The 203,437-nt window shown below is 68.5% G+C and carries 187 protein-coding genes and 3 pseudogenes (1 of these 190 running past the window's edge); 133 read left to right on the top strand and 57 right to left on the bottom strand.

Going from position 1 to position 203,437, the window contains the following annotated elements; genetic code table 11:
• The 8 genes from BJ991_RS18225 to BJ991_RS18945 all read left to right on the top strand — a co-directional run.
• Window positions 1-361 (top strand): hypothetical protein (locus BJ991_RS18225; protein ID WP_218852979.1); only part of this gene is annotated, 361 nt, incomplete at its 5' end.
• Between the two features lie 58 nt (window positions 362-419).
• Window positions 420-905: a hypothetical protein gene (locus BJ991_RS18145; protein ID WP_179492318.1), complete on the top strand. Its 486-nt coding sequence runs from the start codon at window positions 420-422 to the stop codon at window positions 903-905.
• A 1,046-nt stretch (window positions 906-1,951) separates the two neighbouring features.
• Window positions 1,952-2,386: a hypothetical protein gene (locus BJ991_RS18140; protein WP_179492316.1), complete on the top strand. Its 435-nt coding sequence runs from the start codon at window positions 1,952-1,954 to the stop codon at window positions 2,384-2,386.
• Between the two features lie 57 nt (window positions 2,387-2,443).
• The gene (locus BJ991_RS18135) at window positions 2,444-2,647 is read left to right on the top strand and encodes a hypothetical protein (protein WP_179492315.1); all 204 of its coding nucleotides are present in this window, start codon (window positions 2,444-2,446) and stop codon (window positions 2,645-2,647) included.
• A 30-nt stretch (window positions 2,648-2,677) separates the two neighbouring features.
• Window positions 2,678-3,880 carry an IS21 family transposase gene (istA, locus tag BJ991_RS18130; RefSeq protein ID WP_179486479.1) on the top strand — a complete coding sequence of 401 codons (1,203 nt, stop codon included), beginning with the start codon at window positions 2,678-2,680 and terminating at the stop codon, window positions 3,878-3,880.
• A complete protein-coding gene (gene istB / locus BJ991_RS18125; RefSeq protein WP_179486478.1) occupies window positions 3,880-4,668 on the top strand; it encodes an IS21-like element helper ATPase IstB in 789 nt (262 codons plus the stop codon). Before istA ends, istB begins: the two co-directional genes overlap by 1 nt.
• Window positions 4,669-4,883: 215 nt before the next feature.
• Window positions 4,884-5,141 (top strand): HYD1 signature containing ADP-ribosyltransferase family protein, encoded by a 258-nt coding sequence (locus BJ991_RS18950; protein WP_425487541.1) that lies wholly within the window; start codon window positions 4,884-4,886, stop codon window positions 5,139-5,141.
• A complete protein-coding gene (locus BJ991_RS18945; protein ID WP_425487540.1) occupies window positions 5,041-5,385 on the top strand; it encodes a DUF6881 domain-containing protein in 345 nt (114 codons plus the stop codon). The genes BJ991_RS18950 and BJ991_RS18945 overlap by 101 nt, the downstream gene beginning before the upstream one ends.
• A gap of 328 nt (window positions 5,386-5,713) precedes the next feature.
• On the opposite strand, the gene BJ991_RS18115 is transcribed toward BJ991_RS18945, so the two are convergent.
• The gene (locus BJ991_RS18115; protein WP_343048829.1) at window positions 5,714-6,457 is read right to left on the bottom strand and encodes an alpha/beta hydrolase; all 744 of its coding nucleotides are present in this window, start codon (window positions 6,455-6,457) and stop codon (window positions 5,714-5,716) included.
• A 139-nt stretch (window positions 6,458-6,596) separates the two neighbouring features.
• On the opposite strand from BJ991_RS18115, the gene BJ991_RS18110 reads away from it, so the two are divergent.
• The 12 genes from BJ991_RS18110 (at window position 6,597) to BJ991_RS18055 (ending at window position 22,449) form a co-directional block, all read left to right on the top strand.
• Window positions 6,597-7,595, top strand: a complete 999-nt coding sequence (locus BJ991_RS18110; protein ID WP_179492312.1) for a LacI family DNA-binding transcriptional regulator — start codon at window positions 6,597-6,599, stop codon at window positions 7,593-7,595.
• A gap of 82 nt (window positions 7,596-7,677) precedes the next feature.
• On the top strand, window positions 7,678-9,003 hold the full coding sequence (locus BJ991_RS18105) for an ABC transporter substrate-binding protein (RefSeq protein WP_179492311.1): 1,326 nt from the start codon (window positions 7,678-7,680) through the stop codon (window positions 9,001-9,003).
• Entirely contained in the window at window positions 9,003-9,908 is a 906-nt protein-coding gene (locus BJ991_RS18100; RefSeq protein WP_179492310.1) for a carbohydrate ABC transporter permease, read from the top strand. Before BJ991_RS18105 ends, BJ991_RS18100 begins: the two co-directional genes overlap by 1 nt.
• Entirely contained in the window at window positions 9,905-10,831 is a 927-nt protein-coding gene (locus BJ991_RS18095) for a carbohydrate ABC transporter permease (protein WP_246301135.1), read from the top strand. The genes BJ991_RS18100 and BJ991_RS18095 overlap by 4 nt, the downstream gene beginning before the upstream one ends.
• 6 nt (window positions 10,832-10,837) lie before the next feature.
• Complete coding sequence (locus tag BJ991_RS18090; protein WP_179492308.1) at window positions 10,838-12,820, top strand: ADP-ribosylglycohydrolase family protein; 1,983 nt, start codon at window positions 10,838-10,840, stop codon at window positions 12,818-12,820.
• Window positions 12,821-12,870: 50 nt separating this feature from the next.
• On the top strand, window positions 12,871-15,030 hold the full coding sequence (locus BJ991_RS18085) for an arylsulfatase (protein WP_179492305.1): 2,160 nt from the start codon (window positions 12,871-12,873) through the stop codon (window positions 15,028-15,030).
• 48 nt (window positions 15,031-15,078) lie between these two features.
• Window positions 15,079-16,758, top strand: coding sequence for a glycosyl hydrolase family 28-related protein (locus BJ991_RS18080; protein WP_179492303.1), 1,680 nt, complete (start codon window positions 15,079-15,081; stop codon window positions 16,756-16,758).
• 20 nt (window positions 16,759-16,778) lie between these two features.
• On the top strand, window positions 16,779-19,340 hold the full coding sequence (locus tag BJ991_RS18075) for an alpha-L-rhamnosidase (RefSeq protein WP_179492301.1): 2,562 nt from the start codon (window positions 16,779-16,781) through the stop codon (window positions 19,338-19,340).
• Window positions 19,337-20,707: an SGNH/GDSL hydrolase family protein gene (locus BJ991_RS18070; protein ID WP_179492299.1), complete on the top strand. Its 1,371-nt coding sequence runs from the start codon at window positions 19,337-19,339 to the stop codon at window positions 20,705-20,707. The genes BJ991_RS18075 and BJ991_RS18070 overlap by 4 nt, the downstream gene beginning before the upstream one ends.
• Before the next feature lie 220 nt (window positions 20,708-20,927).
• The gene (locus BJ991_RS18065; protein WP_343048827.1) at window positions 20,928-21,221 is read left to right on the top strand and encodes a YidH family protein; all 294 of its coding nucleotides are present in this window, start codon (window positions 20,928-20,930) and stop codon (window positions 21,219-21,221) included.
• Window positions 21,218-21,550, top strand: a complete 333-nt coding sequence (locus BJ991_RS18060; protein WP_179492295.1) for a DUF202 domain-containing protein — start codon at window positions 21,218-21,220, stop codon at window positions 21,548-21,550. Before BJ991_RS18065 ends, BJ991_RS18060 begins: the two co-directional genes overlap by 4 nt.
• A gap of 8 nt (window positions 21,551-21,558) precedes the next feature.
• Window positions 21,559-22,449 carry a formylglycine-generating enzyme family protein gene (locus tag BJ991_RS18055; protein WP_218853397.1) on the top strand — a complete coding sequence of 297 codons (891 nt, stop codon included), beginning with the start codon at window positions 21,559-21,561 and terminating at the stop codon, window positions 22,447-22,449.
• A 330-nt stretch (window positions 22,450-22,779) separates the two neighbouring features.
• Here the strand turns inward: BJ991_RS18055 and BJ991_RS18050 are convergent, their stop codons facing one another.
• Together BJ991_RS18050 and BJ991_RS18045 are read right to left on the bottom strand one after the other, a co-directional pair.
• The gene (locus BJ991_RS18050) at window positions 22,780-24,042 is read right to left on the bottom strand and encodes an integrase core domain-containing protein (RefSeq protein ID WP_179492291.1); all 1,263 of its coding nucleotides are present in this window, start codon (window positions 24,040-24,042) and stop codon (window positions 22,780-22,782) included.
• A 483-nt stretch (window positions 24,043-24,525) separates the two neighbouring features.
• The gene (locus tag BJ991_RS18045; RefSeq protein ID WP_179492979.1) at window positions 24,526-25,491 is read right to left on the bottom strand and encodes a LacI family DNA-binding transcriptional regulator; all 966 of its coding nucleotides are present in this window, start codon (window positions 25,489-25,491) and stop codon (window positions 24,526-24,528) included.
• A 119-nt stretch (window positions 25,492-25,610) separates the two neighbouring features.
• On the opposite strand from BJ991_RS18045, the gene galT (BJ991_RS18040) reads away from it, so the two are divergent.
• From galT (BJ991_RS18040) to BJ991_RS17985, 13 genes and pseudogenes are all read left to right on the top strand, one after another.
• Window positions 25,611-26,789 (top strand): galactose-1-phosphate uridylyltransferase, encoded by a 1,179-nt coding sequence (galT, locus tag BJ991_RS18040; protein ID WP_179492977.1) that lies wholly within the window; start codon window positions 25,611-25,613, stop codon window positions 26,787-26,789.
• Window positions 26,786-27,937, top strand: a pseudogene (galK, locus tag BJ991_RS18535) (galactokinase); the annotation flags it as partial. The gene galT (BJ991_RS18040) and the pseudogene galK (BJ991_RS18535), both read left to right, overlap by 4 nt.
• Window positions 27,938-27,961: 24 nt before the next feature.
• Window positions 27,962-28,711, top strand: coding sequence for a ThuA domain-containing protein (locus BJ991_RS18530; protein WP_343048851.1), 750 nt, complete (start codon window positions 27,962-27,964; stop codon window positions 28,709-28,711).
• 306 nt (window positions 28,712-29,017) lie between these two features.
• The gene (locus BJ991_RS18030; RefSeq protein ID WP_179492975.1) at window positions 29,018-30,145 is read left to right on the top strand and encodes a Gfo/Idh/MocA family protein; all 1,128 of its coding nucleotides are present in this window, start codon (window positions 29,018-29,020) and stop codon (window positions 30,143-30,145) included.
• 4 nt (window positions 30,146-30,149) lie between these two features.
• On the top strand, window positions 30,150-31,367 hold the full coding sequence (locus BJ991_RS18025) for a dihydrodipicolinate synthase family protein (RefSeq protein ID WP_179492287.1): 1,218 nt from the start codon (window positions 30,150-30,152) through the stop codon (window positions 31,365-31,367).
• A complete protein-coding gene (locus tag BJ991_RS18020; RefSeq protein ID WP_179492285.1) occupies window positions 31,364-32,233 on the top strand; it encodes a sugar phosphate isomerase/epimerase family protein in 870 nt (289 codons plus the stop codon). The genes BJ991_RS18025 and BJ991_RS18020 overlap by 4 nt, the downstream gene beginning before the upstream one ends.
• Window positions 32,234-32,243: 10 nt before the next feature.
• Window positions 32,244-33,278, top strand: a complete 1,035-nt coding sequence (locus BJ991_RS18015; protein WP_179486431.1) for a substrate-binding domain-containing protein — start codon at window positions 32,244-32,246, stop codon at window positions 33,276-33,278.
• A complete protein-coding gene (locus BJ991_RS18010; protein ID WP_179492283.1) occupies window positions 33,275-34,366 on the top strand; it encodes a glycerate kinase in 1,092 nt (363 codons plus the stop codon). Before BJ991_RS18015 ends, BJ991_RS18010 begins: the two co-directional genes overlap by 4 nt.
• A gap of 209 nt (window positions 34,367-34,575) precedes the next feature.
• Window positions 34,576-35,517 carry a substrate-binding domain-containing protein gene (locus BJ991_RS18005; RefSeq protein ID WP_179492281.1) on the top strand — a complete coding sequence of 314 codons (942 nt, stop codon included), beginning with the start codon at window positions 34,576-34,578 and terminating at the stop codon, window positions 35,515-35,517.
• A gap of 78 nt (window positions 35,518-35,595) precedes the next feature.
• On the top strand, window positions 35,596-37,002 hold the full coding sequence (gene uxaC / locus BJ991_RS18000; protein WP_179492279.1) for a glucuronate isomerase: 1,407 nt from the start codon (window positions 35,596-35,598) through the stop codon (window positions 37,000-37,002).
• A gap of 65 nt (window positions 37,003-37,067) precedes the next feature.
• Entirely contained in the window at window positions 37,068-38,390 is a 1,323-nt protein-coding gene (locus tag BJ991_RS17995; protein ID WP_179492277.1) for a mannitol dehydrogenase family protein, read from the top strand.
• A 37-nt stretch (window positions 38,391-38,427) separates the two neighbouring features.
• The gene (gene manD, locus BJ991_RS17990; RefSeq protein WP_179492275.1) at window positions 38,428-39,666 is read left to right on the top strand and encodes a D-mannonate dehydratase ManD; all 1,239 of its coding nucleotides are present in this window, start codon (window positions 38,428-38,430) and stop codon (window positions 39,664-39,666) included.
• 50 nt (window positions 39,667-39,716) lie between these two features.
• Window positions 39,717-40,205, top strand: coding sequence for a gluconokinase (locus tag BJ991_RS17985; protein WP_246301462.1), 489 nt, complete (start codon window positions 39,717-39,719; stop codon window positions 40,203-40,205).
• Window positions 40,206-40,240: 35 nt separating this feature from the next.
• Here the strand turns inward: BJ991_RS17985 and BJ991_RS17980 are convergent, their stop codons facing one another.
• The 3 genes from BJ991_RS17980 to BJ991_RS17970 form a co-directional block, all read right to left on the bottom strand.
• The gene (locus tag BJ991_RS17980) at window positions 40,241-41,281 is read right to left on the bottom strand and encodes an SGNH/GDSL hydrolase family protein (protein ID WP_179492273.1); all 1,041 of its coding nucleotides are present in this window, start codon (window positions 41,279-41,281) and stop codon (window positions 40,241-40,243) included.
• A gap of 14 nt (window positions 41,282-41,295) precedes the next feature.
• Window positions 41,296-42,759: a GH1 family beta-glucosidase gene (locus BJ991_RS17975; protein ID WP_343048826.1), complete on the bottom strand. Its 1,464-nt coding sequence runs from the start codon at window positions 42,757-42,759 to the stop codon at window positions 41,296-41,298.
• 267 nt (window positions 42,760-43,026) lie between these two features.
• Complete coding sequence (locus BJ991_RS17970; RefSeq protein ID WP_179492271.1) at window positions 43,027-44,085, bottom strand: substrate-binding domain-containing protein; 1,059 nt, start codon at window positions 44,083-44,085, stop codon at window positions 43,027-43,029.
• Window positions 44,086-44,354: 269 nt separating this feature from the next.
• On the opposite strand from BJ991_RS17970, the gene BJ991_RS17965 reads away from it, so the two are divergent.
• From BJ991_RS17965 to BJ991_RS17925, 9 genes are all read left to right on the top strand, one after another.
• Window positions 44,355-45,641 (top strand): ABC transporter substrate-binding protein, encoded by a 1,287-nt coding sequence (locus tag BJ991_RS17965; protein ID WP_343048825.1) that lies wholly within the window; start codon window positions 44,355-44,357, stop codon window positions 45,639-45,641.
• A 27-nt stretch (window positions 45,642-45,668) separates the two neighbouring features.
• Window positions 45,669-46,634, top strand: coding sequence for a carbohydrate ABC transporter permease (locus BJ991_RS17960; RefSeq protein WP_179492267.1), 966 nt, complete (start codon window positions 45,669-45,671; stop codon window positions 46,632-46,634).
• Window positions 46,631-47,455 (top strand): carbohydrate ABC transporter permease, encoded by an 825-nt coding sequence (locus BJ991_RS17955; protein ID WP_179492266.1) that lies wholly within the window; start codon window positions 46,631-46,633, stop codon window positions 47,453-47,455. Before BJ991_RS17960 ends, BJ991_RS17955 begins: the two co-directional genes overlap by 4 nt.
• Window positions 47,456-47,484: 29 nt before the next feature.
• Window positions 47,485-48,471 carry a hydroxyacid dehydrogenase gene (locus tag BJ991_RS17950; protein WP_343048824.1) on the top strand — a complete coding sequence of 329 codons (987 nt, stop codon included), beginning with the start codon at window positions 47,485-47,487 and terminating at the stop codon, window positions 48,469-48,471.
• Between the two features lie 324 nt (window positions 48,472-48,795).
• Window positions 48,796-53,184 carry a CBM96 family carbohydrate-binding protein gene (locus tag BJ991_RS17945; RefSeq protein WP_179492265.1) on the top strand — a complete coding sequence of 1,463 codons (4,389 nt, stop codon included), beginning with the start codon at window positions 48,796-48,798 and terminating at the stop codon, window positions 53,182-53,184.
• Window positions 53,185-53,497: 313 nt separating this feature from the next.
• Window positions 53,498-54,750, top strand: a protein-coding gene (locus BJ991_RS17940) for an IS3 family transposase (protein ID WP_179492264.1) whose coding sequence is annotated in 2 segments (ribosomal slippage) — window positions 53,498-53,786 and window positions 53,786-54,750 — 1,254 coding nt in all. Because the reading frame shifts where the segments join, the coding sequence is not laid out codon by codon here.
• A 23-nt stretch (window positions 54,751-54,773) separates the two neighbouring features.
• Window positions 54,774-56,411, top strand: a complete 1,638-nt coding sequence (locus tag BJ991_RS17935; protein ID WP_179492263.1) for an RHS repeat-associated core domain-containing protein — start codon at window positions 54,774-54,776, stop codon at window positions 56,409-56,411.
• Window positions 56,374-56,763: a DUF6984 family protein gene (locus tag BJ991_RS18940; protein ID WP_425487539.1), complete on the top strand. Its 390-nt coding sequence runs from the start codon at window positions 56,374-56,376 to the stop codon at window positions 56,761-56,763. The genes BJ991_RS17935 and BJ991_RS18940 overlap by 38 nt, the downstream gene beginning before the upstream one ends.
• A gap of 484 nt (window positions 56,764-57,247) precedes the next feature.
• Entirely contained in the window at window positions 57,248-57,505 is a 258-nt protein-coding gene (locus BJ991_RS17925) for a DsrE family protein (protein WP_179492261.1), read from the top strand.
• Between the two features lie 48 nt (window positions 57,506-57,553).
• On the opposite strand, the gene BJ991_RS17920 is transcribed toward BJ991_RS17925, so the two are convergent.
• Complete coding sequence (locus tag BJ991_RS17920; protein ID WP_218852978.1) at window positions 57,554-57,925, bottom strand: rhodanese-like domain-containing protein; 372 nt, start codon at window positions 57,923-57,925, stop codon at window positions 57,554-57,556.
• A gap of 183 nt (window positions 57,926-58,108) precedes the next feature.
• Here BJ991_RS17920 and BJ991_RS17915 point away from each other — a divergent pair, with 183 nt between their 5' ends.
• Window positions 58,109-58,669 carry a DUF4395 domain-containing protein gene (locus BJ991_RS17915; protein WP_179492260.1) on the top strand — a complete coding sequence of 187 codons (561 nt, stop codon included), beginning with the start codon at window positions 58,109-58,111 and terminating at the stop codon, window positions 58,667-58,669.
• A gap of 40 nt (window positions 58,670-58,709) precedes the next feature.
• On the opposite strand, the gene lgt is transcribed toward BJ991_RS17915, so the two are convergent.
• Genes lgt through BJ991_RS17900 form a run of 3 tightly spaced genes read right to left on the bottom strand, consistent with a single transcriptional unit; the run spans window position 58,710 to window position 61,935 of the window.
• Window positions 58,710-59,651 carry a prolipoprotein diacylglyceryl transferase gene (gene lgt, locus BJ991_RS17910; protein WP_179492259.1) on the bottom strand — a complete coding sequence of 314 codons (942 nt, stop codon included), beginning with the start codon at window positions 59,649-59,651 and terminating at the stop codon, window positions 58,710-58,712.
• 47 nt (window positions 59,652-59,698) lie between these two features.
• Complete coding sequence (locus tag BJ991_RS17905; RefSeq protein WP_179492965.1) at window positions 59,699-60,490, bottom strand: sulfite exporter TauE/SafE family protein; 792 nt, start codon at window positions 60,488-60,490, stop codon at window positions 59,699-59,701.
• A gap of 20 nt (window positions 60,491-60,510) precedes the next feature.
• A complete protein-coding gene (locus BJ991_RS17900) occupies window positions 60,511-61,935 on the bottom strand; it encodes an MBL fold metallo-hydrolase (RefSeq protein WP_179492258.1) in 1,425 nt (474 codons plus the stop codon).
• A gap of 435 nt (window positions 61,936-62,370) precedes the next feature.
• Here BJ991_RS17900 and BJ991_RS17895 point away from each other — a divergent pair, with 435 nt between their 5' ends.
• Genes BJ991_RS17895 through BJ991_RS17880 form a run of 4 tightly spaced genes read left to right on the top strand, consistent with a single transcriptional unit; the run spans window position 62,371 to window position 63,712 of the window.
• Window positions 62,371-62,727 carry a hypothetical protein gene (locus BJ991_RS17895; protein ID WP_179492257.1) on the top strand — a complete coding sequence of 119 codons (357 nt, stop codon included), beginning with the start codon at window positions 62,371-62,373 and terminating at the stop codon, window positions 62,725-62,727.
• Between the two features lie 28 nt (window positions 62,728-62,755).
• Complete coding sequence (locus BJ991_RS17890) at window positions 62,756-63,124, top strand: thioredoxin family protein (protein ID WP_179492256.1); 369 nt, start codon at window positions 62,756-62,758, stop codon at window positions 63,122-63,124.
• A complete protein-coding gene (locus tag BJ991_RS17885; RefSeq protein ID WP_179492255.1) occupies window positions 63,121-63,399 on the top strand; it encodes a YgaP-like transmembrane domain in 279 nt (92 codons plus the stop codon). Before BJ991_RS17890 ends, BJ991_RS17885 begins: the two co-directional genes overlap by 4 nt.
• A gap of 37 nt (window positions 63,400-63,436) precedes the next feature.
• Window positions 63,437-63,712: a metal-sensitive transcriptional regulator gene (locus tag BJ991_RS17880; protein WP_179492254.1), complete on the top strand. Its 276-nt coding sequence runs from the start codon at window positions 63,437-63,439 to the stop codon at window positions 63,710-63,712.
• Window positions 63,713-64,011: 299 nt separating this feature from the next.
• Here the strand turns inward: BJ991_RS17880 and BJ991_RS17875 are convergent.
• Both BJ991_RS17875 and BJ991_RS17870 read right to left on the bottom strand, forming a co-directional pair.
• Window positions 64,012-65,160 (bottom strand): annotated as a pseudogene (locus BJ991_RS17875) (DDE-type integrase/transposase/recombinase); the annotation flags it as partial.
• A 457-nt stretch (window positions 65,161-65,617) separates the two neighbouring features.
• On the bottom strand, window positions 65,618-66,250 hold the full coding sequence (locus BJ991_RS17870) for a tyrosine-type recombinase/integrase (RefSeq protein ID WP_179492252.1): 633 nt from the start codon (window positions 66,248-66,250) through the stop codon (window positions 65,618-65,620).
• A 661-nt stretch (window positions 66,251-66,911) separates the two neighbouring features.
• Between BJ991_RS17870 and BJ991_RS17865 the strand changes: the two genes are divergently transcribed.
• The 17 genes from BJ991_RS17865 (at window position 66,912) to BJ991_RS17785 (ending at window position 83,021) form a co-directional block, all read left to right on the top strand.
• Window positions 66,912-68,084: an LLM class flavin-dependent oxidoreductase gene (locus BJ991_RS17865; RefSeq protein ID WP_179492249.1), complete on the top strand. Its 1,173-nt coding sequence runs from the start codon at window positions 66,912-66,914 to the stop codon at window positions 68,082-68,084.
• Window positions 68,081-68,848: an ATP-binding cassette domain-containing protein gene (locus BJ991_RS17860; RefSeq protein ID WP_218852977.1), complete on the top strand. Its 768-nt coding sequence runs from the start codon at window positions 68,081-68,083 to the stop codon at window positions 68,846-68,848. The genes BJ991_RS17865 and BJ991_RS17860 overlap by 4 nt, the downstream gene beginning before the upstream one ends.
• Entirely contained in the window at window positions 68,845-69,561 is a 717-nt protein-coding gene (locus tag BJ991_RS17855; protein WP_179492247.1) for an ABC transporter ATP-binding protein, read from the top strand. The genes BJ991_RS17860 and BJ991_RS17855 overlap by 4 nt, the downstream gene beginning before the upstream one ends.
• 1 nt (window position 69,562) lies before the next feature.
• Entirely contained in the window at window positions 69,563-70,447 is an 885-nt protein-coding gene (locus BJ991_RS17850; protein WP_179492245.1) for a branched-chain amino acid ABC transporter permease, read from the top strand.
• Window positions 70,444-71,502 carry a branched-chain amino acid ABC transporter permease gene (locus tag BJ991_RS17845; protein WP_179492243.1) on the top strand — a complete coding sequence of 353 codons (1,059 nt, stop codon included), beginning with the start codon at window positions 70,444-70,446 and terminating at the stop codon, window positions 71,500-71,502. Before BJ991_RS17850 ends, BJ991_RS17845 begins: the two co-directional genes overlap by 4 nt.
• Window positions 71,499-72,812 (top strand): ABC transporter substrate-binding protein, encoded by a 1,314-nt coding sequence (locus tag BJ991_RS17840; RefSeq protein ID WP_179492241.1) that lies wholly within the window; start codon window positions 71,499-71,501, stop codon window positions 72,810-72,812. The genes BJ991_RS17845 and BJ991_RS17840 overlap by 4 nt, the downstream gene beginning before the upstream one ends.
• 74 nt (window positions 72,813-72,886) lie before the next feature.
• Window positions 72,887-73,756, top strand: coding sequence for a polysaccharide deacetylase family protein (locus BJ991_RS17835; RefSeq protein ID WP_179492239.1), 870 nt, complete (start codon window positions 72,887-72,889; stop codon window positions 73,754-73,756).
• The gene (locus BJ991_RS17830) at window positions 73,753-74,688 is read left to right on the top strand and encodes an alpha/beta fold hydrolase (protein WP_179492236.1); all 936 of its coding nucleotides are present in this window, start codon (window positions 73,753-73,755) and stop codon (window positions 74,686-74,688) included. The genes BJ991_RS17835 and BJ991_RS17830 overlap by 4 nt, the downstream gene beginning before the upstream one ends.
• On the top strand, window positions 74,669-75,571 hold the full coding sequence (locus tag BJ991_RS17825; RefSeq protein WP_179492235.1) for an alpha/beta fold hydrolase: 903 nt from the start codon (window positions 74,669-74,671) through the stop codon (window positions 75,569-75,571). Before BJ991_RS17830 ends, BJ991_RS17825 begins: the two co-directional genes overlap by 20 nt.
• Window positions 75,568-76,362 (top strand): SDR family NAD(P)-dependent oxidoreductase, encoded by a 795-nt coding sequence (locus tag BJ991_RS17820; RefSeq protein WP_179492233.1) that lies wholly within the window; start codon window positions 75,568-75,570, stop codon window positions 76,360-76,362. Before BJ991_RS17825 ends, BJ991_RS17820 begins: the two co-directional genes overlap by 4 nt.
• Window positions 76,363-76,369: 7 nt before the next feature.
• A complete protein-coding gene (locus BJ991_RS17815) occupies window positions 76,370-77,146 on the top strand; it encodes an IclR family transcriptional regulator domain-containing protein (RefSeq protein WP_179492231.1) in 777 nt (258 codons plus the stop codon).
• A gap of 23 nt (window positions 77,147-77,169) precedes the next feature.
• The gene (locus BJ991_RS17810; RefSeq protein WP_425487553.1) at window positions 77,170-77,955 is read left to right on the top strand and encodes an IclR family transcriptional regulator; all 786 of its coding nucleotides are present in this window, start codon (window positions 77,170-77,172) and stop codon (window positions 77,953-77,955) included.
• Between the two features lie 14 nt (window positions 77,956-77,969).
• Window positions 77,970-79,313, top strand: coding sequence for a 4-aminobutyrate--2-oxoglutarate transaminase (gabT, locus tag BJ991_RS17805; protein ID WP_179492227.1), 1,344 nt, complete (start codon window positions 77,970-77,972; stop codon window positions 79,311-79,313).
• Window positions 79,310-80,803: an aldehyde dehydrogenase family protein gene (locus BJ991_RS17800; RefSeq protein WP_179492225.1), complete on the top strand. Its 1,494-nt coding sequence runs from the start codon at window positions 79,310-79,312 to the stop codon at window positions 80,801-80,803. The genes gabT and BJ991_RS17800 overlap by 4 nt, the downstream gene beginning before the upstream one ends.
• Window positions 80,804-80,847: 44 nt before the next feature.
• Window positions 80,848-81,552 (top strand): class II aldolase/adducin family protein, encoded by a 705-nt coding sequence (locus BJ991_RS17795; protein WP_179492223.1) that lies wholly within the window; start codon window positions 80,848-80,850, stop codon window positions 81,550-81,552.
• A 112-nt stretch (window positions 81,553-81,664) separates the two neighbouring features.
• On the top strand, window positions 81,665-82,351 hold the full coding sequence (locus tag BJ991_RS17790; RefSeq protein WP_179492221.1) for a helix-turn-helix domain-containing protein: 687 nt from the start codon (window positions 81,665-81,667) through the stop codon (window positions 82,349-82,351).
• A gap of 121 nt (window positions 82,352-82,472) precedes the next feature.
• Window positions 82,473-83,021 (top strand): flavin reductase family protein, encoded by a 549-nt coding sequence (locus BJ991_RS17785; RefSeq protein ID WP_179492219.1) that lies wholly within the window; start codon window positions 82,473-82,475, stop codon window positions 83,019-83,021.
• Between the two features lie 160 nt (window positions 83,022-83,181).
• Here the strand turns inward: BJ991_RS17785 and BJ991_RS17780 are convergent.
• The 3 genes and pseudogenes from BJ991_RS17780 to BJ991_RS17770 all read right to left on the bottom strand — a co-directional run.
• A pseudogene (locus BJ991_RS17780) lies at window positions 83,182-83,839 on the bottom strand (IS256 family transposase); the annotation flags it as partial.
• 322 nt (window positions 83,840-84,161) lie between these two features.
• Entirely contained in the window at window positions 84,162-84,845 is a 684-nt protein-coding gene (locus BJ991_RS17775; RefSeq protein WP_179492217.1) for a phosphatase PAP2 family protein, read from the bottom strand.
• A 466-nt stretch (window positions 84,846-85,311) separates the two neighbouring features.
• On the bottom strand, window positions 85,312-86,022 hold the full coding sequence (locus tag BJ991_RS17770; RefSeq protein WP_343048822.1) for a lysophospholipid acyltransferase family protein: 711 nt from the start codon (window positions 86,020-86,022) through the stop codon (window positions 85,312-85,314).
• 294 nt (window positions 86,023-86,316) lie between these two features.
• Between BJ991_RS17770 and BJ991_RS17765 the strand changes: the two genes are divergently transcribed.
• Both BJ991_RS17765 and BJ991_RS17760 read left to right on the top strand, forming a co-directional pair.
• Complete coding sequence (locus BJ991_RS17765; RefSeq protein ID WP_179492215.1) at window positions 86,317-86,616, top strand: hypothetical protein; 300 nt, start codon at window positions 86,317-86,319, stop codon at window positions 86,614-86,616.
• A 12-nt stretch (window positions 86,617-86,628) separates the two neighbouring features.
• Window positions 86,629-87,009, top strand: coding sequence for a hypothetical protein (locus BJ991_RS17760; protein ID WP_179492213.1), 381 nt, complete (start codon window positions 86,629-86,631; stop codon window positions 87,007-87,009).
• 88 nt (window positions 87,010-87,097) lie between these two features.
• On the opposite strand, the gene BJ991_RS17755 is transcribed toward BJ991_RS17760, so the two are convergent.
• Entirely contained in the window at window positions 87,098-89,260 is a 2,163-nt protein-coding gene (locus tag BJ991_RS17755) for an alpha/beta hydrolase-fold protein (protein ID WP_179492211.1), read from the bottom strand.
• 351 nt (window positions 89,261-89,611) lie between these two features.
• Here BJ991_RS17755 and BJ991_RS17750 point away from each other — a divergent pair, with 351 nt between their 5' ends.
• From BJ991_RS17750 to BJ991_RS17735, 4 genes are all read left to right on the top strand, one after another.
• Complete coding sequence (locus BJ991_RS17750; protein WP_218852976.1) at window positions 89,612-89,788, top strand: hypothetical protein; 177 nt, start codon at window positions 89,612-89,614, stop codon at window positions 89,786-89,788.
• Window positions 89,789-89,795: 7 nt separating this feature from the next.
• Window positions 89,796-90,065 (top strand): hypothetical protein, encoded by a 270-nt coding sequence (locus tag BJ991_RS17745; RefSeq protein WP_179492209.1) that lies wholly within the window; start codon window positions 89,796-89,798, stop codon window positions 90,063-90,065.
• A 239-nt stretch (window positions 90,066-90,304) separates the two neighbouring features.
• A complete protein-coding gene (locus BJ991_RS17740; protein ID WP_179492207.1) occupies window positions 90,305-91,246 on the top strand; it encodes a TolB-like translocation protein in 942 nt (313 codons plus the stop codon).
• Between the two features lie 87 nt (window positions 91,247-91,333).
• Entirely contained in the window at window positions 91,334-94,204 is a 2,871-nt protein-coding gene (locus BJ991_RS17735) for an AAA family ATPase (protein WP_179492205.1), read from the top strand.
• A 120-nt stretch (window positions 94,205-94,324) separates the two neighbouring features.
• On the opposite strand, the gene BJ991_RS17730 is transcribed toward BJ991_RS17735, so the two are convergent.
• Window positions 94,325-94,792 (bottom strand): pyridoxamine 5'-phosphate oxidase family protein, encoded by a 468-nt coding sequence (locus BJ991_RS17730; RefSeq protein ID WP_179492203.1) that lies wholly within the window; start codon window positions 94,790-94,792, stop codon window positions 94,325-94,327.
• 381 nt (window positions 94,793-95,173) lie between these two features.
• Here BJ991_RS17730 and BJ991_RS17725 point away from each other — a divergent pair, with 381 nt between their 5' ends.
• Window positions 95,174-95,485 carry an HU family DNA-binding protein gene (locus tag BJ991_RS17725; protein ID WP_179492201.1) on the top strand — a complete coding sequence of 104 codons (312 nt, stop codon included), beginning with the start codon at window positions 95,174-95,176 and terminating at the stop codon, window positions 95,483-95,485.
• Window positions 95,486-95,558: 73 nt separating this feature from the next.
• Here the strand turns inward: BJ991_RS17725 and BJ991_RS17720 are convergent, their stop codons facing one another.
• On the bottom strand, window positions 95,559-97,238 hold the full coding sequence (locus BJ991_RS17720) for a substrate-binding domain-containing protein (RefSeq protein WP_246301451.1): 1,680 nt from the start codon (window positions 97,236-97,238) through the stop codon (window positions 95,559-95,561).
• Window positions 97,239-97,543: 305 nt separating this feature from the next.
• Between BJ991_RS17720 and BJ991_RS17715 the strand changes: the two genes are divergently transcribed.
• From BJ991_RS17715 to BJ991_RS17675, 9 genes are all read left to right on the top strand, one after another.
• Complete coding sequence (locus BJ991_RS17715) at window positions 97,544-98,620, top strand: ABC transporter substrate-binding protein (RefSeq protein WP_179492197.1); 1,077 nt, start codon at window positions 97,544-97,546, stop codon at window positions 98,618-98,620.
• 148 nt (window positions 98,621-98,768) lie between these two features.
• Window positions 98,769-100,226 carry an aldehyde dehydrogenase gene (locus tag BJ991_RS17710; RefSeq protein ID WP_179492195.1) on the top strand — a complete coding sequence of 486 codons (1,458 nt, stop codon included), beginning with the start codon at window positions 98,769-98,771 and terminating at the stop codon, window positions 100,224-100,226.
• Window positions 100,223-100,720, top strand: a complete 498-nt coding sequence (locus tag BJ991_RS17705; protein WP_179492193.1) for a VOC family protein — start codon at window positions 100,223-100,225, stop codon at window positions 100,718-100,720. Before BJ991_RS17710 ends, BJ991_RS17705 begins: the two co-directional genes overlap by 4 nt.
• Window positions 100,721-100,745: 25 nt before the next feature.
• Window positions 100,746-101,834 carry an LLM class flavin-dependent oxidoreductase gene (locus tag BJ991_RS17700; RefSeq protein WP_179492191.1) on the top strand — a complete coding sequence of 363 codons (1,089 nt, stop codon included), beginning with the start codon at window positions 100,746-100,748 and terminating at the stop codon, window positions 101,832-101,834.
• A 15-nt stretch (window positions 101,835-101,849) separates the two neighbouring features.
• Complete coding sequence (locus tag BJ991_RS17695) at window positions 101,850-102,986, top strand: LLM class flavin-dependent oxidoreductase (RefSeq protein ID WP_179492189.1); 1,137 nt, start codon at window positions 101,850-101,852, stop codon at window positions 102,984-102,986.
• A 13-nt stretch (window positions 102,987-102,999) separates the two neighbouring features.
• Complete coding sequence (locus BJ991_RS17690; protein WP_179492187.1) at window positions 103,000-104,205, top strand: serine hydrolase; 1,206 nt, start codon at window positions 103,000-103,002, stop codon at window positions 104,203-104,205.
• 55 nt (window positions 104,206-104,260) lie between these two features.
• The gene (locus BJ991_RS17685; RefSeq protein ID WP_179492185.1) at window positions 104,261-105,913 is read left to right on the top strand and encodes a thiamine pyrophosphate-binding protein; all 1,653 of its coding nucleotides are present in this window, start codon (window positions 104,261-104,263) and stop codon (window positions 105,911-105,913) included.
• A gap of 166 nt (window positions 105,914-106,079) precedes the next feature.
• On the top strand, window positions 106,080-107,744 hold the full coding sequence (locus BJ991_RS17680; protein WP_179492183.1) for an ABC transporter permease subunit: 1,665 nt from the start codon (window positions 106,080-106,082) through the stop codon (window positions 107,742-107,744).
• A 37-nt stretch (window positions 107,745-107,781) separates the two neighbouring features.
• A complete protein-coding gene (locus tag BJ991_RS17675; protein ID WP_218852975.1) occupies window positions 107,782-108,873 on the top strand; it encodes an ABC transporter ATP-binding protein in 1,092 nt (363 codons plus the stop codon).
• Window positions 108,874-109,014: 141 nt separating this feature from the next.
• Here BJ991_RS17675 and BJ991_RS17670 read toward each other — a convergent pair whose 3' ends face one another.
• Both BJ991_RS17670 and BJ991_RS17665 read right to left on the bottom strand, forming a co-directional pair.
• Window positions 109,015-110,214 carry a flavin reductase gene (locus tag BJ991_RS17670; RefSeq protein ID WP_179492178.1) on the bottom strand — a complete coding sequence of 400 codons (1,200 nt, stop codon included), beginning with the start codon at window positions 110,212-110,214 and terminating at the stop codon, window positions 109,015-109,017.
• A gap of 129 nt (window positions 110,215-110,343) precedes the next feature.
• Window positions 110,344-110,760, bottom strand: coding sequence for a hypothetical protein (locus BJ991_RS17665; RefSeq protein ID WP_179492176.1), 417 nt, complete (start codon window positions 110,758-110,760; stop codon window positions 110,344-110,346).
• A 57-nt stretch (window positions 110,761-110,817) separates the two neighbouring features.
• Between BJ991_RS17665 and BJ991_RS17660 the strand changes: the two genes are divergently transcribed.
• Window positions 110,818-112,203 (top strand): MBL fold metallo-hydrolase RNA specificity domain-containing protein, encoded by a 1,386-nt coding sequence (locus tag BJ991_RS17660; RefSeq protein ID WP_179492175.1) that lies wholly within the window; start codon window positions 110,818-110,820, stop codon window positions 112,201-112,203.
• A 2-nt stretch (window positions 112,204-112,205) separates the two neighbouring features.
• Here the strand turns inward: BJ991_RS17660 and BJ991_RS17655 are convergent, their stop codons facing one another.
• Window positions 112,206-112,916 (bottom strand): hypothetical protein, encoded by a 711-nt coding sequence (locus BJ991_RS17655; RefSeq protein WP_179492173.1) that lies wholly within the window; start codon window positions 112,914-112,916, stop codon window positions 112,206-112,208.
• Between the two features lie 22 nt (window positions 112,917-112,938).
• Window positions 112,939-113,490, bottom strand: coding sequence for a flavodoxin domain-containing protein (locus BJ991_RS17650; RefSeq protein WP_179492171.1), 552 nt, complete (start codon window positions 113,488-113,490; stop codon window positions 112,939-112,941).
• Window positions 113,491-113,641: 151 nt separating this feature from the next.
• On the opposite strand from BJ991_RS17650, the gene BJ991_RS17645 reads away from it, so the two are divergent.
• The 3 genes from BJ991_RS17645 to BJ991_RS17635 all read left to right on the top strand — a co-directional run bounded on the left by BJ991_RS17645 (window position 113,642) and on the right by BJ991_RS17635 (window position 116,833).
• A complete protein-coding gene (locus BJ991_RS17645) occupies window positions 113,642-114,766 on the top strand; it encodes a M24 family metallopeptidase (protein WP_179492169.1) in 1,125 nt (374 codons plus the stop codon).
• A gap of 2 nt (window positions 114,767-114,768) precedes the next feature.
• On the top strand, window positions 114,769-115,680 hold the full coding sequence (locus BJ991_RS17640; RefSeq protein ID WP_343048821.1) for an SMP-30/gluconolactonase/LRE family protein: 912 nt from the start codon (window positions 114,769-114,771) through the stop codon (window positions 115,678-115,680).
• An 85-nt stretch (window positions 115,681-115,765) separates the two neighbouring features.
• On the top strand, window positions 115,766-116,833 hold the full coding sequence (locus tag BJ991_RS17635; RefSeq protein ID WP_179492167.1) for a trypsin-like serine peptidase: 1,068 nt from the start codon (window positions 115,766-115,768) through the stop codon (window positions 116,831-116,833).
• A gap of 36 nt (window positions 116,834-116,869) precedes the next feature.
• On the opposite strand, the gene BJ991_RS17630 is transcribed toward BJ991_RS17635, so the two are convergent.
• Window positions 116,870-117,259: a RidA family protein gene (locus BJ991_RS17630; protein ID WP_179492165.1), complete on the bottom strand. Its 390-nt coding sequence runs from the start codon at window positions 117,257-117,259 to the stop codon at window positions 116,870-116,872.
• A gap of 142 nt (window positions 117,260-117,401) precedes the next feature.
• Here BJ991_RS17630 and BJ991_RS17625 point away from each other — a divergent pair, with 142 nt between their 5' ends.
• The 5 genes from BJ991_RS17625 (at window position 117,402) to BJ991_RS17605 (ending at window position 122,200) form a co-directional block, all read left to right on the top strand.
• Window positions 117,402-118,709, top strand: a complete 1,308-nt coding sequence (locus BJ991_RS17625) for a peptidase associated/transthyretin-like domain-containing protein (RefSeq protein WP_179492163.1) — start codon at window positions 117,402-117,404, stop codon at window positions 118,707-118,709.
• Window positions 118,710-118,800: 91 nt separating this feature from the next.
• Window positions 118,801-119,724: a S1C family serine protease gene (locus BJ991_RS17620; RefSeq protein WP_343048820.1), complete on the top strand. Its 924-nt coding sequence runs from the start codon at window positions 118,801-118,803 to the stop codon at window positions 119,722-119,724.
• 195 nt (window positions 119,725-119,919) lie between these two features.
• Window positions 119,920-121,062, top strand: coding sequence for a globin domain-containing protein (locus tag BJ991_RS17615; protein WP_343048819.1), 1,143 nt, complete (start codon window positions 119,920-119,922; stop codon window positions 121,060-121,062).
• Window positions 121,063-121,073: 11 nt separating this feature from the next.
• Complete coding sequence (locus tag BJ991_RS17610) at window positions 121,074-121,757, top strand: DivIVA domain-containing protein (protein ID WP_179492159.1); 684 nt, start codon at window positions 121,074-121,076, stop codon at window positions 121,755-121,757.
• Window positions 121,758-121,813: 56 nt separating this feature from the next.
• A complete protein-coding gene (locus BJ991_RS17605) occupies window positions 121,814-122,200 on the top strand; it encodes a group I truncated hemoglobin (protein WP_179492157.1) in 387 nt (128 codons plus the stop codon).
• A gap of 46 nt (window positions 122,201-122,246) precedes the next feature.
• Here the strand turns inward: BJ991_RS17605 and kynU are convergent, their stop codons facing one another.
• Window positions 122,247-123,521, bottom strand: a complete 1,275-nt coding sequence (gene kynU, locus BJ991_RS17600) for a kynureninase (protein WP_179492155.1) — start codon at window positions 123,519-123,521, stop codon at window positions 122,247-122,249.
• 198 nt (window positions 123,522-123,719) lie between these two features.
• On the opposite strand from kynU, the gene BJ991_RS17595 reads away from it, so the two are divergent.
• A complete protein-coding gene (locus BJ991_RS17595) occupies window positions 123,720-124,232 on the top strand; it encodes a hypothetical protein (protein ID WP_218852973.1) in 513 nt (170 codons plus the stop codon).
• Here the strand turns inward: BJ991_RS17595 and BJ991_RS17590 are convergent.
• Together BJ991_RS17590 and BJ991_RS17585 are read right to left on the bottom strand one after the other, a co-directional pair.
• Window positions 124,202-124,633: a hypothetical protein gene (locus BJ991_RS17590; RefSeq protein WP_179492151.1), complete on the bottom strand. Its 432-nt coding sequence runs from the start codon at window positions 124,631-124,633 to the stop codon at window positions 124,202-124,204. The genes BJ991_RS17595 and BJ991_RS17590 overlap by 31 nt on opposite strands.
• A 79-nt stretch (window positions 124,634-124,712) precedes the next feature.
• The gene (locus tag BJ991_RS17585) at window positions 124,713-125,735 is read right to left on the bottom strand and encodes a zinc-binding alcohol dehydrogenase family protein (RefSeq protein ID WP_246301129.1); all 1,023 of its coding nucleotides are present in this window, start codon (window positions 125,733-125,735) and stop codon (window positions 124,713-124,715) included.
• Window positions 125,736-125,859: 124 nt separating this feature from the next.
• On the opposite strand from BJ991_RS17585, the gene BJ991_RS17580 reads away from it, so the two are divergent.
• The 8 genes from BJ991_RS17580 (at window position 125,860) to BJ991_RS17545 (ending at window position 129,745) form a co-directional block, all read left to right on the top strand.
• Window positions 125,860-126,207 carry a DUF7882 family protein gene (locus BJ991_RS17580; RefSeq protein WP_179492149.1) on the top strand — a complete coding sequence of 116 codons (348 nt, stop codon included), beginning with the start codon at window positions 125,860-125,862 and terminating at the stop codon, window positions 126,205-126,207.
• Between the two features lie 124 nt (window positions 126,208-126,331).
• On the top strand, window positions 126,332-126,607 hold the full coding sequence (locus BJ991_RS18520) for a hypothetical protein (protein WP_246301128.1): 276 nt from the start codon (window positions 126,332-126,334) through the stop codon (window positions 126,605-126,607).
• A gap of 112 nt (window positions 126,608-126,719) precedes the next feature.
• Window positions 126,720-127,055: a DUF7882 family protein gene (locus tag BJ991_RS17570; protein WP_179492147.1), complete on the top strand. Its 336-nt coding sequence runs from the start codon at window positions 126,720-126,722 to the stop codon at window positions 127,053-127,055.
• Window positions 127,042-127,287, top strand: a complete 246-nt coding sequence (locus BJ991_RS17565) for a hypothetical protein (protein WP_179492145.1) — start codon at window positions 127,042-127,044, stop codon at window positions 127,285-127,287. The genes BJ991_RS17570 and BJ991_RS17565 overlap by 14 nt, the downstream gene beginning before the upstream one ends.
• Window positions 127,288-127,487: 200 nt before the next feature.
• Window positions 127,488-127,817 (top strand): PadR family transcriptional regulator, encoded by a 330-nt coding sequence (locus tag BJ991_RS17560; protein WP_179492143.1) that lies wholly within the window; start codon window positions 127,488-127,490, stop codon window positions 127,815-127,817.
• A 1-nt stretch (window position 127,818) separates the two neighbouring features.
• On the top strand, window positions 127,819-128,187 hold the full coding sequence (locus BJ991_RS17555) for a DUF1048 domain-containing protein (protein WP_179492141.1): 369 nt from the start codon (window positions 127,819-127,821) through the stop codon (window positions 128,185-128,187).
• Complete coding sequence (locus BJ991_RS17550; protein ID WP_425487538.1) at window positions 128,184-128,981, top strand: ABC transporter ATP-binding protein; 798 nt, start codon at window positions 128,184-128,186, stop codon at window positions 128,979-128,981. Before BJ991_RS17555 ends, BJ991_RS17550 begins: the two co-directional genes overlap by 4 nt.
• Complete coding sequence (locus BJ991_RS17545; RefSeq protein ID WP_179492139.1) at window positions 128,978-129,745, top strand: ABC transporter permease; 768 nt, start codon at window positions 128,978-128,980, stop codon at window positions 129,743-129,745. The genes BJ991_RS17550 and BJ991_RS17545 overlap by 4 nt, the downstream gene beginning before the upstream one ends.
• Here the strand turns inward: BJ991_RS17545 and BJ991_RS17540 are convergent.
• From BJ991_RS17540 to BJ991_RS17530, 3 genes are all read right to left on the bottom strand, one after another.
• Window positions 129,738-130,568, bottom strand: coding sequence for a zinc-ribbon domain-containing protein (locus BJ991_RS17540; RefSeq protein WP_179492137.1), 831 nt, complete (start codon window positions 130,566-130,568; stop codon window positions 129,738-129,740). The genes BJ991_RS17545 and BJ991_RS17540 overlap by 8 nt on opposite strands.
• Before the next feature lie 52 nt (window positions 130,569-130,620).
• A complete protein-coding gene (locus tag BJ991_RS17535) occupies window positions 130,621-132,027 on the bottom strand; it encodes an aspartate aminotransferase family protein (protein ID WP_179492135.1) in 1,407 nt (468 codons plus the stop codon).
• A 79-nt stretch (window positions 132,028-132,106) separates the two neighbouring features.
• On the bottom strand, window positions 132,107-132,640 hold the full coding sequence (locus tag BJ991_RS17530) for a MarR family winged helix-turn-helix transcriptional regulator (RefSeq protein WP_179492133.1): 534 nt from the start codon (window positions 132,638-132,640) through the stop codon (window positions 132,107-132,109).
• Between the two features lie 185 nt (window positions 132,641-132,825).
• Between BJ991_RS17530 and BJ991_RS17525 the strand changes: the two genes are divergently transcribed.
• Both BJ991_RS17525 and BJ991_RS17520 read left to right on the top strand, forming a co-directional pair.
• Window positions 132,826-133,014, top strand: a complete 189-nt coding sequence (locus BJ991_RS17525; RefSeq protein ID WP_179492131.1) for a hypothetical protein — start codon at window positions 132,826-132,828, stop codon at window positions 133,012-133,014.
• Window positions 133,015-133,086: 72 nt separating this feature from the next.
• Complete coding sequence (locus BJ991_RS17520; RefSeq protein ID WP_179492129.1) at window positions 133,087-133,434, top strand: DUF7882 family protein; 348 nt, start codon at window positions 133,087-133,089, stop codon at window positions 133,432-133,434.
• Between the two features lie 39 nt (window positions 133,435-133,473).
• Here BJ991_RS17520 and BJ991_RS17515 read toward each other — a convergent pair whose 3' ends face one another.
• The 6 genes from BJ991_RS17515 to BJ991_RS17490 all read right to left on the bottom strand — a co-directional run bounded on the left by BJ991_RS17515 (window position 133,474) and on the right by BJ991_RS17490 (window position 137,668).
• Window positions 133,474-134,232 (bottom strand): SDR family oxidoreductase, encoded by a 759-nt coding sequence (locus tag BJ991_RS17515; protein WP_179492127.1) that lies wholly within the window; start codon window positions 134,230-134,232, stop codon window positions 133,474-133,476.
• A gap of 82 nt (window positions 134,233-134,314) precedes the next feature.
• Window positions 134,315-134,653, bottom strand: a complete 339-nt coding sequence (locus BJ991_RS17510; RefSeq protein ID WP_179492125.1) for a sigma-70 family RNA polymerase sigma factor family protein — start codon at window positions 134,651-134,653, stop codon at window positions 134,315-134,317.
• Window positions 134,654-134,730: 77 nt separating this feature from the next.
• Entirely contained in the window at window positions 134,731-135,618 is an 888-nt protein-coding gene (locus BJ991_RS17505) for an RNA polymerase sigma-70 factor (protein ID WP_179492123.1), read from the bottom strand.
• A gap of 110 nt (window positions 135,619-135,728) precedes the next feature.
• Window positions 135,729-136,184: a MarR family transcriptional regulator gene (locus tag BJ991_RS17500; protein WP_218852972.1), complete on the bottom strand. Its 456-nt coding sequence runs from the start codon at window positions 136,182-136,184 to the stop codon at window positions 135,729-135,731.
• 47 nt (window positions 136,185-136,231) lie between these two features.
• The gene (locus tag BJ991_RS17495) at window positions 136,232-136,870 is read right to left on the bottom strand and encodes a sigma-70 family RNA polymerase sigma factor (RefSeq protein WP_179492121.1); all 639 of its coding nucleotides are present in this window, start codon (window positions 136,868-136,870) and stop codon (window positions 136,232-136,234) included.
• 21 nt (window positions 136,871-136,891) lie between these two features.
• Window positions 136,892-137,668, bottom strand: coding sequence for an SDR family oxidoreductase (locus BJ991_RS17490; protein ID WP_179492119.1), 777 nt, complete (start codon window positions 137,666-137,668; stop codon window positions 136,892-136,894).
• A gap of 236 nt (window positions 137,669-137,904) precedes the next feature.
• Between BJ991_RS17490 and BJ991_RS17485 the strand changes: the two genes are divergently transcribed.
• Complete coding sequence (locus BJ991_RS17485; RefSeq protein ID WP_179492117.1) at window positions 137,905-139,077, top strand: low temperature requirement protein A; 1,173 nt, start codon at window positions 137,905-137,907, stop codon at window positions 139,075-139,077.
• A gap of 104 nt (window positions 139,078-139,181) precedes the next feature.
• Here BJ991_RS17485 and BJ991_RS17480 read toward each other — a convergent pair whose 3' ends face one another.
• The 7 genes from BJ991_RS17480 to BJ991_RS17450 form a co-directional block, all read right to left on the bottom strand.
• On the bottom strand, window positions 139,182-139,817 hold the full coding sequence (locus tag BJ991_RS17480) for an NADPH-dependent F420 reductase (RefSeq protein WP_179492115.1): 636 nt from the start codon (window positions 139,815-139,817) through the stop codon (window positions 139,182-139,184).
• 61 nt (window positions 139,818-139,878) lie between these two features.
• A complete protein-coding gene (locus BJ991_RS17475) occupies window positions 139,879-140,916 on the bottom strand; it encodes a LacI family DNA-binding transcriptional regulator (RefSeq protein WP_179492113.1) in 1,038 nt (345 codons plus the stop codon).
• A complete protein-coding gene (locus BJ991_RS17470) occupies window positions 140,909-142,429 on the bottom strand; it encodes a sugar ABC transporter ATP-binding protein (protein ID WP_179492111.1) in 1,521 nt (506 codons plus the stop codon). Before BJ991_RS17470 ends, BJ991_RS17475 begins: the two co-directional genes overlap by 8 nt.
• Window positions 142,430-142,479: 50 nt before the next feature.
• The gene (locus tag BJ991_RS17465; RefSeq protein ID WP_179492109.1) at window positions 142,480-143,502 is read right to left on the bottom strand and encodes an ABC transporter permease subunit; all 1,023 of its coding nucleotides are present in this window, start codon (window positions 143,500-143,502) and stop codon (window positions 142,480-142,482) included.
• A complete protein-coding gene (locus BJ991_RS17460) occupies window positions 143,499-144,551 on the bottom strand; it encodes an ABC transporter permease (protein WP_179492107.1) in 1,053 nt (350 codons plus the stop codon). The genes BJ991_RS17465 and BJ991_RS17460 overlap by 4 nt, the downstream gene beginning before the upstream one ends.
• Window positions 144,548-146,083 carry a sugar ABC transporter ATP-binding protein gene (locus BJ991_RS17455; protein WP_179492105.1) on the bottom strand — a complete coding sequence of 512 codons (1,536 nt, stop codon included), beginning with the start codon at window positions 146,081-146,083 and terminating at the stop codon, window positions 144,548-144,550. Before BJ991_RS17455 ends, BJ991_RS17460 begins: the two co-directional genes overlap by 4 nt.
• Window positions 146,084-146,173: 90 nt before the next feature.
• Window positions 146,174-147,163, bottom strand: coding sequence for an ABC transporter substrate-binding protein (locus tag BJ991_RS17450; protein WP_343048818.1), 990 nt, complete (start codon window positions 147,161-147,163; stop codon window positions 146,174-146,176).
• A gap of 284 nt (window positions 147,164-147,447) precedes the next feature.
• Between BJ991_RS17450 and BJ991_RS17445 the strand changes: the two genes are divergently transcribed.
• Genes BJ991_RS17445 through araA form a run of 3 tightly spaced genes read left to right on the top strand, consistent with a single transcriptional unit; the run spans window position 147,448 to window position 151,347 of the window.
• Window positions 147,448-148,182, top strand: coding sequence for an L-ribulose-5-phosphate 4-epimerase (locus BJ991_RS17445; protein ID WP_179492101.1), 735 nt, complete (start codon window positions 147,448-147,450; stop codon window positions 148,180-148,182).
• Complete coding sequence (locus tag BJ991_RS17440; RefSeq protein WP_179492099.1) at window positions 148,179-149,819, top strand: xylulokinase; 1,641 nt, start codon at window positions 148,179-148,181, stop codon at window positions 149,817-149,819. The genes BJ991_RS17445 and BJ991_RS17440 overlap by 4 nt, the downstream gene beginning before the upstream one ends.
• 25 nt (window positions 149,820-149,844) lie before the next feature.
• Window positions 149,845-151,347, top strand: coding sequence for an L-arabinose isomerase (araA, locus tag BJ991_RS17435; RefSeq protein WP_179492097.1), 1,503 nt, complete (start codon window positions 149,845-149,847; stop codon window positions 151,345-151,347).
• A gap of 15 nt (window positions 151,348-151,362) precedes the next feature.
• Here the strand turns inward: araA and galK (BJ991_RS17430) are convergent, their stop codons facing one another.
• Both galK (BJ991_RS17430) and galT (BJ991_RS17425) read right to left on the bottom strand, forming a co-directional pair.
• On the bottom strand, window positions 151,363-152,544 hold the full coding sequence (galK, locus tag BJ991_RS17430; RefSeq protein ID WP_179492095.1) for a galactokinase: 1,182 nt from the start codon (window positions 152,542-152,544) through the stop codon (window positions 151,363-151,365).
• Complete coding sequence (gene galT, locus BJ991_RS17425) at window positions 152,541-153,722, bottom strand: galactose-1-phosphate uridylyltransferase (protein ID WP_179492093.1); 1,182 nt, start codon at window positions 153,720-153,722, stop codon at window positions 152,541-152,543. The genes galK (BJ991_RS17430) and galT (BJ991_RS17425) overlap by 4 nt, the downstream gene beginning before the upstream one ends.
• A gap of 136 nt (window positions 153,723-153,858) precedes the next feature.
• Between galT (BJ991_RS17425) and BJ991_RS17420 the strand changes: the two genes are divergently transcribed.
• The 3 genes from BJ991_RS17420 to BJ991_RS17410 all read left to right on the top strand — a co-directional run bounded on the left by BJ991_RS17420 (window position 153,859) and on the right by BJ991_RS17410 (window position 155,508).
• Window positions 153,859-154,026, top strand: a complete 168-nt coding sequence (locus BJ991_RS17420) for a hypothetical protein (protein ID WP_179492091.1) — start codon at window positions 153,859-153,861, stop codon at window positions 154,024-154,026.
• A gap of 85 nt (window positions 154,027-154,111) precedes the next feature.
• Window positions 154,112-154,552 carry a transglycosylase SLT domain-containing protein gene (locus tag BJ991_RS17415; RefSeq protein WP_179492089.1) on the top strand — a complete coding sequence of 147 codons (441 nt, stop codon included), beginning with the start codon at window positions 154,112-154,114 and terminating at the stop codon, window positions 154,550-154,552.
• Entirely contained in the window at window positions 154,549-155,508 is a 960-nt protein-coding gene (locus BJ991_RS17410; protein WP_179492088.1) for a cation efflux transmembrane domain-containing protein, read from the top strand. The genes BJ991_RS17415 and BJ991_RS17410 overlap by 4 nt, the downstream gene beginning before the upstream one ends.
• 39 nt (window positions 155,509-155,547) lie before the next feature.
• Here BJ991_RS17410 and BJ991_RS17405 read toward each other — a convergent pair whose 3' ends face one another.
• Both BJ991_RS17405 and BJ991_RS17400 read right to left on the bottom strand, forming a co-directional pair.
• Window positions 155,548-156,702 carry a zinc-binding dehydrogenase gene (locus BJ991_RS17405; RefSeq protein WP_179492087.1) on the bottom strand — a complete coding sequence of 385 codons (1,155 nt, stop codon included), beginning with the start codon at window positions 156,700-156,702 and terminating at the stop codon, window positions 155,548-155,550.
• A gap of 109 nt (window positions 156,703-156,811) precedes the next feature.
• On the bottom strand, window positions 156,812-157,507 hold the full coding sequence (locus tag BJ991_RS17400; RefSeq protein ID WP_179492086.1) for an SDR family oxidoreductase: 696 nt from the start codon (window positions 157,505-157,507) through the stop codon (window positions 156,812-156,814).
• Between the two features lie 85 nt (window positions 157,508-157,592).
• Between BJ991_RS17400 and BJ991_RS17395 the strand changes: the two genes are divergently transcribed.
• The 10 genes from BJ991_RS17395 (at window position 157,593) to BJ991_RS17350 (ending at window position 168,167) form a co-directional block, all read left to right on the top strand.
• Window positions 157,593-158,450 carry a sulfurtransferase gene (locus BJ991_RS17395; protein WP_179492085.1) on the top strand — a complete coding sequence of 286 codons (858 nt, stop codon included), beginning with the start codon at window positions 157,593-157,595 and terminating at the stop codon, window positions 158,448-158,450.
• Window positions 158,447-159,862 (top strand): NtaA/DmoA family FMN-dependent monooxygenase, encoded by a 1,416-nt coding sequence (locus tag BJ991_RS17390; protein WP_179492084.1) that lies wholly within the window; start codon window positions 158,447-158,449, stop codon window positions 159,860-159,862. Before BJ991_RS17395 ends, BJ991_RS17390 begins: the two co-directional genes overlap by 4 nt.
• Before the next feature lie 400 nt (window positions 159,863-160,262).
• Window positions 160,263-161,894 (top strand): TIGR04028 family ABC transporter substrate-binding protein, encoded by a 1,632-nt coding sequence (locus BJ991_RS17385; RefSeq protein ID WP_179492078.1) that lies wholly within the window; start codon window positions 160,263-160,265, stop codon window positions 161,892-161,894.
• 18 nt (window positions 161,895-161,912) lie between these two features.
• The gene (locus tag BJ991_RS17380) at window positions 161,913-162,905 is read left to right on the top strand and encodes an ABC transporter permease (protein WP_179492061.1); all 993 of its coding nucleotides are present in this window, start codon (window positions 161,913-161,915) and stop codon (window positions 162,903-162,905) included.
• On the top strand, window positions 162,902-163,855 hold the full coding sequence (locus tag BJ991_RS17375; RefSeq protein WP_179492059.1) for an ABC transporter permease: 954 nt from the start codon (window positions 162,902-162,904) through the stop codon (window positions 163,853-163,855). Before BJ991_RS17380 ends, BJ991_RS17375 begins: the two co-directional genes overlap by 4 nt.
• A complete protein-coding gene (locus BJ991_RS17370; protein ID WP_179492057.1) occupies window positions 163,852-165,480 on the top strand; it encodes a dipeptide ABC transporter ATP-binding protein in 1,629 nt (542 codons plus the stop codon). Before BJ991_RS17375 ends, BJ991_RS17370 begins: the two co-directional genes overlap by 4 nt.
• Window positions 165,477-166,529, top strand: a complete 1,053-nt coding sequence (locus BJ991_RS17365; RefSeq protein ID WP_179492055.1) for a putative FMN-dependent luciferase-like monooxygenase — start codon at window positions 165,477-165,479, stop codon at window positions 166,527-166,529. Before BJ991_RS17370 ends, BJ991_RS17365 begins: the two co-directional genes overlap by 4 nt.
• Complete coding sequence (locus BJ991_RS17360) at window positions 166,526-167,125, top strand: CMD domain protein (protein ID WP_179492053.1); 600 nt, start codon at window positions 166,526-166,528, stop codon at window positions 167,123-167,125. The genes BJ991_RS17365 and BJ991_RS17360 overlap by 4 nt, the downstream gene beginning before the upstream one ends.
• Window positions 167,122-167,748, top strand: a complete 627-nt coding sequence (locus BJ991_RS17355; protein WP_179492051.1) for an alkylhydroperoxidase domain protein — start codon at window positions 167,122-167,124, stop codon at window positions 167,746-167,748. The genes BJ991_RS17360 and BJ991_RS17355 overlap by 4 nt, the downstream gene beginning before the upstream one ends.
• Before the next feature lie 101 nt (window positions 167,749-167,849).
• Complete coding sequence (locus tag BJ991_RS17350) at window positions 167,850-168,167, top strand: DUF7882 family protein (RefSeq protein WP_179492049.1); 318 nt, start codon at window positions 167,850-167,852, stop codon at window positions 168,165-168,167.
• Between the two features lie 48 nt (window positions 168,168-168,215).
• On the opposite strand, the gene BJ991_RS17345 is transcribed toward BJ991_RS17350, so the two are convergent.
• Both BJ991_RS17345 and BJ991_RS17340 read right to left on the bottom strand, forming a co-directional pair.
• A complete protein-coding gene (locus BJ991_RS17345) occupies window positions 168,216-168,617 on the bottom strand; it encodes a DUF7882 family protein (RefSeq protein ID WP_246301127.1) in 402 nt (133 codons plus the stop codon).
• 111 nt (window positions 168,618-168,728) lie between these two features.
• Window positions 168,729-169,934 carry an ROK family protein gene (locus tag BJ991_RS17340; protein WP_179492047.1) on the bottom strand — a complete coding sequence of 402 codons (1,206 nt, stop codon included), beginning with the start codon at window positions 169,932-169,934 and terminating at the stop codon, window positions 168,729-168,731.
• A gap of 143 nt (window positions 169,935-170,077) precedes the next feature.
• Between BJ991_RS17340 and BJ991_RS17335 the strand changes: the two genes are divergently transcribed.
• From BJ991_RS17335 to BJ991_RS17320, 4 genes are read left to right on the top strand one after another with little or no spacing between them, the layout of a single operon-like run.
• Window positions 170,078-171,409, top strand: coding sequence for an extracellular solute-binding protein (locus BJ991_RS17335; protein WP_179492045.1), 1,332 nt, complete (start codon window positions 170,078-170,080; stop codon window positions 171,407-171,409).
• A gap of 19 nt (window positions 171,410-171,428) precedes the next feature.
• Window positions 171,429-172,415 (top strand): carbohydrate ABC transporter permease, encoded by a 987-nt coding sequence (locus tag BJ991_RS17330; protein WP_179492043.1) that lies wholly within the window; start codon window positions 171,429-171,431, stop codon window positions 172,413-172,415.
• A gap of 1 nt (window position 172,416) precedes the next feature.
• Entirely contained in the window at window positions 172,417-173,283 is an 867-nt protein-coding gene (locus tag BJ991_RS17325) for a carbohydrate ABC transporter permease (protein ID WP_179492041.1), read from the top strand.
• Entirely contained in the window at window positions 173,280-175,646 is a 2,367-nt protein-coding gene (locus BJ991_RS17320; protein WP_179492039.1) for a beta-xylosidase/alpha-l-arabinosidase, read from the top strand. Before BJ991_RS17325 ends, BJ991_RS17320 begins: the two co-directional genes overlap by 4 nt.
• A 135-nt stretch (window positions 175,647-175,781) precedes the next feature.
• Here the strand turns inward: BJ991_RS17320 and BJ991_RS17315 are convergent, their stop codons facing one another.
• The 4 genes from BJ991_RS17315 to BJ991_RS17300 form a co-directional block, all read right to left on the bottom strand.
• Complete coding sequence (locus BJ991_RS17315; RefSeq protein ID WP_179492037.1) at window positions 175,782-179,678, bottom strand: endo-1,4-beta-xylanase; 3,897 nt, start codon at window positions 179,676-179,678, stop codon at window positions 175,782-175,784.
• 198 nt (window positions 179,679-179,876) lie between these two features.
• Window positions 179,877-180,887, bottom strand: coding sequence for a LacI family DNA-binding transcriptional regulator (locus BJ991_RS17310; RefSeq protein WP_179492035.1), 1,011 nt, complete (start codon window positions 180,885-180,887; stop codon window positions 179,877-179,879).
• 136 nt (window positions 180,888-181,023) lie between these two features.
• Window positions 181,024-182,373 carry a mannitol dehydrogenase family protein gene (locus tag BJ991_RS17305; protein ID WP_179492033.1) on the bottom strand — a complete coding sequence of 450 codons (1,350 nt, stop codon included), beginning with the start codon at window positions 182,371-182,373 and terminating at the stop codon, window positions 181,024-181,026.
• Window positions 182,370-183,371 carry an acetylxylan esterase gene (locus tag BJ991_RS17300; RefSeq protein WP_179492031.1) on the bottom strand — a complete coding sequence of 334 codons (1,002 nt, stop codon included), beginning with the start codon at window positions 183,369-183,371 and terminating at the stop codon, window positions 182,370-182,372. The genes BJ991_RS17305 and BJ991_RS17300 overlap by 4 nt, the downstream gene beginning before the upstream one ends.
• A 187-nt stretch (window positions 183,372-183,558) precedes the next feature.
• Here BJ991_RS17300 and BJ991_RS17295 point away from each other — a divergent pair, with 187 nt between their 5' ends.
• From BJ991_RS17295 to BJ991_RS17280, 4 genes are all read left to right on the top strand, one after another.
• On the top strand, window positions 183,559-184,578 hold the full coding sequence (locus BJ991_RS17295) for an ABC transporter permease (RefSeq protein WP_179492029.1): 1,020 nt from the start codon (window positions 183,559-183,561) through the stop codon (window positions 184,576-184,578).
• Window positions 184,578-185,522 carry a carbohydrate ABC transporter permease gene (locus BJ991_RS17290; protein ID WP_179492027.1) on the top strand — a complete coding sequence of 315 codons (945 nt, stop codon included), beginning with the start codon at window positions 184,578-184,580 and terminating at the stop codon, window positions 185,520-185,522. Before BJ991_RS17295 ends, BJ991_RS17290 begins: the two co-directional genes overlap by 1 nt.
• 52 nt (window positions 185,523-185,574) lie before the next feature.
• Complete coding sequence (locus BJ991_RS17285; protein WP_179492025.1) at window positions 185,575-187,290, top strand: ABC transporter substrate-binding protein; 1,716 nt, start codon at window positions 185,575-185,577, stop codon at window positions 187,288-187,290.
• Between the two features lie 91 nt (window positions 187,291-187,381).
• Window positions 187,382-188,125, top strand: a complete 744-nt coding sequence (locus tag BJ991_RS17280) for a DUF624 domain-containing protein (protein ID WP_179492023.1) — start codon at window positions 187,382-187,384, stop codon at window positions 188,123-188,125.
• Between the two features lie 3 nt (window positions 188,126-188,128).
• Here BJ991_RS17280 and BJ991_RS17275 read toward each other — a convergent pair whose 3' ends face one another.
• The 3 genes from BJ991_RS17275 to uxaC (BJ991_RS17265) are packed head-to-tail and all read right to left on the bottom strand — an operon-like array spanning window position 188,129 to window position 192,829.
• Window positions 188,129-190,102 (bottom strand): alpha-glucuronidase, encoded by a 1,974-nt coding sequence (locus BJ991_RS17275; protein ID WP_218852971.1) that lies wholly within the window; start codon window positions 190,100-190,102, stop codon window positions 188,129-188,131.
• A complete protein-coding gene (gene manD, locus BJ991_RS17270) occupies window positions 190,092-191,324 on the bottom strand; it encodes a D-mannonate dehydratase ManD (protein WP_179492021.1) in 1,233 nt (410 codons plus the stop codon). Before manD (BJ991_RS17270) ends, BJ991_RS17275 begins: the two co-directional genes overlap by 11 nt.
• Window positions 191,321-192,829 carry a glucuronate isomerase gene (uxaC, locus tag BJ991_RS17265; RefSeq protein WP_179492020.1) on the bottom strand — a complete coding sequence of 503 codons (1,509 nt, stop codon included), beginning with the start codon at window positions 192,827-192,829 and terminating at the stop codon, window positions 191,321-191,323. Before uxaC (BJ991_RS17265) ends, manD (BJ991_RS17270) begins: the two co-directional genes overlap by 4 nt.
• Before the next feature lie 109 nt (window positions 192,830-192,938).
• On the opposite strand from uxaC (BJ991_RS17265), the gene BJ991_RS17260 reads away from it, so the two are divergent.
• The 7 genes from BJ991_RS17260 (at window position 192,939) to BJ991_RS17230 (ending at window position 201,049) form a co-directional block, all read left to right on the top strand.
• Window positions 192,939-193,952 (top strand): LacI family DNA-binding transcriptional regulator, encoded by a 1,014-nt coding sequence (locus tag BJ991_RS17260; RefSeq protein ID WP_179492018.1) that lies wholly within the window; start codon window positions 192,939-192,941, stop codon window positions 193,950-193,952.
• Between the two features lie 2 nt (window positions 193,953-193,954).
• On the top strand, window positions 193,955-195,505 hold the full coding sequence (locus tag BJ991_RS18865) for a family 43 glycosylhydrolase (RefSeq protein WP_179492016.1): 1,551 nt from the start codon (window positions 193,955-193,957) through the stop codon (window positions 195,503-195,505).
• A gap of 114 nt (window positions 195,506-195,619) precedes the next feature.
• On the top strand, window positions 195,620-196,810 hold the full coding sequence (gene xylA, locus BJ991_RS17250) for a xylose isomerase (RefSeq protein ID WP_179492014.1): 1,191 nt from the start codon (window positions 195,620-195,622) through the stop codon (window positions 196,808-196,810).
• A 94-nt stretch (window positions 196,811-196,904) separates the two neighbouring features.
• Complete coding sequence (locus BJ991_RS17245; RefSeq protein WP_179492012.1) at window positions 196,905-198,218, top strand: xylulokinase; 1,314 nt, start codon at window positions 196,905-196,907, stop codon at window positions 198,216-198,218.
• Window positions 198,219-198,375: 157 nt separating this feature from the next.
• The gene (locus BJ991_RS17240; RefSeq protein WP_179492010.1) at window positions 198,376-199,230 is read left to right on the top strand and encodes a transposase; all 855 of its coding nucleotides are present in this window, start codon (window positions 198,376-198,378) and stop codon (window positions 199,228-199,230) included.
• Between the two features lie 75 nt (window positions 199,231-199,305).
• Window positions 199,306-200,502 carry a cation:proton antiporter domain-containing protein gene (locus BJ991_RS17235; RefSeq protein ID WP_179492007.1) on the top strand — a complete coding sequence of 399 codons (1,197 nt, stop codon included), beginning with the start codon at window positions 199,306-199,308 and terminating at the stop codon, window positions 200,500-200,502.
• Window positions 200,503-200,560: 58 nt separating this feature from the next.
• Complete coding sequence (locus BJ991_RS17230) at window positions 200,561-201,049, top strand: glutaminase (RefSeq protein ID WP_343048817.1); 489 nt, start codon at window positions 200,561-200,563, stop codon at window positions 201,047-201,049.
• Window positions 201,050-201,065: 16 nt separating this feature from the next.
• Here BJ991_RS17230 and BJ991_RS17225 read toward each other — a convergent pair whose 3' ends face one another.
• Window positions 201,066-201,908, bottom strand: a complete 843-nt coding sequence (locus BJ991_RS17225; RefSeq protein WP_179492005.1) for a TspO/MBR family protein — start codon at window positions 201,906-201,908, stop codon at window positions 201,066-201,068.
• Between the two features lie 50 nt (window positions 201,909-201,958).
• Complete coding sequence (locus BJ991_RS17220; RefSeq protein ID WP_179492003.1) at window positions 201,959-202,723, bottom strand: glutamine amidotransferase-related protein; 765 nt, start codon at window positions 202,721-202,723, stop codon at window positions 201,959-201,961.
• 121 nt (window positions 202,724-202,844) lie between these two features.
• Here BJ991_RS17220 and BJ991_RS17215 point away from each other — a divergent pair, with 121 nt between their 5' ends.
• Window positions 202,845-203,437, top strand: the 5' portion of a protein-coding gene (locus BJ991_RS17215) for an RNA polymerase sigma factor (RefSeq protein ID WP_246301124.1). The gene runs 25 nt beyond the window's last position; only the first 593 of its 618 coding nucleotides appear in the window; its start codon is at window positions 202,845-202,847; the stop codon falls past the right edge of the window.

Below are 203,437 nucleotides of genomic sequence, written 5' to 3'. Positions count from 1 at the left end.
ATCCGGCTCCGCCTGCATCTACATTGCCGAAAACAACATGGACTGGCTCAATGGCGTGTCCGTCGGTGTACGTAATGCGATGTCCGCCGCGGCGACAGCGGCAGACACCGTGAGCGCGCCCCATGTCATCTTTGTGGATCCGCAAACGACGTTCACAGGTCACAACCTGTGTACCGGATCAGGCGTGTCCGGCATCAACGGCCTGGAGTTCGCTGTGTCACCGAGCGAAGATCCACTCGTGCCAGGCCTGGGGTACGTTGTGAACGGTGCTTACGCATCGCAAACGTCCGTGCATCCCAACGGCATAGGCACCCAGCTCTACTCAGATGCTCTCGAGGCAGCACTTGCAACGACTCCATAAGAGTGGCCTCACCGCGGCGATCGTCGTCGCGGCGGTGTTCGCGTTGTCCGGGTGCGGGATGGAACACATCGTCTCGGACGCCAGGGACGCGTCTATCCGCAACACGGCGACGGCAATCTCGGACGCGGTCGACTGCTTCACGAAACTGCAGATCACCACGGGTGAGGATCTTGACTCGCTGGCGAAGCAGAACGGCCTCTGCGGGGACTGGCGCGCTCTGGGGGCCACTGACGAGCAGCTGTCGGCCTGGAAGTGGGACGTATGGAACAACACGTGGCTGATTCGGATCGATGAGTCAGCCGGGCCCCCGGTCATCACAGCGATGACCGTGGGTAGTGGTCAGGCCCAGGTTGGGATCCAACAAGAAGCACATCTGCTGGTTGTCTGCTGGCAGGTCACGTTGGATCCCTCCGTCGGAGAGCCTCCCGTGACCGGCTTCGAATGCCCAGAGCAGTGGTCGGCGAACATGAGCGCACCTGAGGTGATGACGATGGACGAACTCAAGGACGCCGCCAGCAATCTCGGCGTGACGCTGACGGGGTGAGCCTCGAGGCCAGGCTGAAAGGAACCGAAATCTGTCCGAGGGTATTGGGATAGGAGTCCTCCTTGCCTCAAATCGGGAGCGGTAAAGCCGTCCGACTGGGCGGGAGAAGCCCGCGGAGAAATGGGCGGTCGCGGTCTGCGTCTCTCGGCCTCGGGTGCTCATACACAATGCCACCGTTGGAGAGCGCTCGCCGAGAGGACGAAAATGATCCAACCAGAAACACAACCAGCCCCCCGTCGGGCGAACTTTGAAGACCGGCGGACACTCCGGGACCTGCGCCAGTTGATCGGGTCAATTGGTTTGACAGGCATGCTGGCCTTGGCCGGGTGCGCATCATCCGGCGCCGGCGTCGGCTCCGCACCTCCGATGCATGAGCACAGCACGGCGGCGGAACCTGTACCGGTACCGGAGTCGACGCCCAATGCCGTAACGGACGCCGAGACGTGCACGGCGATGGGCGATGTTTTGTCGATCAGATTCAATGCCGATGTCGCGGTCCGCGAGGGGCGGATGAGTGCCCAGGAGCAGGGTGGCTGGTACCGCCTCGCAACAATTGTGCTCGATCGGGTACCTACTCGCGGCGAGGGGGCAGTGAGCGCGACTGTGGCCGCCCTCCAGGCGGTCGTCCCGCCGGTGCCACTGGCGGCCATGGGCCGAGGGGAGATCGGATCGGACGGGTGGGACCAGCAGTGGTCCGCAGTCTTCCAGTCATGCGCGGACGCGGGATCCGAGATCGCGACGGTGGCTTTCACTGGCGGATAAGGCACAGGGGAACTGGTCTCGCAGGTACGGACGCAACTGCTGGGTCGTTGCAGTGCAGGCAGGGTCAATGAACTTCCACGCGTCCAGGAGCGCGCCCGACCACAGATCCTCGCGACCGGCGAGCGTGCCATCGAAGTCCCAAAAGACGACCCGTTGATTGCCTGACACTCGGCTAATGCTAGTGATTGCCTGGTCGACGTTGAGGGCTATGCGGCAACAGTCGTCTCGACCACTTTCGGCTGCTCAACCTTGAGCGATGGATTGTTGAGCGGGACCCTGGGTCAATGGACTTCGAGCCCTGGGGGGAGGCTACAGTGAGCGGGTCAGCTGTGGAGGTTCTCTCTATCGGAGCAGTCCTCGGTGACTCCGACGCCACGAATGTGGCGTGGAAGCGCGCAATCGCCGCACTCGGAAAGGAGGTCGTCGCCCTCCGCGCCGGCGCCGCGAGCCCGCTGCGGGTCAACGTCGTCTTCCACGTCGAAGGGAGGATGGTGCCCAACGAATTCCACGGTGTGCGCGCTGGTCGATACCGGACGAAAGACAATCACCTGATGGTGCAAGCCGCAGTGCCATCAGGACCGATCCCGGGGGATCGATCAGTGCTCGTGAGCCTTCTTGGCGCAGCGGTCGATCACGCAGAGAGCTTCGCGAGGGATCGTGGTATCGCCGACCGCCTGGATGGTTTGCGCTTGATTCTCGACGGCCTTTCCAGGGCATGATCGACGTTCAGGCTCGCTGCTGGGGAGCGCAGGGCTGGTACGACCCATGACCTCGGTGTGGCGATCATCCAGCGCAGTGAGTACTCGATGACTGGCTACACGATGAGTTACCAGAAGTTCCTCGAGAAACTGATGATGCATATCAGTACGGAGCAAGGGAATCTAGTCCTGGAGTTGAGTCAAGCCGAGTCTGATCGGCTTGCTGTGGCGCTTGCCGCCGGTGTCGGCGACGCTCAAGAACCCGGCCAAAACGACGCTTGAAAACTAGGCCACCCAGACCAGATTGGGTGGGTGATCTCCTTGGAAGATTGGGCGTTGATCAGGCGGCTGGTCGCGGACGGGGTTCCGCAGCGCCAAGTCGCGAGGGACCTCGGGATCGCGAGGGACACGGTCGCGGCCGCGGTGCGGTCGGACCGGCCGCCGAAGTATCAGCGAAGGCCGCAGGCGACGTCGTTCTCACCCTTCGAGGCGCGGGTGAGGGCGTTGCTCGCGGAGCATCCGTCGATGCCGGCGACGGTGATCGCAGAACGGGTCGAATGGGCCGGCTCGATCACCTGGTTCCGGGAGAACGTCCGCCGGTTGCGGCCGGAGCACCGCCCGGTTGACCCGGCCGACCGGCTGTCGTGGGCCGCCGGTGACGCGGCGCAGTGCGATCTCTGGTTCCCGCCGCGGAAGATCCCGCTCGAGGACGGTGGCAGTGTGCTGCTGCCGGTGCTGGTGATCGTCGCAGCGCACTCCCGGTTCATCACCGCCAGGATGATCCCGACCCGAAAGACCGAGGACCTGCTGCTCGGCTCGTGGGAGCTGATCCAACAGCTGGGGCGGGTGCCACGCCGGCTGATCTGGGACAACGAACCCGGTATCGGGCAGAAGGGTCGGCTCGCGCAAGGTGTCGCCGCGTTCGCCGGCACCCTCGCCACCAAGGTCGTGCAGCTGCGGCCCTACGACCCCGAATCGAAGGGCATCGTGGAGCGGCGCAACGGCTGGATGGAGAGCTCGTTCATGCCCGGCCGCACCTTCACCTCACCGGCCGACTTCAACACGCAACTGACCGATTGGCTCGAACGCGCGAACGCCCGGGTGGTGCGGACGATCAAGGCCAGGCCGATCGACCTGATCGACCACGACCGGTCTCGGATGCTGCCGCTGCCTCCGGTCCCGCTGCAGCTGGGCTGGCGGGAACGAGTGCGTCTGGGACGGGATTACTACGTGCGTCTGGACACCAGCGACTACTCCGTCGACCCACAAGCGATCGGCCGGATGGTCGACGTCACCGCCGACCTCGACCGGGTCCGAGTGCGGCTGGACGGACGGATCCTCGCCGACCACCGCCGAATCTGGGCCCGCGGCGCCGTCGTCACCGACCCGACCCACCGAGAGACGGCGAAGCTGCTGCGACAACAGTTCCAGCAACCACGACAACCCGTCGTCGACGATCTCACCCGAGATCTCGCCGACTACGACCGCGCGTTCGGAATCAGCGGGGTCGCGTGATGGCCGCGAAGAGCACCGAGTCGGTCAAGCAGATCACCTACCTCGCCGGCGCGCTGAAAGCACCCCGCATCACTGAAGCCGCCGCCCGGATGGCCGACCAGGCCCGCGACGCGGGCTGGTCGTTCGAGGACTACCTCGCCGCCGTCCTAGAGAGGGAGGTGTCAGCGCGGAATGCGTCCGGCGCAGAACTGCGGATCAAGGCGGCCGGGTTCCCGGCACGAAAGACGCTCGAGGACTTCGACTGGGACGCCCAACCCACCGCCCGCCAGCAGGTCGCAGCTCTCGCCTCCGGCGGGTTCCTCCTGGAAGCGCAGAACGTGGTCCTGCTCGGCCCACCGGGAACCGGGAAGACGCACCTCGCGACCGCGCTCGGGATCGTCGCCGCCCGGCACGGTCACCGAGTGCTGTTCGCCACCGCGACCGACTGGGTCACCCGCCTCACCGACGCCCACCGGCAAGGCAGCCTGCCCCGCGAGCTCACCCGCCTGCGCCGCTACGGGCTGATCATCGTCGACGAGGTCGGATACCTCCCGTTCGAACAGGACGCCGCCAACCTGTTCTTCCAGCTCGTCTCGAGCCGCTACGAACACGCCTCGCTGATCCTGACCTCGAACCTGCCGTTTTCCGGCTGGGGCGGGGTGTTCGGCGACCAGGCCGTCGCCGCCGCGATGATCGACCGGATCGTCCACCACGCCGACGTGCTCACCCTCAAAGGCGCCAGCTACCGGCTCCGCGGACGAGGGATCGACAGCCTCCCGAGCATCAAGACGCAGGATCCGGCAGACTGAGCAAACGACAACCAGGTGGCCTAGTTTTCGCCCGTCGTTTTGGCCGGTTCTTGAACCGTCGTCGACAGCCGGTTATGAGAGCGTCTCGCAATCGGAATACTTCATCCGGACGGGCCTCGCTGAGGCAACGATCAAGGCGATTGTCCAGGAACTTCGAACGCCAGGATCCGACCAACGGACGGCGGTAGGCCTTCCTCTTGAGCCCGGCATCGAGGATGTGGAGAACCCGCGGCGCGCAAGGTCAGAGGGACCATGACGCAGCATTGTACGCACATCAACATCTCACTAACTACGTTGAGATCGAGGTCTCTGAACTCGACGTCGTCAAAGGACGAGATGGTGTGTTTGTGATTCCGGGCCGGTCTCCGCTGGATGTCACTGGCCGCATCCGAGGTTGGGAGCGAACTGGTGTATGTGTACCTGCGGGTTCGGTGGCACCACGAATTCCCGGACGAGCCAATCTTGCTCCTTAGCGAGATCGTCGGCAGCGACGAAGTGCGCAAGGTCGAGATCTACGCCGACGGCCGATACGACTTCGCCAACGGGTCTTGCTCGACGGGGACGACGCTACTGTCCGAACTGCCGATGACCTCGGTCGACGAGTCAATGGATCGCGGTGATCCTGAACCACCCCTACGCACAGGAGCGCGAGAAGCCCGGGCGACTTGCGGGCATCGTCGATCTTCTCGAGTGCCCGGCGGCGCGGGAAGGGCGTGAGTAAAACTGTGGCAAATCGAGCATCGTCGAGGACATCGACGAAAGGTCGCGATCCGCGGAAACTCAACCCAAACGGCATTCGGGACACCAAGGAAATGCCACTGAACAAGGGTTCAAATCCCACCGTCACCGCCATTCGATGCCTCGCGATCCCTTGAAAACACTGGGATCGCGAGGCATCGGCATATGTCCATGGGTAGGAAGTGGGAAAAATGCTTCTCACGGCATGCGAATCCTGGCGGGTTTCGGACATGCCCGGCGGTCTCGCGCAACGACACCTATCCGCGTCTAGATTGAGGCGGCCACCCCCTCGCTCCGTCCTCATCCGTCATGCGACATCGAATTCGCCGATGTGATGCTTGAGGAATGTCGTTGCCTGGCCGAACCAAGCCTGCCACGGCACGTCGACGAACGTTCTGGAGCCGGCCGCAGTGCATGTCTTGCCCAGCGACAATCCATGGGGGCCTGTGCCGTAGACGTGGAGTTCGAATGGCACGCCAGCGTCGTCGAGTGCATTCGCGAATGCAAGCGTGTGCGAGATCGGCACCACATGGTCGGACCGGGTGGCCGCCAGGAACGTCGGAGGTGTGTCCGCCGTCACGGCGTCGTTCGTGGACGGAATCACCGTCCGCATCCGCTCTCCGAAGGCTGAAAGTATGACGGGGTAGAGCAGAATCTGCGCGGCCGGCTTGTCGTTAGAGATCGTGCCGAGCGCGGAGGCCAAGTGACCACCTGCCGAGAACCCGCAGGTGATGATCCTTGACGCATCGATGGCCAGCGATTCGGCGTTCTCCTGGAGGTACCTCATTGCGGCCTCTGCGTCGGTCAGCGCCTGCCCGAACGTCGACTCGACGTCGGCGCGATAGCGGAGCAGGAACGCGTTGTACCCCTCCGAGAGGAAGGCGAGCGCGATGGGCTCGGCCTCGCGATCGGATGTGGTCTGGTAGCCGCCACCGGGCAAGATCAGCACGGCTGGGCGCGCAGTGGAGTTCCGGACGACGCTGGATACGTCCTGGATGTACGCGGTGAGCCGCGCTTCGGCTGGGCCCACCCCGACGGTTGTTACTCGCATCGTTTGATGCCTCTCTCGAGTGCCGATGTGCACCCATGCTGTTGACACCTTTTCCTGACCTGGCTTAGTGTAACCGGTGACACAAAATCTGTAACCGGTAACAGACTGGGTCCGCGCGGATCAGCAGGAGGTGAGAGCGATGGTGACCATGTACGACGTTGCCGCGCGGGCGGGCCTGTCCATCGGCACCGTGTCTCGATTCGTCAATGCGCGCGGCTACGTCGGTCCCGTCAGTTCGGAGAAGATCCGGCGTGCGATCGACGAGCTCGGATTCGTCCCGAACACAGCGGCGCGCAGCCTCACGACCAAGCGGTCGGGACTGATCGGATTCGTCACGTCCGACCTCGCCAACCCCTTCACGGCGGAGCTTGTGCAGGGTCTGCAGGAGGAGGCGATCCTCGAAGGCTACTGCGTTGTGACCGCATCGACAGGCCGAGACGAGCAACGCACACTTCAGACGCTCGCGGCTTTGCGTGGCCACCAGCTCGACGGGCTCATCATGTCGCCGCAGGAGTCCCCCGCCGTCGATGAGTACCTGCGCCACGCCGCCCACGAAGGGCTTCCTGTCGTTCGGGTCGGCGCGGCTCGTGAGCCGATGGAAGCGGATCTCGTCGCATCGGACACGTATTCCGGCGGTAGGTCGGCGATGTCACATCTGCACGATCTGGGGCATCGGCGCATTGCGTACGTCGGTGCACACCGCCAGGCGGAATCTCGTCGCCAGGCATATCTCGACGCGGTGGAGAGCATCGGCCTGCCCGTCGAGTCTGCGTTGGTGTGCGAAGGCGAGCCCAACCGGGAAGGCGGCGTCCTCGCGGGTGCGCGACTTCTCGAGATGGCGGATCCGCCGACGGCGGTGTTCGCCGCCAACGACCTCATCGCGCTCGGGGTGCTGCATGCGGCATATCGGCGTCAGCTTCGTGTTCCCGACGACCTCTCGGTCGTCGGATTCGACGATTCGGAGGTCGCACGTCATTCGGTGCCGCCGCTGACGACCGTCGCGCAGCCGAAGCAGGAACTCGGGCGATATGCGGCAAGACTCCTGCTCGACCGGGTGACCGGCCGCCGGGATTCGGAAGCGGTCGAACGTCTGCTCTCGTGCGAGCTCGTCGTCCGCGACTCCACGGCGCCGATCTGACTTCACGGCACACGGCGTACCCCTGGTGCGTCTATCCACCCATTGAACGAACCCTATGAACTCGACGGAGAGGACCTCAATCATGTCTCTGAGCACGCGTTCGGCAACGAAGCGCACTTTTCTGCGGGGCGTCGGTGTGACCGTCGCTCTCGCCACGATCTGCGGGCTGGCAGCGTGCAGTCCCGGCAGTGAACCGGAGGAGGCACACGCCGGCGATGGCGCGGCGAACCTGCAGATCTGGTTCAACGGAGCGGCCGAGCAGGCGACTCTGATTCAGGAATCGATCGACCGGTTCTCGGAGGCGAACCCGCAGATCACGGTCGAATTGCTGAACATCGCAGGCGCGGACTACTACACCAAGCTCAAGACGGCGGCGGTGGGCAACCAGCTGCCTGACGTCTTCTTCGCCCGCACTCAGGAAATCCCCGCCAACGCCGCGAACAAGTGGCAGCAGTCGTTGGAGGACTATGTCTCCGACGCCGATGTGGAGGACTTCTGGCCTGCTGAGGTCGCACAGATGTCTTACGAGGGGGAGCTCTACGCGCTCCCTTACGACTTCTCCAACTTCGCCGTCTACGTCAACAAGACGATGTTCGCGGATGCCGGCATAGAGCTTCCGACCGAGGACTGGACGTGGGAAGAGTTCTTCGACATCGCGGCAGAATTCCCGCAGACCGATGGCTCGCGGCAGACCCGGTGGGGTGCGTTCGTGCCCTTCACGCCGTGGCTGATGATGGGCATTCTCAAGGCGAACGGCGGCGAGACCTTCACCGAAGACGGATCGCGCTCCGTCATCAATTCGCCTGAGAACGTCGAGACCTTCCGATTCCTGCTTGAGCAGGCCGAGAAGGGGGTTACGCCGCAGCCGGGAGCGCTGCCGCAGGGCATGCACCCGTTCAACTCGGGCCTCGTCGCGATGCATGTCGGTGGATCTTGGGAGGCATCGATCCATCGCAACGCGATCGGAGACGAATTCGAGTGGGATGTCATCAAGCTCCCGAAGGGGAGCAGCGGTGAACGTGCGGTTGCCACGGCGGGTGGTGCATGGGCGCTGTCGAAGGACTCGGAGAGTCCGGAACAGGCATTCGAGCTGATGCGCCACCTCACCAGTGAGGATGAGCTGAACTTCCTGATGTCTGAACAGGTCAGCGGCATTCCCGGCCGTCAGTCGTCCACAGAGCGCTGGAGGGAAGTCGCCGGCAACGCGGGTCTGCCTCCGCAGAACATCAGCGTCTTCCCCGACCAGATGCTCGAGGACGCCGTGAAGTGGTCGTACCCGGTGTACTGGGATGCGTTCAACACGGCGTGGACCAACCGTGTGCAGTCCATGACGAGCGGAGAGGACCCCGCTGTGGCTCTCGCGGCGCTGGAGGAGGACGTCAACGCGGCGGCCGAAAAGATCAAGTGATGGCGTCGCGACTCACGCTTGCACGCCGTGAGGCGGCCACGGGTTGGCTATGGGTTCAGTCGTGGATGGTCGGGTTCCTCGCGTTCACGGCGATCCCGATCCTGGCGGCCTTTGCGCTCAGCTTCACCGAGTGGAACGGAACCGGGGCACCTCAATGGGTGGGCTTCGCCAACTATGCGGAGATGTTCACGGACGATCCGCTGTTCTGGCAGTCCTTGAAGGTGACCGGCCTGTTCACGGTGATCTACGTTCCCGTCAGCCTGCTGATCGGCTTCAGCTTGGCGCTGCTGATGAATCAGAAGCTGCGCGGCGTGACGGTGTTCCGCACGATCTACTACCTCCCGTCGGTGCTCTCGGGCGTCGCCGTCGCCGTGCTCTGGGGCTTCGTGTTCCACCGGGAGTACGGCGTGCTGAACTGGTTCCTCGGCCTCTTCGGGGTCCCACCGATCGGCTGGCTCCAGGATCAGTTCTGGGTGATCCCGTCGCTGGTCATGATCACTCTGTGGGGCGTGGGCGGCTCGATCATCATCTACTTGGGCGGGTTGCAGGGAATTCCGACCGAGTTGTATGAGGTCGCGAAACTCGACGGGGCCTCGTGGTGGGACACCCTCCGGTCGGTGACGATCCCGATGATGTCTCCGGTGATCCTGTTCCAGCTCGTCATGGGCACCATCAACTCGTTCCAGGTGTTCGTGCAGGCCTACGTGCTGACGAAGGGCGGGCCGAACTACGGCAGCTACTTCTTCGCCCTGCACATCTACAACTCCGCGTTCCGCGACCTTCGTCTCGGGTACGCGTCGGCGCTCTCGGTGTTCCTCTTCCTGATCGTCGTCGTCATCACCGTGGTCGTGTTCATGACCTCCAAGACCTGGGTCTTCTACGCCGGAGCGAAGGACAGCCGATGACTCACACCGTGATCGTGCGCGAAGAGCAGACCGCGTCCGCACGCGAAGACCGCACCGCGACCGTGCCCGAGAAGCGCTCTCGACCGCCGCGTCGACGGCTCATGCGGACGACCAACGCGGGCATCAGCTATGCGATCCTCATTCTCGGGTCGGTGGCGTTCCTCATCCCGTTCTTCTGGATGCTGTCGACCAGCCTCAAGACCGCGGGACAGGTCTTCTCCTATCCCATCGAATGGCTGCCCGACCCCTGGATGTGGGGCAATTACGTCGACCTGTTCGAGGCAGCGCCGTTCGGCAGGTACCTGCTGAACACCGTCGTCCTGACCTTCTTCGGGGTGCTCGGGACGGTGGTGGGAAGTTCGATCGCCGGCTACGCCTTCGCGCGGTTCCGGTTCCGCGGGCGAGACACGCTGTTCTTCATCATGCTCTCGACCATGATGGTGCCCGGCTGGGCGACGCTCATCCCGCAGTTCATCCTGTTCCGCGAACTCGGGTGGCTCGACACCTATCTGCCGCTGATCGTTCCCGGCTTCTTCGCCACTCCGTTCGCCACGTTCCTGATGCGCCAGTTCTTCCTGAGCATCTCGCCGGAGATCGACGACGCGGCGAAGATCGATGGGGCAGGGACGTTCCGCATCTTCTTCACCATCGTCCTGCCGCAGGCGAAGCCGGCCCTGATCATCATCAGCCTGTTCTCGTTCATGGGGAACTGGAACGAGTTCTTCGGGCCGCTGATCTATCTGACGTCGCAGGACATGTTCCCGATCAGCCTCGGGATCGTGAACTTCGTGGGCGAGCAGTCCCAGAACTATCCCCTGATGATGGCCGCGGCGACGATCGCAATGGCGCCGTGCCTCATCCTGTTCTTCCTCGCGCAGCGTTGGTTCATCCAAGGCGTCGTCATCACCGGTGTGAAAGGGTAATTCGTTTTGCTGGAAATCAATGTCAACGGCGAGCGCTATCGAGACAAGGTCGATGGATGCTGGCTGGGCAAGAACGCCGGCGGCACGCTCGGCGCGCCGCTCGAGGAGGCATTCGGCAAGCCGGAGCCGCTCGACGTGTGGTGGTACACGCAGGTCGAGGAGGGCGGCATCCCGAATGACGACCTCGAGATGCAGCTGATCTGGCTCAAGGCGATCGAGGAGGTCGGCCCGGGCCTGACATCACGACACCTCGTCCGCTATTGGCTCGATCACATCGGGTACAACCCCGACGAGTACGGGCTCAGCAAGATGAACATGAAGCTCGGCCTGGAGCCGCCGTTGAGCGGGAGCTACAGCAACTGGTTCAAGGACTGTATGGGTTGCCCGATCAGATCGGAGATCTGGGCCTGCCTTGCTCCCGGGGCGCCGCGGATCGCCGCGCGTTACGCGTACATGGATGCGATCTGCGACCACGCCGGTGGAGAGTCGGTCTACGGCGAGCTCTTCAACGTCGCGCTGGAGTCGGCGACGTTCGTCATCGAGGATGTGCAGGAACTCATCGACATCGGGATGTCGTACATCCCGGAATCCAGCCTCACCGCCCGCGCCATCAACGCGGCTCGCTCCGCACACGCAGAGGGGCTGGACTGGAAGCAGGCTCGCGAGCGGGTCATGCAGGCGACGCCGCACTACAACGCGCAGTACTCGCCGCTGAACATGGGATTCCAGATCATCGGCCTGCTCTACGGCGAGGACTTCGGCGACGCGCTGTGCAAGACGGTGAACTGCGGGTACGACACCGACTCGTCGGGAGCGTCGACCGGAAGCTATCTCGGTCTCATCTCAGGTCGGTCCGGACTCCCAGCGAAGTGGCTCGAGCCGCTCGGGGAGACGATCTCCACGACGGAATCGCTCCGCGGAATCATGAACGTCTCCGACGTGCGGAACCCGATCCCGACGAACATGACGGAATTGACCGACCGTGTGCAGCGGGCCGCCCGGATGGTCCTCCGCGCGCACGGCGTGATGGGGGAGGACGGGATCGTCCGGGTCTCGAAGGAGGACCTCTACGCCGACGACGCGATCATCGCGCTGCGTGACTCGAGTCCGACGGAGGTGTTCTTCCCCGGCCTCGACGTCGATGTCGCCGTCGAGTACATCGATCTACCGGCGATCGCCTCGGGAGAGACCAAGTCGCTGATCACTCGTCTCGAGAACATCCGACCGCAGGCGATCACGGTGACCTGCGTCATCGACGGTCCGAGCGGGTGGGGCCTTCCCGAAGCCCAGCGCGTCGAACTGCCCGCGCACGGAAGCGCAGATATCTCGTGGCACGTGACCGGGCCTGCGCCGGCCGATCTTCACAACAGCAACATCCTTTACCTCACCGTGACGCCCCATGAGCGGCCACCTCAGCCGTCGATACCCATCGTGCTGGTGGGCGCCGGATCGTACCGAGTGAGCGGGCCATTCCCCCTGTCGGACGGGGAGTCGGCGGCCGAGGAGCTCGCACTGCCGCATGAGCCCGAGACACGGGTGGGCGACGTCCTCACGGAAGGCGGGCGCGCTGGCGACTGGCGAACCATCGCCGCGCATGAGAACGCTCTGCCTCTCGCCGATGTCTTCGACGAGCCCGGCATTCTCTACCTTCAGGGGTTCATTGAGGCGCCCGCGGAGCAGGAGATCTGGCTCTCGGCGAACGTCAACTGCCCGGTGAAGTTCTGGGTGAACGGCGTCGCGGCGCAGTCGTTCGCCGATTACCAGGAGGTGCGTCCAAGCTATCGAGGCAGGGAGGAGACCGCTGCCGCGGTGATGCTGAACGCGGGATGGAACGAGGTGCTCGTCAAGCTCGTGCGCGGTACGGAAGCACCGCCGATCGAGTGCCACATCCTCGCGGCAAGCAATGACCGCCGGATCAACGGTGAGGCGAACTGGGCCACACTCGCCGGGCAGCCGCATCTGGGACGGACGCGCTTCCCGTGGCAGTGAGAGACCAGGGCGCCGACCCATCCCACGCGGCACGGCGGCCGAATGTCGTCATGATCGTCCTCGACGACGTCGGCTTCGGCGACTTCGGATGCTTCGGGTCCGAGATCGAGACGCCCGCGCTCGACCGGCTCGCGGATCGGGGATTGCGGTACAACCACTTCCACGTCACTGCTGTCTGCACGGCCAGCCGGGCCTCGGTGCTGACGGGGCGGAATCATCACGCCGTCGGCATGGGATTCCTGGACCTTCCGATGGATCACGCCGGCTACAGCAGCAGGATCCCGGACTCGGCGGCGGCGCTTCCCCGACTGCTGAGAGACGGCGGTTACAACACGCTGGCGGTGGGCAAGTGGCATCTCGCCCCGAACCATGAGCAGGGGCCTGCCGGCCCGTTCGACCGGTGGCCGCTGGCCATGGGCTTCCAGCGGTTCTACGGCTTCCTGGGCGCCGCGACGAACCAGTGGGCCCCGGAGCTCGTGAGGGACAACAGCTACGTCGAGCCTCCGAGCACGCCGGATGAGGGGTATCACCTGACCGAGGACCTCGCCGACGAGGCGATCCGCATGGTCCAGGGTCAGCAGGCCGCCGCACCGGACAATCCGTTCTTCCTGTACTTCGCGCCCGGCGCGGTGCATTCCCCGCACCAGGCGCCGGCGGAATGGACCGAGCGCTACCGTCACAGATTCGATGACGGGTGGGATGCGATGCGCGACCGGATCTTCGCGCGTCAGCTCGAGCTGGGAGTCGTGCCCGCCGGAACAGAGCTCACCGAGCGGCCGCCGTGGGTGAAGAGCTGGCAGGACTACTCCGACGAGGACCGGAGGCTGTTCGCCCGGATGATGGAGGTCTACGCAGGCTTCCTGACGCACACGGACGCCCAGATCGGGCGGGTGCTCGATGCGCTCGCGGAGCTCGGCGTCTTGGACGACACCATCGTCATGGTGCTCTCGGACAACGGCGCCAGCGCGGACGGGGGCCCTCACGGCACGCTCACCACCGAGCAGTCCTTCATCACGAACGACACCGCACCGATGGTGGAACGGATCGACGAGATCGGAGGACCCCGGACGTTCAACCACTACGCGTGGGGCTGGGCATGGGCAGGGAGCACGCCGTTCCGCTATTGGAAGCACTACACGTGGTTGGGCGGAGTCCGTGTACCCCTGATCGTCCACTGGCCGGCAGGGGTCGAGCCCCAGCAGCGGGGGCAGGTCCGAGATCAGTTCTGCCACGCGATCGATCTGATGCCGACTGTTCTCGATGTCGCAGGCGTGCACGCGCCCGGCTCCGTGGACGGCGTCGATCAGCAGCCGATCGACGGCGCGAGTCTGAGACGCACCCTCAACGACGGCGAGAGCGCGGCGCCGAGACAGACCCAGTATTTCGAGATGATGGGCTCGCGGGCGATCTACCATGCGGGGTGGAAGGCGACCACCGATCACGTCGCCGACTTCCCGGCGCAGCGAGAGCTGTTCGGGGGCAGCCGGTCGTTCGAGGCCGACCGGTGGTCGCTGTACGACCTCCGTTCGGACTTCTCGGAGTCGCGCGACCTGGCCGAGAAGGAGCCGGAGCGGCTGTTATCTCTCATCGAGACCTGGTGGTACGAGGCCGGCAAGAACCAGGTCCTCCCGCTGATGGACGACCTGAAGGGGCGGGCCGCGGGGGTGAAGCCGCCGCCGTACGCGGATCGCACTCGCTGGGTCTACCGGCCGGGGGCGGGGCCCATTCGCACGCCTGCCTCGGCGGGAGGGTTCGTCCTCACGGCCCACGTGCTGGTGGCCGATGGGGATCGCGGCGTCGTCGTCGCCCAGGGCGATTGGAACGGCGGCTTCGTCTGCGTCATCGACGAGCGGGCGGTGTCCGCGATCCTGACAGTCACTGCGAAGCAGCACAGACTGGCGAGCGACCTGCCGCTCGCTCCCGGGCCGCACACCATCCAGCTGGCCTACAAGGCGGACACGTCGCAGCGCGGCAGCACGTTCTCTCTCACGATCGATGGGGAGCTCGCGGCCCGCACCGCACTCGACACCCCGTTGCGGCCGATGACGCTGTTGGGTCGCTGGTTGCTGATCGGCCGCGATCGCGGGCTGCCGGTCGGCGACGGCTACAGCCCGCCGTTCCCGTTCACGGGGCGCATCGACCGAGTCGAGCTGGAACTGCCGGAGCGGCCGACTCCGGCGGCGGCCCTGACCGCTGTCGAGCCGGACTGATCTACAGGTGTCTTCAACGATGAAGGAGGAATCGACGTGAAACCGAAGATGAGCACGAGACGCGGTGTACTCGCCGGGATCGCTGCCGGCGCACTCGCCGGCGCGGGGGCGATTGCGGCGCCGTCGGCGGCGCACGCCAACGGCCGAGGGCAAGGCGCCGACCCGAAGTGCACGCCGGGCGCCTGCTCGGGCGTGCACGTGACGCCGGACATGTTCGGTGCCGTGCCGGACGGCGCCACAGACTGCACCGATGCGTTCAACCAGGCACTCGCATCGGGCTACACGCTCTACGTGCCCGCCGGCGACTACCTCATCGCCGGTGCGCTCGACGAGGTGAAGGATCGGCACCTGATCATCCTCGGCGACGGTCCAGGCGCATCGCGGATCATCTTCAGTGCGGCATCCGCAGCCGGGCTCAGGGTGACCCAGCACACCACTCCGGTCACCATCGACACCGCGCTGTACTACCGCACCCAGCTCAGTGATGTCGGGTTCTACACGACCCGGCAGGAGAACGGCATCGCGGTCGACATCGCCTACAGCCAGAAGGTCGTGGAGTTCGCGCGCAACGAGATGCTGGTGAGCGTCGACAACGTCCACATCGCCGGTGTCAACCCGCGGACGACCGGCTGGTCGGGCGGCATCCGGATCATGGATGTCAACCATCCGCGGATCGAGAACTGCCACATCGTCGGGCGCCAGGACAGCTCGCAACCGGCGCGAGCCTATGCGCAGTTCTTCATCATGGACTTCGGCGTGTACGTCGGTGTGACCGGTGACATCGAGCTCAACTACCTCCGCGTGGTCGGCACGCGCATCAAGAACGTGATCCGCGGGATCCAGTGCGTGGGTGCGGGCGAGGGGATCGTCGTCATCGACTGCGCGATCCCCGTCGCCGATTACGGCATCCATCTGAACAAGGAGGTGGCGTCGGGGGCGACGGATCCACAGGTGATGATCTCCAGCACCCACATCAACGCCGCCAGCCGCTGCATCTACATCAAACGGATGCACGAGATCCAGATCACGGGCAACCTGCTGTACTCGTTCCCACATGTCGACACCGGGAGCTGGGCGGCATTCGAGGCCGACACGGTGATCCAGGCGACCGTGACGGGCAACATCATCGAGGGCTTCCCCGGCAACCGCGAGGACAGGATCGTCGGCATCCTGGGGACCGACCTGCGCCAATCGACGGTCTCGGGCAATCGATACATCAAGATGGATGTCCCCGTCGAGCTCACCACGGACCGATCGGTCGACAACGTGATCGTCGACGAGTTCCGCTCGCCGCCGGCGGCGGTGGGACCGATGGTGGTGTACTCCGGAACAGCTAGTGAGTCTGCGAACTACTCCGGCCCGAAGCTCGCGATGAACGCACAGCAGGTCGTCGTCACGGGCGAGCCGACGGACGTCGTCTCGGTCAGCCAGACGCTCGCCGCCGGCATCGTATACCAGCTTTCGGCTGTGCTCCACGGTGTAAAGGGAGCCGAAGCAGGTACGGTGGCCGCCTCGCTCGTCAAGACGAGCGGCACGGCGGAGATCGAGTTCCGCTCTGTCGCCACGGTCGTCAACACCGTGGGTCCGCTGGCCGAATCGACGGTGTCGATCATCACGCACGTCACGGCGACGAAGCCCGGTCCGGCCGGGCTGACGCTGCAGGCGAGCAGCGCGGGGTCGGACCTCTCCGTCGACTCCGGGTCTGCGTCGCTCGCACTGGCGATGTGATGGGAGGGGAGACGACGCTGATGACCCCGCGAGTCTGCGAGGTGAGGCTGGAGCGACGGAACGATCAGCCGCTGGCGGACGTGCCGCGGCCGCGTCTGAGCTGGATCGTCGAATCGGAAGCGCCCTGGCTCCAGGCGTTCGCCGAGGCCCGGCTCGACGGAGGCGAGGCGGTCCGGATGGACACCGGCGAGTCGCTCTTCGTCGACTGGCCGTTCGCGCCGCTGAAGCCCCACGAGCGACGTGAGCTGCAGCTTCGGGTCACCTCGGAGGACGGGGCGACGACCGGATGGTCCGATCCGGTCACGATTCATACGTCCTTCCTCGCGGACGGGGAATGGTGCGCATCGCAGATCGCCCTCACCGCACCGCCGGTCGAGGCATGTCCGGGAAGGGCGCGGCTCGAGTTCCTGCTTCTCGGCGCCGTCCGGTCGGCCGTGCTCTACGCGACGGCGTGCGGCGTTTACCAGGTGAGCATCAACGGTCGTGACGTCGACGACGCCGTTCTCAAACCCGGATGGAGAGACAATCGCGAGCGGATCGTGCACGAGGCGACCGACGTCACGGCGCTGCTGCACGAGGGAGCGAACGCGATCGGCATCCGTTTCGCCGGCGGTTGGTGGACGGAGGAATACGGGTTCCATGGAAACGGCAGGCGTGTCTACGGGGACCAGCCCTCGGTCGCGGCTCAGCTGCACGTGGAGTTGTACGACGGTACCGCTCAGGTGATCGCGACCGACGGGAAGTGGCGCGCGGCCGCGGTCGGCGAAGTCACGGCCAGCTCGATCTACCAGGGCGAGACGATCGACGCGCGGCGGTCGCTGCCGGGCTGGGACGAGGTGGGGTTCGACGACTCGACGTGGCCTGCCGCGGCAGTCTCGGAGACTTCCTTGGTGCCGCAGGCGGACCCTGCCGAGCCGGTGCGCCGGACGGAGGAACTCTCGGTCGTCGACGTGATCACAAGTCCTGCGGGCAGGACGATCCTCGACTTCGGGCAGAACCTCGTCGGCTGGCTGCGTGTGCGGGTCCGCGAGGCTGAGGGCCATGCGATTACCCTTCGCCATGCAGAGGTGCTCGAAGACGGTGAGCTGGGGGTGCGCCCTCTGCGCTTCGCCAAGGCGACTGACACCTTGATCTGCTCAGGCGGGCACGACACTTTCGAACCGCAGTTCACGTTCCACGGTTTCCGATACGTCGAGGTAAGCGGGTGGTCGGGCGAGGTCGATGCCTCGGCGATCACCGCTGTCGTGATCGGCAGCGACATGCGGCGCACGGGGTGGTTCGATTCTTCGCACGACCTCCTGAACCGGTTCCATGAGAACGTCGTCTGGGGGATGCGGGGGAACTTCCTCTCGCTCCCCACCGACTGTCCGCAGCGCGACGAGCGTCTCGGCTGGACCGGCGATATCCAGGTCTTCGCGCCGACGGCGACGTCCCTGTTCGATTGCACTGCGTTCCTCGTCTCGTGGCTGCGAGATGTCGCGCTGGAACAGCGACGCTCCGGAGGCATCTGCCCGTTCGTGGTGCCGAATGTGCTGCCAGGCGACCCGCAGCCTGCAGCGGCATGGGGCGATGCGACGACCGTTGTGCCGATGGCGCTGTATGAGCGACTCGGTGATCGCGCCGCGCTCGTCGAGCACTATCCGTCGATGAGGGCCTGGGTCGACGTGCTGATCGAACGCGCGGGGCAGCGGATGCTGTGGGAGGGCGACTTCCAGTACGGCGACTGGCTCGATCCGACGGCGCCGCCGGACCGCCCGGGTGCTGCACGCACGGATCGGGACCTCGTCGCGAGCGCGTACCTCGTGCGATCGGCGAAACTCCTCGCGCGGGCAGCCGATGTGCTCGGATACAACGATGACGCGACACACTACGGCGAGTACTCGGATCGCGCGCGGCGCGCTTGGGAGCAGGAGTACGTCACGCCGGGCGGCCGGATCATGTCCGACGCGCAGACCGCTTACGCTCTCGCCATCGTCTACGAGCTCGTCGATGCGGCCACGGCGAAGGCCCTCGGTGAGCGGCTGGCAGCGGTCGTGCACCGAGATGGCGGCGTCATCGGCACCGGCTTCGTCGGTACGCCGATCATCACGGAGGCGCTGAGTTCGACGGGGCATGCTGACGTCGCGGGGCGGCTGCTGTTGCAGACGGAGGCGCCGAGTTGGCTGTATGCGGTCACAATGGGGGCGACCACCATCTGGGAACGGTGGGATTCCATGCTCCCGGACGGGAGCATCAATCCCGGTTCCATGACGTCTTTCAATCACTACGCGTTCGGTGCTGTCGCGGATTGGATGCATCGCGTCGTCGCAGGTCTTTCGGCTGTCGGTCCCGGTTTCTCGCGAATCCGGATCGCTCCGACGCCGATCGAGGGGCTCACCCATGCGTCGGTGCGGCACGAGACGCCCTATGGGTCCGCGGAATCGGGGTGGGACATCACCGCGGGCGGCGCGCTGCGCGTGCACGCGGTCATCCCGCCGAACACGAGAGCGGAGGTGGCCCTGCCCGGAATGGACGCATTCGTGGTAGGGTCTGGACGGCACGAGTGGCTCATCCCCCACCGCGAGTGCGGAGACGCCGAATGACGTCGACGATCGTCCACCCGCACGACCCGGCACTCACGTGGTCGGGAGCGTTGGGCGTCGAGCACACCGACGAGTGGTCTCAGGCCTGGAGGCTGCCGGTCGACTCGCTCGACCTGTTCCCGGACGCGCTGCTGGTTCCGGCTGCGATGAGCGCAGGCGTCCGCATCGAATTCGATAGCGACAGCCGGTTGATCGCCGGCCGGGTTGCGGACCGCGACCTTTCACCGGATCTGGCGGGGATCGATCTGGTGGTGGACGGCGTTTTCATCGAGACGACCCGTGTCGCCGAAGACGGTCGCTTCGCCTTCGGCGAGTTGCCGTACGGCGAGAAATCGATAGAGCTGTGGCTTCCCCAGTTCGACGTGTTCCGCCTCGCGCACCTGGAACTGTCGCCGGGTGCGACCATCGGAGTCACGCCGGCCGGCGACCTGCCGCAGTTGCTGACGTATGGCAGTTCGATCACCCAGTGCCGGCAGGCCACCTCTCCCACACGCACCTGGCCCGCGGCCGTCGCCCAGAGGCTCGGATACGAGCTCACCTGCCTCGGGTTCGCGGGGCAGTGCCACCTCGATCCGATGGTCGCCCGCGTCATTCGCGATCGCTCCGCCGACTTCATCGTCCTGTGCATCGGCATCAACATCTACGGCGACGGATCATTCACCCGCCGCTCGTTCGCCCCCGCGATCCAGGGCTTCCTCGCGACGGTTCGGGATGGTCATCCGACGACACCGATCCTCGTGATGTCTCCGATCCACTCTCCCAGCCGCGAGACCGTCGCTGGGGCGGCGGGCATGACTCTCGCGGAGATGCGCGGCGAGGTTGGGCGTGCGGTGTCGCTCGCGCAGCGGTTCGGCGCAGAGAACCTCCACTACGTCGACGGGCTGACGGTTTTCGGCGCGGAGGATGCCGACCTGCTCCCAGACGGGATTCACCCGAGCGCTCAGGGATACCAGGTGATGGCCGAACGGATCTCGGCCGAGGTCAGTCGTATCCGCAGCCTTGTGACCGAGGCGGACGCCGCCCCAGCGGCCGCCGAAGGTGCGGCGATCCACTTCCCCTTCCGCCACGTCACGGACGGTGAGAGTCTCGAGCTGGTCGTCGAACCGACCGTGGGGATTCTGGTCTCGAGCGTCAGACTCGCAGCCGACGGCTCAGGCGACATCGTCGTCCTCCTGCGCGAGCCCGCCGGCACACCGATCGCAGGCGCCCTGCATGTCCGATTCCCTGTTGCGTCCGTGCACGAGGCGACCTTCCACGAGGAGCCGACCCGCAATGTGGCCATCGTCGGCGGTGCCGTGCCGGTGACACTTCGACCGTTTGAGGTCAGCATGTTGCGACTGACTCCCGATCAGCAGCACCGCACCTGAAGCTGCCATTCAGAGTTGATGTCATTGACAATGGGAGCCTCCCATCCGCCGATCGTGATGGCCAGACGCACACACAGAGTCCGACGGTCTCACCCTCGGTCGGCACGGGCCAACTCGATCATGCGAGGGGGCGCGAGAGTGATTGGGGGTCAACTTGTCTGATCGGCGTTTTCCCGAGTGGGTGTTCGGTCGAGGAGCTGAGCCGGATCCGCGATTCAGTTTGGCCAATGAGCGGACGTTTCTGGCGTGGATCCGCTCGTCGGTGGCGTTAGTGGCGGGTGGCGTGGCGTTGGTGGCGTTGCGGGTGCCGATCGATGCCGGGTTCCGGGTGGCGTCGGCGATCGTGTTCATCAGTCTCGGGATGCTCGCGGCGATCCAGGCGTGGATCGGGTGGGCGCGCACGGAGCGGGCGTTGCGGGAGAATCGTGCCCTTCCCGGCCCGGCACTGGGGGTAGTCATCACGGTCGGCGTGCTGGCAGGGACCGCGCTGATCGTAGTCGGGTCGGTCGTATGAATGCCCCGTTCGATCCGGGGTTGCAGTCGGAGCGGACTTTACTGGCGTGGCGGCGCACCGCGCTGGCACTGACGGTGGCCAGCGCGCTGGCGCTGCGGTTCACGGTCGACGTGCTCGGGGCGCTCGCGCCCGTGTTCGCGTTGGGCGGGCTCGCGCTGGCTGGGGGAGCGTATGCCGGCGCCGCGCTTCGGTACCGTCGCGCGCATGCCTCTCTTGTTTTCGGGGGGCGGCTGGGCGGCGGTGGCGTGTTCGCGCTCTTGGCCGTAGCCGTTCTCGCACTCAGTATCGGGGGAATCGTGTTTGTCGTGAGCGCCGAGGTCGGCCAGTGACGGACGGCATGATCGAGCTTCCCGGAGGCGCGTTCCTCATGGGGTCGGATCGGTTCTACCCAGAGGAGGGCCCCGTTGTTCAGGTGCAGGTCGATGCGTTCACGATGGATCGGTACGCGGTCACGAATCGCGAGTTCGCGCGATTCGTGGCTGACACCGGATATGTCACTGTGGCTGAACGGGAGCTAGATCCGGCCGACTTCCCGGACGGAGACATAACGGATGTGCAACCGGGGTCGCTGGTATTCACCCCGACGTCGGGCCCGGTCGATCTGCGGAACTGGCGGCAGTGGTGGCACTGGGTACCCGGCGCATCGTGGCGGCACCCGCACGGACCGGACAGCAGCATCGACGAGTTAGGGGATCACCCGGTGGTGCAGATCGCGTTCGAGGACGCGTGCGCGTTTGCGGCGTGGGTGGGCAAGCGGCTGCCCACCGAAGCCGAGTGGGAGTACGCTGCCCGCGGGGGACTGGAGGGGGCGACCTTCGCATGGGGCGAGGAGGCGAACCAGCGGGCGGAGCCCTTTGCGAACACCTGGCAAGGGCGGTTCCCCTACCTGAACACCGGGGCACGCGGCTGGGTCGGCACAGCCCCGGTGGGGTCGTTCCCGCCGAACGGGTATGGGCTGCATGAGATGACCGGGAACACGTGGGAATGGACGGCCGACCCGTGGACCGAGCGTCACCAAGTCCCGGCCGCGGCGTGCACGTGCGGGTGCAGCCCGCAAACCCGAACGGAAGCAACCGGCGGCCATGGAGCGTCGGCAAGGCGACGGGTGCTCAAAGGGGGTTCGCACTTGTGCGCTCCGGAGTACTGTTTCCGCTACCGCCCCGCCGCCCGTTCGGCTCAGACCGAGGACTCCGCCACCACCCACATCGGCTTCCGCTGCGCACACTGACTGCCGGGTCGCGTGGGAAAGCCGTGAGTAAAACCGTCGTAAAACGAACGTCGCGAAGGACAGCAGCGAAATCTCGATATCCGCGGAAACTCAACCCAAACCGCATCCGCAACATCGACGAAATGCCACTGAACAAGGGTTCAAATCCCACCGTCACCGCCAGCGTCGAAGCCCCGCGAACCTTGGAAACATTGGGATCGCGGGGCTTTCGCGTGGGCGCCCGGAGGCGGCTTGACAAGATTCTGACAAGATGCTGTCGCCGCGAGGGCCTGTGATGTCTCAGGACATGGGTGACAGTTCTGTGTCAGGACATGGGTGACATTTCGTGTGTCAGGACATCGGTGGCAGTTCTCTCGGCTTGGGTCCGCGGGGCCTCCCGTTGCCGACGTAGCGGATGCCGGGTGGTGGCCAGAGGTGCTCGACGATCAGGGTGCCTTGCTGGTCGAAGACCATGATCCCGGCGGCCTCGTAGAGGACGAACACGTTCTGCCCGCGCAGCGGGTAGCTGATGTTGAAGATGACACCGCGGACCTTGATCGACCCGTTCGGATGCACGGTCGCGACCCGGATCCCGTCGAGGACGCGGCCGTTCGGTGATGGCGCCGGCGGAAGCGGCTCGTTCGGCTTCCGCTTCACGGGGCCAGGCCGGGGCGGGGTGGCTTTCGGAGTCGCGTCCCACGCCATCTGCGGGGTGATCCGGCCGGGAAGGGCTTGATGACCGCGCTCGGTGTTGTAGATGTGGTCGAACCGGTCGATCTGCGCCTGCAGCTCGCGGAGGTTGCGGGCGATGGGCTGCTTGTCGAGGTAGCGGAACAGCGTCTGGTGGAACCGCTCGTTCTTGCCTTGCGTGGTCGGCTTGTAGGGCTTCCCGGTGATCGGCTCGACACCGAGGAGCGTGACGTATTCGACAAGCTGGCCGATGATCCCGCGCCGGGACGGATTCAGCGCGATGCCGTTGTCTGACAGCAGGCGTTGCGGGACGCCGTGACGCTTGATCGCCCTCTTCACGACCCGGATCGCATCCCTCGAGGTCTCACCGACGGCGGCGTGCGAAGCCACCGCGTAGCGGGAGTGGTCGTCGATGAGCTGGAAAATCACGCACTTGCGGCCACCTGCGAGGACGTACTCGGTCGCGTCCAGCTGCCAGCACGCGTTCGGTGCCGGGTAGACAAACCTGCGGTACGCGGCCCGAGGCTTCTTCCTCGGTTCGTGTTTCGCCGCGCCGGCGTCGCGGAAGATCCGCGCGAGCGACGCGATGGACGGCACGGGTGTCATGCCCAGTCCGACCATCTTGTCGTGCACGCTGATCGGACCGTGATCCAACCCCGACTCCTCCAGCGCGCGACGCACCCTGAGCGCCTGGACCTTGACGTCGTCGGCGATCGTTGTGGGGCTGGACTTCGGGCGACGCGAGCGCGGCTCGAGCGCAGCAGCCTGCCCCTCGATGATCGCGCGCTGTCGGATCGCGTAGAACGTCTTCCTCGAGATCTCGTGCTCGGCGCAGAACGTGGTCACCGCGCCGCGCGGCGCGTCCGGCGGCCACTGCGCGATCGCGAGACGGACACGGGGATCGACAGGCTCGACACGGCTCATCTCTCACAGATAGGCCCGAGAAGTGTCACCACCAACATCGCCGGAACTGTCACCGATGTCTTGATACCCGAACGTCACCGAAGTCCTGAGACACGGCAGATCGCCGCGTTGGACCCGTTCGCGGGTTACACGCCGGGACCGACGACAAGCTCGAGGCGCTCGTCGCCGTCTGGCGCGCGGGCTGACCAAGATCGTTACCATCCCCTGCCGCGGCGAGTACAGTCGAAACTCGGCCCGAACGCCTTGCTCGTCACCGACACCACACGCGCCGACAGCGACAAGTACCGGCGCGCGCTGACCTTGTTCGCGTGAGGACGGGACGTTGAGATCGTTCGTGCTCGCACGATGCCCACACGTGTTCGCGTGGGCATCGTGCCTACCGGATGACGGCTGGTTCTCGCCCCAGCCGGAGAGGCTCGTGCAGAGCGACGCGACCCCTGACGTCCGTATGAATCCGGGGGAATTCGTGCCTGGTTGCTTTGCCTATCGCGCGCGGCCTGTGCTCGAGCGAAGAATCAGCGCGGTGGGGACGGATTCGAGTTGGCGGTCGGCGCCGTCTTCAATGTCCGCGATGAGCGCGGCCACGGCGGATTCGCCGAGTCGATCGAAGTCCTGGCGGACGGTCGTGAGCGGCGGCAGGTAGTCGGCCGCGTCCGCGACGTCATCGAAGCCCACCACGCTCACGTCGCCCGGCACCCGGCGGCCGGCTTCGGCCAGCGCCCGCAGTGCGCCGAGGGCCATCTGGTCGTTGGCCGCGAACACGGCGGTCGCGGCGGGGTCGAGGCGGCCCGCGGCGGTGTGTCCCGACGCGGCGCTCCAGTCGCCGCGCAGGACGGGCGGCCGGGCGATGCCCGCGGCCTCGAGGGTAGAGCGCCAGCCGCGCTCGCGCTCTGCCGCGGCAAAGGACTCGGCAGGTCCTCCGATGTGATGGACGACCTGGTGACCCAGTTCGAGGAGGTGCTCGGTCGCGGCACGTGCCCCGCCGGCGTGAGCGGTCTCGACGATCGTGAAGCGGTCGTCGGGCGGTGAGTCGACGACCACGAGCCGGAGGTCGTCGGGCGTGCTCGCGGCGCGCGCGAGGTCGGTGGCCTCGTTGAGCACGACGACGCCGTCGACGCCCTGATCGCGAAGACGGTCGAAGGCGGATGCGATGTCGCCGCGGGTGCCGAGCGTGACGACCACGAGCGCGTAGGAGCGGGTGGCCGCGGCATCCGCCACCGCTTGCAGCATGAGCGAGTTGCCGACCGTCGCGAGCGTCGACGCGATGAGGCCGATCGTCTGCGTGCGGCCGGTGCGCAGGGCGCGCGCCGCGCGGTGCGGGCGGTAGCCGAGTCGCCCCATCGCCTCGTGGACCTTCGCGCGGGTGGCGGGGTCGACGCGCGGGCTGTCGTTGACGACGCGCGAGACGGTCTGGCCGGACACGCCCGCAAGGGCGGCGACGTCGGCCATCGACACCCGGCGGGCGGGTGCGATGTCTGGATCTCTCACGTGCGCTCCTGTCGCCTTCGGCCGCCCATGCCGGCATGTTGACGTTACCATGGGCGGCCCTATACCGTGTTGACGTGAACATGCGTGATTCGGGTGCCTCGGGCGCCTCTGCGTCCGCGGCCCTCGGCGCGGGCGTCGTGCGCCGCACGACGCACCTGGCCGACGGCCGAGAGCTGATCTACTACGACGACCCCGGCACGACCCTGGGACCCGGGCGGGCGCTCGACGCGCGTGTGCTCGCGCCGCGGCCCGAGACGGCGACGATGCGCCTGGACGTCTTGACGGGGGACTGGATTACGGTCGCCGCGGCACGGCAGAACCGGGTCATGCTGCCGAGCGCCGACGCCGACCCGCTGGCGCCGCAGACGCCGTCGAACCTGTCCGAGATCCCATCGCGATACGACGTGGCGGTGTTCGAGAACCGGTCGCCGGCGTTCGGCCCCGCGCTGACGGAGGCGATCGGCGCGGCGCCGGCGGCCGTCGACGCGCCGACCGGGCTCGACGATCTCGGGGCGCTGGGTCTGAGCCGCAGCCGCACGTCGGTGGGGCGGTGCGAGGTGGTGTGCTTCAGTCCCGAGCACGAGGGGTCGTTCGGCACGCAGACGGTGACCCGGGCGCGCACGGTGATCGAGGCGTGGGCGGATCGGACGGAGGCGCTGTCGGCGCTGACGGGGGTGCAGCAGGTGTTCCCGTTCGAGAACCGGGGCGAGGCGATCGGGGTGACGCTGCCGCATCCGCACGGGCAGATCTACGCGTACCCGTACGTCACGCCGCGCACGACCCGGCTGCTGGACTCGATCGCGCGCACCGGTCCGGATCTGTTCGAGCAGATCCTCGCGTTCGAGCAGGCGTCGGAGCGGGTCGTGCTGCGCGGCGAGCACTGGACCGCGTTCGTGCCGTTCGCCGCCCGCTGGCCGCTCGAGGTGCACCTGATGCCGCATCGGCATGCGCCCGACTTCGCGGCTCTCACGCCCGAGGAGCGCGACGAGCTCGCATCCCTCTACCTGCGGCTTCTGCGCGGCGTCGACGCGCTCTACGACACCCCGACGCCGTACATCGCGGCGTGGCACCAGGCACCCGTGCACGTCGGGCGCGACACCGCGCGGCTCCGCCTCGAGCTCACGAGCCCGCGCCGCGCGGCCGACAAACTGAAGTTCCTCGCCGGATCCGAGGCCGCGATGGGCGCGTGGACCGCCGAGATCGAGCCAGAGCAGTCCGCCGCGCGACTCCGTGACGCGATCGCGGGGGTGACCCTGTGAAGGCGGATGCGGCGTCCCGGGCCCTGTTCGTCGGGATCACCGGACGCGAGCCCGACGGGGTGTGGTCGGCGCCCGGGCGCGTGAACCTGATCGGCGAGCACACCGACTACAACGACGGGTTCGTGCTGCCTTTCGCGATCGACCGCCGCACCTACGCGGCCGCAGGGCTGCGGACCGACGGGCGGATCCACGTCGCCTCGACCTTCGCGCCCGGGGTGGTCGAGGTGGGCCTGGAGGAGCTCGACACGCTGTTCCCCGCCGGCCGCGATGCCGTGCCCGAGTGGGCGCGGTACCAGCTCGGGGTCGCGTGGGCGCTGCGACGGGTCACCGGGGTGGGCGTCGGCATCGACCTCGCGATCGCGTCCGACGTGCCCGTCGGCGCGGGCCTGTCGTCGTCGGCGGCGATCGAGGGCGCGGTCGCCGTCGCGCTGGACGGCCTGTGGGGTCTCGGCCTCGATGGCGTGGCGCTCGCGCAGGCGGGCCGTACCGCCGAGAACGAGGCGGTCGGCGCACCCACCGGGATCATGGACCAGCTCGCCGCGATGCTCGGCCGCGCCGACGCCGCCACGTTCATCGACTGCCGGTCGCTCGAGACCGAGATCGTAGACCTCGGATTCGAGGGCGCCGGACTCGCGCTGCTCGTGATCGACACAGGCGTGAAACACTCGCACTCCACCGGCGGCTACCGCGAGCGCCGCGACGCGTGCGAGCGTGGTGCCGCCCTCCTCGGAGTGTCCGCCCTGCGCGACGTCACCGTCGGCGACCTCCCGCGGGCGGCGGAGCTCATGGACGAGGTGACCTTTCGCCGCGTCCGTCACGTGGTCACCGAGGACCAGCGGGTGCTCGACACGGTCGAGACCCTGCGCACGGAGGGCCCGCGCGCGATCGGGCCGCTGCTGCTCGCCAGCCACGCGTCGATGCGCGATGACTTCGAGATCTCGGTCCCCGAGCTCGACACCGCGGTCGAGGCGTCCGTCGCCGCCGGAGCGCTCGGCGCCCGCATGACCGGCGGCGGCTTTGGCGGCGCCGCGATCGCACTCGTCCCGAAGACGAGGATCGAGACCGTGAAGGATGCCGTGAACGCGGGGTTCGCCGCATCCGGATTCCCCCAGCCCCACCTGTTCACCGTCACCCCCTCCGACGGAGCCTGGCAGGCGGTTAGCGTCTATTGCATGGGGGGTGCCCGAGATCCGGCGAGTGAGCGGCCGATGTCGCGCTCCTCGGCTGATGTCGGGCCGGTTGGTTCCAGTCGGCGGCGCGCGCTCGTTCTCAGCGGAGGGGACAGCGGGCGGTACAGCGACCCATGGCACCCGTTCGCGAAAACGTCACAGGCCCTCTCGGACCTGCTCCGAGCGGATGGATACGCAGTCGAGGTGCGCGAAGATGTCGACGAGGCGGTCCGGGACCTGCAAGGAGTGCAGCTGATCGTGGCGAATCTGGGTGACTCGTGGCGAAACGGCTCAAGCGCGGCCCACCGAGACATCGACCCGGAGGCGCTCAGAAGCGCGCTCGAGCGCGGGGTGGGCCTGCTCGCGATGCACAGCAGCGTCGGTTCGCTTCGTGAATACCCTGAGTGGGCGGCCGCCATCGGTGCGGTCTGGCTTCCCGGCATCTCAACCCATCCGCCGATCGGCGAGACGGTTGTGAGCGTCCTCGACGACGGATCGACGTTCACGGTCGTCGACGAGCGTTACACGCGCCTGCAATTCATTGGCGAATCCGATGTGCATGCAACCCACACCTTCGAGGGCTTGCCGACACCGACTGCGTGGACCCGTCAGCACCGCAACTCGAGAGTGGCCGTCGATGTACTGGGACACGATTCTCGGTCATATCTTTCGCAGGGCCATCAGCAACTCATTCGCGGCCTCGTCCGGTGGGCAGTCGGTGACTCCGATCGCCCGGTCGCCGATCGGTTCTGAGCGGTCCTCGTTCGGGGGAGGCGGCGTCGCGATCGACGGGGCGGGGATCGGGGGAGCGACAGCGATCTGTCGCGCATGTTCCGCTCGTCGCATGGCTGGCGCTGGCGCGGCGCCCGTCGAAGCCTCTGAACCGCTTTGCGGAAAGCGCTATCCTGCTCATACACTCGACCTGGGAAAGCGCTTGCCGCCTTCCTATGCCTATCCGGTAGCGACGAGAGAACGGACTCCTCCGTGTCAGAGACAACCGCCATCCCCGTGCCTGAAGTTCTTTCGCCGACGGCTGCGGCGCGCGAGGTCGGCATCATCATGAATGGGGTCTCCGGCCGCATGGGGTACCGCCAGCACCTGGTCCGCTCGATTCTCGCGATCCGCGACCAGGGCGGTATCGAGCTGCCGGGCGGCACGCGGGTGACCGTCAAGCCGCTGCTCGTCGGCCGCCGCGAGGCCAAGCTCGCTGAGCTCGCCGCCCGGCACGGCATCGACGACTACACGACCGACCTTGACGCGGCACTGGCCGACCCGCGGTGGGATATCTACGCCGACTTCCTCGTCACGAAGGCGCGCGCGGCGGCTCTGCGCAAGGCGATCGCTGCGGGCAAGGCGATCTACACAGAGAAGCCGACGGCCGAATCGGTCGAAGAGGCCCTTGAGCTGGCTCGGCTCGCACAGGACAGAGGCGTGAAGGCGGGCGTCGTACACGACAAGCTCTACCTGCCCGGCCTGCAGAAGCTGAAGCGACTGATCGATTCGGGCTTCTTCGGCCGCATCCTGTCGGTGCGGGGGGAGTTCGGGTACTGGGTGTTCGAGGGAGACTGGCAGAAAGCGCAGCGGCCGAGCTGGAACTACCGCACCGAGGACGGCGGCGGGATCATCGTCGACATGTTCCCGCACTGGAACTATGTGCTGGAGAACCTGTTCGGCGAGGTGAAGTCGGTCTACACCCACGCGGCGGTGCACATCCGGGACCGCTGGGACGAGAACGGCGGGCGCTACACCGCGACCGCGGAGGATGCCGCGTACGCGGTGTTCGAGCTCGATGGCGGCGTCGTGGCGCAGATCAACTCGTCTTGGACGACCCGTGTGAACCGTGACGAGCTCGTCGAGTTCCATGTGGACGGCACTCATGGCTCGGCGGTGGTCGGGCTGTTCGGCGCGAAGATCCAGCACCGCAACGCGACCCCGAAGCCGGTGTGGAACCCCGACCTTGCCGACGAGCACGATTACCACGGCGACTGGGCCGCGGTGCCTACGAACGACTTGTTCCTGAACGGATTCCGTCAGCAGTGGGAGGAATTCCTCGCCTCGTACGTGCAGGGTACCGATTACGCCTTCGACCTCCTCTCGGGCGCGCGCGGTGTTCTGCTGGCCGAAGCCGGCCTGCAGTCCAGCCGCGAGGGCCGCAAGGTCGACCTGCCGACGCTGACGCTGGGCTGACCGGATGCCGACGCTCACTCTGCTCTCGTCGAAAGGCGCCACCTCGAGCGTGGCGCTCAACGACGATCCCGGCTACGCCAAGCCGGAAGGTCCGCTCCGAGGTCGCGTGGCGTACGCCGCCGCACACGTCGTACCCAGGGCATGGGCCGACAACACCCCGGGGCAGCCCGCCGAGATCGACTGGGATGCCACGCTCGCGTTCCGTCGCCACGTGTACTCGTGGGGTCTCGGTGTCGCCGACGCGATGGATACCGCGCAGCGGAATATGGGCCTTGACGCGACCGCGACGCGCGATCTCATCGCACGGTCTTCGCAGGTCGCGCAGGAAGAGGGGGGTTCGGTCGTCGTCGGCGTCAACACCGACCACGTCGACGCCGAGAGGATCTCGCTTCCGGAGATCATCGACGCGTACAAGGAGCAGCTGCACTTCACGGAGGATCAAGGCGCCGGCCCTGTTCTAATGGCCTCGCGGCACTTGGCCCGTGCCGCCTCGTCTCGTGCCGACTACCTGCGTGTATACGCCGCCGTCCTGCAATCGGCGTCGGCGCCCGTGATTCTGCACTGGCTTGGCACGGCGTTCGACCCGGTGCTCGAGGGCTACTTCGGGTCCAGCGACTGGCGTGAGGCATCCGATGTGCTGTTGCGGATCATCGCGGAGAACCCGGGCAAGGTCGCCGGTGTCAAGATGAGCCTTCTTGATGCGGCAGCCGAGGTGTCGCTGCGCGAGCGGCTCCCAGATGGGGTCCGTATGCTTACCGGCGATGACTACAACTACGTCGGCCTGATCGGCGGTGCCGACGTGCCGGACGCCGCGCAGCCGTCGCGAGATCCCGCGTCTCCGCGGCAACATTCTGATGCCCTGCTGGGTGCTTTCGCCGCGATCACCACGGTCGCCTCCGCGGCGATCCAGGCCCTCGACGCCGGCGACCCCGCACAATACCTGGAGGTCCTCGGGCCTACCGAGGAGCTCAGTCGTCAGGTGTTCGCCGCGCCGACGTTCTACTACAAGACCGGTATTGCGTTCTTGTCCTGGCTGAACGGGCACCAGCCGGCATTCCAGATGGTCGGTGGTCTGCACTCCGCACGCAGCCTGCCCCATCTGTCGCGCATCGTCGAGCTCGCGAACGCCTCGCATGCGCTCGAGCAGCCCGAGCTCGCCGCCACTCGGTGGCATGGCTTGCTCCGCCACAACGAAATCGAAGTTCCGGGAGTGCGCGCATGACCGCCCCGCATCCGCGTCTGTCCATCAACCAGGCCACCATCAAACACGCCGACCTCGCGACAGCACTCCAGGTCACCGCGGACGCTGGGGTGGGAGCGATCGGGCTGTGGCGTGAGCCGGTACAAAAGGTCGGTCTCGCGACCGCGGCGAGGATGCTCACCGATTCGGGTCTGCGCTTCACAACCCACTGCCGCGGGGGGTTCTTCACCATGCCCGAAGGCCCGGATCGTCGGGCGTCCATCGACGACAATCGGGTGGCGATCGAAGAGACTGCAGCCCTGGCAGCCGCCGGTGCGGCCGGCTCGACCGCCGTGCTCGTGCTCGTCGCCGGTGGGCTGCCGGCCGGGTCCCGCGACCTCACCGGCGCGCGCGAGCGTGTGCGCGACGCGATCGGCGAACTGGCCTCGGATGCCGCCGCCGCCGGCGTCACGCTCGCGATCGAGCCATTGCATCCGATGTACGCGTCCGACCGCTGCGTCGTCTCCACGCTCGGACAAGCGCTTGATATCGCGGAGGACTTCGACCCCACCACGGTCGGCGTGACCGTCGACGCGTTCCACATCTGGTGGGACCCGGACGTCCTCGCTCACGTCGAGCGGGCAGGGCGCGAAGGGCGGCTCGCCACGTACCAGGTGTGTGACTGGAAGACCCCGCTCGCCGCGGACGTGCTGCTCAGCCGGCACTACCCGGGCGACGGCGTCATCGACCTGCGCGCTCTGACTCATGCGGTCATCGCGACCGGCTATGACCGCGACATCGAAGTGGAGATCTTCAACGAGGACATCTGGGCTACCGAGCCGGAGGACGCGGTGGCCCGCACCGCGGACACGTTCGGCCGAACGGTCGCCTCATACCTCGCCACCTAGACTCACGAACGTGACAGTCCACGCACGCCACGCTGGCGGCTCGGTTACGCTCCAAGACGTTGCGCTCGAGGCCGGCGTGTCAATGGCGACTGCCTCGCGCGTGCTGAACGGGTCGACACGAAGGGTCGCGGAGTCGTATCGAGGCCTGGTTGAAGCGGCCGCCGAGCGCCTCGGCTACACTGCCAACCTCTCGGCGCAAGCGACCGCTCGGGGCACGTCCGCGATCATCGCGCTACTGGTGGCGGACATCGCGGACCCGTACTTCGGCGAGATCGCATCAGGAGTCGCTCGCGCCGCGAACGCTGCCGGCCTCATCGTCACCGTCGCGATCACAGAGCGTGACGACGCACGCGAAGTCCGGCTCGTCCGGGCGCTGCGCGGTCAGAGGCCGCGGGGGCTCATCCTTGCCGCGTCGCGCTCTTCTCACGAATTCGAGCCTGAACTCGCCAACGAGCTCAGGCTGATCGCCGAAGCGGGAGGTCACGTGGTCGCGTTGGGGGCAGGCTCCGACACCGTCCGGAACGTCTCTGTCGACAACCGAGGCGGCGGTGAGGCTCTCGGCCTCGCGCTCGCTGAGCGTGGCTACCGGCGAGCCCTCGTGCTGGCGGCCGCGGACGGCGTCCTCACTAGCGATGAACGACTCGCCGGGATAACAGCGGGGTTCACAGCTGGCGGCGGCACCGCACCGCGCGTCTACCGCGGTGTGTTCACTCGAGACTCCGGTAATGACCTCATGGCACGGGCCCTCGCCGACGGCGTCGACGCGGGGACCGTCGTATTCGCGGTCAGTGACATCGTCGCGATCGGGGCGCTGTCGGCGTTGCGTGCGGCTGGTCGTGAGCCAGGGACGGACATCGCCCTGGCCGGATTCGACGACATTCCGGCATGCCTCGACGTGACACCTGCACTGACAACAGTGCACGTGCCCCTTGCCCAGGTCGGGCATGAGGCATTCCAGGCTTCGACCGATGACGAATGGCTGCTGGACGCCGGTTCGCTGAGGCTTGAAGTACTGGTTCGCGACAGCACGCCTCGACGCTCGTGACACGGGTCGTCTTCGCGCCCGACAGCTTCAAGGGCTCCGTCACGGCAGCGTCTGCCGCTACCGCGCTGGCCGCCGGCTGGATTTCGGTCAGGGGCGATGTGACCGCTGTGCTGCGCCCTATGGCGGACGGCGGTGAGGGAACACTAGCGGCCTTCGAAGCTGCGGTCGCCGGCGCGCGGCGGATGCCGGTCACAGTCCCCGGTCCGCGCGGCGACCCGGTGGATACCGCGTGGGTTCTGCTGCCGGACCGCACCGGAGTCGTCGAACTGGCCTCGACGAGCGGCATCGAACTCCTCGGCGACGAGAGACTCCCGTGGGACGCTGACACACTCGGATTCGGGCAGGCGATCGCCGCCGCGCTCGACCACGGAGTGTCAAGGATCGTCCTCGGCATCGGCTCAAGCGCCTCAACCGATTGTGGAATCGGGGTGCTGACCGCACTCGGTGCTCGCATCCTTGACGCCACTGGCGAACCGGTCGCGCGTGGTGCGCGCGGACTGCTCGCGGTGTCCGACGTGGACCTCTCCGGCCTACGGTCGGTGCCGCCGGACGGTGTCGTCGTGCTCTGCGACGTCGTCAACCCGCTGACCGGGCCGAACGGCGCCGCTCACGTGTTCGGACCGCAGAAAGGCTTCGACGCCCAAGACCTCCCCGGAACGGATGCCGCGCTCGCCCGCTTCGCAGACGCGGTACGCCGCGACCCGACCACACCCGGATCGGGGGCCGCGGGCGGTACGGGGTTCGCGATGCACGCCTGGGGCGCTCAACTGACCCCCGGCGCAGCCGAAGTAGCTGAACTGATCGGGCTGCACGACGCAATCATCGGCGCGGACCTCGTCGTCACCGGCGAAGGCGCATTCGACGGCCAATCCGCCGGCGGCAAGGTGCCGTCCTTCGTCACACGCCTCGCCGCAGAGTGCACAGTCTCCGCCGCGCTCGTCGCAGGACAGATTTCCCCCGAAGCAGACCTGTCAGCCTACGCGGCGGCGCTGTCCCTGACCGCGATCGCAGGCGACGCCAACACTTCGCTCGCGAATCCAGAGCGATGGCTTCGTGCGGCCGGCGCCACGCTCGCGCGCGCGTTCTAGTCTTCTGTGGTGCGGCACGCCGGCCCAACCGCCGATGACCTGATCCAGAGGACCCACCCTGAACTCCACATCGGCGGGGAGCTGGCGGGAGGTGGTGTAGCTTACGACTGCTGCCCGACGCCGGGGCCGCCGACCGGAGACAGGAACGAATGCCGACGAGTTCGCCGCCCAACCCCGAACGGACGCATTCCACGCCAACGATCTATCACGTGGCAGAAGCCGCAGGGGTCTCACCGTCCACGGTGTCCCGCGCCCTTCGAGTCCCGGGCCGCCTCAACGCGACAACCGAGGCACGGATCCGCAAAGTAGCCGAGGAACTCGGCTATCAGCTCAACCCCATGGCACAGGCTCTCCAGACGGGGCGCTCGTCGACGATCGCCCTCATCGTCTCCGATCTCGGCAACCCGGTGTACTTCGATATCGTGCGAGGTGCTCAGCGCGAAGCGCGACTGCACGGCTACACGGTGATCTTCGCGGAGTCCGAGGAGTCAGGCGCTCACGAGGCGGAGGCGGCCGCGAGGCTGATCCCGTCCGTCGACGCGCTCGTCCTAGTTGCATCGCGGTTGACGAATCGACAGATCGCCGAGTTGGCCAAGCGCAAGCGTGTCGTGCTCATCAACCGGCGGGTACCGGACGTTGCCGCAGCCGTACCCGACCTTCAAAGGGGGGTCGAAGAGGCTCTCTCCGCACTGAAGGCCCTTGGCCACCAATCACTTGTCTACCTCTCGGGGCCATCACGATCCTGGATGAGCCGAGAACGCCGCCGAGTCATCACCACCGCTTCGCAGCAGCTTGGCCTCGTCGTTGAAGTCCTGGGACCGTTCCCCCCGACCCTCGCGGGAGGCCATCAAGCGGCCCGAGCCATCCCCGGAGAAGCCACGGCCGTCATCGCCTTCAACGATCTGATGGCGATCGGCGTCATACGGCGTCTGCAGGCGCTCGGTGTGGCCGTCCCTGAGCAGCTGAGCATCGTCGGCTTCGACGACATCTTCGGGGCCGACCTGATCGCCCCGGCGCTCGCGACAGTGCGCACGCCCCTCGACATGCTTGGCGCCCGCGCCATCCGGATGGCACTCGACGCCGCTGCCGCCGAGGAGCGGCCCGCATCGGCAACATTCATTCAGCGCGACTCGATCGGACCGGCCGCCTGACAGCGGGCGCCCCCAAGAGGCACGAAAGCATCATGGCAATCGATTGACAAACCGGCTGTCCAACCGTAACGTTCAGACGTGGCGATCGATATTGATCCGGACCGACTGTTTCCGGTGGAGCCAGCCGTTCGCTCGCGTGCGAGAGCTCTTTACGACTCCGTTGCCGACGCGCCGATCGTCTCCCCTCATGGCCATGTCGACCCGGCGATCCTGCTCGACAACCGTCCCTTCGCGAACGCGGCCGAGCTGTTCATCACGAACGATCACTACGTCACGCGGTTGCTGCACGCCGCCGGGATCGGACTTCAGGACCTTGGTGTCGCCGTCCGCGAGGGGGATGTGGCGGCGGCGGATCCCCGGGAGGTCTGGCGGCACTTCTGCGATCACTGGAGTGACTTCAGCGGCACGGCCTCAGGCGGTTGGCTGCGCACTACGTTCTCAGAGATTCTGCGCGTGGACGCTGAGCCGTCCGCCGCGGTGGCTGACCAGCTCTTCGAGGCGATCGCTGATCGACTCTGGCGGCCTGAGTACCGGCCGCGCGCCCTGTTCGAAAGGTTCCGCATCGAGGTCCTGGCAACGACCGATGACCCGCTCGACGACCTCGCCGTGCACCGTGAGATCGCTGGGACTGCGGCGCTATCCGGAAGGGTCATTCCCACGTTTCGACCGGACGCATACCTCGACCCGACTGTGCCAGGCTGGCGCGAACGCGTCGAGCGCCTGACGGCGGGCGTCGCCGGTGACGGGTACCGCGCATATCTGGACGCCCTCGCCTCGCGCCGAGAGCACTTCCTCCGGCACGGCGCCGTCTCCGCGGACCATGGCACCCTGTCGGCCGAGGTGACGCATCTCACCGAGCGTGAGGCTGCTGCGCTGTACGACGATGCGCGCGCTGGCCGCATCGATGCCCGAGAGGCGGCACGATTCGCGGCTCATATGCTCCTCGAGAGCGCGCGCATGAGCGTCGAAGACGGGCTCGTGATGACGTTGCATGCCGGCGCTCTCCGCAATCACCACACCGACACATTCCGGCGATTCGGCCCGGACACCGGCCATGACATTCCGGTTCCCGTCGACTTCGTCCGTGGGCTTCGGCCCCTCCTCGAGCGCTATGGGACGGCGCCAGGATTCCATTTGGTCCTCTTCGGCATGGATGAAGCCACCGCATCCCGGGAGCTGGCCCCGCTTGCCGGCTTCTACCCGAGCGTCTACCTGGGCGCGCCCTGGTGGTTCCTCGATGCGCCAGACGCCATGATGCGGTTCCGGGCGGCAGTGACGGAGACGGCCGGATTCTCGCGAGGCTCAGGATTCATCGACGACACTCGTTCGTTCCTCTCGATCCCCGTCCGTCACGACACCGCACGTCGGGTGGATGCCAGCTTCCTCGCCCGTCTGGTGATGGAGGGCCGCGTGACCATGACAGAGGCCGAGCGCGTCATCCGCGACAGCGTCGGCGATCAACCGAGAAGAGTGTTCAAGCTGTGAGTACGCCAGCACGCTTGTCGCGAGCCGGGGATGTCGGCGCCGGTCGGTTGCGCACGGCGCCGCCCGTGCGCGTCGTCCACGTCGGCCTCGGTGCGTTTCACCGGGCGCACCAGGCCTGGTACACCGACGTCACTGACGCGTCAAGCGAGTGGGGTATCGCCGCCTTCTCGGTGCGCTCTCAGGGACGCGTGGCCGACCTGGCGGACCAGGGGGGGCTCTATACAGTCGTTGAGCGCGCACCCGACACAGACCGAGCCCGCATAGTCGGAAGCATCGCCGCCGTACACCATGGCGCCGACCTCGATGCTTTCGTCTCGTACCTCGCGGACCCCGCTGTGTCAATTGTGACCGCCACCGTGACGGAGTCCGGCTATCGGATCGCACCCGACGGCCGCCCCCTCAACGATCCGGCAGTCGATGCAGACATCGCGGCTCTGCGGAGCTGGACCCGGCACGCCCCGCCGCCTCCTATGGAGACCGTGCCTGGCCGCTTGCTCCTCGGTCTCCAGGCGAGACGGCGGGCCGACGTGGGGCCGATCTCGATCGTGCCGTGCGACAACCTTCCAAGCAACGGCTCGCTCGTACGATCCGGCCTGCTCGCCCTGGCCGATCGCGCGGACCCTCAGCTTGTCGCCTGGATAGCAGACACAGTCGCGTTCGTGTCCACTGTCGTCGACCGGATCACGCCAGCGGCCAGTCGCGAGGTCCTCGAGACAGCGCACCGCCTGACGGGACTCGACGACCGCAGTCCGGTAGTCACGGAGCCGTACCACGAATGGATCCTCGCAGGGGACTTCCCGCTCGGTCGGCCGGAGTGGGAACGTGCCGGCGCGCGATTCGTCGAGGACGTCGAGCCGTTCGAGCGTCGGAAACTGGTCATGCTGAACGGGGCCCATACGATCCTTGCTGCCGCAGGGATCCCGCTCGGACACGAGACGGTAGCCGAGGCGATCGGGAATCCGGTGATCCGCGACCTCGTCGAACGCTTCTGGAACGAGGCCGCACGTTCGCTCCTACCAGGCGCCGATCCGGATTCCTACCAAACGCAGCTCGTCGAGCGATTCGCGAACCCCAGGATCCGGCATCGCCTCGAGCAGATCGCAGCTGACTCCACACTCAAGGTTCGCCTCCGCGTTCTGCCCGTCCTCGAGGCGGAACTCGCTTCCGGTCGTAGCGCCGAAGCGTCGGCCGAGGCTATAGCCGCCTGGCTGAAGCTCGCTCGGCTGCGTCCGGACCTCCCCGACCCGGCGGCGCAGATCCTGCGGTCGGCCGAAGACACCGTCGACGGCGATCTGGCCCGCCTCGCCGCGGTGGCTGAGCGACTCACCGCGGATCAATCGCTCGCGGCGCATCTCTCTTCGGCCGCCCGCTCCGAACCCTCCAGCTGAGCCGCGCTGGTTGTACATCCACGAGAAGGGAACCGCCATGCGGATCGACCGCGCCGAGGTCATCGTCACGAGCCCAGACCGGAACTTCGTGACCCTCAAGCTCTCCACAGACGATGGCCTCACTGGCCTTGGGGACGCCACACTGAACGGCCGCGAACTAGCTGTGGTCGCCTACCTGACAGACCATGTCGTTCCTCTGCTGCTCGGTATAGATGCACATCGCATCGAAGACACGTGGCAATTCCTCTACCGCAGTGCGTACTGGCGACGCGGGCCTATCACGATGGCGGCGATCGCCGCCGTGGACATGGCGTTGTGGGATCTGAAGGGGAAGGCGGCCGGTCTGCCGGTGTACCAACTGCTCGGGGGGGCGAGTCGAATGGGGTTGCTCGCGTACGGACATGCGAGCGGCCGCGACACCGATGAGCTCTTCGACAGCGTCCGCTCCCATCTCGAACAGGGGTACCGTGCGATCCGCATCCAGACGGCTGTGCCAGGGTTGAAGTCGATCTATGGCATCGCATCCAACTCGACCTACGAGGGGAATGCGGGCGTTCGCTACGACCACGAGCCTGCGCAGCGTGGGGGGCTGCCCAATGAGGAAGACTGGGACACACGCTCCTACCTACGGCACGTGCCGACCGTCTTCGAGGCCGTGCGTAACGAATTCGGGCCCGAGCTGCCGCTGCTCCATGACGGCCATCACCGGATGACGCCGATCCAGGCGGCGCAGCTCGGCAAGTCTCTCGAACCCTACGACCTGTTCTGGCTTGAGGATGTGACGCCATCCGAGAACCCCGAAGCACTCCGGCTGGTTCGGCAGCACACTACGACACCTCTCGCGATCGGGGAGGTCTTCAATACCGTGTGGGACTACCAGCAGATCATCCGTGAGCAACTGGTCGACTATGTGCGAAGCGCCGTCACGCACACCGGCGGCATCACCCACTTGAGGAAGGTGCTTGATTACGCATCCCAGTACCAGATCAAGTCGGGCATGCACGGACCGACTGACGTCTCCCCGGTCGGCATGGCCGCTGCGATGCATCTCGGCTTGGCGATTCACAACTTCGGAATCCAGGAATATATGAAGCACGGTTCGAAGACGGACTCGGTCTTCCGACAGAGCTTCACGTGGAGGCAAGGAATGCTGCATCCCGGGGATGAGCCGGGTCTCGGCGTCGAGCTTGACACGGACGGAGCGGGGAGGTACCCGTACGTGCAGGCCTATCTGCCCTACAACCGCCTTGCCGACGGAACGGTGCACGACTGGTGAGGGCGACGACTTCGCGGAGCGAGCGGCGTTCGGGCGGCCCCCGCATCGTCATGATGGGCGTCTCCGGCTCGGGGAAGTCAACCGTCGGCCGTGTGCTCGCAGATCAGCTGACGGTGCCCTTCGTGGATGCCGACGATCTCCACCCGGCCTCGAATATCGACAAAATGCGCGCCGGCGTTCCGCTGACGGACAGCGATCGCGAACCCTGGCTAGACGCGGTGGGGAGCGCACTTGCGCAACTGTCCGCTGGCGTTGTCGCCTGCTCCGCTCTCGCGCGACGATACAGGGACCGCATACGTGTGTTCGTCCCAGACGCGAGCTTCGTGCAGCTCGATGGCTCACGCGCGCTTCTCGCTGCAAGATTGGCAGACCGACGTGGGCACTTCATGCCGACGGGTCTGCTCGACTCGCAGCTGGCGACCCTCGAGCCGCTCCAGCATGAGGAAGACGGCCTCCTAGTCGACATCACGGCATCACCAGCCGAGATCGTTAAGCGCGTCCTCGAACATCGGGCGTCGGGGAGTGGCCGCAACGGCTGACCGGCGGAGGACGAAGTCTTCCGCCGGTCACCCGTTTACTCGATCACATCGTGAAGCCGTGGCCGATGGTGCAACGTGACTGAGCCGAGGCGCGAGGAGAGGCGCTCTGCGATAACCAACATGCCTTCCTGCGCTGGGTGCAGACCGTCGGGCAGGAGGTCGGCGGCCTCGTCATGCCCCAGCAACTCCGGTCCCGAGATCCAGGAGAACCGGCTGCGGCCCGAGGCGAGCGTGCGCCCGACATCCTCGACGATCTTCCGGACTTCGGCGAGTGTGAGGCCGACGGAATTCGCACGATTCTCTCGACTTGGGCTCGGGATGGGAGACACGAGGACGATCGGCAAATCCGGCTGCACGGTCGCGAGGTCTACGAGAAACCCACCGAGTTGCGCCGCGAGGCCCCGCGGCCCGAATGTCGACGCTTCATAGATGTTGATGCCGATGCACGCGAGCAACAGCTCGACGTCCGCCGTGGCGAGCGTCCGTCGGGCTGGCGGATCAAGGTGGCACTGCCCTGCGAAGCCGAGGTTGGTGTGACTCCAGCCAAGGAAGCGATCGATCCACGCGGGCCAGGTGTCGCTCGGCCCATGCGCCTCCCGGCACTGCGTGATCGAGCTCCCGTAGGCCGCCCAACGCAGCCCGTCCTGCACAGGCACAACGCGGGCTGCTCCGGCGAGCCGGACCGGTCCGACAGCGATTTCGCCGAACTGGGGTAGCCACAGCTCCACCCGATGAACACCCGCGGGAAGCGATACACGGACGCGTGTCGGCCGGGAGATCGGGATCCGTGAGTGGAGGATCCCGTCGACGATGACGTCGACGGGGCTGGTGGATCCTTCGCCGGCCAGGATCTCCGCTTCGATCCAGTCGGCATCCGTTTCAACCTTGAAGCGCACGCCAGCGGCCATCCGCGCCAGTTCGATCAGGCGCGGGGTATCGAAGCTATGGAATTGCGTCGACGGGATGCGCCAGGCCACGAAACGCCCCCCGTCTGCCTGCCAGTGGACAGCGCCTCGCCAGGCCCAAGGATGCTTGATCGGGTCGACGGAGTACTCGCCGCCGGTGGACTCATCCACGCTCGGGAACGCATTCATGCTTCGACTCCGGAACCGGTGGGGGCCTCGACGTCGTGGTCGATCGCTCCGGTTCGAGTCACGCGGGCGTACCAGTGGGCGGAGTCCTTGAACGTACGCTCGCCCGTCGGATAGTCGACATACAGCAGACCGAAGCGTTTAGACGTGCCGAACGCCCACTCGAAGTTGTCCATGAATGACCACGCGAAGTAGCCGCGCACGTCGACTCCGGCTTCACGGACCTCGGCGACTGCGGCGAGATGCCCGTGAAGGTAGGCAATCCGGTCAGGGTCGTGGACGCGTTGCTCCCCGCCTTCGACGACCGGCACGTCGTCGAAGGCCGCCCCGTTCTCGCTCACCACAATGGGCATCCCGGGTACGCGCCGATGGACGTTCAGCAGGAGCTCGCTCAGTCCGCTTGGGTCGATGGTCCAGCCCATTGCAGTCCGCGGTCCGTCTTGCGGTACGAATTCGACCCCATCGGCGGCCACCCATGGCGAATGCGCGGAAGGAGTGTGCCCGTCGGCGCGCTCAGTCGTGACCGCGCCGGTACGGCGCCGCACGAGCGTGGGGTTGTAGTAGTTGATCCCCAGCACGTCGATCGGCTGCTTCGTGATCGCGAGGTCGCCAGGGTGAACGAACGACCAATCGGTGACGTCGGCAGTGTCACGCAACAGATCCTCAGGATAAACGCCTTCGAACAGCGGGCCGATGAACGCGCCGTTCGACAACGCCTCGATACGGCGCGCCGCGTCCCGATCCTCCGGGGAATCGGTCGCGGATCGGATCGGCCGCAGGTTCAGCGCGACCGAGACACGGGCGGCCGGCAGAACCTCACGGATCGCGCTGACCGCAAGACCGTGCGCGAGGTTGAGGTGATGGACCGCAGCGAGGGCCGCGTCCGGTTCAGCGCGACCGGGTGCGTGTGCCCCGGCCGCGTATCCGAGAAACGCCGAGCACCAGGGTTCGTTGAGGGTCGTCCAGGTGTCGACGAGGTGACCGAGCACCTCGGCCATGAGTCGCGCGTACTCGGCGAACGCGTAGGCAGTGGAGCGGTTCGCCCATCCGCCCTCATCCTCCAACTCTTGCGGCAAGTCCCAGTGGTAGAGGGTGACGTAAGGGCGGATGCCGCGCGACTGAAGCGCCCTGAGCAGATCGAGATAGAACTGCACACCGGCCGGATTCAGCGCACCGCTGCCACCTGGCTGGACCCGCGGCCACGAGATCGACAGTCGATAGGCGCCGACGCCGAGCGCCGCGAGGTGATCGACGTCCTCGACCCAACGATGATAATGATCGCACGCGACGTCGCCGGTCTCGCCTCCGAGCACCGCGCCGGGCCTGCGGGCGAAGGTGTCCCAGATCGAGGCTGTCCGTCCATCCTCGAAGGCGGCGCCTTCGATCTGATAGGCGGCAGTTGCCGCGCCCCACTCGAAGTCCTCGGGGAAGACGCGGGGTGGGAATGCATCGGGTGTGCTCACGGAAGTGGTGTCTCCTGTTCGTATCGTGACGTGCGCGGGCCTTCACGAGAGGGGCGAAGATTTCGATGCAGTTCGGGCTCGTGCCGGTAGACGCATCGCGCAGCGCCAGCCTGCACTGGCGGCGCCGCTCAGATGTTAAAGCGGTTTCCGTCGCCGAGTCAAGAAGGGATCGCGCCCCGACGCGCATCAGGCGTCCCTTGAGGCGCGTCAGACGCGCCTTGGTCTGGTTGGTGGGGGTCGCGGTACGTGGCGGCTACCGGAACCGGCTCAAGCCACGTGCGGGGGCGCGACGCTGTCACGAACCACGACGTGCGTCGCGAACATCGTGTGAGTGTCTCCGGGCTCCGTCCCCAAGGCGAGGCGCGCGGCGGTGCGTCCGAGCTCGACCGCCGGGATGTGCACCGATGTCAGCCTGAGGTCCGCCGCGAGCGGCGAGTCCGCAAAGCCGACGACCGACACGTCCTCCGGCACCGACATCCCGCGCTCCCGCAGTGTCTGGATTACGCCTGCGGCGACCTGGTCGGTGTGGGTGAGCACGGCCGTGAACGCAGGTCCGCCGGGGCCGAGGACGTTGGTCATCATCGCGCGACCAGTCTCGCGGTTCCACGCTGGCCCGACCTCGAGCGTCGGATCCGCTTCAACGCCGAGGTCGGCGAGCGCCCTTCGGTAGCCATTCCGGCGGCGCAGAGTGAGACTTCCCTCCGGGCCGCCGAGGAAGAGAATCCGCCGGTGACCGCGGGAAATGAGATGGCTTGTCGCGGCGTACGTGCCGCCCTCGTTGTCGTACTCGACAACTGGGCACTCGGCGTCGGGCCCGATCGCCGGGCGCGCGCAAAGCACCAGCCGTGTGCCCGAGGAGGCCAGCCCTGAAACGAAGGACACCATCGCTCGGTGATACTCATCCGACTCCAGGACAGCGCCAACCAGCACGATGGCTTGCACGTGCTGCGCATTCATCTGCCGGAGAACCTCGAGTTCGCGATCGTTGCCGGTTGTCCCAATCAGGCACAGCCTCCCCGTCTCGGCGACCGCGACGGCAATCGACTGCACGACAGACAGCAGGAAGCCGTCGTCGAGGTGGCGCACCACGATACCGACCGTCGCGCTCTTGCTACCAGACAGCGCTCGCGCGTGGGGGTTGGGGTCGTAGTCGAGGTCCTTTACCGCACGCATCACCTTCTCGCGAGTGCGGGGGGCCGGCGGGTAGTTGCCATTGAGGATGCGGGAGACCGTCGACACGGAGACGCCGGCGCGCGCCGCAACATCGCGAATGCTCGATCGCTGGTGCGGAGCAAGTGGCTGGGGTGGCGCATTATCGGGGGTCACGCGGCAATCGTAGCCGACAAAGTGCAAGCGTTTCCCCCCGATAGGTGTCTCCGGGCGAACAGCAGGGGGTTGTGGGAGCGTAAATATGGGCATGCAGGCTTGACTCCAGAAAGTAAAACGGTGTAACTTGCCGATCGGATGCCTTGGCGTCCAACAAACCCCACCAAGAGCTGCGGTCGACAGAGTCATTTACCCGAATTGTCATCGCAGTCCGACCGTCAAAGGAGAAGGTTGTGTCACCCATCCGGACAAACGTCCGTCGTCTGCGCGTGATCACGGCAGCTGCGGCGATCGCGGCATCCGCCGTCGTCCTGAGCGCGTGCAGCGGCGAAGCCGCACCTAAGGAAACCAAGGAGGCGATCGAGCCGTCTGGTACCATCACGCACCTCACTCACCTCGATCCGGCGCGTTTCGAGCCCTACGTCGAAGCCTTCCTTGAGAAGTACCCAGAGGTTGAGAACGTCGAGGTCCAGCGCCTCACCGACTACCCGAATGAGATCAAGACGCGCATGTCGACCGACGACTACGGCGACGTGCTCGGCATCCCCGCGTCTGTCACGCCGGACCAGCTCCCCGACTTCTTCGAGCCGCTCGGCGATCGCGAGGAGATGCTCAAGACGTACCGATGGCTGAACAAGTCGTTCGAGGATGTCGTTTACGGTCTTCCCGACCTCGGCAACGCGCAGGGCCTGCTTTACAACAAGAAGCTCTGGGAAGGTGCCGGCATCACCGAGTTCCCGACCACGCCCGACGAATTCATCCGGGATCTCAAGAAGATCAAGGCGGAGTACCCGGAAGTCACCCCGCTCGTCACGAACTACAAGGACGGGTGGATGCTGTCCCAGTGGGAAGGCTACCGCGGGATCCCGTCGAACAACCCCGACGTCACGTACGACATGACGACCTGGTCTGACCCATGGGGCTCCGGAAACGACTACGAGGTGATCGACGGGCTGCTCTACGACGTTGCGGCTGCTGGCCTGATCGAGCCTGACCCCACAACGGCGACGTACGACGAGACGAAGATCCTCATCGGCGCGGGCACTATCGCCACAATGCCGGTCGGCTCGTGGGCGGTCTTCCGCGCCGGCGGTGACATCGAGAAGGCGGGCTACGACGCCGATGACATCGGATACATGCCGTTCCCGGTCCAGCATGATGGCAAGTTCTATGCCACGACGGGACCGGACGTGACGATGGCAGTCAGCCTGCACTCGGACAACAAGGTCACCGCACGCGCGTGGCTGGACTTCCTGGTCGGCGAGTCCACGTACTCGGAGGACCTCGGCGGCCTCTCGCCCCGGATCGACGGTTCGGTGCCCGCCGTGCTCGAGGACTTCGTGTCCCAGGTTGAGCTGTTCTCCCTCAACCCGCTTCCGGTCGGCAAGGAGACTCTTTGGGCCGACATCAGCAACGCGTCGGGCATCGTGCTCAACGACGGACGATACCGGCAGGAGCTGATCGACGCCGCCCGCACCGGGTCGAAGTCGAAGGAGCAACTCTTCGACGAGCTCAACGCGGCCTGGGAAGCCGGCCGCCAGGACGTGCTCGGCTGAGCCTGACCGGCTCGACATCGACAAACCATGAGCCTGACGAAAGCGGCACGACCCACAGAGGCGCCGACCGTTGGGGCCGAGGGTGCCGCGCAGCCCGAACTGCGCGGCACCCCGCGCCGGCGGCGCGGGTGGCGCCGGAAAGCCGCGCCCTACCTGTTCCTGATCCTGCCCCTCGCGCTCTTGCTGGTCTTCACGTACTGGCCGGTGCTGAACATGTTCTACTACTCCGTCACCGACTGGGACGGCCTGGACAAGACCAAGAACTTCGTCGGGCTCGACAATTACACCGAGACCTTCACGGAACCGGACAACCTGCGGGTGTTCCTGGTCTCCCTCTACTACTTCGTCGCGGCACTCGCACAGATGGCCATCGCCCTCTACTTCGCTGTGCTGCTGTCGTTCCGCGTTCGATTCAAGAACCTCTGGAAGGGCATCCTCTTCTTTCCATACCTCATCAATGGCGTGGCAATCGGGATGATCTTCCTCAACTTCCTCAAGCCCGATGGGGGCCTCGACACCGTACTCAGCCTTCTCGGGTTCGACTCTCTCATCCGCCAGTGGACGGGTGATCCCGCGATAATCAACATCACACTCGCCTCCGTCGCGGTATGGCGCTACATGGGTCTGAACTTCGTGATGTTCCTGGGCGCGATCCAGTCGATCCCGCGCGAGACGTTCGAGGCGGCCGCACTCGACGGCGCGAACCGGTGGCACGAGGTGCGATACATCATCCTTCCCTCGATCCGGCCGATCGTCGGGTTACAGTTCATCCTCGCTATCTCGGGCGCGCTCGCGGTGTTCGAGGTGCCGTACATCATGACCGGGGGCGGCAACGGGTCGGAGACGTTCGTGATCCGCACCATCTGGACGGCGTTCCAACGGAACATGGTGGGCCTGGCCTCCGCGATGGCCGTGATCATGCTGCTGATCGTGCTGATCATGACATGGATCCAGCGTGCGGTCATGCCTGAGCGAAAGGTGGATCTCGCATGAAGCAGGTGACCGCATCGACATTCAAGTACGGGTCGCTCGCCTTCGCGTCAATCGTCGCGCTGCTGCCGCTCCTCCTGATCGTCTTCGGTGCGTTCAAGGACTACGAGGAGTACGTCACTACCAGCCCGATGGCCCCGCCGCGAAATTGGCTGAACTTCGACAACTTCGTCAAGGCATTCGTGGATGGCGGTATGGCGCTCGCCTTCGTGAACACGGTGTTCATTCTTGCCGTCGCGACCGCCGGTGGCGTACTGACGTCAGCGTTCGCGGCGTACGCGCTCGACCGATTCGAGTTTCGCGGGCGCAAGCTGGTGCTCGGGCTCTTCCTGCTGGCAGCGCTCGTTCCCGAAGTGACAACACAGGTTTCAACGTTCCAGCTCATCAAGGGAATGGGGCTATACAACACTCAATGGGCGCTGATCGTGCTGTTCATGGGTACCGGCATCGTCTCGATCTACATCTTTAGCCAATTCATCCGCGCGCTGCCCCAGTCGCTCGATGAGGCGGCGATGATCGACGGCGCCGGTCAGGTGCGGATCTTCTTCCGCATCGTCCTGCCCAACCTGAAGCCTGCGATCGCGACGGTCGTGATCATCAAGGGCATCGCGATGTACAACGAGTTCTACCTTCCGTTCCTCTACCTCAGCGACGCGGATCTCCGCCCGATCTCCACAACGTTGTTCGCGTTCAAGGGGCAGTATGGCTCGCAGTGGGAGGTCATCTGCGCTGGAGTTATCCTCACGATTGTTCCGATCCTTGTGCTGTTTCTGTTTCTCCAGCGGTACGTGTACAACGGCTTCACCGCAGGGGCGACGAAATGACGGATATCGCCGCCCCGCGCCGCTTGAGCGTGGTGCTCGCGATGCGAGACGAGCGGCTCGCCCACCAACTCTTCGACGACGCTGCGTGGGCCCGCCTTCACCGAATCGCGGACGTCGCAGAGGGAGTTCTGCGCGAGGCCGCGGACGTGGCTCTGGCGAAGCATCTCGAGGCCGCCGACATTCTCCTGACCGGGTGGGGTGCGCCGAGGCTCGATGAGGAGTTCCTGCTTCGGGCGCCGCGACTGGCTGCCGTGGTGCATGCCGCGGGATCCGTGAAAGCTATGGTTACTCGGGCGGTGTGGGAGCGCGGGATTCGAGTCTCCACTGCCGCCGAAGTGAACGCCCTTCCGGTGGCGGAGTATGCGCTGGCGATGATCCTGCTCCTCGGGAAGCGCGCGTTCGAAGCCGAGAAGATGTTGCGCGGGGGGCATCCGCGTTCGTGGGAGCGGCTCGCGCCGCTCGGGAACGAGGGGGCGGTGGTGGGCGTCGTCGGTGCCTCGCGAACCGGTCGACATCTTCTGTCGCTGCTCCGGCCGCACGAACTCGACGTCATACTGTTCGACCCGACACTCACGGCCGCTGACGCAGACGCGCTCGGCGCGCGTCTCACGTCGCTCGACGAGCTGCTGCGGGCTGCGGACGTTGTGTCGGTGCATGCGCCGGCCCTGCCGGAGACCCGCGGGATGATCGGAGCACGCGAGCTCGCACTCATGAAAGACGGGGCTGCGCTGCTCAACACCGCCCGCGGAAGCCTCGTAGACACTGATGCACTTGTAGCCGAGCTTCACGCGAATCGGCTGCGGGCTGTGCTCGACGTCACCGAGCCCGAACCCCTTCCGCGTGACCATGCTCTGTTCGCTGCCCCTGGCGTGGTGCTCACTCCGCACATTGCGGGCGCGTTCGGAAATGAACTCCGTCGACTGGGTGCACACGCCGTGTCCGAGGTGGAGCGGTTCGCGTCGACGGGCACGCTGCTCGAAGAAGTGCTTCCCGAGGCGTTGGCGAGGATCGCATGATTCATCGACAGGCGGTCGAAGTGCCGCTCAGCATAATCCTCGAGGACGCCCCTCCGGAACATCGCGGCAACTTCGCAGAACCCTTCCTGCCTTCCGTGCGCTCCGTAGCCGGAACGAGCTTGGACTTCAGTCCGTCAGGCCGCCGCGGCCATTCTCCAAGAGAGTGGAGGACACGATCGGATTGAGCCTGAATCCGAGCTGACTAGAGGGCACCCCTGGGGACGGACGCCAGGCGGATTTCTCAATGACGAGAGATTGGTAGTAGAAACAATGTCGAGCGTAAGACGACGCATTCGATCAGTGATCGCCCGGTGCATTTGCATCGTGCTGCTTGTGGGGGCCATCTCCGCGACCGCCACGGCTCCGGCCAGCGCAGTGGACGAGTACGACGAGTTGCGGGCGAAGCTGCAGAATCTATTGCTGGGCGCGGATGAATACACGACACCGATCACCGATTCGGATCTGCTGAACAAGATCACTGCGATGGACCGTGCGGTTTCGTCCTGTGCATCACCCTGCAACAACGGATCCGGGTGGTGGGATTCGATGAACAGAGACGCGGCGAATCGAACCTATCTGTGGTTGGATCAACCGTTCTCGGCCTCAGATGGGGCGACGCTGTCGCGCAACATGACCGCGTCATACAGCCGGCTCTATCCGATGATCACGGTGTACTACACGCCAGGATCGCAGTACTTCGGGAACACGACTCTCTTGAATGACGTGGTCGCCGCGCTGGATTGGCTCTTTGACAACTACTACGGCACGAATCCGGCCAACGATATCCCGGGCGGTGGCTGGTACGACTACCAGATCGGGACGCCGCAGGTACTGACGAAGATCGTCACGCTCATGTACGACGATCTGACTCCTGCACAGATTGCCAACTACATGGGCGCGGTGGAGCGCTTCACTCCAACTCCGCAGGCAAGAACGCTTGCGGGGTCACCGATCATGACGGGTACCAACCTGATCGATCAGGCTCTTGTGGTGGCCTTCCGAGGAATCCTTGTCGAGGATGGAACGAAGCTCGCCTCCGCGCGTGACAGCATCGGCCCGGTACTCGCCTACGTCGACCCTGCGACTCAGGTCGGATCATCGGCACGGGACGGCTTCTACGAGGACGGGTCATTCATCCAACACACCTGGTTCTCATACATCGGTGGTTATGGCGTGCGCCTCCTGTACGACGTGGGTGTACTGCTCTACATACTGGACGGGTCCACGTGGGCTATAACGGACCCCAACAAGGTCAATGCTTACAGGTGGATCACGGACTCGGTCGAGCCATTCATCTACGACACGAACATCATGGACATGACGTTCGCCCGCAACAATTCGTTCGGAGTGTTGGGCAACCCGAATGCGCAGCCTCCTGTGACTGCTGCCGGCATCATCCATGCACTGGGAATGCTCATGCTCTCCGCCCCATCGACTGGAGCCGGATTGGGCAGCGGGTATCCGTCCGATCCTGAGGCCTACTACAACGGCATGGTCAAATACTGGCTGAGCAAAGATGCGGACAACAAGATCTTGGCGGGAGCTCCCCTCTTCACGTACTTCCAGTTCAAGCAGATCATCGATGACCCGTCCGTTTCGCCGCGCGGTGAATTGATCAAGTACAAGCAGTTCCCAGCCATGGATCGCGCCGTTCACCTTCGTCCGGGGTACGGCTACGGGCTCAGCATGTCGTCGAACCGGACTGGCAACTACGAGTCGGGCAACCTCAACAATGTTCATGGCTGGTATACCGGCGACGGCATGACCTATCTCTACGATGCGGATGCGCGTTGGCAAGGATTCCGCTTCTGGGAGACGGTCAACCCGTATCGAATGCCGGGCACGACGATCGACACTCAGGCGCGCACGAACACGGTCAGCTGGAAGAACTACGTCAGCCCGAACAGTTGGGTGGGCGGCACCGATCTCGACGGCGTCTACGGGGTTACAGGTATGGATTACCTGGCCTCGGGAGATCTGAGCCTGGACGGCAAGACGGTCGCTACGCCATCAAACCTTACGGCGAAGAAGTCCTGGTTCATGTTCGATGACGAAGTCGTCGATCTCGGCGGTGGCATCACGAACTCGGGCCAGACAGGGAACGGATGGGACGGCGCGCTCCGCCGTGTCGAGACGATCATCCACAATCGCAAGCTCAACGCGGACGGCTCGAACACCATCACGTTCGACGGCACGGCTTTCCCGACCACGCTCGGCACGACAGAGACGATCGCGGGCGCCAATTGGTTCCACGTCGCAGGATCCACGAGCGGCAGCAGCTCCAGTGTGGGCTACTACCTCCCGACGGCGACCACAATCCAGGCAACGCGGGAGGCGCGCAGAGGGAGCCTGGCCGACATTAATCTGGCGCTCCCAACGGTGTACACGATCAAACCGGCAGACGACGTCTATGCCCGCGAGAACGACCCGAACCATGGAATCGATCCGACCCTCGTCGTGAAGAACGACGGTGGCGGGTATACGCGTGAGACGTATCTGAAGTTCAACCTGTCCGGCAAGGTGCCGAGCGATGTGACATTCGACTCGGCAGTGATCACGCTCTACCCGAACACCGTCGGTTCCACGTCCAACACGATCACCCACACGATCGAGCTGGTCTCCGACACGTCCTGGTCTGAGAGCACCCTGGTTTGGGACAACAAGCCACCATCCACGGCGCTTGATCCGATCGTGCAGTGGAATGTCAACAGCTCACAGGTGAACACACCGATTCAGATCGACGTCACCGATGCCCTTGAAAATGCGCTCGCCAGTCATCAGAGCGACGTGGCCTTCCGCATTCACGCGTCGTCACCAGTTGATCCGGGCAGTACGGTCACTTACTCGTCACGGGATTCCGTCAACAGCCAGTACCACCCGACACTGACGTTCAACAACTATCGCGAATACTCGACGAGCAACTTCGCCACGATGTGGATCGATCACGGCACAAACCCAACCAATGCGAACTATGGCTATGTCGTCCTGCCCGGCAGGAGCAGCACGGAAGTGCAGCAATATGCCGCAAATCCCGAGGTTGACATCCTGGAGAACTCCACTTCCGCGCAGGCGGTCCGAGAGAACACGTTGAACGCCGTCGGCGTGAACTTCTGGCAGGATGCGACGAAGACGGTGCAGGTCGCGGGCCAGGACTACCTGACGGTCGACAGGAAGGCTTCCGTCATGACACGTGAAGCGAACGGTGTTCTTGATCTCTCGATATCCGACCCGACGCAGCAGAATACCGGTGTCGTTCATGTAGAAGTGAACCGGAGCGCACCCGGTGGCATCGTCTCATTGGATCCCGGCATTGCCGTCACCCAGTTCAGCCCCACGATCCAGATGACCGTAAACGTCAGCGGAACTCACGGCAAGGCATTGAAAGCGTCATTCGATCTGGGATCACCCACCGTACCTGATGCGCCCGTCCTCGACACGCCCTCGTTCGGCGACGGCACGGTCACGCTGAACTGGGCGAATGTGAATGACGCGACAGGATACCAAGTCAAGTACGGCACTTTACCCGGAACCTACACAACCACCGTCCCAGCCGAGAGCGTGAGCTCCCCGAACAGACACACAGTCACCGGGCTGACCAACGGGACGCCCTACTACTTCGCCGTGGTGGCGTCCAGCGCCGCAGGAGAAAGCGTGATCTCCAACGAACAAGGCGCAGTACCGAACAGAATGCAGCACCCGTCTGTGACATTGGGGGCGGCCGCTGATGCGCACATTCAGGACGGTGCCAGCGCCGAAACGAACTTCGGAACGTCGAAGACGATGACCGTAAAGAATGATGGGGTCGGCTTCAGCCGCAGGTCATTCGTCCGGTTCGATCTCTCGTCGATCACCGGGGCGATCACCAGCGCTCAGGTTCAATTGGTTCCGACGACCGTCGGAATGACGGGAATCACCAATCAGGCGAACCTTGTGCTCGACAATACCTGGAACGAAACCGCCCTCACCTGGAACAACCAGCCCGCGGCGAGCGCAACGGCGATCGCGAGTTGGACTGTGCCAGAACCCGGCGCTCCGGTGACGTTTGATGTCACAGCTGAGGCCCAGGAAGCCCTGGGAGTCGGTGGGGACAACATGATCTCGGTCCTTGTTTCGTCGCCTACGAATCAAGGTTCGAACGCCTCGGCGAGCTATGGGAGCAGGGAGAACTCGACGGCCGCCTACCGTCCGGTGCTCGTCGTGAATCCGAGCAATCCGCATGTATCCGTAGGGGCGACTGCTGACGCGTTCGTCCGCGACGGAACATACGCGGATACCAATTACGGCGCTGACCAGCAACTGTATGTCAAGAACGATGGCACAGGCTACAGTCGCCGAGCTTTCGTGAAGTTCGACCTCGCTGGCGTCACCGGAGGTGTCACCAGTGCCACGCTCAGACTCGTTCCGACAAGCACTGGTGCGGCCGGCCTCTCCAACCAGGCGTACTCCGTGAGCGACCCCAACTGGAGCGAATCGATACTCACTTGGAGGAGCCAACCGGCCGGCGTGACGATGGTCGGTTCGTGGACGGTGCCCACTGCCGGGACACCGGTGGAGCTGGATGTCACCGAGCAGGTACGGATCGCGGTCGCCAACGACTCGCTCCTCTCGATCCAACTTCTGTCCCCCACCAACCAGGGTGCGGCGGGATACGTCAATTACGCGTCCAAGGAGAATCCAAACACCCTCTACCGACCCGAGCTCGTCATCAACTGACCACCGGCATTCGTTGAGCAAGGCGCGAACGCTCCGCTAGGCAGCTTCGTGCTGAGGATTGTGCCATGAAACTTCCATCTGACATCGCCGGTGTGACGACGACAGGAAGTCGGCCTCTTCGAGGCGTCCGCCGAGGTGCTCGCGCAATGGCAACTGATTCGATTCGGGACGGCTGGCAGCTCGAACGAGCGACCTGGCATTCAGCGTATGACGCGTTTGATGCGCTCGCACCCGTGCCGGTCATATCGAAGCATGCATGGATCGACTCGCCCCGGCATGTCCGGAGACATGATTCCTTGGAAGGATCTGTCTCATGGGACGTCCCAGCAAGTATTCGCGCGAGCTTCGTGAGCGCGCCGTCCGTATGGTCGCCGAGGTGCGGCCCGACTATCCGAGCGAGTACGCCGCGATGATCGCGGTCGCGCAGATGCTCGGCATCGGGTCGCCGGAGACGATCCGCACCTGGATCCGCCGGAACCAGATCGACGCCGGCGACCGGCCCGGTGTCACGACCGAAGCGGCGGAGGAGATCAAGCGGCTCAAGCGCGAGAACGCCGAGCTGCGTCGCGCGAACGAGATCTTGAAGGCGGCTTCGGCCTTCTTCGCGGCCGAGCTCGACCGGCCACAGAAGCGATAGTCGCGTTCATCGAGGAGCACAAGGACCGCCGTGATGGTGGTCTGCGGTGGGGTGTCGAGTCGATCTGCGACGTGCTCACCCAGCACGGCGTGAAGATCGCCCCATCGACCTACTACGACGCGAGAGACCGTGGCCCCTCGGCGCGGGAGGTGTCGGACGAGCGGTGGAAGCCGATCATCCTCGCGACGTGGCAGAAGCAGCGGAAGGTGCTCGGCGCCCGCAAGCTCTGGCTGAGGTTGCGGCGCGATGGGCATGACATCGCCCGTTGCACCGTCGAGCGGCTCATGCGAGACCTGGGCATCGCTGGCGTTACTCGTGGACGCCGCAAGCGACCCGTCGATCGCGAACTGCGTGAGACCAGGCCCGCGGACCTCGTCGATCGGCACTTCGCCCGGCTCCGCACGAACCAGCTCTGGGTCGCCGACTTCACCTACGTCTGGACGTGGTCCGGATGGGTGTACGTCGCGTTCGTGTTCGACGCGCACTCCCGCCGCATCCTCGGCTGGCGCGCCGCCACCTCGATGACTACCCCGCTCGTTCTCGACTGCCTCGACATGGCGCTGTGGACCCGCCGACGCGAAGGCGTCGCCGGGTTCGCCGGGCTCACGCACCACACCGACGCGGGCAGCGTCTACACGTCAATCGCCTTCACCGACCGTCTCATCGATGAAGGCATCGACGCGTCGGTCGGGTCTGTCGGCGACGCGTACGACAACTCGCTCGCGGAGTCGCAGATCGGGCTCTACAAGTCCGAGCTCATCCACCACGAGGGCCCATGGCGGGACGTCGATCAAGTCGAGGCGGCGACCGCGTCCTGGGTGCTGTGGTTCAACACCGAACGCACCCACGGCTCGATCGACGACCTCACACCGCTCGAGGTCGAGCAGCTCGACTACGCTCGCATCGAACCGGTCGAGAGAGCCGGCTGACACCAGCAAACAACTCTCCGGACATGCCGGGGCGAGTCATCGCATATGACGGGCTACGCCGCCTGCAGGAAGCGTGGACGTCCGCGACCGAAGACTGTGACGGCACCCCGGGGACCTTGGGTGTCGGCGGGGTGGCCCCGTACTGGACCGCGTACACGTACGACGAGCTCGGCAACCGCACCAGCCGCACCGACCACGCCGGCTCCACGGTCACCACCACCGAGTATGTCCACGGCGCCGACGGGGCGGGCCCGCACCAGCTGACCGAGATGACCGAGACCACCGGCGGGGTCTCGGTCACCACCGGGTTCGGGTGGGACGCCGCCGGGAACCAGATATCCCGCACCACAGGCGGCGACACAGGCCCGATCTGGCATGCGGAAGGGACTTGGGACGCGGAAGGGGAACTGGTCGGCATCACCGGTTCAGGCGGGGACACGGTGAACGTGTTCGACGCGTCCGGGAACCGGCTGGTCCGGATCGACGAGACCGGGGCGACCGTGTTCCTCCCGGGCGGGCAGGAGGTCCACGCCACTGACACCACGGTCACCGCGTCCCGGTGGTACACGTTGGCGGGCACCACCGTCGCGGTCCGCACCGGCGTCGGCCTCTCCGGGGTCGCATCCGTGGTCACCGACGCGCACGGCACCCCGATCGCAACCGTCCCCGCCACCGACCCCACCGCCGCGGTGGACCGGCTGCGGGCAGAACCGTTCGGCGCTGCCCGTGCCGGGCAGGACGGCACCGTCGCCGGGCGCGGGTTCCTCGGCGCCCCCGCCGACCCGACCGGACTCGTGCTGCTCGGTGAGAGGTTCTACGACCCCACCGCGGGCGTGTTCATCAGCGTCGACCCCGAACTGAACCCGGGCGTGCCGGCACAGTTCAACGCGTACGTCTATGCGGGGAACAACCCGTTCACCTGGGCCGACCCGACCGGGCGAATGTGGCACCGCGTCGACGACGGCCGGTACGCCAAGCCACTCCCAGCTACCGCTGGTGTGATCGCGCCGCCCGTGAAGGTGCACAAACAGAATGCACCGCAGGTACTCACGCCGTGGACGCCATCACCCACTCACGCCGCCGAGCAACAGATCCTCGCAAGCGCTGTAAACGGGATCGCGTCCTTGGGAAATGCGATGCTCCAACATCCCGACTTAGTGGTCGAATTGATCGCCGGCGCCCTATTCATCCTCGCGGGGGGCGCGGGGGCTGCCGGGGGTGGCGCTGTCTGCGTGACCGGTGTGGGGTGCCCTGCTGGTGTCGCAGCGGTCGCCGCGTCGGTCGGTCTTATCGCCACGGGCGGCGCTGCGGTCGCAGCCGGCGGTGCCGGGCTGGCCAGCCACGCGATGAGCGACAGTAGAGCCGAAATCTGGAAGAACGAAAGCGCCGCCGCAACGTCGGCGGACGAGGTGGCGGATATCGCCGTCGACGCTCCCAAGATCACGTTCGGTCACGGAGCGCGACACCTGGAAGGCACTGGGCTGAGCGTTGAGGAGGTCGAGTCGACTATCCTGCAGCGGGTGAAGACGGCCGCATCTCAGGCGACGCCAGAGACGGGCTCGTTCTGGGGGCGCATCCAGATCAGGGGGACCACGATCGAATATCGGGCGTACACGCTGCCGGATGGCACGATCAACGTCGGGACCTACTATGTGCCATGACGAAGGTCTCCGTCCGCCTTCAGCCTCGGAGAAGCAGCTACTCCAGCGATTGCTCACACTCGACTTCGATGGCGCCGAGGCTCTGAGTCAGCAACTGAGGATGCTGCTCGTCGAGCCCATCGATCGGGACGGAAGCCTGCGCCTGCACCCTGTCGATGCCACTCCGGTGTCAGTGGCTCGGCGCATTCCCGTCGAAGCGACCTACGCCGACGCAGATGGTGTCGTGGTCCACGTGCTAATCCATGTGATCGAAGGAATGCTTAACGAACTCGAGGTCTACCGCGAAGACTCAGGCGGTGTGTTGATTGCTCCAGTCGACGCAACGCAGCTTGCGGTGGAGCCATGGGTGTGACATAGCCGTCGTACGAGGCGTATCCGCGTTGGTAGCACTCCTGGTGACGTGGTTCAGCTTCCTGCAGCCCCGCGTGAACGCGACGACGTCACCGATTGCGGAGGTGAGGTAGGGCTACAAAGCCGCAGGCTCGGGTTGCGCACATCGCCGGTCAATGCGGTGTACGTCGCGGAATACGAACACGCCACGAGACGAACCCATGGGCACCGGGCGATCCTGCGCCAGCCGCACACGCGGCACTGCTGACGCCCGGCTTGAGGGGCATTTGAGAAGATGCGAGCAACGCTGAGCGCTTCCGGATTGCGCTCTGAGTCTCGTCGAACCGCGGCGAGTCAAGGCGAGGAGATTCAAGCCCACACGGGCGATGGGCGAAGAGAAGGGTTCAAATCCCACCGTCACCGCCATGAAAACCCCTGCTGAGCAGGGGTTTTCTTCTTTCGCGGGCTGACATCGAGTCGCGGCTTCCTTCTCCGCCCATTACGCAGTGAAGGGACTGGCTGAAGCCCGCGTTCGCGTCGTCGTTCAGGGCGCGGCCGTCACCGGACTGGCCAGGGGTGCAGGTCTCGACGACGAGGTTCTCACGGCGCTCGAGCGGCGCATCGAGGTCGTGGGCTGCAGCAACAGCATGAAGCGTCACGACGTGCGCAGCGACCAGTTGGCCGACGGAGTGGGCGTGGTGCCGTCAGCCATAGTCCATCTTGCTGAACGACAGTGGGCCGGCGCCGCATACGTCCGCATCTGAGCTCACCTCAACGCGGCCCATGAGTCAGCGGGACTCGCTGCCCCGTCCTCAGCGGACGATGGGGAGGCCTGTGGACCGCGCGGCGTCGGAGATGCCGCCCGCATCGTGCACGTCGAGCCCCGCGGCCTGCATTGCCGCGACCGCCTGCGCCGATCGGTTGCCGGACTGGCAGTAGACGACGTAGTCGACGTCGGTGTCCAGTTCGGAGATCGCGGAGTCGAACTCTGGGGACCGCAGGTCGATGTTGATCGCAGTTTCCAGGTGACCGCCCGCGTACTCGCCTGCCGTTCGCACATCGACGACGACCGTGTCTTCGCCGATCGCGATTGACGACGCGGGCGCCGAGGCGCAGCCGGTGACAGTGAGAGGCAGCGCGATCGCCGCGACGAGGGCCGCGCCGCGCAGGCTACGCCGCAGCATGGGGGTGTCCCGGGCAGCGCTCGTCGGCCGGAACGCCGTACAACGCCTCTTCGATGTGCTGGCCGCAGCCGTCCCACGTCGCCTTGCCGCACTGGTCACATGTCACTCGAGCGCACATGTCTCGGACCTTTCTGTTGGTGAGGTTCTGATCATATCAGATACCCTGGGGGGTATTATCCGATCATGAAGAGTTCGGATCAGGATCAACTTGTCGTCGGCCAGTGGGTTGAGGGGATTGAGGTTCCCGTCGTGAACGAGCGCGCGGTGCGGGCATCCGCGGGAATCCTCTTCCTCGGCGGTTTCACGGCGTGGCTGTGGGGCGTGATCACCGGAGATCTTCAGCCGATGCGCGTCTTCGGCATCGTGTTCGCACTCGAGATGATGCTCCGACTGTTCGTCGGCACGGCGTTCACTCCGACCCTCATCCTCGGCACCCTGATCACGCGCCGCCAACGGCCCGAATGGGTTGAAGCGCGCTCGAAGCTGCTCGCCTGGCGCTTGGGGCTGGGAATGTCGTTGGTCGGTTGCCTCAGTCTGGGCTGGTTCGGACTGCCCGCGATCATCGCCCAGGTCATCTGCGGGGCGTGCCTGTTCCTCATCTACCTCGAGGCGTCGTTCGGCATCTGCGTCGGGTGCATGGCCGCCCAGCGCTTCAGCCGCCGCAGCCCTCAGTTGTGCGCAGGCGACACCTGCACGTACACACCGCCGGCGCGTGGCGAGCAGCACTCGATCCTGCGTGATTGACGTCGCTCGCCGCTCGATCCTCACTCAGCCTCGTGATCGTTCACGGCAGCTTTGGCGCGTTAGCTGGAGTCCCCGCGCGCGTCCGGGGCGCCCGTGCAGGAGCAGTCCTCTCGGGGCTGTCGTGGCTTTGCGACGGGTCGCGCCCGGGGAGGTAGGGCGAGGGTTCAGGCTCGTGATGCCGCAGGGACTGGATGACGAGGATGAGTACGCCCACCGCGACGACCGCGAACGAAGCCCAGATGTTCGCTGGGATTCCGAGTGGGGCGTCGCTGGTCGGATCGATCCGGATCGCCTCTAGGGCGCTACGACCGAGTCCGTACCAGATCAGGTACACCGCGAGGGTGCGCCCCCACCCCAACCCGAAGCGGCGTTCGAGGAGAACGATCACCGCCGCCCCGCACAGGTTCCAGATCATTTCGTAGAGGAACAGTGGATGAAACAGTGTTCCCTCGGGTAGCCCGTCGGGGAACATCGGTGCCGTGGTCGAGATGGACAAACCCCAGGGAAGAGTCGTGGGGACTCCGAAGAGCTCCTGATTGAACCAGTTCCCGAGGCGTCCGATCGCCTGCGCGACGAGAAGGGCCGGAGCCAACGCATCCGCGAACGCCCAGAATCGTAGTCCTGCTCGCCGCGATCCGATGTAAGCCCCCAATGCACCGCCTATGAGCGCCCCATAGATCGCATTGCCTCCATCCCAGATGGCGAAAGCGTTCCACAGGTTCGCGCCTGCGTAGAAGTAATCGCCAACGTGCGTGAACACGTGGTAGAAGCGTGCGAACACGATTCCAAGTGGGACCGCCCAGAGCGCGATATCCAGGACCACCCACGCCGCGACACCTCTTCGGCGCAGGCGAGCATCTGTGATGAGAACAGCTGCAACGATCCCGGCGAGGATGCACAGTGCATAGGAGTGGATCGTAAACGGGCCGAGTTGGAAGCTCGCCCACGACGGGTCGGGGCTGGGAATCATGAGGGAGAGCATGAGCAGGCCACTCTAGCGTCAGAGGTTGTCACAGTCGCGCGGTCGCCTCACGTGAGCGATAGGGACGCGAGCATCGGGGGCACCTCTTGGATCAGCACGAATGCTCCCATGAGGAGCACAAAGATCCCGAACCCCTGGCGGAGTGCGCGTTCGGGTATCCGGCCGGCCAGCGCGACGCCCAGGAAGGATCCGGCGATCGCCGTTCCGGTGAACGCGAGCACGATCGGCCAGTCCAGTTGCACCGAGAAGAGGTAGCCACCGAACCCTGCGAATGACTTCATCGCGATGACGAGCAGGGAGGTTCCGACCGCTATGGCCATCGGGAGCCCGCCGAGCAGATTGAGGGCGGGCACGACAAGGAAGCCTCCTCCCGCACCGACGAGGCCTGTCGCGGCACCGACGCCGAAGCCGTCGAGCGCGATTCGCGCGACTGCGGGCTTGGGTTCGAGCCCAGGGGTGGTCGGGTCCTGACTCTTTCTGCCCCGGATCATCGCGATCGCCGTGAGGATCATCATGATCGCGAAGAGGATCATGAGCACCGCGCCGGGGATGAATCCGCCCAGGATACCGCCGGCGAAGGCGCCCGCCATGCCGGCAATGCCGAACAGCACCCCCATTTTCCAGCGCACCCGTCCGGCGCGGGCATGCCCGATCATGCCGACGGCGCTTGTGACACCCACGACGAACAGCGATGCGGCTATCGCTTCACGCGGTGGCATTCCGAGTGCATAGGTGAGGGCAGGAACGGTGAGGATCGATCCGCCGCCGCCGAGCAGCCCGAGGGACACCCCGACCAGCGCGGCAAGCACGAGCGCGACGAGGATCAGCTGGGGTTCCATGCGGGCTGCTCGGTCGGCGTTTACGCGGCGTAGCGCACCGGAGTGTTGCCCGCCCGCGAAGCCCACGCGGCGTAGCTGCCATCGAGCTCGGCGATGTCGTACCCGGCGCGGCGCAGTGCGCTCGCGGCAACGCTGTTGCGGACGCCGCTCTGACAGTAGGTGACGATCGTGCCTGACTCGGGCGCGGGCAGTTGATCCAGATGCCACATCACCCGTCCGCCGGACAGGTGCACGGCGCCGGGGAGATGCCCTTCCGCGTACTCGGTCTTGTTGCGCACGTCGAGAAGCATGACCTGGGCGTGCGCGTCGAGTTCCTCCGGCTGCATCAGCCGCGGAGTGACCAGCTCGAGGTTCGCGAGGGTTGTGATGAATCCGTGCGCGGTGTCGATGCCGACGCGCACGAGATGGTCGCGGATCTCTTCCGCCATCGCTCGCGATTCCGCGAGGAGAACGAGGGGCCTGGGCTCGTTGTCGGGGTCGATGACCCATGCTCCATAGCTGGCTGCCTTCGCGACTCCCGGAATGTTGAGGGAACGAGCGATCGTCCCCTCGTGCACCTGGCTGTTGTGGCGAGTGTCTACGAAGATCACGCTGTCCTTCTGAAGCGCCTCCGCAAGGTCGTCCGGGCTGTACTCGACAAGCTCGGGTGCATCGCCGATGATTGCCGGTCCGGCCTTGTTCTGCTGCTTCATCCGACCGAAGTACGCGTGTGCATCCGGTTGCCCGCTGAGCAGCTCATCGATGAAACCCTGTTCGTCATTCTCTTTCAGGTAGTTGCCCCACCAGGAGAAGTTGCGCTCGTAGCCGACGGTTGACGCGGCGATGGCGCCGAGAGCCTTGCCGCACGCTGAGCCTGAGCCGTGGGCAGGGAGGACCTGCACATAATCGGGCAGGGTGAGGAATCGGTCTCGCAGACTTGCGAACAGATCTTTCGCCCCCTGGAAGCGTGTGTCGGTGTAACCCGCCGCTTCGTCGAGCAGGTCGGGGCGACCGACGTCGCCGACGAACACGAAGTCGCCGGTCAGCATGAAGCCGGGCTCGCTGGACTGTGCCCCGTCGGTGATGAGGAACGACATGTGCTCCGGCGTGTGCCCGGGCGTGTGCACGGCCTCCAGCACGATGTTGCCGAGGGGGATCTTCTGGCCGTGCTTCATGCGCACGGCGTCATCGAAGAGGGCGGAGTACGTCCAATCGGGCCCACCCTCATCGGAGACGTACATCTGTGCGCCGGTCTTCGCGGCGAGCTCGCGAGTGCCCGAGAGGTAATCCGCATGGATGTGCGTCTCGGTGACGGCGACGATCCTCATGCCGTGCTTTGACGCGAGAGCTAGGTACGCGTCGAGGTCACGACGAGGGTCGACGACGACAGCCTCCCCCTTCGCCTGGCAGCCGATGAAGTAGCTCGCCTGCGCGAGGTCTTCGTCATAGATGCGCTCAAGCAGCATGATCAATCCCTTCCTAGGATGCGACGTTCGTGAAATGCGGAAACGTTCAGTGGTTCAGGAGTCCCCGGAGCCGGGGGAGTGTCAGTGCCCGAACAAGCGGGAGAAGAAGCCTCCGCGCTCAGCCCGAGCTTCATCGATCTCCGCTTGCGTGTGCTTCCCGTTGCACCACTGGGCCGTCGGCACCGTCTTCTTCACCATTGCGACGTGCTGGCCGCATCCAGCCCACGTGGTCTTCTTGCAGGTTCGGCAGGTGACAGCTCTACACATGTGTGCTCCTCGTTGACCCTTGAGGCGTGAAATACGCCAGGGGGTATTCGTTCGGTGGCTCCAAACGATACCCTAGGGGGTATATCGATTGTCAAACGCGCAGTGGCGGCGGAGGGTGGAACTCGTGGATGTGGAAGTTACTCGCCGAGTCGAGAGAGCGGGCGAGCGATGATCGACGCGATCTCCGTGCTGGAGGAGATGACCGCCGATGCGGTGAGTGTGATCGAGCGCGCAGCGGGCGGCGCCTCCGTGTGCAGCTTCACCAAATCGGGCGTGCCCGTCCCCGGTGTGAAGTACGCCGAGGGTCGATGGGTCGCACTGCGCGAGCTGAAGTTGCAGGGCGCGACGCCCGCTGCAGTTGCGCAGCTGTCAGCCACGTGGCGCGAGCGACTGTCTGGGCTGCATGCGCGCGATGCGGGCAGCGACTGGCTCGCCTACGCCAGCGGCGGTGTAGACGCGCTCGCGGAGTTTCACTCGCGGCTCGCCGCCGAGCCATGGTGGGGAAATCTGGATCATAACCCCTAGGAAACCCCCGGGGGTATATGATGTAAGCATGGCCACCATCGACATCACCAAAGAAACGCTGGCGCCGACTATCGCAGGCAACGACATCGTCCTCATCGACTTTTGGGCGGCATGGTGCGGCCCTTGTCGGGGTTTCGCTCCGGTGTACGAGACGGCGTCCCAGCAGAACGAGGACGTGATCTTCGGGAAGGTGGACACGGAGGCAGAACGCGAACTGGCTGCTGGATTCCAGATCACCTCGATACCGACGCTCATGGCATTCCGTGAGGGGATACTCGTCTTCTCCCAGCCCGGGGCGCTGCCCGCTCCCGCCCTCGAGCAGGTCATCGCTGCGGTGAAGGGTTTGGACATGGATGACGTCCGCACGAAGATCGCCGAGCAGGGAGGCGGTCGATGACAGGCGCGGATCCGCTGAATTCCTGCGCTTCGGCCAGCCGCACGCGAGCGGAACGGGTCCTCCGCGGGGTCGTTGCGCTTGTCGTCGCCGCATTCGCGATCAGCTTTGCCGACCAATGGTGGATCGCCGTTCCCGCCGGTCTTGCCGCCACGGTGATTGCCGTCACTGCCATCAGCGGACGGTGCACGTCCGATCTTGTGCGCCGCCGCAATGAGCCAGTGCCTGAAGAGGCCTTCGGGTATCCGGAGGCCCCCACCCCCATAGGCGTGGAGTGAGCCCGGTATCCGTCCGAGGCTGATCAGAGGAGAGAACATGAGCACAACCGATGCCGACGCGCAGCGCCGAATCGTCAACCGCCTCCGTCGGGCGCGCGGCCAGCTGGAGGCGGTGATCACCGCGGTGGAAGAGGGAAGATCCTGCCGTGACGTGGTCACCCAGCTTTCAGCGGTTTCGTCAGCGCTCGACCGCGCTGGCTTCGCTATCGTCTCCACGGCGATGAAAGACTGCGTCACCGACCCCGCCGCCGCAGAAGCCAGAGACGGCCTCACGACGGAGGAGCTCGAGAAGCTCTTCATGATGCTCGCCTGACCGGACCACGCCCGCCCGCTCGCCGCGCCCTTGTGCTCGCAGGAGACCGAGCAACGGAGCCGGTGACCACCCACGCCGGCGTCCTCCAGTGTCGGTTGCTGCCGGCTCCGGACATGAGGGGGATTTGAGAAGATCTGAACGTCATCCACATCGGTGACAGTTCGTGTCTCAGGACTTGGGTGACAGTTCTCTTCCTCGGGGCCCACGGGGCTTGCCGTTGCCGACGTACTTCACGCCGGGCGGGGGCCAGGCGTGCTCGATGAGTAGGGTGCCGCGGTCTCGAATACCATGAGGCCGGCGGGATCGAAGATCACGAACACGTCTTGCCCGCGGAGCGGGTAGCTGACGTTGAAGACGACGCCGCGGGCTTTGATCGAGCCGTTCGGGTGGACCGTGACGATCCGGATGCCGTCGCGTACCCGGCCGTTCGGCGACGGCGAGGGTGGTGCCGGTTCGTGCGGCTTCCGCGGCACCGGTCTGGGGCGGGGAGGGTCGGCTTTCGGCGTCGCCTCCCACGCGGCCGTCGGGGTGATCCGGCCGGGTAGCGCCTGATGTCCGCGTTCGGTGTTGTAGATGTGGTCGAACCGGTCGATCTGCGCCTGCAGCTCCCGCAGATTGCGGGCGATGGGCTGCTTGTCCAGCCAGCGGAACAGGGTCTGATGGAGATGGAACCGCTCGTTCTTGCCCTGCGTGGTCGGCTTGTTCGGCTTCCCGGTGATCGGCTCCACGCCCAGCCGGGTCACGTAGGCGACCAGCTGCCCCAGGTAACCGCGACGAGTCGGGTTCAGCGCCACGCCGTTGTCGGAGAGCAGCCGCTGCGGGACACCGTGCGCCTTGATCGCCTTGCGCACCACACGGATCGCGTCCCTCGCGGTCTCCCGGTCGCCGCATGGGAGGCGACCGCGTAGCGGAGTGGTCGTCGATGAGCTGGAAGATCACGCACTTGCGGCCGCCAGCGAGGACGTACTCGGTCGCGTCCAGCTGCCAGCACGCGTTCGGCGCCGGATACACCAACCGCCGATACGCGGCACGTGGCTTCTTCCGCGGCTCGGCCCGGGCAACGCCGGCCTCCCGGAAGATCCGCGCCAACGCCGCGATCGACGGCACCGGGCTCATCCCGAGAGCCCGCATCTTGTCGTGCACGCTGATCGGCCCGTGATCCAGGCCGGACGACTCCAGCGCGGCCCGCACCCCGATCGCCTGCCGCTTCACCTCGTCGGCAATAGTCGTCGGCAACTGCGCGTCGGGCGACGCGAACGCGGCTCCAGCGCCGCCGCCTGCCCTTCCTCCAGGGCCCGCTTGCGGATCGCGTAGAACGTCTTCCGCGAGATCTCGTGCTCGACACAGAACGTCGTCACCGCCCCGCGCGGCGCGTCAGGCGGCCACTGGGTGATCGCGAGACGGACGCGAGGATCAACAGGCTCAACACGTGACGACTCATCCCTCACAGATAGAGCCGAGAAGTGTCACCACCAACGAAGCCGGAACTGTCACCGATGTCCTGATACAGATTCGTCACCGATGTCCTGAGAGATGACAGCGATAGCGACCGAGCCTCTTCGGGTTCAAATCCCACCGTCACCGCCAGAATCCGGGCCCCGATACCCGCGTGATTCCGCGGGAGTCGGGGCCTTCGGAAATGTCGGGGACCGGGCGCGTGCGTAAGAAACGCGAAAAACGGGTACGGGACGCGGCGCTGACGAGGATCGTCAGCTCCCGTCCACACGCCTCATGCCGACTGCGTGTGAGGACGCCCTGCGCTCGATCAACGATTCCCTCGGCGACGTTCTTGTCGGTCTCGCGAGGAACGACAGATCAACGGCTTCGCCGGGTCAATGACTGATAGGTCCCGCCGGGGCGATTGCCAGTTCCCAGATTCGGTACGAAGACGAACCCTGGTCGTGATCAGTCGCCTGCGCCTCGCGCACCCAGCGGTCCGCTTCGCTGCGGCTTACACACGCGGCTACCGGGATCGCGCCTATCGTGACTGCCCACACACTCGTGGTTTGTTCCGGCGAGGAAGTGATCGCCGCCCGGGTCGGAGATGCCCCCCGCCTCCATCAGCACATAGACATCCTGGCGCGCCCGTCCGAGTGCGCCCGCGACGTCATCGAGATCGCTATCAAACGGATCGGCGTAGATGTCGAGAGTCATTGCCGCTGAGGCGTGGCCCAGCATGCGTTGCACCGCCTTTACGTTCGCCTCAGTACTGATCGCGAGGCTCGCGGCGGTGTGTCGCAGGTCGTGAGGTGTCACGCGCAAGAAGTCCGGATCCTCCTTCATGGCGCGCCGCACCGCGGCCGCGAACCATCCGTCCTTTGAGTTGGGCAGCTTCAGCGGGGCTCCGCCATTCCCGAACAGGAACGCATCAGGGGCCTTGCCGACGACGCACGCACGCAGGACGTGATCTACGAAGGCGGGATACGGGACTGACCGCGATGCATGGGACTTCGGCGATCCGAGGTGGACGGCTCCATTCACCATCACCGCGTTCTCCTGCACGAATACGCGTCGACGGGTCGTGTTGAGGTCGCGCACACACGGAGGCCACTCATCTCACCCCAGCGCAGCCCCGTGTAGGCAAGGACGTAGACAACCTCCGGATACTTGGATGTCGCGGCAAGCCGCTCGACTTGGGAGTGCGTCAGGTGGACCCCGCGCTTGGGTGTCTTCCTCGGAAGCCGCATGCCTCGCAAAGCGTTCTCGGCGATCCTTCGATCTCGGACAGCGACGTAGAGGGTGCGGAAAGGATGCCGTGTGACCGAATCACGGTCACAGCGCCGACCTCCTCAGTCAGCTTGGTTATCCAGCCTCGGACGTCGCTGTACCGGACGGCCCCAACGTGAACGGTCCCCATCGCGGCTGGACTCGGTTTCGCCAAACGGACTCGATCGGATGAAACGACGACGGCTTCAGCACCGCCTCCTGGTCGAGCAGCCAGTCCTTCGCGAGTTCACCGATTGTGATCTTCGCGTCGCTCGGATCGATGGGGGATTGACCCCTGATCTTGGACACGCTGATTCCAGCGCGCTCAATCCCGACATCGGCGGGGGGAGTACCCGCCTGTCCCGTCACACTTTCCGCATGAAGGAAAGTAGGTCCGATTTGTTGACAGGCCGGATGTGTGCGTTCATATAGTGGGTACACCAACGAACCCGACGTCGTCGTCGGGACGAGACGACACGAGGGGTTCTGTCCCATGGCGATGATGCCCAAGAAGCGCCGCATCGACGATCAGATGCGGTTCGGCCTGATGTGGCCGAACACGAAGTCGCAGAACGTTACTTCCGGGACGGTCGCTGCCGCGAACCCGAATCCACTCGACGTCGGCGTGCACCAGGCACTAGCTCGGACGGTCGAACGTGTCGGCTTCGATTACGCATTCTTCGCCGACACCTACGCTGCCAACGCACCCGCGAACATCGCGGCAGGCCACGGCGAGCCGCGAATCTACGCACCTCTTTGGGCCCCCGTGGTCATGCTCGCGACCGAACACCTGGGGGTGGTGACGACGCTGCACACGCGGTATCTGCCGGCCGCGGTCATCGCCCGCATCGGTTCGAACCTCGATGCGATCAGCAACGGGCGCTGGGCTTGGAACGCGGTTCCCGGGGTGAAGGCTGGCGAATCGGCGCTGTTCGGTGGGGATGACGTTCCGGACGAGCGTCGCTACGACCAGGCGCGCGAGTCCATCGCTGCAGTCAAGGCGCTGTGGGCAGCGGGCGTCGGGGAGAAGGTCGAATTCCACGGAGAGTTCGTCGATGTGGCCGGCACCATGGCAGGTCCGGTTCCGGTGCAGGCGATGCCGCCCATCTTCAACCCCGGAGTTTCTCCGGCAGGGATCGAGACGATTGCGGGCCACTGCGACTTCGGCTTCACTGCGGTGGTCGACGACGTCGAAATCGTGCGAGCACAGGTTGAGAACGTGGCGGCGGCAGCCGAGGCGGCCGGCCGAGAGCCGGGCGCCGTGCAGGTCGCGGGATCGATCTCGATCGTCCTCGGCGACACCGAAGAGGAGGCGCAGGAGCGCTACCAATGGTTCCTCGACGCTGTCGATGTGGAAGCGGGTGCCGGCTTCGCGAAATTCTTCCTGGCGAACAGCGCAACGTACGCAAAGCTTCTCGAGGGACTGCCCTGGGACGAACAGATCCGCCGTATCGGCGTCGGTGCCGGCAGCAGCGTTCTTGTCGGCACCTCCGAGACCGTCGCCGAGCAGCTCGCCGGTATCCAACGCGAAACCGGGCTGAAGAACTTCCTCCTCACCCCGTTCCTGTGGGCACCAGAAGAGATCGCACGGCTCGAAGGAGTCTTCTCGGCCCTGGCCGAGCGTGGGGTGTGGACTCCGCCGAGCGAGCGGGGCTGGTCCTGGTGAGCGCGCACCTCGAGGTGAAGGCGGTCAGTCTCCACTTCGGTGGCCTACAGGTGCTGTCGGGTCTCAGCTTCTCTGTTCAGCCCGGCACGGTGTGCGCTCTCATCGGCCCGAACGGGGCGGGCAAGACGTCGCTGTTCAACTGCATCAGCCGTCTCTACCGGCCATCCAACGGTGCGATCACAATCAACGCCATCGATGTGCTCGCCGTACGTGCTCATGACGCGGTCCGGATCGGCATTGCCCGCACGTTCCAGAATCTCGCGCTCTTCGGCACTCTCACCGTGCGCGAGAACGTGCTTGCCGGTGCACACGGGGCTACCTCATCCGGCATGGTCGCCGACCTGCTGCGGCTTCCCCGGGCACGTCGCGAGATGCAAGCCACCCGCGCGAAGGCCGATGCCGTGATCGATGAGATCGGGTTGACCCACGTAGCCGAGACGACCGTGTCGTCGCTTCCATTCGGCACACAGAAACGGGTCGAACTCGCGCGTGCCCTCATGTCGGACCCCCAGCTGCTCATGCTGGACGAGCCCGCCAACGGTCTCGATCACAGCGAGGTGGAGGAACTTGCGCAGCTCGTGCGCGACATCGCCGAACGGCGCGATCTCACCGTTCTTCTCGTCGAGCATCACATCGGCATGGTGATGACCGTCGCAGATCACGTGGTTGTGCTCGACGCGGGCCGAAAGGTCGCGGAGGGCGATCCGCAGTCGGTCGTCAACAATCCGGATGTCATCCGCGCCTACTTGGGGAAGGCGGCATGAGCCAGTCCCTGCTCGAAGTCAGCGGTCTGCGTGCGGGATACGGCAACGTTCAGGTGTTGCGCGACGTGTCGTTCACAATCGGCCGCAATGAAGTCGTCGTTCTGCTCGGCTCCAACGGTGCCGGCAAGACGACCGCGATGCGTGCAATCGCCGGACTCCTTCCGTTCACAGGCGAGGCCCGTCTTGATGGAGTGTCCCTGCGGGGACGATCAGCCGAACAGCGTACGCGCCTGGGAATCGCACTTGTACCGCAGGGCCGGGGAACCTTCGTCAACATGACGGTCGACGAGAACCTTCGCATCGGCGCGTACTCACGTCGAGACCGCCGTGCCGCCGACGAACAGCGTGAGCGTTGGCTGGAGGTCTTCCCCCGTCTCGCTGATCGTCTCCCGCAGCTGGCCGGCAGCCTGTCTGGCGGCGAGCAGCAGATGCTCGCGGTGGTGCGGGCCCTGATGTCGAATCCACGCCTCCTCCTGCTGGACGAGCCCTCGCTTGGACTATCGCCGATCATGACGCAAGAACTGTTCGCGCAGCTCGGCGAACTGGCGAAGACCGGAAAGCTATCCATGCTCATCGTCGAACAGACGGCCGAGCTGGCGTTGGGCATCGCGGACCGCGCACATGTACTCACCTCTGGCTATCTCTCCGCGAGCCGCCCCGCGGCAGAGCTTCTCACCGGCGACGCGCTGCGCCAGGCCTACCTAGGAGGCTGACATGGACCTCTTCGTGCAGCGCGTCATCGACGGACTCGGCGACGGCAGCATCTACGCCGCGCTCGCGCTCGCACTCGTGCTGGTGTTCCGCAGTTCCGGCACGGTCAACTTCGCGCAGGGTGAACTCGCGATGCTGTCGACCTACGGAGTCTGGCTCCTCGTCAGCATCGGGTTCAACATCTGGCTCGCATTGGCGCTCGCCGTGATTGTGTCCTTCCTTGCGGGCGCTGGTCTGGAGCGCGGGCTCATCCGCATCGTTCCCCGCGGAGACCATCTCGTCATGGTGATCGTGATGATCGGCCTCTACACCCTGTTGAACTCGATCGGTCTGTGGCTGTTCAAGTCGGATCCGCGGGAACTGCCTTCGTTGTTCCCCGTCGGCAACATCACCCTCAGCGGTGTTGTGATCCCTTTCGACACGCTCGGGGCAGTCGCAACACTCGCCGTCATCAGCGTGGGACTATGGGCGCTTTTCAACCACACCAAGCTCGGACTCGGACTGCGGGCGGTGGCTGAGAACACCGAGTCAGGAAAACTCGCGGGACTTCCTACGTCCCGTCTGCTGGCGGTCGGGTGGGGTCTGGCCGCATCCCTCGGCGCGATTGCGGGGGCGCTGGTGACGAGCCTCGGGCTGTTCCTGCAGCCGGCGATGATGCTCCCCGTGCTCGTGTACGCGATGGCTTCTGCCACTCTCGGCGGCTTCGACTCCCCCATCGGCGCGATCGTGGCGGGCCTGGCGCTCGGAGTGGCGGGAAGCCTAATCACCGGGTACGTGCCCTTCATCGGCACTGACCTGTCACTTGCGGTTCCGGTCATCGTGATGTTGGTGGTCATGCTCGCGAAGCCCGCGGGTCTCTTCGGCAGCGTCAAGGTGGTGCGCGCATGAGACGCCTCCTGACGAAGCGCAACCTCTTCTTCGTGGTGTGTGCGGTGGCCCTGGTGTTCGCCGTCACGATTCCCTTCACGAACCTTCCGTTCGTGGTGCAGAACTACACGCGCGTCCTCATCGTCGCCCTGCCAGCGATCGGCCTGAGCATGCTCACCGGCTTCGGCGGCGTGACCTCGATCGGCCACAGCGCACTGTTCGGCATCGGCGCCTACACCGCAGCCATCCTGGTCAAGGATGCCGGGTGGGAGTGGTATGCGGCCTTCCCGGTCGCTGTGGTCTTCGCCACTGTTGGAGGCCTTGCCATCAGCGTGCCTGCGCTGCGAATCAAGGGCTTGTATCTGGCGATCATCACCATGGCGATCGCTGCGATGTTCCCGAGCTTGATCCTCAAGTTGAAGGACCTCACGGGCGGCAACCTCGGCAAGGTCCTTCCGCGAATGCCGGCACCGGAATGGACCGGCCTGGCAAGCGACCAGTTCGGGTTCTTCGTCGCCCTCATCGTCGTGATCGCTGCAATGGTCATGGCCCACAACGTCGCGCAGGGTCGCTCGGGTCTTGCCCTGGTCGCCATGCGTGACAACGAGACCGCTGCCGTCGCCATGGGCGTCGACATCGCTCGCGCCAAGATCGGCGTATTCGCACTGAGCGCCGCGTTCACGGGCGCGGCGGGTGCGCTGTTCTCGGTCACCCAGGGCGTCATCTCCTCCGACACGGTGTACGTCACCGTCGGAGGGTCCATCGAGTTCCTCGCGGCGCTCGTGGTCGGCGGATCGACGTCCATCCTCGGTCCGATCATCGGTGCCGCAATCGCCGAGCGCCTTCCGGTGATGCTCTCTGAAGCGGATCCCGTGCTCGCGCAAGTGATCTATGGCGCGGTGCTGATCATCGTGGTGCTCGTCATGCGCGATGGCATCGCCGGCGCCATCGGTCGCCTCGTCGACCGCATCCTTCCTTCCACTCCCCGCACCCGCACTGCACAACAAACAAGCACAACCGAGCAGCCGCACAGCCGCGGCTCCTCGGCTCAGCTCGCCCGAAAGGAAATGGCATGACCCTCCCCTCCCGCGCCCACAAAGCGCTGCTCACCACCGCGGCTGTGCTCGCGCTCGGCCTCGTCCTCTCCGGTTGCACCGGCCGCGGATCGTCCGCCAGTGCCGAACCGGACGGTCCCACTCCCACAGCCGCTCCAGGTGCCGTCGACGTCGCCGATTGCGAGAACTACCAGCCATCGCAGGGAATCTCCGATGACGAGATAAAACTCGGCGCGACCTACCCCGACAGCGGGCCGCTCGCCAACATCGGCGCCGTCGCCCGCGGCATGAAGGCCTACTTCGAGCACCTCAACGCGACCGAGGGAGGCATCGACGGGCGCACGATCACGTTCATCGGCAAGGACGACCAGTACGACCCGACCAAGGCCGTCTCGAACACCAACGAACTCCTGCAGGAGGAGCAGGTCTTCGCGATGGTGGGCATCCAGAGTTCCGCCGGCACCACATCCGTGTGGGATCAGCTCAACGCCGAATGCGTTCCGATCCTCCTGTCCACGGTCGGCGGCGAGCCGATGTCGTCTCGCCTCGCGCACCTGAACACGACCGACGGCCTCGTGCCCTACGCATCCGACGCCTACGGCCTCGCGACTCACGCGATCGACACCTGGCAGTCGCAGAAGGTTGGCATTCTCGCGCTGGCCGGCGCCCTGCAGGACGCGTTCACCGCCGGCGTGACGGCTGGCCTCGAGGGCACCGATGCCGAGCTCACGCTCGTCGAGGCCTACCAGGTTGGCGACCCGACCGTGACCGCACAGATCACCAACCTCAAGGCTGCAGGCGTGGACACCGTGATCCTCGCCGGCGCCGGAGCGACCTGCCCCCAGGCCATCAACGGCATCCGGGATGCGGACTGGCAGCCGCACATCCTCGTCAGCTTCACCTGCTCGGTCGTTACCCATCTCGCCGACCCCGTCGCCGCAGACGGGGTGGTCAGCGGCACCAACAAGGTGCCGCTGGACGAGTCCTCACCCGAGTACGAGGAGTTCGTCACTGCCGCGGCCGAGTATGCACCCGGTGAGGAACCGAGCATCGACATGGCCACCGGCTGGCTGCAGGCCCAGCTGATCGCCGAGATCCTCCGCTCCGCCCCCGCACTTACCCGCGTCGACGTCATCAACCAGGCACTCAACCTGAAGGACGTCACCGTTCCGATGGCGGCGCCCGGCATCACGTTCAACACGTCGGCGACCGACCCCATCCCGTTCGAGAGCGTGCGGATGCAGCAGTTCAACGGTGGCTCCCGACAGTGGGAGCACGTCGATGCCGACGTCATCGACCTCGACGGTGTGCTCGCCTCGCTTGAAGGCTGAGCATGCAAGGTCAGCCGGGACGGGCCGCATTGCCCGTCCCGGCACCTAGTACACGTTCTGGAGGAGTACACGCAATGACCAATTGGAAGAGCGCTCGCGAGGCGGCCAGACGCACCGTCGCCTGGCCAAGCGACGCGACGATCGCGATGTCGATCGGCGTCGCGCTCGAAGCCTTCGACAACCAATCGCACGTCGCCCTACAGGCACAGAAGGGCACGAGAGACGCGTTCTCGCTGTCATACGGCGAGTACGGTGTGCGAACCGGGGTCTGGCGGCTGCTCGACTTGTTCGACGAGTACGGAGTTCACGCTTCCTTCTCGATCTCGGGGAAGATTGCGGCGGACTGGCCGCAGGTCGTCGCCGCGATCGCCGACGCTGGCCACGACGTCGTGGGTCATGGCTGGGTCAACGACCGCTTCATGAACGAGGCCGGCGAAGAGGGAGAGCGCCGTACCGTCGCGGACACGCTCGACGCCATCCAGGCCGCATCCGGAGTCCGCCCGACCGGGTGGGCCAGCCCCGCGAACTCCAGCACCGACAAGACTCCCGACATCATGCTTGACGCGGGAATAACGTGGCTAGGCGATGACGCCAGCGACGATGTGCCCTTCCTCCAGGACGTCGGCGACCGAGTGATCGCCGTCCTGCCGAAGGCGAACATGGCGGCCAACGACTTCGTCCACTGGATCATGCCCAACAACGGCACCGAGGTGTTCTTCCAGGGCTTCCGCGACCAGTTCGACACCTGCTACGCCGAGGGTCTCGCAGGCTTCCCGTCGTGGACCGACATCGTGCTCCACTGCCACATGGCCGGCCGCCCCAGCTTCATCCCGACGTTGCGACGGACGCTCGAACACGCGAAAGCGCACGAGAACGTGTGGTGGTGCACCAAGCAGTCGATGGCCGACTGGGTGCTCAGCAACCCCGAGGGATTCCAGCGATGAGCAGCCGGCTCGACGAACCCGTTCCGACTTACTACGACCTCCCCGGCGGCTCGTGGATCGATGTCGACGGCATCCGTACGTGGTACGCCGCTGCGGGCACCGGCGCCCCCGTCGTATTCGTATACGGTGGCAATTTCGGCGGAGCATCCGCCGCCAGTGGGGCGAACTCCTGGGCCCCCGCATTCCACGCGCTGAAAGGCACTCACCGCGTGATCGCCTACGACAAGCCAGGGCAAGGCTACTCTGATGCGCCGCTGCGGCTCGAGGACTACACGATGGCCAAGGTCGTCGATCACCTCATGCACTTCCTGGAGGTGCTCGACCTCGGGCCTGTGCACCTCGTCGGCCACTCGCGGGGCGGATACATCGCCACCCGCACCACTCTCGAGCGGCAGGACCTCGTTCGCAGCCTGACGATCGTCAACAGCGGCACGCTGTCTCCGGGAGTCGCCACCAACGAGGTGACGCTCTCGAATCCGCCGATCGGCGTTTCGCCGGCGGGCGCGCGCTGGCTCTATCAGAACTACTGCTATCAGCGCGACTGGGTCACGGACGAGTTCATCGCGCAGTCCTGGTCGATCGTTGAGTCGGAGCAGTACCAGAAGGGTGTACGCGAATGCCGCGAGCACGACCTTCTGGGCGGGCTCTTCCTGCCTGAACTGGCGAAGGACAAGCGAGTGACACTCCAGTGGCTCGCCGAGGGTCGCCTCCAGCGCCCGACTCAGATCGTGTGGGGACGCGATGACCGCACGGCGCACCTCAGCCGCGGGCTCGCGCTATTCGACACCGTGCGGCGCTCTGAGAAGCGCACCTACCTGTCGGTCGTTGACAAGTGCGGCCACTACCCGTACCGCGAGCACCCGGAGTGGTTCGCACAGATCGTGACCCGATTCCTGGAGGAGGTCGAATCCCGTGACTTCGCCGTTTGCTGAGTCCACCGTCGTCGTCGACGGTCTCGCCGTTCGTCTCCTGCAGGCAGGGGAGGGTGAACCCGTCATTCTGCTGCACGGTGGATCGCCCGGCCGTGCCCTGTGGTGCTCGTCATCGGATCTTTGGGGGCCGTTCGCCGAGAGCCTCGCCGCGTCCCACCGGGTGATCATGATCGACCTGCCCGGGGCCGGTGGCACGCGCGCCCGCGGGCTCGATGACCTCACGTTCGCGGGCGCCGCCCACGCCGTGCTCGGCGTCGCGCATGAACTTGGTCTCGAGGCGGCGCACCTGGTCGGTCACGACGACGGGGGGCTGCTCGCGATAGTACTCGCGCGCACGGGCGAATATCCGTTCCGGGCGCGGTCGGTTTCGCTGCTCAACGCCACGGAGGCCGCACCCACCGGCGACATGCCCTCCGACGTCGTGCTGCTCAACCCACCGTCCGGCGCCGGCAGCCCGCAACTTTGGGCACTGGAACGCATGTCGTTCAGCACCCGCCACCTCGACGGACTCGCGCCCGTGCTCGAAGATCTGACATCGTCAGCCGCGCACACGTCGGCGGTCGAGATCGTCGCGCAGCCCGGAGCGGCCGGTCGTCTGCGCAGCGACCTGCTCTTCACCAAAGGGCAGATGTTCGCCTGGGCGCGCGACCACGGCTACGACGTGCCCATCCAGTTGATCTGGGGAGCCGACGACCCCCTGTCTGAAGGGATCTTCGCGGTCGAGACCATGAACTTCCTCGCCACCACCTCGGCAGAGCTGTCCCTGTCGTTCGTGCACAGGGCGGGTCACCTCGCATTCCGCGAGAAGCCGGACGAAGTCGCGGGTCACGTCACGCGCTTCATCCAGCGGTTCGCCGACCGATTCGCCGCGGTGCCGGCATGACGTCGCCGAGCGTCGCGTTCGTCACGGGCGCCGCTGACGGCATCGGCCTCGCGGTCACCGAGCAGCTTGTTCGCGATGGCGCGGCCGTGGGCATGGTCGACCTCAACGCCGACCGGCTCGCCGTGAGCGCGGCGCGCTTGCAGGCCCACGGTCACCGCGTGGTCGCCATCGCGGGGGACGTCGCCGACGAGACGGTGATGACGGATGCTGTCGCCGCGACCGAAGCGGAGTTCGGCCCACTCGACGCGGTGTCCAGCAACGTCGGCATCGCCCCTTATGGGGAGCTGCTCAGCCTGAGCGTCGCCGACTGGAACACCGTCATGACCCCGAACCTCACGGGCTCATTCGTAGTTACAACGGCCGCCGCCCGGGCCATGATCGCGAGCGGCACTCCCGGCTCGATCGTGACGATGGCGAGCGGCGCGGCGTACACCGGCCGAGTAGGCGGCGGGCGCTACTCCACCTCGAAGGCGGCCCTGGTGATGCTCACGAAGATCCTCGCCATGGAGGTCGGAGCGCACGGAATCCGCGTGAACTCCGTCGCGCCCGGTCTCGTCGACCACGGCTATCGCGAGGGCATCGGCCCATTCGTGTCGCCCGAGTACGCGGCCCGCGCACGGCAGGCGACGCCCCTCGCGCATACGCCGACGGCAACCGACATCGCCGATGTCGTGTGCTATCTGCTGTCGTCGCGCTCCGCGTTCGTGAGCGGTGAGGACGTGCGCGTCGATGGCGCCGCCGGGGTCGGACGCTATGACACTCCGTGGAACGCGGCCGGCCAGGAGAATTGATCTGCTCGTGCCCGACGTCACGCCGAAGCAACCACGCCAGCCGATTCTCGACTCGGCGGACAATGTCCTGCGAATCCTCCTCATCCTGCGCAGGGACGGAGTAGTCCGAGTCTCGGACGTAGCCACGGAACTCGGCGTCGCCCTTTCGACCGCGCACCGGCTGCTGTCGACTCTCCGTCACCGCGGGTTCGTTGTGCAGGGAGACAAGCGCGAGTACGTCCCCGGTCCGGCTCTGGGCAGCGTCAGTCGCGCCGGCGGACGGGCGCGCATCATCACCGCCGCACACGAATCCCTGGAACGGCTCAGCGCGTCGCTCGGTGAGACCGTCAATCTCATGATGCTGATGACGACGAACCCTGCCGCGATCACAGGCGCAGGCGTGCAAGTGGTCGACTGCGTCGAGTCGACCGCAGAGCTCCACGTGGTCAGCCGCCTCGGCCTGGTCGTTCCCGCGCGGGGGTCCGCCGGGGGGCGCGCCATCCTGGCCGAGATGGCGCTCAAGGACGTCGACCGGCTCCATTCAGCGCTCGGCTCGCAGTCGCCCGAGATGATCCGACTCGGCGCAGAACTCGATGCGACTCGGGCGCGGGGATTCGCACTTTCGGTCGCGGAGAATGACCCGGATCTGGTGAGCTTCGCGATGAGCGTGCGCGGACGAGGCGGCGAAGTGGTGGGAGCCGTCAGCGTCATGATGCCCATCGACCGCTATCGGCCGGCCCTCCTCGGCGGCAGTGTCGCAGAGCTGCGCGCCGCGACCGCGGCGATCACCGAGGTCCTCGAGTGAGCGGCCACCGGCCCGACGCGTGGATGGCTGCGTCGGGGAGGTTTCTCGACATCCTCGGGCTGCTCGAGATGGAGCGCAGCATGTCGCTCGAGGCTCTGTCCGTTCGCTGGGGAGTGACCCAGCGCTCGGCGAAGCGGACGATGGATCCCTTGGAGGATGCGGGTTACGTGGTTCTGACCGAGGACGGCGAATATGCGGGCGGTCCTCGGCTCGTCCGGTTGGGATCGCTTATCCAACGTCGGACTCCAGTGATCGGAGCGGCACATGCGACGCTGCAGCGGATGGCGGCGGAGTCACAGGCGACGGTGCATCTCGCCGTGCTCGACGGAGCCTCCGTGCGGTTCGTCGCAGGTGTGACCGCGGAGGATGCGGTCGTGGCCGCTCGCGTGCGCACGGGTGAGATCGCTCCCGCTTACATGTACAGCATCGGTCGGTGCCTGCTCGCCGCCCTCGACGACGCCGAGGTTCGTGAGCTCTACCCGACCGGCGATCTGCCGAAGCCGCACGGAGCCTTGGCTGACCGGCGCGCCCTGCTCGCGGCACTCGACGAGATTCGAGCCGCCGGCTTCGCAGTGAACCAGGACGACGCAGTCCTCGGAGCCGACGCGTTCGAAGGAGCCGGATCGACGAGCTGCGCCGTCCGCAACCCAAGCGGGCGTCCGTATGCAGCGCTGAGTATCGCGGGACCACGCAGCCGGCTCACGCCGGAGATCCGGCGTGAGCATCGCGAGGTTCTAGAGCGCGGGGCACACGAGCTCGAATTCATCTACGACTTCCTGCCCGCACATGCAGGCACGCCTTACTCATAGCAAGGAGAACCCCCGTGACTGAGCCCGAGCAGCGCCGCATCCTCAAGACGGCGATCCCAGGCCCGCTGTCCACCGAACTTCAGGCCCGCCGTGAGTCGAACATCGCAGCCGGCTTCGGTGTCACCCTACCTGTCTTCATCGCGGAGGCGAGCGAGGGGATCCTTGTCGACGTCGACGGCAACCACCTCATCGACCTGGCATCGGGAATCGCGGTCACGAGCGTGGGAGCATCGCATCCGCGTGTCACCGCTGCGATACGCGAGCAGGCCGATCGCTTCACGCACACATGCTTCATGGTCACCGAGTACGAATCCGCACTAGAGGTCGCCGAAAGGCTCAACCGTCTCACCCCCGGCGAATTCGAGAAGCGCACCGGGCTTTTCAGCACTGGTGCGGAAGCGGTCGAGAACGCGGTTAAGATCGCGCGCACCTGGACCGGTCGCGATGCCATCGTGGTCCTCGGCCACGCCTATCACGGCCGAACCCTGTTGACGATGACAATGACGGGAAAGAACGTCCCCTACAAGGAAGGGTTCGGCCCGTTCGCGCCCGAGGTCTACCGGGTACCGTCGCCGTACCCGTACCGCTGGGCCGGCGCCGCCACCACGGAGACCGGCATCGCGGAGGAGGCGTTCGAGCAGCTCGTCGACCAGATCACGACACAGGTCGGAACCGCCAACGTCGCGGCGATCATCGTCGAGCCCGTTCAAGGCGAAGGCGGATTCATCGTGTTGCCCGAGGGGTACATGACGAAGGTCGCGCAGTTCGCGAAAGAGAATGGAATCGTCTTCATCGCCGACGAGATCCAAGCCGGGCTTGCGCGCACGGGGGATCTGTTCGCTGTCGACCACGAGGGCGTGGTCCCCGACATCGTTCTCACTGCCAAGGCACTCGCGGCGGGCATGCCACTCTCGGCGGTCACCGGCCGCGCAGAGATCATGGACTCGGTGCGCGCTGGTGGCCTCGGAGGCACCTACGCGGGAAACCCCGTCGCGTGTGCCGCTGCCATCGCAGCCCTCGACGTGATCGTGGACGAAGATCTCCCCGGCCGTGCCCGCCACATCGAGGAGGTCGTGATGCCGCGGCTGAAGGAACTGCAGGCCGAGTGCGCCGCCATCGGAGACGTGCGCGGGCGTGGCGCGATGCTGGCCATGGAGTTCGTCGTTCCCGGCACGCGCACACCGGACCCTGACGCCGCGAAGAAGGTCGCAGCGCATGCCAACGCGCGCGGCGTGCTCACGCTCACGGCCGGCACGTACAGCAATGTGATCCGCCTGCTGCCGCCGCTCGTGATCAGCGACGATCTTCTGGAGGACGCCCTTGACGTTCTCGCCGAAGCGACCAGGACCCTCGCATGACGACCGTCAGCTTCCGGCCCCGCGACGGTGTCGCGCTCGCGGCCGTGGAGGACACCGCGCCGGGGGAGCTCGACGGCGTGGTCATGTCCGCCGTCGCGGCCGCACGCGTGCTGAGCGAAACATCTGCTGTCGAGCGAGAGCGGTGGCTGGGTCGCATCGCGGAAGCGCTCGAAGCGCACCGCGATGAGCTCGTGGGGCTCGCTGATACGGAGACGGCGCTGGGCGAAGCACGCCTCAGCGGCGAAGTCGGCAGGATGGCCGATCAACTGAGGTTCTACGGCACCGTCGCCGCGGAGGGCAGCTACCTAGGTATCGCAGTCGACAACCCGACGGCTACGTCGCCGCGCCTCGTGCGGGCAAACCGGCCGGTCGGCCCGGTTGCCGTTTTCGGGGCGAGCAACTTCCCGTTCGCATTCGGAGCGCTGGGCAACGACACCGGTTCGGCGATCGCGGCGGGGTGCCCGGTGATCGTCAAGGCGCATCCCGCACACGTGCACACGTGCATCCGCCTCGTCGCGATCGCACAGGCGGCGCTTGCGGAAGCGGGTGCGCCCGATGGCACGCTCTCGCTCGTAGTCGGTCTTGAGATCGGTGCTGAACTCGTGCGCGCGCCGGGAGTTCGGGCTGTCGGCTTCACCGGTTCGCAGCGGGGTGGGCTCGCGCTCTGGCGGATCGCAAACGAGCGCGACGACGTCATCCCGGTCTTCGCCGAGATGGGCACGGTCAACCCCGTCGTGGTCACACCCCGGGCCGCCGCGCGCATGGACGAGATCGCGGATGGCTTCGCTGGCTCTTTCACGCTTGGCTCCGGCCAGTTCTGTACCAAGCCTGGGCTGCTCCTCGTCCCTGCCGGGCACGGCGCCGCCGAGGCGGTCGGTCGTGCGCTGGGTCAGTCGCCTCCGCCGGTGATGCTCACCGAGGCGATCGCCCACGCGACCGCTCAGGGCATCGACGGTCTGGTCGGCGCGGGTGCCACCGTGGTCGCTCGAATTGAGGGTAACGGGGAGGGCTGGTCGGCGGACGCCGCTGTGCTGTCGGCACCACTCGATGCCATTCGAGCAGGCAGTCGTCTGCTCGAGGAGTGCTTTGGCGCGGTCGCGGTCGTCGTCGAGTACGAGCAGATCGACCAGGCGACGGCAGCGCTGGCCACGCTCCAGGCCAGCCTGACCGGTGCTGTGTTCGCGGACGGCGACGACGACCCCGACACGGCACGCTTCGTGGAGGTGCTCGCCTCGCAGACCGGCCGCGTGACCGTAGGCGACTGGCCGACCGGCGTCGCCTGGACGTGGGCGCAGCAACACGGCGGGCCCTGGCCCGCCACCTCCCAACCCGCATCGACCTCGGTCGGCGCTGCGGCCCTGGACCGCTTCGTGCGACCGGTCGCCTACCAATCCGTGCCCGATAGCTCACTTCCTGCGCCGGTGCGCGCCGCGATCAATGGCACGTCGCGCGTGCCTAGACGCGTCGACGGCGTATTCCGCTCCGCCTGAACATCGGCGCCCACCTCGACCGCGCCACACCGAGAGGACTCGACATGTCAACCAGCCAGAGCGAACTGCTCGCGCAGGCGAACCACATCCTGGTCAGCCAGGGAGTGCTCGACGCGTTCGGACACGTGAGTGTTCGTTCCGAGAGCGACCCGAACCGCTTCCTGCTGGCCCGCAACATGGCTCCCGCGCTGGTTGCGGCCTCGGACGTCCAAGACTTCGACCTCGACGGAAACACGGGTGACGACCGCAAGCCGTACCTCGAGCGCTACATCCATTCCGAGATCTACCGGGCACGTCCCGACGTGCTTGCCGTCGTCCACAGCCACTCTCCTGCGGTGATCCCGTTCGGGGTGACGGAGGCTCCGCTCCGTCCCGTTTTCCATATGGCCGGCTTTCTCAGCGGCGGGGTCGCCCGATTCGAAATCGCCGACATCGGGGGTGACGGGACCGACCTGCTCATCCGCGATCCCGGCCTGGGCGTCGCCCTCGCGGCGGCGCTGGGCGACGCGCCCATGGCGCTCATGCGGGGCCACGGCTCCGTCACGGTCGCGGGCTCACTGCCGCTTGCCGTATACCGCGCCATCTACGCCGAGAAGAATGCCGCATTGCAGCGCGACGCGATCTCGCTCGGAACGGTGCGCTATCTGACCGAGCAAGAGGGGCATAGTGCAGCGACCACGAATGCGGGCCAGGTCGGCCGTGCGTGGGACATGTGGTTGAGAACTGCCGAGACGCCGCACGACCGCTGACGAATACCGGGGGACGCTGCGCGCTTGTGCACTTCGCCGTCACCGCCGAAACCACGACCGTAAGCTTCATGGAGCAACGGTTGAGAGCACGATGGGGTGAAGGCGGACAGAAATGGCGCAAGACGGTTCGACGACGGTTGATCGAGGCATCCGTGTGCTCTTCGAGCTCGCGGAGAATCCGGAGGGACTGTCGGTGTCCGAGCTCGCGCGGCGCCTCGACACCCAGCGCCCGCCGCTGTACCGACAGCTTCGGTCACTCGAGTCAGCGCGGTTGATTCGCCGAGGCGAGGGCAAGCTGTACCAATTGGGGATCGGCATCCTGGAACTCGCGAAGGCGTTCAACGACCCGTTCAATGAACGAGCGCGCCCCGCGTTGCAGGCCGCCGCCGACGCGACGGATTACTCCGCCATGCTGGTGGTGTCCGACGGCGACGCGCTCGTCGTCGCGATCCACGCGACTCCAACTCGTCCGGCAGTCCATCTCATGACGCCTGTCGGGTACCGCATGCCGGAAGGCATGCTTCCCCCGAGAGTCGCCACATTGAGTCTGCGGCCGTACGAGCCCGGTGAGGATCCACTCGTCACGCGGGCGCGAGAACAGGGTTACGTCGGCACTTTCACCGTCCCGACGGAACGCCCGCCGTACGGCGTCGCCGTGGCCCTCGTTCTCAACGGCATCCCCGCGTGCGTCTCGATGGTCTCGGTGGCGGGCGAGGGGCTACGCACGGCCGCCGAAGAGGCCGAGCTCGCTTCGTTCGCGCGTACCGCGGCGGAGAGCATCCTCGCTTCTCACCGCTGATGAGGCCGCGTGCGGGTCGCGTACGCTCGGGCATGGACGTTCAATAGTGATTCGTCGTGGCATCAGTTTGTTCATTTGTGATACGCTTATGACAATGTCTCAACGGAGAGGATTGTCGCTCATGACGCGCTCGACCATTGCTGCCACCGGCCGCTCCCTGCGCCACGACAAGCAACGCGGCACCGCAGAATTGCTGCAGCGTGGCTTCCGCGACGCCCTCGGGCGATACCCGACAGGGGTCGTGCTCATCACGGCGATGACCGGTGACGGCCCGGTCGGAATGGCGTGCAACTCGTTCACCTCGGTTTCGCTCGACCCCCCGATGGTTGCGTTCTACCCGATGCCTTCGAGCCGCACCTGGGCCGCGCTGCGCCCGATCGGAGAGTTCGCTGTCTCGATCCTGCGTGCCGACCACGAGCACGTCTCGCGTCGATTCGCACGCAAGGATGTCGACAAGTTCGCGGACGACGACTGGACGCTCACTCCTGCCGGTCACCCCGTGCTCGCGGACGCGCTCGGCTGGCTCGATGCGCGGATCGAGACCGTCGCGCACGCCGGCGATCATGACGTTGTCCTCGCGAGCGCCACCAGCTGGTCCGAGGCGAGCGCGGGCGAGCCGCTGGTGTTCTTCGCGGGGAACTACCACTCGCTCGCGACGAGAGCGGCCTGACTCGGCATACGGTGGAGTCTCGCCCGCAGACCGGTTCGCGTTCCGGCAGGTCGGTTAGCTGGGTCGACCTCCGGCGGTCCGAGGTGCTGGAGTCGGAAGGAGCCGGTGCAGGTATCGATCATGGTGCAGATGAAGGTGATCGGCCGTGCTCGTCTCGGGCGTCGGCGAAGAACGAGTTCCATGCCGCGCCGGTCTCGCTGGTGGCGACCCGCAGGCCGAGGACCTCGCGGTGCCCGTCGCCGTTCACCCCGGTCGCGACCAGCACGACCGCGCCCGTGACCCGGCCGCCTTCACGGACCTTCATGGTCAGCGCGTCAGCGGCGACGAACGTGAACGGGCCAGCCTCCGCGAGCGGGCGGTGCCGGAACTGCTCGACGTGCTCGTCGAGCTCCGCCGCCATCCGGGACACCTGCGACTTCGACAGCGAGTGGATCCCGAGGTCTTCACGAGCTTGTCCATCCGGCGGGTCGAGACCCCGGCGAGGTAGCAGTCGGCAACGACGGTGATCAGCGCCGTCTCGGCGCGTTTGCGGCGCTCCAGCAGCCACTCCGGGAAGTACGTGCCCTGCCGCAGCTTCGGAATCTGCACGTCGATCGTGCCGACCCGGGTATCGAGGTCGCGGTGCCGGTAGCCGTTGTGCTGCGTCGTGCGGGTCGGGCTGGGCTTGCCCCATTCCGCGCCGACGACAGCGTCCGCGTCGGCAGACAGCAACGCGTTGGTCATGGTCTGCAGCAGGCCGCGCATCAGATCGGGGGACGCGTCGGTCAGCGCTTTCAGCAAGCAGGCCTGGCAGGGTCGACAATATGAGGTGCGGTCACCGTGATGATGCCTTTCGAGTGGGATGTGAGAGTTTCCTCGAAGGATCACACGGTGACCGCGCTCACGTCATAGCGACGAGGCGGGTCACCGCGGCTACACCACGTTAAGGGGCACTACTCACCGTTCAGTTCGACTCGACCGAGCTCGACTCGTTGGCTGGCAGATGGTTGCATCCTTCCGGGGATATGACGGCTGAGCCCTGCGACAGGTGAGAAGCGCGCCCGTGGCCGCCGCCGACCAAGCGCCGATTTGCCTACATCGAGGCGCGGAGTCGGGCGCCCGCCAGATCCGCGCGGCCGCCGGGCGGGGCATCCGGCTTGCCTACGACGACATCAGCTCCCGCCGCACGACACGGGCACTCCACCGTCCGAGCAGGGCGCCCGCGACGGTGTCCGAGATGTGGTGCTGGCCGCGGTAGACGCGTGAGAATGCGATCGCTCCGGGGATCCCGTATCGAAGGAGAGGGCCGAGAAGCCGCGCGCCCCGGGCACCGTGGATTTCGAGCAGGTCGGCGAGGATGCCGTGCAGCGCGAAGGCGCCTCCCGTGTGTCCGGACGGGAACGACGAGGTCGCGTGCGGGTGCTCGGGGCGCCACACGCCCTTCGGCCGTGGCCGTCCGACGAGGGCCGCGGACGCGAGGAAGATCCCGGTCTCGAGGGTGAGCGCCGCCGCGGGGGCGATCGCTGCGCGCCGGTCGCGGGTGAGCAGCCAGGTGATGCCGCACCAGATCGCCCCGTTCGCGACGGTCTGCTCCACGCCGGAGTACCACGAGAGCGGCCAGGTGACCCGGTCGATCAACCCGCGGGGTGATGTCGGGTCGGCGGGGTCAGTCGCAACGGCGGCATCGGCGTCGCCCGCCCCGTGGCCGAACCTGCGCTGGAGCGCGCGCACGGCCCGGTCCTCGCGTGGGTCGTCGCCGCCGACGAACCGGGTCGCCCGCCCAACCGCCGCCAGCACGGCGATCGCGCCGAGCCCCGGCAGGATCACGGCACGGAGCAACGGCATGCCCGCATCGTAGTAGCGCCGCGCCGGTGCGAGGAGGCCGGAGCCCCGGGAAACCACGGTTGCCGGCATCCGCCCCGTCTTCGTCAGCGGACCGCAGGCTGGGCGTGCGCGGTGATCGCAGCGACTCGCCGACCGATGACTCGGCGCGATGGACCGCGTACGCCCAGGTCGCCAGGGCGAGCAGCGGACCCCGGAACCAGAAGGGAGGAAGAGGACGATAGCCCAGTCGATGTCGAGCCCGGAGGAGTAGGACTCGGGCGCGCCGATGCTCGGCCATGAGGACGGGCAGGCGGCAAGCGCGGACGATCCTCAGCGAGCCGACCGAGGCACCCTGGGGCCGGCAGTACCGACCCGAGGACCCAGAGGTTCACCGGTGGACGTTCCTGCAGCCGACCTGACGCTCAGCGTGCGGGGTGATCACGACGAGGCCCACGCCGGTCGCATGGCGCTGAACGCGACGGCCGGGTCAGTCACGCGACGACGCGTTGACGCTGCCCGAGCGTTCCTGTCCGCTCAAGCGGGCGATCGCCGCCATCATCCGCTCGGTGATCTCGCGACGAGCCTTTCCGTCGGGCACGCCATCAAGGTCGCTGAGATCGAGCGGCCTGCCGAAGCGCACCTCCACGCGCGGCCTGCCCGGCAGCAGATGGTTGAACGGCTTGACGGTGCCGGTGCCGATCAGTCCAACGGGCACGACCGTCGCGCCGGTGTCGCGCGCCATCCACGCCGCGCCGCCGTGGCCGTGGTGCAGCTTGCCGTCGCGCGAGCGGGTGCCCTCGGGGAAGACCGCGAACACGCTGCCGGCGCGCAGGATGCTGCTGCCGGCGTCGAGCGCGGCGCGTGCATCGCGACCCGTCGCGCGGTACACCGGAACCCCGCCGATCGAGGTGAAGAACCATCGCTTGAAGCGGCCGAGGATTCCGGGGCCCGTGAAGTACGACGACTTGATGAGGAACTGGACCGGACGGGTCGCGGCCGTCGGGATGATCACCGTATCGAGCGACGCGAGGTGGTTGCTCGCGAGCAGCACCAGGCCTCGCTTCGGGACGTTCTCTCGACCGACGATGCGCGGACGGTACAACACCCAGAACAGCGGTCGCAGAACCACCCGCCCGAGGAAGTAGATCGCGCCCGGCCGCGGTGCCGGGGCGGGGCTCGGGGGAGTGGCCGCTGTCACCTCGCCACCCTACCCGGCGTCGCCGGGAGAGACCGGATGCGGGCACCGCACGATAGAGGGAGAGTGTGGCGGTGTAGCCCACCGACTCGGCCATCTTGTGCGCGATCGAGTCGAACTCGACCACTGCGCGATCGAACCGCATATTCGTGAAATGCACGTCCTGCACGATGTGCGCCTTCCCCACGGCGAGGTCAGTCCTCGCCGCGGCCCGTGCTCTGGGCGATATCGCCGTTGATGTCGTCGGGGGGTTGAACCCCGTGGAACCGGGCCCGCGACCCCCCATAGGATCGGCGAGTGAGCAACGGCCCCGAGATCCTGCTGTGCTGCCTTCTGTGGGCCCGCGACGGCGAGGCCGCAGGCCTCACCGCCTACGAGGACCGCGTCCTGACGCTTGTTCCACGCCACGGCGGCGAGGTCATCCAGCGCGCTGTCGGTGACGGTGCGGAGGGCCGACCGCACGAGGTCCAGCTGTATCGATTCCCGGATGCCGCGGCGCTCGACGCCTACGTCACCGACCCCGACCGTGTGGCGCTCGCGAGCGACCGCGACCGGGTGGTTGCGCGCACGGAGCTCTTCCCGGTGGCGCTCCGCTGAGGGGTGCGATCGATGGCGGTGCTGGAAGACGTCCTGGACCTCGGGTCGGAACTCGAGCGGTCCTATCCGGTCTACGTGCGGGGTCGACTGAAGTTCAGGGTCGGGCAGATCGTGTATGTCGCGTTCTCTCTCGACAACCTGCAGATGGGGTTCGCGTTCCCGAAGGAGGAGCGGGCCGCACTCGTCGGGGGAGACCCGAAGAAGTTTCGGATGCCGGCGACCTCAGACCTTCGATTCAACTGGGTCGAGTCCGACCTTGCGTCGCTCGATTCGGGTGAGGCTCGAGAGTTCGTTGTGGACGGATGGCGCATGGTCGTCCCGCTGAAGCTCTCGCGGGCCTATGACCTGGCGCATCCGTTGGGGCCCGGGCCTGGTCCGAACGCCGACAGGTGACACCCACGCGACAGCGCAAGGCCCCGTGAGGGCGGGAGTACTGTCCCCACCCTCACGGGACCCTATTCGCGGCTTGCCGGCTGACGCGTCAGTCCTGGAACAGACGTGGCAGGAAGTCGATCAGCGACTTCTGCCACACGTCCCAGCTGTGCGGGCCGGGGATGATCGGTGCGAACTCGTGCACGACACCGCGGTTGGTCAGGCTGCTGATCAGGCTCAGCGTCGCTCCGTAGGTGAAGTCCTGGACGTCACCGGAGTAGACGCGCAGCAGCTTGGTCCCGGCGTTGATCGCCGCGACATCCGCGTTTGCGGGAACGTTGCCGAACGCCGACATCGCCCCGATGTAGGCGAACTCGCCCGGGTGCGCCCACAGCGTGCTGAGGGTGTGTCCGGAACCCAGCGACAGGCCGGCCAGAGCGCGGTCTTCACCGTCGCTGCTGACGTTGTACTGCGCCTCGGCGGTCACCGTGATGGCCTGCGTGATCTCGTTGGGGAAGTTCACGCCGTTGCCGTTGGCCATCACGACCACCATCGGCTCGGTGTTGCCGCGGAGGTAGTGGTTGTCCAGGATCTGGGCGGCGAAGCCGACCTCGATCCAGTCCGTCCACGTCTGTCCGCCACCGTGCTGAAGGTAGAACACCGGGTAGGGCTCCTCCCGCTGGGGGTCGTAGTCCGGCGGCGTCCACACATATGCGGAGCGCACCGGATTGCCGTTCGCCGTGCTCGTGTAGTTCATGATCTCGACGTCACCGCGCGACTCGGGTGCGACCGGGGTCGTGTACTCGCCGCGGAGCGTGTCGTCGCCCGGAACCTGGAACGTGCTCCAGTTCGGCTCCGAGAAGACCGTCGTCGGGTTGGTCTCGTCCTTGTGGTCGACACCCTCGACGACGAACTTGTAGTAGTACGAGCCGGACTCGACAGGCATCGTCAGACGCCAGCGCCCGTCGTCCTGCTTGGTCATCGGGGTGCGCGGCCAGCTGCCGGCAGGACCGAAGTTGCCCCACACCGTCACGTTGTTCGCGTCGGCGAACTCGGTGCCCGTCTCGAACGTGACGACTCCGTTCTCGTCGATCCACGGCGTCGGGGTCGTGCCGGATGCCGGGAGCGAGTGCGGCTCGAGCGGGAGATGCCCCTCGCTCGGCCCGGTGTCGGCCGGCGATCCGAGCGCGCGCAGCGCGAAGTCATGGAGGCTCTTCTGCCACGTGTCCCACGTGCCGCCGGTCTCGGGGTCGGAGCCGTCCGACTGGAACTCGACACCGCTGTCATCGAGCTTGTCGGCGAGCGCGACCGTGTCGTTGTACCGAGGGTCGGTGACGTTGCCGACGTACAGACGGATGAGGTCGGTCGCGTCGTTGATCTGTCGCGCCTTGCCCTTGCCGACGTTGCGCTCGAGGTAGCCCGAGAACGAGCCGACCTTCGAGAACTCTCCCGTGGCGCTGACGAGGAGGCTGAGAGCCTGCTCGGCACCACGGCCGATGCCGGCGATCGCCCGATCAGCCGGGTCGCTGGAGATGTGGAACGACCCCTCCGCGGCCGGCAGGAGGTTCTTGACCACCTCACCGCGGACCTCATCCGTCTCGCCGTCGCCCATGACGACGACCGTCGGCTCGATGTCCCCGTCGACCGTCAGGTTGTCGAGGATCTGCTTCAATCGCCCGAGCTCCACCCATTCGCGATAGCTCTGGCCCTCGTCCTGGAGGAGGTAGAGCACCGGGTACGGCTCCGCGCGGTTCTCGTCGTAGCCGGGGGGCGTCCACACCAGAGCCGAGCGCTCGGTGCCTGTGACCGAGCTGTCGTAGGTGAGCTCGTCGAGGCTGCCGCCCGCCGGCGCATCCGCGAGCCACTCGGCGCCCGGGCCGTCGACGAACAGCGTGTTCCACGTCGGCTTCGAGGTCACCTCCTGCGGGCTGGCGGGATTGCGGAACGGGATGGCGTCCTCGCCCCACGACGGCCGTGCCGAGTACTGGTAGTAATACAGCCCCGGCTCGAGCGGGCCGATGGTCGAAGTCCAGTTGCCTCCGCTGAGCCCCATGTTGAGGGTCGTCCAGGTCTTGCCCGGAGCGAAGTTGCCTTCGACCGCGACGACCGCGCCGGTGATGCCGGTCGCCGGCTGGATCGCCGAGTTGGGAACAGTGAACCGGTAGACGTCCGAGATGACGTTGTCGATCTCGGCGACCCACGGGTCTTCGGCGGCTGCGGCCGGTTGGGCCGCGAGGAGTGTCGACACTCCCAACGCGACCGCAGTGGTCATCGCCACCCACGCACGACGGGAGCGCCTTTCGGTGCCCCGCCCTTGATCTGTCAGAATCACCTTCGATTTCCTCTCGTGTACCTCCCGCACCGCGTCATGCGGGAGTGTGGCCGGCCCGAGGGGGCTCGGACGGACCGACGACGAAGCTCCGCCGAAGCGATTTACAACGTCGTAAACACCGCAAGCCCCATCGTCGTGTCTCAGGTGAGCCGAGGTCAAGAGGGAATTCCAACGTTGTACAGAATTCGTTCCTGATAGTGCGACTCGATGCCGCATGACGGGCGCGCGGTCATGGCTCGCATCGACCCCGGATGCTTGGGTCGCGGGCGCGTGCTCTGACATGCTGCCGTCATGGCGATCATCGAGGTCCGCGGCCTGCGCAAGACCTATGGCGCGACGGTCGCGGTCGATGGTCTGGACCTTGAGATCGAGGCGGGTGAGATCTTCGGGATCCTGGGGCCGAACGGATCCGGTTCCTCCGCTGGGAGTAGCGCCAGCGGTTCAGAGTCGCAGACGGGCACGACATGATGGAGGCATGTCGTCTCCTGTCGCAGGCCGATCGAACCCGACCGCGTGGGCCGCGTTCTGGTTCGGCCTGGCGGGTCTCCTGCTCATGCCCATCCCGCTGTTCATCGGGCTGGTCCTGGGTGGCGGCCTCTCCATCGTCGCCGCGATCCTCGCCGTGATCGCCCTCCTCAAGGGCCTCGCGCGCGACGGCAAGGGGATCGCGCCTGTCGTGTTCGCCGCGATCTTCATCGCGCTGACGTGGGCCGGCATCTCGGCCGGGGGCGGCATCGTCTGGTAGGCAGAAGGCGGGCGACTCTCGCCTACGGGATCGATGGCCTCGCGCTGCATCCGTCCGCCGAACACGGGTTGTGGCTGTGATCAGCGCGCCGAAATACGGCATGTCGACCCCGGAAGTACGGCAATGCGACGCAGGTTCGCAAGCCTCGTCCCTTCGTAGCGTGAGCCTCGCGGCGAGCCCGACCGGGCGGCCGCCGGCACCGGGCACGAACGCTCCGGGTTCAAGGGAGGGAAAGCCTCATGAATCGAATCACGCGCGGGGCATTCACTGTCGTGGCCGTCGTCTTCGCGGGGACGATGGCCTTCGCGCCGACCGCTGCGAGCGGCCTGCCGTACGGAGCCGACGGCGGGTGGGGCGAGGCCGCTGCGGTGTCCGGCGTCAACGCACCGCAGGCGGACGGATGCCCGATCGAGTCGCCGAACGGTCAGGAGCTGTACATCGCCTCGATGCGCGGCGGTCCCGACAACGACATCTGGGTCGCGGCCCGCGTCGATAGGGCGGGGAGCTTCAACGCTCCCGTGCAGCTGCCTGCGCCGATCAACAGCGCAACGCAGGACTTCTGCCCGACGCCGCTCGCCGACGGATCGCTCCTCTTCGTCTCGACCCGCGGTGGCGTCGACGCGTACGGCACGGCGGCGTGCGGCGGGGGAGACATCTACATCGTGCACCGGGTGTCCGGACCAGCTGGGTGGACGGCACCGCGCAACCTCGGCTGCGCGCCGAACGGTCCGAACACCGCGGGCTGGGAGTACGGCCCGTCGCTCGTGACGACCGGCTCGACGACGTACCTGTACTTCTCCAGCGGCGCGAATTTCCAGCAGCCCGGCTCGCTCGAAGACGACCAGGACATCTACGCCAGCCCGCAGATCGGAGCTCTGGCCTTCGGCCCCGGCGAACCAGTGGCCGAGCTCAACACCGAGATGCATGACGTGATGCCGAACGTCGGCCGAGACGGCATGGAGATCGTGTTCGCGTCGAACCGCGTCGGTGGTCCCGGCCTCTTCGACATCTACAGCGCCAACCGCCCCGGTTCGGCCAAGGGCACGAGCGGCGGGTGGAGCGAGCCCGTGGTCGTCAGCGCGGTCAGCACAGCCGGAGCCGAGACGCGGCCCTCGCTGTCGGGCGACGGGCACCGGCTGTACTTCGGCCGAGACGGCGACATCTTCGTCAGCACGCGCTGACTGAGGGGGCGCGCCGACTGGTCGCGGCGCAGGTGAGCACCCGCGGACCCCGAACCGTGGGTGCTCCCGCCTGGATAGACTCACCGCGTGCGGAGGGGCGATCCGATGGTCGGTCGCGAACGGGAGCTCGAGCAGCTCGCCGGCGTGATCTCGGCCGCCGCCACAGGCCGCGGCGGACTCGTGCTGCTCGCCGGCGAGGCGGGTGTGGGCAAGACCCGACTGGCCGAGGCCGCCACGGCCGGCGGAGGGCTGGCCACGCTGAGAGCAGTCGCCGACCAGCGCTCGTCCTCGCCGTATGCGCCGATCGCCGCAGTGCTGCGAGAGTACCTTCGCCGCGAGCCTGGCGGGCTCGAGCTCGACGGCCCCCTCGCCGGCACTCTCGGCGCCATCGTGCCCGAGCTCGGCCCGGCGATCAGCGCGGCCGATCGCGAGACCCTGGTCGAGGCGGTGCGCGGCGCCCTCGCGGCGATCGCGACTCGCTCTGCGACGGTCATCCTCCTCGACGACCTGCAGTGGGCGGATGCGGCGACCCTCGACCTGCTGCCCTCGCTCGCGGAGGCCGCGGAGGAGTGGCCTCTGCTCGTGATCGGCGCCTATCGGAGCGAGGAGATACCGCGCGGGCATCCGCTGCGGCGACTGCGGGTGGACCTCCGCCGCGCCGGGCGGCTGACGGAGATCACCGTGGCGCGGCTCGACGCGGACGAGACCGCCGTGCTCGCCGCGCGGGTCCTCGGAGGGGAACCCGGTCCGATGCTGCGTGCCGCGTTGTACGACCGGACCCAGGGCGTGCCGTTCTTCGTGGAAGAGCTGGCGGCGGCCTTGCAGGCAGGTGGTCGACTGGTTCCCGGCCCTCGCGGCATCGAGCTCGAGGAGGGCTCGATCGTCCCGATCCCCGAGACGTTGCGCGACATGGTCCGGCTGAGGGTCGAGGGGCTGTCATCCGAAGGTCGGCGCGCTCTCGAGGCATCCGCCGTCGTCGGCGTCTTCGTGGACCTCGACCTTCTCACAGCGCTCGGATGCGACGCCGGGGTGGGCGAGCTCGTCGACCTCGGTGTGCTCCGTGATGCGCAGCCGGGGACCGTCGCGTTCCGTCACGACCTGGTCAGGGAGGCGCTGCACGCCGACACTCCGTGGCAACGGCGCCGATCCCTCCATCGAGACGTGGGTCGCCTGCTCGAAGAACGCGGAGCCGAGCCGGCGCTCGCCGCGCACCACTGGTTGGCCGCACGGGAGCCGGACCGTGCACGTCCACTGCTCGTGCGGGCTACCCGGCGATCGTGCGACGTGCACGCGTACCGGGACGCGGCGGCATCCGCTCGGACGGCGCTCGAAGCCTGGCCGGACGGAGAGGATGAGCCTGGCCGGCTGGATCTCCTCGAGGAGCTGGGACGCTGCGCTCAGCTCTGCGGCGAGCTCAGCGAGGCCGCACGAGCGTGGGAGGAGGTCGACGCTGGCCTCGACGGCACCTCCGACCGCGAGCGGGTGGCAGGCGTCCAGCGACGGCTCGCCACCGTGTACGAGCTTCAGGGCGCTTCGCCGAAGGCGGCGGCTGCACGCACCCGGGCTGCGGAGGCATTCGAGGCCGCAGATGTCTTGGCGGAAGCAGCGGGCGACTGGATCGTGGCGGCCGGCGGCCTCTGGCGCGATGATCCCGTCGCCGCGCACGGTGCCCTCGACCGGGCGCACGCGGCGGCTCGCAGTGTGGGCAGATCGGACCTCGAATCCGAGTGTCTGAGCCTCAGGGGGTTCATGGTGGGCAGATCCGGGCGCCGCGAAGAAGGGTTCGAGCTGATGCGGTCGGCGCTCGGACTCGCGCTGGACAACCACCATGTCGAGGCAGCCGCCACCGCCTACTGGGCGCTCGGCGCACTCGCGAACGATTGGGCCGACTACCCGGCCGCGCAATCGGCTCTCGACGACGCCGTCGCCCACTGCCGCAACAACGGCCTCAGCGAAGACGAGCACTTCTGCCTGAGCTGCCTGGCCATGGTGCTGCGGAACCGCGGGGAGTGGACGCGAGCGGAGGGGTTGGCGCGGGATCTTCTTCAGCGAACGGAGCTCGAGGACGGGGCCAGCAGCGCGCACGCCCTTCTCACGCTCGGTCTCGTCGCCGCCGCGCGGGGCTTCACGTCGCGGGCCCGTCGGCACCTCCGCAGATCACTTGCGTTCGCGCGTGATCTCGGCCTCGCGGGGGTGGAGGAGGAGAGCGCGTGCGGCCTCGCCTTGGTGGACGAACTCCGCGGCGTCCAACCCGGGGGCTGGCGTGCGCTCGTGACGATGCGGGTCGAGCAGATGGTGTCGGGCCGCCCGCGCACATTGCGGCTCGCAGCGACCTTCGGCGCACGGCGCGGCGACACCGAGCTGGTGTACGCGTGCGCCGACGCGAGCGCGTCCTGGGCGCCGCGATTCGGAAGCGCGGACTGTCTGGCGGCGCTGGCGCATGCATTGGGCGAGGTGGCGATGGTCGAGCGCGATCACGCGACGGCGGCGGAGCAGTTCGCGCAGGCGTTCGACCGGCTGGGCGAAATCGATGCGCCGTTCGAGCGCGCGCTGACCCAGGCGCGCCTGGGGACCGCGCTCACCGCCGCGGGCGACCGCGCGATGGGGGTGGAGCGCATGACAGGCGCGTATCGGACGTTCAGGAAGCTCGATGCGCGTCCCTTCGCGCACCGCACGGCGGCGGATCTCGAGGCATCCGGCGAGTCCCTCGATGAGCGGCTGGGCCGCCGTGCGGCGCGCGATCTCGAGAACGGCGGCCTCACACGGCGTGAGCTCGAGATCCTCCGTCTCGTCGCGGTCGGGCGGACCAACCGCGAGATCGCAAGCCTCCTCTTCCTCAGCCCGCGGACCGTCGACATGCACGTGCGCAGCATCCTGGCGAAACTCGGATGCCGCACCCGCACGGAGGCGACCGGGAGGGCACACGAACTCGCCCTCCTCGAGTCTGCCGCGCCGTAAGGGCGGCGACTCCAGGCGCGGTGAGAGGTCGATGTCGCGAGCTACGTCGAGCGGGCCAAAGAGAGGATCGCACGCGGGCGGCGTTCGTCAGGGCGAGGGATGGGGAGGCCGTGACGCGACCTACCCGTCGCGGTCATCGCGCGAGGCCCGGTAGCGCTCCGGTTCGGGTCCTCGTGGGAACCGGCGACCGGAGACCTCGGTCGCCGTGATCCGCACCCACCGGTACTTCAGCGTCGGGATCCACGACTCGAGTGCGAGCTCCTCGGCGGCGTCGATCTCGCTCTGCACGGTGAGGCGGTGGGCGACGCCCTTGAGGATCACGCTCGCGGCGTGTGTGTCGTCGTACTCGTCGACCTCGAACGCGACTTGCGGGCTCTCGGCGAGCTTCTCCAGCTTCGTGCCGGGCGCGGTCCGGAAGAGCACGTAGGGACCGTCGGTGACGTAGTTGACGGGGAAGATCTCGGGAGCGCCATCGGCGACCACCGCGAGACGACCCAGTTCGCAGCGGTCGAGCAGGTTCCAGCACTGCTCCTCGGTCAGGACCTCGACGACATCGTCGGTCCGCGACGGTGCGGGATTCGTGAACATCTCTGCCTCCTCGAACACCACGATGCGCCGGGTGCGCACCCGGCGAGGGGTCGAAGGTCCCGGCGCGGTGACCTCAGCCGAACGCTGCTTCGACCACTGCGGCGGCCGCGAGGCCGAGACCGAGCAAGCCATCGCCTCACCCGCGCAATCGAGCGCCCGTCAGAGGATGCCTCCCCCTGATGCGATGGTAGACGAGGCGAAAACGATGCCTTGTCACCTTTATCAGTGAACTTCACCAGGCATGTGACTAACTTCGAGGGAGGGACGAGCGCGCACTGACGTCGACACGTCTTCCACGTGGACAGAGTCCCGGTACTGGGTTGAGTGTCTGCCGGGGCTCACGTACCGCTCGCATCGGCGAGCAGCATGGGATGGCAAGGTATGAGCACGATCGCAGGGCTCGAGCAGGGGCGCGTGAGCAGGAGGGAGTTCGTTCAGCGCGTTGCGCGCCGGGGGAAGCTCCCGCTGGGGGTCACGCAGCAGGTCTACGACGCATTCATCGAAGAGCTGATCGACCTGGTGTCGCAGGGGAACAAGGTCACGCTCACCGGATTCGGCAGGTTCTACCCGCAGGAGCACAAGGGTCACCGTGTCCGCTTCGCGGACGGAGACGGCTCGATGCAGATCGACGACTACACGGTGCTCAAGTTCTCGGCGACGCGAGCTGTCAACCGGAGCGTCGCGGGTTCCTGACGGTCACGTTTCGGTCGGGATGACATGGCCACGAAGAAGCCCCGGGTGAGATGCGGCGGGCTCGCAGCGTCGCTCAGCCGCAGTTCGGCCGGCATCCTCGCTGCGTGGTCGCGTCGACGAGGACCGCGCCGATGTCGGTCGGCTGCAGCGCCTGGTACGCGGCGCCGTCGGTGGCGGCGGCGATCTGCTCCAGGGCGGCCTGGTCGGTGTCGGGTCCGTAGCCGATGGCGATCACCGCGACCGGCTTGGCCGGGTCGCGAAGCTTCTCGAGCTCGGCGAGCAGGCCCGGCAGGTCGAGGCCGTCATCCTCCTCGTTGAACCCGTCGGTGTTGAGCAGGACGAGGTTGACCTGACCGGGCACGTACGTCTCGCGCATGTACTTCACCGCCGCGAGGACGCTGTCGTAGAGACCCGTCCCGCCCCCGACGAGGCTGTCGAGCGAGTTCGCCGTGTCGATCGTCCGCTGTTTGTGCGCCGGGTCGCCGAGCGAGCCGAACGGCACGACCTCCTGCCAGTCCTGTCCGCCGATCCGGCGGCTCGAGAAGACCCAGATCGCGAGGGAGGAGTCGGTCGACATGGAGTTGATCGCGCGCACGGCCGCCTGCCCGAACAGGTCGATGCGGCTCATGTCCGCGGTCGCCGGCTGCGACATCGAACCCGACACGTCGTTGAGCGCGAGCATCCGCGAGGGTGCGGTGAGCACCTCCCACGTGCGCAGCGCCTCGGCCTGGTTGGCGCCGTCGGCGGGCTCGGTCACGGCGCTCGAGGCGCCGTCCCCGGCCGAGTCGAGCGCGGCCCCCGAGGCGTCGCGCAGGCCGTGCTCGGCGAGCAGGTCGCCCCCATCGGCGATGGCGGCGGTGAGCGCGTCGACGGCGTCGAGCGTGTCGTCCGACGCATCCGCGAGAGTCACCAGAGACACGGTCACGGTGGGCTTCACGTCGGCGGGATAGACCGGCACGAGGGCGGGATCGCCGCTGTACTCCAGCACCGCCTGCTCGGTGGTGACGGCGACGGTGGGCGAGGTCGCAGCGGATGCCGCGGCGAGCGCGTCCGCCGTCGTGGGAACGACACCCTGGGCGTCGAGGCCGAGCACGAGCCCCGTGAAGGTGCGCGCGTCCCCGCCGACCGCGGTCTGCAGCGCGAGCAGGGCTGCCGAGCTCGCGGCCACCGCGGACGGATCGGGCAGCACGGGCGCGACCGCGCGCTGGGCGAGGCTTCCGAAACCGGCTTCGGCGCCGAGCACGGTGGCCGTGGCATCCGTCGCCGCGAAGACGACCGGCGTGGTCGCGACGGGGTCGCCGACGACGAGTTCGGGGGCATCCGCACCGGTCAGCTCGGCCTGGCCGGCGACCCGCGCGGGCCACATCGAGGAGTCGGGGACCCACACGTCGAACCCGGGAGCCGTCCCCTGGGCCAGCGCCGCGGCGGTGACCGCGCTGTCTTCGGTCGTGATCGTCACTTCCGGGCAGTCGGAGCGATCCGCGGCGAGGTCGGCGACGACCGCCTCGAGCGCCCCGGCGACCGCCGGGTCGGCCGTGATGCTGAGAGCTGAGGGCAGGCACTCGCCGGTGACGGCCGGCTCCTGCTCGGGCTCGCCGGCGGCGCCGCGCGTGAACACGACGCTGAGTACCACGACGAGCACGACGACGAGGAGGCCGATGACCCCCCAGAGCACGAGCTGCCGCCTGCGCCGCTGCGCCGCGCGCGCGGCGGCTCGCGTGGGGATGCTGCCGGTATCGGTGTTCGGCTGCATTCGAACCACATGCACTCCGATGTACTGCGGGTGGGGAGCCCGCGTGGGGATACGGCGTCGTATCGGGGAACACGACATCGTACGTTGGGGGACTTCAGGGGAGTCTAGGCGACGAGCACCTGGACCAGGAAAGAGCGTCCACGCGCTCGCGTCACGGGGGATGCGGCATCCGCGAACCGAGCTGAGAAAACCGGCGCTTGTCTTCGAGGCTAAATATTATTAGGATTGCAAGCATTACCGGGAACTCTGGTGTGCCGGCGACGATGCCGGTCGACGACGAAGCAGTCCAGGGAAAGGAACACAGCATGAGAACACCCAGGCGTAAGTGGATGGGGATCGCCGGGATCGTCGCGGCGGTCGCGCTCATCGCCGGCTGCTCGAGCGGCGGCGGCGGGGGAGGCGAGACCTCAGCGCCGAGCGACGGACCTGTCGACGCGGAATGGGAGGCGATCGTCGAGGCCGCGAAGGAGGAGGGGAAGGTCGTCTGGTACACCGTCGCTCCCGAGACGGCTCGAGAGGGGCTCAAGGAGGCATTCGAGGCGAAGTACCCCGAGATCAGCGTCGACGTGCGCGTGATCGGCACCGCCGACATGACCGCCGCTCTCGAGGCGGAGCACTCGACCGGCGCCGAGGGTGCCGACGTGGTGACCTCGGTGAACTTCGCCTGGCTCGAAGAGAAGCTCAACGAGGACGGATGGTTCACAGAGCTGGAGGGTCCTGTCTTCGAAGACCCGGAGTGGACGGACAGCGGCTGGGTCCGCGAGGACAAGCTGATCCTGTCGCCGCTCGGGCTGCTGGTGGTGGGATGGAACACCCAGCTGTTCAACGGAGAGATCACCAGCTACGAGGATCTCCTCGACCCGGCGTACGGCAACGGCGCGATCGGCGTCGTCGACCCCGCGATCATCGCGATCCATGCGGACTGGTATCAGTTCCTCGAGGACAACACGAGCGATGGATTCCTCGAGGAACTGGCCAAGCAGGAGCCGACGATCTACGCCAGCGCGCTCGCCATGCAGGAGGGGCTGCTCGCGGGAGAGATCGCGATCGGCACGTTCGTCTCCGCGGCCGACATGTCCGTGCGGAAGGAGGAGGGCGCTCCGATCGAGTTCACGGTGCCTGACCCCGTGTGGGGTGTGCCGAACGTCTTCCTCGCCGTGGAGTCGGCGAAGAACCCGAACGCGGCCCAGGTGTTCCTCGACTTCTTCGCGTCTGAAGAGGGTCAGCGTGCGACCGCTCACGGAGGCGCCACACCGCTCTCCGCTGTCCAGCCCGACACGATCGGCGCGTCGTCGAACGTCGAGCTCGTCAATCCAGAACGAGTGCTCGACCTCGAGTGGTGGGAGGAGTACACGGCGAAGTGGAATGAGCTATTCCGCTGAGTCGAACTGATCCTCGCGATCTCGATGCGCCCCGCTGTCCACGGACGGCGGGGCGCATCGCCTCGAAATGAGGGTTGAAGCCCAAGTTTATTTATGTAAAGATTATGAAGCTGTACATCATTCACCTGGGTGCAAAGGGGACCTCCGGATGATCGCCCGACACAAGATGCTCATCGGTGGCAGCTGGGTCGACGCGCTCGACGGGGAGGACTTCCCGAGCGTCAACCCCTTCACCGGGCAGACGTGGGCGCAGGTGCCACGTGCATCCGGACGCGATGTCGATCGGGCGGTGCGCGCGGCGCAGGCCGCCTTCGACGGCGAGTGGGGCCGGATGACGGCGACGGCCCGTGGCAGTCTCATCCACCGGCTCGCGGACCTCATCGAAGAGAACGTGGAGGAGCTCGCGGTCGCCGAGAGCTCGGACAACGGGCGCGTGATCCGTGAGAACCGCGCACAGATCGCTCAGCTGCCGGACTGGTACCGGTACTTCGCGGGTGTCGCAGACAAGGTGCACGGCGCGGTCATCCCGTCGGCAGACCCCTCGTTCCTCATCTACACCCGGCGGGAACCCGTCGGGGTCGTCGGCGCGATCCTGCCCTGGAACGCGCCGCTGCTCGTCCTCACCTTCAAGCTGGCGCCAGCGCTCGCGGCGGGCTGCACGTTCGTCGCGAAGCCGGCCGAGCACACGCCCGTGACCACGCTGATGCTGGGCGAGCTCGTGGAGCGGGCGGGGTTCCCGCCGGGAGTCTTCAACGTGGTGACCGGCTTCCGCGACGCGGGAGCCGCCTTGAGCGCGCATGACGGCGTCGCGAAGGTCGCCTTCACCGGCTCGACCGCGACGGGAATCGACGTCATGCGGGCTGCGGCCGGACACCTCGCACCGGTCACGCTGGAGCTCGGCGGCAAGTCCCCCAGCATCGTCTTCGAGGATGCCGACGTCGATGCAGCCTTGGACGGGATCGTCGGCGGGATCTTCGCGGCCTCGGGCCAGGTGTGCACTGCCGGGTCTCGGCTGCTCGTGCAGCGGGGGATCCACGACGAAGTCGTCTCCCGGCTGGCCGACCGGGCCCGGGGCATGCGGCTGGGTGACCCTCTGCTCGAGTCGACCGACATGGGGCCGATCGCATTCGAGGCGCAGCTCCAGAAGATCGAGCGGTACGTCGAGACCGGCGTTCGCCAGGGCGCGGAGCTCGTGGTCGGGGGCCGTCGTCCCGTCGACCCGTCGACGGGGTGCTTCATCGAGCCGACGATCTTCACCGGTGTGCGCAACGACATGGACATCGCGCGCGACGAGATCTTCGGCCCCGTGCTCTCCGTCCTCTCCTTCGACGGGGAGCAGGACGCCGTCGCGATGGCCAACGACACCCGCTACGGACTGGCGGCCGGGGTGTGGACGCGTGACGTCAAGCGCGCGCACCGGGTGGCGGCGAGCCTCCGAGCGGGAACCGTGTGGATCAACACCTACCGGAAGCTTTCGTTCAACGTTCCCTTCGGGGGATACAAGGACAGCGGCATCGGTCGCGAGAACGGCTTCGACGCCATCCTGGCCTACACCGAGAACAAGTCCGTCTGGCTCGACATCGCAAGCGACGAGGTAACCGGATGAGCACATCACACACGCAAGCGGGTCAGGGGGAGGCGTTCGACCCCGAACGATGGGTGAACGGGACGGACGTCCGCATTCCGCGCGTGCTTCACACGATGCTGCGTGTGGCCTCATTCGAGGAAGCGCTCCGGTTCTACATCGACGGTCTCGGAATGGAGGAGACGGATCGCCTTGACATCCCCTCGCGCCGGGTGACCGCCCTCTTCCTCGGTTTCCCGGGTCAGGCTCCCGGCGGGACCATCGAGCTCGCGCGCAAGTGGGACGACCCCGGGCCGTTCGGGCCCGGCAACGGATTCGGCCACATCGGCATCGGTGTCCCCGACGTCACCTCGACGATGCAGCGGCTTCGCGATCTCGGGTTCTCAGTCGAGGACGGCCCGCTGGTCGTGGTCCCGGGCGCACCGCCCATCGCCTTCGCGACCGACCCGAACGGCTATGTCGTCGAGTTGATCCAGACGGTTCGCGATCCCGGCCCCACCGCTTCGACCGAGTGAACACCCGAAAGGCAAGGAAGAAACAATGAAGTTCGGACTATTCCAGACGCCGTTCATCCATCCGGAGCGGACGGCACGTCAGACCTTCCACTGGGCGGTCGAGCAGGCGGTCCAGGCTGAGGTCGCAGGCCTGGACGAGGCGTGGGTCGGGGAGCACTTCACCAACGCGTGGGAGAACATCCCCAATCCGGAGCTCGTGCTCGCCGCGGCGGTGGAGCGCACCGAGCGCATCACGATCGGACCCGCGGCGCACCTCGCGCCGTATCACCACCCGGGACATCTCGCGTCCCAGGCGGCCTGGATGAGCAACATCGCGGAGGGGCGATACATCCTCGGCCTCGCGACGGGCCTGAACCCGTTCGATGGGCTGCTGCACGGCGTCGAGCCGACCGCGGACAAGCTGGCTATGACTCTCGAGTCTCTCGACGTCATGGAGAAGGTCTGGTCAGGCGAGCCTTTCGAGCACGACGGCACCTACTGGAAGTCGTCCCTGCCGGAGGTCCCGATCGAGGTGCAGCGGATGCGTTCGCTGCGACCCTTCGGCGGATCGCTCACGGTCGCTCTGGGTGGTGCCAGTCCGGGCTCGACGTCGATCAAGGTCGCCGGCGAGCGGGGTCTCGCCCCGATGTCGTTCGGGGCGAGTGCGGCGATCATCGCCGATCACTGGCGGACGTACGTCACCTCCGCGCGGGCGGCGGGGCGCGAAGCGCCCAAGGACCGCTCGCAGCACCGCGTGACGCTCACCATGGTTGTCGCCGACACCGATGCGGAAGCCATGTCGATCGTTCGCGACGGCCCCATCGCCCGCACGTGGCTCGAGTACATGGTTCCCCACGAGCAGCGCCGCGCACAGCGCTCGAATGTGAAGCCGGTGTGGGACCTGAATGCCACCATCGACGAGCTCGCACGAGAGCAGATGTACGTCGGCAGCCCCGAGACGGTCGCCGCGAAGCTGAACGAGATGGTGGAGGCGACCGGCGGCTGGGGGACGACTCTCGTCCTGGGCCACGACTTCATGGACGACCCGGCGCGCTGGAACGAGAGCCTGCGCCTGATCGCCGAAGAGGTGCGTCCTCGGGTCATCCCGAACAGGCCCGCGGACGCGATCGACTGAGATGGGGTGCGAGGGATGAAGGTCAATCTGGGACTCGGCCCGCACAACTCGTTCGACACGATGCGATTCCACGAGGGCGACAGGACGCGGATTCCGGTGGTCTCCGACTCGACCGTGCTGCAGAAGATCCACGCGATCGGCGATCTCGCCGAACCTCTCGGATTCGACGGGCTGTGGTTCCCGCAGCACTTCGGCAGCCCGTACGGCATGTGCCCCAACCCCTTGCAGGTCCTCGCGTATTTCGCAGGGCGGACGGAGCGGATCACCTTCGGCACGATGATCCTCGTGGCGCCATGGTGGCACCCCGTCCAGCTTGCGCACGAGATCGCCTACCTCGACAACCTGTCGTCCGGGCGGTACGAGGTCATCGGCCTCGGACGGGGTGTCGCGAAGGCAGAGTTCGACTGTCTCGGGGTGCCTCGTGACGAGAGTCGCCAGAGGCTTGACGAGACGATCGACATCTTGACCGCCGCCTTCACGCAGGAGTCCTTCTCCTTCGAGGGGGAGGTCTTCACGATCCCGGAGACATCGATCCGACCGGCGCCGGTGAGCTCGGATCTGGCCGGACGTCTGCACGGCGCGTCGTCGACGGGCCCCTCTCTCGAGAAGAACGCGCGCGCGGGATTGACACCGCTCTTCGTGGGCAACAAGCCGCTCGATGTCGCGGCCCAGGAGGTCCGTCGAGTGAACGAGATCCGTCGTGAAGCAGGACTCTCGCCGGTCCAGCCGAAGAACGTGCTGTTCGCCTATTGCGCGCCGACCGACCAGGAGGCGGTCCGTGCCGCCGAGTACGTCGAGCAGGCCAATCGTGATGTCCGCCTGCACTACGGCTTCGACGACCCCTCGAACTTCGTGGGGGTGAAGGGCTACGAGTCCTACGCCGAGGGGAAGGGATCGGCGACCGCGGTGACGGCGGGTCCGTCTCGCCGCTACGACGAGTCCAACCTGCTCATCGGGTCGCCCGAGACCATCATCGAGCGGGTCGGCGCGCTCCAGAAGGTGTGCTCGTTCTCCGAGATCACGATCAATCCCTACTTCGGCGAGATGCCTCTTGCGGAGGTCGAGGCGAGTGTGAGGCTCTTCGCGAAGGAAGTGCTGCCGGTCCTCCACGAGATGGAGGCGCCGCTGCATCCGGATGCGAGCGGCGAGTGAAGGGGTCGTCCGGGTGGACCTGACCGCGGTGCAGGACGAGCTTGCAGCGGTCTACGCGGAAGTGCCGGCCGCAGTGGGCGCCGTCGTGGCCGTGTCCCGAGGCGGCGCGGCGCCCGCCGTGACGGCGTTCGGCACGCGGTCCACGGACGGATCGCCGATGGAAGCGTCGACGATCTTCCAGATCGCATCCATGACCAAGCCGATCACGACGGTGGTCGCGCTGCAGCTCATCGAGGAGGGACGGCTGCGTCTCGACGACGGCGTCTCGCGCTGGATTCCCGAACTGGCCCACCGCCGCGTGATCAGCGGCGACGGCGGTGAGCGTCCGGCGGACCGCGAGATCACGGTGGAGGACCTGCTCACGCAGCGCTCGGGGATTCCTTACGCGCACGACGAATCGGGAGAGCTCGGCGAGCGGATGCGGGAGAGGCTCGGGCCGCCGCTGGGTACGACCGTCACCGCGCAGGAGTGGGCCGAGCGCCTGGGCAGCCTCCCTCAGCCCATCGACCCCGGAGCGCGATTCCGGTACGGCCTCTCGACCGACGTGCTCGGCGTGCTCATCCAGAGGGAGTTCGGTCGAGGTCTCGGCGAGGTCATGGCGGAGCGCGTCTTCGAGCCGCTCGGCATGCGCGACACGGGGTTCTGGGTCCGGCCCGGCGACGTCGGGCGTGTCGCTCGGATGTACCGCTCGACGCCGTCCGGCGTGGTGGACGTGAGCATCATCGCGCGCGAGCGTCCGGTCTTCGAGTCCGCGGGTGGCGGGCTCTACTCGACGGCGGACGACTACATGCGCTTCCTGGGCATGCTCGGCGGGGGCGGCGAGCTCGGCGGCGTCCGCCTGCTCTCGCCGGAGTCCGTGACGACGATGACGACGAACAAGCTGACGCCCGAGCAGCGGGCGCTGCCGGCGCTGGGCGTGGACGACTTCTTCGCGGCGCACGGCTTCGGCTACGGCGTCGCGGTCCTTCTCGAGCCGGAAGCCCTCCCCACGGGCCTTCGGCCGGGGCGAGGAGCCTACGGGTGGTCCGGCGGCTTCGGCACCTGGTGGGCGATCGATCCGGACCGAGACGTCCGGATCCTTCTGCTGGCGCAGTACGAGACCGCGGTGTCTGGTCTGGTCACGTCCGACCCGGCAATGGGCGCTCTCGGTCACTTCCGCCGCCGGGACGTCCTCGCGTTGTGCCGTGCCGTCTACCACCAGGTGGGCTCGCATGCGTGAGTCCATTTCATCCTTGCAATAGTTGCCAGTTAACTGCATCGAAGGAGATGTACTGATGAAGGTCTTCGCCGCGCTCGCCCGCTCCCTCTCGGAGGACCACGACGTCTCGACGGTCTTCGGCTTGCTGGGGGCCGGCACGATGATGGTCGTCGACGAGCTCGTCAACCGCCACGGCGCACGCTGCGTCCGCATGGTCCGCGAGGACGGCGCGGTGCTCGGGGCCCTCGGGTACCAGCACTCGACTGGGCGGCTCGGTGTCGCCGCGATCGGGGCAGGGCCGGCCCTCACCAACGCCTTCACGGCGCTGGTGGAGGCGGCACGCAACCACAGCCCCCTGCTTGTCATCGCCGACGACCGATTCGAGATGCCCGGAAACGTGCAGGGGATCGACCAGGCGGCCGTGGTGGCGCCGACGGGCGCCGCCTACGTAGAGGTGCGCAGCGTCGCGACCGCCGTCGACGATCTCGGTCGTGCAGTCCGGATCGCCCTCGTCGAGCAGCGCCCCGTCGTCCTCGATCTGCCGACGTCGATCGCGATGTCGGACTTCGACGGATCGCCGTCGCAGGCGACGAATGACGACGCCCGCACCCCTTCCGCCGCCCGCACCGACGTGGATGCCGCCGCTACGCTCATCGAGCGGGCGACCAAGCCCCTTCTCCTTGCGGGATGGGGAGCGTTCCTGGCTGACGCGCGAGGCGACCTCGACGTTCTGGCGGAGCGCTTGGGCGCTCCCGTCGCGACGACGATGAAAGCGAAGAGCTTCTTCTCCGGTTCGCCGGCGAGCATCGGGACGTTCGGCGGATTCTCGTCGGATCAGGCCAAGGCCGTCATCCGGGACTCGGATCTCATCATCGCCTTCGGCGCGGGTTTGAACGTCTGGACGGCCGATCACGGCTACCTGCTCGAGGACAAGGCGATCATCCAGGTGGACCGCGAACGAGCCAATATCGGCGCGATCTTCCCGCAGACTCTTGGCATCGTCGGCGACGTACGAGATGTCGCCGGCGCTCTCCATGCCGAGCTCGACCGGCGCGAGTCGTCGAGCCGCGAAGCGTGGAGCGGCGCGACGCCGTCGGGCGCGGATACCGCGGAGCCCGCACCGTATGCGACCTCGCGGGCTGCGGGGACCGTCGATCTGCACGAGTTCACGATGAAGCTGGAGCAGGCGAAGCCCCGAGGTGCCAACGTCGTGACCGATGGGGGGCGCTATGTCATCGCACCCATGCAGCACCTGACGGTCGAGTCCCCGCGGCACTGGCTGGCCCCGATCGGCGGGTTCGGCTCGATCGGTCTCGCCCTGGGGGCGGCGATGGGGGTCGCCGTGGGCCGACCCGACGCGCCGACAGTCCTGGTCGTCGGCGACGGCGCCTTCATGATGTCGCACTACGAGCTTCACACGGCCGTGCGCAACTCGCTGGATCTGATCGTCGTCGTGATGAACGACCGCTCCTACAGCTCGGAGTATCACTTCTACCTCGCCTCCGAAAGCGAGGACTCCGAGCTGGCGACCGCTTTGACGACCTTCGACTGGCCGGACTTCGGCGACATGGCACGGAGCCTGGGCTTCGACGCGGTCACGGTCACATCGATCGGCGACTTCGCGGCCGTCTCGTCGGCTATCGAGGAGCGCACACGGCCTCTCCTGGTCGACGTCCACCTCGATCCGCTGGCGCTCGTCGGGTTCCACGACAGGTCAGAGCAACGGTGACGGGATCATCCGTCACACCGCGGGCGAATGCCCGTGCTCAAGTGGCGACGCAAGCTGATGTATGCAATCATTAATATGTATAAGTCTTTTGGCTCGACGAGGTTCGCAATGAAGCGGAGGGTAGATGTCCGGTGAAGCCGCTCGGCGCAGGGCAATTGGCCTATGGGTGCGCAAACACGGCCTCGGATTCGGGCTGCTGCTCGTCCTGCTGGCACTGGTCGTCTTCCCCCTCGTCCAGATTCAGGTGCTCGCGCTCGCGGACGGCGGACGCGCCTACGAAGAGGCTCTCGCGACCCCGGGCATCTGGGACACGCTGCTGACGACTGCCCTTCTGGGCGTCGGCTCGCTCGTCATCTCGGTCGTGGTCGGCACGGCGCTCGCCTGGTTCGCCCAGCGCCTTCCGCGAAGGTCCTCGTGGCTCGCGGTCGTGCCGATCCTTCCGGTCGTCCTCCCCGCTGTGGCGGTCGTCGTCGGCTGGGCCTTCCTTCTCTCGCCGACGGTCGGCTATGTGAACATCGTCCTGCGAGCGCTGCCCTTCGTCGATGTGGAGATCCCGCCGATCGGCATGCCGAGCGGTCCGCTCAACATCTACACGGTTCCGGGCATCGTCTTCGTGACCGGCCTCCAGATGGTGCCGCTCATCTTTCTGTTCGTGCAGTCGAGCCTTCGGCAGTTGAACTTCGAGACGATCGAGTCGGCGTCGGTCGCGGGCGCATCGCCCGTGCGGGCGTTCTTCTCCGTAGTGCTGCCGTCGCTTCGTCCGGCTCTCGTCTACGCCACCGCGTTCGCGCTGCTGTTGGGCCTCGGGCAGCTCACCGCCCCGCAGTTCCTCGGAGTCCGCGACGGGATCCGGGTGCTCGCCACGGAGGTGTACCGATTCGGCGGGCAGGACCCGACCGACTTCCCCGTGGCCGCCGCGGTCGCCTCACCGCTGCTGATCGCGGGCGTCGTGTTCATCATCGCTCAGCGACTGCTCCTGCGGAAGGACTTCCGCTTCGTCAGCGTCGGGCTCAAGGGAGCTGCACGGCCGATCAAGCCGTCCAGGCTGGCGGCCCCGATGATCGCGACCTACGGGATCGTCACGCTGGTCCTGCCGTTCGGCGCAATCATCTTCGTCTCGCTGCAGCCATATTGGACGGGCTTGGTCGACTTCACGACCCTGACCTTCGACCACTATGCGAAGGCCTTCGAGACGAGCGCGATCATGGACGCGATGTGGACGAGCATCTGGACATCGCTCGCGGCTATGGCCGTGGCGCTTCCCCTCGGGTACCTCGTCGCCGAGCTTCTCTATCGTCGGCGCGGAAGCGGTGTTGTCCGGGCGATCGTCGACGTGCTGGTCCAGATCCCCCTCGGGATCCCGGCGGTCGTCTTCGGCGTGTCCTTCCTGTACGCCTACCTCGGCAATCCCTTCATGCTGTACGGGAACCCAATCCTGATTGTCCTCGTCTACATCGTTCTCGTGCTGCCGTTCTCGGTCCGGATGCAGCTGACGGCCCGCCTCTCGCTGGGCTCCGCATTCGAGGACGCCGCGAGGGCGGCGGGAGCCGGACCGATTCGCGCGCACCTGACGGTGCTCGTGCCGATGATGCGGGGAGCGCTCGCGGGGGCGAGCGTGCTGATGTTCGTCATCCTGACGCACGAGTTCGCGGCGTCGCTGTTCGTGCGGTCGACGACGACGCAGGTCCTCGGAACGCTGCTCTACCAGCAGTGGGTGTACGCGACGTATCCGATGGTCGCCGTCATGAGCATCATCATGTCCGCGGTAACCGCGGTCGGCTTGATCATCGCCGTGAGTGTCGGCGGACGCAAAGTACTCGACAGGCTGTGAGAGAGGTAAGGGAATGGCCAGTGTCACGATAAACGGCTTGACCAAGGAGTATGCCGGCAACGTCGTCATGGACGGGCTGGATCTCCGGATCGAGGAGGGCGAGTTCCTCGTCCTGCTCGGCCCGAGCGGATGCGGCAAGACCACGACGCTCCGCTGCATCGCCGGGCTGGAGACGCCCGACGGCGGGACGCTCCGCTTCGGTGGACAGACGATCTTCGACGCGGCGAAGCGGATCAATGTCCCGACGCACAAACGCGACATCGGGATGGTGTTCCAGTCGTACGCTCTGTGGCCGCACATGACCGTGCGCCAGAACGTCGCCTATCCGCTCAAGGTGCGCCGCATGAAGCAGGAGATCCGCGACGGCTGGCCCGAGAAGGCGCTCGAGCTGGTGCGATGCACCGAGCTCGCCGGCCGCTACCCGGGTCAGCTCAGCGGCGGGCAGCAGCAGCGTGTGGCGCTCGCGCGCGGGCTCGTCGCCCAGCCGCGGATCGTGCTCATGGATGAACCGCTCAGCAACCTCGATGCGAAACTGCGGCAGCAGGTGCGGAGCGAGATCAAGGAGCTCCACCAGGAGCTCGGGTTCACCGCGGTGCTCGTGACCCACGACCAGGACGAGGCATTGGCGCTCGGAGATCGGATCGCGATCATGCGCGACGGCCGGATCGAGCAGATCGCCACGCCGGAGCAGCTCTTTCTCGAACCGGCGACCGAGTATGTCGCGACGTTCATCGGGCTGTCGAATCGCGTCGAGTGGAAGCGCGACGGCGCGATGTGGCGGTCGACCTCCGGTGCGCAGGTGCCGGTCGCGCGGCTGGGCGTCGAAGGCGACGCCGACCGCGCGGTGTCGTGTGTGCTGCCCGACGATGTCCAGGTGCGTCGTGAGGCCCCTGCGCCGAAGGAGGACGAGCTGGCTCTGCGTGGGATCCTCGTCACTGCGGAGTACGGCGGCCGCCACCAGGACGTGGTCGTGGATGTGAACGGCGAGCGCCTGCACGCCCGCGTCGCGGACGCGTGGGTGCGCGACCTCCAGCCGGGTGATGAGCTGTTCGTCGCGATCGACCTTCGTCGGCTCCGGTCGTTCCCCGCGGATGCCGCGCCGGCGTCCGACCTCGACGCGGCGGCATAGGCACGGAGAGGTCAGCCGCGCGGGGCTGCGAGATCGCCGCCCCGCGCGGCTGACCGCGTCGGCGCCGCAAGAGGCGAGGCGGCGCAGGGGCCGGACGGCCCGAGTCAGCGTCGCCATGCTGCGCGACGGCCGCGGGTGAGATCAGCGGCCGTCGGCGAGCTCTGGGGGCACGCGTCCTCCCAGCGAGGCGGTGACCCGCCCACAGACGGCGAGGAGGTCGTCGCGGAGCTCTTCGATGCGCGAGAGGGACGACCCCCTCGGGATACCCGACAGCGAGAGCATCAAGGCGACCTGGCCGTCGGTTCCGAAGATCGGCGCCATCAGGGATTGGACGGTGCCGGCGGTCTTCTCGTCGACGTCTTCCGGTGTGCTGTGGCGCTCGAGAGAGGCGACCAACTGGGAGACGTGCCGGACGAGCATGGGGGTCTGACCCACCTTGCCGATCTGGCCGAGCGTCTGCCACAGGTCTTCCATGCGGTCGGAGTAGAAGGCCGGAGTCCATCCGTGACGTCGCACCGCGTCGACCTCGGCGTCGAGCCGTTCACGCTCGGCCGCGGTGAGCGGCTCGGCGCTGCGCTCGTACCAGGCGTGGATGGACTCCTGCCCTGCCCACGCGACGAAGATCCGTCCTGCGGGGGGTGCGAACGGCAGCGCTGTGCCGATCCGCAGCGGGGCGGTCGATCCACTGGGTGACGCGGATGCCACGACGATGAAGGTGTCGGTGCAGGCGCCGAGTGCCAGCACCTCGACGTCGGAGCGTCCGGCGAGCGCGGTCATCTCGTCGCGGGCACGGTCGGCGATGGCCAGGTGCTCGGCCATCGCGGGGTTCGCGCCCATCACGAGCGAGCCCAGCGTGAACGCGCCGTAGCCTCCCTGGAAGAAGAGCAGGGGCAGGGTGGGGTTCTCGACCGCCAGGTCGGTCACCCGGCCGATGTGGATGTAGTGGTCGCCCGCCTCGTGGATCGCGTCCGGCACGCAGTCGATCCAGGCGACGACGTTCTCGAGGATCGGCGCACCGGAGGGCGCCGCGCGCCACTCGACGTCGGCGAACCTGTCCGCCCCGCGGGTCGCAAAGGAGCGGCAGAGCGCCTCCTGGTCGGCCGCGAGGACGTTCACGCAGAAGGTCGTCGCTTCCCGGATCCGGGGGAAGGTGGTCGAGGAACGGTCTGCCAGGAAGGCGACGAGCGGGGGGTCGAGGGACACCGACGTGAACGAGCCCACGACCATCCCGATCGGCTTACCGCCCTCCATGGCGGTGACGATGCACACGCCCGTGGGGAAGTGCCCGAGCACGTTGCGGAACTCACGCGGCTCGATCGCCGGAGATAAAGTCGTCGGCATAATTGTATAGATTACACAGATTAGGCGCGTGGTCCAAGCGCCGGTTTCCGGATGCCAGGTCTCGAACCTCCCAGCGCCGGGGGCGGAGCGGGGTTCCGCTGCCCGGCGCCGGCGGCTCTCCTCTTCGCGCTACTGCAACGGCCCGTACGGCGCGGGCGCGGTGCGCGCGTGCGTCGCCTGCTCGAAGGCGTACGCGAGCCCGAGCAGCGGTCCTTCCGCGAAGTCGCGCCCGAGCCACTCGAGGTTGACGTTTCCGGCGGGGGAGTTGCCGATCGCGGCGACCCAGCCCATCGGAACCGTCACGGCCGGCATCCCCGTGTTCGGGCTGAGGCGCATGTTGCTGCCGATCGTCGAGTACGCGTTGCCGCTCGGGTAGACGATCGCGTCGAGGCCGAGGTCGTCCATGAGCTGCGTCACGAGCGCCTTGCCCTTCGCGAGCTGGACCGTGTGCGTGCCCTCGGGGCCTGCCCACGCCTCGTACGCCTCCGGCGTGACCGCGGCGCGCTGACCGTACGGGCTGCTCGCGCGCCCCGGCGATGGGCGCACGGCGAGTGGGGCCGAGGAGGCATGGCCCGCACGTCGAGACCGTGCCAGGATGTGCCCATGCGAGGCCAGTCGGATCCCGGCGGCGCGCCGACACTGCAGTTCCTGGGCGGCGCCGACTCGGTCACGGGTTCGAGGTTCCTGATCGAGTTCGAGTCGACGAGGCTGCTGGTCGACTGCGGCATGTTCCAGGGCTACAAGGTGCTGCGCGAGCGCAATCGCGCACCTTTTCCGATCGCGCCCGATTCGATCACCGCCGTCGTGCTCACGCATGCCCACCTCGACCATTCCGGATACGTGCCCGCGCTGGTGCGCGACGGGTTCAGCGGTCCGGTGTACGCGACTGCGGGCACCACGGATCTGGCCGGGATCATGCTTCCCGACAGCGGCTACCTCGCCGAGGAGGAGGCGAAGCGCGCCGAGCGCCACGGCTACTCGAAGCACGCGAAGCCGCGCCCGCTGTACACCGCGGAGGACGCGGAGCGGTCGCTGCAGAGCTTCGTGTCCGTCGACTTCGACGCTCCGCGCGACGTGGGGCGGGGCATCCGGTTCACCCTCATACCCGCCGGGCACATCCTGGGGGCATCGGGCGTGCGCGTCGAGGTCGGCGGGCGATCGGTGCGGTTCACAGGCGACCTCGGCCGCCCGCACGACCCGATCATGCTGCCGCCCCGGCCGCTCGAGCATGCGGATGTCTTCGTCACCGAGTCGACCTACGGCGATCGCACGCACCCGACGATCGACCCCGAGGAGGTCCTCGCCGATGTCGTCAACCGCGTCGTGAAGCGCGGCGGGGTCGTGCTGATCCCCGCGTTCGCGGTGGGACGCACCGAGACCGTGCTGTACCACTTGTCACGGCTCATCGACAGCGGCCGCGTGCCCGACGTGCCCGTCTACCTCAACAGCCCCATGGCGATCGACGCGGCGGGCATCTACCAGCGGTATCCGCACGAGCATCGGGTCGATCCTCAGCGATTCCGCCGGATGTACGACCTCGCGAATCTCGTCCACGACGTCGATGAGTCGAAGCTCCTCAACCTCCGCGGCGGTCCGATGATCATCCTGTCGGCGAGCGGCATGCTCACGGGAGGACGGATCCTCCACCACCTGGCGGCATATGGCGGCGACCGGAAGAACGCGATCGTGCTCGTCGGCTACCAGGCCGGCGGGACACGCGGGTCCGCCCTCCTGGGCGGCGCGACGTCCCTGCGGATCTTCGGCGGCGACGTGCAGATCCGGGCGGAGGTCGTGTCGATCGACGGCATGTCAGCGCATGCCGACGCGGACGAGCTGTTCGAGTGGCTGTCCGCGGTCGACGCACCGCCCGAGATCGCGTACGCGGTGCACGGCGAGCGCGAGGCCGCCGATTCGCTTCGCGCGCGGCTGAAGCAGCGGCTCGGCTGGCAGGCCCGCGTGCCCGAGCATCTCGAACGAGTGCGTATCTGAGCTCACTGCCGGGGGTCTTCGGACACCGGTCCGTCGGAGCCGGCCAGCTCTCGCTCGTCGGCGCGATGCCCTCCGCGCCCCACCGCACGCCAGACCACGAACACGCCGGCGGCGATCACGAGCACAGGCCACACGTAGTTGAGGAGAACGAACCACCTGCCGGCGCTGAAGAGGATCACGATCGCGACGAGGGCGGCGGCCGCGGCGGGTATCCACGCCCACCGCCGTCGCGACGCCCCGCCGGGCAGAAGGGCGACGAGGGCGAAGGTGACTGCCACGCCGAAGAGCAGGATCGCTCCGATCATCGGGCCGTCGGCGACGGACGAGAGGCCCGCGACGATCGCCAGCGTCAGAAGGACGCCTGCCGGAATGACCGCCCACCAGCGGTCGACGTCGCGGAAGTACACGACCCAGAACCCCACACCGAGCAGCGCGAGGAACGGCACCTCGGTCCACTGGCCGAGACCCTGCGGATCGAGTTCCATCACGACGACGAGCGCTGCCCCGAGCAGGGCCGCACCGGGGATCGCCGCCCACCATGAGGATCGATCGGCCGAGAACACGAACCAGAACACCGCGCTCGCCGCCGCGAGCAGCACCGCCCACACGATCCGGGGCGACGTCATCGTCCCCGTCGCCTCGAGGAGGAGCAGCACCCCCGCGACCACGATCAGCCCGCCGAGGATGATCTGAACAGACAGCCTTCTCATCATCGACCCCCCATTCGTGCGGCCGTCAGCTCTTCGAGAGCGGCTCGGATGCTGACACGGCGAGCTCGTCGGCGATCGCATCCGCCCACGCGTCGATCGCATCCCACTGGCGGAAGTCACCGTTGGGCAGGAGGTCGCGCAGCGCCGGCATCCACGCGATCATCCGGTCGGCGCCGCGCAGCTTCTCATGCTCGTAGGCACCGCGGAACACCTGCTTCCCACGCGGGTGCAGAAGCTCCTCGTACTCGGCGAACTGCTTCGGCTCGGCGCCCTTCAGCACATCGTTGCCGTCCTTGTCGACCTCTTCCGTGCCGAGCGGACCGCTCGCGAACAGCCACACGGGGTGAACTGAGAGCTCGGTCGCATGCCGCTCCACGAACTTCCTCGCGGCCTTGCGCCAGTTGAACTCGTAGACCGCCGACCCCACGACGTACGCGTCGTATCCGGAGGGATCGTCGGTGTCGGCGCACGAGCGCACGTTGACCTCATGGCCTCGCTCACCGAGCCGATCTCCCAGGCGTTCGGCGATGCCCTCCGTCGCGCCGTACTTGCTCGCGTAGGCGACCAGGATTCTCATGGTCGTCCTCCCTCCATCGGTCCGGGGTTTCGAACGATTCACGGTAGATCGCGGCGACCAGCCTGCGAGTGACGAAGGTCCCGCGGGGACCGGAAAGCGCCTATCCTGACCCGCAGCATCGACCGCCACCAGAATGAAGAGGAGGTGCGACATGAACGCCGCGCCGGTCGCATTCACCACCGGGGACTTCCGGGCACGCATGGAGCGCGCCGTCGAGGATGCCGTCGCGGAAGGGCTCGACGGCCTCCTGGTGACCCCGGGACCCGATCTCCTCTGGCTGACGGGCTACAGTCCGACGGCGATCACCGAGCGCCTGACGATGCTCGTCCTCAGTACGGACGCTGAGCCGCGGATGCTCGTGCCCACGCTCGAGCGGCCCGACCTCCAGCACGCGGTCGGCGCCCCGGCGCTCGCGGTCAGCGACTGGCGCGACGGACAGGATCCCTATGACGTCGCCGCGGGGCTGCTGCGGCCGGGTGCGCAGTACGCCGTGTCGGACTCGACGTGGGCGATGCACCTCCTCGGCCTGCAGAGACGGCTCGCGGGCACCCGGTACTTCGCGATCACCGAGCGGCTCCCGATGCTCCGTGCGGTGAAGGACGCCAACGAGCTCGCGCGCCTCGAGGCGGCGGGCGCGGCCGCGGATGCCGCGTTCGAGGAGATCGTGCAGCTGCCGTTCGCAGGCCGGAGGGAGACGGAGGTCGCGGCCGACCTCGCCCGGCTCCTGCGCGACTTCGGCCACGAGCAGGTCGATTTCACGATCGTCGCATCGGGTCCCAACGGAGCGAACCCCCACCACGACTCGGGCGAGCGGACGCTCACCGAGGGTGACGTGGTCGTGATGGACTTCGGCGGGCTCATGCACGGGTACGGCTCCGACACGACGCGCACCGTCTCGGTCGGAGAGCCGAGCGCGCAGATGCAGGAGGTGCACGACATCGTCCGCGCGGCGCAGCAGACCGCGTTCGAAGCCGTGCAGCCGGGCATCGCGTGCCAGGAGATCGACCGCGTCGCGCGGCGCGTCATCACCGAGGCGGGATACGGCGACGACTTCATCCACCGCACCGGCCACGGCATCGGCACGACGACCCACGAGCCGCCCTACATGGTGGAGGGCGAGGAGCGCCCGACCGTGCCCGGCATGTGCTTCTCGATCGAGCCGGGTATCTACCTCGCCGGACGGTTCGGTGTGCGGATCGAGGACATCGTCACGGTCACGGAGAACGGCGGACGGCGCTTCAACAACACGACGCGCGAGCTCGTCATCGTCGAGTGACCGTGCCGGTGTCCCATCACTACGAGGACGTGCCCTCCGCGGGCACGGCACGGCTCGCGACCGACGTCTCGCACTACCTCTCCGAAGGCCCGGTGTGGGACGGCATCCGCGAGAGGATCCTGTGGGTCGACATCGTGAGCGGCACGGTCCACTCGGGTCGCCTCCGCCCCGACGGCACGATCCGGGTCGAGGAGCGGTACCACTTTCCGGATACCGCGGGAGCGGTCGCCGTCGCGGAGACGGGGGAGCTCGTCGTCGCCGGTACGCACCGCCTGTACTTCCGATCGGTCGACGGCGCGATCCGTGCGGGGGCGGAGCTCATCTCGGGCCGCGAACGCCGTTTCAACGACGGCAAGCCGGACCCGCGGGGGCGTTTCGTCGTCGGCACGCTGGGCCCGGGCGGGGAGCAGCTGATGCGGGTCGACGGCGACGAGGTGACCGTGATCGACGATGACCTCGGGCTCTCGAACGGCCTGGCGTGGTCGACGGACGGCAGCCGCTTCCACAGCATCGACACGACGAACCGGCGCATCCACGTGCGCGACTACGACGCGGTCACCGGGTCGATCGGCCGCCGTGAGCTCTTCCGGCAGTTCGAGCACGGCGCTCCCGACGGGATGACGACGGATGCCGACGACCACCTCTGGGTCGCGATGTGGGGCGAAGGGTGCGTCCTGCGCATCTCGCCGACCGGGCGGATCGTCGCCCGGATCGACGTGCCGGCTCCGCACACTTCGTGCGCCCAGTTCGCCGGTCCGGACCTCGAGACCCTCGTCATCACGACGGCGACCGAGCACCTGACCGCCGAGCAGCTTCGCGCGAGCCCGCTGTCGGGTCGACTGTTCACCGTCACGCCGGGCGTACGCGGCCACCCGCCGTACCTGTGGAACGGACGGACCCAGCGGCACGCGTGAACACCCGAGCGGACGGTGGTCCGAGTCGGTGTATCAGCCCCCTCTGTCTCCGATTCCTCTCTACATGGAAGAGAAGAACCGCGGTATGGATCCGCCTCTCAACGAACGCCAGCTCCGCACCGCGAAGCTCGAAGTCCGGCGGCACGAGGTCGCCGCTCCGGAACAGATCACCGCGTCGTTCGACGTCGCTGCTGATGCCGACGCCAAGCCCGACATCGCGCTCGAGCAGACCGCCGACGGTCGATGGCGCGTGAACGTCTCGATCGCGGGCACCCGGGCAGCCCTCGTCGAGCGCAGCCCGATCGAGCCCGTGCGCGTGCCGAGCCGCAAGCTCACGTCCGGGCTCGCACGCATGAAGCCCGAGGAGCTCGCGCCGTCGATACCGGTCGATCGCGACGACCTCGCGATCCAGCCGAGACTGCCGAAGGGACTGCGAGACCTGCGGGCGTACCGCGACGACCGTGACATCCGGCCGACCACCGTGTTCAGCCCTGACGGGCGGTGGGTGTACTACGACGAGCACTACCCGTGGCGGTGTCTCGTGCGCATGACACGCCCCTCGGGCTGGAGCGGCAGCGGCGTGCTCATCGGTCCGCGCCACGTCCTCACCGCCAGCCATTGCGTCGACTGGACGCCGGGATGGCTGCGCGTCGACGTGCTCTACACGAACGGCAATTCGCTCGCGACGGCGTACGGCACACTCGCCTACTACGTGCAGAAGGTGACGGCCGCGAACTACAGCTCGACGAACCTCGACGACGACTACGCCGTCATCGTGCTCGACCAGCGTCTCGGTGACCGGTTCGGGTGGTTCGGCGCGCGGACGTACTCGGACTCGTGGGACGACGAGATCCTGCCGTGGCGCAACATCGGCTACCCGCAGGACTTCAGCTGGACGGGTGAGCTCGCGACGTACCAGCGCGACTTCGCGATGGATGAGACCGACTTCGACTCCGACTCGGGCGGCAAGGCGCTTTTGAGCGACACGTTCGACAACTGGCCGGGACAGTCCGGAAGCCCCGTGTTCGGCTTCTGGTCGGACGGCCCGTACGTCGTCGGCGTAACGTCGGGCGAGAGCAGCTCGGACAACTTCATCGCCGGAGGCGACCGGCTCACCGGGCTCGTCCGGCGTGCACGTCAGGAGAACCCTTGACGCACGTCCGAGACGACCGCGGGCCGGCGCAACGCGTCAGTCCTCGCCGAGGATCGCGGTGACGTCGGCCTGCACGAGGACGCCCGAGTCGAGGTCGGCCCTCACGACGTGGCGAGCCGGGCGCGACGAAGGGTCGGGGAAGATCTCGATCCACTCGCGGTTGAGCGCGGTACGGTCCCGGTAGTCCACGAGCCACACGGTCATCTTGATGATGTCGTCGGTCGTGCCGCCGACCGCGGCCACGAGCGCGCGCACGTGCCGGAAGACGTTCGCGACCTGCTCGTCGAGGGTCGCCGGCAGCTCGCCGGTCTCGGGATCGCGCCCCGTCAAGGCACCTGAGAACACGAACGGTCCCCTCCGGCTCGCCACGGGAATGGGGTTCTCGTGCCCGAAGCCGGGCAGGTCGATGGACTCGCGAGGGGTCATCCGATGCCTCCCTCCCGATCGTAACCGCGGCGGCGAGTGACAGCAGTTGCCTCCGTGTCACGCGTGATGGCGCCGATGTGACGGGTCGTCGTATCTGACGCCCCGCCACCTCGCTCCCATACCTCGACAGGCTGGAGGAGCCATGAAGCAGGTCAAGGAGCAGACGACGCAGCAGTCGGGCTCGCCCCACACGAGCGGCGGGGGCGGAGGCGGCGGCACGAAGACGTGGACGATCACCGGCATGCTCCGCGTGCGGGAGAGCGAGATCGAGGGCACGTCGAAGGACCGCGCGCTCAAGGGCATCGAGGTCAAAGTGCAGGCCTCGGATGTCAGCGCGAGCGGCCCCTGGACGACGTGGGGCACCGCGCGCACCGACGCGCAGGGCGCCTTCCGGGTGACCGAGGAGAACAACGGCAAGACGCGGTTCTTCCGCGTGCAGGCGCGGCTCGTGGCATCCGATCTCACCGTCGAGGACGGATCGCTCGTCGACCTCAGCAAGGTCGACATCGCCGACCGGAACTGGCGCCTGATCTGGAAGTCCAGCGGGCAGCTGTCGGGCCCGTCGGTGTCGCTGGGCACGAAGGTCATCGCGTCAGGGCAGCCGCACGACCTCGGCAGCGTGGAGTTCCGTCGCCAGGCGATGCTCTGGTACCTCCACCGAACCACGATCGACGAACTCAAGCGCCAGGATGCGTGGTTCGCGATCGACGACCAGGTGAAGGTGCTGTATCCGGCTCGCGGCGGGTTCCAGGTGTCGTACCTCAACGGGGCGGTGATCCACCTGCAGGAGGGCACATCCGACTGGAAGCCCGACGTCGCACTGCAATGGTTCTGGCAGGCGTGGCACAACTTCCACACCGGCAGCACCAGCGAGTACTTCCGCGCCGGGTTCGCGGCATTCGCGATGATGGCCACGATGCACGAGCTGTGGGGCGCGCGGCTCAAGAAGCCTTACAACCGGCGCTACGTCGCGGCCGGGCTCTCGATCAGCACGATGGACGAGCTCGAGCACGAGCCGCTCGGCGTGCAGCACGGTCTGCGGCTGCTGCGCTGCGGCGGGCGTCGCAGCTGGTGGAGCCACCTGTTCGGCACGGCGCAGAAGTACCCGGACAACCGTGAGGACGCCGACGGCGACGGCAAGCCCGACGAGCCCGTGGAGGCGGGGATCAAGCAGCGCCTCACCGGACGGGTGGTGCCGGTGAACGAGCCCGATCACCTCACGTTCTGGGAGATCCTGCGGGCGTTCCGCGCGGACCGCAAGCACGGCTGGTCCAGCGACTTCGCCCTCTCGGAGGCCGACGGCGACGGTCTGCTGGCGTTCATCGCGCGGGTCGCGAGCATCCACGAGCTGTCCGAGGACACCCATGCGATGCTGATCGACGCGCTCGACCCGCTGAGCACCAAGGAGCCGTTCGAATGGCTGCCTCAGCTTGTCGCGGCAGAACGGTGAGCACGCGCTCGATGTCGTCGCGGAACGGCGCCGTGTTCCGCCGTGCGCGAACTCGGGCCGCGGCATCCGCTTCAGGTCGACACTTGTTCACGTGGACGATCGGGAGGCTCTCGACGCGTACTCCTCGACGGTGATGCGCGTCGCGCAGACGGTGCTGCCCTCGCTCGCTGCGGTGAGCGTGCAGACGCGGCAGGGCATGGGCGCGGGAAGCGCAGCGGTGATCAACGACGACGGGAACCTGCTCACGAGCGCCCACGTCGTGGACGGGGCACGCCGCGTGGAGCTCGCGTTCTCGGACGGCGGGGTCGTGCCGGCATCCGTCGTCGGTGCCGATCCGCTGTCGGACCTGGCCGTCCTCCATGCGGACGGCGAGACCGCGGCGCCCGTGCGGCTGGGCGATGCGGCGACGCTCGGGGTCGGGCAGCTCGTGGTCGCGCTCGGCAACCCGCGGGGTCTGTCGGGGAGCGTCACGGCCGGCATCGTCTCAGCCCTCGGGCGCTCGCTGCCGACGCGCGCCGGGCGGGTGATCGACGAGGTGATCCAGACGGATGCCGCGCTGAACCCCGGCAACAGCGGCGGCGTCCTCGCCGACAGCGCGGGCCGCATGGTCGGCGTGAACACGGCCGTCGCGGGCATCGGGCTCGGGCTTGCGGTGCCCATCAACGCGACGACGCGCGAGATCATCGAGGCGCTCCGCACGACCGGACGCGTCCGGCGGGCGTGGCTCGGCATCGCGGGGGCCACCGTGCCGCTGGCGCCCGAGGTCGCGGTGAAGGCCGGCGCGAAGGTCGGCATGCAGGTCGTCTCGGTCGTGCCCGCAAGCCCCGCGGCCGCGGCGGGAGCGCACGCGGGCGACGTCGTGCTCTCGCTCGACGGCGTCGCGATCGCCGATCCCACCGCGCTGCAGCGACGCATGGTCGAGGCGGCCATCGGGCGGCGGATGGAGATGACCGTGTGGCGGAACGGGGCGCTGGTAGACGTCGTCGTCGAGCCCGAGGAACTGCGCGTCTCGTAGCCGGCCGATCCGGCGCGCTTCATGAGAGCCGGATGAGAAAGTGTGCGGACACGCCGTTATCGGTTTGTAACCAGCCACGAGAACCCGTTAGCGTCGGCCTCTATCAACCCGGCCCCCGACGGATTGGATACCTCGCGCGTGGATATCGATGCCCTCAAGCGAACCTGGGCTCAAGTCTCGGCGCACGGGGACGCGGTGCCCGGCTATTTCTATGCGCACCTCTTCCTCGCCCACCCCGAGGTGCGCGACATGTTCCCGGTCACCATGGCGACGCAGCGCGACCGGCTCGTCAGAGCCCTCGGCCGCATGGTCAGCAACGTCGACAACCTCCCCGAGGTCGTCGGATACATCGAGGACCTCGGGCGCGACCACCGCAAGTTCGGCGCGCTCGCGGATCACTACCCGGCGGTCGGAGCGTCACTGCTCGCCACGCTCAAGCACTTCCTCGGCAGCGGCTGGACGGCCGAACTCGCGTCGGACTGGGCCGAGGCGTACGGCCTGATCGCGACCACGATGATCACCGCCGCCGAGGCGGTCGAGTCGCAGCCGGCGACGTGGGGCGCGGAGGTGATCGCGACGCAGCGCCGCGGCATGGACATCGGCACCGTGTCGATCCGGGTCGACGACGACTACGAGTACCGGCCCGGGCAGTCGGTCACGCTCGAGATCCCGCAGCGACCCCGGCAGTGGCGGTACTACTCGCCGGCGCACGCCCCGCGCGCCGACCGCACGATGGACTTCCACGTGCAGCTCGTCGCGGGCGGCCAGGTCAGCGGCGCGCTCCTGCGCGACGTCCGGCCCGGCGACCGCGTGCGGCTCGGTCCGCCCATCGGCGAGCGGCTGACCCTCCCGCCGGATCGCGAATGGCCCGACCTGCTGCTCGTGGCCGGCGGCACCGGCATCGCCCCGATGCTGGCGATCCTCGACCAGGTCGCCGAACGGCACCGCACGATGGGAGTGGGCCCGCACGTCGCGCTGTACCACGGAGTGCGGCATCCGTGGGGGTTCTACGCCAAGCCCGAGCTCGGGCGCTACGAGGGCGTGCCGTGGCTCGAGACGGAGTTCGTGGTGTCCGACGACCCGTCCTTCCCGGGACGCCGCGGGCTGATCGGCGAGATCGCGGCGGCGGATGGCCCGTGGTACGGCCGCACGGCGCTCGTGTGCGGTTCGCCGCGCATGGTCGAGCACACCGCGGCGACGCTTCGCTCCGCCGGGGTCGAGCCAGACCGCATCCGCAGCGAGAAGTACGAAGACCCCTACAGCCAAGACGTCAGCGATACGGGCAGTCAGGCAGGCTCCCGAGAACTCGCCCAGCCGCGCGTCGGGCTGGGTATCTAGGAGAGGGCAACATGATCATGACCGGGACCCAATCCGCGCCGATCACCCCGGAACTGCTGCGCGGAGCATCCTTCTCTCGTGAGGGCGACGGATACAGCCGCGCCGAGGTCCACTCCCTGCTGGCAGCCGCCGCGGATGCGCTGGAGGTCGCCCGGCGCGACAACGAGGCGCTGACCGCCAGCCTCAGCTCCGAGGACAACGAGATCTCCAGCCGCGCGGTGCTGCTGCTCAGTCAGGCGCAGCGCATCGCCGACGACGCCGTCGCGGAAGCCGAGTCGTACTCGAAGGATCTCATCGAGACCGCCCGCAACCAGTACCGCGAGATCGTCGAGCGCGCCCAGCAGGCCGCGCATTCGATCGAACACGGCCCGGGTGCGCGACCCGTGGCCGAGCCGAGCGGGTTCGCCGATTCGCCCGGCGCCCCGGCGGCGTGGACGTTCGACCAGACGCCCGGCCCCGCCTTCGCCACGGATGACCTGTTCGCGGTGGGGCCGGCGTCGCCGGACGAGGTCGTCCGTGCCCGCCAGTTCGCGCGCATGGCGTCAGCGCAGGTCCATTCGCTGCTCGAGTCCCTCGAGCGCGAGATCGCTCGCCTCGGCGCGAACGCCCACCGGGAGCAGGCGCCCGAGGAGCGCACGCCCCACCGCCGCTCGTCGTTCGTGAGCAACAACGGCCAGCAGCGCCCCGAGTCCTGAGTCCCGCGGCACCCACGGTGCCGGCATCCCTCAACCACACCACGAACGGAGCACCCATGACCGACACGAGCGCATCGACGACACTGTATGAACGGCTCGGCGCGGGCGACGGCATCGCCGCCGTCGTCGACAGCCTGTACCGGCACATCATCGGCGACGAGACCCTCGCCCCGTTCTTCGAGGGCACGGACATGGTCGAGCAGAAGCGGCACATGGCGCTGTTCCTGGCCGTCGCGACGGGCGGCCCGAACGGCTACAGGGGTCGCGACATCGACGCGGCGCACGCCGGGCGCGGCATCACCGACGCCGATTTCGACCGTGTCATCGGGCACGCGGCGACCGCGCTCGCGGAGGCCGGCGTCGACGACGAGACGATCCAGACCGTGGCGGGGGCGCTTCTGCCCCTGCGCGACCAGGTCGTCGCGGACGCGTCGGCCGCCTGACCCGGGCTTCTGACTCCTGACCGTCCGGGCTCCCCCACCCGGACGGTCAGGTGACTGCTGCGCGCCGCGCGAACCGGGCCTCGCGCCAGACCTCGGTATGCAGGATGTCCTCGAGTGCCGCGACGGCGTCCCACACATCGACGTGCGAGACGTACAGCGGCGTGAAGCCGAAGCGCATGAGGTCGGGCGCGCGGAAGTCGCCGATCACACCACGGTCGATGAGGGCCTGCATGACCGCGTAGCCGTCGGCGAAGCGGAGCGACACCTGGCTGCCCCGCCGCGCCGGGTCGCGGGGCGTGACCACCGCGATGCCCCACCGAGCGAGGCGCTCGTCGACGAGCGCCATGAAGAGCTCGGTGAGCCGCAGGCTCTTCTCGCGGACCTGCGCCATGTCGACCTCCGCCCACACGCGCAGGCTCGCCTCGAGCGCCGAGATCGCGAGCACCTGCGGAGTGCCGACCCGGAACCGCGTGATGCCCGGCGCGGGCGTGTACTCGACCGTGAAGTCGAACGGCCGGGCGTGCCCGTTCCATCCGGTGAGCGCGGGACGCGCGTCCTCGTGGTGTCGTTCGGCCGCCCATAGGAACGAGGGAGCGCCGGGACCGCCGTTGAGGTACTTGTACGTGCAGCCGACCGCGAAGTCCGCATCCGCCCCGTTGAGGTCGACGGGCACGGCACCGGCGCTGTGACACAGATCCCACACCATGACCGCGCCCGCCTCATGGACGCGGCGCGTGACGTCGGCCATGTCGTACATGCGACCCGTGCGGTAGTCCACGTGCGTGAGCACGACGACCGCCACGTCGTCGCCGAGCACATCGTCCAGGCTCGGGCCGTCGTCGGAGATGAGCCTGCGCTCGAGGGGCGAGTCTCCGCCGAGGAGCGTCTGAACGCTCTCGAGCACGTAGAGGTCGGTGGGGAAGTTGCCCCGCTCCGACACGATCACCCGGCGATCGGGGCGGAGCCGGGCCGCCGCGACGGTCGCCTGGAAGAGGCTGGCCGACGTCGTGTCGCCGATCACGACCTCACCGCGTGCGGCGCCGATGAGCGGGGCGATCATGTCGCCCACCGCGCGCGGCTTGTCGAACCACCCGGCGTCGTTCCAGCTGCGGATGAGGCCGGAGCCCCACTCCTCGGCGATCACGCGCTGCACCTCGGCGGCGGTGTCGCGCGGGAGTGCGCCGAGCGAGTTGCCGTCGAGATAGATCACACCCTCGGGCAGGGTGAAGCGCTCGCGGAACGGCGTGAGCGGGTCCGCCGCGTCGAGCGCCGCGCACGTGTCGCGGTCGATCCGGTCGGCATCGAACGAGGGGACGGTCATTGTCGGGGCATCCGTTCGCTGTGGAATGGGGGCGGATCGACGAACCGGCGTCCTCGACGGATCGCTCGCCCAGCCGGTAAGGATAGCCGGTCGGCGCGCCCGCGCGTTCGGCCCCAATGTCCTGGGACAGGCGTATCGTGAACGCGTCCCAACCGGGGCGAGGGTGAGCCGGGAAGTCTGGTCGGCACGTTGACACAAGTGACCGAAAGGCAGGCCATGGGTGCACAGCTCATCGTCCGGGGCGATCAGCTGCCGGTGCTGCAGCAGCTCGCCGTCACGCAGGCCTCCGGCCTCGAGCCTCCGCGCGCGGTCGTGTGGGGCGCCGACCTGCGCGACGCGACATCCAAGCGCGACGCGCAGAAGCGGCTGGTCGCGCACTGCCGTGACGTGGCCGCCGTGGCGGCGGCGCATCCGCAGCTCGCCCACGTCTTCGTGGCATATTCGCACGGCGGGGTCGTGCCGGCGGGCGGATGCCTCGCGACCGCCGCGCGCGCGGCCGCGCGCCTGCACGCCGAGCTCGAGCGCGCAAGGGGTCGGTACGTCGAGGTCGTGCTGCTGGATGTCACCGGCTGCGAGGACGCCGAGACGCTCGACCGGCGCGTGAAGCAGGCGATCGCGACTCCGGCCGGCGTCGCGGGCGACGTCGCGCTCGGATGGGACGACATCGTCGATTCGTCGATTCACGCCGCCGCGGCACGCGAGCTCTGCTGATCCAGGACACCGAGCAGCACCATCACCAGCCCGAACTCGACAAGCCCGAGAGCGAAGTACAGCGCCTGCAGGAAGCTGAACGGGATGAAGACCATCTGGACGAAGATCCAGATCACGCACGCGAACGCGGCGGCCGCGGATGTCATGACGAACCACCGCGAGCGAGCCAGGCCTAGGCCGAAGGCGACAGCCTGCGGCCCGGCCACGAGCGCGATGAGGACGATCCCGGGCACGACGTACGACGTGAACGGCGATCCGTCGAGGTAGTCGAGGGGCGGGACGAGCACCGTTCCGAGCGCGGGATCGAGGCTCCCGACGATCAGTGCGACGCCGCCCGCGACCGCTGTCAGCCCCACGAACGCCTGCGTGACGAGCAGGGCGATCCGCGCGACGCGCTTCATGGCGATCCTCCTTCGCTCCAGGATCGGTGGCCGCCGCACCGAGCGGCGGGACCTTCGCCCCACCGGGGGGCCGCCGGGCTCAGCCGTCCGGAACGAGCACCGCCGCGCCGTCGAACCGCCCGTCCTTGAGATCGTGGAGCGCCTGCGCACCGCGTGACAGCGGGTACGGATGCACCGTCGCCGTCACCCCGTACTCGGCGACGCGCTCGAGGAACGCGCGCCCGTCGGCCCGCGTGTTCGACGTGACGCTGCGCAGCTGCTTCTCGTAGAAGAGCTCGTCCTCGTACACGAGCGCGGGGATGTCGGTGAGGTGGATGCCGGCGATCGCGCACGTTCCGCCGCGGTCGAGTGCGCGCAGCGCGTGCGGCACGATGTCGCCGACAGGAGCGAAGAGGATCGCGCTGTCGAGCGGCTCGGGCGGAGGGTCGGAGAAGCCCTGCGCCGACGCTGCGCCGAGCTCGAGCGCGAGCGCCTGCGACGCCTCGTCGCGGGTCATGACGTGGACCCGGGCGCCCTCGGCGAGCGCGACCTGCGCACACAGGTGGGCGCTGCCGCCGAAGCCGTAGAGTCCGAGGCGCCCGCTGCGCGGCAACTCCGCCCGCAGCAGGGCGCGGTAGCCGATGATGCCCGCGCAGAGCAGGGGAGCGAGCGACACGTCGTCACCCTCCGGCAGCCGGTACGCGTACGCGGCGGGCACGGTCGCGTACTCGGCGTAGCCGCCGTCGGCGTCCCATCCGGTGTACTCCGACGCGGGGCAGAGATTCTCACGATCCGACCGGCAGAACCGGCACACGCCGCACGTTCGGCGCAGCCACGCGATGCCGACGCGATCGCCCGGCGAGAAGTCCGACACCGCGTCCCCCGCGTCGACCACCTCGCCGACGACCTCATGCCCGGGCACGACGCGGACCTTGTGCGCGGGAAGGTCACCCTCGCTCACGTGCAGGTCGGTGCGGCACACGCCGCATGCCGTCACGCGAACGAGCAGCTCGTCGGCGGCCGGGTGCGGCACGGGAAGCTCGACCCAGTCGAGCGGCTGCGACTCGATGGGTCCGGGGCGCGCGACGACCCACGCGCGCATCGTGGCGGGCAGGGCGGCCATGACGACCATTCTGCGCAGGATGATCACGTGAGAAAAGGCGCGATCCACCCCACAGAACCGCGTAGCGGGGCCACCATGGAGGCAGGCGACCGAAAACCCTCGCCGGCCGCCGGAGGAGCCCGGCATGGGCAAGTTCACATACGAGACGACCATCAAGGTCGAATTCGACGATCGCCTCCTGCTTCACCTGCAGACGGTGGTCGGAACGAAGCTCCGCCGTTCGGAGTCGTTCTTCTTCAGCTGGCGCGAAGACCCGAGCCTCGGCGGCGGACGGACGACGATCTGGGTCCACCCCAACGCGTCTCTCATCTTCCGCTACTACGGCAGCAGAGCCCCGACGCTCAACCGGCTGTGGCTCGAGGTCCTGATGCACGAAGCCAACTCGCCCAGCGGACTGCACGTCGTGCCCGAGCCCGCCGAGGACGAGCCCGACGACACGTTCGCGCCCGGCCACGTGCACGCGGCGGGGTAGGGCGCGGCATCCGTCTCGATTCGGTGTCAAGCCCCTCGGCGCCGTCGTGCCCGCGTGAGAGCGTGCGAGAGATGCCGCGCGACTGCCGGAGCGTCCGGCGCGGCGCGGGAGAGGAGCGTGCGACGTGGACGAGCGCGAGCAGGACCTCGGTGCCGGTGGCGACGGCGTCGACGAGCCCGACACTCTCGCGGGCGGTGAGTTCCAGGAGGAGCTGGCCGACTCGAGCGACGAGGTCGACCGCGAGACCGGCCTCTACACCGATGGACGCGGCGCCGGTGAGGGCGGCTACGCCCAGACGGAGGAGTCGTTCTCGGACCAGCCCGACACCCAGGGCGACGACCCGCTCGTGGCCGAGCTCGGCGAGGAGGGTCAGGGCGACCTCGCCCCCGAGGACCTCTGAGACGAACCGGATGCTCCGCCGTAGCCCCGTGCCCCCAGGGTGTCAAGGGCGTGGCGTCCGATTGCGCGAGCGCGGACCGTAGAGGGGACGGGCGCCGAGGAGGAGCACCGGTATGGGCAAGTTCATCTACGAAGGGTCGATCAAGGTCGACTTCGACGATCGCGTGCTCGCACACCTGCAGCTCGTCATCGGCAGCAAGCTGCGTCGCGGAGAGGGCTTCCACTTCACGTGGCGCGACGACCCGAGCATCGGCGACGGTCGCACGACGATCTGGATCCACCCGCAGGCCTCGCTCGTGTACAAGTTCTACGGCAGCCGCAAGCCGGCGCTGAACCGGGCGTGGATCGACGCGCTGAGCTTCACGGCGAACTCGCCCACCGGGCTCTATGTCGTGCCGGAGCCGGCGGAGTCGGCGGATGGACGGATGCTGACCGATGAAGCGCATTGACATCGTCTACGGCGGCCAGCTCTACAGCGTCGGCGGACGCGAGCCCGACGAGATCCTCGACGAGATCGCGGATGGTGTGAAGCGCGGCGCGCACTGGCTGCGCGTCAACGATGGCGAAGGGCTGCGTCGCGACGCGCTGCTGCTGATCACGGCCGGCGTGCCGATCGCGGTGATCCCGATCCCGGGCGACCGGGAGCCCGACCGCGGCGGGACCACCACGCCTCTCGAGTGACGCGTTCTGGGCGGTGCTGAGCCCGCAACCCTGATTCCACGGCGCAAGCCGTCGAGCTAACGCGCTCGGCGGCTTGCCTTCGCGCCTGGCGAACGAAGGGGGCATCCGCTGAAGTTTTTCCGGAATCGGGATTGCGGAAACGGTATTCAGCGTTACTATGTACCGGTACCAAGCGTTACTGAGTACCGACGGAGGATGCGATGAGCAAGCAGGCGACCGAGATGCTGAAGGGCACTCTCGAGGGCATCGTGCTCGCGGTGCTGGCCTCGCGGCCCGCCTACGGCTACGAGATCACCGCGTGGCTGCGCGAGCAGGGCTTCACCGACATCGCCGAGGGCACCGTGTACGCACTGCTGGTGCGCATCGAGCAGCGCGGCCTGGTCGACGTCGAGAAGGTGCCGTCCGAGAAGGGCCCGCCGCGCAAGGTGTACTCCGTCAACATCCAAGGGCGCGAGTACCTCGAAGAGTTCTGGAGGACGTGGAGCTTCCTCGCAGACCGTCTGGAAAAGCTCCGCCAGGAAGGAGAGTGACATGGCCGCCAAGTGGATCGAGGCGCTCACGGGTTCGCTCGAGCAGAAGAAGCAGTACAAGCAGAGCCAGGCTCGCATCGAGGCCCTGCCCGCGCCGTACCGGACGGCCGCGAAGGCCCTCCACCGGTACTTCCTGTACTACGGCGGGCACCTCGACGGCGACACGCTGACCACGATGTTCGGCGACCTCGCCGACCTGTGGGAGCGGGCCGCGACCGACGGCACGCCGGTGCGCGACATCGTGGGCGACGACCCCGTCGACTTCGCGGAGACCTTCGCGCAGTCCTACACGGGCCGGCAGTGGATCGACAAGGAGCGCGTCCGCCTGACGAAGGCGATCGACGACGCGGTGAAGGAGCAGGGCTCATGACCGTCGCGACGATGACCGATGCCCCGGCCATCCGGGTCCGGGGCCTGCACAAGTCCTACAAGGACCTCGAGGTGCTGCGCGGAGTGGACTTCGAGGTCGAGCGGGGGGCGATCTTCGCCCTGCTGGGCTCGAACGGGGCCGGCAAGACGACGACCATCCGCATCCTGTCGACCCTCGCGAGGGCCGACTCGGGCACCGCGTCGGTCGGCGGCTTCGACACCGCCGGCCGACCGGTCGACGTCCGTGCGGCGATCAGCCTCACGGGTCAGTTCGCCGCCGTCGACGAGGTGCTCACGGGGCGCGAGAACCTGACCCTCGTGGCGCGTCTTCGCCACGTCGCCGATCCGGCGGGCGTCGCGGATGCCCTGCTCGAGCGCTTCTCGCTGACCGAGGCGGGCGGCCGCAAGGTCGCCACGTACTCGGGTGGCATGAGGCGCCGGCTCGACATCGCGATGAGCCTCATCGGCGAGCCGTCCGTCATCTTCCTCGACGAGCCGACGACGGGCCTCGACCCCGAAGCGCGCCTCGGGGTGTGGCAGGCGGTGCGCGAGCTCGCGCGCGGCGGCACGACCGTGCTGCTGACGACGCAGTACCTCGAGGAGGCCGAGCAGCTCGCCGATCGCATCGCCATCCTCCACGAGGGCCGGATCATCGTGAACGGCACACTCGCCGAGCTCAAGCAGCTGCTGCCCGCGGCATCCGTCGAGTACGTCGAGAAGCAGCCGAGCCTCGAAGACGTCTTCTTCGCCCTCACGGGCCGGCGGGAGACGCAATCAGGAAAGGAAGAATCATGACCGCGCACGCCATCGGCGACACAGCGGTGCTCACCGGCCGGTCGCTGCGCCACATCCTGCGCAGCCCCGACACCATCATCACAACGGCCGTCACGCCGATCGCCCTCATGCTGCTGTTCGTCTACGTCTTCGGCGGGGCGATCGACACGGGCGCGGCCAAGGGGTCGTACATCGACTACATGCTCCCCGGGATCCTGCTCATCACGATCGCGTCGGGCATCGCCTACACCGCGTACCGCCTGTTCCTCGACCTGAAGAGCGGCATCTTCGAGCGGTTCCAGTCCCTGCCGATCTCACGATCGGGAGTCCTGTGGGCGCACGTGCTCACGTCGCTCGTCTCGATCGTGATCTCCCTCGCGATCGTCGTCGGGGTCGCCCTGCTCATGGGGTTCCGCACGGGGGCGGGGATCGGCGGCTGGCTCGCGGTGGCGGGCATGCTCATGCTGTTCACTCTCGCGCTCACGTGGCTCGCGGTGATCCCGGGGCTCACGGCGAAGACCGTCGACGGAGCGAGCGCGTTCTCGTACCCGCTCATCTTCCTGCCGTTCATCAGCTCGGCGTTCGTGCCGACCGAGTCCATGCCGGGCCCCGTGCAGTGGTTCGCCGAGAACCAGCCGGTGACCTCGATCGTCGACTCGATGCGGGCGCTGTTCGCCGGCCAGCCCGTCGGCGGAGAGATCTGGGTCGCGATGGCCTGGCTCGTCGGCATCCTCGTCGTGGCGTACGTCGCATCCATGGCGATCTATCGCCGGCGGATCAGGTGAGGTAGGCGTCGACCATGATCGGGCCGCGGATGCCGCGCAGCGCGTCCACGATCCGATCGACGCCGCGTCGGCCGAGGGTCGACAGCTGGAGGTCGTGCGGGCCGAGCTTCTCGAGCTTTCCGGTTCGGATCCGCACGACCTCCCACCCCGCGCTGCGCAGCAGACGGTCCTTGCGGCGATCGGACTCCTCGCGCGGGCCGACGTGCTCGAGCCCGAACCGGCCCGGACTGTCGTACTCGATCGCGACCCGCAGCTCCGCGAGCACGATGTCGGGCCACACCTCGAGGTGGTCGAAGAACGGCCGGCTCACGCGCACGGCGTTGAGTCCCTGCGTGAGCGGCAGCCGGGCGAAGAGGTCGGTCCGCAGCTTCGCCTCGACGGCGGATGCCGGAGCCGGCGCGCACTCACTCGTGAACGCGTCACCGACCGGGAGGTCGGGCGTCTTGCCGCACAGGCGCCGCGTGGGCTTCGCCCGCGGCGCCGGTGCCGGCGGATCGTCGGGGAGGCGGATGCGCGGCGGCGCCGCCTGGAGGGAGCACTCGGGGCACCACGCCGACCGCCGCCGCTTCTGGCCCGGACGATTGCGCTGCTCGGTGGGCGTCGCCGCGAACAGGTGCCCCGCCTCGCACTGCCACAGCAGGAGCACATCGGCCGCCGGCGGGATCTGCGACAGCACGATCCCCGCGTTGAGCTCCGGGTGATACTGGCGCACGAGCATGGGGAACGGCGCCCATGCTTCGCGATACGCGCCCACGGCGTACGGCACCTCTGCGCCGCGTGAGAACTGCCGGCGCGCCCACCACCGCTCGACCCGCTCCGCCATGCCGCAGAAGGTAGCGCGAACCTCGGACGCCGGTTGCGGCATCCGGTTCGTCTCAGAGCAGCTGACCCGCCCTCGTCAGCACATCGCGCAGGATGCTCTCGATCTCGTCGAACTCGGCCGGTCCGATCGTGAGCGGTGGCGCGAGCTGGATCACCGGGTCGCCGCGGTCGTCGGCGCGGCAGTACAAGCCCGCCTCGAAGAGCTCCTTCGACAGGAAGCCGCGCAGCAGGCGCTCCGCCTCGTCTTCGTCGAACGTCTCGCGCGTGGACTTGTCCTTCACGAGCTCGATGCCGAAGAAGTACCCGTCGCCGCGCACGTCGCCGACGATCGGCAGGTCGAGCAGGCGCTCGAGCGCGGCCCGGAAAAGCGGCGAGTTCTCGCGCACTCGCTCGTTGAGGTCCTCCTCCTCGAAGATGTCGAGGTTCTCGAGCGCGACGGCGGCCGAGACCGGATGCCCCGCGAACGTGTACCCGTGCGGGAAGCTCGTGTCGCCGGTGCCGAAGGGCTCGTAGATGCGGTCGCTCACGATCGTCGCGCCGAGCGGGGAGTATCCGCTCGTCATCGCCTTCGCGCACGTGATCATGTCTGGGACGTACCCGTACGCGTCGCACGCGAACATGTGGCCGATGCGGCCGAACGCGCAGATGACCTCGTCGCTCACCAGCAGCACGTCGTACGCGTCGCAGATCTCGCGCACGCGCTGGAAGTAGCCGGGAGGCGGCGGGAAGCATCCGCCCGCATTCTGCACGGGCTCGAGGAACACGGCGGCGACCGTGTCGGCACCCTCGAAGTGGATCATCTCCTCGATGCGGTCAGCGGCCCAGCGCCCGAACCTCTCGAGGTCGTCGGCCGGCGCGCCGACATCGGCGGCGCGGTAGAAGTTGGTGTTGGGCACGCGGAAGCCGCCCGGCGTGACCGGCTCGAACATCTCCTTCAGCGCGGGCAGGCCCGTGATCGCGAGCGCCCCCTGCGGTGTGCCGTGGTAGGCGACCGACCGCGAGATCACCTTGTGCTTGGTGGGCTTGCCCCGCAGCTTCCAGTACTGCTTCGCGAGCTTGAACGCGGTCTCGACGGCCTCACCGCCGCCCGTCGAGAAGAACACGCGGTTCAGGTCGCCGGGCGCGTGGTCCGCGAGCCGGGCCGCGAGCTCGATCGCGGTCGGATGCGCGTACGACCAAATGGGGAAGAACGCGAGCTCCTCCGCCTGCTTGGCAGCCGCCTGCGCGAGCCGGCGTCGGCCGTGCCCGGCGTTGACGACGAAGAGCCCCGCGAGGCCGTCGAAGTAGCGCTTGCCGGACTCGTCCCAGATGTGATGGCCCTCGCCGCGGACGATGACCGGCACGCCGGAGTCCATCGTGGACTGCCGGGAGAAGTGCATCCAGAGGTGGTCGCGAGCCTTCTGCTGCAGCGCGCTCAGGCTGCCGGTCTCGGGTGGGTGGGTCTGCTCTGTCGTGGTCATCGGCACTCCCCGGTGTGCGTCCTGTGCCCACACTAGGCCCGGGGGAGGCCGCCCCACAGTCCCTGCCGCGCGGCTCGCCCTAGATGGCGCCGGTCTGCGGACGCAGCTGGGCCGCCGCGAGTTGATCGAACGCCTCGGCAATCTGCGAGATCGCGGATGCCGCGGTCTTGGCGACCTCGGGCCCAAGGCTGTCGATCACCGCGACGAGCGTCGAGTGATGCGCGCCGAAGGCGTCGTCGACTCGGTGGATCGCGGCCTCGGTCGGCACGAGGTAGTGCGCGCGCCGGTCGTGCGGGTGCTGCACGCGGGTGACGAACTCGCGCTGGACGAGGCGATCGACCACGTTCGTGACCGTGGCGCTCGACGTGTCGAGCATCACGATGAGGTCTTTGGGGCTGAGGTCGCGTCCGTCGCGGTACCCCTGGACGAGGTACCGCAGCGCGGTGAGGTCGAGGTTCGACAGCCCGGAGACCGCGAGTGCACGGTCGGCCTGCACACGCTCGGCTCGACGCAGATGCAACACGGCCTCCGCGAGGGCGCGGCCCTCTGGGGTCTTCGGCGGGCGCTCCGAGTAGAGGTGCTCGCTCTCATGACGTACGACTGTCTGCGGCATAGGGGATCTCCGGCTCGCTCCTCACACGGCACTCGGCTGGGTGCCCTGACGTGCCCACCCATCATATGCGCTGGATCTCGAGAGTTTCAACGATTTGCACACTCGTCGAGATACTTATTTACTGGGATTGACATAGAGTGAGTTGCCTGGCTAGTAAGTTATCAGCGGACAGAAAGGGCGCGGACATGTCGATGACGCACCACACCGAAGAGCACGTGCCGGACGGGGCAGAGGTGATCCCCGTTTTCCCGCACGCGCTGGGCGTGGCACTCGTGCCGCAGCCGCGCCCGATCGGCCGAGGGGGCCTCGCCGACCTCATGGCTGACTGGAGGCACCGCCGGCGCGTGAGCCGGCACTACGGCAACGCCGCCTGAGGCGGGGCATCCGCAACACCACCGAGATCAGCACCACCACGCAACCCCAGCACCCCGAAAGGAACTCGAACGATGGGACTGCTCTACTACGGAGCCGACGCGCAGCCGATCGAGATGCCCGACCGCATCCTCGCCCACGTCAAGGTCGTCGCGACGACGAAGCTGCGACGCAATGAGAGCTTCACGATGACGTGGAAGCACCCCGGCGACGGCCCCACCGGGCGCACCAGCATCTGGATGCAGCCCGCGATCCCGCTCCGGTTCGTCTTCGCGAGCTCGGAGCCGGAGACGCTCGACCCCGAGTACCTCCGCACTCTCGCCAACGCCGCGGCCGGTTCGGGCGGCATGGTGGTCGAGTGGTCCAGTGATGAGGTCGCTGCTCCCATCGACATCCGCGAGAGGATCGCCGTCGCGGCCTGACGCCGACCCCTCGCGGCGACTCGCTCTGCGAGCAGGGGTTCAGGCACGCGGCGGGTTCGCCGGCAGCCACTCGTCGAGGCTCGTCTCGAACAGCTGCGCGCCGCCCACCGGCACGAGCGTGCGCTCGTCGACCGTGGCGCCGTAGTACGGGGCGGCATCGTCGCGCACGACGGTGCGCGAGTCGCCGCGGAACGCGAGTCCGCGCCGCACCCACTCGTCCATGCCGTACTGCTCGGGGCCGGCGATCTCGATGTCGCCGTTCACCGGCTCGCCGGCCGCGGTGCGGGCGACGGCGGTCGCGACGTCCTCGGCGGCGATGGGCTGAACGAGCGCACCGGGGAGCCGCACGGTGTCGCCGTCGGTCGAGATGTCGGCGATGCTTCCGACGAACTCGAAGAACTGGGTCGCGTGCACGAGCGAGTAGGGGATGCCGGACTCGCGGATGAGCTTCTCCTGCGCGGTCTTCGCGCGGAAGTACGGGATGTGCTGCGGGCGGTTCGTGCCGACGATCGTGAGCGCGACGTGATGACCCACGCCCGCTTCCTTCTCGGCCGCGATGAGGTTGCGCGTCGAGGTCGTGAAGAACTCGAGCACCGCGCTCTCCTCGAACGACGGCGAGTTCGAGACGTCGACGACGACGTCCGCGCCGGCGAGCGCCTCGGCGACGCCCTCGCCCGTGATGGTGTTGACGCCCGTGTTCGGCGCGGCAGCGACGGCGTCGTGTCCGTGCTCCCGCAGCTTCGCGACGACCTTCGAGCCGATCAGCCCGGTTCCGCCGATGACGACGATCTTTGCCATGTTCGTGCCCTTCTCCGTGGGGGAGCCGTGTGCGCCCGAAAGCTAAGACAGAGCGGATGCCCCGCGTGTGACGCCTTCGTCGTCATCGGTTCCAGTGCGCGAGCTTCGCGGGGTTGACCACAGCCCACGCGTGCGAGATCGCCTGGCCCCGCAGCTCGAAGCCGACGACGCCGACCACGCCGTCGCCGGCGAGGAGGCGCAGTCCCGGCGTGCCGTTCACCTCCGCCTCGGCGATCGCCGTGACGGACAGCGCCTCCGTCAGTGCGATGAGGGCGGATGCGACGCCACCGGCCGTCGTCGCTCTGCGCACCGGGACTGCGACGCGGCCGCCGGCGTCGACGAGCAGGAGGGCGTCACGCGTGAGCGACTGCGCCAGCGCTGCGGCGTCCCTTCGCCGCCACGACTCCTGCGCGGCGCTCACGGTCGCCCGCATCCGCCTCGTGCGTGCGGGTTCGTGTCCGGCGCGGCGGCGGAGCCAGGACGTCGCGCGCCACGGACTCATCCCTCGCCGATCGTGACGTGCTGCAGTTTGTCGGGGCTCATGATCCACAGCAGGCGCCGGATGCCGTCCTCCGACGCGGTGAGCGTGAGGGCGGTGGTGACCACGCCGTCCTCGGACAGGGTGACGGCGGGCTGGCCGTTGACCTCGACCCAGTCGATCGACTTGCCGGTCCAGAAGTGGCTCGAGAAGGCGGCGACGAACTTCGCGACGCGCAGGGCGCCCGCGACGGGGATGCGGGCCGCGAGCTTCACGCCGTTTCCGTCCGAGTAGCTGACGACGTCCGCGGCGAACAGCTTCTCGAGCTGCTCGGTGTCGCCGCGCTGCGCGGCGGTGAGGAACGCTTCGAGCAGTCGTCGCTGGTCGGTGGTCGCCACCTGGGCACGGCGCTCGGAGGCGAGGTGCTTGCGCGCCCGGCTCACGAGTTGCCGCGCGGTTGTCGGGGTGCACTGCACGACTTCCGCGATCCGGTCGTACGGGTAGTCCAGCGCCTCGCGCAGCACGTAGGCAGCGCGCTCGGTGGGCGTGAGCTTCTCGAGCAGGAGCAGCACGGCGTACTGCAGCGCCTCGCCGCGCTCCGCTCCGAGCGCGGGGTCGTCCTCGGTGTTCACGGGCTCGGGCAGCCACGGCCCGATGTACGTCTCCCGTCGCACGCGCGCGGACTGCAGCGCGTTGATCGACAGTCGCGTCGCGATCGTCGCGAGGAAGGCCGCAGGCTCGAGCACGCCGTGGCGGTCGGTCGTCTGCCAGCGGATCCACACCTCCTGCAGGATGTCCTCGGCGTCGGCGACCGATCCGAGCATCCGGTAGGCGATGCCGAACAGGCGTCGCCGGGACTGCTCGAACAGCTCTGCCGCGACGTCGAGGTCACGCGCGTCTGCGGGCATGGGTGCCGCCTTCCTCCATTCAGGGCAGACGGATGCCTCGACCCGAAGCTCCGCCTCGAAAGCGTTGACCGGACAGCGCCCCGATCTGTGACACGCGATCGCGGACGGGATCAGTCCGCGGTCGTGTCGGCCCGCGCCGCGATCGATCGCAGGACGTCGAGCGCGGCATCCGCCTTGTCGGGCGTGAATCCGAACGTCTCGGTGATGACCTGGTAGATGCCGGGCGCGTGGACGCGGAGCGCGTCGCCGTCGGGCGTGAGCGACACCGTCACCGAGCGCTCATCGAGAGGATTGCGCGTGCGGACGACGAAGCCCTGCTTCTCCATGCGCTTGACCAACGGCGTGATCGTGCCGTAGTCGGACTGCAGTCGCGAGACGAGGTCGCCCACGGTCAGGTCGCCGTACTCCCACAGCATGGCGAGCACGAGGTACTGCGGGTAGGTCACGCCGAGCGGCTCGAGCAGCGGCCGGTAGACGGCCGTCACTGCGCGGTAGGCGGCGTGCAGGTTGAAGCACACCATGTCTGCCAGGGGCACGGCGGGAGCTTCGGTCTTCGCATCCGTCACCCTTTCAACGGTATCAGGATCTGCCGAGTGTGCTATTCATTAGCCCGCTAGGTAGTAGAAGCTCGCCGCGCCCTCGCGAGCAGGTGCTCGAGCGCCGCCGCGTCGCCGCTGCGCGCGGCGCGCAGGAACGCGTCGAAGAATCGACGATGGGCGGATGCCGCGACGACCCGCCCGTCGCGCGCCTGCAGGTGCTTGCGAGCGCGGCTCACGAGCTGGCGCGCGGCGACCTCGGTGGACTCCACGATCTCGGCGATGCGTGCGTAGGGGTAGTCGAACGCCTCTCTGAGCACGTAGGCGGCCCGCTCCGTCGGACCCAATCGCTCCATGAGCAGGAGCGTTGCAAGGCGCAGCGCTTCGCCGCGCTCGGCCCCGAGCGTCGGATCGTGGGCCGTGTCGACGGGGCTGGGCAGCCACGGTCCGATATAGGTCTCGCGCCGCACGCGCGCGCTGTGGAGCACGTTGATCGCGATCCGCGTGGCGGTCGCGGCGAGGAATGCGTCCGGCTCGCGCACGGAGACCCGGTCGCACCGCTGCCAGCGCAGCCAGGTCTCCTGCACGACATCCTCCGCGTCGGCGGCGCTGCCGAGCATGCGATACGCGATGCCGAACAGACGGCCTCGTGCGTGCTCGAACAGCTCCAGGGCATCGGCGTCGGTCTGTGCGACGCCCGCCGGTCCGGTGTTCATGCGAGGAGATTACATCGTGTGCTAGCTACTAGAAAGAGGGGAAATAGTATTCGAGCCGATCTGCCAGTCGTGGAAGCGGGTCGAGGCGAGGCGCGCGTCGGCATCGGGCAGCAGATCGTCCGGGCCCAGCGAGGCGCCGAAGTACGTCCCGAGGGCGTCCGCGACCACTTCGCGCTCGTCGTGGCGGAATCGCAGCTCGCGCCGGGCGAGGTCGGCCAGATCGAAGATCTCCGGGCCGCCGTACTCGACCATCCCATTCACCGGCCCGCCGAGCGCGACCTCAGCGACGGCGGCAGCGACATCGTCGGCCGCCATCGGCTGGATGCGGGTGTCGGCGAGGCGGATGATGCCTCCGCGGGTCGCGTTGTCGGTGATGCTGCGGATGAACTCGAAGAACTGAGTCGCGTGGACGAGCGAGTAGGGACGCCGGGAGTCGGCGATCAGCCTCTCCTGCGCGGCCTTCGCCTGGAAGTACCCGCCCTCGGCCCGCGCGAGCCGATCGGTGCCGACGACCGAGAGCGCCACATGGTGGCCGACGCCGGCCGCGGCGCCGTACGTGAGCAGGTTGAGGGTCGAGGCGTGGAAGAACTCCCGCGCGGCGGCTTCGTCGGTGTAGGACGAGTTCGACACGTCGACGACGACGTCCGCGCCCTCGAGGGCTTCTTCGAGACCCTCGCCCGTGTAGGAGTTCACGCCGGTCGCGCGGGCCGCCGCGACGACCTCGATTCCGCCCGCGCGCAGCTGCGCGACCAGTCGCGACCCGATCAGGCCGGTTCCTCCGATGACGGTGATCTTCATGGCTTGCTCCTTGCTCGGTCCGGTCCGCTGGCAGGGAGGCGCCATCGGCTCATGCAGGGCTGACAAGACGGCGAGCCGTTTCGTGACGGCGACGCGCCGGGAGCGACGTCATTCGTCGAATCGTGGAGGGGGCGGGACACCACCTTCCCGCCGATTCGCCGCACGTGTTCGATGTCGCCGAGCCGCCCGGGGACGGCGCCGGGACGCTGTGACCCTCGCGCACCCATAATCGACGGATGAGCGACGTCCTCAACCGGGTCGGCCTGCGGCGAATGGTCGCACGCGATCCCTCCGCCGCCCACCGCGTCGCAACGCCGCTCGAGCTGCTCTTCGACCTCGTCTTCGTGGTCGCGGTGTCGCAGGCGTCGCAGAACCTCCACCACCTCATCAGCGACGGACACATCGGCCAGGGCGTCGTCGCGTACCTCATGGTGTTCTTCGCCGTGTGGTGGGCGTGGATGAACTACACGTGGTTCTCGTCCGCCTTCGACTCGGACGACTGGCTGTACCGCGTCATGACGGTCGTCCAGATGGCGGGAGTCCTCGTGCTCTCCGCCGGCATCCACGCGGCGATGGTCGACTTCGACTACACCATCGTCACGTGGGGCTACGTCATCATGCGGCTCGCGCTCGTCGCGCAGTGGGTGCGGGCCGCGGCATCCGACCCCGCCTCCCGTGCGACCGCGCTGCGCTACGCCGTCGGCGTCGGAGCCGTGCAGCTGCTGTGGCTCGGCCGCCTGCTGATCGCCGACGAGACCCTCGCGTTCTGGTCGTTCTTCCCGCTCGTCGTGCTCGAAATCCTCATCCCGGTGTGGGCCGAGCGGCGCGGCCGCACCAGCTGGCACCGGCAGCACATCGCGGAGCGGTTCGGCCTGTTCACCCTGCTGCTCCTCGGCGAGAGCCTCCTCGCGTCGGCGAACGCGATCTTCGACGCGCTGCGCGACGGCGAGCACGTCGGCGAGCTGATCGGCCTCGCGATCTCAGGAATCGTCGTGACCGCCGGCATCTGGTGGGTGTACTTCGCCCGGGAGTCGCACGGGCGGCTGAACACGCTCCGCGACGGGTTCGCGTTCGGCTACTTCCACTACGTGATCTTCGCCGCGGTCGGCGCGGTCTCCTCGGGCGTGGAAGTCGAGATCGACCACATCGTCGGCCGCGCGGAGGTGTCGGCGGCCGTCGCCGGCCTCGCGCTCACCCTGCCCGTCGCGATCTTCCTCGCGAGCGTGTGGGCGCTCCTGCTGCGACCGGTGATCGCGGCGTGGGCGTCGGCGGCGGTGCTCGTCGGGGCCGTCGCGGTGGCGCTGTCGGGGCTCCTTGAGTACGGGGAGTACATCGTCGGCGCGGCGCTCATCGCCGCGGTGGTCGTCGTGCTCGAGATCGATCGACTGCGGATGCGGCGGCGGCGGTGACCTCGTCCCGCCTGCGAAATCAGGAGATCTGGCGAACACAGGACGTGAACCGGCGCGGGCTCCTGCGCCTGTCAGATGTCCTGATCTCGGGCGAGGCGCGACGGTCAGCGCACCGCGCGGGCGAGGTTCGCGCGCAACTCCTCGGCGTTCTGCCGCGTCACGTAGGCGGGCTGATCGCGCTCGACGCGCCAGCTCTCCGACAGCGGCCCGATCACGACGGTGTCGAACCCGAACTCGTCGTACACCCCGGTCGCAAGCTCGATCGCCTCGTCGAAGTCGCTCGCGGTCGCCAGCGCCCGCCGGTTCGGCGTGCCGGCCGAGGACCCCGTCGTGAGGATCTCGTCGAAGCGGATCGCGTTGAACGCCTTCGCGACCTTCGCGTCGCGCAGGTGCTGCTGCAGGAGCCCGCTCGACGTCGCCTTCTTCTCGTCGAGCTCGGCGATGTGGCCGTCGCGCTCCCAGTAGTAGTTGTTCGTGTCGAGCACGATCTTGCCGGCGAGCGGCTCGGCCGGGATGTCGCGGTACGCCTTCAGCGGGACCGTGACGATGGACCAGTCGGCGGCGGTCGCGGCATCCGTCGCCGTTCCCGCCCGCGCTCGCGGACCGAGGTCGGTCACGAGACTCGCGAGCGTCTCGGGACCGCGCGAGTTCGCGATCACGACGTCGTAGCCGCGCTCCACGAGCCCGCGGGCGAGGGTCGACCCGATGTGTCCTGCTCCGATGATTCCGACGGTCGTCATGACCGAAACAATCCGGGGCGGGGCGTGCGCATTCCCGGTCCGCGCAATCCCGGTTCGCGCATCACGACGGCTCCGGCGACGCGGTGGAGTGGCGCACGATGAGGTGCGTCGGGATGGGCGTCGCCTCGGTCGTGGTGTCGGGCTCCTCGGCCGCGAGGAGCACCTTCTGCATCATGAGCTCGCCGAGCGCCGCGAAGTCCTGGCGAACCGTCGTGAGCGGCGGGTAGAGATACCCGGCCTCGGGGATGTCGTCGAAGCCGACGACGCTCACGTCCTCGGGAACCCGCAGCCCGCGCTCGCGCAGCGCCGACAGCACGCCGATCGCCATCTGGTCGTTCGCCACGAAGATCGAGGTGCCGGGCCCGATGTCCCAAGCCGACGCCAGGCGGTGGCCGCTCGCGGCCGACCAGTCGCCGTAGGCCGGCTCGGTGAGCTCGAGCCGGTGCGCGGCGAGCTCGTCGCTCCAGCCGCGCGCCCGTTCTATCGCATCCGGCGCGGTCGCCGGCCCGGCGAGGTGGAGGATGCGCGTGTGCCCGAGCTCCGCCAAGTGACGCACCGCGGCGCGGGCACCCCGGTACTGGTCGATCGACACGATGAGGGGGCTGCGGCGCGCGGTCGATGCGCACGCCACGACCGGGATTCTGAGGTCGAGCGAGCGCACGAGCTCGAGCACCGCGACGTGCACGACGACGAGCCCGATCGCGTCGACACGCTGCCGCAGCAGCCCTTCGATCGCCGAGCGCCACGCCTTCGGGTCGTCGGGTGGGGCGCTCACCGTGTCGACGCTGTAGCGGGCCTCGCGCGCGGCGAAGTTGAAGTTGAGCGCGACCGACGTCGGGCCGTAGTCGGAGATGCCCGGCGTGACGAGGCCGATCGTGCGTGTGCGCCGAGTGACGAGGGCGCGCGCGGCCGGTGACGGGCTGTAGCGCAGCTGCGCGATCGCCTGCTCCACGCGGGCGCGGGTCGCGGGGCGGACGTTCGGCAGGTCGTTGATGACGCGCGAGACCGTCTGGTGCGAGACGCCCGCCAGCCGGGCGACATCGAAGATGTTCGCGGCCCGCGTGGGGTCGTCCTCGGAGGTCGTGCGCGTGTCAGCCATCGATCTCCTCCGGCCGGGCCACGAGAGCGAGGAGCGTGTCGACGGTGAGCATGCTCGAGGGAAGGGTGTCGACGATCCTGCCGTCGCGCAGGATCGTCACGCGGTTGCCGACGCGCAGCACCTCTTCGAGCTCGGCGGAGATGAACATGACCGAGAGCCCGTTGTCGGCGAGCTCGCCGACGAGGTTCTGCACCTCGACCTTCGCGCCGACGTCGATCCCGCGCGTGGGCTCGTCGAGCACGAGGACGCGCGGCGAGAGGGCGAGCAGGCGTGCGAGGAGGAGCTTCTGCTGGTTGCCGCCCGACAGGGTGCCCGCGGGCCGGTCGAGGTCGGGTGGACGGATGTCGAGGGCCTCGACCCAGCTCATCGCGAGCTCGCGCCGGCGTTCGGGACGGATGCGGCGGAACACGCCCTCCTCCGCCTGAAGCGCGAGCGTGATGTTGTCGAGCACGCTCAGGTCGGCGATGATGCCCTCGGTGCGACGGTTCTCGGACGAGTAGACGACGCCGAGGGTCATCGCCCGGCGCGGATGCATCCCCGGCTGCTCGCGCCCCGCGATGCGGATGATGCCCGCGCTCACGCGGTCGGCGCCCGTGATGGCGCGGGCGAGCTCGGTGCGACCCGAGCCGAGGAGGCCGGCGACCCCGAGGACCTCGCCCTCGATCATGTCGACGTCGGCGTCGCGGATGCCGGTGCCGACCGCGACCCCGCGCGCGCTCAGGTAGGGCTCACGGGGCGTCGAAGGGTCGACCTCGGCACGGGTCTTGGCGTCGAGGGACGCGGCGGTGCGCCCGAGCATCGCCTGCACGAGCTCGATGCGCAGGAGCTCCTTGGTCAGGTACTCGCCGACGAGGCGTCCGTCCCGCAGGACCGTCACGCGGTCGCACAGCTCGTACACCTGGTCGATGAAGTGCGACACGAAGAGCACCGCGACGCCGCGCCGCGTGAGGTCGCGCACGACGCGGAACAGCTCGGCGACCTCGTCCACGTCGAGACTCGACGTGGGCTCGTCGAGCACGAGCACTTTGACGTCGGTCGAGATCGCCCGCGCGATCGCGACGAGCTGCTGCACGGCGAGGGAGTGCGTGCCGAGGAGGGACGCCGGGTCGATGTCGAGGCCGAGGTCGGCGAGGACGGCCCGGGCGTCTGCGCGCATCGTGCGCCAGTCGATGACTCCGAGGCGCCGCGGCTCGCGCCCGAGCGCGATGTTCTCGGCGACGGAGACGTTCGGGAGAAGGTCGATCTCCTGATAGACCGTGCTGATCCCCGCGCGCTGCGCATCCTGCGGCGACGAGAAGTGCACGCGCTCGCCGTCGAGCGTCAGCACGCCCTCGTCCAAGGGGAGCGCACCCGTGATCGCCTTGATGAGCGTCGACTTGCCGGCTCCGTTCTCGCCCATGAGCGAGTGCACCTCGCCGGGGAACAGGCGGAAGTCGACGGCGTCGATCGCGGTGTCGGCGCCGAACCGCACGGTGGCGCCCGTCAGCTCGAGCAGCGGGCGCCTGTCCTCCATTCCGCCATTATCCCGTCGCTCGTGCGCCGTCGAGGTGGCGCGCGGGGCAGTCATCTGCCGCGTCGCTGCGACCTCGCGACGATGAGCCTCTGCACAACGATGAAGACCAGCAGCAGCGCGCCGATGATGATCTGCATCCAGGACTGCTCGGCGCCCATGAACGAGATGAGCTTCTTGATCGTGCCGTAGACGAGGACGCCGATGAGGGACCCGAGCACGTATCCCGTGCCGCCCGTGAGCAGCGTGCCGCCGATGACGACCGCTGCGATCGCGTCGAGCTCGGTGCCGATGCCGTTGCGCGGATACCCCGCTCCCGAGTACGCGGTCAGCAGCAGGCCGGCGAGACCGCCGCACACGCCGCTGATGACGTAGACGAGGACCTTCGTGCGTGCGACGTCGAGACCCATGAGCCGCGCGGACTGCTCGCTGCCGCCGATCGCGTAGACCGTGCGCCCGAACCTCGTCCAGTGCATGACGAAGAACGCGATCGCGACCACGAGCAGCGCGATGATGCCGGTCGGCGTGATGTACCACCCGCCCACCGACCACCGAGTGCGCTGCAGCCACAGGATCGCCGGGTCCTCGACGCGGATCGACGAGAGGCTCACGACGAACGCGAGCCCGCGCGCGAGGAACAGTCCCGCGAGCGACGCGATGAACGGCTGCACGTTGAAGTACTGCACGAGCACGCCGATGAGCAGCCCGATCAGGGCGCCTCCGGCCAGCATGATCGGGATCACGAGGAAAGCGGGGAGACCCTGTGCGAGGAGACTCGCGCACAGGATGCCGGTGAACGCCATGACGGATCCGACCGACAGGTCTATGCCGCCCGTGATGATCACGAGCGTGAGCCCCACAGCGAGCACGATCAGGTACGCGTTGTCGAGCAGCAGCGCCGACAGGTTGCCGGGCGAGAGGAAGTTCGCGAACCGTACCCGCGCGCCGATGAGCAGCACGATGAGGATCACGACGGCGGACAGCGTCGGCATGAGCGACGCGTGGCGGCGCAGGAACGTGGAGTACCGCGACGCGAAGCTCTCGGCTCGCTCCGGCCGGGTGTCGAGCGCGGTCATGACGCCACCTTCGCCTGATCGATGGATGATTCGGATGCCGCGGCTCGCGCCCTCGCGCGGAAGGCGCGCCGCGCCCACGCGTGCAGCCGCGGTGACTGCACCACGACGACCACGATCACGACGATCGCGAAGAACACGGGGCTCTGCGCGGACGGGACGCCGAGGAAGAGGATCGTGGACTCGAGGGTCTGGATCGTGAGGACGCCGACCACGGTGCCGGCGATCGTGAACTTGCCGCCCATGAGGGATGTGCCGCCGAGCACGACCGCGAGGATCGCGTAGAGCTCGATGAACAGCCCCGTCGCGTTCGCATCCGCCGCCCGGATGTTGGCGCTGTAGATGATCCCCGCGATGCCCGCCAGCAGCCCCGTCACGGCGTACGCGGTGAACACGATGCCCCGGGCGCGCACGCCGGCGAGCCGGCTCGCCTCGGGGTTGATGCCGACGGCCTCGGTGAGCACGCCGAGCGCGGTGCGCCGCTCGAACAGGGCGATCACGACGATCGCGGTGAGCGAGATGAGGAACGCGACGGGCAGTCCGATGAGGTAGCCGCTCGCGATGAACGAGTAGGGCGGGCTGTTGACGGTCGTGATGAAGCCGTCCGTGATGAGCAGCGCGACGCCGCGGCCGGCGAGCATGAGCACGAGGGTCGCGATGATCGGCTGGATGCCGACCACCGACACGAGCAGGCCGTTCCACATGCCGAGTGCGAGCGAGACGCCGAGCGCGGCGAGCACCGCCACGGCCACGGTGCCGACGGAGGTCGGATCGGATGACGCGTCGATGATCGTGAGGGCGACCGCGCCCGACACCGCCATCACTGCGCCGACCGAGAGGTCGATGCCCCGCGTCGCGATCACGATCGTCATGCCGAGCGCGACGAGCATGAGCGGCGCGCTGTTGCGAAGGATGTCGATGAGCGCCCCGTACAGCTGACCGTTGCGCGCCGTGATGCTGATGAACTGCGGCCGCGCGATCGTGTTGATCGCGATCAGCACGAGCAGGGCGACGATGGGCCAGAACAGGCGATGACGGATGACTCTTCTCATGCCGCGGTCTCGCTCCCGTTGTGCGCGATGAAGTCGATGAGCCCGTCGAGATCGATCTCGCTCGATTCGAGGTCGCCGATCCTGCGGCGATCGCGCAGGACGACGACCCGCTGGGCCAGCCGGAGCACCTCCTCGAGCTCCGACGAGATGAAGATGACGCTGAGGCCCTTCGCGCTCAGCTCGGCGACCTTGCGCTGGATGTCGGCCTTGGCGCCGACGTCGATCCCGCGCGTCGGCTCGTCGAGCACGAGCAGCTCGGGCGCGGTCGCGAGCCAGCGCGCGAGAAGCACCTTCTGCTGGTTCCCGCCCGAGAGGTTGCCCGCGAGCATCGTGGGGTCGGCGGGACGCACGCCGAGCGCTTCGATGAGCTCGGCGACGATAGCATCCGCCTCGCTGCGTCGCACGCGCCGCACGGCGCCGCGCTTCGCCTGGACGCCGAGCACGATGTTCTCGGCGACGGTCAGGTCGGGGATGATCCCCTCGGCGCGGCGGTCCTCGGACGAGAACGCGATGCGGTGCTCGATCGCGTGGCGCGGCGTATGGATGCGCACGGGTTTGCCGTTCACCTGGATCTCGCCGGACTCGGCCCGGTCCGCGCCGTAGAGCAGTCGCACCAGCTCGGTGCGCCCCGATCCGAGCAGCCCGGCGATGCCGACGACCTCGCCTTCGTAGGCGTCGATGTCGACCGGTTCGAGCGCGCCGCGGCGTCCGATGCCCGTCGCCCGGAGGACGGGGGTCCCGGAGCGGTCGATGTCGCGATCGGCGACCGACGACAGCGCGGTGAGCTCGTCGAGCTCGCGGCCGATCATCTTCGAGACCAGCTGGGCGCGCGACAGCTCCGCCGCGGCGTACTCGCCGACGAGCCGCCCGTTGCGCAGAACCGTGATGCGGTCGGAGATCTCGAACACCTGGTCGAGGAAGTGGCTCACGAACAGGATCGCGACGCCCTTGCCGCGGAGGTCGCGGATGACCGCGAACAGGCGCTCGACCTCGCCGCGATCGAGGCTCGAGGTGGGCTCGTCGAGGACGAGCGCCTTCGCGTCGAGGACGATCGCGCGGCTGATCGCGACGAGCTGCTGGATCGCGATCGAGTGCGTCGAGAGCTGAGAGCGCGTGTCGAGCTCCAGCCCGAGGCTCTCCAGGTGGGCGGCGGCCTCGCGGTGGGTCGCCTTCCAGTCGACGCGGCCCGCCCTGCGCGGCTCGTGGCCGAGCATGATGTTCTCGCCGACCGAGAGGTTCGGGCAGAGGTTGACCTCTTGATAGACGGTCGAGATCCCCGCGCGCTGCGCGTCGGCGGTCGTGGCGAACACGCTGCGCCGCCCCGCGACCGTGATCTCACCCGCGTCGATGGCGTACACGCCGGTGAGGGCCTTGATGAGCGTCGACTTGCCTGCACCGTTCTCGCCCATGAGCGAGTGCACCTCGCCGGGGCGAAGGGTGAAGTCCACTCCGTCGAGGGCGAGCACACCGGGGAAGCGAATGGTGATGCCGGTCATCTCGACGACCGGAGGGACTTCGACGTCCGCTGGCATTGTGGTGGCCTTTCCGCCCTCATTGTGGACACACGGCCGGGGGAGTGCTCGGATGGCCCCCGGCCGCGTGTCGCGTCGTTCCGTGCTGGATCAGTAGGCGCGCGAGTCGATGACCTCGGCCGCCTGTTCCTGCGTGAAGCTCTGGTCCTCGACGTAGTACGCCTTGTCGACGCTCTCGCCGTCGAGCACCTTCTTCACGAGGTCGGCCGCCTGCTCGCCGAGCAGCGGGTTGCACTCGACGATGAAGTTGATCTTGCCGTCGACGAGCGCCTGCATGCCGTCGTGGACCGCGTCGATCGAGATGATCGCGATGTCCTCGCCGGGGACTCCGCCCGCGGCCTCGATAGCCTCGATCGCGCCGAGCGCCATGTCGTCGTTGTGCGCGTACAGCAGGTCGATGCCGTCGATCCCGTACTTCTGGATGAAGCCCTCCATGACGGTCTTGCCGCCGTCGCGGGTGAAGTCGCCCGTCTGCGAGTCGATCTTCTCGATCTGGGTGCCCGAGATGGCCGCGTCGAATCCCTCGGCGCGGTCGTTGGCGGGCGCGGAGCCCGTCGTGCCCTCGAGCACGACCATCTTGGTGGGGGTGTCGCCGTAGTTCTCGGCAGCCCATTCACCGGCGATCTCGCCCTCTCGCTTGAAGTCGAGACCGACCCACGTCGAGTAGAGGTCGTCCGAGGCGGTGACCGTGCGGTCCTCGAGGATGACCGGGATGCCGGCATCCGCGGCCTCCTGCAGCACGTCGTCCCAACCGTCCTCGACGATCGGCGCGATGACGATCGCGTCGACGCCCTGGTTGATGAAGTCGCGCACCGCGGCGATCTGCGCCGCCGGGTCGTTGTCGGCGGCGTTGAAGACGAGGTCGAACCCGTTCTCCTGCGAGAACGCCGCCTTCATCGACTCGGTGTTGGCCGAGCGCCACCCCGATTCGGATCCCGTCTGGGCGAAGCCGACGGTGATCGTGCCGTCTCCGCCGCCATCGGCTGAGCCGCCGTCTCCGCCGGATGTGCTCGCGCAGCTGCTGGCTGCGATCGTGAGGGCGCCGAGGATCGCGACGGCGCCGAGGAACTTCTTGTTCACTTCCAAAACCTCCTCGTCTTGGTCCGGCACCGATGCCGGATCGTGGTGCGGGCGCTGACGCTTGGGTTGCGGCCCGTGCCCAGATGTTAGCCCTAACATTTCTGGTTCTCGCAATGTGTGAGCGATAACATTTCCGTAACAGACCGCCTTCGCAGGTGTCCAAGCGGTCCCTCGCCGTGAACGATCTCACCTCATGACAGCAGATGACGAGCGCTTGCCGCTCGCTTGAGTCGCCTGTGATCGGTAACATCTGTCTTACAACGATGTAACGCGTGGAGGAGCGCATGCCCGACGGGAACCAGCCGAGCCCGAGCACGTCGGTCGAAACCGCCCGGAGCGACGCGATCGCGCGCACGCGTTCGGACGTCGCGAGGCTCCACTCCGAGCTCGTGCGCTACGGCCTGGTCGTCTGGACGGGCGGCAACGTGTCCGGTCGCGTGCCCGGGGCCGACCTCTTCGTCATCAAGCCCTCCGGCGTCTCGTACGACGAGCTGACCCCCGAGAACATGATCCTGTGCGACCTCGACGGCAACGTCGTCCCCGGGTCACCGGGAAGCGGACGCAGCCCGTCGAGCGACACCGCGGCCCACGCATACGTCTACAGGCATATGCCCGACGTCGGAGGCGTCGTGCACACGCACTCGACGTTCGCCACGGCGTGGGCTGCGCGGGGCGAGGAGATCCCGTGCGTCCTCACCGCGATGGCCGACGAGTTCGGAGGTCCGATCCCGGTCGGCCCCCTCGCGATCATCGGCGACGACTCGATCGGCCGCGGCATCGTCGAGACCCTCACGGGCCACCGCTCGCGCGCCGTGCTCATGCAGAACCACGGACCGTTCACGATCGGGGTCACGGCGAAGGACGCCGTGAAGGCCGCCGTCATGGTGGAGGACGTCGCCCGTACCGTCCACTACGCCCGTGAGGCCGGCTCGGTGATCCCGCTGCCGCCCGACATCGTCGACCGGCTCTACGACCGGTATCAGAACGTGTACGGCCAGAAGGAGGACGATCGCCGATGACGGGGACGGACGAGACGACGGATGCCGCGGCCCGCGCGATCCTCGAGGGGCGCACGTCCCTCGGCATCGAGCTCGGCTCGACGCGCATCAAGGCGTGCCTCGTCGGGGACGACCCTTCGCACGTGCTCGCCGTCGGCAGCCACGAGTGGGAGAACGACCTCGTCGACGGCCTGTGGACGTACCCGCTCGACGACGTCTGGTCGGGACTGCGCGCGGCGTACGCCGATCTCGTGGCCGATGTGCGACGCCGGTACGACGTCACCCCCGCGACCTTCGGCGCGATCGGCGTCTCCGCGATGATGCACGGCTATCTCGCGTTCGACGCGGACGGCGAGCTGCTCGTGCCGTTCCGCACGTGGCGCAACACGAACACCGGCGCGGCCGCCGAGGCGCTCACCGACCTCTTCGGCGTGAACATCCCGCTGCGGTGGTCGATCGCGCACCTCTACCAGGCGGTGCTCGACGAAGAGCCGCACGTGCCTCGCATCCGGTTCCTCACGACGCTGGCGGGCTACGTCCACTGGAAGCTGACGGGCGAGCGGGTGCTCGGGATCGGCGACGCGTCGGGGATGCTGCCGATCGACGCAGACACGGCCGACTACGACGCGGTCATGGTCGCGCAGTTCGACGCGCTCGCCTCGGCGAGCACGCTCGCCTCGCCCCTGCACGAGCTGCTGCCGCGAGTGCTCACCGCCGGAGAGCCCGCAGGGCAGCTCACGGCCGAGGGCGCCGCGCTGCTCGATCCGGCGGGGGCGCTGGGCGCCGGCATCCGATTCTGCCCTCCCGAAGGGGATGCCGGAACGGGAATGGTCGCGACCAACGCGGTCGCTCCGCGCACCGGCAATGTGAGCGCGGGCACGAGCATCTTCGCGATGGTGGTGCTCGAGCGGCCGCTGGAGCGCATCCACCACGAGCTCGACGTCGTCACGACGCCGGCCGGCGACCCCGTCGCAATGGTGCACTGCAACAACGGCGCGAGCGAGCTCGCCGCGTGGGCCCGTGTGTTCGGGCGGTTCGCGGCCGCGACGGGTCACGCGGTCGGCGACGACGCCGTCTTCGAGGCGCTGTTCCGCGAGGCGCTCGAGGGGGATGCCGACGCGGGCGGCGTGATCGCGTACAACCACGTCGCGGGCGAGCCGGTCGTCGGCCTCGACGAGGGGCGCCCGCTCGTCGTGCGCACGCCCGACAGCCGCCTCACCCTCGCGAACCTCATGCGCGCGCACCTGTACGGCGTGTTCGGCACGCTCGCACTCGGCATGCGCGTGCTCGAATCCGAGGGCGTCGCCCTCGACCGGATGCTCGCGCACGGCGGGATCTTCCGCACGGCGGGCGTCGCGCAGCGGTTCCTCGCCGCTGCGCTGCACGCGCCCGTCGCGCTCGCCCCGTCCGCGTCGGAGGGCGGCGCGTGGGGGATGGCCGTGCTCGCGGCGTACGCGCGCGCCGCGGGCGAGGGGTCGGGCGAGGCATCCGGTCTCGCCTCGTTCCTCGACGAGCGGGTGTTCGCGGGTGCGACCTTCGATACCGCCGCCCCCGACCCGGCCGACGTCGCCGGCTTCGCCTCGTACCTCGACGCGTACCGCGCGGGACTCGACGTCGAAGCCGCCGCCGTCCGCTCCCTGCCCGCCGCCGGGCACTGAAGACCGACTCGAAAGGACTCCACGGATGACGCTCTCGACTTCGCTCGACGGGTACGAAGTCTGGTTCGTCACGGGCAGCCAGACCCTCTACGGCGAGGAGACGCTGCGGCAGGTCGCCGACCAGTCCCGCCAGGTCGCGGACGGCTTCGCGGGACTGCCCGTCACGGTCGTGTGGAAGCCGGTCCTGACCGACCCGGACGGCATCCGCCGCCTCGCCCTCGACGCGAACGCGCGCGACGACGTGATCGGCGTGATCGCGTGGATGCACACGTTCAGCCCCGCGAAGATGTGGATCGCCGGACTCGAAGCGCTGCAGAAGCCGCTGCTGCACCTGCACACGCAGGCGAACGTCGAGCTGCCGTGGGCCGACATCGACTTCGACTTCATGAACCTCAACCAGGCGGCGCACGGCGACCGGGAGTTCGGCTACATCCAGACGCGCCTCGGCGTGGCGCGAAAGACGGTCGTGGGGCACGTCTCGAACCCCGACGTGCTGCGACAGGTAGAGGACTGGCAGCGGGCCGCCGCGGGATGGGCCGCTGCGCGCTCGCTCAAGCTCGCGCGGTTCGGCGACAACATGCGCTACGTCGCCGTCACCGAGGGCGACAAGACCGAGGCCGAGGTGCGGTTCGGCGTGCAGGTGAACACGTGGGGCGTCAACGAGCTCGCCGACGCGGTCGCCCAGGCGACGGATGCCGAGGTCGACGCGCTCGTCGACGAGTACATCGCCTCGTACGATGTCGTGCCGGAGCTGCTGCCCGGCGGCGAGCGTCACCGGTCGCTGCGCGACGGCGCGGCGATCGAGGTCGGCCTGCGCTCGTTCCTCGAGGGCGGCGGGTTCGGCGCCTTCACGACCTCCTTCGAGGATCTCGGAGCGCTCAAGCAGCTCCCAGGTCTCGCGGTGCAGCGGCTCATGGCCGAGGGGTACGGCTTCGGCGCCGAGGGCGACTGGAAGACAGCGATCCTCGTGCGGATCGCGAGCGTCATGGGGGCGGGGCTGCCGGGCGGCGCGTCGCTCATGGAGGACTACACGTACGACCTCGTCGCGGGTGACGAGAAGATCCTCGGAGCGCACATGCTCGAGGTGTCCCCGTCTCTCACGACGCAGAAGCCCCGGCTCGAGATCCACCCGCTCGGGATCGGCGGCAAGGAGGATCCGGTGCGCCTCGTGTTCACCGCCGACCCGGGACCTGCGCTCGTGGTCGCGATGAGCGACATGCGCGATCGCTTCCGGCTCACAGCCAACGTCGTCGAGAACATCGAGGCGCCCGACCTGCCGAAGCTCCCCGTCGGCCGTGCGGTGTGGAAGCCCGAGCCCGGCTTCGCAACGTCGGCCGCGTGCTGGCTCGCGGCGGGCGCTGCGCACCACACCGTCATGACGACCGCGGTCGGGATCGACGTGTTCCGCGATTTCGCCGACATCGCGAAGACCGAGCTGCTCGTGATCGATGACTCGACGACGGTCCGCGGATTCCAGCAGGAGCTGCGCTGGAACCAGGCGTACTACCGCCTCGCACAGGGCTTCTGACCCGAGCGGCCCGGGTCACCGGTCGCGGCGCGCGCCGTCGGACGGGACCACGGTGAAGCACCGCGGCGCCGAGAAACCGGATGCCGCGAACGCGTCGGTCACGGCATCCGTCACGCGCTCGGTGAGCTCGTGCGGCACGAGGGCGATCGCCGCGCCGCCGAAGCCCCCGCCCGTCATCCGGGCGCCGATCGCACCCGCGGCGACGGCGATCTCGACCGCGTTGTCGAGCTCGGGGATCGAGATCTCGAAGTCGTCGCGCATCGAGGCGTGGCTCGCGAGCAGCAAGTCCCCGATCGCGCCCGGGCCGTGACTGCGAAGTGTCTCGACGGTGTCGAGCACGCGCCGGTTCTCGGTCACCACGTGCCGCACGCGCCGGAAGGTGACGTCGTCGAGGAGCGCGGCGGCGCGCGGCAGGTCGTCCATCGCCAGGTCGCGCAACGCGGTCACGCCCATGATCGCGGCTCCGTGCTCGCACGCCGTGCGGCGCTCGCGGTAACCGCCCGTCGCATGGGCGTGGCTTACCTCGGTGTCGATGACGAGCACCTCGAGCCCCTCGTCGCGGAAGCCGAGGTCGACCACCTCGGCGTCGAGCGAACGGCAGTCGAGGAAGACGGCGGCGTCTGTGCGACCGAGCATCGCAGCAACCTGATCCATGATGCCGGTGGGCGCCCCGACGGCTTCGTTCTCAGCGAGGCGGCCGGACCGCGCGAGCGCGACACGGTCGAGGCCGAGCTCCCACAGGTCGTCGAGTGCCGCGGCCACGGCGCACTCGATCGCGGCCGACGACGAGAGCCCCGCTCCAACGGGGACGTCGGACGCGATCGCAAGGTCGACGCCGGGAGGGAGGTCGCCGTCACGGTCGGCCAGCAGCGCCCACGCGACGCCCAGCGGATAGCGCGCCCACTCGGGCACCGCCTCCCGGCGGTCGGGGAAGACGAGGTCGAGCTCGTCGATGCGGACTTCGACCGTCTCGGCCTCGAGCGTCGAGGCGACACGGATGCGGCGCTGCCCGCTGCGCGTCGCGGCGGCGTACGTGCGGCGGTCGATCGCGAACGGCAGCACGAAGCCGTCGTTGTAGTCGGTGTGCTCGCCGATGAGGTTCACGCGGCCCGGCGCCGACCACACCCCCTCCGGCTCGCCGCCCGCGGTCGCCGCGAACAGGCCGCGCGCGTCGCGCGCCGCTCGAGCGAGGGTCACAGGATCACTCCTTCAACGGCATCACGCAGGCGCTCGGCGGCCTCCTCGGGCGGGACCTCCGCGGTCCACGCCCACATCGCGGCCTCCGAGCCCGCGAGGTGCTTCAGCTTGTCGGCCGCGCGGCGCGGGCTCGTGAGCTCGAGCCGCAGGCGCACGACGTCGCGCGCCGTGCGCACGGGCGCCTGGTGCCACGCGGCGATGTACGGCGTGGGCGACTCGTACAGGGCGTCCACCCCCCGCAGCAGGCGCAGGTAGAGCGGCGCGAGCTCGTCGCGCTCGTCGTCCGTCAGCTCGGCGACGTCGGCGGCGTGCCGGTGCGGCAGGAGGTGCACTTCGAGCGGCCAGCGCGCGGCGAACGGCACGAACGCGGTCCAGTGCTCGCCGCGCAGGATCACTCGCTCCGACGCCCGTTCGAACGCGAGCACGCGCGCGAAGAGGTCGTGCCCTGCGCGGGCGATGCTGTCGAGCAGGCGCGACGTGCGCGGCGTGACGTACGGGTACGCGTAGATCTGACCGTGCGGATGCGGCAGCGTCACCCCGATCGCCTCGCCGCGGTTCTCGAACGGGAAGACCTGCTCGACGCCGGGCAGCGCGGACAGCGCCGCCGTGCGGTCGGCCCACGCCTCGATGACGGTGCGCGCGCGGGTGACGGTCTGCGTTCCGAACGACCCCTCGTGGTCGGGGCTGAAGCACACGACCTCGCAGCGTCCGACCGACGTGCGCGTGCGGCCGAGACCGAGCGTCGCGAGGTCGCCCCGGCCCGTGGGCGGGTCTGCCGCGGGCGGGGCTGCGTCGACCGGTTCGCGCAGCGCGGGGCCGAAGGCGGGGGAGCGGTTCTCGAACACGGCGACGTCGTACCGCGACGGCACCTCGGACGGGTTGCCGGGCGACTGCGGTGCGAGCGGATCCGCGTCGGCACCCGGGAGCATCACACGATGCCGACGCGCCGCCGCGACGGTGATCCAGTCGCCCGTGAGCACGTCCAGGCGCATCGTCGCGGTCTCGGGGCGGGCCCCGAGCGTGCGGGTGTCGACAGCCCGCTCGGGACCGAGCGTCGTGTCGGGGTCGTCGTAATAGAGCAGTTCCCGCCCGTCGGCGAGCCGAGTCGACCGGCGCACGACGCCGGCACCGAGCGTCACCGGCTCGGCGGTCGCGGTGCGCGGTCGAGGGGAGTCCACGTCGCCACGGTAGCCCGAGCACGCGGCATCCGTCGCCCGTTCGCCGATGCGTAGCCCGCCGGGCACCCGGAGTCAACCCCCGCGGCGGAATCCGTCGCGTGGGTGACGATCGATGCAGAAGGAGAGGTGGTGTCGAGTGGACAGGCTGGTGGTGCCGCACGAGGAACGCCGCTCGGACGCCTCGAACGGCGACGAGGGCGCCGAGCAGGCGATCGCGCTCGATGACGAAGGCCTCCTCGACGAGGCCGACCTCTTCGAAGAGGCTGCGCTCCGCGACTGGATGACGCGCTACAGCGCGACCTGAGCGGAGATCCATGAACGGCCGGGGGGCCGCTCGGCGCGGGACGGCGACTCGCCGCGCGCCGAGAGGGACCGCGGCTGCGATCACGATGCTGGTCGCGGCCGCGGTTCTGTCGGGCTGCGGCACCCGCATCCCCGCCGATCCGGACGGCACGCTCGACCGCGTCACGCACGGCACGCTTCGCGTCGGCGCCTCACCCAGCGGGACGCTCGTCGTCGTGGACGACGGCCGGGTGCGGGGTCCGCTCGTCGAACTGATCGAGGGCTTCGCGGCGGAGCGCGATGCGAACCTCGAGTGGACGGTCGACAGTGAGGAGGACCTCGTCGATGACCTCGAGGGCGGCCGGCTCGATCTCGCGATCGGCGGCATGACCGACAAGACGCCCTGGGCGGACCGGGTGTCGGTCACGCGCGGCTATCCCGACGTACCGGGGTCGGGCGACGCATCCGTCGTCGTGCTCCTGCCGATGGGTGAGAACGCGCTGCAGGCCGCGCTCGAGACGTATCTCGACGAGGAGCTCTCGCGGTGAAGACCATCGGGCGCACCGACCTTCCTCCCGAGCAGCAGCAGGCACTGCGGTCGGCGATCCGGTGGGAGTGGTTCACGATCGCCTACACCATCGTGACGATCGTGCTCATCGCGCTCGTGCTGGGCGGGTCGCAGGCCATGCGGACGGCGTGGATCGAGGACATCCTGTCGCTGCTGCCACAGATCTCGTTCCTCGTGGCGCTCCTGTTCATCCGGCATCGGCCGACCGGCGCGTTCCCGTACGGCCTGCACCGCGCGATGGGCATCGGGCATCTCGTGGCGGGAGTCGCACTGCTGGCAGTGGGCGGCAGCCTCGCCTTCGAGGCGATCTCCTTGCTCCTCCGCGCGGAGCATCCGGCGATCGGGACCGTGCACGTGTTCGGCCAGACCGTGTGGCTGGGGTGGTTCATGGTCGCGGTCATGGCGGTCACCGCGATCGGCCCGTTCTTCTACGGCCACGCGAAGTCGAAGCTCGCCCCCAAGCTGCACAACAAGGTGCTCTACGCCGACGCCGACATGGCGAAGGCGGACTGGACGACGACCCTCGCCTCGATCGTGGGGGTGCTCGGCGTCGGCGTCGGGTGGTGGTGGCTCGACGGCGTCGCCGCACTGTTCATCTCGCTCGGAATCATGTGGGACGGCTGGCGCAACTCGCGCGGCGCGGTGCTCGACCTCATCGACCAGCGCGCTCGGACGCACGACGACAAGAGCGTGCATCCGCTCGCGGGCGAGGTGCTCGACCTGCTCGCGGCGCTCCCGTGGGTCGAGGACGCGTCGGTCCGCATGCGCGACATGGGCCAGGTGTTCCACATCGAGGCGTTCGTCGTCCCTCGACGGGGGAAGGTCTCGGTCGAGCGTCTCGAGGACGCGCACGAGCGGATCGTCCGGCTGGACTGGAAGGTGCAGGACGTGCAGGTCATCCCCGTCCGGGAGCTGCCCGACGAGGCCGAGATATGACGGATGCCGCCGCCACCCGCCGTGCGCCGGCCGTAGCGCCTACGCCATCACGACCACCGCGCGCCCGGTGATCTCGCCGCGCGAGAGCGCCTGGTACGCGGCATCCGCGTCATCGAGGTCGTACCGTCGCGTGACGAGGTCGACCGTGTCGAACCCACCCTTGTCGGCGAGGTCGACGACGGCGGGGAGGTCCTCGCGCGTGCGGGCCCCGAACGAGCCCGTGATCGTGTAGCCGCGGCGCACGAGCGGCGTGATCTCGACCTCGGCCGCGGCGTTGCCCGCACCGATGCCGATCGCGACCATGCGACCGCCGTCGGCGAGGGTGCGCACGGCCTGCGCGAACGTCGCCGGATGCCCGAGCGCCTCGAACGCGACGTCGACCCCGCGGCCGCCGGTGAGCTCGCGGACGGCAGTGGCGGCATCCGTGTCTCTCGAGTTCACGACGTGCGTCGCGCCGAGGCGCCGAGCGGCCTCGAGCTTCTCGTCGGAGACGTCGACCGCGATGATCGGGTCGGCGCCGGCGGCGCGGGCGACCTGCACCACACCGCTGCCGACTCCGCCGACCGCCACCACGGCGACCGACTCGCCGCGCTCGACATGCCCCGCGCGGTGCACCGCGCCGTAGGCGGTGAAGGCGGCGCACCCGAGCACGGCGGCGGTCACGGGGTCGAGCCCCTCGGGCAGGCGAGTGAGCGCCGACAGCGGAACGACCGAGTACTCGGCGAGCCCGCCCATCGAGTACATCGCGAGGAACGAGCCGTCCGGCAGCGAGAGGCGGCTCTCGCCGTCGTAGAGCGTTCCGCGCAGGCGGTTCTGTCCGAAGAAGTTCGCGCACAGGTCGTCGCGTCCGCGGCGGCACGCGTCGCACTCGGTGCACGGCATGATGAACGCGCCCACGACCTCGTCGCCGACCTCGAGCGCGGCATCCGTCGTGCCGTCGCCGATCTCGACGATCGTGCCGCTGATCTCGTGGCCGAGCACCGCGGGACGCGGGAAGGCGACCTCGCTCTTGATGACGTGCAGGTCGGTGTGGCACACGCCGCACGCACGCACCTTCACGAGCGCCTCACCGCGCCGCGGCCGGGGCACCGGGATCTCGACCACCTCCAGCGTCGGGCGGTCGTCGCGCAGGACGGCGGCCTTCATCGTGCGGGGAAGCGTCTCGGGAAGCGCGGGCGAGGCGGGCTGGGTCATCGGCGACTCCTCTGTCGGATGTTCCTCGGGGCTGCGGTCCAGGATGCGTGTGGCGGCAGCGGTCGGCAACCGGTCGTGTCGCTCGATGGAAAGCGCGGTCGGCGGGCGGTCAGCGGGGTCCGGGGCGCACCGTGAGGTCGCTGATCACGGCATCGCGCGGCAGGTCGAGCGCGGTGAGCACCGCGGTCGCGACGGACTCCGGATCGATGAACGCGCTCGCGTCGTATTCGCGCCCTTCCTGCTCGTGGACGCGCTCCTGCATGGGAGTCGCGGTGCGACCGGGGTACACGGTCGTGACACGGATGCCGCGCGGCCCCTCCTCGCCGCGCAAGGCGTCTGCGAGCGCCTTGAGCCCGTGCTTCGACGCGGCGTACGCCGACCACTCGGGGTGCGCCGACAGCCCCGCACCCGAGTTCACGAGGATGACCTGCCCCTTCGCGGCACGCAGCGCCGGCAGCAGAAGGCGCGTGAGTTCGGCGGGAGCGACGAGGTTCACTGCGAGCTGCTCGGTCCATGTCTGGACAGACAGCTCGGCGACCGTGCCGAGATCGACGATGCCCGCCGCGTGGATGACCGAGTCGATGCGATCGGGAAGGTTCGCGTCGGCGACGGCGGCGGCGAGCGATTCCGGATGCCGCAGATCGGCCGCGATCGTGACGGCGCCCTCGAGCCGCCCGGCGAGCTCCGCCGCCCGGTCGGCGTCGCGCGCGACGAGGACGAGCCGATCGCCGCGGCCTGCGAGGCGGCGGGCGATCGCCTCGCCGATCCCCGAGCCGGCGCCGGTGAGCACGTGGGTCCGAGTCATCCTGCCATCCTCCCTCATGTCGCCGTGTTGCATCGTGTGTCGTCATATGGAGCCGGGCCCTCACCGAGCGGGTGACCATGACGACATGGCCCCGCTCATCTCCCCCGCTGAGCTCGACACGCTGCTGCGCCGCGATCCCCACGTGCGCCTCCTCGACGTCCGCTGGCGTCTCGACGAACCGGAAGGCCGGCCCGCCTACCTCGACGGGCACCTCCCCGGTGCGGTCTACGTCGACCTCGAGCACGAGCTCGCCCTTCGCGGCGATCCGCGTGAGGGGAGGCATCCGCTGCCCCCGCGCGGTCAGCTCGAACAGGCCGCACGGCGCTGGGGCCTGCGGGCGGGCGACCACGTCGTGGTGTACGACGACCTCCACGCCGTCGCCGCCGCGCGAGCGTGGTGGTTGCTGACCCGATCGGGCGTGCCGTCCGTCCGCGTGCTCGACGGCGGCCTGCGCGCGTGGATCGCCGAGGGACTGCCCCTCCAGACCGGAGACGTGCAGCCGCGGAGGGGGACGATCCAGCTCGACGAGCTCGACGAGGCTGCGGTCGCCGCCATCGACGACGTGGAGGACTGGCCGTGGCGCGGCACGCTCCTCGACGTGCGGGCGCCCGAGCGCTACCGCGGCGACACGGAGCCGATCGACCCGGTGGGCGGCCACATCCCCGGCGCCGTGAACCTGCCGACGACGGTGCACGTGCACGGCGGGAGGTTCCGCTCGCCCGACGAGCTGCGGGCGGCGTTCGCATCCGTCGGGGCGACCGAGGGAGTGCCGGTCGCGGCGTACTGCGGGTCGGGGATCGCCGCGACGCACACCGCGCTCGCGGGCGCCGTCGCGGGCATCGACGTGACTGTGTACCCGGGCTCGTGGAGCCAATGGTCGAACACGCGCGGGCGGCTCGTCGCCGTCGGACGCACGCCCGCCGCGGAGGTGGTGCCGTCATGACCGAGCCGCTCATCGTCGGCGCGATGGTGCGCACGCTCGGCGCGTATCCGTCGGGCTGGCGGCACCCCGGCGCGCACGCCGACCCGCAGGCGGATGCCCCGATCCTCCGCCGCATCGCGCGACTCGGCGAGGACGCCGGGCTCGACTACCTCTTCTTCGGCGACTGGCTCGCGACCGGTCCCGACCTCGAGTTCCGCGACCCGTACCTGCTTGCGCGCATCGACCCCGTGAGCGCGGTGCTCTACCTCGCGGGGATCACCGAGCGCATCGGACTGATCGCGACCGTCAACACGACCTATGCGGATCCGTATGCCACGGCCCGCGCGACCGCGTCGCTCGACCTGCTCACGGGTGGACGCGCCGGCGTCAACCTCGTGACGGGAGCGGAGCCGCGCGCGGCGGCGAACCACGGTCGCGACGCGCACGCCGACAACGCGACCCGCTACGACCGCGCCGAGGAGTTCGTGCGCGCCCTGCGCCTCCTGTGGGAGTCGTGGGACGAGGACGCGTGGATCGCCGACCGCCTCACCGGCACGCTCATCGACGAGAACGGGCTGCGCGGGCCCGGGTTCCGCGGCGAGCATGTGCGGGTCGAAGGCCCGCTCAACGTCGCGCGGCCGCCGCAGGTGCATCCGCCGATCGTTCACGCGGGCACGTCCGATCGCTCGCGGGCGCTCGCCGCCACCGAGGCGGACCTCGCGCTCATCGCGTCGCCCGATCTGCACTCCGCGCGTGAGACGCGTGCGGTGCTGCGGGCGGCCGCGTCCGCGGCGGGCCGCTCGCCCGACGACATCAAGGTGATAGCGCCGGTCCTTCCGGTCGTCGCAGAGACGGATGCCGCGGCCCACGCGATCGTGGATCGACTGCTGCTGCTCGTGCCGATCGACGACGGCGAGTCGCCGCACGTCGAGCGGCCCGGCTTCCCCGCCAACCGCTCGCTCGCGGCCTTCCTCGACGCGGCCGAGCTCGCGCCCGACGACCCTTCACGCGGGGCGGGTGTCGATGAGCCGGTGGACGCCGTCGCCGCGGCGCGCTTCGGCGAGGCCGCTGCGCGCACGCTTGCGCTCGTCGAGCAGCGGACGGGTCGCCGGGTCGGGGGAGAGGTCCCCGTGACGTGGCGGCACCTCATCGCGGCGCATGCCGTTCCGGCTGCGTTCGTCGTAGGAGATGCGTCGACCGTCGCGGATCACTTCGAGCGCTGGAGCGACGAGCGCGCGGCGGACGGGTTCAACGTACTGTCGGCCTTCCAGCCGGATCAGTTCGAGGCGTTCACCGTGCTCGCAGTGCCCGAGTTGCGGCGGCGGGGGCTGCTCGGTCGTCAGGGCGACACGCTGCGGGAGCGGCTCGGGTTGGCTGGCCCGCGGCCGGCTCATGCGCCGGTCGAGCGATCCGCTTCCTCCGTCGGTCCCTGAGCGAGGCCGCTCCACCGACGTACGCTTCGTCGCGCAGCGCTCGCTCAGCGTCCGGGGATGGGTCACCCGTTCCCCGCGATTCGCGTGAGCGGAGCGGGGTGCCCCTTCGGGGGGCTGGCATCGGGTTCGGCGGGAGCCGACCGAAGGACGGCGGGGGAATGTCCCCGCCGAAGGGGCACCCCGCGCAGCGGCCCCACGGAGCATCCGACGACGCTTCGACTCGCTCAGCGACCGGGTCCGAGCGACCCGGGCGCGGCATCCGCATTACCGCATATGACCACGTGTGACCGCCTCTTTCGAGCGGTGACGGGCCGTGTCGTCACACTCGGCAACGCCCATCGGGAGGTGCGTAGCGTGGCGCCAGCCTTCCCCTTCCATCCCCGATTCCAGGAGACCCGACATGTCCCGTCCCGCTATTCGCGCCGTCGCTGCACTCGCCGCGGTCGCCACCGCGGCCACCCTCGCGTCGTGCGCGTCGAGCAGCGCTCCGAGCGGCTCGGGTGCGCCCGCCGGCGACCCGGTCACCGGCGGCACCCTGACCTACCTCGAGCACCAGACCTTCACGAACCTGTACCCGCCTCAGGCCGGGTTCTACCCGAACGGCGGCGTCGTGAACAACATCACGGCGCGCCTGACGTGGCAGAACCCCGAGACGCTCGAGATCGAGCCGTGGATCGCGACCGAGTGGACGGTGAACGAGGACGCGACCGAATACACGTTCGACCTGCGCGGCGAGGCGACGTTCTCGGACGGCACGCCGATCGACGCGGCGGCCGTCGCGAAGAACTTCGACACCTACGGGCTGGGGAACCCGGGCCTCGGGCTGACGGTCTCCGAGGCGATCAACAACTACGAGTCGAGCCAGGTCGTCGACGAGGACACGGTGACGTTCCGCTTCTCGGCGCCGGCGCCCGGCTTCCTGCAGGCGACGTCGACCATCAACTCGGGGCTGCTGTCGCCCGAAACGCTCGACCTGTCGCTGGAGGAGTTCGGCGCAGGCAACGCGACGGAGATCGTCGGCTCGGGGCCGTTCGTGATCACCGACGAGAGGCTCGGCACCGAGCTCACGTTCGAGGCGCGCGAGGACTACGACTGGGCGCCGCCGAGCTTCGAGCACCAGGGTCGTGCGTACCTCGACGGGATCCACCTGATCGTGGCGCCCGAGGACTCCGTGCGAATCGGATCGCTCCTCGCGGGCCAGGCGGACTACATCCGGTATGTGCAGGCGTTCGACGAGGCGCGCGTCGAGTCGGCGGGCTTCGAGTTGCACGCGCCGCAGACGCGCGGCGTCAACAACTCGATCGGCCTGCGCTTCACGAACCCGCTGCTGAGCGACGTGCGCGTGCGGCAGGCGATCGTCGCGGGCGTCGACGCACAGGAGGTCGTGGACACGATCTTCACCGCGAACTACCCGAAGGCGACGTCGGCGCTGAGCTCGACGGCGCTGGGCTACAAGGACGAATCGTCGTTCTACGAGTACGACCCCGAGAGGGCGCAGGAGCTCCTCGACGAGGCGGGCTGGGAGGCGGGCTCCGACGGCATCCGCGAGAAGGACGGGCAGCGCCTGTCGCTCACGGTCTACGAGGCGAAGCCGCAGCCGCTGTCGAAGCAGACGCTCGAGCTGGTCGCTCAGCAGCTGAAGAAGATCGGCGTCGAGCTGAACGTGAAGTCGGCGGATGCCGGCACCTACGCCGAGGACATCAAGGACCCCGTCAAGACCCCGCTCTACCACTCGATGGTCGGCCGCGCGGACTTCGACGTCATCAAGAGCCAGTTCCACACGGAGAATCGCAACACGCTCCTGTCGGACGACGCGGAGCTCGACCGGCTGCTCGAGGTCGTGGCCTCCGAGCCCGACCCCGCCAAGCGCGTCGAGTCCTCGCAGGCGGTGCAGGACTACCTCGCCGAGCAGGCGTACGTGATCCCGCTGTTCGAGGAGCCGCAGGTGTACGGCACGGCACCGTACGTGCACGGCGTCGAGTACGAGTCGGTCGGCCGGCCGCTGTTCTACGACGTGTGGCTCGACAAGTAGGTCGCAGGGGCTGAGCCGATGCGCTACGCGTTGAGACGGGCCGGGCAGGCCGCGATCGTCCTGATCGCGGCCTACACGGTCACCTTCCTGCTGCTCCAGCTGCTGCCGGGGGACGCGATCCTCATCCGCTACGACAACCCCGAGCTGGGGCTCTCGGCGGAGCAGATCCAGCAGATCCGGATCAACTACGGCGTCGACACCCCGTGGTGGCAGCAGTACCTCACGACGCTCGCGGGCTACCTGCGCGGCGAGTTCGGGTACTCGACGCAGTACGGCACGGGAGTGCTCGAGCTGATCGGCGAGGCGCTGCCCTCGACGGTCGCGCTCGCGGGCATCGGGTTCCTCGTCGCGGTGATCCTCGCGGTCGCGATCGCGTTCCTGTCGACCCTGTCGCCGTTCGGGTGGCTGCGCCGCGGACTGCAGGCGATCCCGGGGGTTTTCGTCTCGATCCCGGTGTTCTGGCTCGGCATCCTGCTCATCCAGGTGTTCTCGTTCGGACTCGGGTGGGTGCCCATCGTCGGCGCCGACCCCGTCGTCGGCCTGATCCTGCCGGTGCTCACGCTCGCGGTGCCGATCTCCGCACCGCTCGCGCAGATCCTCATCCGCTCGGTCGACGAGGTGCGGCTGCAGCCGTTCGTGACGGTCGTCCGCGCGAAGGGCGCGTCCGAGTCGCGCGTGCTGTTCACGTCGGTCGCCCGCAACGCGATCCTCCCGACGCTCACGATCGCAGGCGTGCTGTTCGGCGAGCTCGTCGGCGGCGCGGTCGTGACCGAGACTGTGTTCGGCCGACCCGGGATCGGGCGCGTCACCGAGCAGGCGGTCGCGAACCAGGACATCCCGGTGCTGCAGGGCATCGTCGTGCTGGCGGCGTTCACGTTCATCGTCGTGAACCTGGCGGTCGACCTGCTGTACCCCGTGCTCGACCCGCGACTGCGCTCCGGCTCGCGCCGCGCGAACGCCGGCACGGCAGTGCCCGAGTCCACCCCGACGCCGGTGGAGGCATCCGCATGACCGCTCCCGTCCTTCCCCCCGAGATCGACGCTGTCCGGTCTGCGGCGCGCGACGAGGCATCCGGCGTTCTCACCGACCCGATCGAGACGGATGCCACAGCCGAGCCCGGCCGCCCGAGCCGGCGCTCGTCGATTGCGCGCCTGTTCGCCCGAGAGCGTCGCCCCTCGTGGACGCTCGTGCTCGCTGTCGCGGTCGTCGTGATCGCCGTGCTGTGGGCGCTCGTCCCGTGGGCGTTCACCGGGTACGACCCGATCGACGGCGTGCCGGCCGAGAAGCTGCAGCCGCCGAGCCTCGAGCACTGGTTCGGCACGGATGCGATCGGCCGCGACCTCTACGCGGGCGTCGTCTACGGTGCGGTGCACTCGCTGTCGGGGGCGCTCATCGCGGTGACGGTGGGCCTCGCGGCGGGCACGCTCATCGGAGTCGTCGCCGGGTCGGTGGGCGGCATCGTCGACGACATCCTCATGCGGATCGTCGACGTGCTGCTGTCGATCCCCGGGCTGCTGCTCATGCTGTCGGTGATCATCCTGCTCGGCTTCGGCACGGTGAACGCCGCGATCGCGGTGGGCGTCGTGAGCGTCGCGTCGTTCGCGAGGCTGTCGCGCTCCGAGGTCGTGCGCGTGCGGCGCAGCGACTACGTCGAGGCCGCGTTCGGCAGCGGGGGCACGTTCATCTCGGTGCTGCGCCGGCACGTGCTGCCGAACTCGCTCACGGCGGTGATCGGCCTCGCGGCGCTGCAGTTCGGCACGGCGATCCTCGCGATCTCGACCCTCGGCTTCCTCGGCTACGGCGCACCGCCGCCGACGCCCGAGTGGGGGCTGCTCATCGCCGAGGGCCGCAACTACGTGGCGACCGCGTGGTGGCTCACGACGCTCCCCGGTCTCGTCGTGCTCGTCGTCGTGCTGAGCGCGAACCGCATCAGCCAGTCGCTCGGAAGGAGCTCGCGATGACGGTGCTCAGCATCGAAGGGCTGCGCGTCTCGTATGCAACCAGCGCCGGCCGCCGGGAGGTCGTCCACGGCGTGGGGTTCGACGTCGCCGAGGGCGAGGTCCTCGCGCTCGTGGGCGAGTCCGGGTCGGGCAAGTCCACGACCGCGCACGCGCTCATCGGACTGCTGCCCGAGGGCGGCCGGGTCGACGGCGGTGCCGTGCAACTCGGCGGGGTCGACATCGCCGGATGGTCGTCGCGGCGCCTGCGCTCGGTGCGCGGCGTGAGCGTCGGGCTCGTGCCCCAGGACCCCGTGGCGTCGCTCGACCCGGTGCGTCCGATCGGCGTGCAGGTCGGCGAGATCCTCCGTGTGCACGGCGAGCGCGACTCGCGCGTCGTGAGGGCGCGCGTGCTCGAGCTGCTCGAGCGCGTCGGGCTCGACGACCCGGCGCTGCGGGCTAGGCAGTACCCGCACGAGCTGTCGGGCGGCATGCGGCAGCGCGTGCTCATCGCGACGGCGATCGCCCTGCGGCCGCGGCTCATCATCGCGGACGAGCCCACGAGCGCACTCGACGCGACCGTGCAGCGCCGCGTCCTGGACCTCATCGACGACCTGCGCCGCGAAGAGGGGACGTCGGTGCTGCTCGTGACGCACGACCTCGGCGTCGCCGCCGACCGCGCGCAGCGGATCGTCGTGCTCAAGGACGGCCGCGTCGTCGAGGAAGGCCCGGCGGACGAGATCCTCGCGGGTCCGCGTGACGTGTACACAGGGCAGCTCCTCGCCGACGCGCCCGCGCTCGCAACGGGATTCCGGCGCCCGCCCGCACCGCTCTTCCTGCGCGACGCGTCCGCTGCGGCGGCCGAGAACCCGTACGCGATCACGGCGACCGGCCTCGTGAAGGAGTTCGCCGTGCGCGGGCGCGAGCCGTTCCGCGCCGTAGACGACGTGTCGTTCCGCGTGCGCCGCGGCACGACGCACGCGCTCGTGGGCGAGTCGGGCTCAGGGAAGACGACGACCGCGCGGCTCATCACGCGGTTCCTGCATCCGGATGCCGGCACCATCGACCTCGACGGCACCGACGTCGCCGGGCTGTCGCGCTCCGAGGTGCGGGAACTGCGCCGTCGCATCCAGCTCGTGTACCAGAACCCCTTCTCGTCGCTCGATCCGCGCCAGAGCATCGCGCAGATCGTGGCGGAGCCGCTGCACAACTTCCGAGAGGGATGCCGCGCCGACCGCGCCGCGCGCGCCGGCGAGCTCATCGACCGCGTCGCGCTGCCCCGCGATGTGCTCGACCGCACGCCGCGGGAGCTCTCGGGAGGGCAGCGCCAGCGCGTCGCGATCGCGCGGGCGCTCGCGATCCGCCCCGACGTCGTCGTGCTCGACGAGGCGGTCTCGGCGCTCGACGTCACGGTGCAGGCGCGCATCCTCGAGCTGCTCGAGTCCCTGCAGCAGGAGCTCGGCCTCACGTACCTGTTCATCTCACACGATCTCGCGGTCGTCCGTCGCATCAGCCACACGGTGTCGGTCATGCGCCGCGGCCGTGTCGTCGAGCAGGGCGCGACCGAGGACCTCTTCGCGAACCCCACCCATGACTACACGCGCGAGCTGCTCGCAGCCGTGCCCGGACGAACGGAGGTCGCGGCTTGACCACCGCCCCCACTCTCGTCTTCTTCACGAGGCTCCTCGACGACGCGCCGCCCGCCGAGCGCTATCGCCTCGCGACCGACCAGATCCGCCACGCGGAGCGCTTCGGCATCCAGCGCGCGTGGGTCGCGCAGCACCACTTCCGCGCGGCGGAGGGCGGGCTGCCGTCGCCGTTCGTCTTCCTCGCCCACGCGGCGGCGGCCACGAGCGAGATCCGGCTCGGGACCGGCGTCGTGACGCTGCCGCTCGAAGACCCGGTGCGGGTCGCCGAGGACGCGGTCGTCGCGGACCTCCTGTCGGGCGGCCGCATCGACCTCGGTCTCGGCAGCGGCGGCACGCCGTCGTCGTTCACGCCTTTCGGCCTCCACGTCTCGGAGAAGGCGGCGGTGTACGACGAGAAGCTGCGCACGCTGCTGGCCGCGCTCGAGGGAGACGACATCGGCGGCGGCAACACGCTGTACCCGGGTGCCGGAACCCTGGGTGCCCGCATGTGGCAGGCCACCTTCTCGGCAGCGGGCGGCACCCGCGCCGGGGTCCACGGCCACGGCCTGCTCCTCTCCCGCACGCAGCCGCGCCCCGCCGACGACCTGCACGCGTCGCTCGCCGCGATCCAGCAGCCCATCGTCGACGCGTACCTCGAAGCGCTCCCGCCGGGCGCCGCGCCCCGCGTCACCGCTTCGCGCACGGTGTTCGTCGCCGACGACCGCGCCGACGCGCTGCGCTTCGCCGAGGTCGGCCTGCGCCGCGCGGCCGAGGGCTTCCGACGGGCGGGCCAGACGATCCCGGGCGACTCGCTCGACGAGCTGATCGTCGCGCTCGACACGCACCTCGGCACGCCTGACGAGGTCGTCGCCTCGCTCGGGACTGACGGGACGCTCGAACGCGCGACGGAGATCGCGTTCCAGGTGCACTCGGTCGACGCCCCGCACGACTTCGTCCTGCGCTCGATCGAGCTGTTCGCGACCGAGGTCGCCCCGAAGCTCGGCTGGGCGACGAGCGACAGCAGCCTGGCATCCGCCCTCGAAGGATCTCTCGGAAAGGAGACCGCATGACCACTCCCACCGTCGACGTCGTCGACACCCTCACGGGCGCGGCGCCCGACGGCGTCGTCGCCGCCGTCCGCAGCATCCGCCCCGTCACGCGCGAACAGCTGCAGGCCAGCTACGACGCCCTCTTCGATCCCGTCGACGACGCCGAGTTCAGCCTGACCGAGCGCCTGCTCGTCGCGGCGTTCGCGACGGGACTGACCGGGGCGGATGCCACGGCCGACCTTTACGCCGAGCGCGCCGCGGATGCCGACGCCGGTGCGGCATCCGTCATCGCCTCGCTGGTCGCTGAGGCGGGCACGGCCGGTCCGTTCGGGCGGTACCGGGAGGAGGGGCTCGTCGGCGAGAGCGCCGACGGCCGGCGGTTCTCGGTGGCCGAGGGTGCGCGCACCCAGCTCGGCGACCGGCTCGCGGCGGCGCTCGAGCACACGCACCTGCTCGTCTACCGGCCGCGCGAGGCGGCGGATGCCGCGCTCCAGCGCCTGCTCGACGCGGGATGGACCGTGTCGGGCATCGTCACCCTGTCGCAGCTGGTCGCGTTCCTCGCGTTCCAGCAGCGCGTCGTCGCGGGACTCCGCGTGCTCGAGGAGGTGGGCGCATGAGCGAGACCGTCGCCACCCAGGTCCAGACGTTCACGTACGACGAGCCGCATCCGCACGCGTTCACTCGCGGCGAGGTCGGCTGGCTGCCGTGGCTGGAGCCGCTGCCCGTCGATGAGCTCACCGACCGGCACTACGACGGACTCGTCGATCGAGCGCGCGCGTCGAGCGACTACTTCCGGCTGCTCGCGCGCGACCCCGAGATCCTGCGGGCGCGCACGCTCGTCGACAAGGACATCTTCTACAACACCGCCCAGGGCCTCCCGCGGGCCGAGCGCGAGCTCGCGGCCGCGGCGGCGTCGCGCGTCAACGGCTGCGTCTTCTGCGCATCCGTGCACGCCCGCTTCGCCGCGCACTTCTCGAAGAGCCCCGAATTCGTCGACGCGCTCCTCGCGGACGGCGTGAAGGCTGACCTCGGTGAGCGCTGGGACGCGATCACGGATGCCGCGGCCGCCCTCACGGCGACGCCGATCGCCTTCGGGCCGGCTCACGTCACGCGCTTGCGCGCAACCGGGCTCGACGAGCTCGAGATCGCCGATGTCATCCACGGGGCGGCGTTCTTCAACTGGGCGAACCGGCTCATGCTGTCGCTCGGACGGCCCGTCGCACCGCCCGACCAGGCCTGACAGCGAACGATCACGTCCGGGGCGGCACCGGCCCGCCGTCCCGGGCGTGTCGTGTCGCGTCGCGTTTCGCGTGCGCGCCGAACCGCGCCTATGCTCCTGGCATGGGCAGGTTCATCTATGACGCGTCGGGAAACTCGGTCGAGATCGAGGACCGCACTCTCGCACATCTGCGCATCGTCGTGATGAACAAGCTGCGCCGGTCCGAGGCGTTCATGTTCGACGTCGACATGGGTGACGGCAGCGGCCGCCGGAGCTTCTGGATGCACCCGTCGGTCCCCATGCAGTTCCACTTCTACGGCGGCCGTCAGCCGCGCATCAACCGCATGTGGGTGGAAGACCTCATGCAGGCCGCGAGCGGGCCCAACGGACTCACGATCGTCCCCGAACCCGCCGACGACCCGGTCGTCGAAGAGGGCTGACCCGGCTCGCCGCCCGGCCCGGCCGATCCACCCGGCGGCGCGGAGCCCTCAGACGTGGCTGCGCGACTGCTCGGGCTTGACCTCGGGCGCGGGGGAGGTGCTCGAGTCCCCGTCGGGCTCGGATTCCGACACTGCAGGCACGGCGGCCGCGTCGAAGTGCTCGGCCACGAGCATGATGCCGCCGGACGAGTTCGCCGAGTTCGCGAGCTCCTCGATCCACTCGCGGCTCAGCTGCGCCGGCTCGGGGTCGTCGAACACGAACCGCAGCGGGATCGAAGGGTGCAGCCAGAGCGTGGTGCGGCCGCGCGGCTCGCCCTCAGGGTGCTTCCACGAGACGGTGAAGCTCTCGTTGCGGCGCAGCTTCGTCGCGATGACGACCTTCAAGTGCGCCAGGGCGCGGTCTTCGATGTGGATCGGTGTGCCGGCGCCGCCGTAGTAGATCGTGCCCATGCGTTCACCTTAAGGTGCCGAAACACCCATCAGGTGAAAGATTTCACCTGATGAGCATGCATGCTCGCGCGCTGTCCACAATGTGGGCACCGGTGCGAACGAGGACCGTGCTCAGGACGCCGTGGCCGCGCGCACCTGACCACCCGTGACGTCGCCCGCAATCGGGTCGCGCAGAAGGTCGCCGAAGGCGGCCTCCGCCGCGCCGATGAGAAGGCGGTCCTCGGCGAGCACCGCGGTGCGGATCTCCAGGTCTTCGGCGGATGCCGGCATGCACTGCGCGCGCACCGATTCGTCGAGCGCCGCCGGGTCGCTGTCGGCGATCGTGGCGAGGAATCCTCCCAGAACGACCACCGCCGGATTGAGCACGTTCACCGCGTTGGCGAGCGCAGTCGCGAGGATGTGTCGCTGACGGGCGAGCTCGGCGGCGACATCCGGCGCATCCGACGCGAAGATCGCCGCAGCGAGCGTCGGCTCGTCCGCGCCCGAGAGCCCCACGGCGGCCAGCAGCCGCGCGCGGCTCACCTCGTCCTCGAGGACGCCGTCGGCGGCGCGGCGATCGGCGGGGGAGAGGATGCCGGGGCGGTTCTGCCCGAACTCGCCGGCGTAGCCCGCCGTGCCCGCGACGGGGAAGCCGTGCACGATGAGACCGCCGCCGATGCCGCTCGCGCCGCCGTTGAGGTAGACCAGGTCGTCGATGCCGCGGCCGGCCCCGAACAGGTGCTCGGCCATCGCGCCGAGCGACGCGTCGTTGCCCACCGCCGTGGGCAGCCCCGTCGCCTCCTCGACGAGGGTGCGGACCGGGGCCTCGCGCCAGCCGAGGTGCGGCGCGATGCGCACGAGGCCGTCGGCGGCGCGCACGAGCCCGGGCACCGCGACGCCCGCCGCGACGACGCGCGCGTCACGCAGGACCGTGCCGCGCCACTCGTCCGCGACCTCGGCGATGAGGCGGGCCGCCTCTTCGGGCGACATGAGGTTGTCCACGTCGATGCGCCGGCGTGCCGGGATCCCGCCGTCGAGCCCGACGGCGGCCATCGTGAGCGCATCGACCTCGGGGTTCGCCGCGATCGCGATGACGCGCGGATCGGGGGCGACGACGGGAGAGGGACGGCCCACGCGACGGGACGGGTCGGGCGCTCGCTCGATCGTGAGGCCGAGCGTCGTCAGCTCGGCGACGAGGTCGGCGACGGTGGAGCGGTTGAGCCCCGTGAGAGCGGTCAGCCGCGACCGGGAGAGAGCGCGCTCGAGGTGCGCGAACTGCAGCACGCGCGCGAGATTCGCGCGTCGCACCCCTTCGACGGTGCCTGAGCGGTCGGCCACCTGACCACTGTAGGGGCGGTCGGCGTGATCGAGCGCCTCCACGCGCGAATATGTTGGGCTTGACTCGAAATCCGCCTACTTCTATCCTTGAGCCGTCCAGATCACTTTCGACATCACCGTCGAAACTTTCGAGAGGTTCGAAGATGAACACACGCAGCACGTTGCGGTTCGCCGCGGGCGTCGCCGCGACCGGCCTGGCGATCGGCGCCCTCGCCGGCTGTGCGGCCGGCGGCGGAGGCACCGACAACGACGGGAACGGCGACGAGGTGACCATCACGTGGTGGCACAACGGCACCGGTGAGCCGCTGAAGTCCTTCTGGGAGGAGGTCGCCGCCGAGTTCGAGGCCGACAACCCCGGAGTCAACGTGGACGTCCAGGCGTTCCAGAACGAGGAGCTCCAGCGCACCCTCATCCCCAACGCACTGCAGGCCGGTGGCGACGCAGCTCCCGACCTGTTCATGGTCTGGGCCGAGGGTGAGATCAAGTCGCAGGTCGAGGCCGGTTACCTCAAGGACCTCAGCGAGCTGACCGAGGTCGTCGACTCGATCGGCGGCGCCGGCACCGGCTGGAACGTCGACGGCAAGCAGTACGGCATCCCCTACCGCTTCGGCATCGAGGGCATCTGGTACAACGCCGACCTGTTCGAGCAGGCGGGCATCACCGAGACGCCGACCACGTTCACCGAGTTCAGCGAGGCGATCAACAAGCTCGCCGACAGCGGCGTCGCTCCCATCGGCGTCGGCGCGGGCGACGGCTGGCCGGCCGCCCACTGGTGGTACCAGTTCGCGATCAAGACGTGCTCCGAGGACGCGCTCAAGGAGGCCGCCGAGACGCTGACCTTCGACGACGAGTGCTTCGTCGAAGCGGGCGAGAACCTCAAGGCGTGGATGGACGAGTTCGACGGCGACCTGCCGTTCCAGCAGAACCCGACCAGCACCCCGGCACAGAGCGTGCCGAACAGCTCGGCGGGCCTGCTCGCCGCGCAGCAGACCGCGATGGAGCTCATGGGCACGTGGCACCGCGGCGAGACCGCGAAGCTCGTCCCGGGCGCCCCGGCCGACAACCCGCCCGCGCCCGAGTGGCTCGCGTGGATGCCCGTGCCCGACATCGAGGGCGCCGCGGGCGCTCCCGGCGCCGCGCTCGGCTCGGGTGACGCATGGGGCGTCTACGTCGACGCGCCGGACCAGACGCTCGACCTCCTCGAGTACATCTCCAGCGTCGACGTGCAGACCCGCTTCGCCGCCACCGGCGAGATCCCGACGGTCGCGGGCGCCGAGGCCGGCATCACCGACCCGGTGCTCAAGCAGATCGCCGAGGGCACGGTCAACGCCGAGCTGGTGGTCACGTGGCTCGACACGCAGTACGGTCCCGTCATCGGCAAGGCGATGAACGACGCCATCGTCAACCTGATGTTCGGCAACGGCACGCCCGAGGACGTTCCTCAGGCGATGAACGACGCGGCCGCGACCCTGTAGTAAGGCGACACCGCACCTCATGACCGCAATCAACGAGGCCGGGCCCGCGCTTGACGCGGGCCCGGCCCCCGTCGGGACCAGGAAGCGCTCCGCGCGCGCCCGCAGGCGCCAGTGGGGTGAGGTCACCCTGTTCGCAGGACCGGCGGTTCTCGTCTACCTCGTCTTCGTCCTCCTCCCCGTGGTCCTGGCCGCGTACTACAGCTTCTTCAACTGGAACGGCCTCGGACCCCTCGAACGCTTCATCGGCTTCGACAACTACGCCCGGCTTCTGACCGACCCGGTGTTCCACCGCTCGGTGGGCAACAACTTCTTCATCCTCTTCCTGTCGCTGCTCATCCAGGGGCCGCTCGCGATCCTCGTCGCGCTCCTCATGAACCGGCGACTGCGCTTCCGCGGGCTGCTTCGCGCGCTCATCTTCGTGCCCTACGTGCTCAGCGAGGTGACCGCCGGTCTCGCGTGGCAGATCATGCTCCAGTCGGTCCCGCCGACCCGGTACGGCCCCATCGACACGTGGCTGCGAATGATCGGGATCGAGAACCCTCCGGCCTGGCTGGCCGACCCGAGCGTCGTCATGTGGACGATGTTCGGCATCCTCACGTGGAAGTACCTCGGCCTCGCGATCATCCTCATGCTCGCCGGCCTGGCGGGCATCCCCGAAGACCTCTACGAAGCCGCCGCCCTCGATGGCGCCGGCTGGTGGAAGACCCAGTGGCACATCACCGTGCCGCTGCTCGGACCCACCATCCGCATCTGGGCGTTCCTGTCGATCATCGGTTCGTTGCAGCTGTTCGACCTCGTGTGGATCGTCACCGGCGGCGGACCTCTCCATGCTTCCTCCACGATGGCGGTGTACATGGTCGAATACGGCCTCAACGTGACGCAGATCGGATACGGCAGCGCCGTCGCGGTCGTGCTCTTCCTCATCTCGCTCATCGTCGCCCTGCTCTACCAGCGCTTCGCGCTGCGCCGCGACCTGCAGGGCGCCCTCACGACGGGGGTGCGCTGACATGACCGCCGCACTGCAGCACCGCGCGGGCAAGCGCGGCATCGACTGGAGCCAGCCGATCGTCTACGTCGTGGCGCTCGTGGTCGCAGCCATCGCGATCGGGCCTGTCCTGTACGTCGCGATCGCCGGCTTCCGCACGAACCCCGACTTCTTCGCCGACCCGGCGGGGCTCCCGAACCCGTGGGTGTTCGACAACTACGCGCGAATCCTCGGCGATCCGCGGTTCTGGAACCAGGTGCTCGCGAGCACCGTCACCGCCCTCGGCACGACGCTCGGCGTCATGCTCCTGGGCGTCATGGCGGCGTTCGTGATCGCGCGCTACGACTTCCGCGGCCGCAACTTCCTCTATGCGCTGTTCACGACGGGGCTGCTGTTCCCGCTCACGATCTCGATCCTTCCGCTGACCGTCCTGCTGCGTCAGCTCAACCTCTTCGGATCGTGGTGGGGGCTCATCATCCCGCAGGTCGCGTTCGCCCTGCCGACGACGATCATCATCCTCGTGCCCTTCCTGCGTGCCATCCCGGGCGAGCTCGAAGACGCGGCGGTGGTCGACGGCACGACGCGCATCGGGTTCTTCTGGCGCATCATGCTGCCGCTGTCGATGCCCGGTCTCATGACGGTCGGCGTCCTCGCCTTCGTCGGCAGCTGGAACGCCTACCTCCTGCCGCTGTTCGTGCTGCAGGCGGGCGGTGCGCGCCCCGAGGACTACACGCTGCCGCTCGGCGTGCAGTTCTTCTCGACGGCCTACGGGCAGGACACGACGGGCGTGCTCGCATATACCTCGCTCGCGATGCTTCCAGCGATCCTGTTCTTCACACTCGCCGAGAAGCGAATCGTCGGCGGTCTTCAGGGGGCGGTGAAGGGATGACGACGGATGCCTCGACCGAGGCCGTGACCGAGGTGTGGCGTGACTCGACGTTGCCCGTCGACCAGCGTGTCGACGCGCTGGTCGGTGCGCTGACCCTCGAGGAGAAGATCGCCCAGCTGTACGGCATCTGGATCGCCGCGTCGAACGACGGGGCCGAGGTCGCGCCCAACCAGAACGAGATGACCGAGGACGTCGATCTCGCCGACATCGCTCCGCTCGGGCTCGGGCAGCTCACGCGCACGTACGGCACGGTTCCGGTCGATCCGGCCGCCGGCGCCGTGTCGCTCCTGCGCACGCAGCAGCGCATCGTGTCGGAGTCGCGCCTGGGCATCCCCGCCCTCGCGCACGAGGAGTGCCTCGCGGGCTTCGCCGCGTGGGGCGCGACCGCCTACCCGGTGCCGCTCTCGTGGGGCGCCGCGTGGTCGCCCGACCTCGTCGAGCGGATGGGGGCTCGGATAGGCGCGGACATGCGCAAGATGGGCGTGCACCAGGGTCTCGCCCCCGTGCTCGACGTCGTGCGCGACGCCCGGTGGGGCCGCGTGGAAGAGACGATCGGCGAGGACCCGTACCTCGTCGGCACGACCGCGACGGCCTACATCAAGGGGCTCGAGTCGGCGGGCGTCGTCGCGACGCTCAAGCACTTCGCCGGCTACTCGGCCTCGAAGGCGGGCCGCAACCTCGCTCCCGTGTCGATCGGCCGGCGCGAGCTCGCCGACGTGATCCTGCCCCCGTTCGAGATGGCGATCCGCGAGAGCGGCGTGCGCAGCGTCATGAACTCGTACACCGACATCGACGGCGTGCCGTCGGCGGCGGACGAGTCGCTGCTCACGGGTCTCCTGCGCGACACGTGGGGCTTCGAGGGAACCGTCGTCGCGGACTACTTCGCGATCGCGTTCCTCGTGACCCAGCACGGCACCGCCGCGGACTGGACCGACGCGGCGCACCAGGCGCTCGAGGCGGGCATCGACGTCGAGCTCCCCGGTCGCAAGACCTTCGGCCCCGATCTCGTCGCCGCAGTGCGCGACGGCGTCGTGCCCGAGGCGCTCATCGACCGCGCCCTGCGACGCGTGCTCGCGCAGAAGATCGACCTGGGTCTGCTCGACGGCGAGGCCGGGTTCGTCCCGCCTGTGCTCCACGGGCGCGAGGACGCGATGGCCGACGAGGTGCGCGGCTCGGTCGACCTCGACCCGGCCGAGAACCGCGCGCTCGCGCGCGAAGTCGCCGAGCGGGCCATCGTGCTGCTCAGCAACGACGGGACGCTGCCGCTGCGCTCCCCGAAGCGGATCGCCCTCGTGGGCCCGAACGGCGACGACCCGTACGCGGTGCTCGGCTGCTACTCGTTCCCGCTGCACGTGGGCATCCACCACCCCGACTTCGGGGACGGCATCGAGCTCCCGACCCTGCTCGAGTCGCTGCGCGCCGAGTTCCCCGACGCCGAGATCACGTACGTGCAGGGCACGAGCGTCGACGGTGGCGAACGAGACTTCGGCGAAGCGCTCGAGGCCGTCCGCGGAGCCGACGTCGCCATCGTCGCCCTCGGCGACCGCGCCGGGCTGTTCGGCCGGGGCACGAGCGGCGAGGGCTGCGACGCGGCCGACCTGAGCCTCCCCGGAGCCCAGCAGGACCTGCTCGACGCCGTGATCGAGACGGGAACGCCGACGATCGCGACGCTGCTCGCGGGGCGGCCTTACGCGCTGGGCTCCGCCGTCGATCGCGCGGCCGCCATCGTCGCAGCGTTCTTCGCCGGCGAGGAGGGCACGCCCGCGATCGCCCGTGTGCTGTCGGGCCGCGTCAACCCGAGCGGGCGCCTGCCCGTGAGCATCCCGGCCGACGCCGGCGCGCAGCCGTCGACGTACCTCGCCGCGACGCTCGCGCGCAAGAGCGGCGTCTCGAACATCGACCCCTCGCCGGCGTTCGCGTTCGGCCATGGGCTCGGCTACTCGCCGTTCGTGTGGTCGGATGCCGCGGCATCCGCCCCCGACCTGCCGGTCGACGGCACGGTGACGGTGTCGATCCACCTCGGCAACGCGGGTGACCGTGACGGCGTGGAGGTCGTGCAGCTCTACCTGCACGACCCCGTGGCGTCGGTCGTGCGCCCGGTCCAGCGGCTCATCGCCTACGCGCGCGTGCCGCTCGCGGCCGGCGAGCGCGCGCGGGTGTCGTTCGACGTGCCCGCCGACATCACCTCCTTCACCGGGGTCGACGGACGCCGCATCGTCGAGCCGGGCGACCTCGTGCTGTCGTTCGGCCGGTCGAGCTCGGAACTCGTCGCGTCGCGCACCGTCCGCGTCGTGGGCGACACCCGGGTCGTCGACCACACCCGCGCCCTGCACGCGACGGTCACGGTGCTGCCCGACGCCTGACCGACCACAGGGAGCGCAGGGGCGCGAGCGGTTCACCGCTCGCGCCCTCTCTGCGTCGGTGCGGGCGTTCCGCGCACGAGAGTGCGGGGCGCCGCGGGCTCGGCCCGCGACGCCCCGCGTGGGGGATCCGTCGCGTTACTTCCTGGCGACGACGACCGGTGCCGAGGTGGCCGAGACCGCCTCGAAACCGTCGAGGTGTGCGGTGACGACGACCGACAGCTCCTTGCCGACATGGGCGTTCTTCGGCTTGAACGTGGCCGACGTGTCCTTCTTGCCCACTGGCTCGCCGTCGACCAGCCACTGATACGTGAAGGTGACGCCCTCCAACGACCACTCACCGGGGTCGGCGGTGACCGTCTTGCTCTTGGCCACCTTGCCCACGATCGACGGTGCGACGAGGTTCACGAGCTCCGGCTCGGGGTCGTCGGCGGCGACCAGGTGCGCGACGCCCCAGCGGGCCGTCGTCTGATAGCCCGTGCCCGTCGGCTCGGCCCACGTGTGCACCGAGTACCGCGCACCGTCGCGACCGTCGTTGACCTGGAAGTCGATCCCGTGGAACGTGTCGGGACCGCCGAGCGGGACGTCGCTCTGACCGCCGGACTGGCCGGTCAGGTCGACCGCGAGCTCGACGACGTACCCGCCGTCGACGAGGGCCGCCGCGCTCTCGAGGCGTGCCGCCTGGGCTGCCGCGTCACCCGTGCCGAACGATCGGCCGTTCTCGACCGTCACGCGGAACTGCGCGTCGTTCGGGCCGTACGCACCGGTCTTGCGGTTCTCGAGGTCGAGGAACAGCTCGACGCCGTCCTGGTTCCACGGGTCGCTGTTCGCGACGTCGATGACCGGGTCGGCCACCTCGTACAGCACGTACAGCACGTCGCCGCGCCACAGCGTGCGCACCGAGGCCTTCGCACCCTCGGCGCTGCCCTCGACACGGGTCGCCGTCGTCACCGGCTCGACCGTGCTCCAGACCTCGTCGACCGTCGCGTCGACGGTGGGCGCGGCATCCGTCTCGGGCACCTCGAGGAACGACAGCGGCTCGAGGAACGTGAGCGTCCCCGTCGATCCGGCCGAGTTCCAGCCGCCCACGACCGTTCCGTCAGCGCCCACCACGCGGACGTCGAACGGAGCCGTCGATCCGCGCGTCACGTCGGCGTGCGGCAGGTGCACCGCGATGAGGTGCTCGCCGTTCACGACCTCATCGACGCCGGCGACCGAACCGGCCGCGCCGGGGGCGTAGACGTACTCCTCGCCGCGGTACGTGAACTCGACCCGCTCCGCCTCGACGGCGCTGCGCACGAGGACCGTCAGGTGATCCGCGTTCCACCGCGTCTGGAAGCCGCCTGCCCCGCCCGTGAGGACGTTCTCGGGCAGGTTGCGCCACTCGACCGCATCCGTGAAGCCGTCCGGGAGCGCGACGTCGCCCTCGAACACGTTCGCGGTGTTGATCAGCGGCGGCACACCCTCGTCGTCGCCGGCGGCGCCGAAGTACGCGGGCTTCGCCGCGAGCGAGCCGTCGAACAGCACCGGCTGCTGTGCCGAGCGCCACGACCGCGTGTCGGTGAGGCCCCAGATCGTCACCGAGTACAGCTTCTCGGCGGCGGGTGCGGATGCCTCGTACGCGCGGAACGCGTCGAAGGCGTCGCGGTAGAAGTGGCCCTGCTTGATGCGGTTCGGCTCGTTCGCCGGGTTGATCGTGACGTCCATCTCGGTCACCGCCTGCAGCAGCCCGTAGCCGGCGAACCGGTCGAGTGCGGCCTCGAGTGCCGAGATCGGCGTGTTGATCGAGACGTGGAACTGGTGGCCGACGCCGTCGACCGGCACCCCGGCGTCGAGGAGCCGCTCCACGAGCGCCTGGTACTGGTCGCCCTTGAGGTCCTGCTCGGTGTTGTAGTCGTTGATGAACAGCTTCACCGGGCGGTCGGCCGCCGGGTCGGCGTAGACGTCGTTGAACGCCTCGTCGGCGTACTGGAACGCGAGGTGGATGTACTCCTCGCCGAACACGCGGTACCACGCGCTCGGGCGGAGGCCGTCCGGGGTCGCCTGGTCGGAGACCACCTCGTTGACGACGTCCCACGCGGTGAGCGGGTTCGTGTCGGATCCGAACAGCCCGTACTCGCTCGAGATCCACTCCGCGATGTCGAAGACGTGCGTGCGCAGGCGGTCGCGCAGGAACTGCCTGTCGGCGTCGGAGTCGGTGAGCTCGCGCCCTGTGTCGTCCTGGAAGAACCACGCCGGCGTCTGCGAGTGCCACAGCAGCACGTGGCCGTACACGCGCAGATCGTTGTCGCGCGCGTAGTCGAGCAGCGCGGCGGCCTGCGAATGGGGCGTGAACTGCTTGTCGGCGTTGTACCAGGCCTCGACCTTCATGTGGTTCTCGGCCGTGATCTGGTCGAAGTGGTGGAGGACGACGTCGGATGCCCCACCGCTCGTCTCACGCTGGTCGATCGCCACGCCGACGGGGAAGTCGACGGTGTCCTTCAGAGGCGTGAGCGACAGGTCGCCCGTGGACGGCTCGGGCACCCACACCGTGATCTGGTCGACGAGGAACGTCGAGGTGTTGCCGCTGTTGTAGCGGGCCTCGAAGTACAGCTCCGCGGCCTCGTCGTAGCCGGGGACGGTGAACTGCCCCGACACGCGCGTCCAGCCGGTCGCGGTCGCGTTCTCGACCTGGATGAGGTTCGCGAACGACTGCGATCCGCCGTTGAGCGTGCGCATCGAGACGGTGAGGCCGCGTCCGAGGTCGGAGTCGGGCGCGAAGCGCACATACGCCTCGAGCGCGTACGTCGCGCCGGGGAGCAGGACGTCCTTCACGTCGTGCTGCACGCCGTCGCCCTCGTGCGTGCGGTCGGAGACCTGCACGGCGTGGGACGTCGCGAGCGCGCCGCCCTCCACGACCGAAACGGTGGGGTTCGACGTGTCAGAGCCCTGACGCGGGAACCAGCCGTCGAGCTCGCCGTCGTCGAAGCCCGTCTCGAGCAGCACGGTGCCCGGAGCCTGCGTCGGCGGCTCGTTCGGGTCGGTCTCGGGCGCCGTGATGAGCACGTCGTCGAGGAGCAGGTCCACGCCCGCCTCAGCCGCCTCCACGTAGAGGATCGCGGCGGGGGTCGCCGGGTCGCTCGTGTAGGTGCCGCTCAGCTGCACCCAGGCGGTGCCGTCGACGGTCGTGCGCGAGCCGACCCACGGGTACTCGTTCGCCGCGCCGGGCTGGTTGACGCCGAGGTTCACGCCGATGGGGGCCGCCGAGGGGTCGGCGAGGCGCACCCACGCCGAGATCGAGTACTCGACGCCTTCGTCGAAGAGCGTCGACACGTCGATCGAGGCTCCGCTCCACGTGTTCGCGCGGTCGGTGATCGCGAGGCTGTGCGAGCCGCCGTGGGCGGCGGCATCCGTCTGCGCGATCGTCGCACCGCGACCGGCCCATGGAGCCGTGTCCGTCTCGAAGTCGCTCTGCAGCACCGTGACCGGGCCGCTCGGCTCGCCGGACGGGGCGGTGATGAGGATGTCGTCGACGAGGTACGTGTACGGCGCGGCCGGCGACAGGTCGCTCGTGCCGATGTAGACGCTCGAGTCGTCGGCATCCGCCGTGCGGGTGCCGGTGATCGTCGTCCACGACGTCTTCGTGATCGTCGTGTTGCTGCCGTCGGCCCAGTGGAAGCCGTCCTTCACGACGAACCGTGCGCTGGTCGAGTCGGCGGGGGCGTCGTCAGCCAGGCGCACGCGCGCGCTGAACGTGTAGACCGTGCCCTCCTCGAACAGCGACGCGGGGCTCTCGATCCCGACGTAGTCGGCGTCGCGGTCGTTGACGCTGAGCACCTGGTTCGACGCGTCGTCGGGGTCGGCCACATAGGTCAGGGTGTCGGCACCGCCGCCGCTCTGCGTCCAGCCGCCCAGGGTGCCGTCTTCGAAGTCGACGGACGACACGACGGTGTCGGCGGCTGTCGCGGCGGGTACCGCGGTCAGGGAGGTGACCAGCAACGCTCCGGCCGCGATCGCGGATGCGAGGGCGGCGAAGATCTTGCGGCGTCGTCTCACGGGCGCTCCTTTGCGCGAGGGAGTGAATTTGTGGTTCTCGCAAACTATTCGACGGGTCGCGGATGCCGAGGGCACCGTTACGGAACTGTTACGAAACTTCTTCGGAAGTTTCGAGGGCATGCTTCGTCGAAGCATCGGTGCGAAGCCGGGGCGCGTCGTCTCGCCTCCGGCTCGCTCGGCGACCGCGTGCCTCGGCGATCAGCCGACGGGAGGCGGAGCCGTGCTCCCACGCACGACGAGGTGCGTCGCGAGGTCCATGCGCAGCGTGTCGACGCTCGCGCCCTCGGCGAGGCGCAGCACGAGCCGCGTCGCCTCTTCGCCCATGCGTCGCAGCGGCTGATGGATCGTCGTGAGCTGCGGGCTCATCCACCGGGCGAGCGCGATGTCGTCGTACCCGACGACCGAGAGGTCGTCCGGAACCCGGAGTCCGGCATCCGTCGCCGCGGCGATCGCGCCGAGGGCCTGCAGGTCGCTGCCCGCGAAGATGGCGGTGGGCGGGTCGGGCATCGCGAGCAGCTCGCGCGCGTGGCGCTCGCCGCCGCCGGGGTGGAAGTCGCCGAAGCGGATCCACTCGGGGTCGATGTCGAGGCCCGCGGCGTTCATCGCCGAGCGGTAGCCGTCGATGCGCGCAAGCGAGCACATCATGTCTTCGGGGCCTGTGATCGCGGCGATCCGGTGATGTCCGAGCTCGATGAGGTGGCGTGTCGCCATGAGCCCGCCGGTCCAGTTGGCCGAGCCGACCGACGGCACGTCGGGCGATGGGTCCCCCGCGGGATCGACGATCACGAACGGCACGCCGCGCGAGTGGAGCTTTTCTCGCTGCGGTCCCGAGATCTCGGAGAACACGAGCACGACGCCGGCCGGACGCCGCCGGAGCACGCCGTCGATCCAGTGCGGGTCGGGCGAGTGGCGGTCGCCGCTCACGGTCAGCACGACCGAGAGGCCGGCCGCGTGCGCGACGTCCTCGACGCCCTCGATCACCTCCATCGACCAGCTGCTCTCGAGCTCGTGGAACACCAGCTCGACGAACTCGCTGCGCTGGCTCACCTTGCGGCGCGTGTAGCCGTGGCGGGCGAGATGCTCCTCGAGCCGCGCGCGAGTGGCGGGCGCCACGTCGGTGCGCCCGTTGAGCACCTTCGACATCGTGGCGAGCGAGACCCCCGCCTCTGCGGCGATCGCGGCGAGCGTGATGCGCTGCTTCTCTGCCATGAGCCTCTATCCTGTGCGAAGGGTCACCGCGCGCGACGGCGCGCGCATCGCCTTCGATTGTGCACGACTTTCGGCAAGGTTGTCGATACTTTCGTCCGACGAGTGGGACGACGGATGCCGCATCCGGCCCGTCACGTCACAGTCGCCCGCTCGCGAGCGCTCCTCCCGTCGCCACGCCGGCAGCCGTCGCGAGCAGCCCCGCGTCGCGTGAATCGGCCTCTCGCGCGAGCTCGGCGACCGCGCGGTCGAGGTCGCCCGCGTCGAGGACGAGGCCGTCGCGCACGCACGCCGCCCACGCCGAGACGACGTCGACCGCGGCCTCGCCCGGGCGGCCGGCCGCGCGCTCGGACCGCACGACGGGGAGCACGCGCAGGCGCAGCTTCGTCACCGTGTCGACGGCGATCTGGGCGAGACGGTGCTCGATGCGGGGGTTCTCGAATCGCTCGGCGAGCGATGCGCGATAGCCGTCGACGTCTCCGCCCACCGCGCGCCCGGACTCGTCCCAGAAGGACTCGAGGGCGCGACGGCACTCCCGGTCGGCGACCGCCTCCGCGACCGTCGTGAGTCCGCGTCGCAGGCCCTCGAACGCCAGGGCGAGGTGCCCGCCGTTGAGCATGAGCAGTTTGCGGCGCACGTACGGCTCGATGTCGTCGACGAACACCGCGCCGGCCGACTCCCACGCCGGGCGCCCAGCAGGGAACTCGCCGCACAGCGTCCAGTCCGAGAACGGCTCCGCGACGACGGGGGCGTCGTCCCGCCACCCGGTCGCCTCGCCGACGACGGAGACGTCGGATGCCGTTGTGCGCGGCGTGATGCGGTCGACGCTCGTCGTGACGAAAGACGCGAGGGCGGGGGCATCCGTCATCCCCGCCGCTTCGGCGAGGGTCTCGAGCGCGTGGCGCACGCGGGAGCCGTTGTCGGGCAGGTTGTCGCACGGCACGATCGCGACGGGGTCGACGGATGCGCGACGCCGAGCCTCCAATCCGAGGAGCACGCGCGCGAGAGGCGTGCGGAGGGTCGTGACCTCGCGTCCGCGGAGCGCCTCGAGGTCGGCCCGCACGGCGAGATCGTCGAGGTCGAGCGTCCCGTCGGCGCGCAGGTGGTAGCCGGCTTCGGTGACCGTGAGAGTCACGACCGCGGTCTCCGGTGCCGCCAGCAGAGCGCACAGGCGGTCGAGGTGGCCGGCGGGACGAACCTCCGCGATGCTGCCGATCTGCGTCACGCGGTCTGTCACGGGGCCGCGCTCGATGAGCGAGTACACGCCGCCCTGCGGCGCGAGCCGGTTCGCGACGTCGTCGCCGCGGCCCGTGAAGGCGGCGATGCCCCAGCTCGCGGCATCCGTCGCCCGCGCCGTGTACCAGGCCTGATGCGCGCGATGGAACGCGCCCGCGCCGATGTGCACGATGCGCACCGGAGGCGCGGGAAGCGGAGTCCCGACCCGCGCGAGCGCTTCGCGCGACAGGCGGGGGAGCCCGGCGGCGCTCACGCGGCATCGTCCGCGGGTCGGTCGGGCATGCCGAACAGCGCGCGAAGCCATTCGGCCTGGCGCACCCAGTGCACGCCCTCGCCGCCCTCGTGCTCGTTCCACGGGTAGTCGACCATCGTGCGGTCGGCGCCGCCCCAGTGGTTGAACGCGGCGTAAGCCCCCGACGGCGGCGCGATCGTGTCGAGGTGCCCGCACGCGAAGAGCGCGGGCGCGGTCGCGCGCTTGGCGAGGTTCGCGCCGTCGATGTACGACAGCGCGCGGAACACGCGCTCGTGCGAGCCGCGGTGCACCGACAGGTACCGCACGACCTCGGCGGTCATGCCCTCGCCGGTGAGCCCGACGACGCGCGGGAGGTCGCACAGCACGGGCGCGGCGGGCAGTGCCGCGGCGACGCGGTCGTGCAGAGCTGCGGCCGCGATGGCGATGGCGCCGCCCTGGCTGTTGCCAGTGACGGCGACACGGGCGGGGTCGACCTCGTCGAATTCGAGCATCGCGTCGACGGCGCGCACCGCGTCGGCGAACACGCGCCGGTAGTAGAGATCGTCGGGGTCTTCGATCCCGCGCGTCAGGAAGCCGGGCGCCGCCGGCGCCGATCCGTGCGGATCCGGCGTGTCGCCGCCCGTGCCCCACTGGCTGCCCTGGCCGCGCGTGTCGACGATGAGCTGCGCGAAGCCGGCGACCGGCCAGTGCAGGCGCTCCGACGCGAGGCCCCGGCCGCGGCCGTACCCGACGAACTCCACGATGGCGGGCAGAGGTCGCCGTACGCCGCGCCGCCGCACGAACCACGCGCGCACGGGGTCCCCGCCGAAGCCCGAGAACACGACGTCGTCGACGTCGACGAGGTCGAGCGGCGCCGATGAACGGCTGCGCCGGGAGACGGATGCCGCGGCTCGCGCCTCGGAGACCGTGCGGCTCCAGAACGCGTCGAAGTCATCGGGCTCGGCGATCTCCGGCCGGTAGGAGCGCAGGAGCTCGAGGGGCAGATCGAAGCGGGGCATGGGGTCTCTCTCGCATCGGCGGCGGCGGCGTTCGCGGAGTCCGCGGAGCCGTGGGTCACGGTCAGAGAACAATACAATGAAAACGTTGACATCGGCCCGACGGCCGATTACGGTTCAACATGTATCGCCCACATATCCGAAAGTTTCGGTCGCGTTGCCGCGGCCGCAGGCAGCCGCAAGGGAGCGCATGTCGGTCAGCACGAACGTCGCGATCGCGAACGCGATCGACATCAGCTCACAGGACGGCGAGGCCGAGCAGCCCGGCCCCGGCAGGCGCCCCCGTCGTCGGCGGCGCGACGAAGGCGCAGTCACGTGGCGCAAGGCCCTCCGCAAGGATTGGCGGCTCTACACGCTGCTGATCCTGCCGATCGTCTATCTGGTGATCTTCAAGTACCTACCGATGGCGGGGAACATCATCGCATTCCGCCGGTACCGCCCGGGCGGGAACATCTTCGGCGATGAGTGGGTCGGCTTCCACTACTTCGAGATGTTCGTCAACGACCCGACGTTCTGGCGCGTGTTCTGGAACACGGTCATCCTCGGTGCGCTGTGCCTCATCGTGATCTTCCCGCTGCCGATCGTCCTCGCGCTCATGCTCAACGAGCTGCGGTCCGCGAAGTTCAAGCGCGTCGCGCAGTCCATCACCTACCTGCCGCACTTCATGTCGCTCGTGATCGTCGCCGGAATGGTGCTCCAGCTCGTCTCGACGCGCGGCACGTTCAACCAGATCATCGAGGTGCTGGGCGGCGACGCGATCGACTTCATCCAGAAGCCCGAGTGGTTCCGGCCGATCTTCGTCGGCTCCGAGATCTGGCAGACGGTCGGCTGGGGCACGATCCTCTATCTCGCCGCGCTCACCACGATCGACCCGCAGCTCTACGAGGCCGCCCGCATCGACGGCGCCAATCGATGGCAGCAGACGTGGCACGTCACGCTTCCGGGCATCGCGCCGACGATCGTGGTGCTGCTCATCCTCAACATCGGCACGTTCCTGTCGGTGAGCTTCGAGAAGGTCCTCCTGCTGCAGAACCCGCTCAACCTCTCGACCGGCGACGTCATCGCGACGTATCTGTACCGCCTCGGCATCCAGTCGGGCAACGTCTCGTACGCGACCGCCGTCGGACTCTTCGAGGCGATCATCGGCCTCGCTCTGGTGCTGAGCGCCAACTTCATCTCGCGCCGCGTGACGGGAGCAAGCCTGTGGTGATGACCAAGCCCCTTCCGACCACGACGGTGAGGACCGAGACGGACCGTTCGCTCGACCGGGTGTTCGGCCGCAAGAAGGTCGGCGGCATCCGCGACACGCGCGGTTACACGGCGTTCCGCGTCGCGAACGTCGTCGTGATCATCGTGCTGTGCTTCGTCACGCTGTACCCGTTCCTCAACGTGATCGCGGTCGCCTTCAGCTCGCAGGGCTACATCAACGCGGGTCGGGTCAGCATCGTTCCGCTCGGGTTCAACGTGACGACCTTCGGCACCGTCATGAGCGACCCGATGTTCTGGCGCAACTACGGCAACACGGTGCTGTACACGACGGTCGCCACGGCGATCTCGATGGTGCTCACGACGATGTTCGCCTACGCGCTCTCGAAGAAGCGCCTCAAGGGCCGGCCCTTCTTCGTGGGGCTCGCGGTCTTCACGATGTTCTTCTCGGGCGGCATCATCCCGAACTACGTGCTGATCAACTCGCTCGGCTGGCGCAACACCCTCTGGGCGCTCGTCATCCCGAATGCGATCAGCATCTTCAACCTGCTCGTCATGAAGGCGTTCTTCGAGAACTTCCCCGAGGAGCTCGAAGAGGCCGCGTCGATCGACGGCCTGACGACGTACGGCATCCTGGGGCGCATCGTGCTGCCGCTGAGCAAGGCGGTCCTCGCGACGATGGTGCTGTTCTACGCCGTGACGTTCTGGAACGCCTGGTTCGGGGCCCTGCTCTACATGAACAAGCCCGAGCTGTATCCGGTCACCCTCTACCTGCGGAACCTGCTGATGTCGTCCGCACAGCCGGACGGCTCCGATGAGGGCCTTCAGATCGCGGCGAACGTCAAAGCGGTGACGATGCTCCTCACGGTGCTGCCGATCGTCTGCCTCTACCCCTTCCTGCAGCGGTACTTCGTGTCGGGCGTGATGCTCGGCTCGGTCAAGGCGTGAGCGATCTTCGGACGCTCCGATCCCCCAAGAGAACAGAAAGGTACATCCCACGATGACACAGCGAGCAGGCGCGACGACGCGCCGCGGCCGGGGCGCAGTCGCGCTCGTGGCCGCGATCGCCGCGGGCGGTCTGGCGCTCTCCGGCTGCGCGGCCGGCGGCGACGAGACCGACGAGAACGCCTTCGACTTCACCGGCAAGGAGGTCGGCGCGATGGCCGACTACGGCGTCGGCGACACCTTCAAGGCGACCGAGCCGGTCGAGTTCGGGCTCTTCTACCGCGACCACGAGGGCTACCCCCTTCAGGAGGACTGGCCCATCCTGCAGGCGCTCGAAGAGAACCAGAACGTCACGTTCGACATCGAGAGCGCACCCCGCGCGGGCTACGAGGACGCGCGCGGCGCCGCGATCGCGTCGGGCAACGCGCCCGACATCATCTCGGTCACCTACCCCGGCCAGGAGACCCCGTTCGTCGCCGGTGGCGCGCTGCTGCCCGTGAGCGACTTCGTGCAGTACATGCCGAACTTCCTCGACAAGGTCGAGAAGTGGAACCTGCAGGACGACATCGACGCGGTCCTGCGCAAGGACGACGGCAAGTTCTACCTGCTTCCGGGCGTCAGCGAGATCGTCGTCCCGCAGTACAGCTACGTCGTCCGCAAGGACATCTGGGACGAGCTGGGCCTGAGCTACGAGCCCGAGTCGTACGACGAGTTCAAGGCCGACCTCATGAAGGTCAAGGAGGCCTACCCCGACAAGTACGTCATCTCCGACCAGTACAACGACCCCGACCCGCTCGGGGGCGCGCTCAACATGGTCGCTCCCAACTTCGGCACGCACGCCGGCTGGGGTCTGTCCGCGGGCACGGGCGCATGGTGGAACGGCGAGGAGTTCGAGTACGCCGGTGCGAGCGACGCCTACAAGGAGCTCATCGAGTTCTTCCACGGGCTCGTCGAGGACGGGCTGCTCGACCCGGCGAGCGTCACGCAGACCGATGACGACGCCAAGGCGAGCTTCTTCAACGGCGACTCGTTCGTCATCGCGGGCAACGACCAGTTCCTGCCCTCCGCGATGACGTCGTTCTCCGAGGTCGGCAACACCGATGCCGAGGTCGCGCTCATCCGCCTTCCCGAGGGTCCGGCCGGCGACAAGCTCGCCGCGGGTGGCCGCATCGACGGCATCCCGGGCCTCATGATCTCGGCGAAGGCGGCCGACCAGCCGTACTTCAAGGCGCTGCTGCAGTACCTCGACTGGCAGTACTACTCGGACGAGGGACTCGAGTTCGCCAAGTGGGGCGTCGAGGGGCTCACCTTCGAGCGCAACGGCGACACCCGCGAGCTCGCGGCGGACTGGGACCGCGCCAAGGACCTCCTGAACCCGGGCGCGACCAAGCTCCTCAACGTCGACGGCGGCTTCGCCAACGGCGTGTGGATGGCGGCCGAGGGCGGCACCGAAGACCTTCGCACCTCGATGATGGCCCCCGCCACGAAGGAGTTCGTGGACTCGATGCTCACCAAGGAGCAGTGGCCCACCGCGCCCGCGGCGCCGCTCACCGAGCTCGAGAACGAGCAGGCCGGTCTGTGGAAGACGGCCCTGATCGACACCGTGCGCCAGGCGACGGCAGCGTTCATCGTCGGCGACCGCTCGCTCAGCGACTGGGACGCGTACCTCGCCGAGCTGAACACCGCCGGAATGGACCAGTACATCGACATGCTGAACGAGGCGCAGAAGCGTCACGCTGAGGCAGTGGAGAACGGCGGCTCCGAAGACTAGGAGCCGATCGAACGGCAGTCCGGTCCCGCTCGCCTCCCCCCGGGGGCGGGACCGGACTCGCCGCATGTCCGGATCCGGGAGGATGGATCACATGACACCCACGGCGAGCACCCCCGACCCTCGGGACACTCGTCTCGGGCGACTCGCGACGCCCGTGTACTGGTACCTCGTCGTCGCCGCCGGCTTCCTGCTCGCCGCGGCTCCCGGACTCGTGGCCTCCGCGCTCGTGGCCCCGGTCGTGAGCAACGTCCCGCTGTTCGCGCTGTGCGCCGTGCCGTACGGTCCCGCCTTCTCGGCCGCCCTGTACGCGCTGCGTGACGGGACGCGCGGTGAGGAGCAGAACCCGTGGCCCCGCTACTGGCGCGGGTGGCGGCTCAATGTGATCGACGTCCTGTGGGTATGGGTGCCGGTGCTCGCGATCGGCGCACTCATCGGCATCGGCATCGCGTTCGGCCCCGCGGTGGGCGTGGCATCCGTCTTCATCGTGATCTCGTGGATCGTGCTCCTCTTCGTCGCGCTGTGGACCGTGTTCGCGATCATCATCGCGTCGCTCTTCTCGTTCCGCGCACGCGACATCTTCCGCCTCTCGCTCTACTACATGGCCGGGCGGCCGCTCGCGACCCTCGGCTTCGCGTCGCTGCTCGTGCTCGCCGTCGCCGTCGTGTTCTTCGCGTCGGGCTGGGCCCTCGCGCTGCTCGCGTCGGCGTTCGCGGGGCTCGCGCTGTTCACCGCGCGACCCGTGACCCGAGACATCCGCGAGCGGTTCATCGCGCCCGACGAGGCCGACGCGCGCGCGCCCGAGTCGCCTGACGCACCCGAAGCCCCTGAGGACTGACCGCTACGGGATGACGCGGTCGCCGGCATCCGGAACGCCGGACTTGCGCCAGAAGTACGTGCACACGTGGTCGCGCCACTCTCGCGCCGACCGCTGCTGCTCGGCGAGGAGGTCGCGGCCGCGCGCGAACACGTCGGCGGGCACACGGCCCTCGAGCTCGTCCCACTCCGCGACCTTGCGGTCGACAGCGTCGGCGCCGTCGATGTGCGTGTCGTAGATGTGCTGGATCACGGTCTTGCCGTTGCGCAGCACGTGCTCGTACGGCACGTGGTGGAAGAAGAGCAGCAGCTCGTCGGGAACGGTTTCGAGCGACTCGTACGTCTCGCGCCACGGCGAGGGGTACTGCCCCGCGAAGCCCGTTCCGGCCGCGACCGTCCGGTCCACGCCGACGCCGTCGCGATCGGCGAAGTGGTACGTGCCCCACGGCGAGTACTCGTAGCCGTCGACCGACGGGCCGTAGTGCGAGCCGGGCGTCACCATGAACCCGACGCCGAGGGGAGCGGTGTACGCCTCGTAGGTGAGCCACGAGTCGTCGAGGACCGACCGGATGCCCCGCCGCACGTCCTCGTCGTCGCCGAACGTCAGCGCGATCCACTCGTCGAGGATCGCACCGGGGTCGAGCCCCGCGTCCCACGCGAGGCGCCCGTACGCGTAGAGGTTGGCCTGGGCGAGCGGATGCCCCGTCCAGAACGGGTCGTCGCCGACGTTCGACACCGCGACGATGCCGCCGCGGACGGTCTCGGCGAGCGACGGACCGCCGTCGCCGAACGGCGGGAAATCGAGGATCTCGCGCCACCACGGAGCGAGGTACACCGCGTGACGCTGCTGTCCGGTGTACTCCTGCGTCACCTGCAGCTCGAGGGCGACCGCGGTCTCGCGCATCGCGGGGATCACCGGCGAGACGGGCTCGCGCACCTGGAAGTCCATCGGCCCGTGCTTGACCTGCAGCACGACGTTCTCGTGGAAGCGCCCGTCCAGCGGCGTGAAGTGGTCGTACGCGGCACGGGCGCGGTCGGTCGACCGGTCGCGCCAGTCCTGTCGGTGGTTGTACACGAACGCGCGCCAGTGCACGATCCCGTCGTGCGGCGCGAGGGCTCGCGCAAGCACGTTCGCGCCGTCGGCGTGGTCGCGGCCGTAGGCGAACGGTCCCGGCTGCCCTTCGGAGTCGGCCTTCACGACGAAGCCCCCGAAGTCGGGGATCTCGCGGTAGACGCGGGCCGCGGCATCCGCCCACCACTCGATGACGTCCGGGTCGAGCGGGTCGGCCGTGGCGAGGCCTCCGACGGTGATCGGGGCCGCGAAGCTGGCGGACAGGTGAACACGGATGCCCCACGGGCGGTACACGTCGGCGAGACGCGCGACGATGCCGAGCCCGTCGGTGAGCAGCCGCGCTTCCCGCGCGTGCACGTTGACGTTGTTGAGCCCGACGCGATTGATGCCGATCGAGGCGAGGAGCCGCGCGTAGCGCTCCACGCGGGAGAGGTCGTCGCGCAGGCGACCGTCGGCGAAGAAGATCGAGCCGCCCGCGTAGCCCCGCTCGACCTGCCCCATCACCGGGTGGACGTCGACGTTGTCCCAGTGGTCGAGCATCCGCATCGCATGCTGCGGCTCGTGCCGGGCCGTCGGCAGGGTGTCGTCGAAGGCCGTGGCGCCGAGGCGCACGACGTGGAACCACCCGTACAGCGCGCCCGAATCGGTCGTGGCGCGCACGCGCGTCGCGCCGCCGGCGCGCGACACCTCGAAGCCCTCGGGGGCGGTCGCGGCATCCGTCGTCGCCTCGATCACGAGGTCCGCGCCGTCGCCGCCCGCCTCTTCGAACACCATCCCGGCACGCGACGCCTCGCCGCGCACCGTCTCGAGCAGCCGCCCGGCGCCGCGCACCGCGACCGTCCGGCCGCGGAGGTGGGCGGTCGCGGCATCCGGAAGCCACATCGGATGCTCCCCGATCGGCGCGACCTCGCGAGGGTCACCAGTCATGCACTGTCCCGTCCACGCGGCGCGCGACCGGAAGGTACGCGGGTTCGTACGCGAAGCGGTCGGCGGCCGCGTCGTCGTACGTGACGCCGAGGCCGGGATCGTCGCCCGGGTGCATGCAGCCGTCGGCGAAGGTGTACGCGCTGTGGAAGACCTCGGCCACGAGCGGGTCGTGCTGCATGTACTCCTGGATGCCGAAGTTGTTGATCGCGAGGTCGAGATGCAGCGCCGCCGCCATGCCGACGGGCGAGATGTCGGTGGCACCGTGGCTGCCCGAACGCACGCCGTAGAGCGCCGCGTAGTCGAAGACCCGTCGCAATCCTGTGATGCCCCCGGTGTGCGCGGCCGACGCGCGCACGAAGTCGATGAGGTGCTCGCGGATGAGGGTCTGGAAATCCCACACCGTGTTCATGACCTCGCCGATCGCGAGCGGGGTGGTCGTGTGCTGCCGGACGAGCCGCAGCGCCTCCTGGTTCTCGGCGGGCGTGCAGTCCTCGAGCCAGAACGGGCGGTACGGCTCGAGGTCCTTGCCGAGCCGCGCGGCCTGGATCGGCGTCATGCGGTGGTGCCCATCGTGCAGCAGCGGAAGCTCGACGCCGAACTCCTGGCGTACCGAGTCGAACATGTCGGGCACGAAGCGCAGGTAGCGGTCCGTGTCCCACTCCGTCTCGACCGCGAGGGTCGCCCGCTGCGCCGGCTCGTACGACGAGCGCCCGGTGGGCTTCGACGAGACGCCGTAGACGGTGCGGATGCCGGGCACCGCGGCCTGGATCCGGACGGCGTGGAATCCCTCGGCGATCCGCTCACGCACCGAGTCGTGCAGCGCGTCGAGGTCGCGGCCGGACGCGTGCCCGTATACGAGCACGCCGTCGCGCGATGCGCCGCCCAGCAATTGGTGCAACGGCATGCCGGCGAGCTTCGCCTTGATGTCCCACAGCGCGACGTCGACCGCGGCGATCGCGGTCATCGTCACCGGTCCGCGCCGCCAGTACGCCCCGCGGTAGAGGAGCTGCCACGTGTCTTCGATGCGGTGCGCGTCCAGTCCCACGAGCAGCGGGGCGACGTGGTCCTGCAGGTACGACGCCACCGAGAGCTCGCGGCCGTTGAGCGTCGCGTCGCCGAGCCCGGTCACTCCGTCCTCGGTCGTGATGCGCAGCGTGACGAAGTTGCGCGACGGGCTCGAGATGAGCACCTCGGCCGACCGGATGCGCGTGCCCGCGGTCATGCCACGGGCTCCGGCTGGGCGGGGGCGACAGGGGCGGACTTCGGCACGGGATAGCTCTCTTTCGGAAGACGGTAGGCGAGGTCGATCGCGGTGTCGACGGCCTCGTCGAGGTCGAGGCGGTGCTCGGCGACGAGGCGCGCGAGGTACGCGGCATCCGCTCGCCTCGCGAGGTCATGACGTGCGGGGATCGAGCAGTAGGCGCGCGTGTCGTCGACGAACCCGCTCGTGTTGCGGAAGCCCGCGGTCTCGGTCACCGCTTCGCGGAAGCGCCGCATCGCGTCGGGCGCGTCGAGGAACCACCACGGCGCGCCGAGGCGCAGCGCCGGGTAGGCGCCCGCGAGCGGCGCGAGCTCGCGCGAGTACACCGTCTCGTCGATCGTGAAGACGATGAGGTGGAAGTCCTCGCGGTGCCCGAACGCCTCGAGCACGGGTCGCAGCGCGCGCGTGAACTCACCCGCGACCGGGATGTCGTAACCGATGTTCGGGCCGTGGGCGGCGGCCGCGCCGCGGTCGTGGTCGCGCAGCACGCCCGTGTGCAACTGCATCACCAGCCCGTCGTCGGCCGACATCGCCGCCTGCTCGAACAGCAGATGGGCGGTGAGGGCGGCGGATGCCTCGCCCGTGAGCGGCTCGCGGAGCGCCGCCCCGAAGAGGGCGCGCGCATCGGCATCGGGCAGGCGCGTCGTGTCGGCGCGGAGGTGCCCGTGGTCGGTCGCCCGGGCTCCCGCGGCGATGAACGCCTGGCGGCGGGCGCGCAGCGCCGCGAGGAAGCCGTCGTACGAGAAGGCGTCGATGCGCGCGGCCGCGCTCAGCCGCTCGAGCTCCCCCGTCCACGCGGGTGTCCCCGCTTCCAGGAGCGTGTCGGGGCGGAACGTCGGCACGACGCGGCCGCCCCATCCGTCGGCGGCGAGCGTCGCGTGCGCGGCGAGATCGGAGTCGGCCGCGTCGGTCGTCGCGAGCAGCTCGAGCCCGAAGCGCTCGAAGAGGGCACGAGGGCGGTTCTCCGGGCGGGCGAGGCGGTCGGCGATCCAGTCGAAGAGCACGTCGGCAGCCTCGGGCGACGGTGCGAGGGGTGCGTCGAACACGTCGTGAAGCACGTGCTCGAGCCAGTATCGCGTCGGGGTGGCGCGAAGCGCCGTCCATCCCGCGCAGAAGCGCCGCCAGATCGTGCGGGGGTCGGTCTCGGCATCCGGCCCCACGCCGAGATCGGCGGCCGAGCGCACGCCCGCGTCGCGGACCGGCCCGGGGGAGGTCGCCTGCGACACGATCATGCGCACGACGTAGTGGTCGGGGGTCACCAGCAGCGAGGCCGGATCGGCGAACGGCTCGTCGGCGGCGAGCATCGCCGCGTCGACGTGCCCGTGCATCGACACGATCGGCAGGCGCGAGGTCGCGTCGAGCACGTGACGGGCGATCGGGCGGACGGCCGGGTCGGCGGGCAGGGCGCGGTCGGGGTGCAGCGCCCACCCCCGCGACGCGGCGGCGCCTTCGACTGTCGACCCCATGTGACCCCTCCGAATGTAAACGTTATTACACTAGTCGGTGTCGGCCCCGCTCGGGGATGATTGGCTCACCGGATCACCCCGGATCACCGAACAGCGAGGTGGCGCACAATTGGTCACAGTCCATGACGTCGCGGCCCTGTCGGGCGTCTCGATCGCCACCGTGTCGCGCACGCTGCGCGCGCCGCACCGCGTCTCGGAGCAGACGCGCGATCGGGTGCTCGCTGCTGTCCACGAGCTGGGCTACCAGCCGAACCGTGCCGCGAGCGGCCTGCGCGGCGGACGCACCGGCGTCATCGGGCTGGTCGTGCCCGACATCGAGAACCCGTACTTCTCATCGCTCACCAAGGGCGCGCAGGCGAGCTCGCGCGAGCGCGGCTACGGGCTCGTCGTCGTCGACACGACCGAGCGCGCCGATGTCGAGTCGGCCGAGGTCCAGGCCGTGCGCCCCCAGATCGACGGCATCATCCTCGCGTCGTCGCGTCTGCCCGACGAGCAGCTCGCGCAGATCGCGGCGACGACGACCTGCGTGCTCGTGAACCGGGACCTGGGACCGGATGCCCCGGCCACCCCCACCGTGACGATCGACGAGCGCGTCGGCGCCCGCGCCGCCGTCGGCCACCTGCACGACCTCGGGCACCGGCGGATCGCCTACATCGGCGGCCCCGCGCGATCGTGGTCCCAGGCGCGGCGCTCGGCGGCGATCCGCGACGCGGCGCAGGCCTACGCCGACATCGACCTCATCGAGCTGTCGGGCTACGCACCCGACGCCGAGGGCGGACGACAGGCGGCGGATGCCGCGCTCGTGGGGCGCCCCACGGCGGTCATCGCGTACAACGACCTCGTCGCGCTCGGCCTGCTCGCCCGGTGGACCGAGCTGGGCGTGCGCGTGCCCGACGACGTGAGCCTGCTCGGGTTCGACAACACGTACGTCGCGCAGCTCTCGTTCCCGCCGCTCACGAGCGTCGGGGTCGACCTGCGCGAGTTCGGAGAGACGGCGGTCGGGCTCCTGCTCGATCGCATCGCGGGCAGCACGACCGACGCGGCCGACCTCAACCACGAGCTCGAGCCGAAGCTCGTCGCCCGCGCATCGACCGCCGCCCCCGCCGCCGGCGCAGGGGAGTGAGCGTGGGCTCGTACCGCAACCCGATCCTGCCCGGGTGCCACCCCGACCCGAGCATCTGCCGCGTCGGCGACGAGTACTACCTCGTGACCTCGACGTTCGAGTACCTGCCCGGCCTGCCCATCCACCGCTCGACGAACCTCGTCGACTGGGAGCCCATCGGGCACGCGATCCACCGCGAGGGGCAGCTCGACCTGAGCCGTGTGCCGTCGTCGAAGGGGCTCTACGCCCCGACGATCCGGCATCACAACGGTCGCTTCCACGTCATCTGCACGCTCGTGCCGGGTGTCGTCGACGGCGTGTACCGCGACCTGCCGGGCGCGCGCTCCGGGCACTTCGTCGTGACCGCGTCCGATCCCGCGGGGCCGTGGAGCGACCCCGTCTGGTTCGACGGGCTGCCCGGCATCGACCCGTCGCTCACGTTCGACGGCGACCGCGTGTGGATGTGCGCGACCGCTCCGGCCGAAGGCGACGCGTGGACCGGGCGCAACGCGATCTGGCTCGTCGAGCTCGACCCCGAGACCTTCGCGCCGATCGGCGAGCGCACGCCGATCTGGACGGGTGCGCTCGCCGACGCGGAGTGGTCCGAGGCGCCGCACATCGTCCGGCACCCCGACGGCGGGTGGGTGCTCGTCACGGCGGAGGGCGGCACGGCCCGCGACCACTCGGTCGCCGTCGCGTACGCCGACGAGATCACCGGCCCGTACCGAGGCGATCCCGGCAACCCACGCCTCACGCACCGCCATCTCGGCGAGGACGTCGCGATCCAGAACGTCGGCCACGCCGACCTCGTCGAGGCGCCGGACGGCCGCACGTGGGCGGTCGCCCTCGCGACCCAGACCATCGACGGCACGGACGCCCTCATGTCGCGGCAGACGATGCTCGTCCCGGTCGCGTGGGAGGGCAGTCGCGCCGTCTTCGCGCCCGGAGCGGGACGGATCGAGGAGCACGTCGAGGCGGAGGGGGTGCCGGAGCAGCATCCGTGGCCGTCCGTCATCCGCGACGACTTCGACGGCGACGCGCTCGACCTCGCATGGAACGGCGTGCGCGCCCTGCCCGAGACCTTCGCCGATCTGACCGCGAAGCGCGGGTCTGTGCGTCTCGCGGCGACGCCGACCGAGCCGTCCGAGGTGGGCGTGACCGCGTTCCTCGGGCGGCGCGTGCCGACGTCGCGCTGCTCGATCTCGGCGTCCGTCGCGCTCGTCCCCGGCGACGGCGCGCTGCGCGCGGGACTGCTGCTGCGGACGTCGGAGCGCGGATGCCTCGAGGTCTCCGTCGATCGCGCGGGACGCGTGCGCGGTGTCCTGTGGGCCGACGGCGACGCACACGAGCTCGGCGAGACGGCCGTGCCGCCGGGCGCTCCTGTTGCGCTCACGATCGGCGTCGACGGGCACCGCGTCGATCTCACCGCGGCCGGTTTCGCCTTCGCGTCGACGGATGTCGCGGGCGTGCTGACCACCGGCCGTACGAGCTGGTTCGTGGGCAGCTGGTTCGGTCCGTTCGCGGTGGGGGATGGTTTCGCCGACGTCGAGTTCGCCGAGGTGCGCACGGCCTGATTACAGGGGCCCGCGATCGAGGGCGCGGATGCCGCGAACTCGGAGTGGACGCGGCATCCGGATTGATATAGGTTGTTAGCCGCAACAATTACCCGCGCCGCGCAAAGGAGCGACATGCCCACCCCCACTCGCGAGGACAAGTTCTCGTTCGGCCTCTGGACCGTCGGGTACCCCGGCAACGACCCGTTCGGCGGCCCCACCCGCAAGCCCCTCGATGTCGTCCACGTCGTCGAGAAGCTCGCCGAACTCGGCGCCTACGGCCTCACCTTCCACGATGACGACCTGTTCGCGTTCGGCTCGAGCGACGCCGAGCGCCAGACGCAGATCGACCGCCTGAAGGGCGCCCTCGGCGACACGGGCCTCATCATCCCGATGGCGACGACGAACCTGTTCAGCCAGCCCGTCTTCAAGGACGGCGGCCTCACCTCGAACGACCGCGGCGTCCGCCGCTTCGCGCTGCGCAAGCTCATGCGCAACCTCGACCTCGCCGCCGAGCTCGGCGCCAAGACCTACGTCGCGTGGGGCGGTCGCGAGGGCGCCGAGTACGACTCGGTGAAGGACATCCGGGTCGCCCTCGACCGCTACAAGGAGGCGTTCGACTTCCTCGGCCAGTACGTCCTCGACAAGGGCTACGACATCCGCTTCGCGATCGAGCCGAAGCCGAACGAGCCCCGCGGCGACATCCTGCTGCCGACCGTCGGCCACGCCCTCGCGTTCATCAACGAGCTCGAGCACCCCGAGCTCGTGGGCCTGAATCCCGAGGTCGGTCACGAGCAGATGGCGGGCCTGAACTTCCAGGCCGGCATCGCGCAGGCGCTGTGGCACGGCAAGCTGTTCCACATCGACCTCAACGGCCAGCGCGGCATCAAGTACGACCAGGACCTCGTGTTCGGCCACGGCGACCTGCACAACGCGTTCGCGCTCGTCGATCTGCTCGAGAACGGCGGCCCGGGCGGCGGTCCGGCGTACGACGGCCCGCGCCACTTCGACTACAAGCCGTCGCGCACCGAGGACGAGGACGGCGTGTGGGAGTCGGCCAAGGCCAACATGCGCACGTACCTTCTGCTCAAGGAGCGCGCGCAGGCCTTCCGCGCCGACCCCGAGGTGCAGGAGGCGCTCGCCGCGGCCCGGGTGCCCGAGCTCGCCGAGCCCACGCTGAGCGACGGCGAGACCGCCGATGACCTCCTCGCCGACCGCTCGGCGTTCGAGGACTTCGACTCGGGCGCCTACTTCGCCGGCAAGGGCTTCGGCTTCGTGCGCGTGCAGCAGCTGGCCACCGAGCACCTTCTCGGCGCGCGCGGCTGATCCCGCCTTCCCGGACATCTCCGTCGACCGCGTGACCGCGCGGCCGGCGGAGGTGTCCGACTATGGGCATACGGACTCTGAGAGAGGAGCAGCGATGGCGCTCGTGACGGGGGTCGACTCGTCGACCCAGTCCTGCAAGGTCGTGATCACGGATGCCGCGACCGGCGCCGTCGTGCGGCAGGGCCGCGCGACTCACCCCGACGGCACGTCGGTCGACCCGGCCGCGTGGTGGACGGCGCTGCAGGAGGCGATCGCCGCCGCGGGCGGCCTCGACGACGTCGAGGCGTGGTCCATCGGCGGCCAGCAGCACGGCATGGTCGCGCTCGACGCCGAAGGGCGCGTCATCCGCGACGCCCTGCTGTGGAACGACACGCGCTCGGCCGGCGCCGCGGCCGACCTCATCGCGGAGTTCGGCGCCGACGACCTCGCGCAGCGCACGGGGCTCGTGCCCGTCGCGTCCTTCACGATCACGAAGCTGCGGTGGCTGCGCGACCATGAGCCCGAGAACGCGGCGCGCGTCGCGGCCGTCGCCCTCCCGCACGACTGGCTGACGTGGCGTCTTCGCGGGTTCGGCCCCGCAGGCGAGTCCGAACGCGGTCCCGTGCTCGAGGAGCTCGTCACCGACCGGTCCGACGCGTCGGGCACGGGCTACTGGGGCGAGGCGCCAGACGGATCCGAGGGCTACGACCGCGACCTACTCATCGCGGCGCTCGGTCACGATGCCGTGCTTCCGCACGTGCTCGGCCCTGTCGAATGGGTGACGGATGCCGCGGGCCGACGCGTCGGGCCGGGTGCCGGCGACAACGCCGGCGCGGCGCTCGGGCTCGGCGCGGGTCCCGGTGACGTCGTCGTGTCGATCGGCACGAGCGGCACGGTCTTCGCCGTGAGCGAGAAGCGCGTCGTCGACCCATCGGGCACGGTCGCCGGCTTCGCCGACGCCGACGGGCGGTTCCTCCCGCTCGTCGCGACCCTCAACGCGGCGCGCGTGCTCGACGCCGTCGGCCGTCTGCTCGGCGTCGACCACGCCGAGCTGTCGCGCCTCGCGCTCACGGCGGAGCCGGGTGCGGGCGGGCTCACGCTCGTGCCGTATTTCGAGGGCGAGCGCACGCCGAACCTTCCGGATGCCACGGCCTCCCTCACGGGCCTGACGCTGGCCTCGACGACGCGCGAGAACCTCGCCCGCGCCGCCGTCGAGGGCATGCTGTCGGGCCTCGCGGCGGGGCTCGACGCGCTGCGTGGTCTCGGCGTCCCGCTCGAGCGCGCGCTCCTCATCGGCGGCGGGGCCCAGTCCGAGGCGGTGCGCGAGATCGCGCCGCTCATGCTCGGCATGCCGGTCGAGGTGCCCGCGCCGGGGGAGTACGTCGCGCTCGGCGCTGCGCGCCAGGCGGCGCGGGTGCTCTCCGCCTGAGCCGCGCACGGCGTCTTGGCCGAGGCCGTTCCCGCGGTAGGAGATGGTCCCGGCGTAGGACGATCACGGGCTTCGCGTCCTACGCCGGCACCATTCCCTACGCCGGGAACGGCCGCGGCGGGTACCCGTCCGGCGGACGCCCCGTAAGAATGGGCGAGTGCCGACCGATTCCGCCCGCACCGCCGACGATGAGCTCGACGCCGTCGCGGCCGAGCTCTACGCGCTGCCGCCCGACAAGTTCACCGCAGCGCGGAATGCGCGGGCGGGGGCATCCGATCGTTCCCTCGCGGCGCGCATCAAGAAGCTCCCCAAGCCGACCGTCGCCGCGTGGGCGGTCGACCTGCTCGCGCGCGACGGGCAGCTCGCCGACGCGCTCGAACTCGCAGCGGCGCTCCGCGAGGCACACGAGGATCTGGACGCCGCCGAGCTCGCGCGCCTGGGCAAGCAGCGCCGCCAGCTCGTATCGGCGCTGGCCGCGCAGGCGGTCGGTCTCGCGAAGGACGCCGGCGTCACGATCAGCGCCGCCGCGCGCGAAGACGTCGAGAAGACGATCAATGCCGCGGTGATGGATGCCGCGGCCGCGGCGGCGGTCATGACGGGGCGGCTCGTCAAGCCGCTCGAGGCGGGCGACTTCGAGCCCGGAGAGCTCGCGGAGGCTGTCGGCGGGTCCGTGCCTGGAGCGATCGCGCCGCCCCCGCGCGACGATCTCGCCGAGCGCCGCGCGCGCAAGGCCGCGGAGAAGGTCGCACGTGATGCGGAGCGCGCCGTCAACGAGGCCGAGCGCGAGTTCGCGCAGGTCGAGGCCCGGCGCACCAAGACGCAGGAGCGCCTCGACCACGTGCGCGAGCGCATCGACGACCTGCGTCGCGACCTCGAGCGCCTCGAAGAGGAGGAGCGCACCGCGAGCGGGCAGCTCGATTCCCTCGAGAAGGAGCATCGCGCGGGAGCGTCCCGCGTGCGCGCCGCGGTCGAGGCGTCGGAGCGGGCGAGCCGGGCGCTCGACGAGCTGTAGCCCGAGCGGGCCCACCCTGCCCGCTGACATGCGCTCAGACCCCAGAGCGAACCCCCGCATCGCTACGCTGATCGCGTGTGGCTGGAGACCGCGGTCATCCTCATCCCACTGCTCGCGGTACTCGCACCGTTGCTCGCCCGAGCACTGGGACGGTGGGTGCGCGTGCCCGTGGTCGTGTTCGAGCTCGTGCTGGGCATCGTCGTCGGCCCGGCGGTGCTCGGCTGGGGCGCTCCTTCCGACATCGTCGAGGTATTCGCGAACCTCGGTCTGGCAATGCTGTTCTTCATCGCGGGCACCGAGATCGACTTCACCGCGTTCCGCGGGCGACTGGGGCGCAGAGCCATCGGCGGCTGGCTCATCAGCCTCGTGCTCGGCGTCGCCCTCGGGTTCGCGTTCTTCCCCGGTGAGGCTGCGATCGTCGTCGGCATCGCGCTGTGCTCGACGGCTCTCGGCACGATCGTGCCGATACTGCGCGACGCCGGCGAGCTGCGCACGCCGTTCGGGGGCGCGGTCTCTGTGATCGGCGCTGTCGGCGAGTTCGCGCCGCTCATCGCGATCTCCGTCTTCCTCGGAAGCCGCGAGCCGGGACCCGCGACGATCGTGCTCGCCCTCTTCGCGGCGGTCGCCGCCACCGGCATCTGGCTCGCTTTCCGCATCCCGCGCGGCGCGATGCACCGTTTCGTGACCGCGACGCTGCACACGTCCGGTCAGTTCGCGATCCGGGTCGTGCTGCTCATCATCGGCGCGCTCGTCGCGCTGAGCCTCGCGCTCGACCTCGACATGCTGCTGGGTGCCTTCACGGCAGGCATCATCTGGCGCCTGCTCATGCGCGACGCGTCGGAGCCCGAGCGCCGCGCGGTCGAGAGCAAGGTCGAGGGCGTCGCGTTCGGGTTCCTCATCCCCCTGTTCTTCGTCTACACGGGCATCACGTTCGACCTGCAGTCGCTCCTGAACCGGCCGGTGCTGTTCCTCTACGTGCCGCTCGTGATGGTCGCGCTGCTCGTCGTGCGCGGCCTCCCGTCGACGCTCGCCGCGCCCCAGGGCTCGCACGTGCGCGACCGCGCCGCGATCGGCCTGCTCGGCGCGACGGGTCTTCCGATCATCGTGGCGGTCACGGCGATCGGCGTCGACGAGCAGATCATCAGCCCCGCCGCGCAGGCCGTCCTCGTCGCGGGCGGCATGCTCTCGGTGCTCCTCTATCCGCTCGTCGCGATGACGTTGCGCGGCCGCACGGTCGAGCAGCCCGAGACGCTGCAGGACGATCGCGCGTGACGCGCGAGAGGCGAGACGGATGCTGCATCCGGCGCACACGCGCCCGTAGCCTGAACTCGTGAACCGTCTGCGCGAGCTCCTCGACGACGCACGCTCGCGGCTTGCCGACGCCCCCCGCGAGGCCGTCGGCGAGACCGTGCAGCCGCGCCGCCTCTTCGGCATCGCACGTGCTCCGAAGATCGTGCCCCACGGTGAGGCATGGCACCTCGGGGTGTTGCTGCTCACGCCCGACGCCGTGCTCGCGACGGGCGAGGTCGTGCGGTCGCGCACCCCCGCGCGCCGCGGCTACACGGCCGAGAACCAGCGGCGCCGCGCCGAGCTCGCGGAGGCCGCCCACCGCGGGGGATACGCCGAGGGGACGACCGTGCACGTCGGGTGGACTGCGATCGATCTCGACGCGGTCGCGCGGGGCGAGGCATCCGGCCCTCTGTGCCTCGTCGACGGCGAGCCGATGGTGCGCTGGAGCGCCGCGGGCGCTGCGCAACCTCTCTCGGCGTATCTGGACGAGCGCATCGAGCTGCTGCGGCAGCCGCCCGAAGGCGCCTGACCGCCCGCAGCGGGCGTCAGGCTCCCGCGTTGCGGACGTCCGCGGCGCGCGTGATGGCTGCGCCGGCGAGGCTGACGATGAGCACGACGGCCGCGACGATCACCGCGGTGATGCCGATCGGGGCGCTGTGCGGTTCGCCCGCGAGGCGGCCCACGGCGATCCACGAGAGGCCCCACGCGATCGCGAGTGCGGGCGCGATGCGCCAGCCGCCGGCGCCCGCGATGCCGAGCGCGATGATCCCGACGAGGACGAGCATGACGATGCCCCACACGTCCGCGGCGAGCTCCCACTCCGGCGGGGCGATCGCGGTGAGCCACGCGGCGGTGTTCGCGACCGTCGCGACGGTGACCCAGCCGAAGTGCAGGCCAGAGACGCCGTCGATCAGAAGGGCGTCGAGCCAGCCGTCGCTGCGGGTCACGACGGCCCGCTGGAACCAGATCGCGAGCACGATGAGCAGCCCCACGATCGCGAGCACCGTGCCGACGAGCGACCCGAACCGGGCGATCACGAGCCACAGCCCGTTCAGCACCATCGAGCCCGCGATGAGCCAGCCGAGCGACCGCTGACGCGGGTTCGCCCGCTGTGACGGCAGCGCCTGCCAGATCGTGTAGGCGGCGAGGCCGACGTAGATCACCGACCAGATCGAGAACGCGGGACCGGCCGGTGCGAGGTACGAGCCCTCGGCGCTGAGCGCGCCGTCCTGGAGCTCGTCGACGGAGGGTCCGCCGAACACGCCGCTGCCTGTGAGCGAGGCGATCAGCATGAAGCAGAATGCCGAGATGACGGCGACCTGCCGGAGGACATCGCCGGCCGTGCCGGGGGTGCGGCGGTCTGTGAGCACGGATTCGCGCGTGGACATGCTCCGACGGTATGCCGCGGAGCCCCGCCGTGCACCGGGGTTGACAGACGCTATGCGACCGGAGCGGCCGGCGCGAAACGGCGGGCGAAGGCCCTCAGCGCGCGGCCCGGCTCGGTGACGGATGCGGCGAGCACGCGGCTCGCGATGACGTCGTAGTCGTCCGCGGCGAAGTACCCGTCGTCGCGGTACACGGCCATGCGCTCGGTGAACGCCTGCGTCGTCGGCTCGGGGTGGAACTGCGTCGCCCACAGGCGGTCTCCGACGCGGTAGGCCTGGACGGGGCATCCGATGTTCGTGGCCAGGAGGACCGCGCCGTCGGGCAGTCGTCCCGTCCCCTCCTTGTGCGCCGCGAGCGCCGTGAACCGGTGCGCGAGGTCGCCGAACAGGGGATCGCGACTCCCCTCGGCGGTGAGGTTCACGATCGTCGGCCCCGTGTCCTCGGGGAACGCGCGGCTTACCTCGCCGCCGAGCATCCGGGTCACGATGCCGATGCCGTAGCACGTGAAGAACGCGGCGGTTCCCGCATCGCCCGCCGCGGGGTCCGCCGCCCACTCGGCGATGAGCTCCAGGCCGGCTTCGAGCCTGCGCTGGACGTCCGTCTTCGTCGACTCGGGGTCGGAGACGTTGAACGGGCTTCCGCCGACGACGAATCCGCGCCAGCGCTCCGCCGCGTCGGGCGGCAGGGGCTCGTGCACGAGGTCCAGGTGATCCAGCTCGGAGGGCTCCAGGCGCATCGCCTGCCGGAACGATTCGTACTCCGCTTCCGCCGCACCCTTCTGCGGCCGCACGCAGACGTACAGGAGGGGGGCGGCCATGGCGCGATTCTAGGTGCGGCGGGGGGATGGGCGCGACCGAGGATCGCCTGTGAAACCGGCCGATCCCGTGTATCAGTCCCGGACTTTCGCGCTCCCCTCGGGTGTGGACACAATGGGCGCTATGACCCACGCTGAGGCGGCGGCATCTTCGGATGCCGCCGAACCGGCGCGGTGGCAGCGCGCCGCCGCGCTCTTCGTCGCCTGGCGCGACGGCGACGCGCGCGCCATGGACGACCTCGTGCGCCTGCTCACGCCGCTGCTGTGGCACGTCGTGCGGGCGTACGGGCTCGACCGGGCGCTCGCGGAAGACGTCGTCCAGACGACGTGGCTGACGCTCGTGCGCCGGCACGAGTCCATCGCCGACCCCCTCGCGGTGTCGGGATGGCTGACGACCACGGCACGCCGCGAGGCGTGGCGGGTCGGCAAGCAGCACCGCCGCGCCGACGCGACCGAAGCCGAGGACCTCGAACCGCACCTGCCTGTCCACGATTCAGCCGAGGATGTCGCCGCGGCCGATGACGAGAGTCGCCGGCTGTGGCTGGCCGTCGCCCGACTCGACGACCGCTGTCAGCGACTGCTGCGCATCGTGGCGTTCGAGGAGCGTCCCGACTACGCACGGATCGCACAGGACCTTTCGATGCCGATCGGCTCGATCGGCCCGACACGTCAGCGATGCCTCGGCAAGCTCCGAACGCTCCTGCAGAGCGACGGATG

The organism is Microbacterium immunditiarum, from assembly GCF_013409785.1.
Taxonomy (GTDB): domain Bacteria; phylum Actinomycetota; class Actinomycetes; order Actinomycetales; family Microbacteriaceae; genus Microbacterium; species Microbacterium immunditiarum.
The sequence above is the reverse complement of the archived record's forward strand: the minus strand, read 5'-3'. Positions and strand labels throughout refer to the sequence as shown.

Bases quoted from the DNA above. Each gene is read 5' to 3' on its own strand.
- BJ991_RS17490 (WP_179492119.1), bottom strand. From the start codon at position 137,668: ATGAAGATCACCGTCATCGGAGGAACCGGCCTGATCGGGTCGCGACTG.
- BJ991_RS17455 (WP_179492105.1), bottom strand. From the start codon at position 146,083: ATGCCAGCGGACGTCGAAGTCCCTCCGGTCGTCGAGATGACCGGCATC.
- BJ991_RS17570 (WP_179492147.1), top strand. From the start codon at position 126,720: ATGGGCAAGTTCATCTACGAAGGGTCGATCAAGGTCGACTTCGACGAT.
- BJ991_RS17225 (WP_179492005.1), bottom strand. From the start codon at position 201,908: ATGTCCACGCGCGAATCCGTGCTCACAGACCGCCGCACCCCCGGCACG.
- BJ991_RS18055 (WP_218853397.1), top strand. From the start codon at position 21,559: ATGATCGAGCTTCCCGGAGGCGCGTTCCTCATGGGGTCGGATCGGTTC.
- BJ991_RS17760 (WP_179492213.1), top strand. From the start codon at position 86,629: ATGGCGGTGCTGGAAGACGTCCTGGACCTCGGGTCGGAACTCGAGCGG.
- BJ991_RS17515 (WP_179492127.1), bottom strand. From the start codon at position 134,232: ATGGCAAAGATCGTCGTCATCGGCGGAACCGGGCTGATCGGCTCGAAG.
- BJ991_RS17795 (WP_179492223.1), top strand. From the start codon at position 80,848: ATGTCAACCAGCCAGAGCGAACTGCTCGCGCAGGCGAACCACATCCTG.
- BJ991_RS17840 (WP_179492241.1), top strand. From the start codon at position 71,499: ATGACCCTCCCCTCCCGCGCCCACAAAGCGCTGCTCACCACCGCGGCT.
- BJ991_RS17300 (WP_179492031.1), bottom strand. From the start codon at position 183,371: ATGCCCCGCTTCGATCTGCCCCTCGAGCTCCTGCGCTCCTACCGGCCG.
- galT (WP_179492977.1), top strand. From the start codon at position 25,611: ATGCGTGATTCGGGTGCCTCGGGCGCCTCTGCGTCCGCGGCCCTCGGC.
- BJ991_RS17700 (WP_179492191.1), top strand. From the start codon at position 100,746: ATGAAGTTCGGACTATTCCAGACGCCGTTCATCCATCCGGAGCGGACG.
- BJ991_RS17750 (WP_218852976.1), top strand. From the start codon at position 89,612: ATGGCGATCATCGAGGTCCGCGGCCTGCGCAAGACCTATGGCGCGACG.
- BJ991_RS17470 (WP_179492111.1), bottom strand. From the start codon at position 142,429: ATGGAGGACAGGCGCCCGCTGCTCGAGCTGACGGGCGCCACCGTGCGG.
- BJ991_RS17705 (WP_179492193.1), top strand. From the start codon at position 100,223: ATGAGCACATCACACACGCAAGCGGGTCAGGGGGAGGCGTTCGACCCC.
- BJ991_RS18070 (WP_179492299.1), top strand. From the start codon at position 19,337: ATGACGTCGACGATCGTCCACCCGCACGACCCGGCACTCACGTGGTCG.
- BJ991_RS18085 (WP_179492305.1), top strand. From the start codon at position 12,871: ATGATCGTCCTCGACGACGTCGGCTTCGGCGACTTCGGATGCTTCGGG.
- BJ991_RS17350 (WP_179492049.1), top strand. From the start codon at position 167,850: ATGGGCAGGTTCATCTATGACGCGTCGGGAAACTCGGTCGAGATCGAG.
- BJ991_RS17610 (WP_179492159.1), top strand. From the start codon at position 121,074: ATGATCATGACCGGGACCCAATCCGCGCCGATCACCCCGGAACTGCTG.
- BJ991_RS17740 (WP_179492207.1), top strand. From the start codon at position 90,305: ATGAATCGAATCACGCGCGGGGCATTCACTGTCGTGGCCGTCGTCTTC.
- BJ991_RS18950 (WP_425487541.1), top strand. From the start codon at position 4,884: ATGTGGAGAACCCGCGGCGCGCAAGGTCAGAGGGACCATGACGCAGCA.
- BJ991_RS17525 (WP_179492131.1), top strand. From the start codon at position 132,826: ATGTCGATGACGCACCACACCGAAGAGCACGTGCCGGACGGGGCAGAG.
- BJ991_RS17375 (WP_179492059.1), top strand. From the start codon at position 162,902: ATGACCGCTCCCGTCCTTCCCCCCGAGATCGACGCTGTCCGGTCTGCG.
- BJ991_RS17855 (WP_179492247.1), top strand. From the start codon at position 68,845: ATGAGCCAGTCCCTGCTCGAAGTCAGCGGTCTGCGTGCGGGATACGGC.
- BJ991_RS17660 (WP_179492175.1), top strand. From the start codon at position 110,818: ATGCGAGGCCAGTCGGATCCCGGCGGCGCGCCGACACTGCAGTTCCTG.
- BJ991_RS17520 (WP_179492129.1), top strand. From the start codon at position 133,087: ATGGGACTGCTCTACTACGGAGCCGACGCGCAGCCGATCGAGATGCCC.
- BJ991_RS17845 (WP_179492243.1), top strand. From the start codon at position 70,444: ATGAGACGCCTCCTGACGAAGCGCAACCTCTTCTTCGTGGTGTGTGCG.
- BJ991_RS17775 (WP_179492217.1), bottom strand. From the start codon at position 84,845: ATGCCGTTGCTCCGTGCCGTGATCCTGCCGGGGCTCGGCGCGATCGCC.
- BJ991_RS17685 (WP_179492185.1), top strand. From the start codon at position 104,261: ATGAAGGTCTTCGCCGCGCTCGCCCGCTCCCTCTCGGAGGACCACGAC.
- BJ991_RS17625 (WP_179492163.1), top strand. From the start codon at position 117,402: ATGAAGCAGGTCAAGGAGCAGACGACGCAGCAGTCGGGCTCGCCCCAC.
- BJ991_RS17830 (WP_179492236.1), top strand. From the start codon at position 73,753: ATGAGCAGCCGGCTCGACGAACCCGTTCCGACTTACTACGACCTCCCC.
- BJ991_RS17865 (WP_179492249.1), top strand. From the start codon at position 66,912: ATGGCGATGATGCCCAAGAAGCGCCGCATCGACGATCAGATGCGGTTC.
- BJ991_RS18105 (WP_179492311.1), top strand. From the start codon at position 7,678: ATGTCTCTGAGCACGCGTTCGGCAACGAAGCGCACTTTTCTGCGGGGC.
- BJ991_RS18110 (WP_179492312.1), top strand. From the start codon at position 6,597: ATGGTGACCATGTACGACGTTGCCGCGCGGGCGGGCCTGTCCATCGGC.
- BJ991_RS17405 (WP_179492087.1), bottom strand. From the start codon at position 156,702: ATGACCCAGCCCGCCTCGCCCGCGCTTCCCGAGACGCTTCCCCGCACG.
- BJ991_RS17275 (WP_218852971.1), bottom strand. From the start codon at position 190,102: ATGACTGGTGACCCTCGCGAGGTCGCGCCGATCGGGGAGCATCCGATG.
- BJ991_RS17800 (WP_179492225.1), top strand. From the start codon at position 79,310: ATGACGACCGTCAGCTTCCGGCCCCGCGACGGTGTCGCGCTCGCGGCC.
- BJ991_RS17635 (WP_179492167.1), top strand. From the start codon at position 115,766: ATGGATCCGCCTCTCAACGAACGCCAGCTCCGCACCGCGAAGCTCGAA.
- araA (WP_179492097.1), top strand. From the start codon at position 149,845: ATGACGCTCTCGACTTCGCTCGACGGGTACGAAGTCTGGTTCGTCACG.
- BJ991_RS17555 (WP_179492141.1), top strand. From the start codon at position 127,819: ATGGCCGCCAAGTGGATCGAGGCGCTCACGGGTTCGCTCGAGCAGAAG.
- BJ991_RS18940 (WP_425487539.1), top strand. From the start codon at position 56,374: ATGGCACGATCAACGTCGGGACCTACTATGTGCCATGACGAAGGTCTC.
- BJ991_RS17935 (WP_179492263.1), top strand. From the start codon at position 54,774: ATGCCGGGGCGAGTCATCGCATATGACGGGCTACGCCGCCTGCAGGAA.
- BJ991_RS17390 (WP_179492084.1), top strand. From the start codon at position 158,447: ATGACCGAGCCGCTCATCGTCGGCGCGATGGTGCGCACGCTCGGCGCG.
- BJ991_RS17460 (WP_179492107.1), bottom strand. From the start codon at position 144,551: ATGAGAAGAGTCATCCGTCATCGCCTGTTCTGGCCCATCGTCGCCCTG.
- BJ991_RS17415 (WP_179492089.1), top strand. From the start codon at position 154,112: ATGCTGGTCGCGGCCGCGGTTCTGTCGGGCTGCGGCACCCGCATCCCC.
- BJ991_RS17290 (WP_179492027.1), top strand. From the start codon at position 184,578: ATGACCAAGCCCCTTCCGACCACGACGGTGAGGACCGAGACGGACCGT.
- BJ991_RS17920 (WP_218852978.1), bottom strand. From the start codon at position 57,925: ATGCTGCGGCGTAGCCTGCGCGGCGCGGCCCTCGTCGCGGCGATCGCG.
- BJ991_RS18075 (WP_179492301.1), top strand. From the start codon at position 16,779: ATGACCCCGCGAGTCTGCGAGGTGAGGCTGGAGCGACGGAACGATCAG.
- BJ991_RS17755 (WP_179492211.1), bottom strand. From the start codon at position 89,260: ATGACCACTGCGGTCGCGTTGGGAGTGTCGACACTCCTCGCGGCCCAA.
- BJ991_RS17395 (WP_179492085.1), top strand. From the start codon at position 157,593: ATGGCCCCGCTCATCTCCCCCGCTGAGCTCGACACGCTGCTGCGCCGC.
- BJ991_RS17475 (WP_179492113.1), bottom strand. From the start codon at position 140,916: ATGGCTGACACGCGCACGACCTCCGAGGACGACCCCACGCGGGCCGCG.
- BJ991_RS17630 (WP_179492165.1), bottom strand. From the start codon at position 117,259: ATGACCCCTCGCGAGTCCATCGACCTGCCCGGCTTCGGGCACGAGAAC.
- BJ991_RS17480 (WP_179492115.1), bottom strand. From the start codon at position 139,817: ATGACGACCGTCGGAATCATCGGAGCAGGACACATCGGGTCGACCCTC.
- manD (WP_179492021.1), bottom strand. From the start codon at position 191,324: ATGACCGCGGGCACGCGCATCCGGTCGGCCGAGGTGCTCATCTCGAGC.
- BJ991_RS17880 (WP_179492254.1), top strand. From the start codon at position 63,437: ATGAGCACAACCGATGCCGACGCGCAGCGCCGAATCGTCAACCGCCTC.
- BJ991_RS18145 (WP_179492318.1), top strand. From the start codon at position 420: ATGGAACACATCGTCTCGGACGCCAGGGACGCGTCTATCCGCAACACG.
- BJ991_RS17670 (WP_179492178.1), bottom strand. From the start codon at position 110,214: ATGCCGACGACTTTATCTCCGGCGATCGAGCCGCGTGAGTTCCGCAAC.
- BJ991_RS17325 (WP_179492041.1), top strand. From the start codon at position 172,417: ATGACCGCCGCACTGCAGCACCGCGCGGGCAAGCGCGGCATCGACTGG.
- BJ991_RS17495 (WP_179492121.1), bottom strand. From the start codon at position 136,870: ATGAACACCGGACCGGCGGGCGTCGCACAGACCGACGCCGATGCCCTG.
- BJ991_RS17960 (WP_179492267.1), top strand. From the start codon at position 45,669: ATGAGCCTGACGAAAGCGGCACGACCCACAGAGGCGCCGACCGTTGGG.
- BJ991_RS18530 (WP_343048851.1), top strand. From the start codon at position 27,962: ATGGGGGGTGCCCGAGATCCGGCGAGTGAGCGGCCGATGTCGCGCTCC.
- BJ991_RS17285 (WP_179492025.1), top strand. From the start codon at position 185,575: ATGACACAGCGAGCAGGCGCGACGACGCGCCGCGGCCGGGGCGCAGTC.
- BJ991_RS17725 (WP_179492201.1), top strand. From the start codon at position 95,174: ATGAGCACGATCGCAGGGCTCGAGCAGGGGCGCGTGAGCAGGAGGGAG.
- BJ991_RS17650 (WP_179492171.1), bottom strand. From the start codon at position 113,490: ATGAGAATCCTGGTCGCCTACGCGAGCAAGTACGGCGCGACGGAGGGC.
- BJ991_RS17785 (WP_179492219.1), top strand. From the start codon at position 82,473: ATGACGCGCTCGACCATTGCTGCCACCGGCCGCTCCCTGCGCCACGAC.
- xylA (WP_179492014.1), top strand. From the start codon at position 195,620: ATGCCCACCCCCACTCGCGAGGACAAGTTCTCGTTCGGCCTCTGGACC.
- BJ991_RS17360 (WP_179492053.1), top strand. From the start codon at position 166,526: ATGACCACTCCCACCGTCGACGTCGTCGACACCCTCACGGGCGCGGCG.
- BJ991_RS17440 (WP_179492099.1), top strand. From the start codon at position 148,179: ATGACGGGGACGGACGAGACGACGGATGCCGCGGCCCGCGCGATCCTC.
- BJ991_RS17345 (WP_246301127.1), bottom strand. From the start codon at position 168,617: ATGGGCACGATCTACTACGGCGGCGCCGGCACACCGATCCACATCGAA.
- BJ991_RS17545 (WP_179492139.1), top strand. From the start codon at position 128,978: ATGACCGCGCACGCCATCGGCGACACAGCGGTGCTCACCGGCCGGTCG.
- BJ991_RS17710 (WP_179492195.1), top strand. From the start codon at position 98,769: ATGATCGCCCGACACAAGATGCTCATCGGTGGCAGCTGGGTCGACGCG.
- BJ991_RS18115 (WP_343048829.1), bottom strand. From the start codon at position 6,457: ATGCGAGTAACAACCGTCGGGGTGGGCCCAGCCGAAGCGCGGCTCACC.
- BJ991_RS18020 (WP_179492285.1), top strand. From the start codon at position 31,364: ATGACCGCCCCGCATCCGCGTCTGTCCATCAACCAGGCCACCATCAAA.
- BJ991_RS17320 (WP_179492039.1), top strand. From the start codon at position 173,280: ATGACGACGGATGCCTCGACCGAGGCCGTGACCGAGGTGTGGCGTGAC.
- BJ991_RS18030 (WP_179492975.1), top strand. From the start codon at position 29,018: ATGAATGGGGTCTCCGGCCGCATGGGGTACCGCCAGCACCTGGTCCGC.
- BJ991_RS18945 (WP_425487540.1), top strand. From the start codon at position 5,041: ATGTCACTGGCCGCATCCGAGGTTGGGAGCGAACTGGTGTATGTGTAC.
- BJ991_RS17895 (WP_179492257.1), top strand. From the start codon at position 62,371: ATGATCGACGCGATCTCCGTGCTGGAGGAGATGACCGCCGATGCGGTG.
- BJ991_RS17335 (WP_179492045.1), top strand. From the start codon at position 170,078: ATGAACACACGCAGCACGTTGCGGTTCGCCGCGGGCGTCGCCGCGACC.
- BJ991_RS17540 (WP_179492137.1), bottom strand. From the start codon at position 130,568: ATGGCGGAGCGGGTCGAGCGGTGGTGGGCGCGCCGGCAGTTCTCACGC.
- BJ991_RS17810 (WP_425487553.1), top strand. From the start codon at position 77,170: ATGGCTGCGTCGGGGAGGTTTCTCGACATCCTCGGGCTGCTCGAGATG.
- BJ991_RS17695 (WP_179492189.1), top strand. From the start codon at position 101,850: ATGAAGGTCAATCTGGGACTCGGCCCGCACAACTCGTTCGACACGATG.
- BJ991_RS17550 (WP_425487538.1), top strand. From the start codon at position 128,184: ATGACCGTCGCGACGATGACCGATGCCCCGGCCATCCGGGTCCGGGGC.
- BJ991_RS17890 (WP_179492256.1), top strand. From the start codon at position 62,756: ATGGCCACCATCGACATCACCAAAGAAACGCTGGCGCCGACTATCGCA.
- uxaC (WP_179492020.1), bottom strand. From the start codon at position 192,829: ATGGGGTCGACAGTCGAAGGCGCCGCCGCGTCGCGGGGGTGGGCGCTG.
- BJ991_RS18060 (WP_179492295.1), top strand. From the start codon at position 21,218: ATGAATGCCCCGTTCGATCCGGGGTTGCAGTCGGAGCGGACTTTACTG.
- BJ991_RS17530 (WP_179492133.1), bottom strand. From the start codon at position 132,640: ATGCCGCAGACAGTCGTACGTCATGAGAGCGAGCACCTCTACTCGGAG.
- BJ991_RS17835 (WP_179492239.1), top strand. From the start codon at position 72,887: ATGACCAATTGGAAGAGCGCTCGCGAGGCGGCCAGACGCACCGTCGCC.
- BJ991_RS17535 (WP_179492135.1), bottom strand. From the start codon at position 132,027: ATGACCACGACAGAGCAGACCCACCCACCCGAGACCGGCAGCCTGAGC.
- BJ991_RS17585 (WP_246301129.1), bottom strand. From the start codon at position 125,735: ATGGCCGCCCTGCCCGCCACGATGCGCGCGTGGGTCGTCGCGCGCCCC.
- BJ991_RS17745 (WP_179492209.1), top strand. From the start codon at position 89,796: ATGTCGTCTCCTGTCGCAGGCCGATCGAACCCGACCGCGTGGGCCGCG.
- BJ991_RS17330 (WP_179492043.1), top strand. From the start codon at position 171,429: ATGACCGCAATCAACGAGGCCGGGCCCGCGCTTGACGCGGGCCCGGCC.
- BJ991_RS17565 (WP_179492145.1), top strand. From the start codon at position 127,042: ATGAAGCGCATTGACATCGTCTACGGCGGCCAGCTCTACAGCGTCGGC.
- BJ991_RS17590 (WP_179492151.1), bottom strand. From the start codon at position 124,633: ATGAAGCGCGTCGCGCGGATCGCCCTGCTCGTCACGCAGGCGTTCGTG.
- BJ991_RS18025 (WP_179492287.1), top strand. From the start codon at position 30,150: ATGCCGACGCTCACTCTGCTCTCGTCGAAAGGCGCCACCTCGAGCGTG.
- BJ991_RS17720 (WP_246301451.1), bottom strand. From the start codon at position 97,238: ATGCAGCCGAACACCGATACCGGCAGCATCCCCACGCGAGCCGCCGCG.
- BJ991_RS18100 (WP_179492310.1), top strand. From the start codon at position 9,003: ATGGCGTCGCGACTCACGCTTGCACGCCGTGAGGCGGCCACGGGTTGG.
- BJ991_RS17505 (WP_179492123.1), bottom strand. From the start codon at position 135,618: ATGCCCGCAGACGCGCGTGACCTCGACGTCGCGGCAGAGCTGTTCGAG.
- BJ991_RS17355 (WP_179492051.1), top strand. From the start codon at position 167,122: ATGAGCGAGACCGTCGCCACCCAGGTCCAGACGTTCACGTACGACGAG.
- kynU (WP_179492155.1), bottom strand. From the start codon at position 123,521: ATGACCGTCCCCTCGTTCGATGCCGACCGGATCGACCGCGACACGTGC.
- BJ991_RS17915 (WP_179492260.1), top strand. From the start codon at position 58,109: ATGAAGAGTTCGGATCAGGATCAACTTGTCGTCGGCCAGTGGGTTGAG.
- istB (WP_179486478.1), top strand. From the start codon at position 3,880: ATGGCCGCGAAGAGCACCGAGTCGGTCAAGCAGATCACCTACCTCGCC.
- BJ991_RS17905 (WP_179492965.1), bottom strand. From the start codon at position 60,490: ATGGAACCCCAGCTGATCCTCGTCGCGCTCGTGCTTGCCGCGCTGGTC.
- BJ991_RS17580 (WP_179492149.1), top strand. From the start codon at position 125,860: ATGGGCAAGTTCACATACGAGACGACCATCAAGGTCGAATTCGACGAT.
- BJ991_RS17380 (WP_179492061.1), top strand. From the start codon at position 161,913: ATGCGCTACGCGTTGAGACGGGCCGGGCAGGCCGCGATCGTCCTGATC.
- BJ991_RS17820 (WP_179492233.1), top strand. From the start codon at position 75,568: ATGACGTCGCCGAGCGTCGCGTTCGTCACGGGCGCCGCTGACGGCATC.
- BJ991_RS17370 (WP_179492057.1), top strand. From the start codon at position 163,852: ATGACGGTGCTCAGCATCGAAGGGCTGCGCGTCTCGTATGCAACCAGC.
- BJ991_RS17220 (WP_179492003.1), bottom strand. From the start codon at position 202,723: ATGGCCGCCCCCCTCCTGTACGTCTGCGTGCGGCCGCAGAAGGGTGCG.
- lgt (WP_179492259.1), bottom strand. From the start codon at position 59,651: ATGCTCTCCCTCATGATTCCCAGCCCCGACCCGTCGTGGGCGAGCTTC.
- BJ991_RS17400 (WP_179492086.1), bottom strand. From the start codon at position 157,507: ATGACTCGGACCCACGTGCTCACCGGCGCCGGCTCGGGGATCGGCGAG.
- BJ991_RS17885 (WP_179492255.1), top strand. From the start codon at position 63,121: ATGACAGGCGCGGATCCGCTGAATTCCTGCGCTTCGGCCAGCCGCACG.
- BJ991_RS17730 (WP_179492203.1), bottom strand. From the start codon at position 94,792: ATGTTCACGAATCCCGCACCGTCGCGGACCGACGATGTCGTCGAGGTC.
- BJ991_RS17850 (WP_179492245.1), top strand. From the start codon at position 69,563: ATGGACCTCTTCGTGCAGCGCGTCATCGACGGACTCGGCGACGGCAGC.
- BJ991_RS17445 (WP_179492101.1), top strand. From the start codon at position 147,448: ATGCCCGACGGGAACCAGCCGAGCCCGAGCACGTCGGTCGAAACCGCC.
- BJ991_RS18045 (WP_179492979.1), bottom strand. From the start codon at position 25,491: ATGGCCGACGTCGCCGCCCTTGCGGGCGTGTCCGGCCAGACCGTCTCG.
- BJ991_RS17985 (WP_246301462.1), top strand. From the start codon at position 39,717: ATGATGGGCGTCTCCGGCTCGGGGAAGTCAACCGTCGGCCGTGTGCTC.
- BJ991_RS17295 (WP_179492029.1), top strand. From the start codon at position 183,559: ATGTCGGTCAGCACGAACGTCGCGATCGCGAACGCGATCGACATCAGC.
- BJ991_RS17560 (WP_179492143.1), top strand. From the start codon at position 127,488: ATGAGCAAGCAGGCGACCGAGATGCTGAAGGGCACTCTCGAGGGCATC.
- BJ991_RS17310 (WP_179492035.1), bottom strand. From the start codon at position 180,887: ATGGCAGAGAAGCAGCGCATCACGCTCGCCGCGATCGCCGCAGAGGCG.
- manD (WP_179492275.1), top strand. From the start codon at position 38,428: ATGCGGATCGACCGCGCCGAGGTCATCGTCACGAGCCCAGACCGGAAC.
- BJ991_RS17955 (WP_179492266.1), top strand. From the start codon at position 46,631: ATGAAGCAGGTGACCGCATCGACATTCAAGTACGGGTCGCTCGCCTTC.
- BJ991_RS17605 (WP_179492157.1), top strand. From the start codon at position 121,814: ATGACCGACACGAGCGCATCGACGACACTGTATGAACGGCTCGGCGCG.
- BJ991_RS17465 (WP_179492109.1), bottom strand. From the start codon at position 143,502: ATGACCGCGCTCGACACCCGGCCGGAGCGAGCCGAGAGCTTCGCGTCG.
- BJ991_RS17245 (WP_179492012.1), top strand. From the start codon at position 196,905: ATGGCGCTCGTGACGGGGGTCGACTCGTCGACCCAGTCCTGCAAGGTC.
- BJ991_RS18050 (WP_179492291.1), bottom strand. From the start codon at position 24,042: ATGAGCCGTGTCGAGCCTGTCGATCCCCGTGTCCGTCTCGCGATCGCG.
- BJ991_RS17900 (WP_179492258.1), bottom strand. From the start codon at position 61,935: ATGCTGCTTGAGCGCATCTATGACGAAGACCTCGCGCAGGCGAGCTAC.
- BJ991_RS17280 (WP_179492023.1), top strand. From the start codon at position 187,382: ATGACACCCACGGCGAGCACCCCCGACCCTCGGGACACTCGTCTCGGG.
- BJ991_RS18140 (WP_179492316.1), top strand. From the start codon at position 1,952: ATGGACTTCGAGCCCTGGGGGGAGGCTACAGTGAGCGGGTCAGCTGTG.
- BJ991_RS18095 (WP_246301135.1), top strand. From the start codon at position 9,905: ATGACTCACACCGTGATCGTGCGCGAAGAGCAGACCGCGTCCGCACGC.
- BJ991_RS17645 (WP_179492169.1), top strand. From the start codon at position 113,642: ATGAACGCCGCGCCGGTCGCATTCACCACCGGGGACTTCCGGGCACGC.
- BJ991_RS17485 (WP_179492117.1), top strand. From the start codon at position 137,905: ATGAGCGACGTCCTCAACCGGGTCGGCCTGCGGCGAATGGTCGCACGC.
- BJ991_RS17655 (WP_179492173.1), bottom strand. From the start codon at position 112,916: ATGATGAGAAGGCTGTCTGTTCAGATCATCCTCGGCGGGCTGATCGTG.
- BJ991_RS17385 (WP_179492078.1), top strand. From the start codon at position 160,263: ATGTCCCGTCCCGCTATTCGCGCCGTCGCTGCACTCGCCGCGGTCGCC.
- BJ991_RS17715 (WP_179492197.1), top strand. From the start codon at position 97,544: ATGAGAACACCCAGGCGTAAGTGGATGGGGATCGCCGGGATCGTCGCG.
- BJ991_RS18080 (WP_179492303.1), top strand. From the start codon at position 15,079: ATGAGCACGAGACGCGGTGTACTCGCCGGGATCGCTGCCGGCGCACTC.
- BJ991_RS17790 (WP_179492221.1), top strand. From the start codon at position 81,665: ATGGCGCAAGACGGTTCGACGACGGTTGATCGAGGCATCCGTGTGCTC.